The following is a 230,686-nucleotide window of genomic DNA, read 5'->3' as shown; positions in this document are numbered from 1 at the left end:
CGCGAATCAGCATCCAGATCGCGCTGCAAATAAATCCCCAACAGCAACCCTACTGCGGCTAGCGTCAGGACATAAAATGCTGGCGCCAGCGGCGTCGCTTTCATGATCAGCGTGACAAAGACGGGCGTCAGACCGCCGAAAATGGCATAGGAAACGTTGTAGGAAAAAGAAATCCCTGAGAACCGCACCGCAGCCGGAAACGCCCGCACCATGACATAAGGCACGCCGCCCACAACACCCACGCTGAGCCCCACAATCGCATAGCTGACAAAGAGCAGTGTCGTACTGCTTGCTGCTGAGCTGTAAAAGAACCAGCTACAGGCAGCCAGCGACAGGCTACCCACCATAAACAGCTTGCTGGCGCCAAAGCGGTCGACTAGCAGCCCTGCACCGATGCAGCCCACCATCAGCGCAATCGTTGCCAGACAGTTCGCCTGCAATGCCAACGCGGCAGGAATGCCGTGGACTTTTTGCAGGTAGGTCGGCGCCATCAGAATCACGACGACGATGCACGCAGACAGCAGCCAGGTCAGCAGCATTGAAACCAGAACCGCACGTTTATGGTTTAAGACGACAGATTTCAACGGCAGCTCTTCCGCCAGCTTTTTCTGCGCCTGCATTTCCATAAAAATAGGCGTTTCCTGCAACCAGCGGCGCAAATACATGGCAACAAGGCCGAAGACCCCACCGATGAAGAACGGCAGACGCCAGCCACCGCCCGACATCTGCTCCGGCGTCAGCACAGTATTCAGCAGCGTCGCAATCAGCGAGCCCAGCAGGATCCCCATCGTCAGCCCGGCGGTCAGCGTACCGCAGGCAAACCCGATGCGGGCGCGAGGCACATGCTCCGCAACAAAGACCCACGCACCGGGGACTTCCCCACCGATTGCCGCTCCTTGCAGTACACGCATCAACAGCAGCAGAAGCGGCGCAGCAATGCCAATGGCTTCATAAGTCGGCAGCAGCCCCATTGCCAGCGTCGGTAGCGCCATCAGCAATATACTGAGGCTGAACATTCTTTTACGCCCGCTCTTATCACCGAAGTGGGCCATAATAATGCCGCCAAGCGGGCGAGCCAGATAGCCTGCGGCGAAAATACCGAACGTCTGCACCTGCCGCAGCCATTCAGGAATATCCGGCGGAAAGAAGAGATCGCCAATCACGGCAGCAAAGAAGACGAAAATAATAAAGTCATAAAACTCTAACGCGCCACCCAGCGCAGCCAGAGACAGCGTTTTATAGTCCTGCCGGTTCAACCGGCGAGGATCGGCGTGTTGATCCTGAGTCATAAGATACCGTGTATTGCCAGAGTGAAAAAAATTCACCACAGTGTGTAAAGTAGAAATTACTATAACGGCAAAAATTTTATACACCAGCAAAGCTGAATCTTATGTTTCAAATCGCCTAACTTCAGTCTTTTATTTCGCGCACGGCATTTTTAGGGCGAAAAGCTGCTACTACATCCGCATTGGTTTCGATGTAAGGGCCTTCCAGCAGTTGGATACAATAAGGTACGCTGGCAAAAATACCGGCCACAATCACCTTGCCATCGGCGTCTTTTAAGCCTTCCAGCGTTTCTTTAATCGACTTGGGCTGCCCTGGCAGGTTGAGAATCAGCGCCTGTTTGCGCAGCACGCCCACCTGGCGAGAGAGAATCGCGGTAGGAACGAAGCGCAGGCTGATCTGCCGCATTTGCTCGCCAAAACCCGGCATTTCCCGATCGGCAACGGCCAGCGTAGCGTCCGGCGTAACATCACGGCGTGCAGGCCCGGTGCCTCCGGTCGTCAGCACCAGATGACAGCCGCGTTCATCAACCAGTTCACACAGCGTTTGTTCAATCATCGGCTGTTCATCAGGCACCAGCCGGGTTTCCACTTCAAAAGGCGTGGTCAGGGCGCTACGGAGCCATGACTCCAGTTCTGGGATGCCTTTATCCTGATAAACCCCGTTGGAAGCGCGGTCAGATACGGAGACCAAACCAATACGTAATACGTTCATAAGCACCTCAGTCTAAATAAAACACCAATTTTATCAGGATATTGAAGGCTTTTAACAAACAATTAGATCTCATGAGGAAATTCACGCGACATCTGTTATTTCACACCATGTTCATCACGATACTTGATAATAATTATTAAGTGGCGTCTCAAAAAAGCAAAAAAATCACTTAGATTAGTAATACCGCCGCGCGGTTAAAATTTAAAAATAGCAGACGTATAAAAAAAATCGCTTACCCATTAAGAGCGAATGAAATAAGCCGATAGATTAAAGAGAAAAAGGATGAAATCCGCCACGACAGAACATCACGTAAAATCGAATAATATGATAAAATTAAAGCACTTCTTTAGTATCACAATAAGTAAAAAAGCCCTATCAAGGAAGTCGCCATGAACGACCTTAAATATAAGATATTAAAGCTATTTTCACACCCTACCTCGGCCTTCTTCCTGTTTGGATTTATTTCCTTTTTTATCACTATCTTTCTTACTCATGAAGCAAGCAGAAACGCATGGAAAGTAGAACGGCAAAATCTGGACATCACCATCAAGACATATGAATCCTATAATGCGGGTGGAGAGGTAACAGAGGCTGACATTACTCGAAAAACAGGCTCCTATGTCTCTGCACGGATGAGAACATGGGTATTTAATACGCGCGACGTTCGTAGCGAATGTATTAATCGATTATCGTCATCGGACCTGACATTTAATGATATGGCGATTATCCGTATCTGTCAGAATAAACTGCCATCAATTGGTGAGTATGCAGGCAAAGGCACCCTTACCATCATATTTCCGGTGCTATCGCCCACAGATGAATTATTGGGTATTCGGATTAGAACCACGTCCGAAACACCCCCACCTTCGTTTTTGTATACGCTGACGTCTCTTGGCTCCGCGACGATCATTCTAAGCGTTGTAATACTTTCTGCCATCTTAGGCAGTTTGCTGTCGCTTCTGGCGAAAAAATACCTGATAGAATTGCCCATCATTGCCAGATATGACGATCTCACTGGCTATTTACGGCGAGATGCGTTCTTCCTGGCGGCCAATAAAGCTTTTAGTATCGCCAATCTGACCAAGCGCCCCGTTAGCGTTATTCTGATCGACATCGTGTAGCGCGCCGAGTTTTTTTGCACAGAATCGCAAATGATTTCGCATGAAGCCTCAGTAAGCGAACGCCGAGATTTGGCATTGTGCAAAATGAATCGAAGTAATCGACTTGCGAAATAAAAAGCCCACCAGTTTGTGGCTGGTGGGCTTCGCTTTCCCCGGCATGTCATTATATTTTTAAAACCAACAACATAATGACATCTGGACTGGCTATTTTATAAACGTTTATACAGATCGATTATGCGTTATTGATCGGCTGTAGCGATCAATTCATTACCCGGCATCGGCGGCCAGTCGATATCAGTAGCGTTAACATCAACACTGCTTAGCATGGCTGCGTACCCCTCCCATTCCTTTAATGCGGCCTTTTGCTCGTCAGTTGCAGTCTTTAAACTCGCTGCGCGGGTCAGATCACTAACACGCGCAGTTGCGACAGCCTGCTTGTGATGTAGAGCGATTTCGTTATCTGTTGCAGGCGTCGCGCCGTCAATTTCGTCGCCGATGTAAACCCAACCTTCGGCATGCTTCCAGTATTGATTGTCCACTTTTATTTGCCCCATTAATAAAATATACGAATAATGACGCGCCATTTTGACATGTTGAAATACTGATTCCCCAGCGTACTGGTTTTCAATGATGCTGACAGGTGTGTCATCATATTCACCTGTATTGTGCTGCTATTTAATGCCGGAATTAGAGTGTATGGGTGAGCAACATCGCTCTGCATGTATAGCGTCGCAGGGTTAATAGCGAAATCGCCTGGCTGGTAACCACCATCCGCTTCCACGCATTTAACTAAAACATCGCAGCGACAGTTTAGAGGATTGATGCCACTTAGCCCGTGAGTTGCAATGATCGGCGTGTTAGATGCTGGGGTGAACTCACTCGACATCCACACCCGTGGAGTGAGTTCGATATTTGCCGTACCATCAAACGGCACGCCGTTAATAGTTCGAGCTGTAGCCAACTTAGATGCAGCCACTGCCGTTCCGTTTTTGGGTAGTGCGTCAATATCTGACGCTGTTAGCGTTTTGGTGTTAAACTCGCGCCGCCACTCGCCCGATCCTGGTGTTATGGACTCTACATAAACGAACTGACCCTGTACTGCGCTTGGATCGCTCGATGATGACATTGTTGTCACACGCACAGTTCGGAGATTAAACCTGCTAGCAAATACTTCCACAATTGCGCCAGCGAGTTCGATATGTCCGCAATTAGTATCAGCAATCTTTTTGTTTGCAGAAAAACTCCACGACCCGGCACAAACAAAATAACCGTGATCAAATGCACCCATCTCATCCAAAAAACCAATGAATTGTGATGTTGTCCACGCTCCAGCGCTACCGCCGAACTCGATCCACGTGTTACCGAGGTGAGGAACCTGTGCATTTCTAGCAAAGACGGCTTTATCTTGTATGTCCGCGCCGTTTTCACTTCTTGCTAGTGCACCTACACCCGCCGCACTTAACGTAATGTTTGTCGTGCCATCAAACGGCACGCCATTAATATTTCTTGCCGTCGCTAACTTAGTCGCAGCAACAGCGGTTCCTGCGGCGGATAACGCCCCGACATCACCAGCATTCAACGTGATATCAGCAGATAACGCTTTCCCGTTCACTGTGCGGGTCGATGGCACACGGCCATTCATATTCGAGTTTGTTGCAAACGTCGCTTTTAATGCAGTTAATAGCTGATCGGTTTTATTCGGATCAATAGCAATACCGGCATCGGCTAATACAGAAATAATCTCAGCCTGTGAATTCCTGATTGCCGCTTGCACATCATTCATAAATTTCGCAGTGACAATCGTTCCCAATTCACCCGTTAACGGATTGCCATCATGAAACGCTTTATCGGGCGTATCGACCGGAGGCATTAGGTTTTGCATAATCAGCTTTCCTGATACGAGAAATAACAAAATGTGTGGGCTGGTTTCAGGTCATTGAATACCGACTCAATAACCGTATCGCCAAATGACAGCAGGCGCTCCCCTACAGCAGATAACCCCGTCCTGAAATGGTATTTTTTGACCTGCGAGCCGGTGACGTTGACTCGCCATGCCCAGAGAACGTCGTGATGCATGATTTGTTCGCCACAACGGCTTACACCGGTGCGAAACGGCCGTAGCTCATCAATCGTTATCGTGTAGCCGAGCCGAGCCGCAAGGCGTGTAAAGTACGGAATGCTCAGCCCGCCCGTTTCTGCGAGCTTTATCAGCACATTACCGAGCCGCTGCTGATAGCTACTCTCAGCAAGCGGCGTGATAGCCAGGACACGTTCCCAGTCGGCCAGCAGGCTTTGTGCGGCGACAGGCGTGATGCCGCCGAGGACGCGATTAGCCAGCAGCTTGGCGGCATCAAGGGCATTACCTTCCGCCTCCAGCTCTGCCGCAATAACAGGCTGTGTCGCGTCATATGAGACTGGCGGTAATAACAGGCCGAGTAATGTTTTTGACTCACTCATAGCAGCGACACCGCTATATTGGCGATTCGCAGCCATTCAACTTTATTTTCATCCGCTGCCGGATAAATATTTGCCGATGGGGAAATAATATTTCGGTCAGTCACGCCGGATAATTGCGAAATAATCATTTCGGCCTGGCTACGAATAAATGGCTCGCCGGGTGCCAGCGTATTGATATAGTCCGTCAGCGCGGTATTAATCGCCGTCGTCGCCTCAATCAGTGACACGCCAGACAGCGAGACTTTCACGTCAATATCGATATTCTTGATGGTTGGGCCGATTACCATCGTGTTTTTTGCTGTGACCGGGCGCACATCATCAATGTACGTCTGCACCGCATTAATGATTTCGTCGCTCGGCAGGCCGTTCGCTGAAGTGATAACCACATCAACGGTTCCGAGGCCACGCCGGAGCGGATAGACATATGCAGACGTAACGCCGGTGATACTCAGCGCCCAGCGCTTGTAATCGTACTTATTCCCGCCCGCCGGGGGGCGGCGGATCAACTCAAGCAGACGAGCCAGTATTTCAGCGTCAGTCTCTTTGTCCGTTCCGCCCCCCATCAGACCAATGCTCACTGTGCTGTCATAACCAACTGGCGCACTGGAGAACGTCCCGGATGCAATCGCTGTAGTGTTACCCGCCGCGCCGGATGCGGATGAAATTACAGGAATGATCGCTTTGCTGTCTGCACCCACGGTGCCAGCCGCAGTCGTTGTGAATGACAGGCTGCCGCGATTGATTATCTGACCAACTGGACAGACCGCGCCGACTTCGCCGGTCGCCGTAATTTCACCTGTGGCCGTAGTGGCCGCTTTACGTGAAATATCACGTAACCGGCAGTGCATTTCGAGAAATTCAGTGTCGGCCGTGTCGGGGAAAATCTGGCGAACAATCCAACCCTGGTGCTGATAAATGCCGGTGACAGCACTTGCCACTGACGATGCACGGACATAAAAATCACTGTCGGCGGTAATATCGGCATCCGGCCGCAGGTTTTGCAGGTCGCGCAATAGACGGCTGCGGGTTTCATCGAACGATGGGGTGATATGCGGCATCAGCTGACTCTCACCGGATGTCTAAACGTTTGTGATTGCTGCGCGGCCGTTGTGACCTCGATTTGCAACACGACCCAACCTGGATTATCTGCCGACGCAGAAACGGAAACAGCCAATGCACGGCCATCGTCAACAATCGGCTGCAATGCTTCGGCTGCATACTGCTGCGCCAGCTTATGTACCCGCGCAACGTCTTTTTCACGCGCCAATAGATGCAGCTTTGAACCTAACGACGGGTCAGCCCAGTACGCACCTAACGGCGTCATCAGGCGCAGATAAACGGCATTAGCTAATGTCGTTGTCGTCGTGCCGGTGTAATCACCGGTAGTTGGGTTCAGTAAATTATCCATGCCGCCAGAATGGCAGCATGGGAGGCAATCAATAAGAGGAAGGGGTTCAGTGGGTTGTTATGGAATTGCGGGGCCAGTCGTACCGCCGGAATCGCCAGGATGCTTGTGGCCGTTGAGAGCGATATTACCCGCCGTGACATTCCCGCTGGTCTGATAGTCGCCTTTTGTTTGCGTGACGTTACCTTCAAACGATGCACCAGCACCGCCTTTGATCGCCATGCCACCGTTGCCGGTGATTTGGCTTTGAGCCGTTACCTGCTCGCTGGCCGTGACCATCGGGGTATTAAAATCTGCCTTTTCTTCCGCATTGACAACAAATTGTTTGCAGTTGACGCGGAACTCGTCACAGTCCGTTTCTATCAAGCGCCCGCGCTTGAGCACAATTTTAGCGCCTTCATCGGTATAAAGCGCCACTTCTCCGGGGGTCAGCGACTGTAGGCGATAGGTTGCGTGCTCGGTGGCTATCACAATGCTGTGTGACGTTCGCCCACCGAGCGGCAGCACGATAGCTGCCGCACCAGGCAACGGGTTTGACGTAAATCCGTAGTGCTGGAACAGTTCGCAATCCTGCAATGATTCCCCGGCCAATCCTTTAGCCTGGAACGTTTGCAACGGGCCAGCGCTATTCACACGCGTTAAACGGGTTCTGAACGCCAGTCTAATTCGATTTAACGCACCGTTAATACGTCTTTCAATATCAGCCCACATCAACAATTTGCAGCTCCTTTTTGCCCTTGCGCTTACGCTGTTTTTTCTTCTTCGGATAAGCATCGGGTATCCAGACACCATCCTCTTTCAGTCGAAGCGTTGTAGTTGTGCCGCCGGGACGTCCACCACTGAACTCACGCCCCATGAGAAAGAAAACGGCATCGATATCGTGGTACTCGCTGATTACGTGAATACGTTGCCCCGGCTCCCACAACACACCGTCTGATGTTCTGTGGCCGTGAACAACGGCCGTAAGGCTGTAGCCGGACAGACGGGCATCAGACAGCGCTTTACGGGCGCGATAGTTGATTTGCTCTTGATTGTCTGCATCACCAACGACCAGCACCTGCGGCCTGTAGTAGTTAACAGTAGGGTCTTTAACTACCGTTTTCATGCCGTGCTGGCCCGTTTCTGCGGTGCCTGTACTCAGCTCAATATCGCTGTCGCTGCTACTGTCATCATCGACGTCGATAATCGCCAAATCCTTTTTACTTGATGAGTGCGCATGACTTTGCGCTAGTACCGTCAGCTCGGAAAACGATTTATCTATTGAACTGGCATCAGACAGCGACAGCACGTTATTGCCTTTGCCGTCCATGCGCATGATAAGCGACGCGACAGGCTGCTTTGTGTAATCCGGGCCACCGATAACTAACGTCCCGTCCGGCGCGAACCACGGCCACAGGCCGCGACCGGCACACGCACGTAGCAGCATGTCCCACGCCCGTTCGCCTGGTTCTGCACTAATTTTGTCGCTGCGTATGGCGCTCTCGGCCTCAATACGGATTTTTGTGATGCCGAGCGGTCGCACGATCTGCGCGACAACGTCCTCCAGTCCTACTTGCCGCGCGGTCAGTATTGGCGCAGCACAGTCAACCAGAATAGCGGCACTGTCACGGCCAGACAGCGACAACGTAACACCGCTGCGGGCGACCGAGCGCTGCACGCTGTCAATGCGGCCAGGGTAGGTCTGGGATTTGGCGCTGTGCGCCATGCCGCAGCGACGGAATCCTTCGCTGCGGGCGGTAATTTGAATTGGCATTATGCTGCCTCCCCTGTTGAGCCATACGCCATCTGCCAGAACGCGTAGCCGCCATTTGCTCGGGCTTCTGCACCAAAACGGAACTTCTTACGCATAAAGACGTTGTCGTTGTTGTAGTCCGTCTGTTCAACGAAGTCCGGCTTTTTGCGCTCCTGGTAAATAATCGGCTTAACTGGCTTACTGGTGTCGAACAGGAACCACTCGGTATCGGTTTTCAGTTCGGGGACGACCAATACTTCCGCCGTGCCTTTGTACGGGTTCGGTGTGTTATCCGGGAAGCGGTCGGCGGTCATCAGGTAGTTGGCCTCATCCTCCAGCGCGGGCGGAACAACCAGCAGACCGGGCAGAATTTTGAGCGACGCGCCTTCCTCATCCTTCATGCTGCGCAGGGCTTTACGTGCTGCACCATAACTGGCCTGTGCGGCAGCCAGGCTGGCAGTAGAGAGCCTTTTCGTGCCTTTGTTCGACACAGACATCCCTTTGACGGGGTGGTCAGTATCGAAGAACGGCTGACCGTCATAACACAGGTTGGTAAAGCCATCGCTGACCAGCGCAAACACAATGTCGGCGGGCAGCTCTGCGGCAGACTGGCCCGCCGATTGCGCCTGGATGGCGTAGCCCATCAGTTGATCGTCTTCGATATCATTGCGATCAACTTCGACGGTGGCTTCCCAGTCCTTGTTGCGGATGGTGTAATTAAACGCGGCCAGCGATCTAATGACCTTGTCGCCCACCCATTCGCGCATTTTGGGAAAGCGCGACAACCAGGAATAATCGTTTTCCTTACCCGTTGATGGCACGACCATCGCCACCTTTTTCCAGTCAGACGGCGTTTGGGTAAACGCATTCTGAAAGGTGGTTTTCAGGTTAACGAAAATCGCTTTAACAACTTTTACATTCACTAACACGGTGTTTCTCCTTAAATCAGAACCCAGACGCCGTCGCTGCCGACCGCCTGAACTTTTCCCGCGACTGGGCGGGCATTGGTGTTGCTGGTTTTGGCGACGGTCTGGCTGTCAACGACAAAACAGTCTTTACCCACGTCAGCCTGCGTTACCGCATCGGCAGCATGGTTGACGAACTGCCACGCCCGGCCACGTCGAGCTAGTGCGTCAGCGCTGCCGTTCGCCCCTGCACTGTTATCAACCCAGCCGTCACTGACGCCGAGGGTGATCTGTCCAGCCGTGGCCGTCGCAGGAACGGCATAACCAGCAGCATTAGCGGCAATCATGTGACCGCCAAAGATTTCAGTAGATGCTGCCACCGGAACGGGGAATAGCTGTGCGTCACGGTGCTGCGTATCGCGATCACTCATTTCCTTCTCCTTTTACAAATTTGGCGACTTCAGCCGGATCAACGCCCATCATGTTGCAGATAGCGATATCGACCACGCCGTCAGCGTCGGTTTCAATTTCGGTTTTTGGTTTTACACCTGCGGGCGGTTGGCCCCCAGTTTGGGTGGTGGTCAGCGCCGCGATTTTTGGCGCGTTGTCCAGGAACGTTTTCAGGCTGTCCGGGGAGGATTTCGCCAGGGATTCAGCCCACGTTTTTTGTGCCGGTAACAGACGGCCATCAGACAGTGCAGCGGTGATCAACTCCGCGCATTGCTGCTGCGCCAGTGCGGCTGTATTGTTATTCGCTGTTGCCAATGCCTCAGTGACGGATTGCTGCATCACATCGACAGAAACCCACTGAGCGGGGTCGGGATTAGCGACCTGTGCAGTCAGCGCCGCAACGCTGGCGGCATCGGCTGTCAGCTTGTCAATCAGGCTGAACGGGTTAGCAGACAACGTGTTAAATGATGCTGCCGCTGTGCCTGCGGTTGCCGATGCCAGTTGATCAATGAGCTTATTTAGCTCGGCGGTAATGTCTTCTGCGGTTGCTGTGATAGGTAAATTCAGCATCCAGCGCAGACGCTCCAGTAGTTCGTCCATAGTGTCCTCTTGGGTTGATGATGTGACGGCGAGAAGCGAGGCTGCGGCAAGCATGACCTCATCCATACCGTCAACGGCGGGGGTGTTCGTGAGTGCCGCGTGCAGGAGCTGCAAGACACGGCCTGACTTGTCGTAAGAAAAAACGGGGGAAATAAATCGATAAGAGCCGTCAGCAATCATCGCGGCGGCGCTGTCTGTCCAAATCACATCGACGGCAAACAAGCCGACGCCTTCGCGCCACTCCAGCGTTTTGAACCATCCGGAGGCTGGGGCGGGCTTGCCGTTCTTTGCTGCACGTAGGGTCTGGTGTTCGTAATCGATGACATACGGGGTCAGTTGCGCGTCAGCGGCGGCGATCAATGCCTGCGCGACCTCAGCCGTCATAATCCATGCGGGGCATTCTGTAGGACGGCCATCACGCGCCCGGAACTCGCCAGCCGGAAACAACTGGATGATGCCGAGTGAGGCTTTATTGATTTCTGCTGCCAGGGCAGCGACGAGTAATTTCTTTTTCATGCAACCAGAATGGCAGCACGTAAATCAACGAATAAGAGGAAGGGGTTCAGTGGTAATTGTAGGGTGGGGATAACGCTCTTTTATCTTGTAACACAAATCATGGCAACGGCAACCGATATGACCGCATTTAAACCCCGTTTAAATCGCATTGTAAGCCCCTCAATCGTGCAAGGGGCGGTAATGGCATGATGAAACAACTAAAACGCGCTCAGCGTCGTTTTTATGAAGCCAGGCTTTCAGTCAATCACGCGCTTTAAATATTCAGCCGCAGTGTTCTCCATTCCCTCGACATCCGATTCAGTAAGATGCAGAAACGGACGCGCAGGGATAGTGATTTTATACTCGCCCATCGTGTTCCACCGAGAAGAATCTGACTCGGATTTTTTCACGAACCGATTACCAACACGGCCATCCGCATTCTTTTTGTAGTAAGCCCGCTGGCTCCGGGCTGGTATGTTGATCGTCCCTCCCTCCTGGTGAATACGCGCATAGACAACGTTAGTTCCGACAGTGGCACTATCATTGTCGCTGTACTCACTGATACTCGCCGCCAGTCGCCCGGATTTTTGCAGTATTTTTCCGCCCTGGCGTTTTTTTGCATAGCGAGGACTCCACCCCGCCCAGGCGGGGCGACCTTGCTGTGCGAAATTTTCTTCGACAGCATCATGCATCGCTGCGGCCATCTCGCGCATCAACGGCTGACGGTGTTCTATGCGGCTAATCAGCTCACCCAGCCCTCGCTCAAAATCGGTAATGTCATATTTTATTTCGTACATAAATTACCCTATACTTAAGGTGCGGTGGATGAGAGTTGTTTCCAATGGGTAACGGTTGCTACTACGCCACGAGTGTTGAGTATGATCCGGTTCGAGTCCGGCGCTGTCATCCCGCCGCTTAATCCAGACTCCCCCATAGCACCTCGTTAATCCCTTTGTTTCTCAGCGACTCGTCATTCGCCAGGATTTTTCCCGTTCGTATCAGGTTGGTTTTTATCCGTTCTTTCTTCCCGCCCTCTGGCGGCCGGGCTTTTAGCTCCCGATCGATAAACACGACCAGTTTGCCGGAGGTGTCCGGTAAATCTAAAACGTAGGTTAATGCCGCATCAGCTTTCTGCGTATTGTAGAGAATGGCTTTAGGGTTGAGGATAAACTCCGGCAGACGTTGCCACAGCGATTCGGGAAGCTGTGCGTCCTTGCTGTCTCTAATCGCGTGCAGCAGGTTTTCATCTGTCAACGTGATAACAGATGACTCAACGGCGACGCCTTTCTCGGCCAGACGATTAACCACTTGCGGCGGTAATGCGCCAACGTGCCGGAGCTGGCCGCGTGCTTGCTTGTTCAGCAGCGTGTTATTAACGAACGCGTTAACATCCGTTGAAACGGCCGTTAACAGCGTTTCATTACCCATTGTTTGACGAACGGCCAGCGCGGCGAGCTGTGGGTCAGCGACTGCGGAACGCTCCAACAGTCGCTGACCGAGGGATGCTAGATAACCCTCACCAGGATTGTGACCGAAACCAGCGTCAGGCGTATACAGTTCGCCGTTCCACTTGATCGCCTTGACCATACGCGAATCATTCGGCCCCCATGCCTGTTCAACTTCGATAATCTCACTGTGCTGGACAGTGATTTTCAGGCGATCAATATCGGCCTGAGAACGCGCACGAACACGGCAGCGGCACCCATGACCGTCAGGTGGATACATAAATCGCCACACAGGGTCATCAATTCTTGCCGTGTAACCATTGAGCCGTGCATGGACAGGCCGCGTATGGGTATCCATGACGGCCACTCGCTCTAAATAGGGGCGAAATTCAGCGTTAGCAAGCTGCTCTTCGTAGCGACCCGCGTTATACGCCGCCTGCATATTGGTTTCAAAAATGGTTTTCAGACGGCGCGGGGTGAGCTTTTTCCCTTCGAGCACGCCGTCCTCGTCGGCTTTCAGCCCTTTACCCAACCAGCCTTTTTGCTCAAGAACGGGCGTTAATCGACGCCGGAACTGTTCAAGGGTTTCGCCATTCTTCAACGCCGCATCCAATCCACCCCGGATATCGGCTAGCACGTCTTGCTTGAGGACACCTGCAACAGTGAACGCTGTGGCATGTGTGCGGGCTTCAACGTCATGCCAATTAAAGCCAATCGCATAGCCTTTTGACTCAAAATAGCGGATAGCTTCTTCCGGTTTAAGACCAATGGCATACCCCAGATTGACATCGTTAGGTGTCGGCATTCAGTCGCCCCCACACATCAGCGACAAACAATGCTTGAGAAAGCAGCTGCTGGAGCTGCGCATCATCCAACGCAGGATAACTGGCAGCAATGATATCCAGCGCATCGTCCGGCGTTTGCCCCTGCTGTAATGCGGTTACCAGTGGCGCAATCAGCGCCTGCATCGCGTCGTTAATCGCTTCCGGCGTTGAGCGTGCGCTATCGAGTGCCGATTGCGCCGGGTCGCTTATTTCGCCAGGTACTACACTTAACGCTGCAAATCCGCGATAGGGTGAAGTCGATAGCCCTGCCAGCGACGGGCGCGGCGCAGCTTCGAGCACCGGCTCGTTATTCTGCGGGACAGGGATGCCGACTTTTTTGTGTATCCACGAAACCGGGATAGATTTCATCCCAGCTTGGACGAGCGTAGACACGCCGGTAGAGAACGTGCCGATATCCTCCAGCTCACTGGTATCAAAAATGAATTTAGGCAATCGACGGCGACTCACCTGATAGCCATTTATTGATAGCAACATCTGGATCATGTTCGAGAAAAAGCCGCGCAGCTGTTTCGCATCGGCGACAAGGATATCGTTACGCACGTCGTTATGAACATTACCGAGCGCATTCGTCGAGGTTTTACCGTCAGCTTGGCTTGTGAGCGTTCCGCCCAAAACGGCTTTCGATACAGTCCTTTCGCACCAATCTATCATCGCCATAAACGGATCGGATTGACCTTCAGCGGCGGCTTCAAATTTGATGTCACTGCCCATCGGGATAATACCTGCGGCGTTATGGCCGAGCGTCACGAGGGCGTGCAACAACGCGTCTTTCTGCTCATCGGAAGACCCTTCCATATATGTCCCAACGCGAGCAGGTAAACCGTAAATCTCCAGAAACTCAGCAAAATCACGCACCGAGTAGTTTTTAAACAAATACGGCCAGACCAGCACACGGTATAACCCGGACTGCGCAACATAGCCCGATTTAGCGTTATGAGTGTGAACCAGCCAGCCGAACGGCCATAGCTCCGAGCCATTCATGCTGCCGTCAGACAGACGCACTGCGTCGTCAATCTCCGGGTTCGTGCAGAACCAGCGATGCGGGCGCAGCTTGATTTGTGCAGGGAGCCAGATATTTTCCTCAAACTCCCACTTTTCAATTTCCTGCGCTGAAAATCCGTGTCCGATGGCCTCCGCCGCATTGAGAATAATGTCCTCAAAATCGGGAATATCATCCATCCATTCAGCCACCATCGCCGCTAAACTCTTCTCTTCTTCTGTTGCGTTCCGTGGAGGCTCGATACTCCAGTCCAGCCCCAGCAGCGCGTTTTTACGCTTCGCCATCTCAGAGAAAATATGCCCATCCTTCTCGACCATGTCTTCGAACAAGTCAGCTTGCGCAGCCAAATCGCCACGCTCTGCGGCTTCAAGGATGCGCGGCAGTCTGCGAATCGTCAAACCACGGGACGGATGTTCTGGAAAATGCCGCGCTATCTGTGCAACCCGCGCTGTCTGCGGGGATTTCAATACCTCGCGGTTCAGCGGGTGACCATGTTGATCAACAATCTGAGCCATAAACTACCAGCCTCCTGAGCCAAATCTACTGCCCCGGTCATCAGAATTACGACGGGGAGCGGGAGTAAAAGAAAAAGAACTGACACCAGATACGGCCAACGCCCACAACATATGTAGCGCATCAGGGCCATCATCGTGATCTGCCATTGGAAAATGCCGGAGCTGGTCTATCAATGTGGATTGGCTCGGATGTAATCGAATTAATCCGTTTGCCATATGTGGCTGTAGAGACTCGATACGCAGCAGCTTGTCGCTGTGTGGGGTTACAGCGCGAGCCGGTACAGGTATCCCAGCTTTTGCGCTGCGTTTCACAAGCTCCGAGCGCAAAAACTCTTGAAACTGAACAGCTTCAACAGACCAGATAAAACAGCGATATTGCCGCTGATATTCAATAACATCTGAAATAATCTTATCTGGGAGCCGTTTACGTATAGCGGCCTCTACAACATCAAGAATGCCGGTATGGCGATTGAAACCGCCCACTAAGATAGCCGAAGGATCGCGGCTGGCACCGGCTTTGCCCAGGCTAGGGTCGCAAGCCCCAAAAAACACCCACTCGTTAAGGCGATTAACCCAAAACTGAATACACCCAGCAAACGGGGCGTTCTCACCACTGACGGGGTCATTCTGGTATTCGGAATCAAATGTGCTGTGACCATCGCGAGCACGGATAAGCATCAGCTCGTAAAGTGGACGAGCGGCCCATGATACCTCTGAGCCCTCGTCCATTTCGGTTCTGTGGTCACAGTAAAATTTCCAGGCCAGTTCCTCACCGTCTTCTTCGTTATTGATAAGGATCTCTTCCCACGTATCCCACAACGACATATTTACCGGCCACTTTATCAGGGCCTTAAGTCTCTTCCGTTTCCATAGCGGATTTTTCAGCGTGCGAGACAAAACAGAGTCGTAGTGCAAGATGGTTCCGATGTAGATCACATCCAGTTTCCCGCCCGCTTCACCGAGCGGCAACACTGTTTTTTTCAGCCAGTTATCTAACTTGTCTCGTTGCTTAGGGTTTTCTACATTCTCATCATTTTCAATATCATCAAGAACAACCAGGTCAGGCCGGTATGGGCCATGCCGTAAGCCACGCAATTTTTTACCAGAGCCAGCCACGGTAACCTTAATGTCATTTCTCGTCAGAATGGTTCCCATCTGCCACACGCGCCCACCGCCCGTCACTTCAGGAAAATCCATAATTAAACGGGGGTTGAACTGTAACTCCGACTTAATCGACTCAAGCATCGGATATGCCTGATCAATACTATCCATAATAATGACCGGATAGTGTTTAATGCCTCGGATAATGCACCACAAGACAAAGAGCTGGCTGACTAGTGTTGATTTAGCCTCACCACGTGGCGCAGCAATAGCAACATTCGTTCCCCTAGAATTAGCAACAGTTTCAGGCAACTGAGTAAAAAGGTACTTATGCAATTCACTACGTTCTTTATGCCGAACGTAGTGAGGAAAGTAGTTTTCAACAAAATATGCATAGCCCGATACAGAATGATTCACACATTCTCGACGGGAAGCTACTTCATCGGGATGTGGATCAAAGCCAACGCATTCAGCCTCAATAACCTGTCTGAGTGCTACGGACAATTCTGCCAGTTCTTTAGCGAAATCCTTTGTAGACAGCTTCTTTTTACGCGCCACTTAATCCCCGCTTAACGCCGCGTTAATCTCATTGATAATGCGCGTCTCGGCCTGATAGTCGGCTTCGCCGTAGCCCGGTAGCAGAGTGTGTTTACCCCATCGGCCCAGACGAAAACATCGCCGTAGCAGCCCCGTTCTATACGGGTTATCTGACTTGCCATTACGGCGTTTTCATTGTTAATGCGGATTAATTTGTCAGCCATAACGCTTCTCCACTTCTTCCCCGAATCCATCAAGAATGCTGACGAACGCTTCCAGGTGTTTTGAATGCCGCTCACGGATGAATGTCGAAAGCAGTTGAATTACCTCCAGCGCGACAGATAGCTCACTAGTCTCTGGAAGGATTTTCTTGCTGGCCGACGTGGCCTTATTAAAAGCATCAGCCAGGCTCGCCAGCAGTTCGACGCGTTCACGCGGTGGAATTTCCGCAGTGCCGTTTAGCGACTCCAACGCGGTTTGATACTGAGTAACCAGGCCTGTGAGCACGGCGCGGCCGATATCTTCAAGACCGCCACCGGCGATAACATGCGCGGCACGCAGCTTGTCCCAATCATCACCCGCGTCCTGCGCGTCTTTCTTCCAGCGCCGTGCGGTCGCAAAGGCTACACCAGCCTGCGCAGACGCAATCTCAAGCGACATCTGCCCGAAAATGTAGGCGCGGCGTAGCTTGTCGCGTACCTCCTGCGGATGCGCCATTAGTACCCCAGCCTTGCTTTGATGAGCATAATTGCCGTGGTGACCAGGCCACCTGTTACCGCACCGGCGACACCGCCCGCGATTGCGCCCTGGCGAACGGCGGCGGCCTCGATGCTGTCCATGCGTTTTTCAATACGATTCAGTTGCACTGAAATCTCATCCAGCCCGCCAAGTTGCACAGTCGGAACCTGCAACGCATCGAGCCGCTTCTTAATGCCAGCCAGCGCTACAGAGTCCGCGCTGGATACAGCTGCCACGCGACGAACGCGCCGTTTTTGCCTTGCCTTCATTTATCTGCCTTCCTGTCCAGTTTGTTATCGATACGTTCAATCGTTTTTTTCAAATCACGCAGGGCATCCATCACGGAATCTTGATCGCGTCGTGCGTCTTCGCGACGCTGGTAATCGTTTTTGATGCGCTCCACTGCGGTTTCTAAATCCATGATGTCTTTTTGCATCGAACGAATAAACAGACCGCCGAGCGCTGAAACTAACGTCATCGCCACACCCAGCACCCACTCCATACTCATTTGTTGCGCTCCGTGTAAAACTGATTCAGCTTCGTCATGTTCTCGCGCAGAATCAGGCACCACTCGCCGTAATCGGCACTGTGTTCAAGGAGTCCGGCTGGGGAAAGTCCGCGACGGGTGCCGAGGGCATCGGCGGGATATACAGCAGCTCCGCCGGAGGCTTGGGGCAAATCATCAGCGGGGTAGCCAAGACTGGCGCGGTAGAGCCGCAGGCTGTCAGGGCCAATACCGGTAAAAGTAGCGCCATCCGTTTTAATAGCATCGGGAATTTTCCTTTTTAGCTGGGTTTTGGTTTTGCTGAGTTCGGCTTTGACTTGCAGCAGCTCAGCCGCCAGTTGATCCGCACGCTGGCGTTGGGCGTCTGCATCGGCTATCGCTTTTTGCAACGCGGCGACATGCTGTTCTGCTGCGATGCGCTTATCATTTTCGTAAACCTTGATTTGCCCGTTTTTCAGCCGGTTATCTGCTGATAAGTAGGTGATGGTTGTTTGTAGCTCGGTTTGCCTTGCGTTCTTGCCCATGATGTGGCCGATGTTGTAGCCGAACGCTGCAACAGCGGCGATGATCAGGATGTGCGGCCAATAGGCTCTAAATAGTTTCAGCACAGCTACGGCCTCCCCATGTCACATAGCGCGGAGACAGTTGATGCAAAATACGGTCGGGATAGTGTCGGTTCTCGCGCCAGTTGGCGGCACTGCGCCCCGCATTGACGGTTTCGACGTGATCGAACCAACGTAGGCTGTCTAACCCGCGCTGTGTTGCAAGACGCTGATCGCGTTGCACCCAGCCCAATCCGCCGTTGTAGGACGATAAGGTCATTGCCATGCGTTCGCAGTCGTTACGGGCGCTAACGCGCTCCCACAGCCAACGGTCATAGCTCGTCAATGCACGAATAGCCCAGGCGGGATTAAACGGTTGGTTTGTGCGTAGTTCAGGCAGGATGCGGCTAAACCACTCAGCGGTGGCTGGCATAAACTGCGCCAGCCCCTGTGCGCCTACGGGCGAGACAGCCCGTGGATTCCAGCCGCTTTCCTGGTGCAACTGCGCGGCAAAGTCTGCAATGGGGGCATTGATACCCCAATCTAGCCTGGCGTTGCGGATCACATCGCTACGGTACTGTTGAGCGGCAGCGGGAGGCTGTGCGGCGTAAGCGTGGCCGAAAAAACCGCCAGACCAAAGCAGCCATGCAGCGAACAACGTGGCGAACAACTGCACCCAAGCATTACGCGTGCCTGTACGCGGCTGTCCATGCTTCGATAGCTCAACGCCCAGTCCCAGCGAGGCAATCACAATCCAGGTAATTTGCGGCCAGTCCATAGTTACAGCCCCATCGCCACGGCCAGGCAGACAGCAGCCACGATAATTGCGCGGCGTATCAGTGCGGCGGCAAATACACGCTCACAACCTGATTTAACGGGATAGATACCGGTTTTCATCAGATCAGGCTTGTGTTCAAGATATTGCGCCAGCCCCGCTTTCGGGAACAGAGAACGGTCAAGCCAGTAGCCCAGCACGGCCGCTAACGTGATGAGTGAGATTTTGTAAATGACAACGGGAAGCTGCTGCGGTGATACCAGGCCGATGAGCACCAACAGCAGAATAGCCGTCAACTGCCAACCAAGCAGGCGTTTAAAACGGGCAATGCGAAAGATTTTGTTATTGAAAATGTTCATGAAACCACCTCGATTGAAAGAGGTGGTCAGTATTCAATTATGCGGGGAGGCTAATAAGAGGAAGGGGTTCAGTGGGTTTATTGAACATCAATGATTTGTAATTCGACCGGCTCGTCATTCTCTTTTACAACCATGTACTCACCTTTTGATTTTGCATTGTTAATCAACGGTAAATACTTGTGTACTACACGCCACACATCCTCATCCTGCTTAAAGCTAAGCTTACCGCAATCATGGCGCTCATTCATTGGGTCAGAGTTATCTATCTTCTCTGGGTTTGAAACAAGTAAGATTTTCCGCCAAGCGCAAGCCTTAACGCTATCTTTAGGTATGTAATCAGCACCGCCTTGATTACCTCTCCCCGTACTGTAGTTAAAAGCAAGATTCCGCTGCACCTGATAACCATCTTTAACAGCTTCTGCGATTGCGGCGCTTTCATTACCTTCCGGCTTGTAGTTAGCCAAAGCAGAAGAACTAAAAGCAATCCCACAAAAAATGATTGCACTTAGGGTCTTAAGTTTCATTCTACCTTCCTTAGAAAAGACTTTGCTGTGAATGCGTTACTGCGTTTTTGCTCTCGCGAACCAGCTCCCACGCGAACCGGTCAGAGAATCCATAAACGGGGCACAGTTGCATCATTGCCATGTTACCCGATGTGCCGCTCTCGCGCAGCGCAGCGAATTCAGAGAGAAAGCGCTGATTGCGTAATTCACGTAAGGCGCGGTCACAGCGCGGTAAATACAGCGTACTCCCCCCAAAAACTTTAACCAACTGCGCAGCATTATCAGGGCCAATTGTTTCGCGCAGCAGCTCTGCGCGACGTGCGCCCAGGGCACGTAGCCCTTTACCGATTGGGAACGTTGTGCCGCCGAATTTATCCAATAACCGAGCGGTCGCAGGAAAACCGATCAAATCAGCGATTTGCAAAACGACTTCGGGCAGCAGCCCTGCGACACGCTCCAGTTCCATATTATTCCTCGGCTTTTTTGCGACGTTTAGCGTCGATGATCAACGCTTGCATGAGTTTGGTTAATTGCTGTATATCCAGCCAGTCAATATATCGTACACCAAACATGTTCTGCGCCATAGTCTCCGCATACTGCCACGGGCGCGAGGCATCGGCTAACAGCGCTTCAATCTTGCCGAGTACAGTTTTCTTGCTGGCAGGAACGCTGGGTTTACGACCGTGCTTTTTCGCTTTGCGCGGCCAGCCCTGCTGGTGCATATACTCCTTCACTTTCTCAAGTTCTGTGATGGAGCAAAGGGTCGATGAGGACTTGCCCGTTAGCCGAGCTAGTACACTGCGATAAGTCTCATCGTCCCAGCCCAGCGCGGATTGACCAGCTTTTATCGCGCCAATCATGCGGCGCTGCTGAATGTTCATAGCTGTTGCTCCCCATGTTCATCACTCAATTGAGCGTGACCGGTCACATCAGTTAAATTCAACTGACGGGAATCTCGCATAAACCAGCACGCAGACTCACCGCAAAACAAACCACCACAGCCCGCAGGCAGTTTTTCATTACAACGTTCACAAGTTCCCAGCGCGGCCTCCTGTCGCGCTAAGCGCTCGTTATCGCACAGTATCAGCAGAGAGACATAATCAGCCTTGTTGTACGGCTCCCGCCCCGGATTGCGGCGCTTGCAGTTCTCCTCCAGCATCTGCAATTCACTATCGGATAACACCAGTTCAAGCCGATTTTTCCCGAACTCGTTAGCCTGTCTGGCACGCTGGCGACGCTTACGCGCCGCTGCCTGCTGTTTCTGGTTAAGGTTGGTCACTATCCGCCTCCGGTTTACGCAGCCAGACTAGCCCCTCGGCTTTTTTGAACTGGCGAATTAGGCTTGTAGAGGCTGTAAAATACGGTGACCAATAGCTGATCGTCTTATGCAGTTCAGGGAAATATTTTTTGGCGGCACGCTTTCCGAATTCCTTTTCGATTTGCGCTGCTCGCTTCGCTGAGTAAAGGCGATGTTTCTTTTCACACCAAAATAGGCGGGTGATAGGGTTGTAAGTCTCACTTTTTTCATCCCCCCATCCTCCGCGCATTTCCCCGTCGAAATAGACCGACAGAACCGTCTTACTCTCGCCGTCTCGCTCACGCGTGACAGTAATCACCGTTTCCTGATACTTGAACTCAACATGACAGAAGTAGCTTTTAAGCTCTCCAGCTATCTGCGTCCATTGCTCTTTAGTGATTGTATTGCCGCTGTTGTCGGCGGTTGGCTGGCGGCGCTGACGCACCGCTGTTTGCCGCTTGGCTGTACTTGTCATGCCTCACCGTCCTTCTGCGCTGATTGGAGCAACGAGCGCAAAGCGTGACGGGGAACCGCTCCCCATTGAAGCACCGTGCTGGGGAGGTCGTCATATTGGTCTGGTAGCGTGTTCGCGATTTCATCCAGCCAATCGGATAGCCGCGAAAATGAGTTCTCAGGGACAACGTGGCACGGTTCACCATCAACCTCTTGCTGACAGGTATCATCAGCGAGCTCGAACGCAGCCCCGCAAACACCGATTAGCAATCCAATGACGCGCTGGTGTTCTGCCGTTACGGCGGCTGGTGGAACGGGGCGAGAGAATACATATCCGTACTCAACACACTTATCTTTTTTCGTAATCTGCTTAATGAAATCCTCAGCCCTGTCGCATGTTAGATATGTCCACGCGCTGGCACCTGAATGATTATCTGCGCGATAACGCCAACGAAAATCAGCCGGCTCTTGCTTCTCCAGCTCTGCCAGTTGTGCACGAAGTGATATAAGCTCACGGGCCATCAGTGTTTCGTGAGTTGTTGGGTAAACACCCTCAACAGAACCGGATAGTATTCCATCTAACTCAGCATTGCTGAGTTGAGTATTATCATAGGATTTCATTCTGTCAGCGCCTCCATTCGTTGTTCTGTAGCAGCATCAATTTGCGCGGCTAGACCTAAACGCATCAGCCAGTCAGAAAGTTTAAACAGCGCCCCCGCAGGGGTTTCCATGTCGGGAAAATCCTCTAAGGCGATAATGGCTCGCCAGTGGCCACACAACTTTGTCAGCGTTAAGTCTTGTTCCAGAACGTTACCATCCAGCGTGTGACGCAGAGTTAGTGTGAGGACTTCATTACCACCATTACGCTCATATCGATTGATGAAGCAACCCACGGCCTGATTACCGACATGACCAAGCGCCTGCTGATCAGGGTTAGGGCTTTGCTTGCGCAACTCCAGCAGCTCGTCGCGGCAATTAACCAGCATATCCAGAAACTGATCACCCAAATCAGGGTTATGGGCAATGAACCCATCCAGCAGACTCAAATTAGCGCGAACATTACTCATGACACTCTCCAAAATTTTTTATGACGTTCAATGGCCTGTTTCATTTCCCTTTGTGTCGCAGGCTTGTAAATGCGATTCCCGCGTGCATCGTAAAACTCAAAACGGGACTTCCCAGGCAGTGCTGGACGCTCTTTTACGAGCGTGCTATCGCTCAGGCGGTAAAGGCGCTTTGCGCCGTTCTCCAGATACTCACAACTATTAACGGTCGCCATATCACGCCCCACTGACAGCGCAACGGCTGCACAAATCACCCTCAACCCAACAACACCCGGATTCACACCCGCGATCGAACGTGCAGCCACACACGCGGCAGGACTGGGCGGGGTCAGGGGAAATAATGAAATGGCCTTTTTCATTAAAAGAAGCTGGCTTTACTTGCTTAACAACCAGCTTTTGCAGATTGCCGAATAGCTTTTTACCGACACTGTTTACAGCCACGTCAGCACTGTATGTGCATGACGCGGTTTTGCCGTTTGCCCTTGCGAAATACGCGCCGCTGGTATATTTAACGGAAACATCAATTGAGACGGACATAATTCAGTTCTCCTGATTTTGGCGTAAGCCAGCCCCGGCGGGTTTACGCCATTTTTAAAGATTTTTTAATTTCTGTTTAAATCAGCTTGCGGGTTTTAACGTATTAATCTTGACGAAATAAGGCTCCAGATTAATTTCAACAATCGCACCGCAATTAAAGTCATGGGCGATATCGACCGTTTTAACCATGCGGCCTGCGCGTAGAGGGGGAGCGCGATGAAAAAACGCCGTCCCGACTTTATGCTTTTTATTAAACTCGCCTGCGTTCACGTCACACCCCTGCGATATCTAATGAAATAGGCTTATATTGGTCAGAGTCGCCGATCCGCTCATAGACGCGAATATAAGAACGGCTACCAACAACCTGCACCGCTTCGCCGATTGCATCCATCGCCCGATTCCAGCGTTCGTCCGCAATCTCAAGACGACGTAGGGCAAGCACCGCGCCGGTGTTAACTTCGCCTGATTTTTCAGACTGAAATGCGCGATTGATAATGGCATGAACTTCTGGACGAGCACCTTCTACCCAGTCAGCCAGGCACTCATCAATCAACGCCTTAGCAGCTTGTAAGCGCTCATCAAAATCAATGCGGTCTTGCATAGCCCGCTGAATCTTGTAACGGCCATCATAGCTATACAGCGTAACATTGCCTTTTTTACCCCCCAGATTGACGCCGTATTCATCGCCAGACAGAGACACGAATGCCGCGATATCAGCAAAGCCCGACAGCTTAAATTCGGTCAGAGCTTTATTGACGATCAACGCACGGCCAATCAGTTCCGCAACTAACGCATCACGCGCAGTATCAATCGGCTTAATCAGATGCTCTGGCGTTAAGACGCCCTTAGCATCAACCCAGTACCCCTCCGGGGCTGCGGTTTCAGTGAATTGTTTGTTTTTAATGGACATTGACTTTCCCCTTACGTGATTTTGATTTTTTTACTACGTCATTAACCTTTGCTGATACATGTCCGGTCAGACCTGCGGCCACCGTTTCAGCGGCTCGCTTCGCCAGTTCGCCGTCACTAGGCTCACGCTCCACTTTGCAATCAACCGCCAGCCCACCCGACCGTTCACGCAAATACACAATGACTTTCGCCATCAACTATCTCCTATCTCCAAATGATGTGAGCGCCACGCCAGCGCGTCATTTTTACAATGTTCTGCACGCCGTTACGGGTTTCGGTAATATCCACCGCTCCGGCTTCCCATGCTTTAAACGGGCGGTCAATTTCAATAACAGGACGTTTAAAATTTAAATTCACATTGACGACGTTAATACCTGAACGAATCAATCGATTAATCGGCCGCATTAATTCGGGATTATTAATTGGCAGTTTGCACACCATAAATACCTCACTAATTAACTAATCAGCATTTCAGCAAATTTGCGTACCGCGCCCGCGCTAATAGCATTGCCGCTAATATCGCTATGGCGACTAACTCCGCGCACCAGTTTGAACAGTCGGCGGGCATTACCACGGCACGCCTTGAAAAGCGCCTCGGCGATGTCGGCGTTCTGCGCATCAGGTAGCATATGCGTAGCAATAATGCTGATATCGTCTTCCGGCAACACATCACCGATAAACAGGGCAAATCCCACGCGGCTGTATAACTGCCGGTATTCGCCACGCTTACCTTTCAGGTTGATAATCAGGCGCGGCATTCCGGCCAGTACCAGCCCGATCCCGGCTTTGTCGTGAATACGACGCAGCGTTTCAAGAGCGCGGTAAGGCAAGTTTTCCGCCTCGTCGATCATCACAATACGACCTGATTCACGCAGCGCCGCGATGCACGCTTCGCTCAGTTCGTGCATGTTGCCACGCTTACTGAGTCCGAGACGGGTGCACAGTTCTTCAAGCACCACGCGTGCGGTATAGCCGGGGTCGGCTTCAATCAGGATCGCTTCACGATGACGTGCAGCGTATTCCCGTAACATCATGGTCTTACCCAGCCCGGCTTCGCCGTAGATGACATTGATATCGCCGTCCAGATGCGCCATTCGGATCACCTCAATACCGCGTGCAGACGTCATCGTTTTGACGTATTCAGCCGTAATGCGCCGGCCTTTGTCTTTCTCACGCTCACGTGCAATGAATCCCTCGATCAGTTCATTAAGGCCGTCTACATCACCAGCATATTTACCCTGCAAATACTGGTTAATAACCGCAGGACTCTTACCGATAGCACGTGCCGCTTGCGCCTGCGACCAACCTTTACTGGTAATCAATTCGTTTAATTCAGCCTGTAAACTCATATCAACCTCTCTGTATTTACCGCTGCGCGGCTTTCTTTCTTAAATATTCGTCACGGTCGGTTTGCAGGAAGAAATACGGCTCATCTTCCGGTTCCGGTCGCTCTGCGGGGATGAAACTACCAAAATCAAATCGTTCGCCAGGCAACGCCGGATTGAGCTCAGCATTGATTTCCTCGGCTTTCTTGTTATTCAGCGCCATGCGGCGGCTGTGACGGTCTTTGCGAACCTTCTCGATGTAATCAACCGGGAATGCGGCGCGGGTGTTGCCGTTGACGATGGCCGTGCAGACAAATGAGCCATCCAGCCGACGAACGGTGACGCTTGAGGCGTCGTGAATATCGAACGCAACGAGAACATCTTTGCCATCGAGCTGACCCAGCTCTTCGGCAAAATACTGATTGTTGAAAATAGACAGCCAGCCACGCTGCGCGGTGCGCTTAACCTGCGGCCGGAACATTTCGCGCAGCTCCGCCTCAGACAGGCGATCAATCTCAGCGTCGGCCAGCAGCTCGGCGCGGTACTCAGCTGGGGTGTAATGCCCACCCGCCGCACGCAGCGGTAACTCGCTATGCCGATGTTGCGTGTTGTAGGCCGTGATTTCGTCTTCAATGGCATCAATCAACTGGTTCCAACTCGGCAATTTGGCAATCGCAGACTGTTGTACGGGGTTGAGCGCCTTATTCTGATTCAGGGCATTCACCGCAGAATCAATTGCACGACTGGTGATACGTGCGGTTTCTTTGTCCGCCGATTTACCGTTATAGGTGGCGAACTTACGAGCGATGCGTGCTGGTATCTCACGGTTTAAACGTTCGATGATGCCGCGTGCCTGCGGATTCCCAGGAATGCCTGTCGGGTGTTCAATGCCGAGGCGCGGCAGGATACCGGTAATCTCCGCATCCAGCATTTTCCCGGTTTCACCTGCACCGTTATCGGAGTAGTACAGCAGCGGAACACCGTGGCGTTCGATGCCGTGGCGCAGCGCATCAGCAACGGCCAGCGTATTTTCTGACAGCGCCAGGCTCCAGCCGACCACATAGCGGGTACGGCCATCGATAACCAGTGTTAACTCTGGCGTGAACGGGCGGCCGTGGTCTGGATGCGCAACCTTCATCTTCATGCTGTGGCCGTCACCAATCCAGACGCCGTTAACCGGCATTACAGACCAGTCGCGTTTGACGTAAGTCTGCAAAGCGGTCATGGCAGAACCAGTAACACGGCCACGCTGACGCACGATTCGAGGCATTTTGTCTAACGCACGATAAACCGCATGGACAGAAGGAACCGCATCACGCATCGCAGGCTGATCGGCATAGCGTTGATGCCACTCAGCACAGAATCCCTGATAAGCCTCGGCTACGGACGGCCCGTTAGGGCTGCGGTAGTGCGCCATAAACATCGGCACCCACGCCAACTGTTCCGGCCGCTTCGCTTTTTTATGACCGGGCGCTAAAAGGGCAAGACGTTCCGCGCTGTTTTTCGCTTTCAGATAGTCAACAACCCACTGATTCAACGCCCGCACACTGACACCGACACGCTGGCCTTTTCGGGCATTAGCGAGGTCAACATACCGTTGCAGATGCGCAGGCAGATCGCCGGAGCGTGACCGGTCACAGATAAAGTTAATAGCCTTGATACGTGATAAGCCGGTATCTTCCAGGCGCAGCACTTCGACAACCAGCACCATGCGGGCATCTGCGATGTCACGCTGCTTTTGCGTCAGCTCTGCTGTTTTCTGGTCGAGCACAGCAGGGCATTGACGCACGATTTCGAGCAACTGACTGGATGACGCCGTGGTTTTTGCAACAGGCGGGGCTTTAACTGGCTGCTGTTGCAGTAGAATGTTGTAGTAATTTTCACGGATCTTGTCTTGGATACCAGACGGCATTGAGCCTAAAGCAAACTCATTACCCCCGCCCATACCTTTCCGCTTACGAGTACCCCAACTTTCTTTTTTTGCTCGTTCGCGTATGTTTCGCGAAGTGCCAGGTAGCTCGGGCAACTGCATTTGAGCCAATTCTTCGGCGCTGTAGTGAGTTTTCAGGTTCATAAGAATAGTCTCACTCACTTAAATCAATTGTGTACATGAGCAAAAGAGCGGTTAGAATCACCATTGTATCGGCTAGGCCAGATAATCTGAGGTGAGATACCAATCGCATCGGCAATGATTCGTTGCCCTTTAGGCCACTTTCTATCTAAGGCATTGTTTAAAGCAGTTGGCGTTTTGTAGCCGTGATGTTTAGATAGCGCCCTCAAAGACCACCCTCTTTTATGGAGAGCAGCAACAATGTCGGCGCGGTGCCAGTCGCTTTGAAGCTGAAGGTTATTTTTTTTGGTCATCTTTTTTGCTCATTTACTGAAAACATGAATAAACGATATACGCAAAAAAGACAACAATCAACTCGGATGAGGCAATTAATTTCACTCATCCGAGTTAACAATCCAACTCAAACAGGCAATAACAACGGATTTTCCTTATGAATCATAGCAATAAAGCAAACACGGACGAAAAAGAAAAACCACAACCATCTCATCCGAGTCAATTAGATCAACTTGGATGCGGTGATTTTCACGGTAGACTAAAAAGCCTATTGGCTAATTTCAAAAGTGTTAATGCGTTTGCTACATCTGCTGGGGTTTCAGTGTCAGGGCTAAATCGCCTCTTGGAGGGCGGATATCCGACATTACCTATATTGATCTCTGTCGCTAATGCTGGAGGGGTAAGCGTGCAATGGCTGGCAACGGGGGAAGATGCTGGTAAAGCTGCATTAAACAATGCGTTCGAGCAGCATGATAAAAATACTCACGACGTTCTAGGCAATCCTGTTGACGTTGAGGAGTTTTCATTTATACCCCGTTATGACGTAAGAGCTGCTGCGGGTCATGGCGCATTGAACGAAACAGAAACGCCAAAGTTTTCTATGGCATTTCGCAAGTATTGGATAAAGAACTTCCTCAATGCAGATCCACATCATCTATTCGTAATCACTGTGGATGGCTCGTCGCTTGAGGGAACGCTGAATGACGGTGATAACATCCTAGTGAATGGTGCTGACACAGACCCCAAAGAGGGGGTTTACGTGCTGCGTGTAGATGGCCATCTGCTGGTTAAATTGGTTCAGCGTGTTCCTGGTGGACTGTTGAAGGTATCAAGCACAAATACAGCGTATGAGCCGTTTACAGTAGATATGAACAACCAGCCAGCAGATTTCGCAATCATTGGCCGCGTTGTATGGTTTGGCAGGACAATTTAATAGTGGTTTAAATGCCGATTAAACAGGATCAATCGGCGCTCGAAACTATGCAGTTTTAAATACAAAAAAGTCGACTTTTGCTCATTTTTCTCTGGGCTATGCAAAATCTCTGAAATCCCACGAAAGCCGCGTCATTAAAGGCGTCGCGCTATCCCAGACTCCCCCCTTAGCTATGTAAAAATGATCACTCCCCCACAATCGACTACTTTAAACAGGTGAATGATAGCTTTGGTCATAGCGTCGGTGATGATGCTTTGAAGTTTGTTGCCGACACCTTCAAAAAATCATTTCGCCGCGAAGATATTTTTGGTCGTATTGGCGGCGATGAATTCGCAATCGTTTTACCGAATACCGGAATAGATGATGCGTACACCATCGTGGATAGAGCGAGAGAACGCGTTAGCAATACACCTTGTGAAACCGCTGCAGGGAAAATCAGGCTAACGGTCAGTATTGGTCTGGTTGAATACCATGTCGCTAAAGAAGATCTTATCGAAGTGATGAAGCGTGCCGATGACAATCTTTATACCGCGAAGAAAACCCGTAACGCGACGGCAAAATAGGCTTACCCCACTCTGGGATACCAAATCGCAGACAAAAAAATAGCCGGGAATCCCGGCTATTTTTATTAGCAGAATACTTACAGTAAATCGGCAATCATCTTTTCCAGTTTTTCCTGGTCGATAGCAAATTTACGGATCCCGTCTGCCAGTTTATCAATCGCCATTGGATCCTGATTGTGCTGCCAGTAGAACTCTGCTTCCGTCATTTTCGCCGGGCGAACTTTCACCTCACCAACGTAAGACAGCTTGCGAACCACTTCGCCTTCGCTTTCTGATAACTCTTTCAGCAGCGCAGGAGCGATCGTCAAGCGGTCACACCCGGCCAGTTCCAGAATTTCGCCAACGTTACGGAAGCTCGCGCCCATCACGACGGTTTCATAGCCGTGCTCTTTGTAGTAATCATAGATTTCGCTAACGGAAACCACGCCCGGATCTTCGTGTGGTGCGAACTCTTTCTTATCACCATTGGCTTTGTACCAGTCGAGGATACGGCCAACAAACGGTGAAATCAGGAATACGCCCGCTTCAGCACAAGCGCGCGCCTGTGCAAAAGAGAACAGCAGCGTCAGGTTACAGTTGATGCCTTCTTTTTCAAGCTGCTCCGCCGCGCGGATACCCTGCCAGGTTGACGCCAGCTTAATCAGGATACGCTCATTGCTGATGCCCGCGTCGTTGTACAGTTTGATCAGGTGTTTTGCCTTCGCCACGCTGGCTTCGGTGTCATAAGACAAACGTGCATCCACTTCTGTAGAGATGCGGCCTGGGATCAATTTTAAAATTTCGAGACCAATGTTGACCGCCAGTTTGTCCGTAGCATCAACGACCTGCTGTTTGCGATCGCTGCTCTGCTCGCGCGCCCAGGCAATCGCCTCGTCGATCAGCTTGCGGTATTCAGGAATTTGCGCCGCGTTCAGAATCAGTGAAGGGTTGGTGGTCGCATCTTGCGGTTGGTACAGTTTCATTGCCGCAATATCGCCGGTATCAGCTACAACCGTGGTCAATTGGCGTAGGGAAGTCAGTTTATCCGTCATGTTGGCATGTCTCGTTGTTTATACGTGGTGCTCGTGAATGAATCGACTTGTTATCTAATCGGGTGGCCGTCTGTTTTGCGCCGAAATCTGATAATAACACGCGCACTTTCCCGCGCAAGCCAGCTGTTAATCCTGCCCGAACCGCCCATCTCTTACCCGACTGAAATTATTGCACTTGAAAATTGAAGCATCTTGAAAGATGAAGCTATTGTAGCCATCGCCGCTTTCTTATCGGGTTCTTGCTATAGTAGGTGCATCAAAAATCAGACCGACAGGACATGGCGCATGCTTATTACTATTTCACCTGCAAAAACGCTCGACTACACCAGTCCTTTGGCCACGACGCGTTATACGCAGCCGGAACTTCTGGATTATTCCAGTCAGTTGATTGATGTATGTAAAAAACTGACGCCGGCACAGATCGCCTCGCTGATGAGCATCAGCGATAAACTGGCTGACCTGAACGCAGGCCGCTTTAGCGAGTGGCACCCAGATTTCACACCGGAGAACGCACGTCAGGCGCTGCTGGCATTTAAGGGTGACGTCTATACCGGATTGGCCGCAGAAGATTTCAGCGAGGATGACTTCGATTTCGCCCAGCAGCATCTGCGTATGCTGTCAGGCCTGTATGGCGTGTTGCGTCCACTGGACTTGATGCGGCCGTACCGGCTGGAAATGGGCACCAAGCTGGAAAATAAAGCCGGTAAAGATCTCTACAGCTTCTGGGGTGACACCATTACCGAAAAACTGAATCAGGCGTTGCGCGAGCAAGGTGACGATGTGCTGGTTAATCTGGCATCAGACGAATATTTCAAAGCCGTCAAACCGAAAAAGCTCAATGCCCGCCTGATCAAACCCGTCTTTTTGGATGAAAAAAACGGCAAATTCAAGGTAATCAGTTTCTACGCCAAGAAAGCGCGCGGCCTGATGAGTCGTTTCATTATTCAAAACCGCCTGACCCAACCAGAGCAGTTGAAAGCATTCAATCTGGACGGTTACTTCTTCGAGGCTGCGGACTCTTCGGCTGATGAACTGGTATTTAAGCGCCACGAGCAGTAAGCCGAAAACGTAAAAAGGGCGGAATTTTCCGCCCTTATCTTTCAGCCTTTATCGCTATCCGTTACAACAAAATTACTTCGGCAGCGACATCAGGAATTCACGCAGCTTCGCGAAATCATCCGGGAAGTGGTGCGACAGCAGATCCAGATCGGCACGCTCAGCCAACGCTTCCGGCAGATCCAGTTCTTTGCCCAGAATGGCTTCTACGCTTTCCTTAAATTTCGCCGGGTGCGCCGTTCCCAGGAACAGGCCGAACTCGCCAGCTTGCAGTTGATCGCGCAGCAAACGATAAGCAATCGCCGCGTGCGGCTCAGAAACATAGCCTAACGCATCCAGCTCATGCATGGTTTCTTTCGTGGTCTCATCGCTCACCGCGCCAAAGCCCAGCGTTTTCAACTGCCAGTTTTTACGACGGAACAGCTCTTCCACACGCGGCCAGTTGTTCGGCTGGCTCACGTCCATCGCGTTGGATAAGGTTGCCACCGTTTTATTCGGCTCCCAATTTCCACTGCTCAGGAAACGCGGCACGGTGTCATTAGCGTTGGTCGCTGCGATGAAGCGCTTAATCGGCAGCCCCAGCGATTTTGCCAGCAGACCAGCGGTCAGATCGCCGAAGTTACCGCTCGGCACAGAAACTACCAGTTGATTACGCGCTTCCTGCGGCAGTTGTGCAACAGCTTCAAAGTAGTAGCAAATTTGCGCCAGCAGACGGCTGATATTGATGGAGTTTGCCGAGTTCAGGCCAATTGCCTTTTTCAGTTCTTCATCATCAAATGCTTTTTTCACCAATGCCTGACAGGCATCAAAATCGCTGTCGACAGCGATGGTGTGAATGTTGCCACCCAGCGTACAGAACAGTTTTTCCTGCAATGGACTGATCTTGCCCTGCGGATACAAAATCACAACGCGGACATTTTCCAGACCGTAGAAGGCATGCGCCACGGCAGCACCGGTGTCGCCAGAGGTCGCCGTCAGAATGGTAATTTTCTCGTCGCCAGACACTTCCGTCAGCATTTGCGCCATAAAGCGGCCGCCGAAATCTTTAAAAGCCAGCGTCGGGCCGTGGAACAGTTCCAGTGCGGCGATATCTTCCGCTACCGGTGCAACCGGTGCTGGGAACGCAAATGCTGCTTTTACACGCTCGAACACGGTTTCAGCCGCAATTTCATCGCCGATATACGCAGACAGAATACGGCTGCTGCGGGTAACGAAATCCAGATCCAGCAGCGCGTCGATTTCGGTGCGCTCAAATTCCGGCAGATCCAGCGGGAAGAACAGCCCTTGCTGGCTACCCAGCCCTTGCTTGATAGCCTGAGCAAAGCTGACCTGCTCGTTATGATCTTTAAGGTTGTACAGTTTCATACGTTATCCCAGTTGTCGTGCGCCAGTCGTATCAAGACGGCAAATATGAACAAAACCTTCATCGTTCTGCAAATAGTTATCCCGCAGCCAGTCTGCCAGGCGCTGTGCGCTCGTCATGTCGTTGCAAACGGAGAATAACGTCGGGCCAGAGCCGGAAATACCGCAGGCCAGCGCCCCGATATCTTCGGCAGCCTGGCGTGCGGCCGCAAAGCCGGGCAGCAGTTTCGTACGATAAGGTTCCGCGATGACATCCTTCATCAGTTTCGCCGCCAGCGCAGCCTGTCCGGTATGGCAAGCGTGAATAAAACCGGCCAGATAACGGCCGTGGCTGATGCAATCCTGACGACGATATTGCGCTGGCAGAATCGCGCGCGCTTCGGCGGTAGAGACTTTAATCCCCGGATACGCCATGACCCACAGCCAATCATCGAACGATGGCACCGGCTGGCTGATAATGCCGTTTTCTTCCAGCATCAGTTGGACGCCGCCGAGGAAACACGGAGCAACGTTATCGTAGTGAACGCTGCCGGAAATGCGCCCTTCCAGCTCACCCATCAGCGTCAGCAAACGGGTATCATCCAGCGGCTTACCGCAAAATTCGTTCATCGCCATCAGCCCGGCGACGACAGAACAGGCGCTGGAACCCAGCCCTGAGCCAATCGGCATATTCTTTTCAAGCGTCATCGCCACCGGCACGGTTTTGCCAATTTCCTGACAGAAAAGCTCCCAACATTGATACACAATGTTTTCTTTCGGGTTGTCCGGCAGTTTGCTAACAAAACGTCCTTCATTACGCAGGCTGAACAGATCGGCAGCCTCGACAGAGACGCAATCTCCCAGCAATGAACCGTCTACCGGCGAAACGGCCGCACCCAGCACATCAAACCCAACGCTGACGTTACCGATTGATGCAGGTGCATACACCTTAACCATAATTATGCTCCCAACTTCCATGACAAGGTGCGCAGCAAATCTGCGAACACACCAGCAGCGGTAACATCGTTACCCGCGCCATAACCGCGCAAGACGAGCGGCAGTGGCTGATAATAACGGCTGTAGAATGCCAGTGCATTCTCACCATCTTTGACTTTAAACAGTGGATCGTTGCCACCAACGGCGCTGATCTTGACCTTGCAGCGACCTTCTTCAATGACGCCGACATAGCGCAACACTTTACCTTCATCGCGCGCTTGTGCAACACGGCTGGCAAACTCGTCATCTACCGACGGCAGACGCTGCATGAAGCTGGCGACATCGCCGGAGGCATCGAAGCTGGCAGGCAGAACAGATTCCACCTCGATATCGCCCAGTTCAAGCTGATAACCCGCTTCACGTGCCAGAATCAGCAGCTTACGCGCCACGTCCATACCGGACAGATCGTCGCGCGGATCGGGTTCGGTATAGCCTTTCTCTTTCGCCTGCGTGGTCGCTGCCGACAGCGACATGCCTTCATCGAGTTTACCGAAAATAAAGGACAGCGAGCCAGAGAGAATACCGGTAAAGCGAATCAGCTCATCACCCGCATTCAGCAGGTTTTGCAGGTTCTCAATCACCGGCAGGCCTGCACCAACGTTCGTGTCATACAGGAAACGGCGGCGGGATTTCGCCGCAGCGCTGCGCAGTTGGTGATAATAATTCATCGACCCGGTGTTGGCTTTCTTGTTTGGGGTCACCACGTGGAAACCATCGGCCAGGAAATCCACGTACTGATCGGCCACCGCCTGATTAGACGTACAGTCAACGATAACCGGATTCAGCAGGTGATACTCTTTCACCAGACGAATCAGACGGCCCAGATTGAACGGCTCGCGGGCTTTCGCCAGCTCTTCGCGCCAGTTATCCATCGAAACGCCGTTAATATTGGTCAGCATGGCTTTGGAATTGGCAATCCCACACACACGCAGGTCAATATGCTTGTCTTTCAGCCACGGTTGCTGACGGTGAATCTGCTCCAGCAGCGCACCGCCCACGCCACCGACGCCGATCACAAACACGTCGATCACCTGATCGGTGTTAAACAGCATCTGGTGAGCAACACGTACGCCAGTGGTGGCCACATCATTGTTCACTACAACGGAGATAGAGCGCTCGGAGGAACCCTGTGCGATAGCCACGATATTGATATTGGCCGTCGCCAACGCAGAGAACAGACGCGCAGACAGACCGCGCAGCGTGCGCATGCCATCCCCCACGACAGAGAGGATCGCCAGACGTTCCATCACATCCAGCGGCTCCAGCACGCCTTCTTTCAGTTCCAGATAGAACTCGTCTTCCAGCGTTTTTCTGGCACGCGCCAGTTCGTTTTGTGATACGCAGAAGCTGATGCTGTATTCAGAAGACGACTGCGTGATCAGCACCACCGAAATGCCCGCACGCGACATCGCCGCGAACACGCGCGCCGCCATGCCAACCATGCCTTTCATGCCGGGGCCGGAAACGTTAATCATCGCCATGTTGTTCAGGTTGGTGATGCCTTTCACCGGATACTGCGTATCCGAGCTGTCCATGCCGATGAGCGTACCGGGAGCCTGAGGATTTTCGGTGTTTTTGATAAGGCAGGGAATTTGGAACTGAGCGATAGGAGCGATGGTGCGAGGGTGGAGGACTTTGGCGCCGAAATAGGACAACTCCATCGCCTCCTGATAAGACATCGATTTCAATAATCGGGCGTCCGGCACCTGACGCGGATCGCAGGTATACACGCCGTCCACATCGGTCCAGATCTCACAGCAGTCTGCACGCAAACACGCGGCCAGCACAGCGGCGGAATAGTCAGAACCATTGCGGCCCAACACCACCAGTTCGCCTTTGTCGTTACCCGCAGTAAAGCCCGCCATCAGGATGACATGATCTTTGGGGATGGCGCTTTCAGCGATACGGCGAGTCGATTCCGTGATATCCACGGTGGATTCGAGATAGTGTCCCTGCGCCAGTAGCTTCTCGACCGGGTTGATGACGGAAACGCCATAACCGCGCGCATGGAAGACCGCTTCCATGATGGCGATAGACAGTTTTTCACCCCGGCAGATAATCGCGGCGTTCACGCTGTCAGGGCACTGACCCAGCAGCGCGATGCCATGCAGAACGTGTTTCAACTGTGCAAATTCCTGATCCACAAATGCTTTCAGGCGGACATGGTCAAAACCGGGTTGAGACGCGGCAAGGCCTTGCAGCAGCGAAGAAAAGATCGTTTCAGCGTCATTCAAATGAGGCAGGATATCTTGTCCGGCGACGGTTTTTTCAATCATGGCAACCAGATGGTTGGTAATTTTCGCCGGAGCGGACAATACGGTAGCAACCTGTCCCTGGCGCGCGTTGTTTTCGATGATGTCGGCAACGCGCGCAAAACGCTCCGCATTTGCTACTGAAGTCCCGCCAAATTTCAACACTCGCATTTTTATCTTTTCTCCTGAATTTCTGCCAACCAAACGCCGAAAGCGTTTTTTGTATGCCGCTTTCAGGCGGCGCTGAGGATAACCTGCCGTAAAAAAAAAGCCCGCACTGTTCGGTGCGGGCTTTTTCTGGAATCTTTATATGCGTCAGCCCGCACCGTTACTGGTTGTATCGGTGATGGTAATAATCGTGGTGATCAGGCTGATAGTGCGCATGCTAAAATCGAATCTCATTAGAAGTAGAGTTATCTGCCCTATTAGTTAGGCCAATCGCCCTTTGAAGTCAACGGATTTCTTTTTTTTCTTCTCGCAGAACAAAAAATGTCTACCGCTAAACCCACTGCCGAAACGAGAATATTCCAGACGAACCATTGCTAAAATCCGCGTTTCAAGATGTTCGACTGCCAAGAAAGCCATTCTTGCTATCTTATTTCGCCAACCCTTTTTCAATGTCGTGTAGCAATCGATGGAGCATTGCCGTATCGCGCTGCTCTAAACGCCCCAGCCGCTGATGCAGCCAGTCTCGCAATTTTTCATCATCCTCAACCGCCAAATTCACCAGTAGCCGATCCAAACGATCGTGCAACGCCGACAATTGCCCCGCCACAGCGGGCTGCAACGCTTCCGATTTGACGTCCATCAGTTCAGCCAGTTGGTAACAGTACACCATCACCGCCTGACCAAGATTCAGTGAAGGGTAATCCGCTTTCATCGGCACGCCGGTCAACACATCCGCCAGTTCGAGCTCTTCATTCGTCAAGCCAACATCTTCCCGACCAAACACCAGCGCCGCCGAGGCCATCCATTGCACCTTCTCCTGCAATACACCAGTCAATTCGGCTGGTGTGCAGTAATAGCGATACTTAGCTCGGCTACGTGCGGTGGTCGCGACCGTAAAGTCGACATCTGCCAATGCGTCAGCCAGCGTGGAAAATACCTGTACATTATCCAGAATATCTCCCGAACCGTGCGCTACCCAACGGGCCGCTGGCTCTTGGTACACCGTGCTACCGACAATACGCAAGCTACTGAATCCCATCGTTTTCATCGCACGGGCTGCCGCCCCTACGTTCTCTGCCCGAGCGGGCTCAACCAAAATAATATGAAACTGCATAAACTCCTCAGTATGGGTTACGTGCGTTCTGCCACTGTCGCCACTCGCCGCTAAATAAAACAGCGGCATCATCAACCGCTATTCACTGATAACGATTGATTAATCAGTACTATTGGTTGATCACTGCGATGTATTGATCGTTACCGTGAGCAATTAACAATAAACCAACAAAATTTCCGATATCAATTCGGCCTTCGGTAGGAAACATCGGTGAGTCCAAAAATGGGCAGGAAGAGAAAACCCTAGGGAAAGTAAGGTAAATTATTTTATTTCAATAAGTTATAAAAACACTACCGTATGTGTAGCGCCAATTATGATTATTAGCATTTACTATGCTAAATCGTTCATAAAAAGTGCTAAATTGTGACGTAAACTGGCAATCCTATAAGTGTTTATCACAAAATAGTTAACGTGCTAAAATGAAATTTGATATATGTCAACAGAACCGTAGATTTATCAGCAGGCAAAATCCGTGCTTACTGTTATGTTGCTGTTAATAAGGTTAAACTGTGCGCCACTTTGAGCGCAGTTAAATTAGCGCCACGCTCATCCGCTAGCAGTACCTCTAAGCGGGTAGAGAAAGAACACCAGTAACGCCTTTACGTACTTGAGTCTGATGTTGAGCGAGAGCGTAGTTTACCTCGATAAGCTCCAGGGAAATACCCGGAATAACTGGCGTTGTAGCCAGCGGGCCAGCAGGGTATGACAGCGACTTCTGTACTTCCGATTTCTATAATTTAAGTTGGCAATTTTAGGTAGCAAACATGCAGACGCCGCACATTCTTATTGTTGAAGACGAGCTAGTAACTCGTAATACCCTCAAAAGCATTTTTGAGGCGGAAGGATACGTTGTTCACGAAGCCACTGATGGCGCAGAAATGCACCACATTTTGTCAGAAAATGACATCAATCTGGTGATCATGGACATCAACCTGCCAGGAAAGAACGGCCTGTTGCTGGCACGTGAACTGCGCGAGCAGGCCACCGTTGCCTTGATGTTCCTCACCGGTCGTGACAATGAAGTCGATAAGATTCTCGGTCTGGAAATCGGTGCGGATGACTACATCACCAAACCGTTCAACCCACGTGAATTGACAATCCGCGCGCGTAACCTGCTGTCACGCACCATGAATCTGGGCAGCGGCACTGAAGAGCGCCGTCTGGTGGAAAGCTATCGCTTCAACGGCTGGGAGTTGGACATCAATAGCCGTTCTCTGATTAGCCCCGCTGGCGAACAATACAAGCTGCCGCGCAGTGAATTCCGCGCCATGCTGCACTTCTGCGAGAACCCAGGCAAGATTCAGTCTCGTGCAGAGCTGCTGAAGAAAATGACGGGGCGCGAGCTTAAGCCGCATGACCGCACCGTTGACGTCACTATCCGCCGTATCCGCAAGCACTTTGAATCAACTGCAGATACGCCGGAAATCATCGCGACGATCCACGGCGAAGGCTACCGCTTCTGTGGCGATCTGGAAAATTAATTCCTCTCAGCCGGAACAGGCATCTGCTCCGGCTGTTTTCCCGTCTTACCGCTCGTTATTCACTCTTTCCCCACGGCATAACCGGCACCGCGCTTAACGCATTTTTCGGCGATCCATCGACTAAGCGATCGGAGTAAGCAAGGTAGATCAGCGCATTGCGTTTTTGATCGTAAAAGCGAACAACCTGCAATTTCTTGAAAACCAGCGAGGTTCTTTTCTGGAATACCACAGAACCGCGGTCACCGGCGTTTTTGATTTTATCGGACAACGTAATCGGCCCAACCTGCTGACAGGAAATAGCCGCGTCCGACGTATCTTCCGCCAGCCCTAATCCGCCCTTGATTCCGCCCGTTTTGGCTCGGCTAATGTAGCAGGTCACGTTTGAGACATCCGGGTCGTCAAACGCTTCCACCACGATCTTATGGTCTGGCCCCAGCAGTTTAAAGGCAGTATCGACAGACCCGACCTCTTCCGCGCTGACGACGCCAACGGTGGATAGCAATAGCAGACCCGCTCCCATGATGCGTTTTATGTTCATATTCCAGGCCTCGTGACAATCATGACAAACGATTAATAACCACAATTAAAAAGAGGATGTACAAAATAAACCACTATAGTCATCCTCCTTATCCAAATTACCTGCGGAATATTTTCAAAAATCTTCGGCAGTACCAAAGTGAAAATATTGCTATGATGCGGGATCTCAATACGCTCGCGCCCAATGTGTTTGATGAGGAAGATTATGGATCAAGCCGGTATTATACGTGACTTGCTTAACTGGCTGGAAAGCCATCTCGACCAACCGCTATCACTGGATAATGTGGCGGCGAAAGCGGGTTATTCCAAGTGGCATCTGCAAAGAATGTTCAAAGACGTGACAGGCCATGCCATTGGTTCATATATCCGAGCGCGGAGATTGACCAAAGCGGCGGTTGCACTTTGTCTGACCAGCCGCCCTATCCTTGATATTGCTCTGCAATACCGTTTTGATTCACAACAGACTTTTACCCGCGCGTTCAAAAAGCAGTTTACCCAAACGCCCGCGTCCTATCGTCGTTCCGATAATTGGAATACTTTCGGCATTCGTCCGCCGATCCGGCTCGGCGCGTTTACTCTGCCACAGCCGGAATTTGTCACCCTGCCAGAAACACAGCTTCTTGGGCTAACGCAAACCTATAACTGCCGCCTGGAACAGATTTGTAACTTCCGTACGGAAATTCGCGTTCACTATTGGCGTCAATTTTTAGGCGAAACCTGCTCCGTTCCCCCTGTGCTTTACGGGCTGCATCATTCACGGCCGAGCAAAGAGAAAGACGACGAACATGAGGTGCTCTACACCACCGCGCTGGAGCCACAGTATCTACCGGATGATGTCCATACGGGCGAACCGATCACGCTACCGGGCGGCGACTACGCGATGTTTGTCTTTGAAGGGCCGAAAGACGAGCTACAGGATTTCATTATCACGCTGTATGACACCTGTCTGCCGACCTTCCAACTCACGCGCCGTAAAGGATTTGATGCCGAACGCTTCCATCCAGACGGCACAAAGCGTGATGACATTCCCGCGATCATCCGCTGCGAGTATTTTATCCCTATCCAGCACCCGGAGCCGCTCTCAGCGCTGTAACTCATCCAGTGCCGGAATATCCAGATGAGAGATATCTCCGGCCGTTTCCACCACCCATCCCGGTGCAAGCCACGGACTTTGCTGATAATCGATGCGCGACAGGGAGCAGTTGCGTAAGCGCAAACGCCGCTCAGCCGAGGCGGGTAACCCCAGAACCGTACTCAGCAGACACCCCAGCGCCATCCCGTGACTAACCAGCAAAGGACGACTTCCCGCAGGCAGCGCCAGACAACGCTCCAGAACGCCGTGCATGCGTCGCGCCACATCAGACATCGATTCGCCTTCCGGGATACGGCCATCGGGCGTGCCATCCACCAGCCCTTTACGCCACCCTTCTTCCTTGGTGGTCAGCGAATCCAGATCGCGCGCTTCCAATACTCCCATGTTCAATTCACGTAATCCGGGTTCCAGGATTATCTGGCAATTACCACAGGATTTAGCGATGATTTCTGTCGTCTGACGCGTTCTTCCGAGATCGCTGGTAAAAATATGCGTAATCCCTAACGTCCTGATTCGTTCAGCAACTTGCTGTGCCTGTTGCTCACCTCTTGGCGTCAGCGCACTGTCCGATTGACCTTGAATACGTCGAGCCACATTCCATTCTGTTTCGCCGTGGCGAACAAGATATACCTGTAACATGGTTATTTTCCGTTATACTGCGTCAAATTAACTAAAGGTACGAAACTGTTATGTATCACGTTGTTGCTGCAACTACCAACCCGGCAAAGATTAAGGCTATTACGCTAGCATTCACCGATGTCTTTGGTGCAGAGAACTGCCGCATCGAAGGCGTTGACGTCGATAGCGGCGTCCCGCGTCAACCTCTTGGTTCTATCGAAACCCGTACTGGCGCCAGAAACCGCGTCATGATGGCACGTCAAGTGCGGCCGGAAGCCGATTTTTGGGTCGGTGTCGAAGCAGGTATTGAAGAAAGCATGACGTTCGCCTGGATGGTGATCGAAAACACCCACCTGCGTGGCGAATCACGCTCTGCCAGCCTGGTTCTTCCAGAAAGTATATTACATGGTATCCGTGAAGGGCGGGAATTAGGCGATGAAATGGAACGTTTGACGGGCGTTCAGAATATTAAACATAAAGGTGGTGCCATCGGCGTCTTCACCGACGGCAAACTGTCACGTACCAGCGTGTATCATCAGGCGCTGCTGCTGGCACTGGTGCCGTTTCATAATCCGATCTATCAGATTCCCGTTCAGGCCGCAAAACCGTAACGGTTACGCGTCGTCACCCAACGGTTTATCTGCCGACAGCAACTGCGCTTCCAGCCAGCTTTTTAACGCGGGGGGCGCGGCTTTCAGGCTATTTGAACCGCGCGTGATGGTCGCAATCCCTGCACCTAACTCGCTTTTCAGCTCACGCTGACTCATTTCACCCCGCATCAGTTCCTGCACAATTCTCACTCGCGTTCCCAACGCAGTACGCTCGTCCGGCGTCAGTAGCAGTTGGAGCAACGGCAATTGCAGATCCTCTGCAATAGACTGCTGCAATAGCGCGACAAAGCGTAGCCAGTGCTCATTGTCTTGTTCAGAAAGTGCCGGGTCGAGAAGCGATAACGGAGTCATAACGGGCTGCCATACTATTTAACTAGTACGGCAGCATAACACAATTTCAGGTGACGATCGCAACGCCGCGTCTCAATAACGCCGCTGCCATTCCGCATCTGTCAGCACATTGGCGGGCTGGTGCAGGAAATAACGATAGAAGACGTCATAAGCCAGCACATTTTTCACGTAGCCCCGTGTTTCCGAAAACGGAATACTTTCGATGAACGCAACGGGATCGATGCGTCCCGCACTGTTTCTCAACCAGGTATTCACGCGCGACGGCCCAGCGTTATAAGCCGCGGAAGACAGAATGCGGTTACGGCCAAATGTCTGGTACACGTACTCCAGATAGCTCGTTCCCAACAGAATATTGGTTTCAGGATCGAACAGCTGGCTGCTGTTCGTATAGAACGTGATATTGCTCATTTTGGCAGTATGCTGTGCCGTGGCGGGCATCAACTGCATCAAGCCTGATGCACCAACTGGAGAACGCGCTTCCGGGTTCCAGGCGCTCTCCTGACGTGCGATCGCCATTGCATAGCTTTGGCTAATGCCTTTCCCCTGCGTTTCACGGCGGAATTCATCATTCCAGGCCAGCGGGAAACGTTCTTCCAGATGATCCCACAGCTTCGCGACAATCGTTGCCTGCACGCTCAAATCCGCCCAGCGCTGTTCAAACGCATAGCGAGCCAGCGCTTCCTGCTGCGGTTTGCTACGGTTCGCTACCAGCCCGACCCACTCGCTGCGCGCCAGATTATCCATCTGCCAAAACATCAACTCCCGCACACGGGCAACTTCCGGTAGCTGGGTCAAAGAAGGATCTGGCTTCACCGCTGTCATGATCGTAATGGGGTAGCGCTCGTTGAGCTTCTGCGCTGCCGCCATAGGATAGAACCCGCGCTCCTGCATCAGGCTGCGTAATAGCATCTCACCTTCCTGACGCTTGCCCTGATCCAACAGCACCACCGCACGCCAGTAACGCCATTCATCTTTCTGTAACGCCTCTGCCGGTAAGCGCGCCATCCAGCTCGTCAGCCCTTGACGATCGCCAGCGCCCAACGCCATACGCACACGGCGTTCCAGCAAGGTGGTCGACGTGCTCCGCCGCACCACGCCATCCCGCCACTGTGCCTGCTCTGAGGTGGCATCGTTGCCCATCAACCGCCAGGCAATAGTTTCTTCCATCTCCTGACGTTCTGCGGCGCTCATTTTCTGTAGACGGACAATCACTGGCAGCATCGAACGGGCATTATCGGCATCCTGACGCGCCGTGCGCGTGAAGGCCGATAGCGTGACTTTCCGGGTGAAATCCGTTGGCCCGACGCTACGAGCGAAGCTCTCCAGCGAATTCGGATCGTTCTGGAGTTTTAGCAGCGCATCGCCCATCGTTTTATAATCGTCGGGTAACTGTTTGATGAGGTAACTCACCAGACTACTGCTGCCTTCATCCATCGCCAGACGTGCGCGTTCCAGCGTCGTCAGCGGCGTCTGTTCGCCCGCCTGCTGCCAGACTGAGAAGAGTTTATCGCATACGGCAGGGAGCGAACGCCCGGTCAGCCAGATATCACGCGTGGCTTCCCACACGCCCTGACGCTGACCAGTGGCCCACTGGGCATAATAAAAGTTACAGCGGGCGCTGACCGGTTTCGGTGGCTGCGGACTAAATGCCAACAGCCCGATCCAGTCCTGACGACGCGCCAGTTCATTCACAAAGCTGGTGTTGAGATTACGGGCGGGCGGCAGCGTCGGATGCGTTGCCATAAACTGTCTCACCTGCGTCGCGCTGACCTGGCTCAGGTCCTGCGTGAGCGAGCGGTATTCAAGATAAGGATAAAGCGGGTAACTGCGCAGCGTCGGCATCAGCTGCGCTACCGTGTCCATTTGGTTGCTGTCCCATGCTTGCTTAACCTGCTGATAGCGCTGACGCTGTTCGTCCAGAGAATCCGCCAGCACATGGCCGGAGGCCCCAGCCAGACATATCGCCGCAACGGCGTACCACCAATGACCCGCTTTCATCACCTGCATTAACCTCATCCGTTATCGAACTTGCTATCGGCATCCTTCATCGTATCGATACCCCTATCCTATCGGGCAGATCCAGTGTGGCACATCATGCCAGACAACGATACGTCGATCCGCAAACCGATTCTGAAATTCATCAGGCGGGTCTATCTCTCAGATCGGCCATGGCAAATCGCCGGATAGCTGGGATCGTGGGCTGAAACCCGCTACACTTCATACTCAAAGTCATGCAATTAGAATAATCAATCCGCTGCCAGGGCATTCTCCGGGCGGCATCACTGAGTATTAAGTAGCACAGTGCTACACATGGTCACCCTATTAGGTTGACAAATCATAGAGATAAGAGAGAGGCGAAGTCGCAACGTGGCTCAATATGTTTATACCATGCATCGCGTCGGTAAGGTCGTTCCGCCGAAGCGTCACATTCTGAAAAACATCTCCCTCAGTTTTTTCCCCGGTGCCAAGATCGGCGTACTGGGTCTGAATGGAGCCGGTAAATCAACGCTGTTGCGTATTATGGCTGGCATTGATACGGACATCGAGGGCGAAGCTCGCCCACAACCTGGAATCAAAATCGGCTACTTGCCGCAGGAACCGCAGTTAAATACGGAGCACACCGTACGTGAATCCGTAGAAGAAGCGGTGTCTGAAGTCGTGACCGCGCTGAAGCGTCTTGATGAAGTCTATGCACTGTATGCCGACCCGGATGCAGATTTCGATAAACTGGCTGCTGAGCAAGGCAAGCTGGAAGAAATCATTCAGGCACATGACGGTCACAATCTGAATAACCAGTTGGAGCGCGCTGCCGATGCGCTGCGCTTGCCAGAGTGGGATGCAAAAATCGCCAACCTGTCCGGGGGTGAACGTCGCCGCGTGGCACTGTGCCGTCTGCTGCTGGAAAAGCCGGACATGCTGCTGCTCGACGAACCAACCAACCACCTGGATGCCGAGTCCGTAGCTTGGCTGGAACGCTTCCTGCACGACTTCGAGGGCACTGTTGTGGCGATTACCCACGACCGTTACTTCCTCGATAACGTAGCGGGCTGGATTCTGGAGCTGGACCGTGGCGAAGGGATTCCGTGGGAAGGTAACTACTCTTCCTGGCTGGAGCAGAAAGATCAGCGTCTGGCACAGGAAGCCTCTCAGGAAGCAGCACGCCGTAAATCCATTGAGAAAGAGCTGGAATGGGTGCGTCAAGGTGCCAAAGGCCGTCAGTCCAAAGGTAAGGCCCGTCTGGCACGCTTTGAAGAGCTGAACAACACGGAATACCAGAAACGTAACGAAACCAACGAACTGTTTATTCCGCCTGGTGCTCGCCTCGGCGATAAAGTGGTGGAAGTCACTAACCTCAGCAAATCTTACGGCGAACGCCAGCTCATCGACGGGCTGTCTTTCTCCGTACCGAAAGGTGCCATTGTCGGCATTATCGGCCCGAACGGTGCCGGTAAATCGACGCTGTTCCGTATGATGTCCAGTCAGGAGCAGCCAGATAGCGGTACGATCGAGCTGGGTGAAACAGTGAAACTGGCGTCAGTTGACCAGTTCCGTGATGCGATGGACAACAGCAAAACCGTCTGGGAAGAAGTGTCCGGCGGGCAGGACATCATGCGTATCGGCAACACCGAGATGCCAAGCCGCGCGTACGTTGGCCGTTTCAACTTCAAAGGGGTTGATCAAGGCAAACGCGTTGGCGAGCTGTCCGGTGGTGAACGCGGTCGTCTGCATCTGGCGAAGCTGTTGCAGGTCGGCGGTAACGTGCTGCTGCTCGATGAACCGACCAACGACCTGGATATCGAAACCCTGCGCGCGCTGGAAAACGCCCTGCTGGAATTCCCGGGCTGTGCCATGGTGATCTCGCATGACCGTTGGTTCCTCGACCGTATCGCAACACACATTCTGGATTATCAGGATGAAGGTAAAGTGGAATTCTTCGAAGGTAACTTTACCGAATACGAAGAATACAAAAAGCGTACGCTGGGTGCCGATGCGCTGGAACCACACCGCATCAAGTACAAGAAGATCGCTAAATAAGCCGTCATCGAACGTTATAAATAAATGGCCCGCAATGCGGGCCATTTTTTTCTATCATGCTTCATCTACCAGGAATCAGAACGTTTCCCAGTTTTGATTATCGCTGCCTTTACTACTGCTTCCGGCAATCGCCATCGCTGGCGCTAAACGCGGTTGCGGTGCCGCTTTTGGCAATGACGCTTTCAGCTTCTGAGCGACGCCAGCCAGTTTAAATACCGCGACAGCCTGCGTCAGACGAGCAGCCTGCTCTTCAAGTGAAACGGCCGCTGCCGAGGCTTCCTGCACCAGCGCTGCGTTCTGCTGCGTCGCGCTATCCATTTCAGACACGGCCTGACTAACCTGCCCAATGCCACGGCTCTGTTCGTCAGAAGCGGAAGCAATTTCCCCCATGATGTCAGTCACGCTGACAACCGCACGCACAATCTCACCCATGGTTGTCCCCGCCTGAGACACGAGCCCTGAGCCCGTTTCCACCAGCCGGCTTGATTCACCAATCAGCCCTTCAATCTCTTTCGCGGCTTGCGCGCTGCGCTGCGCCAAATTACGGACTTCCCCCGCCACCACAGCAAAACCACGCCCTTGCTCACCCGCACGCGCAGCTTCTACCGCGGCGTTCAGCGCCAGAATGTTGGTCTGGAAAGCGATGCTGTTAATAACGGAAGTGATCTCGGAAATGCGTTTTGAGCTTGTAGAAATGTCCTGCATGGTGTCCACCACGCCTTGCACAATTTGTCCGCCCTTCTCCGCTTTTTCAGAGGCATTTTTTGCCAACTGGCTGGCGTGATGAGCATTGTCAGAGTTCTGTTTCACCGTTGCGGTCAGCTGTTCCATGCTCGCCGCGGTTTCTTCCAGCGCGGCGGCCTGCTGCTCGGTACGCGAAGAGAGATCGACGTTGCCTGCCGTGATTTCTGACGATCCCTGGTAGATCGAATCCGCCCCTTCACGCACGATCGTCACCGTATCCGTCAGCTCCGCCTGCATGTTCTGGATATTCGTCCCCAGAATGCCGATTTCATTGCGCCCCATTGCCATCGGCGGCTGCGTCAAATCGCCCGCTGCAATCTTCTGGATACGCTCAACCAGTCTGTTTATTGGCGCAAGGATCACATTGCGCACCATGATGTAGGCCATGATCGCCATAATGATCGACAGGGCAAATGAACCTGCCATCATCCAGTAACCCAGCTTGGCATTCTGTTCTGCTTGTAGATTGATATCCTGCGCGGCTTTTGTCAGCTCAGTCACTTTCTTACGCACTGGAACACTGAACGCTTCATCTAACTGACGGGCCACTGTGCTTTCCAACGACACCAGATCTTCAAATTCACCATCACTCGTGGCTTTCTGCATCACAACAATCGCATTATCGCGATAGTTGTTATAAGCCTTGAGGATATCCTCATCCAAGGCCTTTTCACTCTCCAGTTTGTCTGGGCGTGCGAGATATTCATCCAGACGCTTCTGCGAGGCTCTGACTCGACCAGCTGCCTGATCTGAAGCGGATTTAAACACCTCGTGATCGCTAATACGGTTTGCTGCACCAGCCTGAATAAGCAGCAGTCTGGCTACGCGTAGCTGATCGAGGCTGCTGCTGATACCGGCCCGGATATCAGACAATTCATTCGCTTTATCGAGTGAATCATTACTCTGTTTTAAAAAATAACTCGCTGTGCCAATAGAAAGCGCAAATAAAATCAGGATAATTGAAAAAAGAGTAATAAATAACGAAACGAGACGTATATTGTTGATGTAACTCAACTTCTCTTTTTGAATAGACATCGGTTGCATTCTCATTTTCACCATCACTGGTATACATTATCTCTGCCATGACAAGCACGGCAGAGTCCAGATAGCACTGTGACAATAACGCCACTCAGGACCACACCTTTCATAAAAAAGTCAAAAGGAACCAACATTGTTATCGGCATTCTCAATCTAAAACGTACCTAAAATAAGTTGATAGAAATCACGTTTCAATAAAAATCAAAAGATCCAAATAAAAATGAAACAAAAATATTGTAGAGACGGCATCACTGCTGCTTTTTCAAAAACGTTGAGTAATCATCCAACGCACTATGTTGTAAAACAAAGTCGATAAAACACGCTAACGCGGGCGAATTCAGCTTGCGGCTGGGATACACCAGATAAAGCTCGTTAGCTTCCGCCTGCCAATCCGACAAAACCCTGACCAATTTCCCGGACACTGCGTCATCCAGGCAGAGAAAATCTGGCAATAGCGTAATGCCAGCTCCCGCAATAGCGCACTCGCGGGCGTAAAGCAGGTTATCGGTGATATGCGCATCGGGCAGTAACCAGCGATAAAGTTCTGAACCGCGATGAAGGAGCCACTCCGTCCAGGCATGGTGCGCAATACAGCGGTGCTGTTGAAGCTGCTGCGGATGGAGTAATGCCGGGTGCCGCGCCAGATAGTCAGGCGATGCCAGCAAATAGCGGGGAGTCTGCCCAAGCGGGCGTCCAATCAGTGAAGAATCGTGCGGTTTACCGGTACGAAAAGCGACATCAAACCCTTCCTGTACCAGATCGATCACCGCATCTGAAATCAACACATCCAGCGATACCGCGGGAAAGCGCTGCTGAAATTCAGCGGTAAGCCGCGCCAGCAGCGTGGAACCTAATCCTGCCGGGCTGGTGATGCGTAACCGCCCACTGGGGTTATCGCGCAGACGCTGTATAGCGAGATCGGCACGTTCGCTGGCTTGTAGCATCTCCTGACAGTGAATCAGGTAACGCTCACCCGCAAACGTCAGATTGAGCTGGCGCGTCGTTCGGTTCAACAGCCGCAGGCCAATCTGCTGTTCAAGCTGGCTAATGCGCAAGCTCAGGCTGGATTTTGCCAGCCCGGCTTTGCGCGCCGCCTGTGTAAAACTGCCACACTCGGCCACCAGCGCAAACAGCGCCATATCCTGCAATTGTTTAAACATGATTGTTCACCTCAAACGAACACTGCATTATTCATTGTCCATCTTATCAGCCCTATCTCCGTGTTCTACACTTGGTTTTATTCAAAGAAGCCTGCCGTATTTACACAACCGCATTCTGAAAATAATGAGGAATAGACCATGACCGTTCATGCGATAGCCGTTGATCCACAACAGCCAGAAAATTTCATCGCCATCACTCAGGACATCCCCGAGCCCGGTGAATACGATCTGTTAATCGACGTAAAAGCCATTTCCGTCAACCCGGTGGATACCAAGGTGCATGCCGGATTACGCCAGAATGGATTACAACAGCCTAGAATTCTCGGCTGGGATGCCAGCGGCGTCGTGCTAAAAACAGGCAGCGCCGTTAGCCAGTTTCGGGTAGGCGATGAAGTCTGGTACGCCGGTGATATCACCCGTCCCGGCAGCAACACGACGCATCAGTTAATTGATTCACGCATCGTCGCACACAAGCCCGCGTCTCTCGACTGGGCCGCCGCGGCTGCAATGCCGCTCACGGCGCTGACCGCGTGGGAAGGGCTGTTCGAGCACTTGAAAATACAGCAGGCTGACAGCGAGAAAACGCTGCTGATTATCGGTGGTGCAGGCGGCGTAGGTTCCCTTGCGATTTCTCTGGCAGCGCTGCGCAGTTCGGTGAACATTATCGCTACTGCATCAAAGCCTGACTCGGCGGAATGGTGCCGCCAGCGTGGTGCGCACAAGGTTGTGGATTACCGTAATTTGGTGGCTGAGTTAGAAAAAGAAGGGATCAAACAGGTCGATTACATTTTCTGTTTGAACGATACCGACGGCCACTGGGAGGCGATCAGCAAGCTGATCGCACCGATGGGGCATATCTGTACCATCGTGGAAAACAAACACCCGCTCGACCAAACGGCGCTGAAACTCAAAAGCGCGGCGCTACATTGGGAACTCATGTTTACCCGCAGCATGTTTACCACACCGGATATCGCCGAACAGGGGAACATTTTGCACGAAGTCGCACAGCTGGTTGATGCTGGAAAACTTCAGGGAACCGCCAGCGAAACGCTGCAAGGGTTAACGGTAGACACGCTGAAGCAAGCTCACGATAAAGTGCTGGAAGGGCATATGCGCGGCAAGATCGTTATCGCGCTGTAATAACGCAATCAGCCCCTTACGGGGCTGATTAAAACTAACCGATCAATCACACATCAGAACAGCAGACGGGCACGAATGGTGCCTGGAATCGCCTTCATCAGTTGCAGCGCCGTTTGCGCGCCGTCAGTTTCAACATCAATCACCACATAACCAATCTCAGGTGTCGTTTGCAGATACTGTGCGGCAATGTTAATGCCCTGCTCAGCAAAGATCTGGTTAATTTTGGTAATGATGCCAGGACGGTTTTCATGGATGTGCAGCAGGCGGCTGGCGCGTGCGCCGTGAACAGGCAGCGATACTTCCGGGAAATTCACCGCAGACAGCGTAGAACCGTTGTCTGAGTATTTCGCCAGTTTGCCAGCCACTTCATCACCGATATTTTCCTGCGCTTCCTGCGTGGAACCACCGATATGCGGCGTCAGCAGTACGTTGTCAAACTCGCACAACGGCGACAGGAACGGGTCGCTGTTGGTTGCCGGCTCTTGCGGGAATACGTCAATGGCCGCACCGGACAGGTGCTTGCTGCTCAGCACTTCACACAGTGCTGGAATATCAACCACCGTACCGCGAGCAGCGTTAATCAGGATAGCACCGGGCTTCATCAGCGCCAGTTCTTCCGCGCCCATCATATTCTGCGTGCTGTCATTTTCCGGCACGTGCAGGCTCACCACATCGCTCATATTCAGCAGGTCGGACAGGTGGCGCACCTGCTGAGCATTACCCAGCGGCAGTTTGCTTTCGATATCATAGAAATAAACGTGCATACCCAGGCTTTCAGCCAGAATACCCAACTGCGTACCGATGTGGCCGTAGCCGATGATCCCGAGCTTTTTGCCGCGAGCTTCAAACGATCCCACAGCCAGTTTGTGCCAGATACCACGGTGTGCTTTCGCGTTCGCTGCCGGAATACCGCGCAGCATCAGAAGCATTTCACCGATCACCATTTCTGCCACGGATCGGGTATTGGAAAACGGTGCGTTAAATACCGGGATACCGCGTTTAGTCGCAGCCGACAGATCAACCTGATTAGTCCCGATACAGAAACACCCTACCGCGATCAGTTTTTCCGCAGCAGCAAAAATCTCTTCTGTCAGATGAGTACGCGAGCGGATACCCACAAAGTGCGCATCGCGGATGGAGGCTTTCAGCGCCTCAGGATCCAGCGCGCCCTTATGGAACTCGATGTTGGTGTAACCGGCTGCACGCAGGTTATCCAGCGCGCTTTGGTGCACGCCTTCCACTAACAGAAACTTAATCTTGTCTTTTTCCAGTGATACCTTTGCCATTTCCCGACCTTATTTTCAGACATCAAATGTGACAGAGTGCTAAATAGCCTCTGCCAACATAACAAAAATTACGCAGTCAGCAATACAAACGATTGCTTCGCCCGAATCACGCTACAGAGAGGCGCGTCTGATTTATGGCAAAAAATATTGCCAAAGATGAGCATCGCCATATCGACGATAAATAAAATAAGAAAATGTGATATTAAGTACCAAAAATGAGCCGTTAACTAAATAGATTTTTTTAGCTAAAAAATTTCTGACGTGGACGCTCACCACGTCAGAACGATCCCGCACTCATTTAACGACGGTTTTTACACCCTCAGACGTGCCGACTAACGCGACATCCGCACCGCGGTTGGCAAACAGCCCAACGGTCACCACGCCTGGGATACCATTGATGTGATTTTCTACCGCGATCGCATCCATGATATTCAGGTTGTGTACATCCAGAATGACGTTGCCGTTATCCGTCACGACGCCCTGACGATAGACCGGCTGCCCGCCTAGCTTCACCAGTTCACGCGCGACGTAAGACCGCGCCATCGGAATAACTTCAACCGGCAGCGGGAATTTACCTAGCACATCAACCTGCTTGGAGGCATCAACAATGCAGATGAACTGACGCGACAGCGCCGAAATGATTTTCTCGCGGGTCAGTGCCGCACCGCCGCCTTTAATCATCTGCATATGGCCGTTGATCTCATCGGCACCATCGACGTAAACATCCAGCGAATCGACTTCATTGGCGTCAAAGACGGGGATACCCAGACTTTTCAGTTTTTCCGTTGAGGCATCCGAGCTGGAGACCGCGCCTTTGATTTGGTGTTTTATCGAACCCAGCGCATCAATAAAATGTGCCGCCGTCGATCCGGTTCCTACTCCCACAATGGTGTCCGGGCGGACATAGTCTAGCGCTGCCCATCCCACTGCTTTTTTCAGTTCATCTTGCGTCATAATCTGCTTCTGGCCTGTAGAATCGATATACGAAAACGTGTGCGTATTATAGAACATGCACGTTGGGGAAAGCGTGCAAATTCACTTCATCGCGGATGCATTATTTCACGCACATCATTTCCCTCATACCGTGCTGAATCGTGATTGCGCACAATAGCCAAAAATAAGATTTCTGCATGGCAAAGCAGCAAAATGTGGCATAGTGAAAAAAACAGACTCATTCAGAGGATTTTGACTTTCATGAAACGCCCGGACTATCGAACGCTTCAGGCTCTGGATGCCGTCATCCGCGAGCGTGGTTTTGAGCGCGCCGCCCAAAAATTGTGTATTACCCAATCTGCCGTTTCGCAACGTATCAAACAGCTGGAAAACTTGTTCGGCCAACCGCTCTTGGTCAGAACCATCCCCCCTCGCCCGACAGAACAAGGGCAGAAACTGCTGGCGTTGCTTCATCAGGTTGAGCTACTGGAAGAAGAGTGGCTGGGCAATGAAACCAACAGCGATATCCCGTTGCTGCTGTCGCTGGCGGTGAACGCCGACAGTCTGGCAACCTGGCTGCTGCCCGCGTTACAACCTGTGCTGGTCGATTCGCCAATTCGTCTCAATTTGCAGGTAGAAGATGAAACACGCACTCAGGAAAGGCTGCGCCGGGGTGAAGTGGTGGGTGCGGTAAGTATTCAGTCTCAGCCGCTACCAAGCTGCCTGGTGGATAAACTGGGCGCACTGGATTATCTGTTTGTGGCCTCGCCAACCTTTGCCGCCCGCTATTTTCCCAATGGCGTGACGCGTTCAGCACTGCTACGCGCCCCTGCGGTCGCCTTCGACCATCTGGATGATATGCATCAGGCTTTTTTACAGCAGAACTTTGATTTGTCGCCGGGCAGCGTTCCCTGTCACATCGTGAATTCATCAGAAGCGTTTGTACAACTGGCGCGACAAGGTACGACCTGCTGCATGATCCCACATCTGCAAATCGAGAAAGAACTGGCCAATAACGAATTAGTCGACCTGACGCCGGGGCTGTTTCAGCGTCGGATGCTCTACTGGCACCGCTTCGCGCCGGAAAGCCGGATGATGAGAAAAGTAACGGACGCCCTGCTCGCACACGGTCATCAAGTACTGCGGCAGTCATAACGTGCTGAGGGTGCGAGTGACGTCGTGATAAAAAACAACAGGCCTGAGCAAGCAGGCCTGTTGTTCCGTCAATGTTGGCACAACGATGGATTGAGGCTCTCGTTACGGCGTACGCTGTAACTCAAACACGACATCGACCTGATCGTCAAAGTGAATGGTTTGCTGTTCGTAGGTTTGCGCCGCTTCAGTTTGCACCGCCGCATCTGCTGCTTTAAACATCCGGGCCACTGGCATCGGCTGATAGTTGGCAACGTGGTAGCGAACGCTGTAGATCGGCCCCAGCTTGGCGTTGAAGCCCTGCGCCAACGCGGCTGCCTGACTTGTCGCCTGCTCAATGGCTTTCTTACGCGCTTCATCACGATAGGTTTCTGGATTGGAAACGCCTAATTCCACCGTGCGAATCTCATTCAGCCCCGATTTCAGCGCCCCATCCAGTAGTTCGTTCAGCTTGTCTAACTGACGCAGCGTCACTTCCACCTGACGCACGGCACTATAGCCTTTCAGCACCGAACCACCGGTTTTCAGGTAGTCGTATTCTGGCTGTGTGCGTAAATTGGCGGCATTAATGTCTTTTTTCTCAATGCCATTTTTACCCAGAAAATCAAAATATTGTGCAACACGAGCATCGACCTGCTTTTTCGCTTCCGCCGCATCCTTCGATGACACGCTCACTTCAATCGCCAGACGAGCGATATCCGGCGTCGCATCTACGCTGGATGTCCCTGACGTCACGATATGCGGCCCATCCGGCAGTTCCGCGGCCTGAGCGACCATCGACATACCGCCAAACCCTACCGCGGCGACCAGCGCCAGTGCATTTAGCTTCATCATACCTCGCTTCACACTCTCTCCTTACTTATGTTTCGTCACGCACGGGGCTCAGCAGATTTTTCCTGCATCGGCACAGCACGTTCCAGAATGAAAGATACAAGAAGGGTATCTTTTGCCGGACAACATAACGTATTACCGACTCCACACAATATAGGTGAATTTCTGAAACGTGGCGTAAAACGGCGTCATTTATTGCCAGCCGTGGCGTGCCAGCTGTAAGGCTATGGCCCACATCACCACGCCGACAAAAAAGTTGATGACCCGCTGCACCCGCGGTGTATTCAGCCACGGTGCCAGCCAGGAGGCCAATAGCGCCAGCGCAAAAAACCAGGTGAAAGAAGCCGTCATCGTCCCCAGTGCAAACCAGCTTCGGGCATCACCCGCAAACTGGCTTCCCAGACTCCCCAGCACCACAAAAGTATCCAGATAGACATGCGGGTTCAGCCAGGTCACCGCTAGCATGGTCGCGATAATACGCCAGCGACTTTGCTTCATCACCTCGGCGCTCGCGAGCACAATATTTTTGCTGAAGGCCGTTTTCATCGCTCCCCAGCCGAACCAGAGCAGAAACGCAACGCCGCCCCAGGTCACTGCCCCCAGCAGCAGTGAAGACTGACTAAGCAGCGCGCTGCCGCCAAAAATACCGGCGGTAATCAACACCATGTCACTCAATGCACATAGCAGCGCCACCATCAGGTGGTACTGTCGGCGAATTCCCTGATTCATTACGAATGCATTCTGTGGACCCAGTGGCAGAATCATCGCTGCCCCTAACAGAGCGCCTTGTAGAAAAACAGCAAACATGACTTTCCTCGTAAATAAAGCGCCAGTAGCGGCGCATGCGCGATTTCACACGCGCATCATACGAAGGGAAAATCATTAGATGAAATGGATATTTCTAATCAGGCATTAGACATCCTAATGCTTAATCGGGGGTGACAAAACCCAGTTCCAGAGAAATACGCTGGGCAGTCGCGATAACGGGCTTAACCAGCGATTTCATACCGATTTGCTGGAGCTTGGCGGTAGGTAACGAAACTGATACCGCATAAGGAACCCGCTGCTGAATATCAAATACCGGTGCGGCGATGCAGGATACGCCAAGCTCATTTTCCTCACGATCCATCGCCAACCCTTTCTGACGAATGTCTTCCAGCTCTTCATACATCTTCGGCAGTTCTGTGATGGTATTCCGCGTAAGGGGCTGGATATCACTCTGATGAGTTTGCCAATAGTACGCCGGGTAGTCGCTTTTACCATACGCCATAAAAATTTTGCCCATGGCGGAACAATAAAGCGGCATATGCTGACCGATGTAAGCGCGGGTGCGCATCATGCCCGTCGTCGGCTCCAGCTTGTAGATCAGGATGACATGATCGTCTTCACGGCTGGAAAAGTTTACCGTTTCCCCCACTTCCAGATTCAACTGCACCAGATGAGGCGAAGCGACGTGAATAATATTCAGAGAAGACAGAGCCTTCTGCCCAATGGAGATAAATTTGGTCGTCAGACGATAGCTGCCCGGAGAGGGTGCCTGGGTGACATAACCGCTAGTGTGCAGCCCCTGTAGCAATCGGTGTACGGTACTTTTGTTCATTCCCGCCAGTTCAGACAGATGGGCAAGTGGACAGCCGTTAGGAAAATTGCTCAGAATTTCAATCAATTGTAAACCACGAAATAGACTCTGACTCCCTAGCGGTTTTTCTTTTTGATCGTCTTTCTCATTAACAGCTTTCGGGCTCATAACTGATCTCCAGAATAAGGGGCTAGGCAGTGCTTGCGCAAAAGCTGCTGCAACGCAGTGTGTCGCCGCCATCCATTTCGCTTAAGAATAGCAATGTTACCGCAAGGCCCGTATGAGTTGAAGTGGAACGCCGTTTCATTGTCGGCATGGCTCCATGAATACGCAACCTTCCCCTGCCCATGAAGTGAGCAGTACATCACAAATACGAAACAATAAAAATAAGCCATTGTTTTTAAATAAAATTAAAAAACCGTTTGCCTTTGATTTAGCACAATCTTCGGTATATTGTTTTTGAAATTGAATTTCGTATATTGAAATATGAAGTTCATTAAAACGACAAAACATGACTGATTTCATTCCTGCCACACCATATTCAGGGTGTTATACCGCCCAGAATAAACGGGAACAGGTTGCTTACCGATTTTGCACCGCATCACAGCGTGTGCTGAACACAAGGGCGAATCACATGAATCAAATCAATGCGGATCAACCCATACTTGCGCTTAGCCATATCACTAAACGTTTTGGCGGCAACATTGCGGTTAATGATGTCAGTCTTCAGGTCATGCCGGGCGAGGTACTCGCGCTATTGGGCGAAAATGGTGCGGGGAAATCGACACTCATTAAAGTCCTCGCAGGTGTCTACCCCCGTGATGGTGGTGATATTCAATTCCGTGGAACCAGCATAGCGTCAGCCGCAGCGATAAAAAGTGATGGCCTCCAGCCTATTGCGTTTATTCATCAGGATCTGGGGCTGATCGAGTGGATGACCGTGGCGGAAAACATGGCGCTGGTCATGGGGTTCCCACGCCGTTTTGGATTAATTGACTGGCGGGCGATCCGCCGGCATGCCAGCCAGGCGCTACAGGATGTGGGGATCGCTCTCGATCCCGATGCCCGAGTGTTTGAACTCTCACGCACGGAAAAATCACTACTCGCCATCGCGCGAGCCGTCGCCGTGAATGCCGAACTGTTGGTGCTGGATGAACCCACCGCTTCACTTCCGGCAAATGATGTCCGCCATCTTTTTTCCGTGATTAACCGACTGCGTGCGAAAAAAGTGGGCATGATTTACGTCACTCACCGACTGGATGAAGTGATCGACATCGCCGATCGCGTCTGCGTCATGCGCGATGGCCGCTATGTCGCAGGCGGTAGAACGGCGGATTATTCGCTGCGCGATCTGGTGCAATTGATTGTGGGTGAAGCCATGCCCGGCGATCAGCGCGAACCCTTACCTGCTCCTTCCTCTCCTGTTCTACAAGTAAAAAACGTGACTGTAGGCGATATCGGTCCGGTCAGCTTTAGCCTGCAACCGGGGGAAATGCTCGCACTGGTTGGTCTGCGCGGCGCAGGTCAGGAAGAAATCGGTCGTTTGTTGTTCGGACTACGTCAGTGCGACAGAGGAGAGATTCAGTTCCGTGATGAACCTTACCATGCCAGTTCCCCACAACAGGCGATGGCTCACGGCGTATCGCTGGTCGCAGGCGATCGCACCAATGAAAGTCTGGTGATGTCGATGAGCGTACGCGAGAACCTGTTTATCAACCCCTGCGCCAGCGGACATAAACTCTTTTCCCGCTACAGCCGCCGCGAAGAGATAGGAGCAAGCTGGTGGAAAGTACAACTGTTCGATGTTCGCCCCAAAAACGTCAATATCGACATCAGTGCGTTGTCCGGCGGCAACCAACAGAAAGTGGTGATGGCCCGCTGGATGCACCTCGGCGCGCCACTGCTGATCCTGGAAGATCCCACCGCGGGCGTTGATGTCGGTGCGCGTGCCGAAATTTACCATCTATTGAATAAGTCACTGGCAGAGGGCGTTGCGGTGCTGGTGATCTCCAATGATTTCGAGGAAATCGCCCACATTTGCAATCGCGCACTGGTTTTCAATCGGGGACATGTCGTCGGCGAGCTCAAAAATCAACAGGTCTCTTTCGCCAACTTATTGGAACTGGCATCAGCCAGCACGGGAGAAACCACGGCTTCTGCCTGAATGGCACGTTATTGCACAGGCGAACTGAATCAACAGTAAAAAATTCAGACGCTCACACAGCCTCACCTGTTCGAAGGAAGAAAATAATGTCTAATAAAACATCAGTAAAATCAACGGCGCTAGAGCAACGAGTGAGTCTGGCACAGGATGGGGCTGGTCCCTGGCTGATGCAAATTCTGACCCGCTATGGCCTGCTGTTACTGTGCATCGCGCTGGTGATTCTATTTTCACTCGCCACGCCGTCATTCGCTTCCATGTTGACGCTACAGGCAATCCTCTCCAGCAAAGCCAAAATCGCCCTGCTGGCACTGGCCGCAACGATTCCGATGATCGTCGGAAAGATCGATCTCAACGTCGGTTTCGGCATCGTGCTCTGGCACATTCTGGCAATTACGCTTCAGGTGGAATACGGCTTCTCGTGGCAGATGGCCGTGCTGACGGTACTGGTCATTTCAGCGCTATACGGCTTGCTCAACGGCATTCTGGTGGCATTGGCCGATATCGATAGCTTCGTCGCCACGCTGGGATCTGGCACCGTACTGTACGCCGTAGCCCTGTGGCATTCGGGCGGCCGCCAAATCGTCGGCGATCTACCTGATGCTTTCATCGCTCTGCACCATACCGAGATCGGCGGGATCCCTATCGTGGCCTTCTATGTCCTGCTGGTCGCCATTGTCTTATGGCTTGTCACGGAGCATACGCCGCTCGGCCGCTGCATGTATGCCGTGGGGGGCAATCCAGCCGCAGCACGGCTCAATGGGATTTCCGTTAATCGTTTTACTATCGGTGCCTTCATCACCTCCAGCGTATTGACTGGCTTTAGCGGCGTGTTGATCGCCGCAGAACAAGGGGTCGGACAGGCCAGCGTCGGTATGGATTATCTATTGCCTGCTCTGGTTGGAGCATTCCTTGGCAGTACCACGCTTCGTCCTGGCCGAGTTAACGTCTGGGGAACGGTTATCGGCATCGCCATTCTTGCGATTGGCATCGCCGGTATCCAGCAATTTGGCGGCGAATTCTGGGTTGAACCGTTATTTAACGGAGCCACGCTGCTGCTCTCCATCACGCTGGCAGGCTATGCCCAGCGCCGCCGCTTACTGAATCAAAAAGCCGTACAACGCCGTCAGGCTGACACCCCCCAGCGCCACCACCAGGAGCCTTCTCATCAGAAAAACACGCCACCGGAAAACAATAACCATAACGTGACACATCCCTAACAGGAGCACACCCTATGAAACGTTTTTTGCTGTTATCAGGACTGACCACCGTGTTATTAAGCAGCCAGCCAACATGGGCTGACAGCTATCTCGATCAGGCAACGGCAGCCGTTGCAAAAGCGACCGCCAGCAGCACGCAGTGGGACGGCCCGACTCAGGGGCCACAGTTACAGCCGAATAAGAAGATTATTTTTATTGCCTCCGATATGAAAAATGGCGGCGTTCAAGGCGTGCAGCAAGGGCTGAGCGAAGCAGCCAAAGCCGCAGGCTGGAAGCTGGAAACGTTGGATGGTGGCGGCTCGGTCAAAGATCAGTTGGCCTCACTCAACCAGGCGATCGCTCAGAAGCCAGATGGCATTGTTATTGGCGGTTGGAACCCGAATGTCGCCAAAATCCCGCTGAAGAAAGCCATTCAACAAGGCATTATTCTGACTGCATGGCATGCCGTACCTGAGCCGGGTCCCCTGCCTAAATACGATATTTTCTACAACGTGACATCCGATTCGAATGACGTCGCCCGCATCGCCGCGCAATATGCCGTCGTAAAATCAGGTGGAAAAGCCAATGTCTTAATCTTTACCGACTCCCTTTATCAAATCGCGCTTGATAAAGCCAATGTCATGAAAGACGAAATCGGTAAATGCAGTGGTTGCAAGGTAGTGGAATTCATCGATACACCGCTCGCCGATACCGCAAACCGCATGCCTGCCATGACGTTTAGTCTGTTGCAGAAATATGGCGACAGCTTCCAGTATTCGCTGGCCATTAACGACCTGTATTTTGATTTCATGGCGCCATCGTTAAAAACGGCCGGGAAAGGCGGTAAAAATGCACCGTATAACATTTCGGCTGGCGATGGTTCCATCTCTGCCTATCAACGTATTCGCTCCGGTGATAGCCAATCCGCCACCGTTCCCGAGCCTCTGAAGCTGCACGGCTGGCAGTTGCTGGATGAGTTTAACCGCGCCTTTGCCAAACAACCGCCTTCTGGTTATGTCACCCCGGCACATTTGGTGACAGCCGAAAACATCGCGAACGATGGCGGTAATAACAACCTGTATGACCCGCAAAATGATTATCAAGGCCATTACCGGGCAATCTGGGGTGTGAAATAAGTGGAGAACCCGGCATGACACAACAACTTGAGCGTCTGTGTTCTCCCGCCATCTGGGCCGAAGGCCCAGTATGGTTGCCGCAGCAGGATGCTGTGGTCTTTAGCGATGTAAAAGGAAACCGGATGTTTATCTGGTCGCGTAATGGCGACGTCGCTCTCTGGCGTTTTCCATCCCACTACGCAAACGGCAATGCACTTGATGCGCAAGGACGCGTCGTGAGCTGCGAGCATGGCCGGCGCGGTATCAGCCGTCGTGAGAATAATGGTGATATTCGCGTCTTGGTTGACCGCATTGATGGGAAACGCTTCAACTCGCCAAACGATGTGGCGATCCGTAGCGATGGCACGATCTGGTTTACCGATCCGCCCTACGGCATTACCAGCGATGACGAAGGCTACAAATCAGAAAGCCAGGTCATTGGCTGCTACGTCTACTGTTTCGATCCGCGCGATGGCTCACTCAGCATCGCGGCCAGCGATCTCCAACGCCCGAATGGGTTGGCATTTTCGCCAGATGAAACACATTTATATGTTGCAGACATGTCGATTATTGATTTCCCAACGCTGGGTCGCCGCGATCTGCGAATTTATCCGGTTGAGGGAAAGCATCTGGGGGCGGGACTGTTTTTTGCCCGCGTAGAGCCGGGCATTCCCGATGGCTTCTGTGTTGATCGCACTGGCAACCTATTTTGCAGTTGCGCTGACGGCATCCTGATTTTTCGTCCCGATGGCCATCAGATCGGCAAAATAGACGTACCGGAGTGTGTATCCAACTGCACTATCGGCGGACCAGAAGGGAATGAACTGTACATCACGGCAACGACGTCGCTTTACCGCATCGGGGTAGAATCGTACCGGTAAAACCACGCCTGTGGGGTAGTTAACAGGGGGAGTCTCTCCCCCTGCTTTCTCACGCCTGTATTCCGCGTACCGCCCAAAATGCGGCGCCGATCACAAAGTCACCATATTAAAATAACCACTTGTTTTTAAAACAAAATTTAACCCCCTCTCGTTTTGACTTCATGCAAGCACAGGTATAGCATTTATTTGAAATGCAATTTCGCATAATGAAATATGACGAACAAAAAGCAATCTAACTATCGTCATGGAGACGCGTTATGAGAGTGAAATACAACGACCTTAAGCAACAGTTCAAACGTGTTTTACTGGCGCGCAATGTGGCGGAAGAGACCGCCGATGCCTGCGCGACGCTGTTCGCTGATACTTCCGCCGACGGTGTTTATTCTCACGGTGTAAACCGCTTCCCACGCTTTATTCAGCAGTTGGACGCTGGCGACATCGTACCCGATGCCGAACCCAGCAAACTGCTCTCACTCGGTGCCATCGAGCAATGGGATGCCCATCAGGGCATTGGCAACCTGACGGCTCGCCGCATGATGGATCGCGCCATGCAGTTAGCCGATGCACACGGTATAGGTCTGGTTGCGCTACGCAATGCTAACCACTGGATGCGCGGCGGCGGCTATGGCTGGCAAGCCGCCGAGAAAGGCTATATCGGTATTTGCTGGACTAACTCGATTGCCGTTATGCCACCGTGGGGAGCAAAAACTTGCCGCATCGGTACAAATCCGCTGATCGTCGCTGTTCCCGGCAATCCGATCACCATGGTGGATATGTCGATGTCGATGTTTTCCTATGGCGCGCTGGAGATAAACCGACTGGCAGGTAAGACCTTGCCAGTTGATGGCGGGTTCGACAACGACGGTAATTTGACCCGCGATCCGGCCATTATCGAGGAAAACCGGCGCATCCTCCCTGCGGGCTACTGGAAAGGATCGGCACTGTCTATTGTGCTGGACATGATCGCCACCCTACTGTCCGGCGGGGCATCTGTTGCGGAAGTCACGGAGGATCATCGCGATGAATATGGCGTGTCTCAGGTTTTCATCGCCATTGAGATCGATAGGCTGATCGACGGTAAAACCCGCGATGAAAAGCTGAAACGCATAATGGATTACATCACCAGCGCCGAGCGCACCCAACCTGATGTCGCTATCCGTCTGCCGGGCCATAAGTTTCCGCGTATTCGCGAAGAAAACTTGCGTGACGGCATCCCGGTTGATGAACGGGTATGGGCACGCATTCAGGCGCTTTAACAAGGAGACGTCTCATGATCTTCGGTCATATCGACAATACATTTTTTGGTCAGCACCCAGCGCCTGTCGCCCGTGCGCTGGCCTACCTGCAAAAAACCGACTTCAGCCTCTTACCGACTGGCCGCTACCTTGATGAAGAGACAGGCTATACCGTCCAGGTACTGGATTTGCACACGCAGACTAAAGGTGACTTACGCCCCGAAGTCCATCGTCACCATATTGATGTGCAATTTTTAGTCAGCGGAACCGAACTGATCGGTGTGGTAACGGATAATGGCCGTAATCCGGTATATCAGGAATGGAACGAAGCACGCGACATCTTGTTCTATCAGGATGTTGATGACGAGTCCTGGCTGACCATGCATGCCGGCAACTTTGCCGTGTTCTTTCCTCAGGATGTACATCGTCCAGCCTGCATTCATGAGCAGCCCTGCGCAATCCGCAAAGTGGTGGTGAAGATACCGATGGCACACTTTCACGCTCCCTAATCGTTTCTGATTTTTCCATCTAACGCGACACATGCCTGCGGGCATGTGCGGGGATTGCTACGCGCGAAAAAGCCAAAAATGAAGCACGTCATGCACGCAACATGTTGAAGGATAAAGTGATATGAATACAGCCACGGTTTCTTCTAGCCAGCGCACAGCGGCAAATATTCCTCGATTACGCTGGTTGCGGATCGTACCGCCCATTTTGATTACCTGCATTATTTCCTATATGGATCGCGTCAATATTGCCTTCGCGATGCCGGGCGGTATGGATGACGAATTGGGTATTACGGCATCGATGGCCGGACTCGCAGGCGGGATCTTCTTTATCGGCTATCTGTTTTTACAAGTGCCGGGCGGCAAACTCGCCGTACACGGCAACGGTAAAAAGTTTATCGGCTGGTCACTGCTGGCCTGGGCCGTCATTTCGGTGTTAACCGGTCTGGTGACCAATCAGTATCAGTTGCTGTTTTTGCGCTTTGCGCTGGGCGTATCCGAAGGCGGTATGCTCCCGGTGGTACTCACGATGATCAGCAACTGGTTCCCCGATAAAGAGCGTGGCCGCGCCAACGCGATTGTCATCATGTTTGTACCCATCGCTGGTATTTTGACCGCCCCGCTTTCTGGCTGGGTCATCACAACCTGGGATTGGCGCATGCTGTTTCTGGTGGAAGGAGGGGTTTCGCTGGTTGTTATGCTGCTGTGGTGGTTTACCATTAGCAACCGCCCGCAGGAAGCAAAATGGATTTCACAGGCAGAAAAAGAGTATCTGATCAACACGTTGCAGGAAGAGCAAGCGGCACTGCAAGGCAAAACCGTTCGTAATGCCTCCCTAAGCCGGGTATTACGCGAAAAGTTGATGTGGCAGTTAATCTTGGTGAATTTCTTTTACCAGACAGGTATTTACGGTTACACCTTGTGGTTGCCCACCATCCTGAAAGGGCTGACCAACGGCAACATGGAACAGGTCGGTATGCTGGCTATTTTGCCTTATATCGGGGCGATCGTCGGCATGTTCACCATCTCCTACCTGTCCGATAACTCAGGAAAACGTAAGGTCTTCGTCGCGTTACCACTCGCCTGTTTCGCCATTTGCATGGCACTGTCCGTCTTGCTCAAAAGCCATATCTGGTGGTCCTATGCCGCGCTAGTCGGCTGCGGTGTCTTCATTCAGGCCGCCGCAGGGGTGTTCTGGACTATTCCTCCCAAGTTGTTTGATGCCGAAGTCGCTGGCGGCGCTCGCGGTGTCATTAATGCGCTTGGCAACCTCGGTGGCTTCTGCGGCCCTTATATGGTCGGCGTCCTGATTTCAACCTTTAACAAAGACGTTGGCGTTTACAGTCTGGCTATCTCACTGGCGATTGCCGCCGTACTGGCCATGATTCTGCCACCGCGCTGCGATGAGTCTACGGAGGCAGCATGACAGATTATTTTCTGGGGCTCGACTGCGGCGGAACCTTTATCAAAGCCGGGATCTATGACATCACCGGAACAGAGTACGGCATTGCACGCCACAATCTGCCGATTACCACACCACAACCCGGTTGGGCAGAACGCGATATGCACACCCTGTGGCAGACCGCTGCCGAGGTTATTCGTGAACTGCTGGACAGAACGGCACTCTCCGCCAGCGCAATTTCCGGCGTAGGGATCTCTGCCCAAGGCAAAGGGTTATTCTTGCTGGATAAGCATGACAAACCACTAGGCCATGCGATTCTGTCATCCGATCAGCGCGCGCGTGAACAGGTTCTGGCGTGGCAGCAAGCGGGGATACCGCAAGCGCTCTATCCTCAGACCCGCCAGACGCTGTGGACAGGCCATCCTGTTTCGCTACTGCGGTGGCTCAAAGACCACCAGCCGACACGCTATGCACAAATCGGCACGCTGTTTATGGCGCATGACTACCTGCGTTTCTGCCTGACCGGAGAACGGGCTTGTGAAGAAACCAATATCTCCGAATCCAACCTCTACAACATGGATACAGGCCGCTACGATCCTGCACTGGCAGAACAGCTCGGGATTGCAGAAATCGTCAGCGCCCTACCTCCAATCATCGGCTCTACGGATATCGCAGGCCGAATTACCCCAGAAGCGGCACAGCTAACCGGACTGAGGGCGGGAACCCCCGTCGTCGGTGGGTTATTCGACGTGGTTTCCACCGCCCTGTGCGCAGGCCTTCAGGACGAGACTCGACTCAATGCCGTCATGGGTACATGGTCAGTCACCAGCGGCATCACCGACACCCTCGCCGATGGCTACGACCATCCCTTCGTTTATGGCCGCCATGCGGAAGCAGGACGCTACATCGTGCATGAAGCCAGCCCCACGTCTGCGGCCAATCTGGAATGGTTCTGCCAACAATGGGGACTGAGTGACGGTTTAGGTGTCGATTATGCTCAGCTCAATCACTGGGTTTCTCATCTTCCTAAAGCAGGCAGTCACCTGCTGTTTGTTCCCTTTTTATATGGTTCCAACGCCGGATTGGGGCTCAGTGCCAGCTTCTACGGCCTGCAAGCGTTCCACCGGCGCGAACATCTCGTTCAGGCTATTTACGAAGGTGTGGTGTTCTGCCACATGGCACACCTGAATCGTATGCGTCAGCGTTTCCCTAACGTGGACGCGTTGCGCATCACCGGCGGCCCAGCCAAGTCTGTCCCCTGGATGCAGATGTTTGCGGACGTCAGCGGCCTGCCTGTCGAACTCCCACAGGTAGAAGAAACCGGCTGTCTGGGTGCAGCAATGGCGGCGATGATCGGCAGCGGTGCTTTTAGCGATGTCACAGCTGCTCAGCGGGCGCTCTCACCACGGATTACACGCCTTACCCCAGATGAACAAGCTCGCACGGCCTACGACAAAAAATACCAACACTATCAGGCGCTCGTCGACGCGTTAAAAGCGCTGCAACCCGCCGGTAAGGAGAAACCATGACAACGCAACCCCGCCTGCAACTGGCGCTCGACCACACCCGACTGGATGCCGCACTCACCACCGTGGAACGACTCCACCCCTATGTTGACATCATCGAAGCGGGCACCATTTTATGTATCAGCGCAGGTATCCAGACCGTCAGCCAATTACGCGAGCGCTGCCCTCACCATGTACTGGTGGCCGATTTGAAAGTCGCTGACGCAGGCGCCACGCTGGCGGAGCAAGCCTTTTCCCACGGCGCAAACTGGATGACCGTGATCTGCGCCGCGCCGCTGCCCACTATGGCTAGCGCGCTGGAAGTGGCAGAGCGTTATCGGGGAGAGATCCAGATTGAGCTCTTCGGTCGCTGGACGCTGGAAGACGCCAAAGCGTGGCGCGCACTGGGCATCAAACAGGCAATTTACCACCGTGGGCGCGATGCGCAGGCCAGCGGTCAAACCTGGGGCCAGCAGGATCTGGACACGATGAAAGCCCTTTCTGACCTCGGCATCGAACTCTCTATTACCGGAGGGATTACCCCCTCGGATTTGCCGCTTTTCAGCGATATCGCCGTCACGGCATTCATTGCCGGACGGGCGCTGGCGGATGCTCCTGACCCAGTAGACTCGGCTCGCCAATTCCGCACCGCCATTGACGCCATCTGGAGGCCTTAATATGCGCCAACACCCATTAGGTATTTATGAAAAAGCCCTGCCGAAACACCTGACCTGGCCAGAGCGCTTAGCACTAGCAAAGGCCTGTGGTTTTGACTTTGTTGAAATGTCGGTAGACGAAAGCGATGAACGTCTGGCCCGCCTGCTATGGAGTAAGGAACAGCGGCTTTCTCTGGTCAATGCGATGCTGGAAACCGGCATTCGTATCCCTTCGATGTGCTTGTCCGGGCATCGGCGTTTTCCGTTCGGCAGCCATGATGAAGCACTGCGCCAGCGTGCCTTTACGATCATGGAGCAGGCCATTCAACTGGCCAACGACGTGGGCATACGCACCATTCAGCTAGCGGGGTATGACGTCTATTACGAGCAGCAAGATGAAGGCACGCTCGCGCGTTTTACCGAAGGTATGCAATGGGCGGTTGAACGCGCCGCCGCCGCGCAGGTGATGCTATCCGTGGAGATCATGGACACCGCCTTTATGAACTCTATAAGTAAATGGAAAGCCTGGGATGCCTGCCTGGCTTCACCGTGGTTTACCGTCTACCCGGACGTCGGCAACCTCAGCGCCTGGGGCAACAATGTCACGCAAGAATTACAGCTGGGTATCGACCGCATCGCCGCTATCCATCTGAAAGACACCTTAGCGGTTACCGCAACCTCACCTGGACAATTCCGCGACGTACCATTCGGCGAGGGCTGTGTGGATTTTATTTCTGTTTTTAGCACGTTGAAAACACTCAACTATCGTGGCGCTTTCCTGATTGAAATGTGGACAGAGAAGGCTGATGAACCGGTCGCTGAGATCGTTCAGGCGCGCCGCTGGATCGAGCAGAAAATGCAACAAGGGGGAATGTCATGCTAACGTTACAACAGCTTAAGCAGCAGGTTCTGGAAGCGAATCTGGATTTACCGCGTCACCATCTGGTGACTTTTACCTGGGGTAACGTCAGCGTCGTCGATCGCGACCGCGGTCTGGTGGTCATCAAACCATCAGGTGTGGAGTACGAACATATGGTCGTAGATGACATGGTTGTGGTCGATCTTGCCTCTGGACAGACCATCGAAGGTAACAAAAAGCCCTCCTCAGATACGGCGACACATCTGGCGTTATACCGCGCTTTTACCGAGATTGGCGGCATTGTCCATACGCACTCGCGCCACGCCACCATCTGGGCACAGGCGGGGCTGGATCTCCCAGCCTGGGGCACCACGCATGCCGACTATTTCTACGGGGCCATCCCCTGCACACGATTAATGACACAGGACGAAATTGCCCAGCACTATGAGCAGGAAACAGGCAATGTGATTATAGAAACATTCCGCCAGCGCGGTATCAGCCCGACAGACATCCCAGCCGTGTTAGTCAATGCACACGGCCCATTCGCCTGGGGAAAAGACGCACATAATGCGGTACATAATGCGGTGGTACTAGAGGAGATAGCCTATATGGGCATTTTTTCACGCCAGCTGACGCCAGGTATTACCGCTATGCAGCAAGTTCTGCTGGATAAGCACTACCTGCGTAAGCATGGGAAAGATGCCTATTACGGACAATAGAAGCAGGGATCAATCAGGGGCCGTCCGGCCCCTGTGATACAACATATTATTCAGCGCGTTCCTGAACCTGATGTAAATGTACATCCATCTGCGGATAAGGAATGCCAATACGGTGCTCATCCAGCGCGCGTTTAAAGCTTTCCAGCAGATCCCAATAGACCGCCTGTGCGTTGCCGTTGGTTGTCCACACCCACACCACAAAATTCAGCGATGACGCCGCCATTTCATTCAGGCGAATCGTAACCCCCTTGTCGTGCTGGATACGTCCATCGGCAGCGATAATATCGCCCAGCAGCTTTTTCACCACGTCGATATCGGCATCATAAGCCACGCCGACAATAATTTCGGTACGGCGATCCGGCTCACGCGAGCTGTTGATAATGTTGCCAGCGATGATCTTGCCATTCGGCACCACGATAATTTTGCCGTCAGAGGTGCGCAGCGTCGTCGAGAAGATCTGTACCTGTGTGACGGAGCCAGACACGCCGCCCAAGTCCACCCATTCGCCGGTACGGAAAGGCCGGAAAATCACCAGCAAAACGCCCGCAGCAAAGTTGGCTAACGACCCCTGCAATGCCAGACCGACGGCCAAACCTGCGGCACCCAGCACGGCAATCACCGATGCGGTCTGCACGCCAACCCGACTCAATACAGCAATCAGCGTGAACGCGATAATGCCATAACGCACCAGCGCAGACAGGAAATCGGCCACGGTTGAATCAATAGAACGACTAATCATCAGTTTATTGATGGTGCCGGAAACGATCCGCGCGATCACCAAACCAACAATAAGGATCACTAATGCGGCGACAATATTCACGGCATACTGCAAAAACAAGTTCTGATGTGCCACCAACCAGTTCCCTGCCTGATCCAATCCCGTATTAAGTTCTTCCATTTAAACGCTCCTGTTTTTTAATCACTGGGAAAGCATAACGTCCACATCTAAAACCGCAACATCGGTACCAAAAATTAAGGCTCCCGTAGGAGCCTTAGCATCAAATCATGTCAGTCGCCTTACTTAGAGCAAGAGGCCCTGTGAATGCGGGGCTTTAAATGAATGATATGGCTGAAATGATGCTGTTATGGATAACAGTTCTATGCTTTAACACCCTAGCAAAAGCTATCTAGAACAACTTTACGCATCCATCGACTTCGTCATTGATACATTGATTATCAAGAGCTTGTTAAAACTATATTTTTTCTCTGATCTAGTCATTGCTGAATTTTATTACAACCTAACTTATCCATCATTTCTTTAAGCGGCTGTGCTACTGATAAAGGAGACCCTTTTTCATAAGCATTTGCTACTCTTATCGCCAGAGTCGCACATACATCAACGAGATTTTGAATTTTACTATCTGCGGTTTGATCTTTGGAAATCGAAACGACATTTCCATCTTTTTTCGAGACTGTATTCTGCGAACTCACCGACGCGGATTGATAAATTGCCTGCATTTGATTCTCGAGAGTCTTGACTCTATTATCCAGTCCAAAGAAAAACCAAACTAAAGCAATTGCAGTTGAGATAATACCAATTACGCTAGAAACCAATGAAAGAACGCTTAGTACTTTATTCACTACATGGCCCTTCAACACATTGAATATAAAGAAATTTAATATATCATAATGCGAATGAAAACTGCTACAGTGACGTATAGAGTGTCCACACTCTAAGCGTTTTTTATGGCTTTTGACTGCTAGTTGTTAAACACAAAGCCTTGTTTGGCATTGCTTAAAAACAATCCCAGACATTAAAAAGGCTCCCGTAGGAGCCTTAGCATCAAATCATGTTTACGTTGTCTGACTTACAGCACATCAACAGCATTCAGCTCTTTGAAAGCCTGCTCCAGACGCGTAACCATGCTCGCCTGTGCGGAACGCAGCCACACGCGCGGGTCATAGTATTTCTTGTTCGGCTGATCTTCGCCTTTCGGGTTGCCCAATTGGCCTTGCAGATAAGCTTCGTTATCTTTGTAGTATTTCAGAATACCTTCCCAGGTAGCCCACTGGGTGTCGGTATCGATGTTCATTTTCACTACGCCGTAGCTAACGGAGTCTTTGATTTCCTGAGCGCTGGAACCAGAACCACCGTGGAACACGAAGTCCAGGCTGTTGTGCGGCAGGTTATGTTTCTTGGAAACATATTCCTGAGAGTCGCGCAGGATGGTCGGAGTCAGTTTCACGTTACCTGGCTTGTATACGCCATGCACGTTACCAAAAGAGGCAGCGATGGTGAAACGTGGGCTGATCGCGTTCAGCTTGGTGTACGCGTAGTCAACGTCTTCCGGCTGGGTGTACAGAGCTGAAGCGTCCATGTGGCTGTTATCCACACCGTCTTCTTCGCCACCAGTACAACCCAATTCGATTTCCAGAGTCATATCGATTTTGGCCATACGAGCCAAATACTTAGAACAGATCTCGATATTCTCTTCCAGCGACTCTTCAGACAGGTCAATCATGTGAGAAGAGAACAGCGGTTTGCCAGTAGCAGCAAAGTGTTTTTCACCCGCGTCCAGCAGGCCATCGATCCACGGCAGCAATTTCTTCGCGCAGTGGTCGGTGTGCAGAATGACTGGCACACCATAGTGTTCTGCCATTTGATGCACATGATGAGCGCCAGAAATCGCTCCCAAAATTGCCGCCTGCTGACCTTCTGCTTTCAGGCCTTTACCCGCGATGAAGGCTGCACCGCCGTTAGAGAACTGAACGATGACCGGCGCACGTACTTTGGCTGCGGCTTCCAGCACAGCATTGATTGAGTCGGTACCGACACAGTTCACTGCTGGCAAAGCGAATTGGTTTTCTTTTGCTACTGCGAAAACTTTCTGAACGTCATCACCAGTGATGACACCGGGTTTTACGAAATCAAAAATTTTAGACATGTTACGTGTCCCGTTTCGTTGGCCGTGGAGGGGTTAGAGAAATCGATGTTAAATCGACTGGTTGTCTCGGCACGACATCCATAACGGCATGCCAAGACAACCACAGGAAAGGGAAAAAGCAGCCCTTACCTTAAATTACTGTTTAGCGCGTTCTTCCAGCATAACTACTGCAGGCAGTTTTTTCCCTTCAACGAACTCCAGGAATGCGCCACCACCGGTAGAAATGTAGGAGATTTTGTCAGCAATACCAAACAGATCGATCGCAGCCAGCGTATCGCCGCCGCCTGCGATAGAGAACGCATCACTCTCTGCAATAGCACGAGCGATAGTCTCGGTTCCTTTACGGAAATTCGGGAATTCGAAGACGCCAACCGGGCCATTCCACAGGATGGTCTTGGCATTCTTCAGAATTTCAGCCAGACGCTCAGCGGAAACATCACCCAGATCCAGAATCTGCTCTTCGTCTTTGATTGCCGTAACAGACTTCAGCGTTGCAGTTGCAGTTTCAGAGAATTCTGACGCAACACGCACATCGCTCGGCACAGGAATATCGCAGGTTTCCAGCAGCTTCTTCGCTTCAGGAATCAGATCGGCTTCGTACAGAGATTTACCCACGTTATGGCCTTGTGCGGCAACGAAGGTGTTGGCGATACCACCACCGACGATCAGCTGATCGGCGATTTTAGACAGGGAATCCAGTACGGTCAGTTTGGTGGAAACTTTAGAACCACCTACGATAGCGACCATCGGACGTGCTGGTTCGCTCAATGCTTTACCCAGCGCTTCCAGCTCACCAGACAGCAGCGGGCCCGCACAGGCGATAGGCGCAAATTTACCCACGCCGTGGGTTGAAGCCTGCGCACGGTGTGCAGTACCGAAAGCGTCCATCACGAACACATCGCACAGCGCCGCGTATTTCTTGGACAGGACTTCGTCGTCTTTCTTCTCGCCTTTGTTAAAACGAACGTTTTCCAGTACAACCAGCTCGCCTTCAGCGACATCAACACCATCAAGATAGTCTTTCGCCAGACGTACAGGAGAAGACAGTTTCTCTTTCAGGTAGTCCACAACAGGCAGCAGAGAAAATTCTTCGTTGTATTCGCCTTCGGTCGGGCGTCCCAGGTGGGAAGTGACCATAACGCGAGCGCCTTGTTTCAGAGCGATTTCGATGGTCGGCAGAGAGGCACGGATGCGCGCATCAGACGTCACTTTCCCTTCTTTTACTGGTACGTTCAGATCCGCACGAATAAGAACACGTTTACCAGCCAGATCCAGATCGGTCATCTTAATTACAGACATGGTGAATCCTCTTGTTGATTCTCTTTTAAAGTTGCTTGAGCGAGATAGCGACCCCTGATCGCCACCGTCGTACTAGAAACCGCAGGCTGCCATCGCCCGTGTTGTATCCAACATCCGGTTGGCAAAGCCCCATTCGTTATCGCACCAGACCAATGTTTTAATCAGATGCTGACCACTGACCCGTGTCTGCGTGCCGTCAACAATGGCACTGTGCGGATCGTGGTTAAAATCAGCTGACACTAATGGCAATTCAGTATAATCAACTATACCACGAAACGACTCGTGCGCTGATTTTTGCAATAGTGCATTAATTTCATTCACGTTTACGGCTTTCCTGACGCTAACGCTCAGGTCAATTGCCGTGACGTTAATCGTCGGCACCCGCACCGATATCGCCTCAAAACGATCGACAAACTGCGGAAAAATACGGGTGATCCCCGCCGACAGCTTGGTATCTACCGGAATGATCGACTGGCTGGCGGCACGTGTACGCCGCAGATCGTGATGATAAGCATCGATCACCGGTTGATCGTTCATGGATGAGTGAATCGTCGTCACCGTGCCATTTTCGATCCCGAAGGCATCATCCAGTAATTTGATCACCGGAATAATGCAGTTGGTCGTACAAGACGCATTGGAAACAATACGATGCTCACGTTCCAACTGCTGATGATTGACGCCAAACACCACCGTGGCATCCAAATCCGCCGTTCCCGGATGAGAAAACAGCACTTTCTTCGCACCTGCCGCCAGATGGGCTTCGCCATCTTCCCGGCTACCGTAAACACCGCTGCAATCCAGTACGATATCTACACCGAGTTCTCGCCAGGGCAATGCCTGAATCTCTGCCTGATGTAACAGACGAATACAATCATCACCGACATAAAGCTGGTCACACTCCTGACGTACATCCCACGAAAAACGGCCGTGGCTGGAGTCGTACTTGAGCAAATGCGCCATACCTTCCGCGCTTGCCAGCTCATTAATAGCCACAACGGTAATCTCGGCTCGGCGGCCTGATTCATATAACGCACGTAAAACACTGCGGCCAATGCGGCCAAAACCGTTTATCGCAATACGGATCGTCATGGCGTTCCTTGTGGTTCCTTATGTCATGGCAGGGTTACCCAGCGCATAGAATATACCCTTCTTAGACACCAGAGAACCCCTGGCGAAACACCGTCAGCACAACAACTGAAACGCTTCAGCTAGAATAAACGAATTAACGTATAAAAGAAATATTCTCGTCTGGCACACGCCAGAAGAGTGACCTGCGTCATAAAAATGAAAAAACCATATCTGAGAGGCAGACAACGCGCATCGAGAGGGAAGTTAAATTCAAGATGAAAAAAAGCCGCCAGCGTTAGCTGACGGCTTCTCATATCGGGGTTAACACGGCGTGATTACTTCAGCAGCGCCTGCGCTTTTTCCACCACGTTATCGACGGTGAAGCCGAATTCTTCGAACAGCAGCTCCGCCGGAGCCGATTCGCCGAAGCTCGTCATGCCGACAATCGCGCCGTTCAGGCCCACGTACTTGAACCAGTAGTCCGCGATACCCGCTTCAATCGCCACGCGTGCGGATACCGCCTTCGGCAGCACCGCTTCACGGTAGGCTGCATCCTGCTTGTCGAATGCATCCGTTGACGGCATCGACACCACGCGCACCTTGCGGCCGGCGGCAGTCAGCTTGTCATACGCCCCGACAGCCAGCTCGACTTCAGAGCCGGTGGCAATCAGGATAAGCTCCGGCTGGCCGTCGCTGTCTTTCAGCACGTAGCCGCCTTTCGCCACGTTCGCCAGCTGCTCAACGGTACGTGGCTGCTGCGCCAGATTCTGACGGGACAGGATGAGTGACGTCGGGCCGTCCTGACGCTCAATGGCGTATTTCCACGCCACCGCCGTTTCCACCTGGTCCGCCGGACGCCAGTTGCTCATGTTCGGCGTCACGCGCAGGCTGGCCAGCTGTTCAACCGGCTGGTGCGTCGGGCCGTCTTCGCCCAGACCGATGGAGTCGTGGGTGTAGACGTAGATGCTGCGGATTTTCATCAGCGCGGCCATACGCACCGCGTTACGCGCGTATTCCACGAACATCAGGAAGGTCGCGGTGTACGGCACAAAGCCACCGTGCAGCGCAATCCCGTTGGCAATCGCCGTCATGCCGAATTCGCGCACGCCGTAGTGGATGTAGTTACCCGCGTGGTCTTTATCCAGCGATACCGAGCCGGACCAGATGGTCAGGTTGCTCGGTGCCAGGTCGGCTGAACCGCCCAGGAATTCCGGCAGCAGTTTGCCGTAGGCTTCCAGCGCGTTCTGTGACGCTTTGCGGCTGGCGATTTTCGCCGGATTGGCCTGCAGGTCTTCGATAAATTTCTGCGCGTCCGCCTGCCAGCTGGCCGGCAGTTCGCCGCCGGTGCGGCGTGTGAACTCGGCAGCCAGTTCCGGGTATGCGCTGGCGTAGGCGGCAAACGCCTCGTTCCAGGCGGCTTCCTTACGCTGACCGGCCGGTTTCGCATCCCAGGCGGCATAGATATCCGCCGGAATCTCAAACGGCGCGTGGGTCCAGCCCAGCTGTTCGCGGGAGGCGGCGACTTCTGCATCCCCCAGCGGCGCACCGTGCGAATCGTGCGTACCCGCCTTGTTCGGTGAACCAAAACCAATCACGGTTTTGCACATCAGCAGCGACGGCTTGTCGGTCACCAGCTGGGCTTCGCCGATGGCACGTTTGATGGCGTCCGCATCGTGGCCGTCCACGCCGCGCACCACGTGCCAGCCGTAGGCTTCAAAACGGGCGGCGGTATCATCGGTAAACCAGCCTTCAACGTGGCCGTCGATGGAGATGCCGTTGTCATCATAAAACGCGGTCAGCTTGCCGAGCTTCATGGTACCGGCCAGCGAGCAGACTTCGTGGGAAATCCCTTCCATCATGCAGCCGTCACCGAGGAAGGCGTAGGTGTGATGGTCGACAATCTCGTGACCCGGACGGTTGAACTGCGCCGCCAGCGTACGCTCGGCAATCGCCATCCCGACCGCATTGGCAATCCCCTGACCCAGCGGGCCGGTGGTGGTTTCAACGCCGGCGGTGTAGCCGTATTCCGGGTGACCCGGGGTTTTGGAATGCAGCTGGCGGAAGTTTTTCAGTTCTTCAATCGGCAGGTCGTAGCCGGAGAGATGCAGCAGGCTGTAAATCAGCATGGACGCGTGGCCGTTGGACAGCACGAAGCGGTCGCGGTTGGCCCAGTTAGGGTTGGCCGGATTATGGTTGAGGTAATCGCGCCACAGGACTTCGGCGATATCGGCCATGCCCATCGGTGCGCCCGGGTGACCGGATTTGGCTTTCTGCACCCCATCCATGCTCAGCGCGCGGATAGCATTGGCAAGTTCTTTACGAGAGGACATGCTTGACTCCAGATCGGATTGAACGACTGTCTTTCCTGCAAAACCAATAAAAATCAATAAGTTAAACAAGAATGACAAAATAAATATGATTACAAATGTACATGAAAAATGTAGCGAATGCACATGGAACCGTGAGCAAAAAACAGGGATTTATCGGCTGACGAATCAATGACGGTTCTTTTGCCAATTGTGCAGTTGATTACAGCGCTATACGCGATGTTTTCTAGTGGGTTTACCTTTATTCGACGCACCTTTTCGGAACGCCCAGAAACAAAATACATCGCCTACGGACTATCGTAAAAAAGATAAATCAGATTTTCCGATCTATTTCTCAATGTCGTTTTCGGGTAGTTTATAGCCGATTTTCTTTCATACTAAAAACGAACACCATCGTAGGGAGATGATTTTTATGGCAATTCGTTCTTCTGTGCTGGCGCTGTGTGTAGCAACGTTGCTGACTGGCTGCCAGAACTTAAACACCAATACCTTAATGCAGTCCGGTGCTCAGGCGTTTCAGGCGGCAACGCTCAGCGATGCTGATGTTAAATCACTCAGCAATCAGTCCTGTGAGCAAATGGACAAAGAGGCAAAAATTGCCCCTGCCGACAGCAAGTACACACAGCGCCTGAATAAAATTGCGGATGCGCTGGGTCATGACATCAACGGTACACCAGCCAACTACAAGGTTTATCTGACAAAAGACGTTAACGCCTGGGCAATGGCTAACGGCTGTATCCGGGTGTATAGCGGCCTGATGGACATGATGAACGACAATGAAGTGGAAGGCGTTCTCGGCCACGAAATGGGTCACGTTGCGCTGGGACACACGCGTAAAGCGATGCAGGTTGCCTACGCGGCAACGGCTGCTCGTACTGCCATCGCCTCTGCGGGCGGCGTGGCGGCGTCTCTGTCACAATCTCAGCTAGCCGATCTGGGAGAAAAACTGGTTAATTCCCAGTTCTCTCAAACGCAGGAAACACAGGCAGATGATTACTCCTTTGATTTGCTGAAGAAACGCGGCATCAATCGGGAAGGTCTGGCAAGCAGCTTTGAGAAACTCGCCAAACTTGATGCGGGCCATGAGAGCAGCATGTTTGATTCCCACCCTTCATCTGAAGGTCGCGCCAAACACATTCGTGAACGTATTGCTGCCGAGAAGTAATCCTGCGTTCTGATGACTCACCAAGCAAGCACACCGCGGGCAATTGAAAAAATCTCAATTGCCCGCTAGTCATCCGACCACTATCATCCCCCTCATATTCGCTGTAAGCTGTCACGTAATTGCCATCTTCACATCCCGCTATTGTCATGATGATAGGATTGAAGAATTAATAGATGACAAATAGATAGCTATTTTCAATCTCACTAACTTTCTGTTCCCTTTTTAAGAAACGAAAGTCGGTGGATTTCCAGATGCCAGAAGCACTAATCCACGAATGCGGCAGCATACCGACAAACAGGTAACCACGATTAGCGCAGAGACCTACGCCGTAATAAACAGGAATGTTAGAGTAAACCCCTGTATTTAAAGATAGAAATAAACCAGTAAATCAAGCATACTATGTTAAACCAATAAAAATTTTTCCAGTTGGATCATATAGATATATGATAAACCGGTTGTCTCTTTCGCAGGTTTCTCTAGAGGCTCCATCTTTTTAGCGATTTAAAGGCATTTCAGGATCGCGATTTCTTAATAACTGGATAACATCAGCAGCAATTATTGGTTTGTGGCCCCTTTCAGACAATAAACTCATATGTGTTAAAAATCATGGATGTGAGAATTTTCAGTAAATGCAATTTTACCACGGTAGGATTACGGGAAATCCTATCCAGTATCCCTATGCTCTCGATAAAACCCGTCAACAGGTTTACGCTGCAGCAAGGAAAGAAAAAATGTATTTTCATCATTGACGGTAGCAGTGAGGGCTTTGAGGAATACTACGAGTCGATAAGAACTCACTTTTATAATATGGCGGCGTCGTTCGTTATCATCAATAATTCCCCCAATCACCCTCCCGTGTGCATTGACGAAAAAACGATTCTTATTTCAAAGTCAGCTGCCATCGATTCTTTTTATAAATTACTCGATTTCGTCCACCTTCACGATCGCCGTTTATTCAGTCCCGTCAGGTTGTCAAAGTCTGAATATGCCGTATTCCAGTATTGGTGTGCGGGCTACACCGCGGAAGCGATTGCCGATATCATTGGATTAAATAAGAAATCAGTACTGAACAGCAAATCACGATTACTGAATAAATATGGCGTTCAGGATAAAAACTCTTTACTGCTAATTGCCAAGATTATCTTCAAGGACAGCGTCATTGAAGAATTTGATTCCCTTCCCAAGCCAGCAACCGATATCAATATAAGTAATTCGCTTATCTGAACGATAGCCGAAAAAAAGGGATGCTCACTCGCATCCCTTTTTACTCAGTCATATACCCGTCATACTTCAAGTTGCATGTGCGTTGGCTACGTTCACTCACCCGAATCACTTACCAGTGTAAGTTCATCGGGATTCCTTCTCTTGCCGCCTTCCCGAAACTCGAATTATTTAGGGTATACTCACTCTTCATCTTCCAAATAAGTATAGCCGTACAGCCCGGTTTCAAACTCTTCCATGAACTGTGCCTGAAGCTCCGCATCCAGATCGGTTTCTTTAACCTGATCGCGGAAGCGAGTCATCAGCACTTTAGGGTCAAGCTGCACATATTCCAGCATGTCGGCAACCGTATTGCCTTCGTCGGATTCTTCAATCTCAACCGTACCATCCTGGAAGACAAACACGTCAACGGTGGACGTATCACCGAACAGGTTATGCATGTTCCCCAGAATTTCCTGATAGGCGCCGACCATAAAGAAGCCCAGCAGCGGCGGATTTTCTGGATCGTAAGGCGGCATTGGCATCGTCGTCGCGATTCCGTCGCCATCGACATAATGATCGATCGTGCCATCAGAATCACAGGTGATATCCAGCAGCACAGCACGACGCTCAGGCGGTTTATCCAGCCCTTCCAGCGGCAGTACTGGGAACAGCTGATCGATACCCCATGCGTCCGGCATGGATTGGAACAGCGAGAAGTTGACATACAGCTTGTCAGCCATGCGCTCCTGTAATTCATCAATCACCGGCCGGTGCGCGCGGTTACTCGGATCCAACTGCTCCTGAATCATCTGGCAGATGCTCAGATAAAGCTGCTCCGCTTTGGCGCGCTGTGTCAGATCCAACATACCGTGCGTGTACTGGGTATGCACATCGTGCAAATCCATCTGGCTGTCGTGCAGCCACTCACGCAGCGAACGGCGTTTTCCTGGCTGCTTGATTTCCTTCCAGGTCGACCACAGGCTCTCCAGCGCGCGCGGTGCATCTTCTTCCGGCTCAGTCGGCTCACTGAACTCGTTGCGTTCAACCCCGATGATATTGGAAACCAACACGGTATGGTGCGCGGTTACTGCACGGCCAGATTCGGTGATCACCGTCGGATGCGGCAACCCGTGTTCGTTACAGGCATCGCCGATACCCCAAATCACGTTGTTGGCGTACTCGTTCAGGCCATAGTTCACTGAACAATCGGACTGAGAGCGCGTGCCTTCATAATCCACGCCTAAGCCGCCACCGACGTCAAAGCACTGGATATTCACACCCAGCTTATGCAGTTCGACATAGAAGCGCGCGGATTCACGCACGCCCGTCGCGATGTCACGGATATTTGCCAACTGGGAGCCCAGATGGAAATGCAGCAGTTGCAGGCTATCCAGCTTCCCGGCTTCGCGCAGCATCTCAACCAGCTGCAGCACCTGAATCGCCGCCAAACCAAACTTGGATTTTTCGCCACCACTGGATTGCCATTTGCCCGATCCCTGAGAAGCCAGACGAGCACGGACGCCAAGACGTGGCACCACATTCAAACGCTCGGCCTCTTCCAGCACCAGACGAATTTCGGACATCTTCTCGATGACCAGATAAACCTTGTGGCCCAGCTTTTCGCCGATCAGTGCCAGACGGATGTATTCACGGTCTTTGTAGCCGTTACACACAATCACGGTGCGCGTCATACCGGCATGACCCAGTACCGCCATCAGCTCGGCTTTTGAACCCGCTTCCAGCCCTAACGGTTCTCCGGAATTAGCCAGTGACTCAATGACGCGGCGATGCTGGTTAACCTTGATCGGATAAACCAGAAAGTAACCGCCTTCATAGCCAAATGATTCCCGAGCCTGTTTAAACGCAGCGTTAATAGAACGCAGGCGATGCTGAAGAATTTGCGGAAAGCAGAACAGCGCAGGCAGGCGCTGATGGTTATCCCTCTGCATATCTTTGACCAGTCTGGCCAGATCGACGCGAGCTTCTGGTACGTCAGGATCCGGGCACACGCTAATGTGGCCAAGCTCATTGACGTCATAGTAATTATTGCCCCACCAGGCAATATTGTAGGTACGAAGCATTTCGCTGGCATTACGGTCATTCATGGCAACCTCCTGCATAGAGCGCAAATTTTCATGTTTACCCGTCGCTGACGAGCCGTGATGAATCATGTCGTCAGACATAACGAACCTCTTCTTTTTCTAGACTGCTGATCACATCAGTACCTGAATAAACAACCCACATGAGCATACCTGCAACATGCGGCATCGACAGTGAAAAAACCGGCGTAGTGCAGTATGCCGTCACTTTATTACTCTTATTAGTGTAAAACACGTTGTCAGGCTCCGTGTTACGGGTCGATAAAACTCGTTGTGAAAACCACCGGGCGAACGTGACCAGAAAGGCGCTAAACACTTCTGGCAGAAAGAATAACAGGCAGATTAACCAGCCCTGGAGTCCTGTGTCGAATTTAAAGACAGGCAACGTCGAGAAACGGAAAAGAAGGGTTGAGTCGCTGACGCGGTAGCGTCAAAAGGGACATATTGCGAACGCAATATACTCAGTAAACAACGGATCATTAATCCTACCACCTCCACGTGCGCCGCAGGCTATGCGGTCAGCTATCAATAAGAAATTCACCATGTCGCGGCGTACACCATACCGCTACAGATCGCCGTTTATACCGACATGCTGCTGGAAAAGCAAAATGAAAATTACCACCAGTCATATCTTGTAAAAGAAAAAATGGCCGATGATAAAAGGACGATGGCGAGCTAATGCGAAAAACTACTGGCACTGAGACCAAAAGGTGACCTAGAATAGCCATCCAGATGTTAATCCGTCTATACCGATTAACTGATACACTGCTTAACGGCTTTGATTTGAAGGTAAAGAAACTCATGGCTAAACACCTTTTTACGTCCGAGTCAGTCTCTGAAGGACATCCTGATAAAATTGCTGACCAGATTTCTGATGCGGTTCTCGACGCCATTCTGGAGCAAGACCCAAAAGCGCGTGTCGCTTGTGAGACTTATGTAAAGACCGGAATGGTGTTAGTCGGTGGCGAAATCACCACCAGCGCCTGGGTCGATATTGAAGAAATTACCCGTCGTACCGTGCGTGATATCGGTTATGTCAATTCTGAAATGGGCTTTGATGCCAACTCTTGTGCCGTATTGAGCGCAATTGGCAAGCAATCTCCTGACATCAATCAAGGCGTTGACCGCCGCGACCCACTGGAACAAGGTGCTGGTGACCAGGGCCTGATGTTCGGCTACGCGACCAACGAAACCGACGTACTGATGCCAGCGCCTGTGACTTATGCACACCGTCTGGTTCAGCGCCAGTCAGAAGTCCGCAAGAGCGGTTCTCTGCCGTGGCTGCGCCCAGATGCGAAAAGCCAGGTTACGTTCCTGTACGACGATGGCAAGATTGCCGGTATTGATGCCGTGGTACTGTCTACCCAGCATTCAGAAGAGATCAGCCAGAAAGATCTGCATGAAGCGGTGATGGAAGAGATCATCAAACCGGTTCTGCCTGCTGAGTGGCTGTCTGCCAATACCAAATATTTCATCAACCCAACCGGACGCTTTGTTATCGGCGGCCCGATGGGTGACTGTGGTTTGACTGGTCGTAAAATCATCGTTGATACCTACGGTGGCGCAGCGCGTCACGGTGGCGGGGCGTTCTCCGGTAAGGATCCGTCTAAAGTAGACCGTTCTGCAGCTTATGCCGCACGCTATGTTGCCAAAAATATCGTCGCTGCGGGTCTGGCCGATCGCTGCGAGATTCAAGTGTCCTACGCTATCGGCGTGGCTGAGCCAACCTCTATCATGATCGAAACCTTCGGCACAGAGAAAGTGTCCACCGAGCAGTTGACGCTGCTGGTGCGCGAATTCTTCGATCTGCGTCCTTACGGTTTAATCCAGATGCTGGATCTGCTGCATCCGATTTATCAAGAAACGGCAGCTTATGGTCACTTTGGCCGTGAACATTTCCCATGGGAAAAAACGGACAAAGCCGCACAGCTGCGTGAAGCTGCAGGTCTGTAATCCAGTAATGCAACAAAGACTATACCCTAAATAATTCGAGTTGCATGAAGGCGGCGACACAGCTAATCCCCAGGAGCTTACACCAGTAAGTGACTGGGGTGAGCGAGGAAAGCCAACACACATGCAGCCTGAAGTATGACGGGTATAAGACGGCGAATGAAAATTCGCCGTTTTTCGTTCTGATTTCCCTCCGCTTCACCTATTGCGTCTCCCTGCCACTCAATTTATGCTCACAGAAATGAACACTCCCCGAATTCCCATTGCCAGCCATCAGGCTGTGATGCGCTGCCTGCGTGATAAATTGCAACAGGCCAATCTCACCTTGCAGACGGACTACACCGAACCCACGGTAAGTTACCAGCAGCGCGGCGCTACGGCAGGCACGGCCTGGCTGCAACACTGGGAAATTCGACTGAATCCCGTGTTGCTACAGGAAAATCAGCAGGCTTTTATCGATGAGGTGGTACCTCATGAGCTGGCTCATCTGCTGGTTTACGCGCGTTTTGGCCGCGTCGCGCCGCATGGCAAAGAGTGGCGTTGGATGATGGAAAGCGTCCTGCGTGTTCCGGCAAAACGCACGCATCGGTTTGCAGTGCAATCCGTGCAGGGGAAAACCTTCACTTATCTGTGTGATTGCCAACGGCATGAACTGACGATCCGCCGGCACAATCGAGTTCTGCGCGGCGAAACAGAATATCGCTGCCGTCGTTGCGGAAAAACCTTACGTCATGATGTAAAAAGTTCTATTTAAAAGAGAATTTCCAGTTTTAAAAACTGTTTTTGCATTTGCCTGCCGACGAGACATCCGGTAGTCTGCCAACTTTACAGCCTGTGGATTATTTGGAATATGCTACGCAAAATTCTCGCTATCTCCGCCGTTAGCGCGGGTCTGTTTTCGGCTGCCGCGTTAGGTCAGAACATCAATAATTTTTCGCAGGCAAAAGCCGCCGCTGTCGACATTAACCGGGATGCGCCGGGTTCGTTCTACTGCGGCTGCAAGATTACGTGGCAAGGCAAGAAAGGCACGCCCGATCTTGAATCTTGCGGCTATCAGGTCAGAAAAAATGAACAGCGTGCCAGCCGTATCGAGTGGGAGCATGTTGTGCCCGCCTGGCAGTTCGGCCATCAGCGCCAGTGTTGGCAGGATGGCGGCAGAAAGAATTGTAGCAGCGACCCCGTCTACCGTGAGATGGAAACCGACTTACATAACCTGCAACCCGCTATCGGCGAGGTCAACGGCGATCGCGGTAATGCCATGTATGGACAGTGGAACGGTGGCACATCCCAATACGGGCAATGCGAGATGAAGGTCGATTTCAAAAATAATCTGGCAGAACCGCCTGCCCGCGCCCGTGGCCAGATCGCTCGTACCTATTTCTACATGCGTGACCGCTATCAGTTACGCCTGTCCAATCAACAAACCCAGTTGTTCGAAGCCTGGGATAAGCAGTATCCGGTCACGCAGTGGGAATGTACCCGCAATCAACGCATCGCCGCAAAACAGGGAAACCCGAATCCCTACGTTCAACAAGCTTGCCAGCGCTAGTTCGTCTACCTACTATAGCGAATCTGTTTCCAGCAAAACCGCCGTCAGATGACGGTGGTTTTACCTATTTCTAGCGTTCCTGTGCCGATTAATTTCATTCAAAGGTCTTAATTCAGTATGCGAGTACCACGCATTTTTCATCCCGAGACGCTCCCCCTTAACGGCGGTGAAGTCGAACTGAGCGACGATGCCGCCAACCATGTTGGTCGCGTGTTACGCATGAATACGGGCCAGGCATTGCAGTTGTTTGATGGCAGCAATCATGTCTTTGATGCGGAAATCATCGCGGCAGGCAAAAAGAGTGTGCGCGTTCACTTCACAGCAGGTAAGTTGGAAAATAAAGAATCGCCCCTACATTTACATCTGGGACAGGTGATGTCGCGCGGCGAAAAGATGGAGTTTACTATCCAGAAATCCATCGAGCTGGGCGTCAATATGATTACCCCGCTGCTTTCTGAACGCTGTGGCGTAAAACTGGATGCCGAGCGTATGGAGAAAAAAATTAACCAGTGGCAGAAAATCGCGATTGCCGCCTGTGAACAGTCAGGCCGCAACTGTGTGCCGCTGGTGCGGCCAGCGATGACGCTGGAAGCCTGGTGTGCGGAACAAGATAATGCATTGAAATTAAATCTGCACCCGCGCGCCACACAGAGTATTAATACGCTGCCGCTGCCAGTCGATCGGGTCAGGCTGCTAATCGGCCCGGAAGGCGGACTTACCGCCAGTGAAATTACCATGACCTCAGAACACGGATTCACTGATATCCTGTTGGGGCCACGCGTTTTGCGCACAGAAACCACTGCACTCACCGCCATGACCGCCTTACAGGTACGTTTCGGCGATTTGGGGTAAAGGAGAAAAGAATGATCAAACTCGGTATCGTGATGGACCCGATTGACACCATCAATATCAAGAAAGACACCAGCTTTGCCATGTTGCTGGAAGCACAGCGCCGTGGTTGGGAACTGCATTATATGGAGATGAACGATCTCTATATGCACGCGGGCGTTGCCCGTGCCACAACGCGTCGCCTGAGCGTCCAGTATGATTACGATGGCTGGTACGATTTCTCCGGCGAGCAGGATATTGCGCTGGAAGAGTTGGACGTGGTGCTGATGCGTAAAGATCCGCCGTTCGATACGGAGTTCATCTACGCCACCTATATTCTGGAACGTGCAGAAGAGAAAGGCACACTGATCGTCAACAAACCGCAAAGCCTGCGTGATTGCAACGAGAAGCTGTTCACCGCCTGGTTCCCGCATCTGACCCCCGACACGCTCGTCACACGCCGTGCGGATAAACTGCGTCAATTCCATGAAAAACATGGCGATGTCATTCTCAAGCCGCTGGACGGCATGGGTGGCGCGTCTATCTTCCGTTTGAAGCAGGATGACGCCAACGTCTCGGTCATCATCGAAACGCTGACCGAACACGCTACCCGCTACTGCATGGCGCAAAACTACCTGCCTGCGATTAAAGACGGCGACAAGCGTGTGCTGGTGGTCGATGGCGAACCCGTTCCCTACTGCCTGGCGCGTATCCCGAAAAGCGGTGAGACACGCGGTAACCTGGCAGCCGGTGGTCGTGGTGAAGCCCGTCCGCTGACCGAAAGCGACTGGAAAATCGCCCGCGACGTCGCTCCAACGTTAAAAGCTAAAGGTCTGATTTTCGTCGGTCTGGACATCATCGGCGACCGTCTGACAGAAATTAACGTCACCAGCCCGACCTGCGTGCGTGAAATCGAAGCGGCCTACCCGGATGTGTCCATCACCGGCATGCTGATGGACGCGATTGAAAAACGTCTGGCTGCACGTACCCGCTAATACCAGAGACACCAGGCACACCACTCGGCCCGCGCAACACGGGCCGTTTCTCCAACGCTGACGGATATCGATAAAAATACATAATGAATTTACAGCATCACTTCCTCATTGCTATGCCAGCACTACAGGACTCTGTATTTAAACGTTCGGTGGTCTATATCTGCGAACATAATGAAGACGGAGCCATGGGGCTGATCATCAACAAACCGATGGATCAGTTTTCTGTGGAAAATGTGCTGAAAAAGCTAAAAATAGATCCGACACCACGCGATCCTGCCATTCGATTGGATAAACCCGTCTTCATGGGCGGCCCACTGGCGGACGACCGTGGCTTTATCCTACATACGCCCTGCCCTGGCTTTGGTTCCAGCATCAGCATCTCTGAAGACACGATGATCACCACGTCAAAAGACGTGCTGGAAACGTTAGGCACGCCGAGTCAGCCGGAAAATACGCTGGTCGCCTTAGGCTATTCCGCCTGGGAGAACGGTCAGTTGGAAGAAGAACTGTTAGAAAATGCCTGGCTGACAACGCCAGCCGATAAAGACATTCTGTTCCACACGCCGATTGCGGAACGCTGGCGAGCGGCGGCAAGAAAGTTGGGTATCGATATTCATAATATCTCGACCGAAGCGGGACATGCCTGATGAAGAGCAGAACCATTCTTGCCTTTGATTTTGGGACAAAAAGTATCGGTGTCGCCATCGGTCAGGAGATTACCGGTACAGCGCGCCCGCTAACATCGTTCAAAGCGCAGGAAGGGATCCCAGACTGGCAAAAAGTGGAGAAGCTGTTGTCGGAATGGCAGCCCGATCTGGTCGTCGTCGGTCTACCACTCAACATGGATGGCACCGAGCAGCCGCTAACAGCACGGGCGAGGAAGTTTGCTAACCGACTGCATGGCCGTTTTGGCGTCGCGATTGCGCTACACGATGAACGGTTGAGTACGGTGGAAGCACGTGCCGATCTCTTCGAACGCGGCGGCTTTAAAGCGCTGGATAAAGGGAGCGTAGATGCGGCTTCTGCGGTGATTATTCTGGAAAGCTGGTTCGAGGCACAACACTAAAAAACGCGGGTTGTGGCGAGCCACAAAAATGGCGTACTGGGCAGCACACCATAAGCCGTTATCCCGCGTTGGCAGATCACCCACCAACACGGGACAGCGTTAATTAGGCATCGGGAAATTCACGGATGAAACGTTCTACGTCATCAACCATGGATTCCGTTCCCACAAAGAACGGTGAGCGCTGATGCAGTTTCTCTGGCGTGATATCCAGAATACGGTTCTTACCGTCGCTAGCTTTACCGCCTGCCTGCTCCGCCAGAAACGCCATCGGGTTGCATTCGTACAGCAAACGTAGTTTGCCTTTCGGATAGCTCGCCGTGCTCGGATACAGGTAGATTCCGCCTTTCAGCAGGTTACGGTGGAAATCTGCGACCAGTGAGCCGATATAACGCGACGTATAAGGACGCTGCGTCTCTTCATCCTGCTCCTGACAGTATTTGATGTATTTCTTCACGCCGACAGGAAACTTGATGTAGTTCCCTTCGTTGATGGAATACATATTCCCTTTTTCCGGGAAGCAAACTTTTTCATGCGAGAGACAGAATACGCCGAGTGACGGATCGTAGGTAAAAGCGTGAACGCCGTGACCCGTGGTGTACACCAGCATGGTTGAAGAACCGTAAACGATGTAACCCGCAGCAACCTGCTGGCTACCCGGCTGCAAGAAGTCCGCTTCCGTGACGGAGGTTCCCAGCGGCGTAATACGGCGATAAATAGAGAAAATCGTACCGACAGAGACGTTCACATCAATATTCGACGAGCCGTCCAGCGGGTCCATCAGAACCACATACTTGGCATTTTCCGCCTTATCACCTTCAAAGATAACAATTTCGTCTTCTTCTTCGGAGGCGATACCTGCCACTTCACCACGTGCTTTTAATGCCGCTTTCAGTTTCTCATTGGCATACAGATCGAGCTTCATCTGTACTTCGCCCTGGACATTAGAAATGCCGCTGGCACCCAGAATATCAACCAGACCCGCTTTATTGATATCACGGTGAATAATCTTGGCACCCAGTTTAATAGCAGACAGCAGCGCGGTAAGCTCACCTGTGGCGTGAGAGAAATCGTGCTGTTTTTCGACGATAAATTCGCCTAACGTTTTCATAACACTATTCCAGAATCTACGGATGAAAAGCGGTTTCATTTCTGCACCGCCAACGTTTGCGCATGCAGTGTAGCCCAAAGAGAAAGTGAGTACCTAGTCAAATCCATTTCTTATGGTGGATTCATAGCGTTAGAATGTGACACAGACTCACTGTGAAGATGGAAAATGTATGCGTATTCATATTTTAGGTATCTGTGGCACCTTTATGGGTGGCCTTGCCCTGCTTGCTCGTTCACTGGGGCATGACGTCACGGGCTCAGATGCAAATGTTTATCCTCCCATGAGTACCTTACTTGAAGAGCAGGGAATCACGCTGATTCAGGGCTACGATCCAGCGCAGCTTACCCCCGCCCCTGATTTGGTCATCATCGGCAATGCGATGACGCGTGGAAACCCGTGCGTCGAAGCCGTACTGGAACAAGGATTACCTTATGTTTCCGGCCCACAGTGGCTGCATGATCATGTACTACGCGATCGCTGGGTGATTGCCGTTGCGGGTACTCATGGCAAAACCACCACGGCGGGGATGGTCACCTGGATTCTGGAAGATTGTGGCTATCAGCCCGGGTTTGTGATCGGTGGCGTTCCCGGCAACTTTACCGTTTCAGCACGGTTGGGTGACAGCCCATTCATGGTGCTCGAAGCCGATGAATACGATTGTGCGTTCTTCGACAAACGTTCCAAATTCGTACATTACTGCCCCAGAACACTGGTGCTCAACAACCTTGAGTTCGATCACGCCGACATCTTTGACGATCTGAAAGCCATTCAGAAACAGTTCCACCATCTTGTGCGACTAGTGCCCGGCAGCGGGAAGATCATTCTGCCAACCAACGACCTTAACCTCAAACAGGTGATGGGAATGGGATGCTGGAGCGAGCAGGAACTGGTTGGCGAAGAAGGCACATGGCGTGCACAGAAAGTGTCGATTGATGCCAGCCAGTATCAGGTTTACCTGAACAATGAACTCGTCGGTGAAGTTCATTGGAAGCTGGTGGGCGAACACAATATGCACAACGGGTTGATGGCCATTGCCGCTGCACATCATGTCGGCGTACTGCCCGCAGATGCCTGCCGCGCGCTGGGAGGATTTATCAACGCACGTCGTCGCCTTGAATTACGCGGTACGGAACATGGCGTCACGGTGTATGACGATTTTGCACATCACCCGACTGCGATTCTGGCGACGCTGTCAGCACTACGCAGCAAGGTTGGCGGCACGGCGCGTATTTTGGCCGTACTTGAACCTCGTTCAAACACCATGAAATTGGGAATGTGCAAAAATGAGCTGGCACCGTCATTAGGCCGCGCCGATGAAGTTTTCCTCTTCCAGCCAGCCCATATTCCGTGGCAGGTCGTCGAAGTCGCGGAAGCCTGCGTACAGCCTGCTCATTGGAGCGCGGATATCGATACGCTGGTAGAAAACATCGTCAAGACCGCACAACCAGGCGACCATATTCTTGTAATGAGCAACGGCGGATTTAGCAACATCCACAACAAGCTGTTAGATGGTCTGAAGAAAAAAGCGCAGAAGATGAAAGACGCTCAGGAATAACGAGTCAGAAACCGTTGTTGTTCACACTACAGCGGTTAAACGGTAGATAGCAAAAAGGACGGGAATCCCGTCCTTTTTCATATGCACTTCACCCATTAAGAGTGGCGCAATCAAGCATCGAACGGATCGCGCAATACCATCGTTTCGCTGCGATCTGGACCGGTGGAAATAATATCAATCGGCACACCAGTGACTTCTTCGATACGTTTGATGTAGTTCAACGCAGCCTGCGGCAGCTTGCTGTGATCTTTCACGCCAAACGTGCTTTCAGACCAGCCCGGCATCGTTTCGTAAATCGGCTCAAGACCTTCCCAACCTTCGGCAGCCAGCGGAGTCGTATCCACTTCGGTGCCGTTCGGCAGACGGTAGCCTACACAGATCTTAATTTCTTTCAGACCATCCAGAACATCCAGCTTGGTCAGGCAGAAACCTGACAGCGAGTTGATCTGCACTGCACGACGTACAGCAACCGCATCCAGCCAGCCAGTACGACGACGACGGCCCGTAGTCGCGCCAAACTCGTTACCTTTCTGAGACAGATGCTCACCGACTTCTTCAAACAGCTCAGTCGGGAATGGGCCTGCACCCACACGAGTAGAGTAAGCTTTAACGATACCCAGCACATAGTCTACATAGCGTGGACCCAGACCAGAACCAGTAGCAACGCCGCCCGCAGTGGTATTTGAGGAGGTCACGTACGGATAAGTACCGTGGTCGATATCCAGCAGCGTACCCTGCGCGCCTTCAAACATGACGAAATCGCCACGCAGGTGCGCTTTGTACAGTAGATCGGAAACATCAACGACCATCGCTGTCAGGATGTCGGCAATCGCCAGCACATCATCCAGTACTTTCTGGTAGTCGACAGCATCGGCTTTGTAGTAGTTAACCAGTTGGAAGTTATGGTACTCGACGATTTCTTTCAGTTTGACGGCAAAGGTTTCTTTATCAAACAGATCGCCAACGCGCAGACCACGGCGAGCAACTTTATCTTCATACGCCGGACCGATACCGCGTCCTGTCGTACCAATTGCTTTCGCACCACGCGCTTTCTCACGGGCGTTATCCAACGCAACGTGATAAGGCAGGATTAACGGACAGGCTTCAGAAAGCAGCAGGCGTTCGCGTACCGGGACGCCACGCGCTTCAAGCTCCGTCATTTCTTTCATCAATGCGTCAGGCGCCAGCACAACACCGTTACCGATGATGCTGACAACATTTTCACGCAGAATGCCAGAAGGAATTAAATGAAGGACGGTTTTTTCACCGTTGATTACCAGCGTATGGCCAGCGTTGTGACCACCCTGATAGCGCACAACATATTTAGCCCGTTCAGTCAGCAGGTCAACGACCTTGCCTTTACCTTCGTCACCCCATTGGGTGCCCAGTACGACGACGTTCTTACCCATTTCAAGAATCACCAGGTTGCTTAAAAAAGGATTCTACCATCTCATTTGGATGCTTTCAGTACTTTTAGCACACGATTGCGCACATTTTTCCGCTTAATTTTAGCTCCCCATCCGGCTACGCAACATGTAGTAGATCACGCACCCAGCAACAACTATTCCGCCGCCAAAACGGCGTAAAACATTATCCGGCAACTGCGCTATACCCAAAATCATGCGCCGCCAGAGACGAGGAAACAGCAGCGGCCCCAATCCTTCGAGCACCAAAACCAGCCCAAGTGCCAGCCAAATCGTTGAATTCATAACAACCCCTTTTTCCTGCATCCGATTTGAGCAGGACAAGCCTTTGGATATTTCTCTGCCAGCAAATGACAAAAAAAAGCCCGAGAAAGAACCCGGGCTTGATGAAAAACGTCAGTTAATGACTATCAGCGGCGTGGTGCCATGCTGCTATCCGGTGACTTCATGTAGCGGAAGAAGTCGCTATCCGGGCTGAGAACCATCACATCCTGATTATTACTGAAGCTGCTTTCATACGCGCGCAGGCTACGAACAAAAGCGTAGAAGTCAGGATCTTCACTGAATGCGTTCGCAAACAGTTTCGCCGCTTCGGCATCCCCTTCACCACGGGTGATACGTCCTTGACGTTCAGCTTCAGCCAGCGTACGAGTGACTTCATAGTCTGCCGCCGCTTTCAGCTTTTCAGCTTCTTCCTGACCTTGTGAACGGTGGCGACGCGCTACCGCTTCACGCTCTGCACGCATACGCTGGTAAATCGCGTCAGACACTTCTGTTGGCAGGTTGATTTGCTTAATTCGCACATCGATAACCTCAATACCCAGCGCAGCCATGCTGTTAGGGTTGATGTGAGGTTCGTTGCCCGTCGTTTCTTTCTCAACGCGCGCAGCAGCAGAAGCGATCGCATTATCGGCTTCGGTGGTTTCACCCGTACCGGTATTCAGCGCTTCACGCACGTCAGACATCAGTTGTCCACGTGAGTCGGTAACAATACCTTTCACATCCAGACGACCAATCTCAGAACGCAGACGGTCACTGAATTTACGTTTCAACAGCACTTCAGCCTGAGAAATGTCGCCACCGCCCGTTGCCAGATAGTAGCGGCTGAAATCGCTGATACGCCATTTAAGGTAAGAATCGACGATCAGGTCTTTCTGCTCTTTAGTGATAAAGCGGTCAGCCTGGTTTTCCATCGTCTGGATACGCGCGTCCAGCATTTTCACTGAGTCGATAAACGGAATCTTGAACTGCAATCCCGGCGCATAAATCAGCGGCTTATTCTCGTCATCACGCAATACTTTGCCAAAGCGCATCACAATGCCGCGCTGGCCTTCCTGCACCACAAACAGTGACGCATAGACCACCATCAGTACCAGGATCAGGATAAATAGTAAGGGCTTACGCATCGATTATTCTCTCCCTACTCGAGTGAAGTCATCACGCTGCGCATTTGCTCTGCGCTGATCCATGATATTTCCATTGTTACTGCTGCGCGTCTGGTTGCTGTTCGCTGCACCGCTGCTGCCAGTGGGCAGACGCAGTGGGCTAGCGCTGCTGTTATTGCTGTTGCTTTGCGTATTTTCACCGCCTTGTCCACGCAGCATCTGATCCAACGGCAGCACCATCAGGTTGCCCCCCTTGTCATTGACCAGCACTTTGCGGGTATGGCTCAGCACGCGTTCCATCGTTTCGATATACAGACGCTCGCGGGTGATTTCCGGCGCGGCTTTATATTCCGGTAAAACTCTGGCGAAACGGGCAACTTCACCCTGAGCTTCCAGAACGGTACGGGTTTTATAAGCGCGAGACTCTTCCAGAATACGCTGAGCCTGACCGTTAGCACGCGGCTGCACTTCGTTCGCGTAAGCTTCCGCTTCACGAATATATTGCTGTTCGTTTTCACGTGCGGCAATCGCATCATCAAACGCAGCTTTCACTTCCTCCGGCGGACGCGCGGTCTGGAAGTTGACGTCCAGCAGCGTGACACCCATGTTGTACGGACGAACGGTTTCTTCCAGTACACGCTGGGTATCCGTACGCACGATGGTACGGCCTTCTGTCAAAATTTTGTCCATCGTGTACTTACCAATAACGCCGCGCAGCGCACTGTCAGTGGCCTGACGCAGGCTGTCATCCGCATTGGTTACGCTGAACAGATATTGTTCTGGCTGCGTGACACGATATTGCACGTTCATTTCAACGCGCACGACGTTCTCGTCTGACGTCAACATCACGCCCGACGTCGCCAGTTCACGCACCGACTCGACGTTCACTGCGCGAACAGAGTCGATGAAGGTCGGTTTCCAGTTAAGACCAGGCCCAACCAAATGGCTAAATTTACCAAAGCGCGTTACGACACCGCGTTCCGCTTCTTTAATGGTATAGAAACCCGTAGCAGCCCAAATGACAACCGCAGCGACGGCAGCGATACCGACGATCCGACCACCCAGAGCTGGGCCGCCAGAATTTCCGCTGTTGCTTGAGCCAGAACCTTTTCCGCCACCCAGATCGCTGAGTTTTTTGCTCAGTTTACGGAAGATGTCGTCCAGATCCGGCGGCCCCTGATCTCGGCCACCTTTATTGTTATTTCCGCCAGAGTTGCCGCCATTATTGCTGCTGCTCCCCCACGGGTCGCGGTCTTGTCCGTTATTACCGGGCTGATTCCACGCCATGTTTTAGCTCCATTCTTTATGATAGGTGTTCTTCAGGTTCAATATCCCAGAGTCCGTCAGACTATTTCACCGTTCAGACTGTTTTTGCCAGTCAAATCAGACAATATAGTCCATCAGTTCCTGCTCTTTTTTGCAGAGGCGGCGCCAGTCAGCAATCGGCATACGAATAACCAGACCAATTTGCCCATCCTCTTCAATCCATTCTTTTTCTATTGCCTGAAGCTGGTAAAAACGACTACGCAAGCGTCCTGCCTGCGGGGGAAGGTGCAAGGTATATTGTGCGATTTCCCCGGAAAGCCGCTCAGTCAATGCCTGAAATAGCAACGGAATACCGTCACCAGTCTGTGCTGAAAGCCAGACCCGTACCGGTAGATTCTCTTCGTTGCGATCGATACGCGGAACGAAATCATCCAGCATATCAATCTTGTTCATTACCAACAGCGCAGGTATTTCATCCGCCTCGATTTCCGCCAGTACGTCATTAACCGCCTCGATGTTCTCGTCAAGACGAGGATCGGCGGCATCAACAACGTGCAACAGCAATGAGGCCTGACGTGTTTCCTGTAATGTAGCCTTAAACGCAGCCACCAAATCGTGGGGCAACTGCCGGATAAAACCTACGGTATCCGCCAGCACTGTATCACCGACATCATCCACTTCAATGCGACGCAATGTTGGATCCAGTGTGGCAAATAACTGATCGGCGGCATAGACGCCCGCCGATGTAATCTTGTTAAACAGCGTGGATTTACCCGCATTGGTATAGCCCACCAGCGACACGGTGGGCACATCGGCGCGAACCCGCGACCGCCGTCCCTGTTCACGCTGTTTTTCTACCCGTTCAAGACGCGACAGTATCTGAGTGATACGGTTACGTAATAAACGACGGTCGGTTTCAAGCTGGGTTTCACCCGGGCCACGCAAACCGATACCGCCTTTCTGGCGTTCAAGGTGCGTCCAGCCGCGAACCAATCGAGTCGCAAGGTGGCGCAGCTGTGCCAGTTCTACCTGTAATTTCCCCTCGTGAGTACGCGCACGCTGGGCAAAAATATCTAAAATCAGTCCGGTACGATCGATCACCCGGCACTCGCACAAACGCTCCAGATTACGTTCCTGAGCTGGCGTAAGCGCATGATCAAACAGCACGACAAACGCGCCGGTTTCTTTGACTACATGAGCAATTTCTTCGGCTTTACCTTCCCCGACAAAATACTTGGGGTGAGGTGCCTTACGGCTACCAGTCACTACCTGCAAGGATTCAATACCGGCAGAAGAAACCAGAGATTCAAACTCCAGCAGATCGTCAGTATCTCTATCTTGCGAGAAAAAAATATGAACTAATATGGCCCGTTCACCTGATTCATAACGGTCAAACAAGCGAGTAACCTCTTAAACGAGCAAAAAACACCACAGCGAAGGAGCCGAGCGATGCGTCCAGCTCTCCCGCGCCGTGGTGAATTGACAATACGCCTTATTCGGCGTCATCAGCTTCCTGCGACTGCTGCGAAGCCGCCGTGTTGTTACCGTGATAATTGCTGCCGCCGCCTGGATTGTTGCTATGGTGAGATACAGGACGAGAGGGAACAACTGTAGAGATGGCGTGCTTATAAACCATCTGACTTACCGTGTTTTTCAACAAAATCACGAACTGATCGAAAGATTCGATCTGACCTTGCAGCTTAATACCGTTCACCAAATAAATCGAAACCGGAACACGTTCACGACGCAAAGCGTTCAAGAACGGATCTTGCAAAGATTGCCCCTTAGCCATTCTATATTTTCCTTATTTGTATGTTGTTTGTAACAAAGAGCCCTACGGCTCTAAAATAACGGTGTAAAAACTTGCACGCTGAGACTCACCGATTGTACACAATCACCCAACCTATGCACTAACAACCTCTATTACCTTGTCCAGTGCTTCAGTCGGTTTTTCGCTATCCAGCCAGCAGACATCATCCCAACCGCGTAGCCAGGTCATTTGGCGCTTCGCTAGCTGACGCGTCGCACAAATTCCCCGATAAACCATTTCATCGTAATCAATTTCACCGGATAAATATGACCACATCTGGCGATAACCAACGCAACGAATAGAGGGCATATCCGTATGAAGGTCTTGCCGGGCAAATAATAACCGGGCTTCTCTCTCAAAATCCGCCGCCAACATCTGGTGAAAACGCTGTTCAATTCGCTGATGCAACAATTCACGTGTCGCCGGGGCGATAGCAAACTGATGAACCTGATAGGGCAGCGCGTCGCCAGACGTTTTTGTCAGTTCAGTTAAAGTGTTACCTGAAACGAAAAAAACTTCCAGTGCTCGCGAGAGTCTCTGCGGATCATTTGGATGAATCCGAATTGCAGCTACCGGATCGATCTCACTAAGCTGCCGATGCATCGCTTCCCAGCCGACTTCTTTTGCCTGTTCTTCAATGCGCTGGCGCACGGCAGCATCGGCTGGCGGCAGAGGAGAAAGCCCTTCCAGCAGTGCCTTGAAATACAGCATCGTCCCCCCAACCAGAAGGGGAATGCGCCCGGCTGCGGTAATTTCCGCCATCTCACGTAGCGCATCGCGGCGAAAATCGGCCGCAGAATAAGATTCCGCCGGGTCGAGAATGTCGATTAACCGATGCGGTGCCAATGCCAGCTCTTCCGCACTCGGTTTCGCAGTCCCGATATCCATGCCTTTATAAATGAGGGCGGAATCTACGCTAATCAACTCTACCGGCAAATATTCTCTTAACGCCATTGCCAACGCCGTTTTTCCTGACGCCGTTGGCCCCATGATAAAAATGGCAGGCGGCAACGACGCTTTTTCTACATCACTCATGCTTTAAAGCCTTGATGGCATCATGGATGTCCATCATATATAAAAGTTCAGACGGCGGCGTTTTTGCCAACTGCGGACAAAGCCGCTCGACATCCGCCAGTAATTGTATGGCCTGAGAATGGCTCCAGCTTTCCTGCTCACTCTGCAATCGTGTTGCCATCCACGATGCTAATTCACCAGGTTCCACCTGCTGTGTCTCAACCGTCTGATAGTTGGCCAGATAGCCTATCAGTTCGGAGATCAAGTTTTGTAAATTTTGTTGGCGCAATGGTAAAGGTACAGCACGCAGCGTTGCACGCTGTGACTCAACCAAGACATCAATACCAAAACGCGCCAGCAAGGCGTGATGTGCAGACAACACGCTCAGCTCAGATTTACTCAACGTCAGACGCTGCGGAATCAATAACGGCTGCGCCCGCAGCCCCTCTTCCGACGGCGTCAACTGCACCGCCTTCAGATGGCGCTCAGCAACCGAAAGCGACAGCATCGCCAGCCCCTTATGGTACTCCAACAGCGCGTAGCACGGCGGATAAACCGTCAATACGCGCCCGAAACCGTTCGATTGGCTTTCCAGCGGCGACTCAATCGGCGCGCGTGGCTTGCTACTGCTGGTTGTAACATCTGGCGCGGTTCGATTTGGGGGGGAATCGTGTGATGCCGTCGACAGCACCACTACCTCTGGCGGCATAACGCGATTCGCCGGTACAGAAATACGCTCACCAGACGGGTTTGACGCACCTGCCGCGCCATCCGCTGGTTGCAACAACGCCTTATACAGATCGCCCTGTTTTTTCTGGTACGGATTCTCCGGTTGATAGCCGGAATAAGCAGATTCTTTCGCCTGACCAGAATGCCCCGCACGCGGCGTTTTCCCGCCATACGATGGGGAGTTATCGGTACGCGGCGGCTGGGCAAAATGGTTTTCGCCAGCAGCAGGACGATTTTCCTGCTGCCATTGCACGGGCTTCCCAGTCTCCGGCGATGTCATGCCGAGTCCCGGCGCGGATGCCTGTTGCAAAACGGACATCACCGCCTGATAGATAAAATCATGCACCAGACGCGCCTGATGGAACCGCACCTCATGCTTGGCGGGATGCACATTGACATCCACCTGATGCGGGTCGATCTCCAGATACAATACATAAGCGGGCTGCTGATCGTCGCTAAGCTGATCCTGATAAGCCTGTCGGATAGCGTGATTGATGAGCCGATCGCGCATCATGCGCTGGTTCACGTAGCAATACTGCATATCCGGCAGCTGTTTAGCGCCAACCGGATCGGCCACCCAACCATGAATGGTGAGATCGCCATGTTGCCAGGAGACCGCCAGCGCATGTTGCAGGAAGGTCGCCCCGCAGATGTTGCCCAAACGGCGTTCATACTGACTTTTATCCGGTGCCGCACGATATTGTCGTATCAGCTTACCGTTATGATGCAGCGTAATCGCGACATCGAAACGCGCCAGCGCAATGCGGCGCACCACCTCATCAATATGCGTGAATTCGGTTTTCTCGGTACGCATGAATTTGCGGCGGGCGGGCGTGTTATAAAACAGATCCAGCACTTCCAGCGTAGTGCCAACAGGATGGGCGGCGGGCTTGACCGTCACCGCCATGTCGCGCCCTTCGGCATAGGCTTGCCAGGCTTCGGATTGTTCAGCGGTGCGTGATGTCAGGGTTAAGCGGGAGACAGAACTGATACTCGCCAGCGCTTCGCCACGAAAGCCCATGCTGACGATCGCTTCCAGATCGTCGAGCGTCGCAATTTTGCTGGTCGCATGGCGCGCCAGCGCCAGCGTTAACTCATCCTTTCCGATGCCCGAGCCATTATCACGAATACGAATCAGCTTCGCACCACCGCGCTCGATGTCGATATCAATCCGAGTTGCCCCTGCATCCAGACTGTTTTCCACCAGCTCCTTCACGACCGAAGCCGGACGCTCAACCACTTCTCCGGCGGCAATCTGGTTAGCCAACTGCGGTGGCAACACCTGAATCGGCATGGCGTATCCCTCTTACAATCCTCAATCTCTCGACATCGTCAGCATGAAGCATCAGGCGGACGGAATAATCAGCATTTGCCCCAGTTGTACCGTGCCGGAACGCATATTATTCGCCTGTTGGATATCTTTCATGCTGACACCGTAACGGGCAGCGATCGCACTCAGGCTATCACCCTTTACGACCTTATGCTTCACCGGCGCTGCCTTTTTGGGCGCTGGGGTTGATGCCGTCTGTTTCGTCCCTGTCGCCGGAATATTCAGGCGCTGTCCAACCCAGACGATATCCTTATTCAGCTTATTCACATCACGCATGGCTGCGAGGCTGACGCCATAACGCCGCGCAATGGAAGAAAGTGTTTCGCCACGCGCAACGGTATGACGCGTGCTGCCCGCACTTGCTTTTGCCGTGCTGACGTTATCACTCGACGTTGCAGTATCACTTGCCGCCGACTGTAGTGGGCGGCTTTCCTGCTTTGGGAGGGATTGCATCGGGTGCGTTTGGAAGTACCCCCTCAGCCCCTGATAAATCGCGTTGGCGATTTTTTCCTGATAATCGTTACTGCCCAGCAGTCGCTCTTCTGCAACGTTACTGATAAATCCGGTTTCCACCAGCAGAGAAGGAATATCCGGCGAACGCAATACCCCTAAACTGGCGTGCTCAGGGCGTCGTTTATGCAGCCCACCGACACGCTGGAGTTCGCGCAGTACTTTCGTCGCCACGTCATATCCCACACGCTGGGAGTGACCAAATTGCAGATCCAGTACCGCCTGACTGAGGTAAGGATCGGCGCTGCTGTTCGCTAACAGATCGCCCGCGCCGCCCAACAGTTCAGACTGTTTCTCGTGCTGTTCCAGCCAGTTTGCCATTTCGCTGTTCGCACGGCGGTTGGACAACACCCAAACGGAGGCGCCTTTGGCATTACGATTCGGCGCGGCATCCGCGTGAATCGACACTAACAGGTTCGCACCCTGCTTGCGCGCCACGTCCGAACGCCCCATGACGGAAATAAAGTAGTCGCCGTCGCGCGTCAGCACACCTTTAAAGGCCGGGTCGCTATTCAGTAAAGCTTGTAGCTTACGGGCGATAGAAATGGTGACATTTTTCTCCCTCAGACCGTTCGGGCCAATCGCCCCAGGATCCTGCCCGCCGTGACCAGCATCAATCGCCACAACAACACGTTCATTCCCCTGCCGAACCGGCGCGCGGGTAGTCGATGACGAACTGCTACTAACGACCACGGTAGGTTTATTGGTAAACGGATTTTTGGCGGGCTCTGCCGGTGCGCTATTTTGCTGCCGCGAAGCCGGAGGCGCTGAGACTGGTACCGTTTTCGCTTTATCACCGGTGATGGTGAAAACCACAACGTAGCCCGATCCTTCTTTTTGCGTCACCGCTCGCGTTTTGGCCGCCTGAGTCAAATCCAGCACCAAACGCAGGCTTTGTGCATCCTGCGCATTGCTGGTACGCACACGCTTAATCAGGTTTTGCCCGCTGAAATCCAACGGCAGGCCTTGAATGACGCCGGTCTGACGAATATCAATGACCACTCTGGCAGGGTTACTCAGCGGGAAAAAAGCATAAATAGGCTGACCGCTAAAGCTCAGGCGCACCGTGGCCTGACCTGAGGCATTGTCTACCTTAATGTCCGACAGATTCGCTGCCCACGCCGCCCCTGCCAGCAACAGCCATACGCCGATGAACAGCGTAACCATACGACTCATCATGATTCTGTTGTTCCTGGCTGAAGAGAAAAACGTTGTAACATTGCGTCTCCTGCCGCAGAGACCGCGGACAGTTCAGCCTGTCGGCCTTGATCCTGATAGCGCAAATGCAGTTCGATATCCGCATCGGGCAGCACGCCTGCGCCCTGTTGCGGCCATTCAATCAGACAAATGGCGTCCTGCGTCAAATAATCACGGATCCCCATAAACTCCAACTCTTCCGGGTCGGCCAGTCGATAGAGATCAAAGTGGTAGACAGCCAGCGGCGATAACGCATAAGGCTCTACCAGCGTATAAGTGGGGCTTTTGACATTGCCCTGATGACCGCGCGCCTGTAGGAACCCACGACTAAACGTCGTTTTCCCCGCGCCAAGATTGCCATAAAGGTGGATAACACAAGCGCCGTCACAGGCTTTCGCCAGCGCCGTGCCTAATGAGATAGTGGCTGCCTCATCCGGCAGAAGTAAGACTATTTTTTTCATTCTATTGTTCTAAAAACATAAGTCCTAAAAACATCGGCTATAAACACATCCGCTCGGGATTAACATATCGAAACAGCACCGGCAGTAAATCGGTTGCCAGCATACCTCGGGTCCCGCGTCGTGCCGCCAACCAATCGGCCGCCGCACCGTGTACAACACACCCGGCACAAGCCGCATCATACAGCGAGAGCTTTTGTGCCAGCAAACCGCCGACAATACCTGATAGCACATCTCCCATGCCACCTGTCGCCATGCCTGGGTTTCCCACATCAGCAATGGCAATCTCGTCTCGCTCGCTGGCAATCACCGTTCCCGCCCCTTTTAACACAACAACGCCACCATAGCGTTTTACCAACCGTGTCACCGCAAGTAAGCGATCACTTTCAATATCAGAGACACGGCAATTCAGTAAACGAGCAGCCTCGCCGGGGTGAGGTGTCAGCACGCGATTCTGCCGCTTATGCGGATTGATTGCCAGCAGGTTAAGCGCATCCGCATCCCATAACATGGGTTTGTTACAATTTTCTGCCAGACGCAGCGCGCTTTTACCCCATTCATCCTGTCCTAAACCGGGTCCAATCACGACGACATCCGCCCATTCCAGCCCCTGATGCAAGGTATCTGTCGTCAATTCCTGCACCATTAACTCAGGCCGGGCCGTGAGAAACGCCGATTGATACTGTTTGTGAGTAAGTACTCGCACTAAGCCTGCGCCGCTGTGTAACGCAGCATCGGCGGCCATCAATACCGCGCCACCTAGGCCAGCGTTGCCACCTACCACCAACAGCCTACCGTTATCACCTTTATGTTGTCCGGCTGGTCGAGGAGACAACCATTTGGCAAGCTGCGCCGCAGTCAGTCGCCGTATCGGCGCGGTTTGGTCATCCAGCCATGTCTGTAAGCCTAGCGAGTGGTAATGTAATTTCCCAACCTGTTCACGAGCACGGCCAGTCAGTAAGCCCGGTTTCAGCGCGATAAACGTCACCGTCTGCGCCGCGCAGATCGCAACGCCAGCACAAGCGCCGGTTTCGGCATGTAATCCAGAGGGAATATCCAGTGAAACGATAGGGGCGGGATAAGCATTTGCCTGCGTGATTAACGCATCATAGGGTGCACGCGGAGCAGCGGAAAGCCCGGTGCCGAGCAGGCCATCAACGATGAGATCGATCCCTTCTGGCCACGGCGAATCAGCATCCTGCGCATTCACATCCTGAACACACCCGCCCTGCTCCAGCCAGCGCTGGCGGGCAAGGCGAGCGTCATCGGGCAATGGCTTATCGCTGGCACAGGCAACAACATCCACGTCAATGCCCGCTGCCATGGCCAAACTGGCGACCACATATCCATCGCCACCATTGTTGCCGTGTCCGGCCAGAACTCGCCAGCGTCGAGCCGAGGGGTAGCATTGGCGCGCCACCTGAAATGCGGCGTCTCCCGCACGCTGCATGAGCGCCCACAGCGAAAGCCCTGATTCGGCGGCTGCCCTGGCTTCTTCATGGCGTAGCCACTCGGCGTAAAACACCGAATCAGGCAATGTGGTTTCTGCCGTATCGAGCCGATAAGGCTCAGTGGCGTGATGCATGTTGTTCTCCATCAATGGCATGGAACATGCATTTCAAGTTAGCAAGGTCTGTCCCGCTTCGCCAGAGAGAACGGTCAGATGATCAAGGTGTATTAGCGAGAAATATCAGGCAGCGAGGCAAAGAACTGGTCGATCCGCTTTACCGCGTATTGCAGCGTTGGTTCATTAAAAGCGTTTTTTAATACCTCAAGCGCGCCCGACATAAAGCCAGATGGGGTGGACAAATCAATATCCGCAAATGGATTGCTTATTTCTGCTTGCTTCAGCTCGTTAACCTGTCGGGCAGCGTTGTTCTGATACTCACGTCCCCAGTCAGGATGTTTAATGGCGGCAGTGCTGACGAAGCTGATAAATTCCTCTAACCCTTTTACAGCATCACCGGATTCGAGTGCTTCCCGATACTTCTCATATTTCTCCGGCTCTTTCTCTTTCATAATCGCACTCCAGTCCACCTTATATTCCGTCGTTCCGGGTATGTATGAAGGGGGATTGTAATAAGAGACATTGCCTTTTTCGTCCGTCGTCCGCGTCTGCGAGATTGCGGCGATTTGTTTCATCGCATCCAGAAAGGATTGTTTCTGCTCGTCATCGATATAGTGTTCAGCCAGATAAGCAGCCTGAGAAAGCCCCAGTGCTAACGAGGCTTGACGCTGTTCTCCATTCAACACTGAGCTATTCATAAGATTTTCATCGATGATACGGTAAACCGCCTGAGACACCTGCTCGGGCTGATCGGCTAGCGCCTGTGACAATGCATTGTCGATATCAGAAGAGAAAAAACGGTGGGCCGATTGCGATATAATATCGTCTTGTAACTCTTTCCGCCCTTCCTGACTAATTTGTACCTGTTCAGCATCAAGGGTCATCGCCGATTTATCCACGTTAACCAGCTGTGCAGCCTGCCGTTGATTAACATCAATGCTGAGATCCAAGCCGTGAATCGTGGTGCGATAAAAGGACAATGGTGCCATTTCCATGTAGAGCCCCCAGAGTTTTATAATTGGCGCGATGCTATTTTTAAAATATCGACGGTAGTCTCAAAAACTTTATCTGTACTTTTTATCGACAGCTTTCTTCTGTTCCACGGTGATACCGGGACTTTGTGATAAAATCGAGACAATACAGTACATTTTTACGGTTCCCCATGTCATACCCCTACGATCTCAATGAATTAGCGCAACACATCAAACAATGGGGACAGGAATTAGGGTTCCAGCAGGTCGGAATCTGCGACACCGATTTGTCCGCAGAAGAGCCCCGGCTTCAGGACTGGCTGGATAAGCAATACCACGGAGAAATGGACTGGATGGCGCGTCATGGCATGCTGCGGGCACGTCCGCATGAGCTGCTGCCCGGCACACTGCGCGTCATTAGCGTTCGTATGAATTATCTGCCCGCCAAAGCCGCGTTCGCCAGCACCTTAAAAAACCCGGAACTCGGCTACGTTAGCCGCTATGCGCTGGGCCGCGATTACCACAAGCTATTACGCCAACGGCTGAAAAAACTCGGCGATCAGATCCAGGAATACTGCGGTGAATTGAATTTCCGTCCCTTTGTCGATTCCGCGCCCATTATGGAGCGCCCTTTGGCTGCGAAAGCCGGGCTGGGCTGGGTTGGTAAACACTCACTAATTCTGAACAGAGAAGCGGGTTCCTGGTTCTTTCTCGGCGAACTGCTGATCGATTTACCCCTGCCCGTCGATCGACCACAAGAAGAACAGTGCGGCCGCTGTGTCGCCTGCATGACCACCTGCCCAACAGGTGCGATTGTCGCACCGTATACCGTCGATGCCCGCCGCTGTATTTCCTATCTGACCATTGAATTGGAAGGTCCGATTCCTGAAGAATTCCGTCCGCTAATGGGCAATCGCATCTATGGCTGCGACGACTGTCAGCTTATTTGCCCGTGGAATCGGTTTTCACAGCTCACCGACGAGGCTGATTTCAGCCCGCGTGCCGCGCTGCACACGCCGGAGCTGCTGACGCTATTCGGCTGGAATGAAGAGAAATTTCTGCGAATTACGGAAGGGTCACCGATCCGGCGTATTGGTCATCTCCGCTGGCTACGCAATATTGCCGTCGCGCTGGGGAATGCTCCCTATCAGGATAGTATCGTGCTGGCACTGCAAACCCGTCTGGGTGAAAGCGAACTGTTGGATGAACATATCCACTGGGCGATTCGCCAGCAGTTGGAACGCCGCGCATCGCTGGAAATTGACGTCCAATCTACACAGAAAAAACGACTTATTCGTGCAGTCGAGAAAGGATTACCGCGCGATGCGTGAGTCGCTCAAACCGTTGTCATTAGTTTGTCGCACGCGCTGTGAATAAATAAAAAAACCGTTGCCAATCAACTGTCACAAAAAGTACAAGCGATCGTTATAATATTTTATAAGTAAAATTTATGAATAGATATCAATAAGATACCCTACAGTATTTTATCAACAACATAGCATGATTACTAAATAACCAACGGACAGCCTGTGGATAAGTCTGTTAAGAAGAATATGATTTTTTGTATTAACTGATAAAAAATGGTGTGGATTGAGGTAACGCCAACGCTCGAAATACAATGCTGTGTAGACAGCAAAAACGTGCAATAGCACAGAGCGGCCAGCATTATGAATTTCTTATTGTCCCTTGGCAAGGGCTGAGATCTAATTTTTACGATCGAAAGGAAAATTTTGAGGCGAAAAAACGCGGCGACGCCTCTTTTGAGACATCGCCGCACGGAAAGTAAAGGTCATCGTCAAAGCAACAGGAGAGAGGCAGATGCATCCCTCTCCCATAGGCCAATATTACGCACGAGTTCTAATCAGATAGTCAAAGGCGCTCAGGGACGCTTTTGCGCCTTCACCCGTCGCAATGATGATCTGCTTGTATGGCACGGTCGTACAGTCACCGGCAGCAAAAACACCTTTCACGCTGGTTTCGCATTTGGCATCGATCTCGATTTCACCGATGCGGTTTCTGGCTACCGTACCTTCCAGCCAGTGGGTGTTAGGCAGCAGGCCAATCTGCACGAAGATCCCTTCCAGCGCTAAATCGTGCACCGTATCGGTAATACGATCTTTGTAGCTCAGCCCCGTGACCTTCTGTCCATCGCCTTTCACTTCTGTGGTTTGCGCATTCAGAATGATGTCAACGTTCGGCAGGCTACGCACCTTGTCCTGCAATACCGAATCCGCTTTCAGTTCCGGTGCAAACTCAAGCAGCGTGACATGTTTCACCACGCCAGCCAGATCGATAGCCGCTTCCACACCGGAGTTCCCGCCGCCAATCACCGCGACGTGCTTGCCTTTAAACAGCGGACCGTCACAGTGCGGACAGTACGTTACGCCACGCGTACGGTACTGATCTTCGCCGGGTACATTCATGTTTCTCCAGCGCGCGCCGGTTGCAATGATCACGCTACGCGCTTTCAGCGTCGCACCGGATACGGTAATCACCTGATGCGGCTTGCCGGGTTCGCCACCGGGAATTAGTGCTTCTGCACTCTGCGCATCGATCACATCAACATCGTAGTCATCAACATGGCTCTTCAGCGCGGTCGCCAGTTTGGCTCCTTCCGTTTTCGGAACGGAAATGTAGTTTTCGATATCAACCGTATCCAATACCTGACCGCCAAAACGTTCACCGACCAAACCGGTACGAATACCTTTACGCGCCGAATAAACCGCCGCGGCTGCCCCTGCTGGGCCGCTACCGATGATTAACACGTCATAGACGTCACGCTGGTTCAGCTTCTCGACCTGCTTAGCGCCCGCGCCAGTATCGATTTTAGTCACAATCTCTGCGAGGCTCGTCCGCCCCTGACTAAAGTGTTCGCCGTTCAGGAAAACGGTCGGAACGCCCATGACATTGCGGCTTTGGATCTCATCCTGAAACACACCACCGTCAATCGCGGTATGAGTGATATTCGGATTCAGCACCGCCATTAAATTCAGTGCCTGCACCACGTCCGGGCAGTTGTGGCAGGACAGCGAGTAATACGTTTCAAAGTGGAACGCACCGTCAAGATTACGGATTTGATCGAGTAATTCTTTCGCTTCTTTCGACGGATGGCCGCCCACCTGCAATAACGCCAGAATCAGGGAGGTAAATTCATGTCCCATTGGCGCACCGGCAAAACGCGGGCCGCTCTGGGAACCTGGATTGGTAATCAGGAATGAAGGCTTACGTACTGCCAACTCATTCTTTTCAACAAAACTTACCCGTTCAGACAGCTCAGCGATTTCAGTCAGCAAGGTTCTGACTTCAGCAGATTTCGCGGAGTCATCCAGAGTCGCAATCAACTCAACAGGTTTGGTTAATTTTTCCAGATAGGCTTTCAACTGGACTTTCATCGTATTGTCGAGCATTGGTCGTCCTTAATTAGGCAAGTGGGTACAACGTCAAAATCGTGCAGGGTTCTGGCCCCAAAAAACCGGGCCAGAAAAATCGGGTGCAACGCACCCGACAAAAACCGCTATGTTTTCCGAGGTGTTAGCTTAGATTTTGCCAACCAGGTCCAGAGACGGTGCCAGTGTAGCCTCGCCTTCTTTCCACTTAGCCGGGCAGACTTCGCCTGGGTGAGAAGCAACGTACTGAGCCGCTTTCACTTTACGCAGCAGGTCAGATGCATCGCGGCCAATACCTTCAGCCGTGATCTCTACCGCCTGGATGATGCCCTGTGGGTCAACGATGAACGTACCGCGGTCGGCCAGACCTTCTGCTTCGCGCATGTTTTCAAAGTTACGCGTCAGCTGGCCAGTTGGGTCACCGATCATGGTGTATTTGATTTTGCCAATCGTTTCAGAGCTGCTGTGCCACGCTTTGTGCGTGAAGTGGGTGTCGGTGGAAACAGAGTAGATTTCCACGCCACGCTGTTGGAATTCGTCGTAGTAGTCAGCGACATCACCCAGTTCGGTCGGGCAGACAAACGTAAAGTCAGCCGGATAGAAGAAGAATACGCTCCATTTGCCTTCGATATTCTTCTCGGTCACTTCGATGAATTGACCGTCTTTGAAAGCCATGTTTTTGAATGGTTTAACTTGGGTATTGATTACTGACATCACTTTATCCTCATGTGTTTTCGCATGTGGCTAAAGTACAGAAATGTGATCGCTATCACCAATCCGTTGTCTTTATCGAATCAATAAGCAATACCTAACGTAGGACGGGATCAGGGATAGGTGATCTCCATATTCTGATCCCCGATCCTGATTGTCTTGAAGCGTGGGGCAACGGCTTCAACCTTGCCATCTTTCACCAGTGCGACCAGTTTTTCCGTCCCTATCGCGCCAAACATACTGGCCGCAATCTGCCACTGTCCCTTTTCATCACGAGCGAGGATCTTCCCACCATTTCCCCAGCCCACTCGGGGAAAAACGAGCACTTCGTTATGACCATCGCCTGTCAAATCAATAGCAAAGAGCAGGCAAGCCATTTCCCTGCACTGATTACCCAGATTATCGCCCTGCAGCATGCTTTCGACCCCGTCTTCCAACGTCCCCACCCACTCAACCTGAACGGGGCGGACTTGTGCAGGACGCCCCTGCAGCCGATCTCGCAGTGCCTGTCGCCCTGCCGCATCAAGAATTCGGTCCTGCTTCAATTCTTCGGCCAGCCAGTTAAACTGCTTCCTGCCTGCCGTGCCTAACTCATCGCGCAGCGCCCACAGATCAAAATCATCGATCGGCGTTTTTCCATTAAGCAAACGCTGAACCTGATTCCTCGCGCTAAAGGCTTCTGGGCTTAACAGCGGCGTATGCAGCAATATCACCAGAACGCAGATGATAGCCGCGAGCAGCGGATTGCTTGTACGTAAACGCCCTAACCAGACGCCAGAACGGCGAACGACAGCCCACACCATCGCCAGACTGTAAAGCATTGCAATCGTCACCACGAAGATCGACTGAAAACGGACAGGCGTTAGACCATACTGTTCGATGCGCAGCCAGCTGGAATAGCCCGCCAACGCCACCAACACAGGCAGACACAGCACGCTGGCGTTAACCAGCCCACGTAACACGGCAGGATAAGTGCGCCCCTCGTTATCATCCTGAGAGGCGCAGTTAATCAAAAAGAGATTTACGCCCATCAGGCATAGCAGAATGACGGTAGAACGGCCGGTATTCCATATCGGTTCCAGACCGCTAAAAGGCAGGGTCAAGGTGAAAACCACGGTAATCAGTGCACTAAGGGGCAGCAGGAAGCGGCAAGCCGATAGCAGAATCCCACGCAGCAGCCCGACGACCGCTTCTTTGGTCATTCCAATATACATGCCGACAGAAAACACCACCGGCAAGAGCAGCATATAAAACCGATAATGCCAAAGTACTTTACTCACCAGCCGGAACCCCAGCATGCTGAACAACATGCTGCACAGCACGAGCAAGAGTACGACCACCAGAACCACTAGCCAGGCCAGCAACACAGTAAAAATATTGTTCCAGGCGTGTTTACAGATCGCTTCATAAGACGGCCACCGCCCTTCACGGGTGGACCAGCAGCAAATGAACGTACAGCAGATATAACCGAACAGGATGCCACACAGTATCCAGGAATCAGGCAGTTGGTATCGCCCACTGTCATAGAAAACCCAGCCACTAATCGCCGTCATCAGCACGGTCAACGCACCGCCCCAAAGCCACGTCTTTTTCACAAAAAGCGTGCGTTCCAGCAATTGCAGACTCACTCCGCCCACTGCAGCCATCGTTATCAGCATGATCTGAAGCACGCTCTCTTCCATTTCAAGCGCGGCAACAAATAAAAGCCCCTGGAGCAGGCCAATGATCAGATAGAACCTTAACGATGGAGAACTGGCAGGCATGGCAAATCCTTTTAGCGATACAGATAAATGAACCTTCTACTTTAGCATCGAATCACCGCTGCCTGCGGATCTGGATGCCCGAACCCTTCAGGTATTTGGTGAAGCACGTATGAAATTCGATGCTAACGTAGTTTCCGTGGAGCCTTTCGCCAGACTCGCGCACGTCGCCAGTAAAATGGATAGTTTCAGCGAAACCGGCGGCGCTGCCGCCTTGGGCGGAGAGGCGATCAAAATGGATACGACCTTTTCTACCCTCGGCGTACGTCTGGAACGCAGTTTCGGCACGCAAGAACGAGCGTGGACGGTAAATGGCAGTGTCGGCTGGCGACATGCTTTTGGTGACATCGATCCCACAGCACGTCTGCACTTTATCGGGGCGGATAGCTACAGCGTCACGGGAACGCCACTGGCGGAAAACAGCGTACGAATTGAAGCTGGCATCGGCAAAAAACTGACCGACAATGCAAACCTGTCATTATCCTACGGCGGCCAATTCGGTGGCGGTGTGACCGATAATACCGCTAACCTGAAACTGAACGTCCGTTTCTAAAATACAACAACAGGTTAAGGCGGTAGGCATTCTTCTACCGCCTCACCATTTCGTTCTGTATCGTGACTCGTTATTGAGTCACTCACGCGCGTTATGCCACTGGTAGGCTATTCTCAATCAGGAAGGACGATTTTGCTCTGACACCATGAAACATTTGCAGTGTGATAGCGGCTGGCTGATGCAAGACTCAAATAAGTGACTAAGGAATCTGCACCTCGCCCGCTTCCAGCCCGGCGATCTCTACGCCCTGCGCCACCGTTTTCCCCAGCGTCACGTTGATTTTCTTTGGCGGAGCGTCAGCGGTCGGACGGTAAATCACATAGGCATCGCCATTCTCGTCAGTACGTACAGCCTGTGCAGGCACCGCGACGCCCTGTTCGTTGCGATAAACAATAATAGCCAGCCGCGCGCTCATCCCCAGTCGAATGTTTTGTCTTAGGTCCGCCAACGGCGTATCGAGCGACACCACCACATCATAGTAAGCACCGCTTCCTGACATATCAGCAGCATCGGCCTGCATATCAATCGAAGTAACCTTGCCCGTCAGAGTTTGTCCGGCAAAACCATCCCCTGTCACGTTAACCGCCATCCCCTCTTGCAGCTGGTGCAGGTCAGTTTCCTCTACCCGGGTTGCCACCTGAAAACGATCCTGAGCAATGACACCAAACAGCGGCGCCCCCTGACTGACCAGCAAACCGGCTTGGATAACCACAGGCTTGCCGTTATCAGGCGTAGCGGGGCGCACGACAAAACCGCTAAACGGGGCCTTGACGATTTGCCGTTCAACCTGCGCAGCCAGCGTCTGATAGCGCACCTGTGCATTCGTCAGTTCCATCTCTGCAATCTTGCTATCTTCACCGTTCCCACGCGCCAGTACCGTTTTCAGTTCCTCCTGCGCCGCGTTCAGGTCCTGCTCCTGTGAACGAATTTGCTGCTTTAGCGTATCAACTTCCATACGCGCGACGATGCCGCGTTCAAACAACGCCTGGGTATCGCGAAGATTGGCTTGCGTATTGTTAAACGTTGACCGGGCTGAGCTTACCGCGCGACGCGCACGCGACACCTCCGTGCTTTGTTCCCACTGCCTGAGCGTTTGTACCTCGCGCTGCGTCTTGAGCACGTCAGCCTGCGCCTGACGTAACTGGATCTCAATTTGTCCAGGATCTAGTAGCAGTAACGTTTGCCCTTTTTCGACGCGTTGCCCCTCACGCGCCAATACCTCACGGATAACGCCTTCAAAAGGCGCCGCCAGCGTTGTCTGCGTCGCGGCCTCGATTCGCCCAACCAGCCCGAGCTGATTTTCCAGCAACTGAGGCTGAACAGCGAGCCATTGCCCCTGAGGCGCGCTTTCCCGTTCGTTCGTACGCCCTGCCAGCAGCCAACTGAGCACGCCAAGTGCGGCGATCAGCAACAGCGCCATCAGGTGACGCCGGCGAGACAGAAAGTTATGCCTAATCATTGAGTGCGATATCCCAGCTTTGTAATGTGGTGCCCAGCGTCTCATCCAGTTCAGCCTGCGCATTAAGGTAGCTGATAAGCGCATTGAGGCGGGCATTTTCAGCGTTGCGTAAATCGTTCTCAAAGCTCAGCACCTGAAAGTTACTGGAACGCCCAACGGTGAGCTTTTCCCGCTCAATTTCCAGCTTGCGGCGCGACAAATCCCGCGCACGTTGGGAAATCTCAAACTGCCGCCAGCGCGTACCGATATCACGTACCGCATTGGTGACATCGCGTTCAAGCTGCTGCCTGACTTCATCCAGTTGGATATGCTGATTGCGCACATTCACTCGCGCCTGAACCTCCGCCTGACGGGTACTCAGATCGCCAATAGGAATCTCCACCTGAACGCCAACATAATTCTCCCAGGTACGTGAGGTGCTGCTCTGTGCCGCGCGGTCGCGTACCTGACTCGCGCCCCCGACCAACGAGACATCCCACAGACGATCGTTACGTGCAACCGCCAGACCGAGCGCAGCCTGCTCGTTAGCAATGATCTGTGCCAGATAAGCGGGCCGAGAGGCTTCGGCCTGCTTCAACGCCTGCGCAGCATTCACCTCAACGCGCTGTGCCTGCATGGCATCCGTTGCCACAATCAGCGTATTTAAATCCAACGCCAGAAGTTGCAGCAGCGCAAGACGGGCAGTATCCAACTGGTTTCTGGCTTCTTCATGCGCCAGTTCCTGTGTAGCCACTTCAGCTTCGGTTTGCACAATTTCAAATTCGGCCATGCGTCCGGCGGCAATCATTGCACGGTTGACCTCAACCAACTGGCGCGCCCGCGCCAGCGCATCACGAGCGATTTGCAATTGCTCCTGTGAGCGCAACAGTTCCCGATAAGCGGTGATAATCTGCGTAATCGTCTGTGAAACCGTAGATTTCAGCGCCAGACGATTTAACTGTTCAGTCAGTTGTGCAATGTGAACCGGCGCAGTCGTAACATCTTTACCTGCACCGCGAAGCAAAGGTTGGATCACAGTAATGTTGGCACCATCGTTACGCGACAGCCCGGCGTTATCAGCCTGCGTATGGCGGTAGGTCCAGCCGAGACTAAAACGAGTGCCATACGGCGTGAGCAGGGTTGACGTCGGCGTCAGATTCCCCTGCCGGTAACGATCGCTTTGGTTACGGTTGGAAAGGTAACTGCCCGTCAGCGACAGCTTGGGAGTAAAACGATCCTCCGCCACCCGAAGATCAAATTTCTGTGCGATACGATCCAGATAGGCGCTACGGATCGCGCGATTGTCGCGTAACCCAAGATAAATGGCATCGCTCAGCGTGAGATCGATCGTTTGTGCATTTAACGATGTACTGACTGTCGTCTGACCCTGCCGCGTCGCCTGAGAAGGATTCAACGCCGTTTCCGCATACCCTTCATGAGCAGAAAACAAAATCAGTAAACACAAGATAGATTTACGCATCGCGTAGCGCCTGTACGGGTTCAAGGCGTGCTGCGGTCATCGCCGGGTTAAGCCCAAAAAACAGGCCAATCGCCAATGAACTACCAATACCGAGGGGAAGTGACAATGCCGAAAGTGAAAAGGCTGACCAGCCTGAAAAAAAGACAAACAGCCACGCCGCCGCGATGCCACACACCGCCCCGATCAGGGCTCCGCAAGCGGATAACACCACAGCCTCCAGTAAAAACAGCCCCGCAATATCCCGCGGCCGCGCACCTAGCGCCATACGAACACCGATTTCACGACGTCGCTCGGATACATTCATCACCATGACATTCATCACCCCGACCCCGCCTACCAGCAGGGAAATCCCTCCCAGCCCCGCCAGCAGCCACGAAAACATCCTCGACTGCTGCGCCATTCCCTCCAGTAGCTGCTGTGGGATTTGCACATCGATATCCAGTTTCGGCATCAGAGGAACCAAATAATCCTTTAACTGTGAGCCCGTTTGCGCCAGCGTATCGCTGTTGTGGTTACGTGCAATTACGCTGACGATTTGTGGGGCAGGCATGACACGACGCATGCCAGAGATCGGCATCAGGATAGAATCATCAACCGAGACAGGTACCAGAGGGTTGTGCCCCTGCGGCTGAAGGATTCCGACGATCTCAAACAGGTATCCTCCCACCTGCACGCGTTCACCCAAGGCAGCGGTGCCTCCCTGCGATGCCCATTGTTCCGCAACATTCGCCCCCAACACGATATAGGTACTTTGCTCATCGAAATCACTCAGGTAGCGACCCTGCGCGAGCGTCAGCCCTAGCACGTCCGACAGTTCAGCCCGGCTGCCCACCACCATGGTGCTCAGTGAACGACCACGCAGCCGTGCTTCGGTGGAGGTAATAATTAGCGCGGTTGCCGCCTTAATATCAGGCAAGTTTTGTCGCAAAACGGGGATATCCAAGTCTGCCGGAGCCGAGCCGGTAGCATGGCTACCTACCCGATTCTGCACGGTGGCAACCAGCAGGTCGCTGCCCATTCCTCTGAATACGCCCATGGCTTCGGCTTCCGCGTTGTGCCCAATATTAAGCAAAGCGACAACAGATCCACATCCCACCGCAATTCCAAGGAGAGCCAGAACGGCACGCCGTCCCAGAAGAATAAGGCTGTTCAACGGCTCAAGCAGACGCTGTTGTAGCGAAGGACCATAGTGGCCTTGCCCCGCTTCCATCCGTGAGCGAGGGTCAGACATGGTTCACCTCATGGATTCGGCCGTCCTGCACATGAATGCGCCGGGCCATACGGCAGGCCATGCCTTCGTCATGCGTCACCATCACCAACGTCGTCCCCTGTTCGCGGTTCAATGCCAGCAAGAGCGTGATGATGTCATCAGCCGTTTGGCTGTCGAGGTTGCCGGTCGGTTCATCCGCCAGCAGAAGCGCAGGTTCACCAATCAGCGCACGCGCAATCGCCACCCGCTGACGTTGGCCACCAGACAGATCGGCGGGCCGATGGTGGGTTCGCTCGGCCAGGCCGACACGTGCCAGCTCTCTCTGCGCGGCTTGACGAGCGGCCTGTCGCGAGACGCCGCGGTAGGCCAAGGGAAGCGCAACGTTATCCAACGCATCCAGACGCGGCAGTAAATTAAAACTCTGGAAGACAAAGCCAATGGCCTGATTACGCACGATCGCACGTTCATCAGCACTCGCCTGAGACATATCTTGCCCTGCAAGCAGTAAACGCCCCGAGATGGGCTGATCGAGTAAGCCGATGATATTAAGCAAGGTGCTTTTGCCAGAACCCGATGCGCCCACGATCGCGCAGCTTTGTCCGGCAGGAATAGACAGTGAAATATCGTGCAGCACCGATTGAGAGGAAGCACAGATACTGTAGGTGTGTGAAATACCTTGTAAACAGATCAGATCCGTTATTCTTTCATCAGACATCCTTGCCTCTTTGCTGATCCCCGAAAGCATCACATTAATCGAATTATCCTACTGTTTACGCTTTAGGAAAACCATTGAAAGCACGTTCTTCATTGATTCAACGCATCACCGTGTAACGTCCGTGTTAAACCATCGTGAGCCATTTACTTTTTCGACACTCGGTAAATAATAAAACCAACCAATGAATTAACTTTCAGTCAAATAATACCTTCACTTAACTATTAATATGTGCAGGAATTCTATATTTACGATGTAAACCCCTGCACATGATATTAACGTCAAGTCACACCACAGGCATTAAATTGCAGTCAGATTCATTTTCACCAGCGATCGGTCCAATTTACGGTGAGCTGTGTAGGGCCAGAACCATAAATAGTACCGATTATTGATTTGCTATCCACACGATAATATAAGAAGAATGGTATGGTAGCCGACTTATACTTAAATGCAGTCGTTGAACCAGACTGCATATCGGAAATATTGATGCACGTCGATGTATTGCCCTGACATAAATAGACCGTCAGTGCTCCTTTGTTCCCGACCTGAAGCCGACCTAGCCCATAATTCCAATATATTATATTTACTTTTGTGTTAGCAGGAGGAGCAACGCCCGGAGATATGGGAAAAGTAAACTGGTTCCAAATATTTGCAGAATGAACATCCATTCTTTTCATATCCCCACTCGTATAAGAACCATCAAGTGCATGCGCTGTACCGACAAACAAACACAGGGGAAGTAAAGCTGTAGCCGAAAGATATTTTAAAATTTCCATACAATCCCTTTTAAAAGAAAAAATAGAAATGTTTTTATATCACAACAGAAATTATTTTAAAAAAGCTGAGAGATTAACATCAAGTTATTAAAAAAGAAGAGTAATAAACAAAATAAGACGTAAAAAATCTCCTACAACAGATAAAAAACAAAATATTATTTTTACTTTTTTGATGAAAAAGGAATAAAAGCAACACAGTCACCACACTAATATTTCATTATAATGATAAGATGAAATCGTTATTATCCTCTATATAAAAATAAGCACTATTAACTGATATGGAATGGGGCTCTGGAGGAAACCAGTGACAGAGTGGTCATAGACTCCTTGGGTTCGGAATGTTAAGTGATATATTCGATCTGGCTTTCCGCTGGATTGTCAAACAGGCGCTGAATTCCTGAAGAAGCGTAGATATTTAATGAGAGTAAAGACGATACCAAGAGGGGTACAAACACGCTGTCGAATTAAAGAAGAGAGTAACCAGGATGATGAAGAATTTTGGAGCGGGAAACGAGACTCGAACTCGCGACCCCGACCTTGGCAAGGTCGTGCTCTACCAACTGAGCTATTCCCGCATAGAATCGGATTTATTATCTCTTACTTCAGCAAACCACACTGAAATGAGAATCCATAAAACCCTACTGAATCACACGTAACCTAATGAATTTAATCACTATTTACTAACCAAGCGATTCAACGGTCAGCATTATGTACCAATCAACTTAGCGTGGCAAGCTCTTTTCGCTGAAAAACATTGCCGCACACTGTATCAGCAATATCGTATCAGCAACATCGCTGTGGAGGTGAAGCCATGAGCCCGCCTCCACAGCCAGACCGCCTGACATTAAGGCGGCCTGATATTTCACTTGCTCATGCGTATCAGGATTTCACACTTTTCAGCAAGGTTTGCTTACAAATGTGCCCGAAGGTGACGTGAGTGACATTATTTCCGCCTACACCAACACCGCTCTGAGCCGGGACTTCAATACGCCATGCACCCACATCGTAGGTTGTTCTCCACGTATTAATATAACCCTGGCTGTAGTCTTGGAACTGTGTCGTGTAATCAGCATAACAGTTATCCAATTTCACAGACCCGGAAGCCTTGCCGTTTGCATCCGTTATTATTCCGTGAGCGTTGGCAGCATTAAACTCTAACTCACCATTGTTTTCTCGTTGGTCGAGTATAAGAATTGCCACAATATTTGGAATACCCGCTCCGGTGGAATCCGCCATCGTCACACCCCAGGTCACATCCCGATAGGCTTGCGTGGTCATAAAACCATAAGCTGTCGGCGCAGAACTAGGGATACGCAGAACGGTGCTTTCCCCTGACACAGAATGGCTAAACTGAACAATTTTGGAGCCCAAAGTTAGCTTATATTTCTGAGAAACGGTCGGTAATTTTGATGGATTAGGCAGCACTCTCACCAAAACTTTCTCATTCGGCTGAGATGGAATGATAGTAATATCCTGTCCGGTATTACGGGTTGTCCAGGTATTACCCCCATCGGAGGAAGACGCCAGTAACCAGTTGTTATTGGTGCCGCTCGTCACGCCATTAAAGCGAAGTAAAACATGCTGGCCACGGGTTGCAGTAAATACATAATAATCCGCATCAGAATCGCTATCAGAGTTAGCCTCGACTTCCCTCAAACTATCAGACATAGGGGTGGCCAGAGAAGGAATATCATTTAGCTCATAGTCATCAACATTCGTATTAACGATAGCGCCAAAATTAAAACCGGAGCCATCAGCCGTATTGGCTTCCATAAACCAGTAATAGTGTCCCGGCGGAGTTAAATCTAACGTAGCTTCATCAGCATTTCCCGCTTGATTTGAATAATTAATTGCCGTCACATTATTTTGGCCATCATCGCGCATCAAGCTGAGTGCAATATCTGTTTCAGGACTCATGCCTACGACGAAAGCGGTTGTTTTAGAACGCTGAGTAATTTCAAAGTGATAACAGGCGCTACCTCCACTTTGCAGCCCATCCAGCGTATAAATTGAATTTACAGCAAGGGTGGGGCACAAAGGGGTGAACGTGGCGTCATTAGCAAGAGCTTGGGTGCTTGATAACGATTTCTTTTGTGCGCTTTTTGCATCAGTCTGCGCAGTTGATGCATTAGGGGAAATAACGACAACGCCCTCATTTTCCGCTTTGTGAAATTTATAATTACTTGCAGCATGTGCTTGTATACTGCTGGGCGCATTAAAGGCAGAAACCGTACCTTTCTTTTGCAATTTCCCTATATCCTTAACTTCGACAGAAACGCTGGTTTCAGCAAGCGCAGAGCTCATACAGAATGCCAGTCCTGCTGCCGCAAGACATAAATTCAAACGATGATATTTCATCCCAAGATTTCCTTATTTTTGAGTATTCTCAAATAGAACGCAGACTTATTATTTAAAAATTAACTAATATTGATTCTTAGCGAGAGTAGTATTACACCGACACGCGATATAATCTCAATAAATTTTTACAAAAATATTTAAAATGAAACTTTTTAAATGAGTTAATTGAAATTATATCAATAACAATTAACTCATTAATTTATAATTCGCCAAGTAATTATTTAATATTCGCGATTAAAATCCACCTCGCCACGCAGCGTATTATCAGCATGAAAGCGAGCGAGATTATCCAGAAATAAGCGTCCCATTAGTCCCGGCACCATCGGCCCGGCAATGTGCGCCGTCAATGTCAGGTTCGGCGTGTTCCAGAACGGGTGGCTGTACGGCAACGGCTCTTGCCTGAATACATCCAGCACGGCTCCCGCAATTTGTCCGTCACGCAGCGCCGCTTGTAAATCATCATCCACCACGGCACTACCACGCCCGACATTAATAAACAGCGCCGAAGGCTTCATCGCTGCAAACAAACGGGCATCATAGATATCGGTGGTGGCCGACGTATCAGGAAGAAGGTTGATGACATAATCGGCTGTCGGCATCGCGGCGGGTAGCTCTGCTAAGCTCATGACCCGTTTAAAATCAGGTCGCTGCCTTGGCGTGCTGACGATGCCGTATAACTCGACGCCAAAAGGCCGTAGAAAGCCCGCAACCTCGCAGCCAATCTCTCCCGCACCGACAATCAGCACCTTCTTATCCGCCAGCGATCCAGGTAAACGGTGATCCCAACGCCGTTCTTCCTGACTGGCTTGCCGTTCCCCCAGACGTAGCTCATGCCTGAGCATATAGGCAATCACATATTCGGCTATCGGCTGTCCAAACACGCCGACGGCGCGGCTTAGACGGTAATCACGCGGCAACCCTTCAGCCAGCAGCGGCTTGAACCCTGCCCACGTAGACTGTAGCCACGTTGGTTTAGCCCCTTGAGCCAGCAATGCCGCAGCGGTATCCGGTTCACCCAGCCAGATCGGACAGCTCGCCGCCTGCTCCGCCGTGCCGTTTGATAGCACCAACTCAAGCTCCGGCGCATTATGATTTAAGACAGAGCCGATCTCATCGGCACGCGAGTCCAGCAGCAGAATAGCGGTCATAAGCACGTTCCTTAGCAGGGTAAGGCACCCGCGGCCTTACCCTGTGATTGTCGTCATTACGTTTAAGATTACGCCGAAGCCTGAATGAGCGACGTTAATAACGCGCCGCGCTTCGCTTCCGATTTTTTCACCAGTGCGGCGAGTTTCTTGGTATTGCCCCAGATGAGATACACAATATGTTCGATCACCGCAGGCTCCTGCGCCCGTACCGCTTCGACCAGTTGTTCGAACAGCACATCATCCTCTAGCGCAGGTAACATATTCAGTTTTAGGCTTTCTGTCGCATGGCTCAGGCAGGCAATCAGCGTCGCCACGTTCTGCGTCGTCACGCCATGCTTATCGAAAAACGCACGAATGAAGCCATCCTGTACCGATTGATGTTCATCATCCACGTTTTCCATATACGCTTTTACGAGCGGGAAATACGCGGCATCGGCCAGACCCAGCCCAAATACCGCATAGCTTCCCGGCATACAGCACTTCTCACCTTCCGAATCGGCATACCATTCAAATTGCTCAATCGCTGCACGAGCATAATCCTCAAGAAACGGGTAGTTCGAGGCATACTGCAACGCGTTAGCAAAAAAGCGATGAGTATCTGACTTTGCCAGCCCCTTGATGGGGAGGTACTGTCGCACCGACGATTTCAGGACGATCTTGTAACTCTTTGGGAAGCCGAGCGCCAGTAAACGCGTCATGAAGCTCAGCGCCTGCTCATACGCTTCAGCGCTTTCCTTACGAATACGAATCGTGATGGTAGAAAACACGTCATTCGCCACGCATTCAACCCAGTCATTCTTCAGGTTAATCTGCTGTTGCTCAAACGTACCGCTTCCCTCTTCCATCATGCTGATTGCTCGTGGATAACCCAACTGCTTCGCGATATCCAGATATTCCAGCGCCTGAGATTTACTGTAGGAAGGTTCATAACGCAGGATCATGACTGCCGCATAGAGCACGAGTTCTACGGGGTGAAGCATTTGTGAATCCTGCCAATCCAAACTGATTCCGGGTTTAAGGGTATAGCTTACCGGTTGAAAGGACTGCTTAGGCTGGGACACGTCGCAATACCGCAACAGAAATTGCGGCTCTACCCACTTTTTTAATGCGCCGATAATATTGCGTCGATGCTCTGATAATTCAGCACTCCCTGCGTTTCGCTGCTGAATGCGCTCAAACTGAGTCATGATCCAGCGGATATCCTGCGAGGGAAAGAGCTGTACATCAAGCAGGTGGCGAGCCAAAAAGAAGGTTTGCAGCTGCTCCGTCGGCGCATTGCCATGCGTAAGGTATCGATCGATATAGTCATGAATAGACGCCAGCAGCCGCTGCTTTTTCACCTCATTGGTGAATGTAAACAGCGTAATCAGCAGGCGGCCTTCGGTTGCCGGAAATACAGCCCGAAAACAGAATCGATAGTCAATTAGCGCCGTATCGGCCAGTTTCTCAACACGCTGCGCGATAGCCTGCGTCAGCGCCGGAACCACCTCTTCCTGTATTTGCGTGACGCTCAGCGCCCCTTTGCGACTGCCGGGAGATACCCCGTCGGCATCACGCTTCGATTCCGGGGATATCGACGTGCGGCCCGGCGCATAATCCAGCATCACATCGTGATGGATGCCCGCTTGCAATGTTGTGCGCGATATAATCTCATCAAGCCCGTCCCTTTGCTCCTGCGTATCAAACCATTTGTTGATTGCTGTCAGCGCTTCATCCCGCATACGTAACTCGTCTTGTGATGGAACCTCGGTTTCGTTTACATGCTTATCCATCATTTTTCTCTTTTCCCTTGTTCATCGCAGATGAAATGTTGCCCCAACGCACAGTGCTTGATGATGTTTACCACCCGCCGCCTCCACCGCCGCCGGAACCGCCCCCCGACGAACCTCCGCCGGAAGAACCCGAACCACTGGAACTGCCGCCTCCTCCGCCAGAACCGGAGTTCACCACCGTCCTTGACGAGGCGCTACACGCGCTGTTGAACTGGGAAATACCGTCCCACTGCGTACTGGAGAACACGTCGGAAACCATTTGGTGACGCTTCAGATACTGGGCAAACGTATTGGCCCAGGTTTCCCCCACGCCCAACGCCAGCGCATAAGGCAGCATGCGTTCAAAATGCGTCACTCGCTCATCGGGCGGATACAACGTTTCATAACGACGCTCTTCTGCGGCGCGCAGATACAGCATCATCCCTTTGGCTACGGCCAGACCATTCAATCCTTTCTGGGTATGACGCGGGACGATGCAGAAGAAACCCAGACACAGTAACAGGCTTACCGATAAGGCCCCCCGATAGTCAGTCGGCAGCAGGGATGATGTCAGTAAGCGCAACAGCGAAAGGCCAAAAGGTAGCGTGAAGAGGAAACCCGCCAACACCATAAAGAGCGAGACTTTGCTTTTCTCGCTATTGCGTAGCAACGCAGAATAGCGTGAATATTTCAGTAACTTGAAACACAGCAGCGTACTGAACAGCAGAAAAGGCAGGCAGAAAATCGTGCTCATCGCCGCTCTAAGGTCAAAGAACAGACCGTACAGCACAGGAACCAGCAGGGTCAGGGCGATGCCCGACCTCACCGCGCCGGAAATCGATAAAAACAGCGTCGGGTGCATTTTTTCATAATGCGCCTTCTGCGCCTTGCGCGCCTTCTGCATCGGCACCGAACGCATACTGGTTTCTGTAATATCCAGTTTCTTCATCTTGCCGGGAAACAAAGTGCTAAGGAGCTGTTTATCCTCAGAGGTCAGCTTCATGGATTCGCTTTCAGGTAAGCGAGTGAGCCACTGCTCTTCTCGCCTCTGCGTCATACCACTTCGGCTTTTTCTCGGCTTATGGATGACTTTTGTCAGTGCAATCGCACGCTTAGCAACCAGATCCAAGATATCGCTGGAGAAAGCCACATTATCGTAGGTTCGTTGACAGAGGTAGCGTACATAGCCGGGATAAACGCCATCGGGAACGCTATACAACGGCACGACTGCGGGTTTCGTTAAGCAAAGGGGGGTTATATGCTTACTCCACCAAAACAGGTAGTAAACCACGATCAGAAAGGGAGGAAACCACAGTATCCCACTTTTCAGCGTGGGCGAGAGCCAATGCCCCAGCAGCGAGTCTTCCTGCGGTGCGGAGGCGGATGCCAGAATACTCCGCGGCCAGGTGTAGGCGACCGTCACCCCTTCCCCCGGATGCAGCGGCGCGAGCGTCTCGATGCTGCCATCTGCCAGAATACGGGCATTATCACCTTTCCTGCCCACCGGACCGGTATAGACATCAATCGATTGCAGGCGGGTATCTTTGCCGCGGGTAGAGAGAAACGCGGCTTGATCCGGCAGGTTCAGGCGAAAACGCACCTGATTTATGGGGTAACTCCAGCCATTGCCCGTGACGTTCCAATACAGCTCATCCCAGTCAGGAAAGCGGCTGAAATGGTTACTCACCTGATACTGAATACGGTAGCGGTGAACACCGGGTTGCAGTTGGCGATCGGCGCTGCCAATCAGTATCTTAATCTGCTCGCCCGTGTCATCAATGCTGTAGCGTTCAGGTTCTCCCTCCCGCAGCACCTGTTTAATCTGGTACGCCAGCCGGAACGTACTGCCGTCCTGCCGATGCCAGACCACCGGTAGCGTGCGGAAAATTCCTCGCTTGATCTGCTCTCCGGTCGACTGCACCTGAATGGTCTCATCCACCAGCATGGTGCCATCTGTCTGGAAATGGGCCTGCGAATCAAACAGCAAAATACGTTCGTCCGCCACCCGAAGAGAAGCCGCTGTTCCCGGCGCAGCGCTAACACCGGGGATAAACGTATTATCCAGCGCGTTTGCCTGAACCAGAGCGCTCCAGCAGAGTAAAACCAGACAGCCGCAACGACGCAGCGCCTCCTTCCACTTTGCCATCACGTCACTCCATCCGCGGAACGTCACCCTCTGCGGGGTTCTCCAGTTCAAAGAACGTTTCGGTTTTAAACTGGAACAGGTTGGCAATGAGCAGGCTGGGGAAGGATTCCACCTGAATATTGAAATCCCGCACCGTGGCATTGAAATAACGGCGCGACATCTGAAGTTGCTCTTCAATTTCAGAGAGCGATTGCTGCAAGGCGAGGAAGTTTTGGTTGGCTTTCAGGTCAGGGTAAGCTTCCGCCAGCGCAAAAAAACGCCCCAGCGTTCCTGAGTATTCCCGTTCATTCTGAGCAATTTGGCGCGTGCTGCCAGTCTGGTTGGTGCGCTGACGGGAAATGGCTTCCAGCAGATCGTTTTCGTGCTGCGCGTAGCGCTTAACCAACGTCAGAAGATTGGGGGCCAAATCATGGCGGCGCTTCAGCTGTACCGCAATGCCGCTCCAGGCTTCATCTTTAAAACGTCGCAGAGATATCAACCGGTTGTAGGTAAAAATCGCCCAGACCACCACCAAACCAACCAGAGCTAAACCAAGATAAATTTCCATTTTAAACTGTCTTTTCGCTGTAATAGGGAAGGAAAATCAACGTGTTGGTGTAACAGTGAACAGTACCGACGAATAGTACCGCATCCCGACGTCTTTGGTGACAGGAAATTACGATGGTGTGGTTTTTATCAGCGTGCTGAGGGTGTGATAAATCAGTGAATGGCTGTCCCACAGCACCAGAAAGCGAATGCTGTGGGACAGAGGCCAATCAGGCGTTCAGCGTGGCGTTATCAATGACGAAGCGGTATTTCACATCGCCTTTGAGCATCCGCTCATAGGCCTCATTGATTTCGTCGGCGCGGATCAGCTCGATATCGGAGACGATCCCGTGCTCGGCACAGAAATCCAGCATTTCCTGCGTTTCAGGAATGCCGCCAATCATCGATCCCGCCACCGTACGGCGTTTCATGATCAGGTTGAACACGTTAGGAGAAGGATGCGGTGATGCAGGCGCACCGACCAGCGTTAATGCACCATCGCGTTTCAACAGCACCAGAAACGCATCCAAATCATGCGGTGCGGCAACGGTATTCAGGATTAAATCGAAGCTGCTCGCGTGCGCCGCCATTTCCTCAGCATTACGGGAAACCACGACCTCGTTTGCGCCCAGCGCCTTCGCATCTTCACGTTTCGATTCAGACGTGGTGAACGCCACAACATAGGCACCCATGGCATGCGCCAGCTTGATCCCCATGTGGCCAAGCCCGCCGATACCCACCACGCCAACCTTCTTACCCGGCCCGGCATTCCAGTGGCGCAGCGGCGAATAGGTGGTAATCCCCGCACATAGCAGAGGGGCGACAGCAGCCAGTTCCGCCTCAGGATGACGAACACGCAGCACATAACGTTCATGTACGACGATCTGCTGGGAATAGCCGCCGAACGTCCAACCCGGCTCATCCGTTGTCTTGCCGTTATACGTGCCGACCATACCATCGCAGTAATTTTCTAAGCCATCATCGCACTCTTCACAGTGACGACAGCTGTCCACAATGCAACCAATCCCCACCAGATCGCCAGCCTTGAAGCCAGTGACATGTGCCCCTACCGCAGACACTCGCCCGACAATTTCATGGCCGGGCACGCAGGGAAACTGCGTTCCTGCCCATTCGGCACGTACCTGATGCAGGTCCGAGTGGCAGATACCACAGTACGCAATCTCAATCTGAACATCGTGAGCTCCCGGCTCACGGCGGACAATCTGCAACGACTCAAGAGGTTTATCGCCCGCATGGGCTCCATATGCGTGTACAAGCATGACTCTTTCCTTTTCTGTTGAGAAACCAATTATGTTGAGAAATTGATGGCGTTGAGAAACCGATGACGTTGAAAAACACGCTATACCCTAAATAATTCGAGTTGCGTGACAAAACGTTAGCGTTTTGAACAACGCTCTGCATTGACCCTTTAGGGCGAGGCTCAGAGATGAGCCGAGTATTGTCAACGCACAAGCAGCTTGAAGTATGACGGGTATATTTTCCTCAATTCCCCCAGCAAACAGGTATAGCATTCCGCTTGTTTTCTTGCCTAATTCTCCATTTTTTATTTATATCCGCACGATGCCGCTCAGGAGCGCGACGTATGACAGGCGGCGTTATTCACCGCCGTCATTCCTCACAGGGTAATTTTGGTCAATGCCAGAGAAGCACCTAACGCCATCAGTGCAACGCCGATACCTTTGTCGACCAGACGTTGCTTGTCGAGCAGCCGGCGACGCATAGCCGGTGCGGCAAAAAACAGCGCTACAATGCTGAACCAGACCCAGTGCGCCACCGACATGAATAATCCGTAGCCAACGTTATGGCTCATTGGGCTACCGGGCTGTACGATCTGGGTGTAGGTGGCGACGACAAACAGCATGGTTTTCGGGTTAAGCGCATTGGTGAGAAAGCCCATACGAAACGCGGCAAGCGCTGATGGCGCATGACCGGACGCCTCCTCTACGGTTATTTTTGTCGTATTGGTTAACGACTTGTACCCCAGATAAATCAGATATGACGCCCCCAGAATCTTCATCGCCATAAATAGTATTGGGGAGCTGACAATGAATACCGCGATGCCAAAAACGGTATACATCACATGAATCTGGACGCCGCAGGCAATGCCAAACGCGCTGATTAACCCGGCGCGTAAACCAAAGGCATAGCTGTTGCGGGTCACCATGGCAAAATCAGGCCCCGGACTGATCACCGCCAAAATGGTGATTGTCGCGACAGCAATTAACTCATTCATTAACGTTTTCCTTGTTCGGCAAGCCATCTTTTTTCACGATGATTTTGCACAGATAGGTGAAAAATCGGCTAAAAGGGGAAGGCAAAGATGACTGACGTAATACGGCTATCAACGATGCCAAACCACGATAAATCCTAACTATTTAGGCAATTACACCTCTTATCGTCTGAGGACGGTTTGATTATTCAGCGTTTGCATGTGGCAAAAAAGCGATTTATCTTGGTGTAAATCTGTCAAATTTCATCACATATATGAAACTTCCCTCGTTAGCCTCTTTTCGCTTCTTTGAAGCAGCCGCACAAACCGGTAGCTTTGTTAAAGCCGCCGAGTCCCTGCATGTCACGCACGGTGCTGTCAGCAGGCAGATCAGATTGCTGGAAGAAGCGCTGGGGGTTGAGCTGTTTGAACGACGCAACCGGGCGATCTTTTTGAATGCGGCAGGCCGCTCTTTGCATACGGTCACGCAGTCCGTTTTTGAACAGCTCGAGGGCGCGGTATATCGACTCCAGCAGAGTGCGCAGGATGACGTGCTGACGCTGTCATGCGAGCCGACGATTGCCATGAAATGGCTGATTCCACGGCTACCGGCGTTTAATCAGGCAAATCCCGATATCAAACTTCATTTGGTTGCGGCAGGCGGGCCGATTGATTTTGTGCGTAGTGGCGTTGACCTCGCCCTGCGGCGTGACGATTTTCACTGGGATCCGCAAACACATGGCGTAAAGGTATGTGACGAGTGGATGGGGCCGGTGAGCCGCGACAAAGCCGAGCGCAAAAACAGTCTGGAAGGGATGCGTTTGCTCTATACCGGAACGCGACCGAAAGCGTGGGCAACCTGGCAACGGCAGACGCACGTGTCCATCAAAGGCAGCACCAGAGCGGACTACGAGCACTTCTATCTGTGTATTCAGGCGGCAGTCTCGGGGCTGGGCATGGCAATGGCATCCTTCCTGATGGTGCAGGACGAGATTGCGAACGGACAGTTGCATGCCCCTTACGGATTTGCGCAGGATGGTTCTGCGTATTATCTGCTGTCGCCCGTCCCTCTTGAGCAAAATGAGAAGTACGTACGATTTCATACCTGGCTAACGCAGGAAGTTTCCACCTGCCTTTCCGGGGTTGAGGACGCTTGTTAAACCCGCATTGGAAAGACAATGACAGCACATTCCCGTGAAACCAATTTCACGACACTGAATATGATTATCGCCGCCTCGCTTGTGGGGTTGGTAACAGGGTACACCCTGCCGTTGATCAGCCTGAAACTGGCGGAGCATGGGCACAGCACGGCAACGCTCGGCGTTCTGGCTGCCCTTCCAGCGGCCGGGATGATGCTCTCTTCTTTCGTTACGCCGTGGCTCAGCCGCCACCTGCAAGCCAGCTATCTGCTCTCCGGCAGCCTGATTATTCTGGCGGCATCAACTATTGCCTCATTCCTGCTGTCACACCCTGTTTCCCTCATTTTACCCCGCCTGCTAACCGGGCTTGCTTCGGGAGTTCTGGTAGTACTGGGAGAAACCTGGGTCACCAGCCGGGCTTCAGACAAACACAAAGCGACGCTAACGGGGCTGTATGCTGCCGTTTTCACAGGGTGTCAGTTGATAGGACCGCTGCTTATTGCCGCTGGCGAGCACATGCAAACCTATGCTCTGTGGCTGATTTGTGGCATCTCCGCCGCCTGTGCGTTCATGCTGAGGAACTGTGCCACGATGGTTCAGGCAGAGGAATCGTCCTCGGCATCTTATCGGGATTTGATCCCTTTTCTTCCGGCCATCGCCTCTGGCGTGCTCTGCTTTTCCTTCTTCGATGCCAGCATCCTTTCGCTCTTTCCGCTTTACGGCATGGAACAGGGCTTAGATGAAAAATCCGCGATCTTATTGGTTACGCTCATCTTTCTGGGCGACGCCGTATTTCAGACGCCGATTGGCTGGCTGGCAGACAAATGTGGCATCATCAGAACCCACATCGGCTGCGGCATCCTTTTCTGTGTGATGCTGGTATTGATCACCTTCTCGTTTTCCTCCCCTACACTTCTGGTTCCCGTCTGTATCACACTGGGTGCCGCCGCAGGCGGTCTTTACACGCTGTCTCTGGTTCGCGCGGGTCAGCGGTTTGCTGGTCAGCGACTGATCGTGATGAATTCCCTTCTGGGGCTGGTGTGGTCTGCGGGCAGTATCAGCGGGCCACTGTTCTCCGGTGCCGCCATTACGTTCTATGGCTACGACGGTCTGATCGCCATCTTGCTGTTAACTGGCGTGCTGTTTGTCGGTATACAGGGCGTATTAAGAAAAGCACGCGTCTCGCGTTCGCTGGGGGAAGAGTAAACGTAGGCATCAGGTTCACTAAGCCCGCTACAGCCTGGTGAACCTGAAAGGGATACGACAGAAAGGTCGCTTATGCGGCCATTTCGCGTTTGAACACCTCCAGCGTGTGCGCCTTGACGCGAATGAACTCAGGATCGCTCATCGCCTCCGCACCGCGTGGACGCGCTAAATCAAACGGAACAATCTCCGACACCGTCGTGGGTCGACGCGTCAGCAGCAGAATTTCATCCGCCAAAAACACCGCATCCTCCAAATCGTGTGACACGATGACCATCGTCACGCCAGTCGCCAGTTGAACCTCTTGCAGCTTGTCGCGGATGAACAGCGTCATTTCAAAATCCAGCGCGGAGAACGGCTCATCCAAAAACATCACTTCCGGCCCCGTCGCCAGCGCACGCATGATACACACGGTCTGCTGCTGCCCGCCCGAAAGCTCATACGGATAGCGTTGAAGATCGAAACGAATGTCAAACATCGCGATCAGTTCGTCCATCCGCGCCTGAACGTCTTGCTGCCGCATGCCGCTACGCACCAGCGGATAAGCAATATTCTTCCAGGCGCTCATCCAGGGAAAAAGCGCATCACGATAGTTTTGAAACACATAGCCAATTCTGGTTTCCGCCAGCGTTTTACCATCAAACAGGATATCGCCGCTATCAACGGGAATCAGCCCGGCAATCATGTTCATCAGCGTCGATTTACCACAGCCGTTCGGCCCGAAAATCGACACGATCTTGCCGCGGGGCAAATCCAGATTCAGATCGGTATAGAGCGGCTGACCTGCAAACGACTTGTTCAAGCCACGAATAGTGACGTGGGTATTCGGTGCCGGATAAGGCGGCAGCGCGGTATCCGGTTTTTCCACTTGCGCGTTATGAGGTGTCATCATGCTTTGCCACTCCAGTGAACAATTCGTTTTTCTACGATAAGAAACAGCACATTAAGCAGATATCCCAGTGCGCCCGTAATCAGGATAGAGGCGTACATATCCCGGATGTTGAACACCTGCTGTGCATCGATGATGCGATGCCCCAGCCCAGTTTCCGAGCCAATAAACATCTCCGCGACAATCACAATCACCAACGCCATCGACACACCGGTACGCAAGCCGACAAAAGTTTGCGCCAGACTTTCCAGCAGCATGATGTCTTTAAAAATATGCCAGCGAGAGATCCCCATGACCTGTGCCGCCATCAGACGGGTTTTCTTCGCATTCATCACGCCATAGGCGCTGTTGAACAGAATCACCAGTACGGCCGCAAAGGCCGAAATGGCAATTTTATTCGCGTCGGTTATCCCGAAAATCAGCAAGAATAGCGGAATCAGCGCTGACGATGGCGTAGATCGGAAGAAATCGATCAGAAACTCCAGGCTACGGTAGATCTTTTCATTGCTGCCGAGAATAACGCCGAGCGGCACGCCAATCAGTGCCGCAAAGCCAAATGCGGCGAGCGTACGGTATAGCGTCGCGCCGATATCCGTACGCATGCTGGCATCCGCGAAAGACTGGAACATATAGCTCAACGTGTCGACCGGCGACGGTAATAAAATGGGGTTCAGCCATTTCGCGCTGACCGCCAACTGCCAAAAGAGAAACAGCAGAATCGGACCGACAGCGGGTAATAATTTAGACGTCCAGTGCTGGCGCATAATCAAACATCTCCCTTAAGGCTGATAAATCAGGCTGCTGACATCTACCGGCTGCCGGAAGATTTTTCTTTCGGTGAACACATCATAAAACTTCTGGAACCACGCCAGATTGTCGCCTTTTAGTTCGTCATACATGACAAACCCCGGCAGCGGCACCTCTTTACTCAGCTCGGCTTCAATGCTGGTGTACCCGGTAATGTGCTCGCGCGCCGCTTCTGGGTTCTGCTGAATAAACTGCACTGATTTGGCATAGGCCTGCGTGAAGGTTTTCGCCTCTGCCGCTCGGCTTTCGATAAAACCGCTATTCAATGCGGCCGCACCGCCAAACCACGGTGCATCAGGGTTACCAAGCACATAGCGTGAGATCACCCCGGTTTCCAGCGTACGCGACAGCCCTTTCAGGCGGCCCACCGTCCCCGTGGGTTCCAGCGTATAAACACCGTCAATCTGACCGGCGGCCAGCGCCGCCGCATGCTGCCCGACCGGCAATTCGGTCACGCGCAGTTCATCCGCCGTAAAGCCGTTTTTCTCCAGAATGATTTTGGTCATCACCACATTCTGAATACCCGGCCCACAGGCGATACGTTTGCCCTTCAACTCCGCGATACTTTTTACATTGCTGTTCAACGGCACCAGAAATTCATCCAATACCATCTGATGATTTGACGGGTTCGAGCAAATGATCTTGAACAAGCCGGGTGAGGTAATCTCGCCTAATCCCAATGCGCCGGTGGCCGTACCGTTGGCACACCCGTGTATACGTCCTGTAATCATCCCCTCGACAATCTGTTGCGGGCTGGCGAATTTCACCGCTCGCACATTCAACCCTGCTTCTTTGAAAAAACCGCGTTCAACACCCACGTATAAAGGCAAACCGCCCACAATCGGCCAGTAGCCAATGCGGATTTCTTCACTTTCGGCAGCAAAAGCCATGCCCGGCAGCAGGCTGCTCAGCGTCAGCGCACCTGCGCTAACCGCTGACCACTTCATTAATTGCCTGCGTTTACGATCGATCTTGTCATTGTTATTTTTCATTGTGTTCCCCCTTCAACGGTGAGCTAACAACAGCTGATCATCACCAGCCTGAAAAAACCGATCAGGTCGATTGCCTGAGTCGCGCCATCTTGTACACAAGACGGTATATAAGACTAAGCACAGGCCGTGCCATGTTTATCAGCGCCAAAAAAACCAGCAAATACGCTGTTCCAGTGGCGTTAGCGCACCAAAAAAAGGCAAAACGTTACAAAAATGCATTACGAGTGATGCAGAGTGACTCGGCCATCAGCACATCGCCTTCTTGCTGAGGCAGACAAATGTGGCATCATAAAAACCCCATCAGAGGCGATATTCTTTTCTACGTTAGGGACTGTCATGCCAATCATGCACACGGATGTTTTATCCATCGATTTTCCCTCACATTTCACGTCCATTGAGCAGATAGGGCAAGGGGCACTCGGCCAGTACGCCACTGACGACGGCGTCGTTGCGCTAAACATTTACCCGGTGAGTGGGGAACTGCTGTATGAAGTAGAAACGGGGCAAGCAGAGCGATATCGCGCTTTCTGCGGTAAAAGCTATGGCAAACTCACCTGGCTTGAGGAAAAGACGTTAACCCTCGAAAACGACAGCGCATTGTTAATGACGGCTGAAGGGATTTACGGCTTCGCCTACCTGTTTGCGTTTATCCGCTTAACGGACACGGTTTGCCTTTTCGCTGGGGGATACTGCCCGCAGGATCGGCGACAAGAACATTTCAAAACCCTAGAAACCGCGCTGCGCAGCCTGCGGATTGTCACCACAACCCCAGAGATGGCATTGAGCCGCCATCGAAAAGCATTAGGGGAAGAAGAAGCAGGAGCCAGCGCAATTCCAGAAAACAAGGTAGAAATCAAGCAGGGAAAGACAGCCGAGACGCCAACCTTTCCTCCTGTACCCATAGATCCAGCCTTGCACCCGCTGCTGGCGGAACATTCTCAGTTACGGCGGCACCTTGTGGATGCGCTGCTCTCAGCGGATACCATCACCCCCATAGCCCATGCGGTGGCTGGCACATTACGCAGCAGCGTCGATTTCTATCATGGCGCCGAGGACGACCAGACTGTGCTGGGCCATCATCGGCTGGGCGGCATGCCGGATTTACCTGTCGATATCCCCTATCCTTGTGTCAACGTTGCTGAAGACACCTTGCTCGAATATGAAGAGTGCTGGGAAGAAAGTGAAGATGGAAAAGATATTTGTATCTTCCCTTGGGATGACGCCACACAAACTTACCGTGTACCGCTGGAATTTATTGCGCAGCTAGACTGCCGCGCTTTAGCTCCGTTACAGGACTATCTGCCGCGCGAGGGAACCCTATTCTTCTTTCTGGAATGCGGAAGCAGCCCTGTAACAACCAGAGGGAAAGTCATCTATGTGCAGGATGCCGCACGCCTGTGCAACGGCGTGCGCTTTGCCGACCTGGCCTTCAATGACGAAAAGACACTCGGGCAAAAAACCGCCTTTCAACTGCATCCGAGAACCAGCGTCGCCGTCCCCAGCTTTTACGCATTGCGTCAGAACCCCCATCTTGACGCCCTATTGTGCTCACGTCTGAGTCAGGAACAGCAGGCAGCATTGCATGATGATGCGTATGACGATGCGCTGTCCCGTCTTGGCTGCGCACAATATTACGCCTGGCAGTTACGACAACTGGGGGCATTTAATCTGTTACCTAATAGGAAAGCGACGGAAGAGCAACTCGTCTGGATGATCGAAAAGGAGATGCTGCCATCGGACTTTCCGCCTGATGACCCGTTGCCTGAATATCAGGGCATTGCCCGAGTCAACGGCTGTGGCTTTAGCCAGCATGAATTGCCAGAGTTGCAGGCAGCACAGCAATTGGGCGGCGAAGCACAGGACTGGCTGGTGCTGTTTCAGGTCTGTCTGGACGGACAATTTCAGTGGGATGACGGTACGCTGAATTTCATCATCCATCGTACCGACCTTGCAGCCCTATGCTTTGACCGCGTATTTCTGGTCTGCGATTACTGAAGATGTTGCCAAAGCTAAGTGGGCAATCTTGATAAGCGCGCCGACAATCCACCGCGAATTAGTCGTGGTGGATTGTCGGCGACGCGGTTTTATATTGGCTTAAGACTTAGCGCTGAGCTGCGTGAACACATCCTGTAGCGTTGCGGCCTCGTAGGTCGGCGCGATGTCCGAATCGTTGGCGGCTCCGCCAGCATTGAACCAGCAGCTATCGATACCGTAGAGGTTCGCCCCCAGAATATCGGCATCAAGCCTGTCGCCCACGATGATCGCCTCGGCTTTTTTGAATGAGCTGAATTTGCTGGCGGAGAACTCGAAGAAGCGCGCATCCGGCTTGGCGAACCCGCAAGCTTCAGAGGTCGCGACAAACGTCAGCCAGTCCGCCAGACCCGAGTTCGCCACCCGCTGCGCCTGCACATACTCAATGCCGTTGGTAATAATGCCAACCTCGCCGATCTCGGCAAGCGCTTCGCATAGCTGCACCGCGCCATCCACCAGCACCACGGTTTCAGGCAGGCACTCCAGATAGCGGTTGCTCGCCTTGTGTGGATCGATATCAATGCCATGAAGCGAGAAAGTGCGACGGAATCGTTCTACTTTCAGGAAATCCTTGGTGATTCCCCCCTTCTCAAACTCGCTCCATAGCTGGGAATTCTCGCGCTGATAGTCTGCAAACAGGCTCGTATTTTCAATATCGACACCAAGATTGGTCAGCGTACGCGCGAACGAAAGACGCTCAGAGGCTTTGAAGTCCAACAGCGTATCGTCAAGGTCAAACAGGAAATGGCGGTATTTCATAAATGTTGGTTACTCGAAATCAAGGAATCACTTTTGGTGGAGACGGACTGCGCGGGCTTCGCAGCCGTCAGCGCGCGGTTAACGCCCAGAATCACAACAAGGAAGGAGAGCGTCAATAGCCCAATCATCACCCACGGAAACGCGCTCGCCCCTGCGCTGCTGAGGAGCAATCCTCCGATAACGCCCCCCGTGGCCACGGCCGTGTTCCACGATGTGGTAGACATCGACTGTGCGACATCCACGGCATCAGAGGAAAGGTGAGTCATGGCCGTTTGCGTGACGACAGAGAATCCCCCAAAAGAGATGCCCCACATAAAGACAGCCAGAAACAGAATGAGCAGTACATCGGACCAAAGACCCAGAAGGAGCATCGCCGCAGCGAACAAAAGCACCTCGGCAGGGCCGAGACGCTTGAGGTTACCATCGACGATAATGCCTGACAGCACAAGGCCAAACACCGCCCCCGCCCCGAAGATGAACAGCACGCCGTTGAGCCAGTCCCCCATAGCGGAAGCTACGAGGAAAGGTTCGATGTAAATATACAGAATGTTGTGCGTGACGATGTAGGTGAGAATCAGCGCCAGCGTCGCCCCAACGCCGCGCTTGGAAGCAACCTGAGGCAGCGATAACCGCTTATCTGCCGATTCCCCTGGGAAGTCGGGAGCGAAAAGCGCAATCCAGACAACAAGGAGCACCGCAATCGCCGATACTAATCCAAATGCGCCCTGCCAGCCGATCGCTGACCCAAGAAGGCCGCCAATCGGTACACCAAGCACCAGCGCAGCCGTAGACCCCGCGCCGACAATGGCGATGGCGCGCCCGAGTAACCATCTGGGAACCATACGGGAGGCGTACCCGGCAAGCATCGACCAGACCACACCACCGAACAAGCCAGCAACAAAGCGGGCCGCCAGCGATAAAATGTAGTTATCTGAAACGGCAGTCACCGCATTCACGACGGCAAATCCGCTAATCGCGATGAGCAGCAGAGGTTTACGCCGCATACCGCGCGTCAGCGCCGTCGCGGGAATCGCCGATAACAGCGCTCCCAGAGCAAACGCGGTAATGAACTGGCCGGCCAGACTTTCCGAGACAGTAAGACCCGTCGCAATCGAACTGAGAAGCCCTGCTGGCATGATCTCAGTCAGTAAGGTCAGAAACGCCGCTGTCGCAAGCGCGAGGAGCTTTAACACGGGGAGAGACGGGGTTTGGATTCGATTTGCACTCAAAATGATTATTCACCTGTAACACGGAACTGTCGTGGCACTCTGAATTTTGCCACCTGAACAGAGATGATATCACTACATCCGTATACAAACAGGTAACATGATGCGCTGCCTCACTGGCGCCTTCAGGAGGAAAGGTTCTCTGATGCAATGAAGCTTCCTGGCCAACCACTAAATAACAGCCTGAGCTATACACATAGCCGTAAATTGCAGGTGATTACCTGCAATTTACGGTAGAAAATAAAAAATGACTATTTCTTCATTTCAAGGCTTTTCATTGCCTCTTTGCTTAACCCGTGCGTTGAACTGCTAATAACACAGTTATACGTTTCACTTTCATTAATAACCATAAAAGTGCTCACCGGGTTTTTCATTTTTTTATCAACAGAGAAAATAATATAAGCATTGGGTAAGGAACTAGGTTTAAATGCACCAAATGAGTAGCTATCAGCTAAACCGAGAGGGGATAAATCGGCCGTTAATTCCATGGGTTGTGTACTGTGTGGCGAAGGGAACATGGATTTTGCCGACATCATCATCGACTGGGTATCGATGTTATATTCTGTTGTCACTTTCATGCCGACGTATTTGGATTCAGGCATATTCAGCTGCTTCTCACACATCGCATCGTGCTGCGGGCTAGGCGTCCCATTTTGCAGGACAGCGTGAATATGTTTTAATTCAACTTGTTCTTTTCCGGTATGTGCTTTTGCCGTGTCATCAGCCTGAGCAACACCGCTCATCACTAAAGCCGCCGTCGCTACAACATGTAAAATAGTGCTATTCATTGCTTTCATTCTTCCATCCTCTTTTATCTGTAGGGATAACCATATGATCCATGATAACAACCCGTTATTTATTAAATAAATAACCGGAGTGACTCATGGAATTTAAATGATATTTCCCAGATAGAATTGAATAGAAAAATCACTAAAAAATAACAACACTAATCATTTTAGATGATGTGATTTTTATAAATGCATTCTGGTTATAAACATAGTCAAATTTTGATATTACGTCAAAATCCAATCCACGCAGAGAATAAAATATAAAAATAAATCAGAATAAATATAACCAAGCTAAGTATTTAATAAAATAATTAATCTACAATATCAACGGTAAAGGCACAGCTCGAACGCACTGCTAACGGCGTTCATCGAGTAGAACAACGGTGTATGTCGCCAGACAAGGAAGCGACTCAGCGTACCAACGGTATCGTTGCACAATGGAAAAAGAGTGAACAGATTGTAGAAAAAACAAGGAAACTGATGATGTAAAAAAAGAGAGACTAAAAGATTGGAGCGGGAAACGAGACTCGAACTCGCGACCCCGACCTTGGCAAGGTCGTGCTCTACCAACTGAGCTATTCCCGCATATCGGACAGACATTAACAGGCGTTACGTCTGATTACTGCACACTGCCTGTATGGTGACAAACAGTGATAAAACTTGGAGCGGGAAACGAGACTCGAACTCGCGACCCCGACCTTGGCAAGGTCGTGCTCTACCAACTGAGCTATTCCCGCCCGGGAAATCTTCATACGATGTTGAAGTTCTTTAGTAGAAATTCTTCATCGGTATGGGGTGCGCATTATACGAGAAATCCGTTTAACCGCAAGCCCCCCAAATGAAAAATCGTCTGACTGCTGATAAAAAAAACAATATGTTGATAAAATAGACATGCGTCGACAAAACAGACGTTGTGGCGTAAATAGCAGAGGTTCGCTGCACATCACGCCCTACCCGTCTTGCTTCATCTACAGCCGCAGAAAATTCTCACGGTAATAAGCCAGCTCTGCCAGTGATTCGCGAATGTCGTCCATCGCCTGATGCGTACCTTGTTTCTTAAAGCCCGTCAGGATTTCCGGTTTCCAGCGTCGCGCCAGCTCTTTGAGCGTGCTGACATCCAGGTAGCGGTAGTGGAAGTAAGCTTCCAGCTCCGGCATATAGCGGAACAGGAAGCGGCGATCCTGACCGATGCTGTTGCCGCAGATTGGCGATTTACCCGCCGGCACCCATTTTTGTAGAAACGCCAGCGTTTCCAGCTCGGCTGCACGTTCATCCGTGGTACTCGCTTTAACGCGATCTGTCAGGCCGCTGGCGCCGTGTGTGCGCACATTCCAGTCATCCATCAGCGCCAGTTGGCTATCAGACTGGTGCACCGCCAGTACCGGTCCTTCAGCCAAAACATTCAGATTGGCATCCGTCACCAGCGTTGCGATCTCAATAATGCGATCGCGCTCCGGGTTCAAACCGGTCATTTCGAGATCGATCCAGATCAGGTTATTTTCATCTACCATCGTGGGTGTTCCTGTTGCATTGTGCCCTGTCGTCGATACAAGGATAACAGTATCAATCCCAGTGCTGATACCGACAAGGTGGTATCAGTTAATTAAAATCAAATAGGGTGTATTATAGTCGGTTGAAACGCGACGGGCGATAACGCACTGCCGCAAACGATAAATCGTATTAAGTGAGGCTCAGTGAGCAAAAAGAAACTGTCGAAAGGTCAGCAGCGTCGGGTTAGCGCAAACCACCAGCGCCGCCTGAAAAAAACGGAAAGCAAAGTCGAATGGGAAGATAGCCAACTGGGCGACGCACAGGAAGGCATTATCATCAGCCGATTCGGTATGCACGCCGATGTGGAAGCCACCGATGGCGTGGTGCACCGCTGCAACATTCGTCGGACCCTTTCATCGCTGGTTACTGGCGACCGCGTCGTCTGGCGCCCAGGCCATGAATCGCTCGCCGGCATCAGCGGGATCGTGGAGGCCGTTCACCCCCGTCATTCCGTCCTGACGCGTCCTGACTATTACGATGGTATTAAACCGATCGCTGCGAATATCGATCAGATCGTGATCGTTTCCGCGATCTTGCCTGAACTGTCGCTGAACATTATCGATCGCTATCTGGTCGCTTGCGAAACGCTGGAGATCGAACCGCTGATCGTGCTGAACAAAATCGATCTGCTGGATGACGAATCCCGCCAGTTTGTTGATAAATTGATGGATATCTACCGTGCGCTCAATTATCGCGTGCTGATGGTGTCTAGCCATACTCAACAGGGTATCCCTGAACTGGAACAGGCGCTCACCGACCGTATCAGTATTTTCGCTGGACAATCAGGCGTCGGGAAATCCAGCCTGCTTAACGCGCTGCTCGCACTGGATGAAGAACGCATTCTGGTAAATGAGGTTTCCGATAACTCAGGATTGGGGCAGCACACAACCACCGCTTCCCGGCTTTACCACTTCCCGCACGGCGGCGACGTCATCGATTCTCCGGGCGTGCGTGAATTTGGCCTGTGGCATCTGGAACCCGAACAGGTGACGCGTGGTTTCATCGAGCTACGCCAATATATCGGCTCGTGTAAGTTCCGCGACTGTAAACATGAAAACGATCCGGGTTGCGCCATTAACGCCGCACTTGATCGCGGAGAGATTGCCGTAGAGCGCTATGATAACTATCACCGGATTCTGGAAAGCATGGCGCAAGTAAAAACGCGTAAAGGCTTTTCGGATACAGATAACTGACATTTATCATGACCATCGTTACAATGCGCCCCCTTTGAGAGTTAACGAATCCGCTGACTCTCTTTCTGGGCTACCGCTGGCAACGTCAGGCGTGTTTCCCAGACTGTTTGTTTTATGGCGCACTATTAATCCAAGAGGCTCACAGTGCTGGATAATATCAAAATCAAACTACAGTATTGGCTTCCCAAGATCTGGCTGACCCGCTTAGCGGGCTGGGGAGCAAATAAGCGTGCGGGAAAACTCACCAAGCTGGTGATCGATCTGTTTGTCCGCCAATACAACGTCAACATGCAGGAAGCGCAGCAGTCGGATACCGCATCCTATCGCACGTTTAACGAATTTTTCGTTCGCCCTCTGCGCCCAGGCGTTCGGCCTGTCGATCCTCATGCGCACCGTCTGGTGCAACCTGCTGACGGCGTGCTGTCGCAATTTGGTCCCATTACCGATGGCAAGCTGATTCAGGCGAAGCAGCACGACTACACGCTGGAAGCGCTGCTGGCCGGCAACTATATGATGGCCGATCTGTTCCGCGACGGCCTGTTTGCCACCATTTATCTTTCACCGCGCGATTATCACCGTCTCCACATGCCGTGCGACGGCGTGCTGCGCGAGATGATTTACGTGCCAGGCGACCTGTTCTCCGTCAATCTGCTGACGGCCGATAACGTGCCGAATCTGTTTGCGCGTAACGAACGCGTCATTTGTCTGTTTGATACGGAATTCGGCCCATTGGCACAAATTCTGGTCGGTGCAACCATTGTCGGTAGCATCGAAACCGTGTGGTCAGGCGTGGTGACGCCACCGCGTGAAGGCATCATCAAGCGCTGGACTTACCCGCAGGCGGGTGAAGAAGGTGCGGTCGTGCTGGCGAAAGGCGAGGAAATGGGTCGCTTCAAGCTGGGCTCAACCGTGATTAACCTGTTTGCCGCAGGCAATAATCTCCAGTTTGCCGCCCACCTAAATAACATGAGTGTGACCCGTATGGGTGAACCGTTTGCCGAAGTTCGTCAGGATGATCCAACGCCTGTCGTCTTCCCGGAAGGAACCGAGCTGGCAGCCAACGACGCCACACCGTCGCCTGTCGCAGCAGCGTCTGAACCTGTTCAGATTGAGGAACAAAATACTGCGTCTGACGCAACTGGCCAGACGGGTCACAAACCCGACGCGCCGTAAATAGCGTCCGACTTTAGTCGCTTGTAAAAGTGTTGTTTGTAATAAGGTAGCTAACGTGCGTCTGATTCTGACTTTTCTTCTGGGATGTTTATTATCAACTGCCACGTTGGCTGCCACTGCGCCCAATGAGGCGCAGTTACGCCAGCAGCTACAGCAGGCGGAGGCGAACAAAGGTGCAGCCGATCAGGCAAAGATCATTGAGGAATATCAGGCTGCACTGAACACCCTACAGGATCGCAAAGAGTCACTGGAGCGCGCCACACAGTATCAACGCGTTATTGATGACTTCCCCAAACTGGTTCAGGAGCTGCGGCGACAGCTTAATGCCGAAGACGGCAAACCTTCGTCCATTTCAGAAAGTCTCTCCAGTAACGATCTCGAACAACAGTTGCTGCAAACGAGCAGCCAATTGCTGGAACAGGCGCGCCAACTCCAGCAGGAACAAGATCGGCTGCGTGAGATCGGCGATTCACTGAGCCAGCTTCCGCAGCAGCAAACGGAAGCCAGCCGCATGCAAAGCGAGGCCGAGCGACGTATTCAGTCTCTCGGTACGCCCGCCACGCCGCTGGGGCAAGCACAGCTCGTCGCGCTTCAGGCCGAATCCGCACTGCGCAAAAGCCGGGTGGACGAACTGGAACTGGCGCAGCTTTCCGCCAGCAATCGTCAGGAGCTGTCCCGGCTACGCGTCGAGCTGTATAAGAAGCGTCACGACAGGCTGGATCTGCTGCAACAGGATTTACGCAGCCGGCTCAATAACCTGCGCCAGCGCGAGGCTGAGCAGGCATTAGAACGCACAGAACTTCTCGCTGAACAAAGTGGCGACTTACCCAGCGTCATCAGCAAGCAGCTACAGGTTAACCGCGAGCTCTCCGTCGCGCTGAACCAACAGGCGCAGCGGATGGACCTTATCGCCTCTCAACAGCGTCAGGCTGCCACGCACACCATTCAGGTTCGTCAGGCGCTGAGCACTATCCGCGAACAGGCACAGTGGCTCGGCGTCTCACCGATATTGGGAGAAACACTACGGGCGCAGATAGCGCGCCTGCCGGAAATGCCCAAGCCTCAGCTGCTGGATAGCGACATGGCGCAGCTGCGCGTACAGCGGCTGCACTTTGAAGACCTGATCAACAAGCCGCAGGATCTTGATAATGCCAAACAGGATAACGGCGATCCGTTGACCAGTGCGCAGCAGCGTATTCTGACCGATCAGATGCGTACTCAGCGTGACCTGCTAACCTCGCTGATCTCCGGCTGTGACTCACAGATACTCGAACTGACCAAACTCAAAGTCGCCAATAACCAATTAGCGGATGCATTGACCGAAACACGCGAAGCGGCCCACCGCGATCTGTTCTGGGTTGCGGATGTCGATCCTGTGACGTTCGCCTATCCGCTCAAACTGGTGCAAGATCTGACGCGTCTGCTGTCACTGGATACGCTGACGCAGTTGGGTAGCGCGCTGGTCATGATGGTGACTAGCCAGGAAACCGTGCTGCCGCTGTTGGGCGCGCTGCTGTTGGTAGGCTTCAGCATCAGCTCCCGTCGTCACTATCATGCGTTTATGGAGCGCGCCAGCAGCCGCGTCGGCAAGGTTACGCTCGATCACTTTATGCTGACGCTGCGTACCGTGTTCTGGTCCATCCTTACCGCTCTGCCGCTGCCGGTACTCTGGGCAGCGCTGGGCTACGGGCTGCAAAACGCCTGGCCTTATCCGATTGCCGTCGCCATCGGCGACAGCGTGACCGCCACTGTGCCGTTGATGTGGCTGGTGATGATCAGCGCCTCATTCGCGCACCCGCAGGGATTGTTCATTGTCCACTTCCGCTGGTCGCCGGAGCGCGTTGCCAGAGCGATGCGCTATTATCGCCTTTCCATCGCCTTTATCGTGCCGCTGATTATGGCGCTGATTACGTTCGATAAGCTCAACGATCGCGAGTTTTCCAGCACGCTGGGGCGGCTCTGTTTCATCCTTCTCTGTATGGCGTTGAGTCTGGTCACTACCGGGTTAAAACGCGCCGGTATCCCGCTGTATCTGGATAAAGAAGGCTCAGGGGAAAACTCCGTTAACCGTGCGATGTGGAATATCCTGATCGCCATGCCGCTCGTTGCCGCGCTGGCCTCCTGCATCGGCTATCTGGCGACCGCACAGGCGCTGCTGGCTCGTCTGGAAACCTCCGTCTCTATCTGGTTCTTCCTGCTGGTGGTTTACCATATTATTCGCCGCTGGATGCTGATTCAGCGACGCCGCATCGCCTTCGACCGCGCCAAACAGCGACGTTCGGAAATTCTGGCGCAGCGTGCCAAAGGTGAAGAAGACACACCGTCTGCGTCGTCCCATGAAAGCAGTTCGGAAGCGGTGGAAGAACCCGTCGTCGATCTGGACGCCATCAGCGCCAAATCGCTGCAGCTGGTGCGCTCCATTCTGACGCTGATTGCACTGGTTTCCGTTATCGCGCTGTGGTCGGAAATTCACTCCGCCTTCGCATTCCTGGAAAATATCAGCCTGTGGGATGTTTCCAGCACGGTCAAAGGTGTGGAGAGCGTACAGGCGATTACGCTGGGATCGGTGCTAATCGCCATTCTGATCTTCATTATCACCGCGCAGCTAGTGCGTAACCTGCCCGCCCTGCTGGAACTGGCGATCCTACAGCATCTCGATCTGTCGCCGGGTAGCGGCTACGCCATTACCACCATCAGCAAATATATTCTGATGCTGATCGGCTGTCTGATGGGGTTCTCGCTGATCGGGATTGAATGGTCGAAGCTGCAATGGCTAGTAGCCGCACTGGGTGTGGGACTCGGATTCGGCTTGCAGGAGATCTTCGCCAACTTTATCTCTGGCCTGATCATCCTATTTGAGAAACCGATCCGTATCGGCGATACCGTTACGATCCGCGATCTCACGGGTAGCGTCATGCGCATTAATACCCGCGCCACCACCATTTCCGACTGGGACCGCAAAGAGATCATCGTGCCAAACAAGGCATTTATTACCGAGCAGTTTATCAACTGGTCACTGTCGGATTCCGTCACACGTGTTGTGCTGACGGTGCCCGCTCCGGCGGACGCGAACAGCCAGGAAGTCACAGAACTGCTGATGGATGCGGTGAAGCGTTGTTCGCTGATTCTGGATACGCCAGAGCCTGAAGCCTTTCTGGTTGACCTGCAACAGGGGATTCAGATTTTCGAACTGCGCGTGTTCGCCGCTGAAATGGGGCACCGTATGCCGCTGCGCCATGAACTGCATCAGCTGATTCTGGAAAACTACCGCAAACACAATCTGGATCTTCCTTTCCCACCGTTCCAGGTAAGAATGGACAATCTGTCGCGCAGTGGAAGAACGCTGACGCCACGGCAGCGGACACCGGGCAGTTTATAAGAGGGGAAAATGGGCGGCGGCCAGAGGTGGCACCGCCCTTCATGAGGCTTGTTACGCGCGCTCTACCGAGAACGCAATCACGTCACTTAGCTTTTCGGCGTTCAGCGCCAGCATGATCAAACGATCCACACCTAACGCTACACCAGCACACTCCGGCAAGCCGTGTTTCAGCGCTGCCAGCAGATTTTCATCAATCGGCTGCTGTGGCAAATCACGCGCGGCGCGCTTACGGTTATCCTGCTCGAAACGTTGACGCTGCTCATCGGCATCGGTCAATTCACGGAAGCCATTCGCCAGTTCGATCCCCTTGAAATAGACTTCAAAGCGCTCGGCGACGCGATGATCTTCCGAACTGATCTCCGCCAGCGAGGCCTGCGTGGCGGGGAAATGGTAGACAAACGCTGGCTTGTCGCGCCCGATGTGCGGCTCCACGCCAAAGGTAAAGAGCATCTGAACCAGCGAATCGCGATCGTCTTCGCGGCAGGCGATATCGCCCAATCCGAGTTTTTCTGCCGCTTCGCGCAGTTGCGCTTTGTCGACGGACAGAGGATCGAGCTCCAGATGGCGTAGAAACGCCTGCTGATAAGAGAGCATCTCTGCGCTTTCACAATCCAGTACCTGCTGCAACAGGTCATCGACCTCATTCATCAGGCGGTACATATCATAGTGAGGGCGATACCATTCCAGCATGGTGAATTCAGGGTTGTGGTGCCGGCCTGATTCTTCATTGCGGAAACTGCGGCACAGCTGAAAAATCGGTCCGCTGCCAGCCGCCAGCAGACGTTTCATGTGGTATTCCGGGCTGGTCATCAAGTACATCGTCATACCATCCGCAGCACCGGGGCCAACGAAACGGGTCTGGAACGGGTATAAGAAAATATCCGTTACCGTAGCCTGACTCATCGCAGGCGTTTCGACCTCCAGTACACCACGATCGGTGAAGAAACGTCGAATAGCAGCAATGATCGACGCTCGTTTCAACAAATTAGCGACAGAAGCACTAGGTTGCCAACTTGTCGTCTCGCTCATGGTTCTTACTCCAAAGTCAAACAGGGGGTGCAGTCTACCCGCATCAGCCCAAATTTCCAGCGGAAAAAAGGCCAGACGCGCTTTTCAGCAATCTATGCTCTACCTTTAGATAGGGAGCGGTCAGGATAGCAGCCATAAATTATATCCAGTGGATCATTTTCTTATATCCCCCTCAAAAGGGTTATTAAAGAAATAAAAGCATTATTTCCCCCTAAATAAGCCTTTCGATCACGTTTTTATCAATAAATACGAGACTCGCTGAAAAAACGACAAAATGCGGGATCACATCAAATTTCATCTACCTATAATTCGGTATAATTATTCCCACACAAAAATTATAGGTTTATCTATTCTTTATACCTCTATCACATAATTTTCAGCGGGTTTGATATTAAGCTCGGATATAAAGACAGAAATGAATAGATATTATTTTTTTATTTTAACTTAATTAACTTAAGTAACTGGAGGAATGCATTGCAAACCTTTAACGCCGATTTGGCCATTATCGGGGCCGGGGGTGCTGGCCTACGAGCGGCAATTGCTGCCGCAGAAGCCAACCCTCAACTGAAAATTGCGCTGATCTCAAAAGTCTACCCAATGCGTAGCCATACCGTGGCAGCAGAAGGTGGGTCAGCAGCAGTGACTCAGGAACACGATAGCTTCGATTATCACTTCAACGACACCGTGTCTGGTGGCGACTGGCTGTGTGAACAGGACGTTGTTGAGCACTTCGTCAAACGCTGCCCGGAAGAGATGATTCAACTGGAACAGTGGGGCTGCCCCTGGAGCCGTAAACCGGATGGTTCTGTCAACGTTCGCCGCTTTGGCGGGATGAAGATCGAGCGCACCTGGTTTGCTGCCGATAAAACCGGCTTCCACATGCTGCATACGCTGTTCCAAACCTCCCTTAAATATCCGCAAATCCAACGTTTTGACGAGCATTTTGTCCTCGACGTTCTGGTCGATGACGGTCAGGCCCGCGGTCTCGTTGCCATCAATATGATGGAAGGGTCGCTGGTTCAGATCCGTGCTAATGCCGTGGTGCTGGCAACAGGCGGCGCAGGTCGCGTGTACCGTTACAACACCAACGGCGGCATCGTCACCGGCGACGGCATGGGCATGGCGTTCCGCCACGGCGTACCGCTGCGTGATATGGAATTCGTTCAGTATCACCCGACCGGTCTGCCCGGTTCCGGTATCCTGATGACCGAAGGCTGTCGCGGCGAAGGCGGCATCATGGTCAATAAAGACGGTTACCGTTACCTGCAAGACTACGGCATGGGCCCGGAAACACCGCTTGGTCAGCCGAAAAACAAATACATGGAGCTGGGGCCGCGCGATAAAGTGTCGCAGGCGTTCTGGCACGAATGGCGTGCAGGCCGCACCGTCTCAACCCCGTTGGGCGACGTGGTTTACCTCGATCTGCGCCATCTCGGCGAGAAGAAACTTCTGGAACGTCTGCCGTTCATCTGCGAACTGGCAAAAGCCTATGTTGGCGTCGATCCGGTGAAAGAGCCGATTCCTATTCGCCCTACCGCGCACTACACAATGGGCGGCATTGAAACCGATCAAAACTGCGAAACCCGCATCAAGGGTCTCTTCGCCGTCGGTGAATGTTCCTCTGTTGGCTTGCACGGCGCGAACCGTCTGGGCTCAAACTCACTGGCCGAACTGGTGGTCTTTGGGCGTGTTGCGGGTGAACACGCCGTACAGCGCGCGCAAGCCGCAGCGCCGGCCAACGGTTCAGCGCTGGACGCGCAAACGCGCGACATCGAACAGCGCCTGCATGACCTGATGAATCAGGAAGGCACCGAAAGCTGGGCGAAAATTCGCGACGAAATGGGCATGTCGATGGAAGAAGGCTGTGGTATTTACCGCACCACCGATCTGATGCAGAAAACCGTCGATAAGATTGCGGAGCTGAAAGAGCGCTTCAAACGCGTGAAAATCACCGACCGCTCCAGTGTGTTCAACACCGATCTGCTGTACACCGTTGAGCTGGGCCACAGCCTGGATGTTGCGGAATGTATGGCGCACTCGGCAATCAACCGTAAAGAGTCTCGCGGCGCACACCAGCGTCTGGATGAGGGTTGCACCGAGCGTGATGACGTTAACTTCCTGAAGCATACGCTGGCGTTCTATAACCCGGAAGGCGCACCTCGTCTGGAGTACAGCGATGTGAAGATTACCAAGCTTCCACCGGCCAAACGCGTATACGGTGCAGAAGGTGATGCACAGGAAGGCAGCAAGAAGGAGCAGGCGAATGGTTGAGACGATCAAAACCCTGAAAATGGAAGTCATGCGCTATAACCCTGAACAGGATCGCGAACCCTATTTTGAAGCGTTCGACGTCCCGTACAACACGCAGACTTCCCTGCTGGATGCGCTGGGTTATATCAAAGATAACCTGGCACCGGACCTCTCCTACCGCTGGTCCTGCCGCATGGCAATCTGTGGCTCCTGCGGCATGATGGTGAATAATGTCCCTAAATTGGCCTGTAAAACCTTTCTGCGTGATTACACGAACGGTCTGAAGGTCGAAGCATTGGGCAATTTCCCCATTGAGCGCGATTTAGTGGTCGATATGACCCACTTCATCGAGAGCCTGGAAGCCATCAAGCCGTATATCATCGGCAACGATCGTAAACCAGCTGACGGCCCGAACAAGCAGACCCCAGCGCAAATGGCGAAGTATCACCAGTTCTCCGGCTGTATTAACTGTGGTTTGTGCTACGCGGCCTGTCCGCAGTTTGGCCTGAACCCTGAGTTCATCGGCCCGGCGGCGATTACGCTGGCACACCGTTATAACCTGGACAACCGCGATCACGGCAAGAAAGAACGTATGCCGCAGTTGAACGGTAATAATGGCGTCTGGTCCTGTACGTTTGTGGGCTACTGCTCAGAAGTGTGTCCGAAGCACGTCGACCCTGCCGCTGCGATCCAGCAAGGTAAAGTCGAAAGTGCGAAAGACTTCATGATCGCCATGCTGAAACCACAATAAGGGAGGGACAATGATGACATCTAAACGTAAAGCGTATGTTCGCGACGTGTCGCCGACCTGGTGGAAAAAACTGGGGTTCTACCGCTTTTATATGCTGCGTGAGGGGACGGCTGTCCCTGCCGTCTGGTTCAGTATCGTACTGATGTGTGGCGTCTTCGCACTGAAGAACGGGCCGGAAGGCTGGGCACACTTCGTCAGCTTCCTGCAAAACCCGCTGGTACTGCTGATTAATATTGTGGCTCTACTTGCCGCCGCGCTGCATACCAAAACCTGGTTTGAACTGGCGCCGAAGGCCAGCATCATCGTCGTTAAAGATGAAAAAATGGGGCCAGAGCCAATCATTAAAGGGCTGTGGGCTGTCACCGTGGTGGTAACCGTAGCCGTTCTGGCGATCGCCTTACTATTCTGAACAGGAGAAATAACGTGATTAACCCAACGCCAAAACGTTCTGACGAACCACCTTTCTGGGGCCTGTTCGGCGCCGGCGGGATGTGGAGCGCATTCTTCGCCCCGGTGATGATCCTACTGGTCGGTATAATGCTGCCTCTGGGGCTGTTCCCGGATGCGTTAACCTATGAGCGCATCGCCGCATTCAGCCAGAGCTTTATCGGCCGCGTCTTTTTACTACTGATGATTGTGCTGCCAATCTGGTGTGGCCTGCACCGCATCCACCACGCGATGCATGACCTGAAAATCCACGTTCCTGCCGGAAAATGGGTGTTCTACGGTCTGGCGGCAATCCTGACCGTGGTTACCGTCATCGGCGTCGTCACACTGTAAGATGTAACATCTGTAAAGTTGTACTCAACGGCCTGCACGACATCGCCGCAGGCCGTTTATTTTTCCCGCCGGACCACGCCCATCGTCTACACTGGAACAGTGATGAAAACGATGAGACGTCAATATGATGCCCTTTAACGCCCTGTTCTTCAAAAACCTGCTATTAACAATCAAACGTCGCGGGAAAGCCTGCGTTGCCGCGCTGGTGGCGCTCTTTTCTGTCGCCTGTAGCGTAACGCCGCCCGATAATGTCACCGTAGTGGAAAATTTTGACGTCAATCGCTACCTCGGCACATGGTATGAGATAGCTCGTCTCGACCACCGCTTTGAACGCAATCTGGAACGCGTGACGGCAACCTACAGCCCGCGGGATGACGGCGGCATCAAGGTTATCAACCGTGGCTTTAACGTCGAAAAACAGGAATGGAAAGAGAGCACCGGGAAAGCCTATTTCACGGGATCGCCTCAGCGAGGCGCGCTAAAAGTGTCGTTCTTCGGGCCGTTTTATGGCGGCTACAACATTATCGAGCTGGATGACGATTACCGCTACGCCCTGATTTGCGGGCCGAACCGTGACTACCTGTGGATTCTCTCACGCATGCCAACGCTGGATGCCGTGACACGCGACAAACTGCTCGCCACAGCCAAACGCTACGGTTTCCCAACAGAGGCGCTCATTTGGGTCAATCAGTAACCCGATCGTATTGGTCGCAACACAGGGGATAGCGCGGCGCGTTATCCCATAATCTTATCGCGAAACATAAAGAAAACCGCGCCCAGCAGGCATAGCCCCGCCCAAATATAATCAGTGCGGAACGGCTCTTTTAAAATAATCATGGAGAAAGGGATAAATACGGAAAGGCTGATCACTTCCTGCAATATTTTCAACTGACCGGCAGAAGCAACCTGATAACCAATCCTATTTGCTGGCACCTGCAAGAGGTATTCAAATAATGCGATCCCCCAGCTGACCAACGCGGCAATGATCCAGGTACGGCCGCTGAAATAACGTAAATGCCCGTACCAGGCGAACGTCATAAATATATTACTTAATGTCAGCATGCCGACAGTAATGAAAATAGGCGACATTATTACTTCTCCGAGTGATCCACTTTCACATTATCTCGCCGCGGGGAAGAAAACACCATAAACGGCATTTTCTTCCACTCGGAAAAGTTATTACGACTTATTTCTATTGGGCGCTGCGCTGAATAGCCTTACCACCCGCTTCCACATCTTGCCCAACACCTCGAGTGGTATTGCACCCCACCACCGCAGAGAGAATAACCAGAGAGAAAATGGCAACACAAGCTTTCTTCAACATACTCGGTTCCTTCTTTATGAGAATAGGATTTCAACGGTACGAAAGGACTGCTTTTTAAGCGTAGCCAATTTTAATGCTTGTGGCGGTTTTTTCGGATGAAGAGCAAAACAGAAGGAGACTTACGTGAGGAGAGAATGAATTAGAAAAGCCGCCCTTATAGAAGGCGGCATTTCCAGATACATTACTTAACGCGTGAAACGTACTCACCAGAACGCGTGTCAACTCTGACCACTTCGCCGATCTGTACGAACAATGGCACTTTAACGACCGCGCCAGTGCTCAGCGTAGCTGGCTTACCACCTGTTCCTGCGGTATCGCCTTTCAGGCCTGGATCGGTATCGGTGATTTCAGCTTCGATAAAGTTCGGCGGCTGAACAGCGATAGCACGACCATCCCACAGGGTAACGATACATTCGGCATTGTCCTGCAGCCATTTTGCAGAATCACCAACGGTCTTCTCTTCAACCTGATGCTGCTCAAACGTCTCAGGGTGCATGAAGTGGTAGAACTCACCGTCGTTATACAGGTAGTTCATGTTGGTATCTACAACGTCTGCGCCTTCTGCAGAATCGGTAGATTTGAAGGTTTTTTCAACGCGAGAACCTGTCAACAGGCGACGCATTTTTACACGAGCAAAAGCCTGGCCTTTACCCGGCTTCACAAATTCACTGGATTCGATGGCATACGGCTCGCCTTCGAACATGATTTTAAGACCGGAACGGAAATCGTTGCTAGAATAAGTCGCCATAAAGGCCCTCTACAATTTTAATACTGGTACGAAGCCAAAAAAATGGCACACATTGTAACCCTAAATATACCTTCCAGAGAAGATTGGTTGCAGCAACTTGCAGACGTAATTACCGATCCTGATGAATTACTGCAACTTTTGGCACTGAACGATCACGCAAAACTTCGGCAAGGCAATGATGCACGCAGACTTTTTGCTCTGCGAGTACCGCGCGCCTTCGCTGCACGTATGCAAAAAGGCAATCCTGACGATCCGTTGCTGCTACAGGTATTGACCGCGCGTGAGGAGTTCACTGCCACGCCAGGCTTCACCCACGATCCGCTTGATGAGCAACACAGCGTCGTGCCGGGGCTACTGCACAAATATCACAACCGCGCGTTATTGCTGGTTAAAGGCGGCTGCGCGGTGAACTGCCGCTACTGCTTCCGCCGCCATTTCCCCTATCAGGATAATCAAGGCAATAAGGCTAACTGGCGTCAGGCGCTGGATTATATCCGCCAGCATCCCGAACTGGATGAAATCATTTTTTCCGGCGGCGACCCGCTGATGGCCAAGGATCACGAGCTGGACTGGCTGATCACCGAGCTGGAACATATTCCACATCTGAAACGCCTGCGTATTCACAGCCGCTTGCCGGTGGTGATCCCTGCCCGCATTACCGACGCGCTATGCGATCGTCTGTCCCGCAGTTCGCTTCAGGTGTTGCTGGTGACGCATATTAACCACCCGCAGGAAATTGATACTGATTTAACACAAGGTATGGCGCGTTTACGCCGTGCAGGCGTGACGCTGCTCAACCAAAGCGTGCTGCTGCGCGGGGTGAATGACAGCGCGGACACGCTCGCCCAGCTCAGCAATGCACTATTTGACGCAGGTATTCTGCCTTATTACCTGCACGTACTGGATAAGGTACAAGGTGCCGCGCATTTTCTGGTGGATGACAACGAGGCGCGCATCTTGGTCAAAGCGCTGCTGAAGAAGGTATCCGGCTATCTGGTGCCGCGTCTGGCGCGAGAAATTGGTGGTGAAGCCAGTAAAACGCCGCTGGATTTAGGGATGAAACAGCATCAGGACGACACTGAGCGATCGGTGGAGTAATTATAAGGTGAGAGCAGGTTTCCCCACTCTCACCAGGTTTCTCTCTAGCTTAAGGACATTTGTAGACGCTGCCGTTCATCTTGCTGTCCAGCGGCGCAAAGCTTGACCAGAAGGTCTCACTCGGACTGGTTGCACCATAGACCGTATTGCCCCCCATCGCCGCCGCTTTATTACGCAGATCGTTTGCCGCACCGCGCATAGAGCTTCCGTCGCTATGGTTGCCTGCCAGCCAGTTAGACTGGCTACCGCTGGCCTGCCCCAACAACTGACATTCGCTGCCTGGCTTGGTATCCGTGAACGTCACGGCCTGCCCGGCGGCGCTGAGTTGGCTACTGCTACTGCTGCATCCCGCCAGCAACACTGCCGCGGCTAGCCCCAACAAAATACGAACCTGCATGTCTTCCTCCTTGCGATTGAAAAACCAAAGGGCACAGGCCCGATTAGTTACGCCACGCTTTGAAACGGTTGATCAGCCCGTTAGTGGAACTGTCATGGCTGTCGATCGTACTGTCATTTTCCAGCTCTGGCAGGATACGGTTCGCCAGTTGTTTACCTAACTCTACGCCCCACTGATCGAACGTGAAGATGTTCAGGATCGCACCCTGAGTAAAGATCTTGTGTTCATACAGCGCAATCAGCGCACCCAGGCTGTACGGGGTGATTTCGCGCAGCAGGATGGAGTTGGTTGGGCGGTTGCCTTCAAAGACTTTAAACGGCGCCACGTGTTCCACATCTTTGGCACTTTTGCCGGCCGCTGCAAATTCCGCTTCTACTACGTCACGGCCCTTACCAAACGCCAGCGCTTCCGTCTGTGCAAAGAAGTTCGACAGCAGCTTGCTGTGGTGATCGCTCAATGGGTTATGGCTAACAGCCGGTGCAATGAAATCACACGGTATCAGCTTGGTACCCTGATGAATCAATTGGTAGAAGGCATGCTGGCCGTTCGTGCCCGGCTCACCCCAAATAATCGGCCCGGTCTGGTAATCCACCGGATTGCCATTGCGATCGGCAGATTTGCCGTTGGATTCCATATTTCCCTGTTGGAAATAGGCGGCGAAGCGGTGCATGTACTGGTCATACGGCAGAATCGCTTCGGTTTCGGCACCGAAGAAATTGTTGTACCAAATGCCGATCAGCGCCAGCAACACAGGCAGGTTTTTCTCTGCGGGCGTGGAAGCAAAGTGCTTGTCCATCGCATGCGCGCCGCTGAGCAGTTTTTCAAAGTTCTCAAAGCCCAGAGAAAGAATGATCGACAGCCCAATTGCCGACCACAGGGAGTAGCGTCCGCCCACCCAGTCCCAGAACTCAAACATGTTGTTGGTATCGATACCAAATTCGCCGACGGCTTTCGCGTTGGTAGACAGCGCGGCAAAGTGCTTGGCAACGTGCTTCTCGTCCTTCGCCGTGTTCAGGAACCAGTCGCGTGCGCTATGCGCGTTGGTCATGGTTTCCTGCGTGGTGAAGGTTTTTGACGCAACGAGGAACAGCGTGGTTTCCGGGTTTAGCGGCTTCAACGTTTCAGCAATATGTGTACCGTCAACGTTGGAGACAAAGTGCATGTTGAGGTGATTTTTATAAGGCTTCAGCGCTTCCGTTACCATGAACGGACCCAGATCAGAGCCGCCGATACCGATATTCACCACGTCAGTGATCGTTTTCCCGGTATAGCCTTTCCACTCACCGCCGATCACGCGCTCGCTGAAATCTTTCATCTTCGCCAGCACCGCGTTGACTTCCGGCATCACATCTTTGCCATCTACCAGAATCGGCGTGTTGCTGCGGTTACGTAGAGCAACGTGCAGAACGGCGCGGTCTTCCGTGCGGTTGATTTTCTCGCCAGCAAACATGGACTGAATCGCCGCAGACAGGTCGGTTTCCCGCGCCAGCGCGTGCAGTTTTTCCATCGTTTCGGTCGTGATGCGGTTTTTGGAGTAATCCACCAGCATCAGATCGTCAAACGTCGCGGAAAAATGCGCGAAACGATCGCTATCCTGTGCAAACAGCTCGCTGATTTGCACCTCTTTCATCGCGTCAAAATGGTGTTGTAACGCCTGCCAGGCGGCAGTTTGGCTTGGATTGATATTTTTCATAATGCGACTTTCTCTCTAAGCATGAGTTCAAAGTGACTGAATCGATTGTATCCCTTAAAATCCCGATTGAGATCCCTTTTCTTGCTAAAAGCGATTCATGTCCTTTTGTTTATTGACAGAAACCGCATAACCCGTTATTTGTAACACCGTACTTGCACACTCGGTGTGCAAGCCAGAAGAGGCGCGTCGCCCAGGTAAGGTATCGGAGGAACCGTAATCCGCTGATGATATCCGAGGGGGAGCGACGCCGAGATGCGGTGAAATACGGCTTTCACCCTATCGACTACAGAGGCTGAATCCTCTGGGTTGTCACCGGATTCGTCCTGATGGACGTTCAGCAAGGTGGAGCGCTTCTGGGTGTATCGTAGCGATTTTCTACGCCTGCCCCCTACTTCTGCTCTCCCCCTGTGCCAAGGCTGATTAATGGAATGCTGTTTACTGAAAACAGCCTACCCCCTGACACGAGGTTTTTGACATGTCTGTAACTGAAGTATCCGCAAACGCGAACCCTACCGTTATTGCCAAATTTGGCGGCACCAGCGTGGCGGACTTTGACGCCATGAATCGCAGCGCCGATGTGGTGCTATCTAATCCGAATGTACGCGTTGTGGTGCTGTCGGCATCGGCAGGTATCACCAATTTACTGGTCGCACTCGCAGAGGGTCAGGCGCCCGAAACGCGTGCTGAAAATCTGGCGAAGATCCGCCAGATCCAATACGCCATCATCGACAGACTGACCAACCAGAGCGTCATTCGTGATGAGATTGACCGCATGCTGGACAATGTCACTACCCTGTCTGAAGCCGCGGCGCTCGCGACGTCCAACGCGCTGACCGATGAGCTCGTCAGCCATGGCGAATTGATGTCTACCCTGCTGTTTGTCGAAATCCTGCGTCAGCGTGACGTCGTGGCAGAGTGGTTCGATGTGCGCAAAATTATGCGTACCGACGATAACTTTGGCCGTGCACAGCCGGACTGCGACGTGCTGGGCGAACTGACACGCAGCCAGTTACAGCCGCGTCTTGAGCAAGGTCTGGTGATCACACAGGGCTTCATCGGGAGTGAAGCGAAAGGCCGCACGACCACGCTGGGTCGCGGCGGTAGCGATTATACCGCGGCACTGCTGGGCGAAGCCCTCAACGTCAGCCGGATTGATATCTGGACCGATGTTCCCGGCATCTACACGACCGACCCACGCGTGGTGCCGACGGCAAAACGTATCGACCAGATCATGTTTGAAGAAGCCGCCGAAATGGCGACATTTGGCGCGAAAGTCCTGCACCCCGCTACGCTGCTGCCCGCTGTGCGTAGCGATATACCGGTGTTCGTCGGCTCCAGCAAAGATCCGGCCGCGGGCGGTACGCTGGTGTGCAATAAAACCGAAAACCCACCGCTGTTCCGCGCGCTGGCGCTGCGTCGTAAACAAACGCTGCTCACCCTGTATAGCCTGAACATGCTGCACGCTCGCGGTTTTCTGGCCGAAGTGTTCAGCATTCTGGCGCGTCACAATATCTCCGTTGACCTGATCACCACGTCAGAAGTCAACGTAGCGCTGACGCTCGACACCACTGGCTCCACCTCAACGGGCGACAGCCTGCTGTCCAGCGCCCTGCTGACCGAACTGTCATCGCTGTGCCGGGTCGAGGTTGAAGAGAATCTGTCGCTGGTCGCGCTGATCGGCAACAAGCTGTCTCAAGCCTGTGGCGTCGGAAAAGAGGTGTTTGGCGTACTGGAACCTTTCCGTATTCGCCTGATCTGCTACGGCGCCAGCAGCAACAACCTGTGCTTCCTGGTACCGGGTGATGATGCCGAGCGAGTAGTTCAGACGCTGCACCGCAGCCTGTTCGAGTAAATTCACGACGCGTAGTCGGTCTCTTCGTCATATTTTTATGCAGACGCGGATTTTGCCGTTATTCGGCGTAAAAAATTATGCAGAGGAGATGGCAGGCTTAGGATGAGCCGCATGGACGCGGCGAAAGCTTGCGCCACGCATGGAGCGTGTCGCAAGCGGTCCGTTAAGCCCGATATCGACGAAGGCACCGCGTCAGCGGCATAATTTCCGCCGAAAGCCTGGGGTCACGGGGCGAGCGGCGTCTGAGCCGTCCCGTGTCGGGCGCATGCTACGAGGTAGCATGAAAATGGCAGCATTATCGCGCACGAAACTATCCCTCAGTCAGCATAAAAATATACGGCTGTATCCAGTGAGACCCCACAAAGGGAATCACAGTGTCAGCGGTGACTCTTCGCGTTCTTCGTCCCCGTCCTGCGGCACAATTAATACGTTATACGCTACCGCACAGAACAAGGAATTCAGTCGGTTCATGTCCCCGAGTAAGCTCAAATGGAGCGAACTGGTTTCCAGACTCTGTACGTTGTGCTGATGCAAGCGATCGACGTGCGCATGTGCATAACGACGGTTCATAATACGGAAGCGGTGTTTGGCACGACGCAGGCGCTTCGCGCTGGTGATATCCTCCGACAGGAAAACCGACAGCCCCAGACGCAGATTCGCCAGCAGCTGTTCATGCAACTGGTTCAGCTCTTCCAGTCCCTGTGTAGAAAACGCCATACGCACGCCAGAAGAATGGTTCGCGATGTCGTCTGCCATGCGTTCGATAATGTCCCCCGCCTGTTCCAGATTCAGTGCCACTTCGATCACTTCCGCCCAGCGCCGGGAATCTCGCTCATCCAGCCCATCTTTCTGAATCTGCGCCAGATAAAGCTTAATCGCGGTATAAAGGATATCGACATCATCATCAAGCCGGCGAATCTCCCGCCGCTGCATATGGTCGCCCTGCAACACTTCGCGGTACAAGCGCAACATCTGCTCCAGCACATCGCCAATTCGCAGCGTTTCCCGTGCGGCGTTGGTCAATGCCAGCGCTGGCGTGTCCAGCGAACTGGTATCCAGATGGCGCGGTTTCATCTGGAGATCGACCTGCGGTGAATCAGCAATCATCGCGCAGGACAGGCGCGCCACCACGCCAGTAAGCGGAATCAGCAGCAGGCAACGAATCAGGTTGTAAAACAGGTGGAAGTAGATCACCAGCTCTTCGGCACCCAACGGAATACGCGTCAGCCAGCGCGACAGCGGTTCAACCAGCGGCAACACAGCCAGACACCCAATCAGCTTGAACAGCATGCTGCCGAGCGCCACGCGTCGCCCCTCCGCATTCTGCGTCGAGGTGCTCATCATCGTCAGTAACCCGCTGCCCAGATTGGCACCAATGACCAGACACATCGCCACTTCCAGCGAAATCACACCGCTTGCCGTCAAGGTAGCCGTCAGCAGTACCGCCGCCAGACTGGAATAGGTAATCACCGCGAACAGCGCGCCAGCCAGCGCATCCAGCATGACGTCGCCCGTCAACGAGGAAAACAGCACCTTCACGCCCGACGTTTGGGTAATGGGGGCCGCTGCCACGACAATCATTTCCAGCGCCAGCAAAATCAGCCCGAGCCCAATCGCTACACGGCCAATCTGACCAACCCGCGTCTGCTTACGGCTGAGGAAAAATATCACGCCAAGAAAAATCAGCAGCGGAGAAAGCCAGGACAGATCGAACGTCAGGATGCGCACCATCAGCGCCGTACCGACATCCGCCCCGAGAATAATCACCAGCGCAGGCGTTAATGCCACCAACCCTTGTGAGACAAAAGAGGTCGTCAGCAACGCGGTTGCATTGCTGCTCTGCACCAGCGCAGTGACGCCAATGCCAGCCATAAAAGCCAACGGCTTTTTCTCAACGCTATCGCTGAGAACCCGCCGTAGCTGGGTGCCATAAACCCGCATGATACCGGTGCGGACAATGTGGGTGCCCCACACCAGTAACGCAATCGCAGAAAGGAGATTTAGCAGTGTTAACAAAAAGTCCACGCCTCCAGCTAATCATGTGTTGATGACGTAATGAACACCATCTTATCAGATGTTGGCTGACCATACTGCGAGACAGCCCGCGTCAGAGCAAAATCGTCCCGGCACTCAATTAATGATAAAAATTAATTAACTGACAATATTTAAAAAACAGAATCCAAATCAATAAGACGGTTCTTTTCGCCTCACACCGCCCCCGGTTAGCGCTATGCTCTTTTTATTCATATAACTCTTATGGGTTATATGTTTATAAATCTTTAAGCATGCTTAACATTTAGCGCATTGCATGCATTAACGTATGCCCTGTACTCCTTTTGACTTTTTAGTAAGGAAAATGGATGAAGACAAAAACCTCGTATGGACTGAACTGGTTCCCGCTGATCGTTATTCTTGCCATCGCCGCTTTTTTTTGGCGAATGGAGCCCCCAACAGGCTTGAGCCCAGCCGCCTGGCACTCCGCTGTCATTTTCGTCGCAACGATCGTGTCTATTGTTGCTAACGTGCTCCCGATTGGGGCTATCGGTATTATCAGTATCACGCTCTTTGCGTTGACGTACGCCGCGGGAGATACGACAGCCAGCGGCGCGATACAGACCGCGCTCAGTGACCTGAACAGCTCGCTGATCTGGCTAATTGTTGTAGCATTCATGATCGCTCGCGGGTTTATCAAAACGGGGCTGGGTCGCCGTATCGCCCTGCAGATGATTCGCCTGCTTGGAAAGCGTACGCTGGGCCTGGCTTACGGCCTGGCCTTCGCCGATCTGGTGCTGTCCCCTGCGATGCCGAGCAATACCGCACGCTGCGGCGGAATTATTTATCCCATTGCCGATTCGCTATCGCGCAGCTTTGATTCCAAACCGGAAGATGCTTCGCGCAGTAAGATCGGTACCTTCCTGATTACCTGTATCGGTAACGTTAACGATGTGACGGCAGCGTTGTTTATGACCGCCTACACTGGCAACCTGCTGGCGGTAAAACTCGCGGCCAATGCGGGCGTGACCATTACCTGGGGAAGCTGGTTTCTGGCGGCGCTCGTGCCTTGTTTGATTTCTCTGGCCGTTGTCCCCCTGCTCGTCTATTGGCTAACCAAACCGGAAATTCGTCATACGCCGGATGCGCCAAAACTGGCCGTCGCCGAACTGGCAAAGATGGGCAACATGAGCCGCGGCGAATGGCTGATGGCCTTCACCGTTATCCTCCTTCTGGTGCTATGGATTTTTGGCGATCGCTTAGGCGTGGATGCGACAACGGCCTCGTTCGTCGGCCTGTCCTTCCTGCTGCTAACCGGCGTACTGAGCTGGGAAGACGTGAAGAGTGAAAAGGGCGCATGGGATACGCTGATTTGGTTCGCCGCTCTGCTGATGATGGCAAATCAGTTAAAAAAGCTCGGTTTCACCAACTGGTTTGGCGATCTTATCGGCAGTAATATTGGCCATTTGATGCAGGGAACGAGCTGGGTGTTGGTGCTATTGCTACTGAATGCGGCCTATTTCTACACCCACTATTTCTTCGCCAGCGGCAACGCGCAGATCGCCGCGCTTTTTGCGGTGTTCCTCGGTGTCGGGATCAACCTGAACATTCCCGCAGTGCCGATGGCGTTCATGCTGGCATTTACCAGTAGCCTGTACTGTTCACTGACACAATACACTCACGCGCGCGGCCCGATCCTGTTCGGCGCGGGCTACGTGCCCACCGCCATCTGGTGGCGCACCGGTTTCGTCGTCAGTCTGGCCAATCAGGCGATCTTTATGAGCGCGGGTCTGCTGTGGTGGAAGGTCATTGGCTTGTATTAACGTGGTGTGCCGTTGACACGGTGGGATAAAAAAGGGGCAGTACCGCTGCCCCATTATCGTTTCTACTCTTGTGAAACCGTATACTTGTATAAATCACGCTGAGTGAGGTAGGTAGAAGTCGCATTCTTATCAATAGACAAAATGATTTCCCCCGTGAACCCATCATTGAAATCACCTTCATTGATTTTATTTACCGTAAGTAGCGATTGCGCGCCATTCATCTTGGTAAAATATTCATCTTCAGTGTTGGTCACTCGCGTGATATCCCTTGGACTATAGGGTTCGTTATTATAAACCACACGACAAAGATCCTCTGGGAAATATAACTGCCCGACAAAAGCAAAGTGCTCTTTTTCCAGAGGATTTTTACTTGGCCGCCTTATCGCAACATGAATATGTGTTGCCCTGCCAGCATAGAAACCGGGGAATATCGTCGTGAACCTCACTACACCATTCTGGTCTGTTGGCTGTATACCCCGAAAGAAACTTGTGCTATCAGTTCTGTTAACGGTCCCGACCTCATCTGTTGTCGCTTCTTTATCAGGGCTAATGAAGCTCCAACCTGAGTATTTTCCTCGGGCGTTACAGTGCCAGATATCAACCAATATGTTATCCACGGGTTCACAAGACACCCCATCGATCACTTTTATCTTCAACAGCAGCGGGATGCCAGGTTGAGACTCGGTAATATCACGCCGTAGTATTTTATAATCCACAAAATAAGGCCCTACAATTTGTTCCGTCGTGAGTGGGCACGTCTTTATCCCAACGTTCTTTGTCTTATCCGCTACGTCATTCGCTCTCGTATAGAACGGTATATTCGCTAACGATAATAACCCGACGGTTCCAATGATTCGTTTCGCAGAGCTAATAAAGAAAAACCGTCTATTTTTATTATTCAATTCCATTGCTATGCCTCACATGCGCTATGTAAATAGCGTTTCAAATAATAAGTAGTGAAATTATTCTCAGGGATAATAGGTGCGACATCACTCCATTACTGATCCATGCGTCGATTAATCTATTACTGACCAATTAATGAATATGACGTTCGATAACGCCACCAAATATCACCCGCCACAGAAGTATTATTTTCAGTCGTTAAAATGTCCAGCACATCGGATATAAAAGCCACGTATTGCCACATATAAAAAGGTCAACGGTATTAATTACACCTGAAAAATATAAATACAGGAAATATAAATTCACTATTATTTATTTTATTCAATGAATCAGAACGATATTTAACTACTTGCGGAAAATAGCTGAAATAGATATGCAGTAGCAGAATATTATCACTATTCGCTATCAGGATTAATATATTCAAATATTGGAGGGAGAATAGAAGATTTATGGATATAAATTTTCATAAAAGTGGCCGTCCTACCCGTTAAAGCAGGACGGCGAAGGCATCAGAACGAATAAGAGACGCTGCCGACTACGCTGCGCTCGGCACCGAAGTAACAGAATTCCAGCGAGTTACAGGAAGCAACATAACGTTTATCGGTCAGGTTGTTGACATTAAGCTGCGCGCTTAGCCCTTTCAGACCCACCTTCGAGAGATCGTATCCTATCGCCATATCCACCAGCGTATAAGAAGGCAGCGTATGGGTATTGGCACGATCGGAGGTCACGCCGTTCACGTAACGCACACCGGAACCAATCGTCAGACCGTCCAGCGGACCACTTTTGACATCATAGTTCGCCCAGGCGCTGGCCTGATTGCGCGGTGCGTACACCGCACGCTTTCCTTGCTCAGCCACACTACTTTTCTTATAGCGAATATCCGTATAGGTATAAGCCGCTTGCAGACGCAGATTATCAGTAAGATGGCTCACGGCCTCCAACTCCACCCCTTCCGATTCGATTTCACCAATGGAACGGTAAGGGTCGTTAGGCTGAACTTTTGTCGCCACGTTCTTCTGATTAATGCGGAATACCGACAGACTGTACTGATCCTGAGAACCTTCAGGCTGATACTTCATCCCGGCTTCCCACTGTTTGCCTTTCATTGGTTCCAGTACGTTGCCGTTATCATCGGCGAAGCTGGTTGGCGTAAAGGCCGTGGAATAGCTGACATATGGCGCAAAGCCGTTATCAAACAGATAGAGCAAGGCAGCACGTGAGCTAAAGTTGTTTTTATCCAACTCGCTGTGTGTTCCTTTGGTGTGGTTAACGTGGGTCACTTTTACTTGATCGTGGCGACCACCCAGCGTTAAGCGCCAGCGCTCCCAGCTCATTTGATCCTGTACGTAGATCCCCGTCTGTTGCAGTTTGTGTCTTTCCTGCGAGCTGGACATACTTGTTGGTCCGGAACCATAAACGGGATTAAACGCATCAATCGCCGGGAAGGTGCCAGAAGGCCAGTCCATATTATTATTACGCTGCTGATAGTCGATCCCCACCAGCAGACGATGGTTCACGGCTCCCGTATCCACGCTGCCATCAAGCTGATTATCTAACGTTAATGCGGACAGCGACTCACGGGAACCTGAGTAATAACGAGTCAGCGTATCGGCGCTCGGCTGCGTCCAGCCGTAGGCGTACACCTGATCCAAATGCACTTTGGTACGCAGATAACGCAGCTTTTGGCGCACCGCCCAGCCGTTATCGAAACCATGCTCAAAGTTGTACCCCACCATGTTTTGCTTACGGTCGTATTTCTCATAATTCTCTTCCCCTTCATAGAAGGTGTTCGAGATTTTCCGCCCGTTATGCGCCACCACAGTACCGTCATACGGCAACCCCGAGTGGCTACCGCCTTCAGGATCGCGGTGCAGGTAAGCCATCAACTCCAGCCGCGTCTTGTCGGAAATCCGCCACAGCAGGCTGGGCGCAATCGCGTAGCGTTCTTCTTTGGTCTTTTTGAACTGCGTATCGGCTTCACGCACAATGCCGCCCAGACGGAACGCAAAACGCTCATCATCATCCAGCGAGCCGGTGACATCGAACGCAGCGCCACGCTGCGCATTATTACCGGCAAACAGTTTGATCTGCCCGCTGCGATCGAACGACGGCTGGCGGGAGTTCAGCGCCACAATCCCGCCCGGAGAAGAGCGCCCGTAGAGCACAGACGCCGGGCCTCTGACCACTTCAATGCTGTCGAGGAACCAGGGATCGATAACCAGCGAGCTATGAGAGTTGGTATCCCCCATCATCTTCAGCCCGTCGAGATAGACGTTATCAAGACTGCCATCGGAAAAGCCGCGCAGCACCATGTAGTCAAAGCGGTTGGACCCACCGATCTGGTTGTTGTACACACCCGGCGTATAACCAACCGCTTGCCGAACGCTAATCGCACCCTGTTCCTGAATCTGATCGCGCGTAATGATAGAAACGGCCTGAGGAGTCTCGATATCGGGCGTTTCCAGCTTGGTCGCACCGCGTTGCGTTTGAGACGTGACGACGACCGTATCACCCTGAGAAGAAGAGGATGGCGTATCCTGCGCCAGTGCCGACACCGTAAATCCACTGGTAAGGCAGCCAACCACCAGCGCCAGCCGCGTTTTTCTGAACATGGGAATCTCCACAGACCTTATTATTGTAAATAAGAATTATTACCGTTTTTAGTCTTGCAGTAGCTATGCGCAATGACAGCTTGCGTATGCGTAATGACAAAACGGGAACTCAGTGAGAAAACATCAGACAAGTAAACAAAAGGCGGTATCTGGCATACATGAGGCTCAGAAGGGGGATAACAGAAGGAATACTAGCTGACCATGCGCGCATCGCTCGGAGCCATACCGTAGCGTCGCCGGAAAGCCGTAGCAAAGTTGGTCGCGTGCTGGTAGCCCGACATCCAGGCCGCCTGCTGCACGCTGTATCCCTGCGCCAGATAGCGCCGAGCCAATTCCAGCCGGCAGTCGCGCAGGTAGTCAAAGACCGAATGACCATATGCCTGACGAAACTTGGTACGCAGGCTACTGCTGCTCATCGCGGCCAGCTGCGCCAGTTCATTAAGGGTGTAATCTTTTTCAGGCTGTTGTGCCAGACGTCGTCGAACATTCTCCAGCCGCTCCTGTTCGCCGGGCGGAGGCAATACGCGCCGTTCTCCGCCACGCTGCCCAAATGACAGGCCTTGCCCCAGCAGCTGTAGCATCACACCTTCCAGCATCATCTGGCGCGATAGCCCCGGCGTGGTATTTTCCAGCGCGTGTTGTAGCCCAGATAATAAGTAGCCGGGAACCTGCCATAAAAACGTCGGATTTCCCCCTTGTTCCCACTCGTTCAGCAGCGAGCCTAACAGTGGATCCAAAGCGAAAGTGGCGGGAAAAATACCCAGCGATACGGTGCGAAGATGACAATCCGCAAGGTGGCTGGCGTTCATGACTAACGGGTCACCCAGCCGGGTACTGAATGCCATGCCCGATCGCACAACAAACTCCTTACCGTTCAGGCGCAGCGCGACGCACCCTTCCAGCACCACCAGCGTATAAAACGGGCAACAGTGCAAAGAGGTCGATTCGTAAGGCTGCAATACGCGCACATTGGAGTTCGTCAGGCAAATACCGGAAGATAGCGTCATCTCTTCGACATCCCCCTGCACAACGATACGCTTTTCTTTCGTGCGATCGCGGCAAGACGACAGCTGCGGGAAGTGGTAATCAATCCCGTAACGTTCACCGATGTCGAAGAAATCCTCAATGGAAAAGAGTCGTTTGAGCATGAGCGGGAAGATACCCTCATCCTGTTTAACGCCCAGAATCAGGCCTGCAGTTAACGGACATAGCGTGAGACGCAGCGACATATTCGCCGCAGAGATTGTTAATCACCTTATCATTGCGAGACAGACGCATCAATAAGACTGATAACTATTCTCATCATAATGAGTTTCATGTGATGACAGGTTTAGAAGCAGAAAACATCCACGAGCTAATCAGTTTTGTTTTTCAACTGGCGTTAAAAATTATACTGAGGCGTACGAGGACGCCGTGTGAGCAGCATGGACGCTGCGAAAGCTAGTGCCGCACCGGGAGCGCGTCACTAGCGGCACGATTAGCGTTCTCGAATGCCGAAGGAACCGCGCAGCGGTATAATTTCGCCAGAAAGCCTGGGTTCTCAGGGCAGCGGCGATTGAGCGCCCTGAGCGGGCGTGGCGCTAGTGCCACAGAGAAATAATGTGGTCTATCACGCACGAAACGCCCCCTCACTGACATAGTTGAGATGACAACCTCTCCAAGGTTGATGTTGTCATACTCGACTTAGGTCGCAATTTAATCCGCATCATAGCCCAAATTTGGTGCTAACCAGCGCTCAACGTCACTCACTTCCATACCTTTGCGCACCGCGTAATCCTCGACCTGATCGTGTTGGATTTGCGCAACGGCGAAGTATTTGCTGTCGGGGTGGCTGAAGTACCAACCGGATACCGATGCGCCCGGCCACATGGCATAGGACTCGGTGAGCTTCATGCCGGTATGCTTTTCCACATCCAACAGCTGCCAGATTTGCAATTTCTCCGTGTGGTCTGGGCAAGCCGGATAGCCCGGCGCGGGGCGAATCCCCTGATAGTTTTCCCGAATCAGCAGCTCATTACTGAGGTTCTCATTCGGCGCATAGCCCCAGTAGACCTTACGCACACGCTCATGCAGGTATTCTGCAAAGGCTTCCGCCAGACGGTCAGAGATCGCCTTCACCATGATCTTATTGTAATCATCATGCTGGGCTTCCCACTGCTCGGCCAACGTATCTTCTTCCAGCCCACCGGTCACCGCAAAGGCACCGAGATAATCCGGTTTACCGCTGGACTTAGGCGCCACGAAGTCGGATAGACAGTAGTTCGGAAAATCGGTTTTCTCCGTCTGTTGGCGCAGATGGTGACTGACTGACAGCACCGTGTCGCGCCGTTCATCGGTATAAATCACCACGTCATCCCCAACGCGGTTCGCCGGGAATAAACCCACCACCCCACGAGGATTCAGCGCCCCGCGTGCGGATAAGTCATCCAGCATCGCATTGGCATCGGCGAACAAGCGCTTGGCTTCTTCTCCCACCACCTCATCTTCCAGAATGCGGGGATATTTCCCCGCCAGCGACCAGGTCATAAAGAACGGCGTCCAGTCGATGTAGTTGCGCAGCGTTTCAATGCTGGCGGTCACTTCCTGAACGCCCAAACGGTGCGCAACGGGCGGCGTATAATTTTCCCAATCCAGATCAGAGGCATTAGCGCGCGCCGCTTCCAGCGTCACTGGCGGCGTTCTCGGCTTTTTACGCGCGTGCTGAATACGCACGGTTTCGTACTCTTTACGGGTACGCGCCACAAAGTCGTCATGTTGCGTACTGGACAGCAGCGCCGACACCACACCAACAGAGCGGGACGCATTCTGCACGTAGACCGTCGGGCCGCTATAGTTTTGTTCAATCTTCACGGCGGTGTGCGCTTTAGAGGTCGTCGCGCCACCAATCAGTAGCGGCAGCGTAAAGCCCTGACGCTCCATCTCTTTCGCCACATTGACCATTTCATCCAACGACGGCGTAATCAGCCCAGATAGCCCGATGATATCGACCTTCTCTTCACGCGCGGTCTTCAGAATTTTATCCGTCGGCACCATCACACCCAGATCGATAATCTCGTAGTTGTTACATTGCAGCACCACGCCGACGATGTTTTTACCGATATCGTGAACGTCGCCTTTTACCGTCGCCAGCAGGATCTTTCCGGCTGACGTACCTTTGGCTTTACTGGCTTCAATATAGGGTTCGAGGTAGGCCACCGCCTGCTTCATGACACGCGCAGATTTCACTACCTGTGGCAGAAACATTTTCCCTGCACCGAACAGGTCGCCGACAACGTTCATCCCATCCATCAACGGGCCTTCAATGACCTCTATCGGCCGTGCAGCCTGCTGACGTGCTTCTTCAGTATCCAGCTCAATAAATTCGGTAATGCCTTTCACCAGCGAATATTCCAGACGCTTCTTCACATCCCAACCGCGCCATTCCGCCTGCGTTTTGCTGCCTTCATCGTCTGTTTTGCTACCGCGATATTTTTCCGCCAGTTCAAGCATGCGTTCGGTGGCATCGCTGCGACGGTTCAGGATCACATCCTCCACCGCATCGCGTAGTTCCGCAGGGAGATCGTCATAGATCGCCAATTGCCCGGCATTCACGATCCCCATGTCCATGCCGTTGCGGATGGCGTGATAGAGGAAGACAGCGTGGATCGCTTCACGCACCAGATCGTTGCCACGGAATGAGAAGGAGACGTTAGACACGCCGCCGGAGATCATCGCATGCGGCAGTTGCGCCTTGATGTCTGCACAGGCCTCAATGAAATCCACCGCGTAGTTGTTATGCTCGTCGATCCCCGTTGCCACAGCGAAAATGTTCGGATCGAAGATGATATCTTCCGGTGGAAAACCGACTTCTTCCGTCAGGATGCGGTAGGCCCGGCGACAAATTTCAATTTTACGTGCGCGAGTATCTGCCTGACCGACTTCATCAAAGGCCATGACCACCACGGCGGCACCATAGCGCCGCACCAGTTTGGCATGGTGGACAAAGGCCTCCACGCCTTCCTTCATGGAGATCGAGTTAACAATCCCCTTGCCCTGAATGCATTTAAGCCCTTTCTCAACCACGTCCCATTTTGAGGAATCGATCATGATCGGCACACGGGCAATATCCGGCTCGCCAGCAATGAGGTTAAGGAAACGGATCATCGCCGCCTCCGCATCCAGCATGCCTTCATCCATGTTGATATCGATGATCTGCGCGCCGCTTTCCACCTGCTGACGGGCGACATCCAGCGCTTCGTTATATTTTTCTTCTTTAATCAGGCGTTTAAAACGCGCAGAACCGGTAACGTTGGTCCGCTCACCCACGTTAACGAACAGGGTATTGGCATCGATAGTCAGCGGTTCCAGGCCGGATAAGCGGCAGGCGACCGGGATCTCCGGCAGCTTGCGCGGCGGCACGCCTTCCACCACTTTCGCCATCGCGGCAATATGCGCGGGTGTCGATCCGCAGCAACCACCGACGATATTCAGAAAACCGGATCGCGCCCATTCGCCAATATGTTTCGCCATATCGGCCGGACCTAAATCGTACTCCCCAAAGGCGTTGGGCAACCCTGCGTTGGGGTGCGCACTCACATAGCATTCTGAAATACGTGACAGCTCGGCGACATACTGACGCAACTCATCCGGCCCCAGCGCACAGTTCAAACCGAACGAGAGCGGACGAGAATGGCGTAGAGAGTTGTAAAACGCTTCGGTTGTCTGGCCGGATAGCGTACGTCCTGACGCATCCGTGATCGTGCCGGAAATCATCACTGGCAGGACGATCCCCAGTGCCTCAAATTCGCTTTCGACCGCGAAGCTCGCCGCTTTAGCATTCAACGTATCGAAAATGGTTTCGATCATGATCAGATCGACGCCACCCGCGATCAGTGCTCGTGTCGATTCGCGATACGCGTCCACCAGTTGATCAAAACTCACGTTGCGAAATGCAGGATCGTTAACATCGGGAGAGATCGAGGCAGTGCGGTTCGTCGGGCCAAGCACACCCGCGACATAACGCGGTTTATCCGGCGTTAACGCCGTCCATTTGTCCGCGCTGGCACGCGCGAGCTGTGCGGCGACGGTATTAATTTCCGCCGACAGCGATTGCATGTCATAGTCCGCCATCGCGATCGTGGTGGCGTTGAAGGTGTTGGTTTCGAGAATGTCGGCACCGGCTTCCAGATAGGCATCATGGATTTCGCTAATCACCTGCGGTCTGGTGAGCACCAGTAGATCGTTATTTCCCTTCACATCGCTCGGCCAGTCGGCAAAACGCTCCCCGCGATAATCTGCTTCCTGCAGGCGATAACCCTGGATCATGGTTCCCATACCACCATCCAGCACCATGATGCGTTGCGCCAACTGACGCCGCAATTCGTCTACCCGATTACTCACGCGAACCCCATCCCCAGCCAGTAAATACGATATGTTGCGTCTATCCTAGCATAAGTTATGAGCAGGCTAACGCAGTGTAGCGTGAGACTTTTTCAGGTCATTTACCGATAAAAAACACAGAGAAAGAAGAGTTGCATTCTGCGGTAAAAAAACGAAAATCAATTCCATTACCACAAAAAGGAATCGACGCCATGACGCCACCAGAGCCAGCTAAACGCGGGAAAAAACCCAGAGCCAGCACGGGAACCGCTGCACAGCCAACCGGGCAGGTTCAGTCCCTGACCCGTGGCCTGACGCTGCTTGAATATATCGCCAAAGCCAACGGCAGCGTGGCGCTAACCGACCTCGCTCAGCAGGCCGGTTTACCGAATTCCACCACTCACCGTCTGCTCACCACTATGCAACAGCAGGGCTTTGTGCGTCAGGTTGGCGATCTGGGGTTGTGGACGATTGGCTCACACGCGTTTATCGTCGGCAGCAGCTTTCTGCAAAGCCGCAACCTGCTGGCGATTGTGCATCCGATAGTACGAAAGTTGATGGAAGACTCGGGCGAAACCGTCAATCTGGCTGTACTCGATCAGACCGACAGTCAGGCGATCATCATCGATCAGGTGCAATGTACGGCGCTGATGCGTATGTCTGCACCGATCGGCGGTAAGCTGCCGATGCATGCTTCCGGTGCCGGGAAAGCGTTTCTGGCGCATTTACCCGATGCGCAGGTCACGCAACTGCTGCACAAGAAAGGGCTGCACGGCTACACACCGCACACTTTCAGCTCGCCACAAGCCCTAAAGGAAAATTTGTCGCTGATTCGCAAGCAGGGTTACTCCTTCGATGATGAAGAGCATGCGCTGGGGTTACGCTGTATCGCGGCCTGTATTCTGGATGAACATCAGGAAGCCTTCGCTGCCATTTCCATCTCGGGCCCCGTATCTCGCATCACGGACGACCGCGTCACAGAACTCGGGGCGCTGGTAATCAAAGCTGCGAAACAGGTGATGCAGGAATACAGTGGGCTATGAATAAAGTGTATTTCTCGTAATAAGAGCTTGTTATGACGAGTTTTACTATTACCCGGCGTAAAAATTATGCAGCGGTGAACTTGACCGCCGAGTGAGCGACAGGACGTCGCGAAAGCCAGTGCCGCGTCGGGAACGCGTCACTGGCGGCTCGACTAGCGGTCAAGAGCATCGATGGAACCGCGTAGCGGCATAATTTAGCCGGAAGCCTGGGTTCGTAGGGCGGCGGCGACTGAGCCGCCCTACGTCGGGCGCGTATACGGTATCGCATATAAATGGCAGCGGTGTGGCGCACGAAACGCTCTCTGAGACAGAATACATATAACGAATAACGAGCCACGCTCAAATTGCAGCACGCTGACTAAAACGCTTGCGGCGTCGGTAGGCGTACACATCCTCAATGTGCCCTTCCCTGATACGCTGCTGTAGTGCTCGCCAGTAATCCGCGCAAAACAGATCGCCGTGCATTTCCTCAAACAGCGTACGAATGTGGCGGTCGCTACACAGGAAATGGGGAAACTCTTCGGGAAACACATCATTCGGCGCGACGCTGTACCACGGTTCTGCGGCCAGTTCATCTTCCGGGTGACGCGGCGGCGGTATTTTGCGGAAATTCACCTCGGTCATGTAGCAAATTTCATCGTAGTCATAGAACACGACTCGCCCATGACGCGTGACGCCGAAGTTCTTAAAGAGCATATCGCCGGGGAAAATGTTCGCTGCTGCCAGCTGCTTGATGGCATTGCCATACTCTTCAATCACATCATGCAACTGCTGTGCGTTTGCCTGCTCCAGATAGAGATTCAACGGCGTCATCCGGCGTTCCATGTACAAATGCCGGATCACCAACCGATCGCCCAGATCTTCCAGCTTATCCGGCACCTCACGCCAAAGTTCATCCAGCAATTCCGAGCTAATACGGTGTTTATCAATGACGAAATTTTCATATTCCTGCGTGTCCGCCATGCGCCCGACGCGATCATGTTCTTTCACCAGTTGATAGCACGCCATGACCCGCTCCGCACTCACCTCTTTCTGTGGCGCAAAACGATCTTTGATGACCTTAAATACGCGATCGAAAAAAGGCAGCGTAAACACCAGCATCACCATCCCTTTCACGCCGGGAGCGATGATGAACTGCTCTTCTGATTCGGCAATGTAGTGCAAATATTCACGGTAATACTCGGTTTTACTGTGCTTCTGACAGCCAATCGCCAAGTAAAGCTCCGCCGTCGTCTTCCCTGGCAAAATATCCCGCAGCCAGGCAACCAGCGCAGACGGCAGCGGGGCATACACCATAAAGTACGAGCGGGCGAAACCGAACACGATGCTGGCGTCTGCCTGACTGGTTAAGCAGGTATCAATAAATAGCGCACCACGTTCATTGTGATGAATCGGCAACAGGAACGGAAAAATACCGTCAGGAAGCGACAACTTGCCCACCAGCCAGGCCGCTTTGTTGCGATAAAACAGTTCGTTAGCCACCTGTAACGTCGCCTGAGCAAGCTGCTCCGCAGAAAACGTGCGCTGTAAATACGCAACGATATAGCCAATATCACGCGGTAAATCTTCCCACGGTAACCGCAGTGGCACATCACCCAGCAGCTTTTCCAACATGTTCTGCCAACCGTCAGTGGGCACAAACGTCTTGGCGATAGGCCGGGGAATCTCACGAAAACGTTGTTCAGGCTGAGAGCTGAAAACAAACAGCTTATCCGGCGTCAGTTCCCGATGGTTGAACAGCCGACAGTAGACGGAATTAAAGAAACTCTCGGCAATTTCAAAACGCGGGTAGTCTGGCAGTAAGCGGGTGTAGATATGCTTCACGCGCGCCAAAAAATCCGCATCATCGCAGCGGATACCGGTAATACAGCGCAACTGTTCGACCACCAAACCAACGTGGTGATCGTATAGGTGAATACGCTGTTTCATCGCCTGCTGTACGGCAGGCCAGTCAGCCTGTTCAAAGCGCTGCTGCGCCCCCGCCGTCACTTCAAGAAAACGTCCATATTGCGCATCAAATCCCTGCAGGATCGTCTGCGCCACCAACTTTTCAAGGTCACGCGTCATCATGATCTCCAGATAAAACCCGGCCAGCCGTACACTGACCGGGTCAGGATCAGAACTGTTGTTCTTCCGTCGATCCCGTCAGCGCCGTCACTGAAGACTCGCCTCCCTGAATGATGTTCGTCACCTTATCGAAGTAGCCGGTACCGACCTCCTGCTGATGCGATGAGAAGGTATAGCCGTCTTTAATCGCCTCAAATTCAGGCTGTTGCACTTTTTCTACATAGTGCCGCATCCCTTCACCCTGTGCATAGGCGTGCGCCAGGTCAAACATGTTGAACCACATACTATGAATGCCGGCCAGCGTAATGAATTGGTACTTATAGCCCATCGCCGACAGCTCATCCTGAAAACGCGCAATCGTGCTGTCATCCAGATTTTTCTTCCAGTTAAAGGAAGGTGAACAGTTGTACGCCAGCAGCTTACCGGGGAACTTCGCATGAATCGCTTCTGCAAAACGACGCGCCAGAGATAAATCCGGTGTTGAGGTTTCGCACCACACCAGATCGGCATAAGGCGCGTAAGCCAGACCACGGCTGATTGCCTGCTCAATTCCAGCACGCGTACGATAGAAGCCTTCTACCGTGCGTTCTCCAGTGATGAAATCACGGTCATATTCGTCGCAGTCGGACGTCAGCAAATCCGCCGCATCCGCATCGGTTCGCGCAACTAGTAAGGTCGGCACGCCCATAACATCCGCCGCCAGCCGCGCCGCGATCAGCTTCTGAATGGCCTCCTGAGTCGGCACCAGCACCTTCCCTCCCATGTGTCCGCATTTTTTCGCCGATGCCAGTTGATCCTCAAAGTGCACCGCTGCGGCACCCGCTTCAATCATCGATTTCATCAGCTCAAACGCATTAAGCACGCCGCCGAACCCTGCCTCCGCATCCGCCACAATCGGCAGGAAGTAGTCGGTATGGCGCTTGTCGCCCGGCTCAATGTGATTCGCCCACTGAATCTGATCGGCACGCCGAAACGTGTTATTGATGCGTTCAATCACCGCGGGCACGGAGTTCGCTGGGTAGAGCGACTGATCGGGATACATGCTGGACGCCAGATTGGCATCCGCCGCCACCTGCCAGCCGGAAAGGTAAATCGCCTCAATGCCAGCTTTCGCCTGCTGTAAAGCCTGTCCGCCGGTCAGCGCCCCCAGGCAATTCACATAGCCTTTGCGCGCATCACCATGTAGCAGGTTCCACAGCTTCGCAGCACCGAGCTGCGCGAGCGTACATTCCGGGTTCACCGAACCCCGTAGATTAATCACATCTTCTGCGCTGTAGGGGCGCGTAATACCTTCCCAACGCGCGGTTTTCCACTCTTTTTCAATATGCTGGACTTGTTGGGTACGAGAGGTCGTCATAGCAGAGGTTCCTTTTTATTATCAGTCAGGATTAATCAAGCAGTGCGTAGCCGGGTAACGTCAGGAAGTCGATCAGCTCATCTTGCGTGGTGATTTGCTCCATCAGCCGGGCGGCGTCATCAAAACGCCCTCCACTGAAACGGGCATCGCCGAGCTCCTCCTGAATCACAAACATCTCTTCGGCCAGCATCTGTCGGAACAGCGCCTTGGTGATCACTCGACCATCGCTCAATGTCTTGCCGTGGCGAATCCACTGCCAGATTGAGGTGCGGGAGATTTCTGCCGTCGCCGCGTCCTCCATCAGCCCATAAATCGGGACGCAGCCATTACCGGATATCCATGCCTCGATGTACTGCACCGCAACGCGAATATTCGCGCGCATCCCCACTTCCGTGCGCTCTCCCGGACAAGGCTCAAGCAATTCCTCGGCACGAATGGGGGCATCCTGTTCACGGCCGATATTGAGCTGATTTTTACGCTCACCTAACGCTCGATCGAACACCTCCATCACGGCATCAGCCAGCCCCGGATGGGCCACCCAGGTGCCATCATGCCCATTGTGAGCTTCTAACTCTTTGTCTTTACGTACCTTATCCAATACCCAGTTATTGCGTTCCGCATCCTTACTTGGAATGAACGCCGCCATCCCGCCCATGGCGAACGCGCCACGACGATGGCAGGTCTTGATCAACAACCGTGAGTAAGCGCTAAGGAAGGGTTTTTCCATCGTTACCGACTGGCGGTCAGGCAGCACGCGATCGCCGTGGTTCTTTAATGTTTTGATATAGCTGAAGATGTAATCCCAGCGCCCGCAGTTCAGCCCAACGATATGATCGCGCAAGTGATAGAGGATCTCGTCCATCTGGAAAACAGCAGGCAGCGTTTCAATCAACACCGTCGCTTTGATCGTCCCACGCGGCAGGTCAAAACGATCTTCCGTATAACAGAAAACGTCATTCCACCAGGCCGCTTCCTGCCATGACTGCGTCTTGGGCAGATAGAAGTAAGGGCCGCTACCTTTCTTCAGCAATTCCTGATAGTTGTGGAAAAAATACAGTGCGAAATCAAACAGGCTGCCAGGAATGGCCTCCCCCTGCCAGGACACGTGTTTTTCAGGCAAATGCAACCCACGCACGCGGCAAATCAATACAGCAGGATTGGGCTTCAACTGGTAAATTTTTCCTGCTTCGTTGATATAGGAAATCGTACCGCGTACGGCATCCCGCAAGTTGATTTGCCCGTCGATGACCTTTTCCCATCCCGGCGACAGTGAATCTTCAAAGTCCGCCATGAAAACTTTCACATTGGCATTCAACGCATTGATTACCATCTTGCGTTCAACCGGGCCGGTAATCTCAACGCGACGATCCTGAAGGTCATCGGGAATACCGCGTATTGTCCACGTCTTATCACGAATGGAAGCCGTTTCTGAAATAAAATCAGGAAGCTTACCCTGATCGATATTACGCTGCTGGACCTGCCGTTCGGCGAGCAACTGATTACGTGCCGGCGTGAAATGCGCGACCAGCTCCGTTAAGAAATCAATCGCTTCCTCCGTAAGAATTTGCTTCTCACCTTCACCAAAACGCTGACTAAACGCCAATTCTCTGTTTATCGTCTGCTGCATCATTCGTGGTTCCTTTTCAGATTCCGCTTCATTCATCAACAACCGCCAAATCGGCAAACCAGTATGTATATTTCTTAGCCGACAGAATTAAGCGTAATACAAGAAAAATCAAAATCAAAAACAATTTCCATTTTTTAATCCATGTGAGATTAACTCATTAATAAAAATGAAAATTAAAATAGAAGAAGAAGAGAAATGACTTTCACTTATCAGCAGAAATGGCGATGGTTCAGCACAAAAAAGAAAGGCACCTTAAAAGGTGCCTCAGAGAAAGAACGAGGATGGATTAGTCCAGCGTAGGGTTCATTCGACGTAAATCGTAAGGCGTAATCTGGTAGACGTAGTAATTCAGCCAGTTAACAAAAAGCAGATGACCGTGACTACGCCAGCTAGCTTTCGGTGCCAGTTCAGGGTTGTCGTCAGGGAAATAATTAACCGGAACCGCTGGATCCAATCCGGCATCATAATCACGGAAAAACTCTCCAGCTAACGTCAGAGCGTCGTACTCTGGGTGTCCGGTAACAAACGCCAGACGCTTATCTTTGCTGGCAAACAAATAGGCCCCGGCTTGCTCTGACTCAACCAGAATATCCAAATCTGTATGCTGCCGAATCACATCAGCCGGGAAATCCGCATAGCGCGAATGCGGAGCCAGAAACGTTTCATCAAAACCGCGGGTCAGCAACGCATGGGGTTGTAACGTCTGATGCGAATAAACGCCAGAGAGCTTTTCCTTGAGGGTCATCTTAGGAATACCGTAGAGGATATTGAGAGCGGCCTGCACAGCCCAACACACAAATAATGTGGAGGTAACATGCTCTTTTGCCCACTCGATGACACGCGCGATCTGTGGCCAATAAACAACATCGCAGAAATCGACTAATCCCAACGGTGCGCCCGTCACAATCAGGCCATCAAAATTGTCGTTCTGAATATCGTCGAAATCGCAGTAGAAGTTATTCAAATGCTCGGCCGGCGTATTCTTTGATTCACGGCTATCAATACGCAACAGCTGGATATCAATCTGTAGGGGAGAGTTGGATAACAGGCGCAGAAACTGGTTTTCAGTCTCGATCTTTTTAGGCATCAGGTTCAGCACCAGCACTTTAAGGGGACGAATTTCCTGCGTTTTAGCACGCGAGGACGTCATGACAAAGACGTTCTCATTACGCAGAAAATTGACAGCTGGTAACTCATCAGGAACCCGAATTGGCATAACCTTATATCCTCAAAGCATACGTTTAAACGTTTAGACATCCAGATGCCCGAAGATAGCGAGTTTTCGTACTAATGTCGAGTGCTCAGCGCATAAGGTGAAAATGTTTCACGAGCCCCCTCAGTACTACTTCTGCTGAATACGTTTGAGCGCGTCAGAATCACTCAGGGGAACAGCGCTAGAAATAACAATGAGTCTGGATTTACGACAGCTCATCACGGTGATCTCCTGAAGTATGCGCTCCTCTACAGGAGAAAGCCCTCCTTCATTCATTTCCAGTGCGTGAATCAGTAGAGTCGTGCTTCTGAACCAGGTGCGCCAATCGAAGGGAGTAACCTGACGGATAACACTTCGCAATGCCTTAGAAGCAGCCATAAAATCAGCAATCAGGATCCTATTGTTGCTGAATATACTCTGCGTCGAAGCTTCAAGCTGCGTACCAAGATGACGTATTGTAATTTGATTTTTACGGATTTGGATATAGAGATTCATAATTGGTCTTCCTGACGGTTTTATCTTCCTCACGCACTCCCAAATAGCACATAGCAAAAAGCCCCTGTCTTCCGACAGGGGCTTTCCACTTGTTTGATGCCTGGCAGTTCCCTACTCTCACATGGGGAAGCCCCACACTACCATCGGCGCTACGGCGTTTCACTTCTGAGTTCGGCATGGGGTCAGGTGGGACCACCGCGCTATCGCCGCCAGGCAAATTCTGTTTTATTCCGACCGTTACTTAACATGACTTTTTTCTTTGTCATCTCCGTAACCATCAGAACCAATCTTTGAACAAGCTGAATATCGTTCTCTATGAGTCGTCTCACAAAACACCTTCGGTGTTGTAAGGTTAAGCCTCTCGGGTCATTAGTACTGGTTAGCTCAACGTATCGCTACGCTTACACACCCAGCCTATCTACGTCGTCGTCTTCAACGGCCCTTCAGGGGCATCTAGTGCCCAGGGAAGACTCATCTCGAGGCAAGTTTCCCGCTTAGATGCTTTCAGCGGTTATCTCTTCCGCACTTAGCTACCGGGCAATGCAATTGGCATCACAACCCGTACACCAGTGGTGCGTTCACTCCGGTCCTCTCGTACTAGGAGCAACCCCTCTCAATCTTCCAACGCCCACGGCAGATAGGGACCGAACTGTCTCACGACGTTCTAAACCCAGCTCGCGTACCACTTTAAATGGCGAACAGCCATACCCTTGGGACCTACTTCAGCCCCAGGATGTGATGAGCCGACATCGAGGTGCCAAACACCGCCGTCGATATGAACTCTTGGGCGGTATCAGCCTGTTATCCCCGGAGTACCTTTTATCCGTTGAGCGATGGCCCTTCCATTCAGAACCACCGGATCACTAAGACCTGCTTTCGCACCTGCTCGAGCTGTCACTCTCGCAGTCAAGCTAGCTTATGCCTTTGCACTAACCTCCTGATGTCCGACCAGGATTAGCTAACCTTCGTGCTCCTCCGTTACGCTTTGGGAGGAGACCGCCCCAGTCAAACTACCCACCAGACACTGTCCGCAACCCGGATTACGGGTCTACGTTAGAACATCAAACATTAAAGGGTGGTATTTCAAGGTTGGCTCCATGCAGACTGGCGTCCACACTTCAAAGCCTCCCACCTATCCTACACATCAAGGCTCAAGGTTCAGTGTCAAGCTATAGTAAAGGTTCACGGGGTCTTTCCGTCTTGCCGCGGGTACACTGCATCTTCACAGCGAGTTCAATTTCACTGAGTCTCGGGTGGAGACAGCCTGGCCATCATTACGCCATTCGTGCAGGTCGGAACTTACCCGACAAGGAATTTCGCTACCTTAGGACCGTTATAGTTACGGCCGCCGTTTACCGGGGCTTCGATCAAGAGCTTCGCCTTGCGGCTGACCCCATCAATTAACCTTCCGGCACCGGGCAGGCGTCACACCGTATACGTCCACTTTCGTGTTTGCACAGTGCTGTGTTTTTATTAAACAGTTGCAGCCAGCTGGTATCTTCGACTGATTTCAGCTCCATGAGCAAGTCACTTCACTTACCATCAGCGTGCCTTCTCCCGAAGTTACGGCACCATTTTGCCTAGTTCCTTCACCCGAGTTCTCTCAAGCGCCTGAGTATTCTCTACCTGACCACCTGTGTCGGTTTGGGGTACGATTCGGTGTTACCTGGAGCTTAGAGGCTTTTCCTGGAAGCGTAGCATCAGTTACTTCATCACCGTAGTGACTCGTCATCACGCCTCAGTGTTAATGATGACCCGGATTTACCAAAGTCACCCACCTTCACGCTTAAACCGGGACAACCGTCGCCCGGATAACCTAGCTTTCTCCGTCCCCCCTTCGCAGTAACACCCAGTACAGGAATATTAACCTGTTTCCCATCGACTACGCTTTTCAGCCTCGCCTTAGGGGTCGACTCACCCTGCCCCGATTAACGTTGGACAGGAACCCTTGGTCTTCCGGCGTGCGGGTTTTTCACCCGCATTATCGTTACTTATGTCAGCATTCGCACTTCTGATACCTCCAGCAACCCTCACAGGCCACCTTCGCAGGCTTACAGAACGCTCCCCTACCCAACAACACTAAGTGTCGCTGCCGCAGCTTCGGTGCATGGTTTAGCCCCGTTACATCTTCCGCGCAGGCCGACTCGACCAGTGAGCTATTACGCTTTCTTTAAATGATGGCTGCTTCTAAGCCAACATCCTGGCTGTCTATGCCTTCCCACATCGTTTCCCACTTAACCATGACTTTGGGACCTTAGCTGGCGGTCTGGGTTGTTTCCCTCTTCACGACGAACGTTAGCACCCGCCGTGTGTCTCCCGTGATAACATTCTTCGGTATTCGTAGTTTGCATCGGGTTGGTAAGTCGGGATGACCCCCTAGCCGAAACAGTGCTCTACCCCCGAAGATGAGTTCACGAGGCGCTACCTAAATAGCTTTCGGGGAGAACCAGCTATCTCCCGGTTTGATTGGCCTTTCACCCCCAGCCACAAGTCATCCGCTAATTTTTCAACATTAGTCGGTTCGGTCCTCCAGTTAGTGTTACCCAACCTTCAACCTGCCCATGGCTAGATCACCGGGTTTCGGGTCTATACCCTGCAACTTAACGCCCAGTTAAGACTCGGTTTCCCTGCGGCTCCCCTATTCGGTTAACCTTGCTACAGAATATAAGTCGCTGACCCATTATACAAAAGGTACGCAGTCACACCCCGAAGGATGCTCCCACTGCTTGTACGTACACGGTTTCAGGTTCTATTTCACTCCCCTCGCCGGGGTTCTTTTCGCCTTTCCCTCACGGTACTGGTTCACTATCGGTCAGTCAGGAGTATTTAGCCTTGGAGGATGGTCCCCCCATATTCAGACAGGATGTCACGTGTCCCGCCCTACTCATCGAACTCACAACTTGTGCATTTTTGTGTACGGGACTATCACCCTTTACTGTGCGACTTTCCAGACGCTTCCACTAACACACAAACTGATTCAGGTTCTGGGCTCTTCCCCGTTCGCTCGCCGCTACTGGGGGAATCTCGGTTGATTTCTTTTCCTCGGGGTACTGAGATGTTTCAGTTCCCCCGGTTCGCCTCATTACGCTATGTATTCACATAATGATAGTGTGTCGAAACACACTGGGTTTCCCCATTCGGGTATCGTCGGGTATAACGCTTCATATCAGCTTACCGACGCTTATCGCAGATTAGCACGCCCTTCATCGCCTCTGACTGCCTAGGCATCCACCGTGTACGCTTAGTCGCTTAACCTCACAACCCGAAGGTGTCTTTGATAAATCAAAGTCACTGTCGCGCTGCGATTATTTGAGAGACTCATTGACAGACTGCATCGCCATCGACACCCAAAGGTATCAACGCACGTTCAGCTGTCATGTTTCAATTTTCAGCTTGTTCCAGATTGTTAAAGAGCAATATCTTAAACCCTGACTATTGCTAATCAGTTTTAAGATATGAGGTAAGTAGTTGACTTACTGAAGACCCCCGCTTTCACCGGAATGGTCGGATGCGCTGGCGTCCCCTAGGGGATTCGAACCCCTGTTACCGCCGTGAAAGGGCGGTGTCCTAGGCCTCTAGACGAAGGGGACACGACACCGTACTTTGTTGACGCTTTTGCTCATTATTTTCATCAGACAATCTGTGTGAGCACTTCACTTAACACACATCTTCTTGGTAAGGAGGTGATCCAACCGCAGGTTCCCCTACGGTTACCTTGTTACGACTTCACCCCAGTCATGAATCACAAAGTGGTAAGCGCCCTCCCGAAGGTTAAGCTACCTACTTCTTTTGCAACCCACTCCCATGGTGTGACGGGCGGTGTGTACAAGGCCCGGGAACGTATTCACCGTAGCATTCTGATCTACGATTACTAGCGATTCCGACTTCATGGAGTCGAGTTGCAGACTCCAATCCGGACTACGACGTACTTTATGAGGTCCGCTTGCTCTCGCGAGGTCGCTTCTCTTTGTATACGCCATTGTAGCACGTGTGTAGCCCTACTCGTAAGGGCCATGATGACTTGACGTCATCCCCACCTTCCTCCAGTTTATCACTGGCAGTCTCCTTTGAGTTCCCGGCCGAACCGCTGGCAACAAAGGATAAGGGTTGCGCTCGTTGCGGGACTTAACCCAACATTTCACAACACGAGCTGACGACAGCCATGCAGCACCTGTCTCAGAGTTCCCGAAGGCACCAAAGCATCTCTGCTAAGTTCTCTGGATGTCAAGAGTAGGTAAGGTTCTTCGCGTTGCATCGAATTAAACCACATGCTCCACCGCTTGTGCGGGCCCCCGTCAATTCATTTGAGTTTTAACCTTGCGGCCGTACTCCCCAGGCGGTCGATTTAACGCGTTAGCTCCGGAAGCCACGCCTCAAGGGCACAACCTCCAAATCGACATCGTTTACAGCGTGGACTACCAGGGTATCTAATCCTGTTTGCTCCCCACGCTTTCGCACCTGAGCGTCAGTCTTTGTCCAGGGGGCCGCCTTCGCCACCGGTATTCCTCCAGATCTCTACGCATTTCACCGCTACACCTGGAATTCTACCCCCCTCTACAAGACTCTAGCTTGCCAGTTTCAAATGCAGTTCCCAAGTTAAGCTCGGGGATTTCACATCTGACTTAACAAACCGCCTGCGTGCGCTTTACGCCCAGTCATTCCGATTAACGCTTGCACCCTCCGTATTACCGCGGCTGCTGGCACGGAGTTAGCCGGTGCTTCTTCTGCGGGTAACGTCAATCGATGAGAGTATTAATCTCACCGCCTTCCTCCCCGCTGAAAGTGCTTTACAACCCGAAGGCCTTCTTCACACACGCGGCATGGCTGCATCAGGCTTGCGCCCATTGTGCAATATTCCCCACTGCTGCCTCCCGTAGGAGTCTGGACCGTGTCTCAGTTCCAGTGTGGCTGGTCATCCTCTCAGACCAGCTAGGGATCGTCGCCTAGGTGAGCCATTACCTCACCTACTAGCTAATCCCATCTGGGCACATCTGATGGCAAGAGGCCCGAAGGTCCCCCTCTTTGGTCCGAAGACGTTATGCGGTATTAGCTACCGTTTCCAGTAGTTATCCCCCTCCATCAGGCAGTTTCCCAGACATTACTCACCCGTCCGCCGCTCGTCACCCGAGAGCAAGCTCTCTGTGCTACCGCTCGACTTGCATGTGTTAGGCCTGCCGCCAGCGTTCAATCTGAGCCATGATCAAACTCTTCAATTTAAGATTTGTTTGATTTGCTGAACTCGTCAGCGATGCTCAAAGAATTAAAACTGTTTATTCGTAATGAATTTACTGTTGTTCACTCTTCAAGACTTTTTATATCGTTAAGATACGGTCTTGTGAGTGCCCACACAGATTGTCTGATTAAATTGTTAAAGAGCAGTGCGTTGCAGCCTTAACCGCTTCGCGAGGTGGCGTATATTACGCTTTTCACCTTCAGAGTCAACGCTTATTTTAAAGCGTTTTCTCTTTCTTTACCGACCCGGTTGTGAATCACAGCGCCGTGTCGATGGAGGCGCATTATAGGGATCCGTTTTCGTTACACAACAACTTTCTTGATCTTTTTTTCTATTCGCCTGTTTTTCGACCCTTTCGATGAGATCTTACTCGATCCACACCACTTTTCAGTTGCCGATGTCTCATATCTGTCGATATTTTGTCTGTAATGCGAATATCAGTATGTGGAAAATAACTACGAGGTTGTCGATGAGTGCAAAAACATTCCGTCGTTATAACGGCATTTCTCCCGTTTTAGGCGAAAGAGTCATGGTCGATCACTCCAGCGTGGTGATTGGCAAAGTAACACTAGGCGATGATGTTGGTATCTGGCCCCTTGTCGCCATACGCGGTGATGTTAACTACATTACGATCGGCGCCCGAAGCAATATTCAGGATGGATCAGTGCTCCATATCACCCACTGTTCAGAGAAAAAACCAGAAGGTAACCCGCTTATTATTGGGGAAGATGTCACGGTGGGTCATAAAGCGATGCTGCACGGTTGCCGAATAGGAAATCGGGTTCTGGTAGGAATGGGGTCAATACTTCTGGATGGCGCCATTGTTGAAGATGATGTCATGATTGGTGCTGGTAGCCTGGTCCCTCCAGGAAAACGACTAGAAAAGGGACATCTATACCTCGGCAGCCCAGTCAAAAAAATTAGACCACTGACACAAGAAGAAATAGAAGGATTAATTTACTCGGCAAACAACTATGTTCGTTGGAAAGATGAATATCTCGCTCAGGACAACGAGTAGTAACCTTCATCATCCCATTCTTCAGCAACGATCATTTTCTCCAGTTCATCTTCAAGGTCCCATCGATATTCCCTGAACAGTGACAGCCACTGTTCAGGGCTATTACCACCATAGCGTTGCTGAAGCAGCTCTGCGCTCACTAAGCATTCCTGCTGAAAGCCATTCACTAAAACAGGGCAACGGATCGCCATGGCCTTATCATCCCAACTTTCACGATCTGGGAACTGGATCGCCTGATTCACGTCGCAAGATCCTGCTTTAGCAAAGCAATTACTGGTTCTACATCTGGCATCACCCCATGCCAAATCTTAAACGCATGTGCCGCTTGCCCCACCAACATTCCCAAACCATCTGCATAGTGGATAGCACCATGCTGTACGCACCATGACAAAAAAGGTGTCAGTTGTGGCAGATAGAACATGTCATAACAGCATGTTTCCGGTGAAATGAGTTCTGGCGGTAAGTTAGGAATACTGTCGTACATCCCGGAAGATGTCGCGTTAATGATCAGATCGAATGATAGACCATGCAAATCGTCGAGGGAAACAGCATGAATATCTCCAATACCACTGAAGACCTTAACCAATTCATCAGCCTTGGAAAACGTCCTATTCGTCAGCACAACCGTACAGCCATAAGCCAGTAAGGGTTGGATAACCCCGCGCGCCGCGCCGCCGGCCCCCACCAGCAACACACGATCCAACGGCTTCACCAGCGCCAATCGTTGCAGATCGCTAAGTAAACCAATACCATCTGTATTATCACCAAATAGGCGACCGTCACTCAGTCTCTTCAATGTATTAACCGCCCCTGCAAGCGCCGCGCATTCGCTACGCTCATCAGCTTCGGCAAAGGCACGCTCTTTAAAGGGCGCAGTGACATTCGCACCACCAGCACCATTGAGAAAATACTGACGCAGCATTTGCTCAAAATCATCCAGAGGCGCTAAAACGCGCTCGTACGTTAACGTTATCCCCGTCTGTGCAGCAAATAGCTCATGTATGCGAGGTGATTTACTATGCGCAATCGGATTGCCAAAAACTGCAAAAGACGTTACTTCAGACACGTTCCCCTCCAACTTGCTATTACCCCTGACGAATAAGCTCGCCTGTTAATACATCCCTGATTTCGGATGGGTTCATTCTTCCGCCAACATCCCCAACTAGCACAGGAAAATCATCACCAAATTGTTGAGAAACTTCCTGAGCCGTACGGCAAGGAGGTTGACCACTTAAATTGGCGCTGGTCGACACCAACGGTTTACCGTAACGCTGGCACAGTTCTTTAACTAACGGATGGTCACTAACGCGCACAGCAAGAGAAGAAAATTGCCCCGTTAACCATTGTGGAGTCGTACGTTTTGCAGGTAATACCCAAGTAACCGGACCAGGCCATGTGGAAAACATCATCGCCTTCTGCTCATCGGATAACACGCTGTCATCAATATAAGGAGCCAGTTGGCTAAAATCTGCCGCAATCAGGATCAACCCTTTTTGCCAGGGGCGCTGCTTTAAAGCTAGCAGACGATTAACCGCCACTTCACTATCAGGATCGCAGCCCAACCCAAATACCGCCTCAGTCGGGTACGCAATAACCTGTTCATTATGTAATTCCCGTAAAACAGGAATCATTAGTTCATCAGAGACATCACTCATTCTTATCAACTTCTGCCGTTACTGGCTTTCCACATAATTTACTGGCACAAAATAGCTTGATGCCTTGTGCCGTTTTTTTCTCAAACAATAAGGCGTAATGGCAAGAAGGACATTCACCCGCTATCGGCTTATGGTTTAACGTAAACTGGCAATCGGGATAGCGATCGCAAGAATGAAATACCTTACCGTAGCGAGACTTACGCTGTAACAAGGTGCCTTCATTACACTGTGGGCATCGAATCGCCGTGTCATCAGGGCGATCGATAGTCTCAGTATGATGGCATTCAGGGTAATTGCCACAGCCGATGAACATCCCATAACGGCCTTGCCTTAGTACCAACGTCGACTGACAAAGCGGGCACTGTTGCCCATCCAACACTTTGACGATATGTCCATCAGCCTGCGCTTTCAGTGGGCGAATAAATTCGCATTCTGGATACGCAGAACAGCCTAAGAATGGGCCGTGCCGGCCAGAACGGATAACCAGCACTGACCCACAGTCTGGGCATATTTCCTGTTTTTTTTCAGCAAACAGTACGGACTTAGCCATTCGAAATGTTATCCCTCTGGCTATTGCACATAACCGTCATTGACCTCAAAGAGTAATTCTTCCATTTGCTGATAGGCATTCTCACAGCCAGGCACATTGAAAAGCACCATGAGAATGACCCACTTAAGATCTTCCAGATCAAATTCCTGCGTTTCCAATGCCATGACGCGTTCGATAACCATCTCGCGCGTTTCAAGATTCAGAACCTGAATTTGCTCAAGGAACAATAAAAAGCCACGACATTCCGCATCAAGACGCAACGTTTCATCCTGCGTGTAGATCCGCATAGCCAGAGGATCGTTCGCCAAATAAAGCGGTGCAGTCTGCCCTTCCTGAATATCGGCTAATTTTTCCAGCCAACTCAACGCGCTATAGATATCGTTACGATCAAATCCAGCGCGGGTGAGGTCATCAGTTAACGTATCCTGATCGACACGCATTTCAGTTTCATTGTGGATGTAGCTCTCAAACAAGTACATGAGTACGTCGAACATGGCCTGCCCTCCTTAATCGGACATAGCCGCCGGGTACTGCTGCGATCCATCCTGCTAACTCCAGCTCTAATAGCTTAGTGACTATCTCTGGCACAGGTTGGCCGGCACGTTCAGCGACAACGTCAACAGGTGTAACCTCATCTCCTACGTTAGCCAACACGTCGGCAAATGGCAATTCGCCATCCTCTTCTTCGTTAGAAATAGTTTGCCCGCTTTCCATTGGCAGCCACTGTAGCTCACTCACCAATTGCTCAAGAATATCCTTCGGATGTGTCACCAGACTGGCTCCTTGCTGGATCAACCAGTGCGTCCCCTCGGTCATCGGATTACCGATTGGCCCAGGCAGAGCGAAAACCTCCCGTCCTTGCTCTAAAGCATAACGCGCAGTGACCAGAGACCCGCTACGGATAGACGCCTCAATGACCAGAACGCCCAGCCCTAGCCCGCTGATAATGCGATTTCTTCTAGGGAAGTTGGTTGGGAAAGGCGGCATTGCGAGGGGAAATTCGGAGACCAGCGCGCCGCCATCGCCACAAATACGTTCGGCAAGCTTAGCGTGCCGCTTAGGATAAATATTCTCCAGTCCACTTCCCAACACAGCAATCGTTCTCCCTCCCGTATCCAAAGCAGCGCGATGAGCAATACCATCAATGCCAATTGCTAACCCACTTGTCACTGTGAGTTCATTTGCTGCAAGTTCTTGAGCAAAAAAACCTCCCCAGCGTTCGCCGTAAACACTGCTACTTCGGCTGCCAATAATCGATATTTGCGGCGATGCCAATAGCTCAGGAGAACCAGACACAAAAAGCAACAGCGGAAAATCACGAATATTGCTCAACAGAAAGGGATACAGGGCATCTTCACACGTCACGAGATGATGATTGGGATAAGACAACCAATTGAGTGTTTCTTCCAGGACCTTATGTTCATAAGAATAGAATTGTGTAATTTGAGCATCAGACAAACCTAATGTGCTCAGACTCTCATTATCGAACATATTTAAATCAATAAGCTTGCTGACAATAGCCCGAGCACGTCTGGCGCTCAGGTGCTTTACACCCGTCATACGTAGCCAAATTTCCGTTGATAGCATCAGCGTCCCTTATTCCGCTATGTTCAGATAAGTGGTGCAATTCAGTGCTGATGCTGTCAATCGGGGCAGGAAATGTCTAGAATGAGCGCTAAGACTCTCTCACTATTCAGATACAGATCTAAACATATATGGCAGTTTTGCAGGTATTACATTTCCCAGACGAGCGGCTCCGCATTACTGCGCAGCCCGTAAAAGAAGTCAATGCAGATATTCAACGTATCGTGGATGATATGTTCGATACCATGTACGAAGAAGAAGGTATTGGACTGGCCGCGACACAGGTGGATATCCATCAACGTATCATTGTTATTGACGTCTCTGAAGAACGAGACCAACGGCTGGTGCTAATCAATCCCGAACTGATTGAAAAGAGCGGCGATACTGGTATCGAAGAGGGTTGCCTGTCGATCCCTGAAACGCGCGCGCTGGTTCCTCGTGCAGAGCATGTAAAAGTGCGTGCATTGGATCGTGAAGGTAAGACGTTCGAACTTGAAGCAAGCGAGCTACTGGCCATTTGTATTCAACATGAAATGGATCACTTGGTTGGGAAACTGTTTATCGATTACCTTTCCCCACTTAAACGCCAGCGCATTCGTCAAAAACTGGAAAAACTGGCTAAGCAGAATAGCCGAGCCCGCTAATTTTCATTCTGACAGGAAGCACCGTGTCTGATTCTTTACGCATAATCTTTGCCGGCACCCCTGACTTTGCAGCGCGTCACCTTGACGCGCTTTTATCATCAGGACATGAGGTCGTTGGCGTTTTCACCCAGCCCGATCGCCCAGCAGGCAGGGGCAACAAGCTCACCCCCAGTCCGGTGAAAGTACTGGCAGAGCAACATAACATTCCCGTTTTTCAGCCTAAATCTCTGCGACCAGCAGAAAATCAGGCGATGGTTCAGGCGTTAGATGCCGATGTTATGGTCGTTGTCGCCTACGGCTTAATTCTGCCGCAGCCCGTATTATCGATGCCTCGCCTTGGCTGCATTAATGTCCACGGTTCCCTATTGCCTCTCTGGCGTGGAGCAGCTCCCATCCAGCGTGCATTGTGGGCTGGAGACAGCGAAACGGGCGTGACGATCATGCAAATGGACGTTGGACTTGATACTGGCGCAATGTTGCACAAAATTTCGTGCCCTATTCTGCCACATGATACTAGCGCCACGTTGTACGATAAACTTGCTGAACTGGGGCCACGTGGCTTATTAGAAACGCTGGAATTACTTGCTGACGGCAGCGCTGTCGCTGAAGCACAAAATGACGCCCTTGCCACCTACGCAGAAAAGCTCAGCAAAGAAGAAGCTCGTCTAAACTGGCAGTTATCTGCCGAGCAACTTGAGCGTTGTATTCGTGCTTTTAATCCTTGGCCTGTCAGCTATTTCACGGTAGATGAACAACCGGTGAAAGTCTGGAAAGCCGAGGTCATTACTACAGCGCATAGCACATTGCCCGGCACCATCCTTCAGGCAGATAAACAGGGTATTCAGGTGGCAACAGCTGCTGGTATCTTGAATATTCAGGAATTGCAGCCTGCAGGCAAAAAAGTGATGAGTGCGCAGGATCTGCTTAACTCACGTCGTGAGTGGTTCGTTCCCGGTAATACACTGGACTAATCTATTTTTCATACCGGCGTCATGCCGGTATATCCTCTCTTTTTACGTATACGTCATCGCTAACACATGAAAAGCTCATACAATCTACGCAGTATTGCCGCAAAAGTGGTGGGACAGATTCTGGATCAGGGACAGTCACTCAGTGCCTTATTACCTGTTCATCAGCGTGAAGTCTCCGAGAAAGATCGCGCACTTTTACAAGAGCTTTGCTTTGGCGTATTGCGCGTTTTACCTCAGTTGGAGTGGTGTATTCAGCAACTGATGGCAAAACCCCTGACGGGCAAACAACGCACGCTGCATTACCTCATCATGGTCGGCATTTACCAACTGCACTATACGCGAATCCCACCACATGCGGCTCTGGCAGAAACGGTAGAAGGCGCCGTCGCACTAAAACGGCCACAGCTCAAGGGGCTGATTAATGGCGTATTGCGTCAATTCCAGCGCCAACAGGAAGAGCTCATTCAGCGTGAAGCAAATCACTCATCTCACTACCTGCATCCAAGCTGGCTGCTAGCGCGTATTGAGCACGCCTATCCAAATCACTGGCAAACTATTGTTGAGGCGAATAATCAACGTCCTCCGATGTGGTTACGCGTAAATCGGTTACACCATACGCGGGAAGCGTACTTAAATTTACTGGCACAAGAGGGAATTGAAGCATTCCCTCACACTGAATTCACTGATGCGATACGGCTTGCTTCTCCTTGCGCAGTCGATCAATTACCGGGATTTTCACAAGGGTGGGCAACGGTGCAAGATGCTTCTGCCCAAGGCTGCGTCTATTGGCTCGATCCACAAGATGGCGAGCAGATCCTCGACCTCTGCGCTGCACCTGGAGGAAAAACGACGCATATTTTAGAAGCAGCGCCAAAATCTCATGTACTCGCTGTCGATATTGATGAAACCCGTTTAAGTCGAGTAAAAGAAAATTTACTTCGATTACAAATGCATGCAGAAGTGAAACAGGGCGATGGACGTTACCCCGACTCATGGTGTGAAGGGCGTATGTTTGACCGTATTCTGTTGGATGCCCCTTGTTCCGCCACAGGCGTTATTCGTCGTCATCCAGATATTAAATGGTTACGCCGGGACAGAGATATCGAGGAACTGGTTGCTCTGCAAAAAGAGATTTTTGACGCCATCTGGCCATATCTCAAAGTAGGCGGAACGATGGTCTACGCGACTTGCTCCATTCTGCCACAAGAAAACGCTCAACAAGTTACGGATTTCCTGACTCGCCATGCCGATGCAACACTGGTTGATACAGGAACACGCGAACTGCCAGGCATACAGATGCTACCTCGTGCTGATGGTGGCGATGGTTTCTTTTATGCGAAGCTGGTAAAAAACTGATATTGAACCCAGTATTGTCTGCAACAGGCAGCAATCAATAAACGGCATGGCTTATTATGAAAATTATCATCCTTGGCGCGGGTCAGGTCGGTGGAACACTGGCAGAAAATCTAGCCGGTGAAAACAATGACATCACTGTCGTTGATACTGATGCAAACCGGTTACGCCAGCTTCAGGATAAGTTTGATCTGCGCGTCGTTACGGGCTATGCCTCTCACCCGCGGGTACTGCGTGAAGCGGGAGCGGAAGATGCTGATATGCTGGTCGCCGTTACCAATTCAGATGAAACGAATATGGTCGCCTGCCAGATCGCTTATTCTCTTTTCAAAACCCCAAACCGGATTGCGCGCATTCGTGCTGCCGAATACATCCGTGAATCAGAACAGCTGTTTTTACCAGAAGCGGTTCCCATCGACCACCTGATCTCCCCAGAGCAATTGGTAATCGATAACATCTACAAACTGATCGAATATCCTGGAGCACTTCAGGTCGTCAACTTCGCTGAAGGCAAAGTGAGCCTTGCTGCGGTTAATGCCTATTATGGCGGCCCATTAGTTGGTAACGCTCTTACCTCTCTTCGTGAACACATTCCTCATGTAGAGACCCGCGTTGCGGCTATTTTTCGTCACGATCGTCCGATTCGCCCACAAGGTTCCACTATCATCGAAGCTGGTGACGAAGTGTTTTTTGTCGCGGCTTCCCAACATATTCGCGCAGTGATGAGCGAATTACAGCGCCTTGAAAAACCATATAAAAGGATCATGATCGTTGGCGGAGGTAACGTCGGCGCCGGGTTAGCCCAGCGGTTAGAAAAAGACTACAGCATCAAATTGATAGAGCGAAATGCAGATCGTGCAGCAGAACTGGCTGAGCTTCTGCAAAATACAGTGGTATTTCACGGCGATGCTTCAGACCAGGAGCTCCTTGCTGAAGAACATATTGAGCAGATTGATGTATTCATCGCCATTACCAATGATGACGAAGCGAATATTATGTCAGCGATGCTCGCCAAACGTATGGGCGCGAAAAAAGTGATGGTGCTCATCCAACGCAGGGCTTATGTCGATCTGGTCCAGGGTAGTGTCATTGATGTCGCCATCTCCCCACAGCAGGCAACAATTTCTGCCCTGCTCAGCCACGTCCGCAAGGCAGATATCGTCAGCGTATCCTCTTTGCGTCGCGGTGTAGCCGAAGCAATCGAGGCTATCGCCCACGGTGACGAGGGCACGTCGAAAGTTGTCGGAAGAATGATCGAAGATATTAAGCTTCCGCCCGGTACCACTATCGGCGCAATTGTGCGCGGTGATGACGTCATCATTGCCAATGCAAATAGCAAAATTGAGCAAGGCGATCATGTCATCATGTTCTTAGCTGACAAAAAATTTGTGCCTGATGTTGAACGACTATTTCAACCCAGCCCTTTCTTTTTGTAATGTAGAAATAGATTTATCGCGAACCGATAATCTGGCAAAGATACGGCGATTGGTTAGAATTAATTTATATTTTGGCAAGGAGAACGGATATGAGCATCATCAAAGAATTTAGAGAGTTTGCCATGCGTGGCAATGTTGTCGATTTAGCTGTGGGTGTCATTATTGGTGCTGCTTTCGGCAAAATTGTCTCTTCGCTGGTATCAGATATTATTATGCCGCCGCTTGGGCTTTTGATTGGCGGGGTCGATTTTAAACAATTCAGCCTTATTCTTCGTGATGCCCAAGGCGAAGTTCCCGCCGTTGTCATGAACTATGGCGCTTTCATTCAAAATATTTTCGACTTTGTCATCGTTGCTTTCGCGATCTTTATGGCAATTAAGCTCATGAACAAGCTGCGTCGCAAACAGGAAGATGAACCTGCCGCACCGCCTAAACCTAGTGCTGAAGAGAAGCTGCTAGCTGAGATTCGAGATTTGCTGAAAGAACAACAGCCTAAACAGTAAGAACTGAGTTTCTATTAATCTTTGACGTCGTTATACAAAAAGCAGAAAGGCCAGGGGTAAATAATCATTTGATTGCTTACCACTGGCCTCCCAACTACCTTTCTTCACATGTTTGTCTTTTCTACGATAACTTCCTTTCCCTTTTTCATTCACTTCAATACGCTGGCGAAACAGTGGGTCATGTAGCAATGCCTCAATGGCATTGTCCTGGATTTTTCCACGTTTATGACGATATGTGGTCATCATCACTCCTAAGAAAGTTTGGCTAATGGACAGTATATGTGTGTATAAATAAATCAGGCGGAGTATATAGCCGAAATGGAAAGATGAGAATAGTAATACAACGAATTCATCTGGCAATTAGAACTTTTTATTGAGCTGTATCTTGTATTCCTGATGTAGAAAATCAGTATTAACACCTTTCTGCTGCAAGCTAACTTCCAGCATGCGCAAGCGCCGAGAAATGTCCTCATATTCAGACGAGTCACGGGATACTGTTTTAATAAAGTCGGTCAGTTGTAAAGCATCTTTCCTTTCTTGAAGTTCTACAGGCAAATAACCAGCATTCTTGAGTAACCGATAGGCGGTTCTTAGCTCCTGCGGTACACCGCTATCGTCATCAAGAATTAAAGGGCTACCGGTTCCTGAAAGATTGTCAAAAACGCCGTCTTCCTGAGCCTTACGGATATGTTTTTCAACTAACTCATCAATCAACCACATGGCAATCTCTTACCCGCTTCATTAATAGAGCTTAGTTTATTTCAGATGTAAAAAAACCGGGTTTCCCCGGTTTTTTTATGCTCTTACAGATTACTCTGCAGTAGCAACTTCTTCTGTCTGAGAGACTGAGCGATCAACGAGCTCGATGTATGCCATCGGCGCATTGTCACCAGCACGGAAGCCACACTTCAGAATACGAGTGTAACCACCGGCACGGCTCGCAAAACGCGGGCCCAGTTCATTAAACAGTTTTGCCACGATCTCGTTATCACGAGTACGGGCGAATGCCAGACGACGATTAGCAACGCTGTCGGTCTTGGCAAGAGTAATCAGCGGTTCAACAACGCGACGCAGCTCTTTCGCTTTCGGCAGGGTCGTCTTGATGATTTCATGACGAACCAAAGAACTAGCCATGTTACGGAACATAGCCTGACGATGGCTGCTGTTACGGTTCAGTTGACGACCACTCTTACGATGGCGCATGACCTTATCCTTCTCAGTAAAACCTTAACCTGTGATCTGGTTACTCATCAGCAATGCTTGCCGGTGGCCAGTTTTCCAGGCGCATGCCCAGAGACAAACCACGGGAAGCCAGTACGTCTTTAATCTCAGTAAGAGATTTTTTACCCAGGTTAGGCGTTTTAAGCAGCTCAACCTCGGTACGCTGTACCAGATCACCGATGTAGTGGATAGCTTCTGCCTTAAGGCAGTTAGCAGAGCGGACAGTCAATTCCAGATCGTCAACAGGGCGCAGCAGAATCGGATCGAATTCTGGTTTCTCTTCTTTAACTTCTGGCTGACGAACATCACGTAAGTCAACAAAAGCTTCAAGTTGTTCAGCCAGAATGGTAGCCGCACGGCGGATCGCCTCTTCAGGATCGATCGTGCCATTGGTTTCCATTTCGATGACTAGCTTGTCCAAGTCAGTACGCTGTTCTACACGAGCCGCTTCAACATTGTAGGCAATACGCTCTACAGGGCTGTAGCAAGCATCAACTAACAGACGACCAATCGGGCGCTCATCTTCTTCCGTATGAATACGGGCAGATGCCGGCACATAACCACGACCACGTTGAACTTTGATACGCATGCTAATAGATGCGTTTTCATCGGTCAGATGGCAAATTAAGTGCTGCGGCTTGACGATTTCGACATCACCATCATGGATGATGTCGGCTGCAGTCACAGGGCCAATGCCAGATTTATTCAGGGTAAGAATAACTTCATCTTTGCCTTGAACTCTCACCGCCAGCCCTTTCAGGTTGAGCAGGATTTCCAGGATATCTTCCTGTACGCCTTCTTTGGTGCTGTACTCATGCAGTACACCATCAATCTCAACCTCGGTCACCGCGCAACCTGGCATGGATGAAAGCAGAATACGGCGCAGTGCGTTGCCAAGAGTATGGCCGAAGCCCCGCTCTAATGGCTCAAGGGTCACCTTGGCGTGCGTCGAACTCACTTGCTCGATATCAACCAGGCGCGGTTTTAGAAACTCTGTCACAGAACCCTGCATTGTGTCCTCTCTTTGGTACTAAGCTTTACTTGGAGTAAAGCTCGACGATCAGGTGTTCATTAATGTCCGCAGACAGATCGGTACGTTCAGGAATACGTTTGAACACACCTTCCATCTTGGCAGCATCAACTTCCAGCCAAGTTGGCTTTTCACGCTGTTCAGCCAGCTCCAGAGCGGCTTTCACGCGAGATTGCTTTTTAGCTTTCTCACGGATGCTGACTACGTCATTCGGGGATACCTGATAAGAAGCGATGCTAACAACGCGACCGTTTACCATGATAGCTTTGTGGCTTACCATCTGACGCGCCTCAGCACGAGTGGCACCAAAACCCATACGATAAACAACGTTATCCAGACGACCTTCCAGCAGTTGCAGCAGGTTTGCACCTGTGTTGCCTTTCAGACGTGCAGCTTCTTTATAATAGTTACGGAACTGACGCTCCAGAACACCGTAGATACGGCGAACTTTTTGCTTTTCACGCAACTGTACACCATAGTCAGACAGACGCGGTTTACGCGCACCGTGCTGGCCAGGAGCTTGTTCAATTTTACACTTGGAATCGATCGCACGAACACCAGACTTCAGGAACAGGTCGGTGCCTTCACGACGGCTCAGCTTGAGCTTAGGACCCAAATATCTTGCCATTTTCTTTCTCCAACAATCCTAAAAGCGGCGTTATACGCGGCGCTTTTTCGGCGGACGACAACCGTTATGAGGGATCGGAGTCACATCAGTAATATTAGTGATGCGGAAACCAGCCGCGTTCAATGCGCGGATAGTAGACTCACGGCCCGGACCAGGTCCTTTAACCATAACTTCCAGGTTCTTAATACCGTACTCTTTCACGGCCTCTGCGCAACGTTCTGCAGCTACCTGAGCAGCGAACGGCGTAGATTTACGAGAACCACGGAAGCCGGAACCACCGGCAGTTGCCCAACCCAGCGCATTACCCTGACGATCAGTAATGGTTACGATGGTGTTGTTGAAAGAAGCATGGATATGAGCCACACCGTCAGAGACTTGCTTTCTTACACGCTTACGTGCACGAATAGGTGCCTTTGCCATTATTCAATCACCCCGATTATTTCTTGATCGGTTTGCGCGGACCCTTACGGGTACGGGCGTTAGTCTTGGTACGCTGACCGCGAACCGGCAGACCACGACGATGACGCAAACCACGATAAGTACCAAGGTCCATAAGACGCTTGATGCTCAGGGTAACTTCACGACGCAGATCACCTTCTACAACAAACTTGGCAACTTCGTCACGCAGCTTATCGATTTGCTCTTCAGACAGCTCACTGATCTTAACATCTTCGGCAATTCCTGTTGCAGCACAAATAGCCTGCGAACGGGTTTTACCGATACCGAAAATCGACGTTAACGCAATAACGGTATGTTTATGATCAGGAATGTTAATGCCTGCTATACGGGCCACTATGCACTCCTACAATTTTATACAGCAACACCATTCTGAAAAGCCCGTTTTCAGGATACTCAAATAATGTTGCAGTTACATACAAAAGATTGGCTGGCTAATCTAGCCAGCTCAATCCAACTTTGCAAGAAAAATATGCGAGATAATCAGCCTTGACGCTGTTTATGCTTCGGTTCGGCACTGCAGATCACACGAACGACACCGTTACGCTTAACAATCTTACAGTTACGACATAATTTCTTGACGGAAGCACGAACTTTCATTTTTACTCTCCGTAACTTCTCAAGCTCACCTAATTAACGGTTATAGCCTTTCAGGTTTGCTTTCTTCAATGCAGACTCATATTGACTCGACATCATCAGAGTTTGCACTTGAGCCATAAAGTCCATGATGACGACAACAACGATCAATAAAGATGTACCCCCGAAATAGAAAGGTACTTTCATTGCGTCACGCATAAACTCCGGGATCAGGCAGATAAAAGTAATATACATCGCACCAATCAGAGTTAGGCGAGTCATCACTTTATCGATATATTTCGCCGTTTGCTCTCCCGGACGAATTCCTGGCACGAATGCACCGGACTTCTTCAGGTTATCTGCTGTTTCACGCGGGTTGAAAACCAACGCAGTGTAGAAGAAACAGAAGAAGATGATTGCAGACGCATAGAGTAACACATAAAGCGGTTGTCCGGGCTGCAAATACAGCGAAATAGTTGTCAGCCAGTTCCAACCGGTACCGCCCCCAAACCAAGATGCAATCGTGGCAGGGAACAGAATAATACTGGAAGCGAAGATCGCGGGAATAACCCCAGCCATATTCACCTTCAGCGGTAAATGCGTACTCTGTGCTGCATAAACACGACGACCTTGTTGACGTTTTGCATAATTAACGACGATACGACGTTGACCACGCTCAATGAAAACAACGAAGAAGGTTACTGCAAACACTAAAACTGCAACCAACAGCAACAGGAGGAAGTGCAGGTCGCCTTGCCGAGCTTGCTCGATGGTATGGCCAATGGCCGGCGGTAGGCCCGCAACAATACCAGCAAAGATTATGATCGAGATACCGTTACCGATACCACGTTCCGTAATCTGTTCTCCCAGCCACATCAGGAACATTGTCCCAGTGACCAGACTCACAACAGCGGTAAAGTAGAAAGCAAAACCTGGATTTATTACCAAGTCTTGCATTCCAGGCATATTCGGCAGACCAGTAGCAATACCGATCGACTGGAATATAGCCAATACCAAGGTACCGTAGCGGGTATACTGGCTGATCTTACGACGGCCAGCTTCCCCTTCTTTCTTTATTTCAGCCAACGCAGGATGAACCACCGTCAGCAACTGGATAATAATAGATGCCGAAATATACGGCATAATACCCAGGGCAAAGATAGAAGCACGGCTGAGAGCACCACCAGAGAACATGTTAAACATTTCAATGATGGTGCCTCGCTGCTGTTCAAGCAATTTGGCAAGCACAGTGGCATCAATACCAGGAATCGGAATAAAAGAGCCAATACGGAAAACAATTAGCGCACCGATAACAAACAAAAGTCTGCGCTTCAGTTCACCAACTCCGCCTTTAGCACTCTGAAAATCTAATCCTGGTTGTTTGGCCATCTGCTACTTATTCCTCAATTTTACCGCCAGCAGCTTCGATAGCAGCACGAGCACCTTTAGTGACACGCAGACCACGAATCGTTACCGGACGAGCAACTTCACCAGACAGAATCACTTTCGCGAATTCAATCTGAATGCCAATAACATTAGCGGCTTTCAGCGTATTCAGGTCAACTACGTCGCCTTCTACTTTAGCAAGATCAGACAGACGAACTTCTGACGTGATCATCGCTTTACGAGAAGTAAAACCGAATTTCGGCAGACGACGGTATAAAGGCATCTGACCACCTTCAAAACCACGACGTACGCCACCGCCAGAACGAGATTTCTGACCTTTGTGACCACGACCGCCAGTTTTGCCCAGGCCAGAACCAATACCACGACCTAAACGCTTCGGTGCGTGTTTAGCACCTTCGGCCGGAGACAGAGTATTTAAACGCATCTGTTACTCCTCCACTTTAACCATGTAGGAAACCGCGTTGACCATACCACGAACCGCAGGAGTATCCTCACGTTCAACAGTATGACCAATACGACGCAGACCCAGGCCAAGCAGTGTCGCCTTATGTTTCGGCAGACGACCGATTGCACTACGGGTTTGAGTGATTTTAATAGTCTTTGCCACGGTCATTACCCCAGAATTTCTTCAACGGATTTACCACGCTTGGCAGCGACCATTTCCGGGGACTTCATGTTGGCCAAACCATCAATCGTTGCACGAACCACGTTAATCGGGTTAGTGGAACCATAGGCTTTAGCCAATACGTTGTGAACCCCTGCAACTTCCAAAACGGCGCGCATTGCACCACCGGCGATAATACCGGTACCTTCGGAAGCTGGCTGCATGAACACACGAGAACCCGTGTGAGCACCTTTAACTGGGTGCTGCAGGGTGCCGTTGTTCAGCGCGACATTCATCATATTGCGACGGGCTTTTTCCATCGCTTTCTGGATCGCTGCTGGAACTTCGCGAGCTTTACCGTAACCAAAACCTACGCGGCCGTTGCCATCACCCACTACAGTCAGTGCGGTGAAGCTGAAAATACGACCACCTTTAACGGTTTTAGATACGCGATTTACCGCGATCAGCTTTTCCTGCAGTTCGCCAGCTTGTTTCTCGATGTGAGCCATCTTACACCTCTACCTTAGAACTGAAGGCCAGCTTCACGGGCAGCATCTGCCAGTGCTTGGACTCGACCATGATATTGGAAACCGGAACGGTCGAAAGAGACATCTTTGATGCCTTTTTCTAACGCGCGCTCTGCAATAGCTTTACCTATTGCGCTTGCTGCGTCTTTATTACCGGTAGACTTCAGTTGTTCAGCGATAGCTTTTTCTACAGTAGAAGCGGCTACCAGGACTTCAGAACCGTTCGGTGCAATGACCTGCGCATAAATATGGCGTGGAGTACGATGTACCACCAGACGCGTCGCACCCAGTTCCTGGAGCTTGCGGCGTGCGCGGGTCGCACGACGGATACGAGCTGCTTTCTTATCCATAGTGTTACCTTACTTCTTCTTAGCCTCTTTGGTACGCACGACTTCGTCGGCGTAACGGACACCCTTGCCTTTGTAAGGCTCAGGACGACGGTAGGCGCGTAATTCCGCAGCGACCTGACCAATAACCTGCTTATCAGCACCTTTCAGTACGATTTCAGTTTGGCTTGGGCATTCTGCAGTAATACCTGCCGGCAGTGCGTGATCTACTGGGTGAGAGAACCCAAGAGACAGGTTAACCACATTGCCTTTAACAGCAGCACGGTAACCAACACCAACCAGTTGCAGCTTCTTAGTGAAGCCTTCGGTAACACCGATAACCATTGCGTTCAACAGAGCGCGAGTGGTGCCCGCCTGGGCCCATCCGTCAACGAAACCTTCGCGCGGAGCGAAAGTCAGAGCGTTGTCAGCTTGTTTCACTTCAACAGCATCGTGGATCTTACGACTCAGCTCGCCGTTTTTACCCTTAATCGAAATATCCTGACCGTTGAGTTTTACCTCTACGCCGGCAGGAATGACGACGGGTGCTTTTGCAACACGAGACATTTTTCCTCCCGATTAAGCTACGTAGCAGATAATCTCGCCACCAAGACCAGCTTGGCGAGCTGCACGATCAGTCATAACACCTTTAGAGGTAGAAACAACTGCGATACCCAAACCGGCCATAACTTTTGGCAGCTCATCTTTTCTTTTATAGATGCGCAGACCTGGACGGCTTACTCGCTGAATGCTTTCTACCACTGCCTTGCCCTGGAAATATTTAAGTTCTAATTCCAGAACTGGCTTGGTGTCGCCTTCGATTTTGAAATCTTCAATGTAACCTTCTTCCTTCAGCACGTTGGCAATTGCCACTTTCAGCTTGGAGGAAGGCATGGTGACCGCAACTTTGTTCGCGGCTTGACCGTTACGGATACGGGTCAGCATATCCGCGATCGGATCTTGCATGCTCATCTGTCTTTACTCCCGTGATTCAATTGGTGACAATTACCAGCTAGCCTTTTTCAGACCCGGAATTTCACCGCGCATAGCGGCTTCACGGACCTTGATACGGCTCAACCCGAACTTCCGCAGGAAAGCGTGCGGACGACCAGTTTGGCGGCAGCGATTACGCTGACGAGACGGGCTGGAATCACGCGGCAGAGTCTGCAGCTTAAGAACTGCATCCCAACGATCTTCGTCGGATGAGTTCACACCAGAGATGATAGCTTTCAATTCCTCGCGTTTAGCGCGGTATTTTTCAGCCAATTTCACACGAACAACTTCGCGTGCTTTCATGGATTGCTTAGCCATTAGTAACCCTACCTTACTTGCGGAATGGGAAGTTAAAGGCGGCCAACAGCGCACGGCCTTCATCATCGGATTTCGCAGTGGTGGTAATGGTAATGTCCAAACCACGAACGCGATCGACTTTATCGTAATCGATTTCCGGGAAGATGATCTGCTCACGCACACCCATGCTGTAGTTACCACGACCATCGAATGACTTGGCGGACAAGCCACGGAAGTCACGAATACGCGGTACAGCAATGGAAATCAGACGCTCAAGGAACTCCCACATGCGTTCGCCACGCAGAGTCACTTTACAGCCGATCGGATAGCCCTGACGGATTTTGAAGCCTGCAACAGATTTGCGTGCTTTGGTGATCAACGGTTTTTGACCGGAGATTGCTGCCAGATCAGCTGCTGCGTTATCCAGCAGTTTCTTGTCAGCGATCGCTTCACCAACACCCATATTCAGGGTGATCTTCTCGACCCGAGGGACTTGCATGACAGAATTGTAGTTAAACTCAGTCATGAGTTTTTTAACTACTTCGTCTTTGTAGTAATCATGCAGTTTCGCCATCGTACTACTCCAAATTACTTGATAGTTTCGCTGTTAGATTTAAAGAAACGGACTTTTTTGCCGTCTTCGAATCTAAAGCCTACACGGTCAGCCTTACCAGTTGCCGCATTGAAGATTGCAACGTTAGAAACTTGAATTGCAGCTTCTTTTTCAACGATGCCACCTGGTTGGTTCAGGGCCGGAACCGGCTTCTGATGTTTTTTAACCAGATTAATACCTTCAACAATGACCTTACTAGCAGACAGGACATTTTTTACTTTACCGCGCTTACCTTTATCTTTGCCGGTTAGCACGATAACTTCGTCATCACGACGGATTTTCGCTGCCATGATTCGCTCCTTAAAGTACTTCTGGTGCCAGAGAGATAATTTTCATGAACTTCTCATTACGCAGTTCACGAGTTACCGGCCCAAAAATACGCGTACCGATAGGCTGTTCGCTGTTATTATTTAAAATAACGCAAGCATTGCCATCGAAGCGAATGACAGAACCGTCCGGGCGACGAACACCCTTCTTGGTGCGCACCACTACCGCCTTCAGAACATCGCCTTTTTTCACCTTACCGCGAGGAATTGCTTCCTTGATGGTAATCTTGATGATATCGCCGACGCCTGCGTAGCGACGGTGCGAGCCACCTAGAACCTTGATACACATTACGCGACGTGCACCGGAATTATCGGCCACATTCAGCATAGTCTGTTCTTGGATCATTTTAGTGCTCCGCTAATGTCAACTACTACTTTAGGACCCTTTCGGGCCATTAAATACCCCATAATTGAGGGCGCAGCATTATAACACCGCTTCCTTGGTATGGGTAGAAAAAATAAACGGCCCTTTGCAGAGCCGTTTATCATGAGAGAAGAGCGCTACTTTATTACAGAATCGCTTTCTCTACAACGCGAACAAGTGTCCAAGACTTAGTTTTGGACAGCGGGCGGCATTCGCGGATTTCAACCACGTCACCGATACCGCATTCATTGTTCTCGTCATGTACGTGCAGCTTAGTCGTACGCTTAATGAATTTACCGTAAAGCGGGTGTTTCACAAAACGTTCGATAGCAACAACCATGGATTTCTCCATTTTGTCGCTTACAACACGACCTTGCAGAGTACGGATTTTATCGGTCATTACGCACCCGCCTTCTCAGTCAGTAAAGTCTTAACACGTGCAATATTGTGACGCACTTGTTTTACCAGGTGAGTCTGTTGCAACTGACCACTGGCAGCCTGCATACGCAGGTTAAATTGCTCGCGCAGCAGGCCGAGCAGTTCAGTGTTCAGCTCTTCGACGCTCTTTTCACGCAGCTCATTTGCTTTCATTACATCACCGTCTTAGTTACAAAGGTGGTTTTGATAGGCAGTTTCGCTGCTGCCAGTTGGAATGCCTCACGGGCTAACTCTTCCGGCACACCGTCCATTTCGTACAGGACTTTACCTGGCTGAATCAAGGCAACCCAATATTCCACGTTACCTTTACCTTTACCCATACGAACTTCAAGCGGTTTCTCGGTGATCGGTTTGTCCGGGAATACACGGATCCAGATCTTACCTTGACGCTTAACAGCACGAGTCATGGCACGACGTGCAGCTTCGATTTGACGAGCAGTCAGGCGACCGCGGCCAACAGCTTTCAGACCGAAAGTGCCGAAGCTAACATCCGTACCCTGCGCCAGACCACGGTTGCGGCCTTTGTGCACCTTACGGAATTTTGTACGCTTTGGTTGTAACATCAGCGACTCTCCTTACTTGCGGCCTTTACGCTGCTGCTTTTTAGGTTGAGCAGCCGGTTTTTCCGGTTGTTCAACGGCAGCCATACCACCCAGGATCTCACCTTTGAAGATCCACACTTTAACACCGATAACACCATAAGTGGTGTGCGCTTCGGAAGTGTTGTAGTCGATATCCGCGCGCAGTGTGTGCAACGGAACACGACCTTCACGGTACCATTCGGTACGCGCGATTTCAGCGCCGCCAAGACGGCCGCTTACTTCAACTTTAATACCTTTAGCGCCCAGACGCATGGCATTCTGTACCGCACGCTTCATAGCACGACGGAACATAACACGACGTTCCAGCTGAGAAGTGATGCTGTCAGCAACCAGTTTTGCGTCCAGTTCAGGTTTACGAACTTCTGCGATATTGATCTGTGCAGGTACGCCAGCGATATCCGCTACGACTTTGCGCAGTTTCTCAACATCTTCACCTTTTTTACCGATTACGATGCCTGGACGAGCAGTGTGAATAGTCACACGGATACTTTTCGCAGGACGTTCGATAACGATACGAGAAACGGAAGCCTTCTCCAGTTCCTTCGTCAGGTATTTACGAACTTTAAAATCGCTGTCCAGGTTGTCAGCGAATTCTTTGGTATTCGCATACCAGGTAGAGTTCCAAGGTTTGACAATACCCAGGCGAATACCATTAGGATGTACTTTCTGACCCATTGCTAGTCTCCAGAGTCTCAGCGATCGGACACAACCACAGTAATGTGGCTGGTACGCTTCAGGATGCGATCCGCACGACCTTTAGCACGCGGCATAATGCGCTTCATGCTTGGGCCTTCGTCAACGAAGATTTTCGCGACTTTCAGATCATCAATGTCAGCGCCATCGTTGTGTTCTGCGTTAGCAATAGCAGACTCCAGCACTTTTTTAACCAGACCAGCAGCTTTCTTGTTGGTGTAGGTCAGAACTTCCAGAGCTTGCGACACTTTCTTACCGCGAATCAGGTCTGCCACCAGGCGAACCTTTTGAGCAGAAGAACGAGCGTGGCAATGTTTAGCGATAGTTTCCATCTCTTCCTCCTACCTTAGCGCTTCTTGGCCTTTTTATCGGCCGCATGGCCGCGATAAGTACGAGTCGGCGCGAATTCACCCAGTTTGTGACCGACCATTTCATCGGAAACAAACACCGGAACGTGCTGACGACCATTATGGACAGCGATGGTCAAACCGATCATATTTGGAAAGATCGTTGAACGACGGGACCAAGTGCGCAAAGGCTTCTTGTCTCCGCTTTCCACCGCTTTCTCTACCTTCTTCAGCAAGTGCAGGTCAATAAAAGGACCTTTCTTGAGAGAACGTGGCATGGTTTATCCTCTAAGATTATTTAGTACGGCGACGTACGATAAATTTATCAGTACGCTTGTTGCTGCGGGTCTTTTTACCTTTGGTCTGAAGGCCCCACGGACTAACCGGGTGCTTACCAAAGTTACGACCTTCACCACCACCGTGTGGGTGGTCGACTGGGTTCATTGCCGTACCGCGAACGGTAGGACGAACACCACGCCAGCGTGCAGCACCAGCTTTACCCAGAACGCGCAGCATATGCTCAGCATTGCCAACTTCGCCCAGCGTAGCGCGGCAGTCGGATTCGACTTTACGCATTTCGCCAGAACGCAGACGCAGGGTAACGTAAGAACCGTCACGAGCAACGATCTGAACGTAAGTACCAGCAGAACGAGCCAATTGGCCGCCTTTACCTGGTTTCATTTCTACGTTGTGAACCGTTGAACCAACCGGAATGTTACGCATAGGCAGGGTGTTACCCGCTTTAATCGCAGCATCAACACCAGATTGAATCTGGTCGCCGGCTTTCAGGCCTTTAGGCGCCAGGATGTAACGACGCTCGCCGTCTTTGTACAGAACCAGCGCGATATTCGCGGAACGGTTCGGATCATACTCCAGACGCTCAACAACCGCAGGAATACCATCTTTATTGCGTTTAAAGTCAATCAGACGATATTGCTGTTTGTGACCACCACCGATGTGACGGGTAGTGATGCGACCATTGTTGTTACGGCCACCGGATTTGCTGTTCTTTTCCAGCAACGGGGCATAAGGTTTGCCCTTGTGCAGCTCAGGGTTAACCACTTTAACAACGTGGCGACGACCCGGAGATGTCGGTTTACATTTAACAACTGCCATTGTCTTTCTCCTCCGACTTACTCAGCGCCGCCGATGAAGTCCAGATTCTGGCCTTCTTTCAGGGTGACGTAAGCTTTTTTCCAGTCGCTACGACGACCAATACGCTGTCCGTGACGCTTAACCTTGCCCTTAACTACCAGGGTGTTTACGTCTTTAACTTCTACTTCGAACAGTTTCTCGACAGCAGCAACGATCTCTGCTTTAGTCGCGTCTTTAGCAACTTTGAGAACGATGGTGTTAGTTTTTTCCATCGCAGTAGATGCTTTTTCAGATACGTGCGGCGCGCGCAGTACTTTCAGCAGACGTTCTTCACGGATCATGCCAGCATCTCCTCAACTTGCTTAACTGCGTCAGCAGTCATAACGACTTTGTCGAAGGCGATCAGACTAACTGGATCGATTGCTGCTGCATCACGCACGTCAACCTTGTACAGGTTACGAGCAGCCAGGAACAGATTCTCATCCAGTTCACCGGTAATGATCAGCACGTCTTCCAGTGCCATTTCTTTCAGTTTCTGAGCCAGCAACTTAGTTTTCGGTGCTTCTACAGAGAACTTCTCGACAACGATCAGACGATCTTGACGTACCAGTTCGGACAGGATGCTTTTCAGCGCGCCGCGGTACATCTTTTTGTTAACTTTCTGACTGTGGTCCTGAGGCTTAGCAGCGAAGGTCACACCACCGGAACGCCAGATCGGGCTCTTAATAGAACCAGAACGCGCACGGCCAGTACCTTTCTGACGCCAAGGTTTTTTACCGGAACCAGTTACTTCAGCACGGGTCTTCTGGGCGCGAGTACCTTGACGGGCACCTGCTGCATAAGCAACAACAACCTGGTGTACCAGCGCTTCGTTGAAATCACGACCGAAGGTAGTTTCGGAAACAGTCAGCGCGCTTTGCGCGTCTTTCAATACTAATTCCATTGCTATCTCCTCACGCCTTCACAGCTGGTTTAACGATCAGGTCGCTACCGGTAGCTCCCGGTACAGCACCTTTAACCAGCAGCAGGTTGCGCTCAGCGTCAACACGCACTACGTCCAGGCTCTGAACAGTTACACGTTCGTTACCCAGCTGGCCTGCCATTTTCTTGCCTTTGAACACTTTGCCCGGAGTCTGGTTCTGACCGATAGAACCCGGAACGCGGTGGGACAAGGAGTTACCATGCGTAGCATCTTGGGTACGGAAGTTCCAGCGCTTAACTGTGCCAGCAAAACCTTTACCTTTAGATGTACCAGTAACGTCTACTTTTTTAACGTCTGCGAAAATTTCAACACTGATGCTTTGACCCACAGTGAACTCTTCGCCTTCAGACAGACGGAATTCACGCAGAGTACGGCCAGCTTCTACACCAGCTTTAGCAAAGTGACCTGCTTCTGGCTTGGTAACACGGTTTGCTTTTTTAGCACCGGTAGTTACTTGCACAGCGCGGTAACCGTCGTTAGCCAGGTCTTTAACCTGAGTGACGCGGTTTGCTTCAATTTCGATAACGGTTACGGGGATAGATACGCCATCTTCAGTGAAGATACGGGTCATGCCCACTTTTTTACCGACTAAACCAATCATTGTTTCAACCTCTCAATCGCTCAATGACCTGATTAACCCAGGCTGATCTGCACGTCTACACCAGCAGCCAGATCCAGACGCATCAGAGCATCAACGGTTTTCTCGGTTGGCTCAACGATGTCAACCAGACGCTTGTGAGTGCGAATCTCGTACTGATCGCGCGCATCTTTATTGACGTGCGGAGAAATCAGAACGGTAAAGCGCTCTTTGCGGGTCGGCAGCGGGATCGGACCACGTACTTGCGCACCAGTGCGCTTAGCAGTCTCGACGATTTCCGCAGTTGATTGATCAATCAAACGATGATCAAACGCTTTCAGGCGGATACGGATTCTTTGGTTCTGCATGAGACCAGAGCTCCAATTATTTATAAACGTAAATGATTACTCCTCACACCCATTTCGATTGATGGGGGAGTGTAATCGTTAGCACATAACCCCCATATCGGGAGTATTGTTTTAGGTGCAATAAATGAATATTGACCCTCTGATTCGGATTGAATCAGGCTTACCTTGTTTCGGTAAGCTCGCGCATTATACGCAAATTGGCCGGAGAAGCAACAAGCAGGATGAAATGATTTTAAACGCGGCCGGAGTGATACGTCTGCGTCCGGCCGGATTAGACTAGGTGCGTAACATATTTATGATGCCATGTTACTCCGCTTTTAACTGCGCCTGAAGATAGTTTTGTATACCAAGACGTGAAATCAAATCCAACTCAGTTTCCAGCCAGTCGATGTGCCCTTCTTCATCGGCAAGAATTTCTATCATTAAATCCCTACTGACGTAGTCATGTACCGAATCGGCATAGGCAATCGCTTCACGCAGATTCTTTGCACCATCCAACTCAAGTTGAAGATCAGAACGTAAAATCTCTTCGACATCTTCGCCAATATTTAACTTACCCAAATCCTGCAGATTCGGGATGCCTTCGAGAAACAGGATTCGTTCGATGTAGCGATCAGCGTGTTTCATTTCGTCGATAGACTCATGATATTCGTGATCGTTAAGACGGGTTAAGCCCCAGTTTTTAAACATCCGGGCATGAAGAAAATATTGGTTAATGGCTACCAGCTCGTTGCCCAATAACTTATTCAGGTGTGTAATGACTTTTTTATCGCCTTTCATGACATGCTCCTCCGCTCCAGTTCTTAAAGTGTAGAACCGGTAAGCAGAGAGTCAAAAAAACAACCCTACATTTTATGCTACTTCATACATATCAGGAATTTTGGCTTGCTCTTCCTCGAAAATGACACGCGCCTGACGAATACACTTGCCGCAGTCTGTCCCGATAGGAACGAGCTTGCGTAGTTGCTGCATAGATTGAGGCTGGTGCTGACGAACAGCATTACGAATAGCTTTGTCAGAAATTGCGTTGCACAAACAAACATACATACCAGAATAACTCTTCGTTATCGCGAGTGTCTTTCACGCTACCTTTCGAGACACTGCAAACGGCACTTGAAACCGCTCCTAGCGATTTTTTAACCAATCCCAGCATTGTAAATAAGAATTATTTTTATTTCAATTTCCATTTAATGATTTAGACGTAAAAAAAGGCACCGAAGTGCCTTTTTCATGCATTGAGTTTATCAGCGATTAAGCGATAACTTTAGCAACAACGCCCGCGCCTACTGTACGGCCGCCTTCACGGATTGCGAAACGCAAACCGTCATCCATCGCGATTGGGTGGATCAGGGTAACAACCATTTTGATGTTGTCGCCCGGCATTACCATCTCTACGCCTTCTGGCAGTTCGATGGTGCCCGTTACGTCAGTCGTACGGAAGTAGAACTGAGGACGGTAGCCTTTGAAGAACGGAGTATGACGGCCGCCTTCATCCTTGCTCAGGATATACACTTCTGATTCGAACTTGGTGTGTGGCTTGATTGAACCCGGCTTAGCCAGTACCTGACCACGCTCGATTTCTTCACGCTTGATACCACGCAGCAGAACACCAACGTTCTCACCCGCACGGCCTTCGTCCAGCAGTTTGCGGAACATTTCTACGCCAGTACAGGTAGATTTCGCAGTATCTTTGATACCAACGATTTCAACTTCTTCACCAACTTTAACGATACCGCGCTCTACACGACCGGTAACAACGGTACCACGACCGGAGATGGAGAATACGTCTTCGATTGGCAGCAGGAACGGCTTGTCAATTGCACGCTCTGGCTCTGGGATATAAGAATCCAGGTGCTCTGCCAGTTCGATGATTTTAGCTTCCCACTCAGCTTCGCCTTCCAGCGCTTTCAGAGCAGAACCACGAACCACTGGGGTGTCGTCGCCTGGGAAGTCATACTGAGACAGCAGCTCACGTACTTCCATCTCAACCAGTTCCAGCAGCTCTTCGTCATCAACCATGTCACATTTGTTCAGGAACACGATGATGAAAGGAACGCCAACCTGACGACCCAGCAGGATGTGCTCGCGCGTCTGAGGCATTGGGCCGTCAGTCGCAGCAACAACCAGGATAGCGCCGTCCATCTGAGCAGCACCGGTGATCATGTTTTTCACATAGTCGGCGTGTCCAGGGCAGTCAACGTGCGCGTAGTGGCGAGACGGGGTATCGTATTCAACGTGAGACGTGTTGATGGTGATACCACGTGCTTTTTCTTCTGGTGCGTTATCGATCTGGTCGAATGCACGTGCGTTACCACCGTAGGTTTTAGCCAGAACGGTAGTGATTGCAGCAGTCAGAGTCGTTTTACCATGGTCAACGTGGCCGATAGTACCGACGTTAACGTGGGGTTTTGTACGTTCAAATTTTTCTTTAGACACGGCGATATTCCTTACTCAAATGCTCTCCCCCTATGGAGAGAGCACGGGATTTTGTTTTAACCCTGAGGCTTATTTACCACGGGCTTCAATTACGGCCTGAGCAACGTTGTTAGGCGCATCATCGTACTTCAGGAACTCCATAGAGTAAGAAGCACGGCCTTTGGTCAGAGAACGCAGTTGAGTTGCGTATCCGAACATTTCAGACAACGGAACTTCAGCGTGAATCACAACGCCAGTAACGTTAGATTCCTGACCACGCAGCATACCACGACGACGGCTAAGGTCACCGATGACGTCACCAGTGTTCTCTTCCGGCGTTTCAACTTCAACCTTCATGATTGGCTCAAGCAGAACAGGTTTTGCTTTCTTAAAGCCATCTTTAAAGGCGATAGAAGCAGCCAGTTTAAACGCCAGTTCAGAGGAGTCAACGTCATGGAAAGAACCGAAGTGCAGACGCACACCGAGATCAACCACTGGGTAACCAGCCAGAGGACCCGCTTTCAGCTGCTCCTGGATACCTTTATCAACGGCAGGGATGTATTCGCCAGGAATTACACCACCTTTGATGTCGTTGATGAACTCGTAACCTTTCGGATTTGAGCCCGGCTCCAGTGGGTACATGTCGATAACAACATGACCATACTGACCACGACCACCAGACTGCTTGGCGTGTTTACCTTCGATATCGGTAACTTTCGCACGAATCGCTTCACGATAAGCAACCTGAGGTTTACCTACGTTAGCTTCAACGTTGAATTCACGCTTCATACGGTCAACGATGATATCGAGGTGCAATTCACCCATACCAGCGATGATAGTCTGGTTAGATTCTTCGTCAGTCCATACGCGGAAAGACGGGTCTTCTTTAGCCAGACGGCCCAATGCCAGACCCATTTTTTCCTGGTCAGCTTTGGTTTTCGGCTCTACCGCGATGGAGATTACCGGCTCAGGGAATTCCATACGCTCCAGAATGATGACGTTGTCTGGATCACACAGAGTGTCACCCGTCGTTACATCTTTCAGACCGATAGCAGCAGCGATATCGCCTGCGCGAACTTCTTTGATCTCTTCACGCTTGTTAGCGTGCATCTGAACGATACGACCAAAACGTTCACGAGCTGATTTAACTGGGTTCAGTACGGTATCACCGGAGTTAACAACACCAGAGTACACGCGGAAGAACGTCAGGTTACCCACAAATGGGTCGGTAGCGATTTTGAACGCCAGCGCAGCAAACGGCTCGTCATCACTTGCGTGACGCTCAGCCGGCGTGTCTTTACCGTCATCCAAAATACCGTTGATCGCAGGTACGTCAACTGGAGATGGCAGGTAATCAACTACCGCATCCAGCATCGCCTGAACACCTTTGTTCTTAAACGCAGAACCACAGGTTACCAGGATGATTTCGTTGTTCAGAACGCGCTGACGCAGAGCTTTTTTGATCTCTTCTTCAGTCAGTTCTTCACCACCCAGGTATTTTTCCATCAGCTCTTCAGAAGCTTCAGCTGCGGATTCGATCAGGTTCTGGTGCCATTCGTCAGCCAGATCCTGCATATCAGCAGGGATATCTTCGTATTCGAAGGTCACGCCCTGATCGGCGTCGTTCCAGTTGATGGCTTTCATTTTCACCAGGTCAACAACACCGGTGAAACCTTCTTCAGCACCAATCGCCAACTGCAACGGAACAGGGTTCGCGCCCAGACGGCTTTTGATCTGACCAACAACTTTCAGGAAGTTAGCACCCATGCGGTCCATTTTGTTAACGAACGCAATGCGTGGAACTTTATATTTGTTTGCCTGACGCCATACGGTCTCAGACTGTGGCTGAACACCACCAACTGCGCAGTAAACCATTACCGCACCATCGAGTACACGCATAGAACGTTCTACTTCGATAGTGAAGTCAACGTGTCCCGGGGTGTCGATGATGTTTACGCGATGCGGTTCATACTGCTTAGCCATACCAGACCAGAATGCAGTAGTCGCTGCGGAAGTGATAGTAATACCACGTTCCTGCTCCTGCTCCATCCAGTCCATGGTAGCCGCGCCGTCATGAACTTCACCGATTTTATGGTTTACACCAGTGTAGAACAGAATACGTTCGGTAGTAGTGGTTTTACCGGCGTCGATGTGCGCACTGATACCGATGTTACGGTAGCGTGCGATGGGTGTTGTACGAGCCATTTGTATCCTCTATATACTAGGGCGTTCAATTTAGTTAACCCAAGCGGGTTGGCTATTTTTAGCGCCCGCTTGGTTAGCATGCCTACAGCGAAGGGATTACCAACGGTAGTGAGCGAACGCCTTGTTAGCTTCGGCCATACGGTGAACGTCTTCACGTTTCTTAACAGCAGTACCTTTGTTTTCTGCTGCATCAGAAAGTTCGTTCGCCAGGCGCAGAGCCATAGATTTATCACCGCGTTTACGAGCAGCTTCTACGATCCAACGCATTGCCAGAGCATTACGACGAACCGGACGGACTTCTACTGGTACCTGATAAGTAGAACCACCAACGCGGCGCGACTTAACTTCGACAGTCGGGCGAACGTTGTCCAGAGCTACTTCAAAAGCTTCCAGATGATCTTTACCAGAACGCTGAGCCAGGGTCTCCAGCGCGGTATAGACGATTGCTTCAGCAGTAGATTTTTTACCATCTACCATCAGGATGTTTACAAATTTGGCCAACAGTTCTGATCCGAACTTAGGATCTGGCAGAATTTTACGTTGACCAATGACGCGACGACGTGGCATGGAAATACTCCGTTGTTAATTCAGGATTGTCCAAAACTCTACGAGTTTAGTTTGACATTTAAGTTAAAACGTTTGGCCTTACTTAACGGAGAACCATTAAGCCTTTGGCTTCTTCACGCCGTATTTGGAACGGGATTGCTTACGGTCTTTAACACCTGAGCAGTCCAGCGCGCCACGAACGGTGTGGTAACGCACACCTGGCAGGTCTTTAACACGACCGCCACGGATCAGGATCACGGAGTGCTCCTGCAGGTTATGACCTTCACCACCGATATAGGAGGTAACTTCAAAACCGTTAGTTAAACGAACACGGCATACTTTACGCAGTGCGGAGTTCGGTTTTTTAGGGGTGGTAGTATATACACGAGTACATACGCCACGTTTCTGCGGGCATGCTTCCAGCGCCGGAACGTTGCTTTTAGCAGCCTTCAGGGAGCGTGGTTTGCGTACCAGCTGGTTAATTGTTGCCATTAAAAAAGCTCCTGGGTTTTGCTTCGTAAACACGTAATAAATCGTCTCATGTTTGCGCAAGGCAAAGTATGAGGACGCAGAATTTTAGGGCTGGCAGTGGAAGGAGTCAAGAAATATACAAAAATTCGGCGTTACCACGCGAGTTGCTGCGGGTGCTCCACTGTCAGTTGAACAAATTCATTATAGTCAATGAGCACTACACTGTTTGAAATTTGTTCAGTCATTCCTCTCGCTACGACATCAGGCCGAAGCGCGTAGAGCGGAACCGCGGAATCAAGAAGACGATGGATAATGTTTCCACCAGCCAGAGCAGCGATAACACCATCTTGCAATAAGACTAAAGCGTCACCTTTGTCCAGTCCACGCAACAGCGTATCCAGGTCAGCGTGATAAGGGGAACATGAGAGCGTATGCAGCATAAAGAAAAGATCCGTCGCTAAAATGAAAGGATGGAATGATAGCTGGCCAATTTGCTGCGCCAGGCTTCCGGCGCTAACAGCTCCACATCCAAAACCCAGTTCGTATCGATGTTCAATCCGCGCTGGCGCACGGACGTTTCGCACAGATAGCAACAGTTGATATCGTACAGCGGCAACACGCCAAACGTTGCGATGTAATTACGCATCAAGATCTGGTCCGGCTGTTGCTGAGGCAACAATTGAAGTACGCCATCGCCAACAAAAAACACGCCAATCTCTTCTGTCAGTGCTGACACCGCCAATAGCGCATCCAGCCCCTCTCGCCCGGAAGCGTTCCCATGTGGAGCATGGGTAAAAACAAATGCGACTCGCTTCATAACGCTACCTTAAAACTGAATAACCCGATCGCAGGTCAACACCGATTGCGCCAACTCCCCCAACCCACTCAGAACAAATCCGGGTTGCAGATTCGCACCTGCAAGATTGAGCTGAGCAGCTTGCTGAGCATCGGTCACGCCTCGGCGCAGCGCGGCGGCAACACAGACATTCAGCGCCACCTGATGTGTTTCACCCAACAGTTGCCAGGCGCGTACAAGATCAAATTCATCATTAGCAGGTGACGTCAGTTGGTTAGCATTCAACACGCCTTCCCGATAGAAGAACACACTTTTCAGTCTGTGCCCCTCAGCCAACAGTGCCTGCGCAAACTGCAACGCGCTGCTCGCTTGCTGTGTGCCATAAGCAGGACCGGTTACCAGCAAACAGTAACTCAGCATCAGCGTTCGTGTCCGCTGAAGTCGCCGCTTTTGAATTGACGGATATAAAGGTAGACCGTGTGTTTGGAAATATTGAGACGTTCGGCGACCTGGTTGATGGCGTCTTTAATATCAAAGATACCTTTCTCGTACAGGCTCAGTACGATTTGACGATTTTTCGCATTATTGGAGACGTTGCGATCCGCATTGACTTCTTCGATCGAAAATTCCAGCGTTTGTGCCACGAGGTCGTCAACCGACGACGCAAAGTTAACAGAAGATGCGGCATCATGCGTTTCAGGTGGAATAAAGGTCTGTACGATCTGGGAGAAAGGGACGTCCAGATTCATGTTGATGCATAGCAGCCCAATCACGCGCTGATCGCGATTACGAATCGCAATCGTGACTGACTTCATCAACACACCGCTTTTTGCGCGGGTAAAATACGCTTTCGATACGCTGCTATCCTCACCTGCCATGTCATGCAGCATGCGCAATGCAAGATCCGTAATCGGCGAGCCAATCTTCCTGCCAGTATGCTCTCCATTTGCAATACGCACGGCGGAGCATTTAAGATCCTCGAGCGAGTGCAACACAATCTCACAGTGCTCGCCAATCAACATGGCCAAGCCATCAACCACCGCTTCATACGATTTCAGGATCTCATAGTCCGTTTGGCTGAAAGGACGTTCATCCAGCAAATCAAGCTCATAAGATTCGCCAGATACAAGCGAATTAGACATGGCAGACACCACCCTCAGCATCATTTATCCCCTAAATAATTCGAGTTGCGTGATAAAACGTCGGCGTTTTAAACAACGCCCCGCGCAAATCCCCAGAAGCCTACTCAAGTAAGTGACTGGGGTGAATAAGGGCGGCCAACGCACAAGCAGCTTGAAGTATGACGGGTATATTTATTTTGTATTGACAAGGGACATAGTCTAGCAAATGTCCACTCTCGCGTCCCTGAATTTAACGGGATCCCTCTTAAGGTTGTATTAATTTAACCCCGCTAGAGTCAGCGTCTTCTTTCCTCTCCATCATGGAAATCACGAGAGACGTGTATGAAAAAACCAATACCGATGGGCAGACCACACTTGAGCAGCATCACGTTCGTGCTGATCTTTTCTGCCTTTATTACTCTGGTCCAGAACATCGCCTACTACCGCCAGACGCTGCAATTGTTAGACATGACAGACTGGATAAATATCCCGTTCTTTCTCAGCATGCCCGTTGTGATTTTCACGACGTTGAATATTATTTTCACACTGATTGCCGTCCCTTACCTGCGTAAGGCCGTCATTGTTTTCTTCCTGCTGACCGGTGCCGCCGCGCAGTACTTCATGCTGAACTACGGCATTATCATTGACCGCACCATGGTTCAGAATGTTGTGGAGACAACGGCCAGCGAATCTTTTTCACTGCTTACGCCACAGCTTGTCGCTTGGGTATTCTTTATTGGTGTCATTCCCGCCGCACTCGCCGTCTGGATAAAAATAAAGCCAGCCAAACCGACGACGCTCTACATTGGTATGCGCTTTCTTAGCGTCATTATTTCGTTATTCGCCATTTTATCTGTCGCAGCGTTCTTTTATAAAGATTACGCCTCGTTCATGCGTAATAACAAAGAGTTGGTAAAAGCGATTACACCCAGCAATATTGTAGCAGCCAGCTTGTCCTACCATAAGCACATCGCGCTGGCTAATCTACCGTTGGTACAAATTGGTCTGGATGCCCACAAAGTGCCATCGTCATCCCCTACGGCAAAAAAGAATCTGGTTATTCTGGTCGTCGGCGAGACATCGCGGGCACAAAACTTTTCGCTGGGTGGCTATGAGAAGGAAACCAACCCGCTGCTGGCGAAAGACAACGTGGTTTATTTTGACAACACGTCATCGTGCGGCACATCAACAGGTGTTTCCGTTCCGTGCATGTTTTCCAACATGCCGCGCCAAGGCTTTGATGGTGGCTTAGCCAGCCATCAGGAAGGGTTGCTCGATATCTTACAACGAGCAAAAGTTAACGTGCTCTGGCAGGAAAATGACGGCGGCTGCAAAGATGTCTGTACGCGTGTGCCAATGGTTGATGTGACATCGCTAAAACTGCCGGGATTATGCACCAGCGGCGAATGCCACGATGAAGCGTTATTCCACGGCGTCGAAGACTATATCAATAAGCTCGATAACGACGGGATTATCGTATTACACACCATAGGCAGCCACGGCCCGAGCTATTACCAGCGCTACCCTGACGCCTTTAAGAAATTTACCCCAACCTGTGATACCAATCAGATTCAAACCTGTACGCAGGAAGCGCTGACCAACACGTATGACAATACGATCCTGTATGTCGATTTTGTTCTGGATAAAGCGATCAATTTACTGAAACAGCATCAGGATAAATTTAATACCTCGCTGGTTTACCTGTCCGACCACGGCGAATCGTTAGGAGAGAACGGTATCTATCTACACAGCATGCCTTACTCTATTGCGCCGAAGCAGCAAACACACGTGCCAATGCTGATGTGGTTATCACCGGGTTACCAGCAACAGCAGGCCATTCAGGACACCTGTCTACGCCAGAACGCGAAACAGCAGGAGTACTCGCAAGATAATCTTTTCCATACCATACTGGGGATGTTTACTATCGCCACGAAAGAATATCAGCCTCAGCTCGATATCCTTCAGCCGTGCAGGGATAAGGCAACATGAAATTATTGATTGTTGAAGACGATAAGCTGTTGCAGGAAGGATTGCTATTGGCGTTGGGTCATGAAGGTTATGCCTGCGATTGCGCAGGCACAGCCAAAGAAGCAGACGCGCTCATCAGCAGCGCGCACTACAGCCTGGTCATTCTCGATCTGGGTTTACCGGACGACGACGGGCTTGCCCTGCTCTCTCGCTGGCGTAAAAATAACTACCAGCATCCCGTGCTCATCCTAACGGCGCGCGATAAGGTAAACGATCGCGTCAGCGGGCTGGATGTGGGAGCAGACGATTATCTCGCCAAGCCTTTCGCACTGACGGAATTACAGGCGCGCGTACGCGCGCTGATTCGCCGTAATCAGGGTTCAAGCAACAGCAAGATACAGGTCGACAACATCACGTTGGATTTAAACAATCAGCAGGTGTGGCTGGACGAAAAGCCGATAGTGCTAACGCCGAAAGAGTTTGCCATATTGTCCCGGCTGGTGTTGAAAGCCGGTTCTCAGGTGCACCGAGAGGTTCTGCATCAGGATATTTATGCCTGGAACGACGATCCGTCCTCCAATTCGCTGGAAGTGCATATCCATAATCTGCGTCAAAAGATAGGGAAAGACCGCATCCGAACCCTGCGAGGCTTTGGCTATCTGCTGACTAAAGGTGAACAACCATGAAGGACGATGCCGTTACCAGTATGCGTCGCCGCTTAGTGCTGGCACTGGGCGGCATCTTGCTCGTTTGTCAGATGATCAGCGTATTCTGGCTGTGGCACGAAAGCGAAGAGCAGATCGGCCTGCTGGTTGATAAATCTCTGAGCGCCACTGCCCAGAATATGCAGATCGATCAAGAGATTAATGAGGCGATAGCCTCGCTCAGTATCCCCAGTCTGGTGATGGTCATCCTGACGTCGCTCATGTGTTTTCAGGCGGTCAGTTGGATCACCCGCCCACTTTCCCGTTTACAGGAAGAATTACAGGATCGCACCGCCGAAAACCTGGAGCCGCTACCACAGCAGAGCAATATTAAAGAAGTCGCTGCCGTCACCCACACCATCAACCAGCTTTTTCAGCGGCTGGACGAAACGTTGAAACGCGACAGACAGTTTACTGCGGATGTCGCCCATGAGTTACGAACCCCACTAGCCGGTATCCGGCTGCATCTTGAATTACATCAGCAACAGCATCAGATTGACTGTAGTTCGCTCATCAAGCGCATTGATAAAATGGTGAAAACGGTGGAACAGCTTTTGCTGCTTGCTCGTGTCGGACAAGAATTTTCGGCAGGCCACCACGAAAATGTCGCATTCCTGAAAGACGTCATTTTTCCCATGCAGGATGAACTGGCCGAGATGCTACAAAAGCGTCAGCAAAGGCTGAAATGGGTATTACCGCAGGAAGATGTCACTCTCCACGGTGATGCCACGTTACTTCAGTTGTTATTACGTAATCTGGTAGAAAATGCCTATCGCTATAGCCCAGAAGCAAGCCAGATCACGGTTAGCCTGACTACACGACAACATTTTGAACTACTGATCGAAGATGAAGGGCCGGGTATCGATGAAAGCAAGGTGGGTGAATTAAGTAAGGCGTTTGTGCGTATGGACAGCCGATATGGCGGTATCGGCCTCGGGCTGAGTATCGTGACGCGCATTGCTCAACTGCACAATGGGAAATTTTTCCTCTGCAACCGACCGCAAGGTTCTGGTGCCCTCGCCCGCGTGGTGCTAACCACGCCTGACGAATACCCCGATTCCGCCTGAAGCATAAAACAGCGGCCACACATCTAATCAACCGTGAGACGGCACATCCCTGTGCACAAACCTCGCCTGCGTTATTGGTACACAGGATAGCGTCGGCACAACGCCACTACCTGCTGGCGCACACGATCGCGAACCGCCGTTAATGCGTCATTCCCTTCGCCAAGCCCATCCAGTACGTCACATAGCCATCCCGCCAGTTGCTCGCACTCTGCCACACCAAAACCGCGCGTCGTCACGGCTGGCGTTCCAATACGCAGACCTGAGGTCACAAAGGGTGAACGCGGATCGTTAGGCACCGAGTTCTTGTTTGTCGTGATGTAAGCCTCGCTCAGTGCAGCATCGGCATCCTTCCCAGCATAGGGTCTGGCGGACAGGTCAATCAGTAACAAGTGGTTGTCGGTGCCATCAGAGACAATCTTGTAGCCACGCAGTTGGAGGACGCGCGCCATGGCACGGGCGTTGGTCACCACCTGACGCTGATAAACCGTGAATTCAGGGCGCAGCGCTTCCTTGAATGCCACCGCTTTGGCGGCGATAACGTGCATCAACGGACCGCCCTGAATGCCGGGGAATACGGCAGAGTTAAGCTTTTTGTAGAATTCCTCGCTCTGCCCTTTGGCTAAAATAATTCCACCGCGCGGGCCGCGTAGAGTCTTATGGGTTGTACTGGTCACAACATGCGCATGAGGGAGCGGATTCGGGTATTCACCCGCTGCCACTAAGCCAGCAACATGAGCCATGTCCACCCAGAAGATAGCGCCCACCTTGTCAGCAATCGCGCGCATACGTGCCCAATTCTTATGGCGCGAATAGGCGGAAAACCCGCCGATTAGCATCTTTGGCCGGGCTTCCAATGCAATACGCTCCATTTCATCGTAGTCGATCAGTCCTGTGTCAGGATCTAACCCATAAGGGACGATCTTGTAGTGACGACCAGAGAAATTGGAGGGATTACCGTGGGTCAGATGCCCGCCCTGAGCGAGATTCATACCCATCACGGTATCGCCCGGATTAGTCAATGCCAGAAACACCGCCGCATTAGCCTGCGCGCCGGCATGGGGCTGGACGTTAGCGTAATCACAGTCAAACAGCGCTTTGGCCCGTTCTATCGCCAGACATTCAGCCACATCAACATGCTCACAGCCGCTGTAGTAGCGCTTGCCTGGGTAGCCTTCCGCATATTTGTTGGTGAACACGGAGTTCTGGATCGCCATCACCAGCGGGCTGGCATAGTTCTCTGAGGCGATAAGTTCAATGTGAGTTTCCTGCCGCTGTTCTTCATGCCGGATGGCGTCGGCCAGTTCCGGGTCGAAGTCGGTAAGGGTAAGAGAAGCGTCATACATGGGCATTGTCCTATGCGTTAGTCATTGGTTTTTTAATCGTGTGATTGTGTGAGAGGTTCGTCAGGCCAGTAGTAGCTATCCGGTAGCGGACGGGCGCCAAAGATTGCCTGACCGACGCGCACCACGGTCGCGCCTTCCTCAATAGCTATTTCAAAATCGCCGGACATCCCCATGGATAATTCATCCAGATCGATGCCTGTCGGGAGATTTTGCTGCAATCGCTCGCGCAGCTGACGCAACCGTACAAAACACTGGCGCACGCGTTCGGCCTCGCTGGAGAACAGCGCCAGCGTCATGAGCCCACGCACACGTAGCGCAGAGAATGTGGGAAGTGCCTGAATAAAAGCCGGTACGTCATCGGGAGACAGGCCGTATTTACTGGCCTCACCGGAGGTATTCACCTGTACGAATACGTCTAATGAGCGCCCTTCTACCTGTAATCGGCGATCCAGCGCTTCAGCCAGTCGCAGGCTGTCCAGCGCCTGAAATTCGGTAGCGAAGCGTGCCACTAGCTTCGCCTTGTTGGTTTGCAGGTGCCCAATGACCGACCACTGCAAGTCGGCTAAGTCCTGCATCGATTCCCATTTACGGTACGCCTCCTGCACTTTGTTCTCGCCCAATACCCGACAACCCGCCATATGGGCCATGCGCAGGCGGCTTTCAGGCTTGGTCTTACTGACTGGCAACAATCGCACCGTCGCGGGATCGCGGCCGATGCGTTGGCACGCCGCTTCAATGCGGGCCTGCACCGCCGCCAGATTGATCTGGAAATCCTCAACCGTGGCGGCTTCGGGATAGCGACCGTGCCTGTCGTGGCGAGTGGGTGTATCGGAAGAGAGCGGCATCAGCGTAACTCCTGACGAAGAGAATGAATGGATTGTGAAACACATTTATAGATTTAAAATAGCCGGATGTTCCCCACCATTTTCCTGATAAGAGGCAGACCAATTGTTCAAACACGCCCAGCTTGAATCGGTCAAAGCCTGGATTGGCGCCCCCGCACAAGGTGCCCTCCCCCTGCACGCCCGCATCCAGCGGGCGATTCGCCAGTTAATCCTCGATGGTGTTCTTGATGTGGGTAAAGCCTTACCCGCCTCACGCGCGCTGGCTAAATCATTGGGGGTATCACGTGATACGGTCGAATCGGCTTACAGCCAGCTGCATGCGGAAGGATTTATCGAACGCCGCATCGGTAGCGGTAGTTTCGTGTCAGAACGGGCAAAACGTCTGCCAGGGCGGGGCAAAGCCCGGAAAACGGGAGATAGCAAAGCAGAACTGCGCCTCAGTCAACGCGGTAGCGCCATGTTCCAGAATGGCGGGGTGCGCGATTTCATCATCCCACGCGCGTTCGCGCCCGGCGTCCCAGAAACACGCAGTTTTCCCCTCCAGACATGGGAACGACTGGAACGGCAGGTACTAAAAGAATATGGCACACGGGCGCTGCTGCACAGCCCGCCCCAGGGTATGGAAGTGTTAAGGCGTGCCATCGCAGATTATGTCAATCTCGAACGGGGCGCTCGCGCCACGCCCGATCGTGTGCTGGTATTGACCAGTTCCCAGCAAGCGCTAACCCTGTGCGCGAATGTCCTGCTGGATGCCGGCGATCGAATCTTTCTTGAAGATCCCGTATACCACGGCGCACGCAAGGCATTCGAAGCGGCCGGACTCGCGTGCGTGCCAATCCCATTAGACGCCGATGGTTTGCAGGTCGAACATCTGCTTGAAGCAAGCAATGCATATAATACGCCCACGAAAGCCGTATTCCTGACGCCGTCACACCAGTTTCCCACCGGTGCAACGCTGGCGCTGGATCGACGTCTGGCTGTTATCGAATGGGCCTGGCAGCACCAAAGCTGGATTATTGAAGACGATTACGACAGCGAGTTCCACTATGCGGGCAAACCTACCGCCTGCGTGCAGGGGCTCGACTCGCACGATCGCACAATCTATATCGGCACCTTCACCAAATCGCTGTTTCCCGGCCTGCGCATCGGCTATATGGTTCTGCCGCCACAGCTGGTTGCCCCGATGACCGTGGCCCGCACCCTGATGGACGGGCATAGCGCGCCCATTCCACAGCTCACGCTGGCACGTTTTATCGAAGGAGGACATTTCGGCGCCTATGTCCGCACGATGCGCGCCGTTTATGCGGAACGCCGCGATGTGCTGGCGCGGTTGGTGCGTCAGCATCTGGCCGACTTTGTGGAACCACAGGTGCCGACCGGAGGCATGCAAATGCCCTGCCTGTTCATCCGCGACATTCCTGAGCACGACGCGGTGGAATCCGCACGCCGAGCCGGTATCGACCTGCTGGGGCTAACCGCGCTGTATGCAGCGTCGGGTCAGCATAAAGCCGGTTTCCTTATGGGATTTGCCGCCCACGCGCCGCATGAACTGGATATTGCCGTCAAGACCTTAGCGAAGGTGTTACGTGCACTGTGTCGATGAAAGGTGGCAGCGGATAAATACCGTCACGGCTAGGGGGAAAATATCAATCAGGCCGAAGATGAGCGTTATTAAAAGACGTTTGCGGGGAAAGGAATGAGATCGCAGAGAAACCGTTTTTCAAGCACAAAAAAACCGCAGGCCGAAACCTGCGGTCATATCACGGCGATAGCAATGCTTATTTAGCCGCTTTCTCTTCAGCTGCTGGTTTTTCAGCTTTCGCGTCATCCGCTGCTTTCAGGTCAGCTTCAGATTTAATGTCCAGCAGTTCAACGTCGAACACCAGCGTGGAGTTAGCCGGAATGCCAGGCACGCCGTTTTCGCCATAAGCCAGTGCTGGCGGGATAGCCAGCTTGATTTTGCCGCCTTTCTTAACGTGTTTCAGGCCTTCGGTCCAGCCAGGAATCACACCGTCCAGACGGAAAGAAAGTGGCTCGCCACGTTTGTAGGAGTTGTCGAACTCGCTACCGTCAACCAGGGTACCTTTGTAGTTAACCACAACGGTATCACTGTCTTTCGGCGCATTGCCGCTACCTTCTTTCTCAACCTGATACAGAAGGCCAGATGCCGTTTTCTTCACGCCTTTTTCTTTGGCGAAGGACTCAAGATACTTAGTACCTTTGTCCGCGTTATCTTTCGCATCTTGCTTCATTTTGGCTTCAGCGGCGGCTTTAACTTTGCCTTCAAAACCTTGCAGCGTTTTCTCGATTTCTTCGTCAGTCAGCTTGCTCTTGTCAGCAAAAGCATCCTGCACGCCAGCAATCAGCTGCTCTTTATCCAGCTTAATGCCTAATTTTTCTTGCTCTTTCAGAGAGTTATCCATATAACGCCCTAAAGATGCACCTAACGCATAAGCTGCTGCCTGCTCATCGTTCTTGAATTTAGCTGCCGCAGTATTGTCAGACGCCTGCGCCTTGTCTGCCGCCAAAACCTGGCCTGCGTTCAGAGCCAGAGCCATCGTTGTTGCTAACAGCGTTACTTTAAACAGTGATTTCATCCATTTCTCCAGCATCTGGAGCAACGCGCTCCAGCCATCATTAAAATACATTCGCGCCTACTATAACTGTGCGGACGAAGACAACACAACGACGCACTCGACAATCCTTTGATAAAAAACGTCAGGAAGCTTTTCCGACATCATTTGTGTCGTCCTAAGGCCATCTGGCAACAATATGCCCCACTCTGGATAGCCCATTGCGCCCTACTGCGACCGTTTTTACTACCAGAAGTTTCCGCTTTCTGACAAACTCGCGGGTAACAAGAAGTAAGGGGAATAGCGATGTCACCATCAGCACTTGAAGAACGACTCGAACAGCTGGAAAGCCGACAGGCTTTTCAGGAAGTCACCATAGAAGAGCTTAACCAAACAGTGATTCAACACGAGCGGGAAATTAGCCGCCTGCGCGAACACGTACGCCTACTCACCGACAGGGTACGCAACCAGCAAACCTCGCTCGTTGCCCCCCAGTCTGAAGAGACGCCACCACCGCATTATTGAGATCGGCACCCCGTCAGGTCATCACTCAGTACTGCTGGTCAGATATAAAAAAACCTCAGGTGATAATCATCAACCTGAGGTTTTTTTTATGCGCTACGACTAATTAGTGGCAACCGCATCCACCGTGGCCGCCGCAGCCGCCTTTACCGTGCTGGTGACCGTGATCGTGGTCGTGATCATGGCCATGACCGCCACAGCAGCCGTCGCCGTGTTCATGATCGTGTTCACCATGAACGTGACCGTGCGCCAGCTCTTCTTCCGTTGCTTCACGAATAGCAACCACTTCAACATTGAAGCTCAGGTTCTGGCCAGCCAGCATGTGGTTACCGTCGACAACAACGTGGTCGTCTTCAACTTCGGTGATTTCAACTGGCACTGGACCCTGATCGGTCTCAGCCAGGAAACGCATGCCAACTTGCAGTTCGTCCACGCCCATAAAGACATCTTTCGGTACGCGCTGAACCAGATTCTCATCATAGTTGCCGTAAGCGTCGTTTGAACCGATGTTCACATCAAACTTCTCACCTGCTTCACGGCCTTCCAACGCTTTTTCCAGACCAGAAATCAGGGAACCGTGACCATGCAGATAGTCCAACGGCGCGCTCACCGGAGACTCATCAACCAACACACCGTCTTCTGTACGTACCTGATAGGCCAGGCTGACCACCAGATCTTTTGCTACTTTCATGATATCTCCTACCGTTGGAATGCAAACTGGCGCAAATTGTAGCTGAAAAATGTCCCTATGTACCGTCCGGAATCAAAAAACGTCGACGGTTGATGACAATGCCATCATGGACACGTCTCCCTCATTCAGGCCGGAAGATCCCGATGATCTCGTTAGCCTGCGGGGCAGATACCGTCGCAGGTTCTTCAGTCTGGCTCTGGCGATATCCGCACTTCACGCACACCACCACCTCGACGTCATCCTCGCGTCCCACCGCCAGCGTGTCCTGCGCCTGACACGTCGGGCATACTGCCCCTGCAATAAAGCGTTTACGCATGATAACTCCCATTCATCTCCGCCCTAGAACCTATTCCAATAGGCGTTATTGACTCTTACTCGTCGTCCTCATCCCATACACTAGGCCGACGGCGCTCGCGCTGCATTTCCCGCTGGAAAATGTCTTCCAACTCACGGCGGGCTTCTTTCACACGGGAGATTTGTGCAACATCTCCCGTCAGCTGCGGCATCAATTCGCGCAGCATGCGCATATCCAGCCGGCGGAAGTGCTGCTGCGCACGCATCGCCTGATGGGGGTGCATACCCAGCGTCACCAGCGTTTTCCGCCCCAGCTCTAACGCGCTGGAAAAGGTTTCACGCGAAAAATGTCTTACGCCCGTCTGCAACAGTTCATGGGCTTCAACACGTCCGCGTGCCCGCGCCAGAATTTCCAGATTCGGAAAATGCTGCTGACAGAGATGTACAATCTCCATCGTGTCTTCTGGCGCATTACAGGTGATCACGATTGACCGCGCTTTATCCGCACCCGCCGAACGCAGCAGTTCCAGTTCCGTAGCATCACCATAGTAAACCTTATAACCATAGCTGCGCATCAGGCTCACCGCGCTGATATCCCGCTCCAACACCGTAATCCGCATTTTGTTCGCCATGAGCAAACGGCTGATCACCTGTCCGAAACGTCCGAACCCCACCACAATCACCTGTGGCTCATCGTCTTCAACATACGGTTTCTCATCCGGCACATCCTGTACGTTATAACGACGCGCCAGAATGCGGTCGATCAACTGCATCAGCAGCGGTGTCGTCATCATCGACAGCGTTACCGTCACCAGTAACAGCGGCAACTGTTCACCTTTCAATACGTTGAATGAAGCCGCTGCGGAAAACAGGACGAAAGCGAACTCGCCGCCCTGACTCAGCACACCAGCAAACTGCAAGCGTTCAGAGCGGCGCATCCGGTTAACCCGCGCAAGGAAATAAAGGACAGCCGCTTTCACCGCCACCAACACCAATACCGCCACCATAATCTTTACGATGTGGGTATAGAGGATGCCGAGGTTTAGCGCCATCCCCACGGAGATGAAGAACAACCCCAGCAGCAAGCCTTTAAACGGCTCAATGGCAATTTCCAGTTCATGCCGATACTCGCTTTCCGCCAGCAGAATACCGGCAATAAAGGTGCCTAGCGCCATGGAAAGCCCTAACGTTTCCATAAACAGCGCGGAACCGAGCACCAGCAACAGCGCGGCAGCGGTAAACACCTCACGCACGCCGGATGCCGCAATAAAGCGGAACAGCGGGCGCACCAGATAGCGGCCACCGATTAGCATGCCGAGAAACGCGGCAACCTTCAGACCAATCCGTTCCCAATCGCCAAAATCGCCTTGTACACCCGCCAGAATCGGAATCAGCGCCAACGCAGGGATAACGGCCAAATCCTGAAACAGCAGGACAGAGAAGCCAAGCTGCCCGGACTCGCTACGGTTCATGCCCTTTTCACGCATCAGCTGTAACGCCATAGCCGTTGACGACATCGCCAATCCAACACCGCCAATCAACGCGGACTGCCACGAAAAGTCAGTCAGATACAAGGCACCGCCTAAAAGCAGCGTACTCAGGCCAACCTGAGCCGCACCAACACCAAAGATCGAGCGACGCAGCGTCCAGAGCTTCGAGGGATTCAATTCCAGGCCGATGATGAACATCAGGAAAACGACGCCCAGTTCCGAGAAGTGCAGGATAGCGTCCACATCACGGATAAAGCCGAGCCCCCAAGGGCCAATGGCGATCCCGGCGATCAAATAGCCCAGTACGGCACCAATGCCTAATCGGGCCGCAATCGGTACGGCTACAACCGCCACAAACAAAAACAAGACTCCGGCGGTCAGTAGCGCGGAACTCTCCATATTAGCGTTCCTCTTCAGGTAAAGGGGAGGCTAGCCATTCACCGTAAGCTCTGGCTTGACTCGACAACACATCGGGCTGTAAACGACGCGCCCAGTAAACAATCATGGGGTGCATCCAATGCATACGGCACATTGCCGCCGTCAGCTCAAACGGACGGAGCAAATCTTCCATCGGGTAACGGTTGTTCCCGTCAGGATGGTAGGCATCTTCCGGCTCACCGGTCGTAATCACCGAACGCCAGTATTTCCCCGCCAGCGCATTACCGCCAATCCCATTGGCAAAGCCGCGGGATAGCACCCTATCGAGCCACTCTTTCAGCAAAGCCGGACAGCTGTAGGTATAAAATGGATGTTGGAAAACAATGACCTGATGCTCACGCAGCAGCTGTTGTTCATGATGAATATCGATAAAAAAATCAGGATAGTGCGCGTAAAGATCGTGCACGGTTACATTCGCCAACTGCTGTGCCGGTTGCAATAAGACCCGGTTTGCTACCGAATCCTGTGGTTCCGGATGGGCATACAGCAGCAAAATCTTCGGTGGCTGCGACATCATTCCCCTCCAAAGCGTCGTCATGATAATTGTTTTCCGTTACCATGCTGCGCAACGACTAAAAACAGGACACCGCGTGTCCTGAGATGTCCATAATTTAACATACTCTGAACATACGGCGCTTTATGATTGTTTTCTCTTCGCTGCAAATTCGACGTGGTGTACGCGTTCTGATCGACAACGCGACAGCAACAGTTAATCCCGGCCAGAAAGTCGGTCTGGTGGGCAAGAACGGCTGTGGTAAATCTACCCTGCTGTCTTTACTGAAAGGTGAAATCAGCGCCGATGGCGGCAGCGCGACCTTCCCGCAAAACTGGTCACTGGCCTGGGTCAATCAGGAAACGCCTGCGCTGGACAAGCCCGCGCTGGACTACGTGATTGACGGCGACCGCGAGTTCCGCCAACTGGAAGCCGCGTTGCAGACCGCAAATGAAGAGAATGACGGCAATGCCATTGCCACACTGCACGGCAAGCTGGATGCGATTCAGGCCTGGACAATTCAGGCCAGAGCCTCAAGCCTGCTCAACGGACTCGGTTTTTCTCAGTCACAGTTACAGCAGCCTGTCAGCGCCTTTTCCGGCGGTTGGCGGATGCGTCTGAATCTGGCGCAGGCGCTGATCTGTCGCTCCGATCTGCTCCTGCTCGATGAACCAACGAACCACCTCGATCTGGACGCGGTTATCTGGCTGGAAAAGTGGTTGAAAAACTACGCTGGCACGCTGGTACTCATTTCACACGACCGCGATTTCCTCGATCCGGTCGTGACCAAAATTCTGCACATCGAGCAGCAGTCGCTCAACGAGTACACCGGCAACTATTCTTCGTTTGAACGCCAGCGTGCCACCCGTCTCGCACAGCAACAGTCACTCTATGAACACCAGCAAGAGCGTGTCGCGCACCTGCAACACTATATTGACCGTTTCCGTGCGAAAGCGACCAAAGCCAAGCAAGCGCAAAGTCGGATAAAAATGCTGGAACGCATGGAGCTGATTGCACCAGCACATGTCGATAACCCTTTCCGCTTCAGCTTTCGTGCCCCGGAATCGTTGCCCAATCCATTAATGAAGATGGAAAAGGTCAGCGCAGGCTATGGCGACAAGCTAATTCTGGAATCGATTAAACTCAATCTAGTACCGGGTTCGCGCATCGGGCTGCTCGGTCATAACGGTGCGGGTAAATCCACGCTAATCAAATTGCTTGCTGGCACGCTTGCCCCGCTGAAAGGGGAAATCGGGCTGGCGAAAGGCGTGAAGCTCGGTTACTTCGCCCAGCATCAGTTAGAGTTTTTGCGTGCGGACGAATCGCCTTTGCAGCATCTGGTGCGTCTGGCAGAGCGGGAAACGGAACAACAACTGCGTGACTACCTCGGCGGCTTTGGTTTTCAGGGCGACAAAGTCACCGAGATCACCGAGCGCTTCTCAGGCGGCGAAAAAGCCCGTCTGGTATTGGCGCTGATCGTCTGGCAGCGTCCAAATCTCCTGCTGCTCGATGAACCGACCAACCACCTCGATCTGGATATGCGTCAGGCATTGACCGAAGCGTTAATTGATTTTGAAGGCGCGCTGGTTGTCGTTTCGCACGATCGACACTTGATCCGTTCGACTACTGACGATCTCTATCTGGTACACGACCAAAAAGTGGAGCCATTCGACGGCGATTTGGAAGACTACCAGCAGTGGCTGGTCGGCCTGCAACGTCAGGAAAATGCGGCCGCTGAAACGCCAAAAGAAAATACCGCCAACAGCGCGCAGGGCAGAAAAGATCAGAAACGTCGCGAAGCCGAGTTGAGAACGCAAACCCAGCCGCTACGTAAACAAATCACCAAGCTTGAACAGCAGATGGAAAAGCTGGGAGAAACGCTGGCAGAGCTTGAAGCCCGACTGGCGGACAGCGCCATCTACGACATCAGCCGCAAGGCCGAACTCACCGACTGCCTGCAACAACAAACCAAAGTCAAAATTGAGCTGGAAGAAACAGAGTTATCCTGGCTGGACGCGCAGGAACAGCTAGAGCAGATGATGCAAAGCGAGTAAATACATTTACCATCCGAGCGGGCGCCCCCCGCTCGCTTTCCCACTTTTTTCTTTCCCTCTCACGACATTATCTCAACAAGTGATGATAAAGCGCATTGAGCGTAATATTTTCCCAAGGTAATATTTCGCGATTAATCTACTGATTTCTACACACTTACTTATCCACTGATATTGAAGGCCGCAAGGCATAAAACGGCCGAACAATAAGGCAAGGACAACATTTATGATGGAAAATACGCCGTCTGTTTCTACAGACGCTTTCTCTGCTACGTTCACCGCTTCTGGCAACAACGCCGTCACCACCACAGCAAACGATGCGTTATCAGAGCTAAACCTGTCGCAGCTTAGCGAGCAGGAGAAAAGCGAAGTATCAGTACTGGTCAATAAAATTGATATTACTGACCCGATGCTGTCCATCTCTTACGCCGCAAACACCATGGGCAATATTTCGCGTTTTTCAGAATCTTTAATGCAGGAAGTCAGAGCAAAAGATGCGGGCGTGATTGGTGAACAGCTGACAGATCTGCTGATGAAGGTAAAGTCTGTCGACCTCACCGTGTTTGACACTAAGCAAAGCTTCCTCGCCTCCTTCCCATTGATAGGAAAACTGTTCAGCACCATCCAGCGTACGCTGCTGGAATATCAAACGCTGGCACAGCAGGTTGATACCGTTTCTAAAAAACTCGAAAGTGCCATGATGGAGCTCTTGCGTAATATCTCCACGCTGGAACAGCTCTTCATACGCAACCGCGAGTATTTTCAACAAATCACGCTGCATATCATTGCCGGTAAACAGAAATTGGCAGCGATTCAGTCTGGCGATCTGACCGCCGCACAGGAAAAAGCACAGCGCACTAACGACCCGATGGATATGCAGTACGTGCGTGATTTAGTGAGCAACATACAGCGCTTTGAAAGACGCCTGCACGATCTGATGATGTCCCGCACCATCGCGATCCAGACCGCGCCTCAAATTCGTTTGATGCAAAGTAATAGCCAGTCGCTCGCCGAGAAAATTCAGAGCAGCATTCTCTCCACGATTCCGTTGTGGAAAAGCCAGGTCGTGATGGCAATAACGCTGCATTCACAGCGCAAATCGGCAAAACTGCAAAAAGAAGTCTCTGATACCACCAATGCCATGCTGAGAAGAAATGCAGAAATGCTCCAGCTCGGCACCGTTGAGACCGCGCGGGAAGTCGAACGCTCGATTGTGGACATCGAAACCTTACGCGAGGTGCAAAGCCGCCTCCTGAACACCATCGAAGAAACCGTCACGATTGCCAATGACGCCAGAACCCGTCGGGCTGATGTAGAAAAAGAACTAGGCACGATGGAAACGGAGCTAAGAACGCGTCTGGCCGAGATTGCTGCGAACCAACAACACGCGATGCAGCAACGTTCTGCATAAATAATTTCGTTTTGATAAGTGGTCTTCATTGAATATGCAAAACGCATCTTCCCCTCCAGATGAGGGATGGCAAAAGAAACTGGGTCGTTTGTGCCTGACGCTGCTTAAGCTCTGGGGCTTAGGCTGCATCTGGTTGCTAATAAGTTGGTTCATCGCTGAAGGAGTCTTACCAAAATATTATCCAGACCTCATGGCGAACAAAGAGGTTAAAGATAGCGCTATCACAGTGACCTGTTTCAGTTTAATTCTGCTGTGGTACGCCTTTACACGGCACCAGGTTGATATGATTTGGCCACTTGTGGCTGGCGTGATTTGGTTCATTGCGCATGATGGAATATTCGTTCTGGGGTGGATTGCCGTAGCGTGGTGGATAATCAAAGCATGCTCCGAGATTTCTCATCCTAGTCTCGGTACAGCTATTCAGTTTTTTTTAGTTTTCACCATCATAATGCGCTACACCGATGTACATAAGTTTGGTGAACACCCTTTCTATAATGCTGTGTTCGTAATCTGTGTGGTGGGCGGAGTAGCACGCTATTACCAATGGGCATATTTTTTAAAAATAAAAATAAAAACAAAAATCAAAACAGACCAACAGAAAGCGCCGATAGCAGCACCAATATCACCTAAACCTTCGCGGGCCATTATTACACCGCCTGTTCAGAAAGCTGTTACGTTTGAGAGCCGTATCGCACGGTTGCAAAACTTACAGAAGCTCCCCGACGAGCTTCTCGACGAACTGAAAATTATCGTTGAGTACGGACAGCTTATTGTCACGTGTATGAAGGAAGATCCCAAGGATGTGGAGCCCGGCACGGCGTTTCTTAATCGCTACCTTCCTGCCGTAGAAAAAGTCGCGGGTGAGTTTGTCAGGCTTTCCACCCAATTAGAGAAACACGGCAAATCGGACGATTTTCTGCTGAAGAATATTACCGCGCTGAAAGCACTGGGTTCCGCCTTTCAACAACAACACGCACGGCTGCTGGAGAACGATACGCTGGATTTTGATACCGAACTTAACCTGGTTAATAACTTATTAAAAACAGATGGTTATAAATAAACCCCATCGGTAACATGCTACTTGCAGCGTAGTTGCTAAGTCGCGAGCGAAACACCGCTCGCGACGTTATCACCCCAGCATTAATGCCAAATCAATAGCACGCAGGCGGCGGTCAGCAGCCCCATTGACATATTGAAGATAATCCACGCTTTCTTACTGCGCAGCAGTCGCCCAATGATCGTGCCAAATCCGAGCCAGATAACACCGGACACCAGATTGACCAGCACAATCCCGATGCTTATCGCGATCACGGAATGGTTATACTCTTCACCCGCCAGACTAAAACTGGCCACCGCGCCCAACGCCATGAGCCACGCTTTCGGGTTCAGGAATTGCAGTAACCACCCCTGATAAAGCCGGATCGGCTTGGGCGGCGCAACAGACGTTTCCAGCCGTTCGTAAGCCGCCGTGGCGATTTTCCACGCCAGCCAAAGCAGATAGGCGCTACCGAGGACTTTCAGGATAAAGTGCAGCGAAGGATAAATCAGAATCAAGCCACCGACACCGAATGCCACCAGCAGCAAAATGCTCTGCATGCCCAGCATGATGCCGATCATCAGCCACAGTGAACGCATAAAACCAAAATTCGCGCCCGAGGTGGTCAACAGCATATTATTCGGCCCCGGCGTGATGGCCGCCACCCACAAAAACCCTAACATCGACAGAAATAAACTCAGTTCCATTATTTGTGGGCGCTCCTGACCCAAATGTCGTACCAACTGGCAGCATTGAAGCTAACAGTGTGATATTGATCGTACAAGAGCCGACAACAAGATTTCTATATCCTTTATGTATGACCATTTTCATCCGCTGAGCGGCGCGCATAACCCGCATCTGCAAACGCTATTGCCGCGCCTGATTCGCCGTCACGCGCAGTTTTCGCCAGTCTGGCAGCCCCTTGAGTTACCGGACGGCGATTTCGTCGATCTGGCGTGGAGCGAAGCGCCCGAACAGGCGCGGCACAAACCGCGCGTGGTGCTGTTCCACGGACTGGAAGGCAGCTTTCATAGCCCCTACGCCCACGGGCTGCTGCATGCCTGTAAACAGCGCGGCTGGCTGGCCGTCGTCATGCATTTTCGTGGGTGCAGTGGAAAACCCAACCGGATGAAGCGTATTTATCACTCCGGCGAAACCAGCGATGCCAGCTATTTCCTGCGCTGGATGCAAGAGACGCTAGGCGATGCACCTACCGCCGCCATCGGCGTGTCTCTCGGCGGTAACATGCTGGCCTACCTGCTCGCGCAGCAAGGCGAATCCTGTTATCTCTCTGCTGCCGTCATTGTTTCCGCGCCATTGATGCTCGAACCCTGTAGCCGTCGTATGGAGCAAGGCTTCTCCCGCGTCTATCAGCACTACCTGCTGCGACTGCTAAAGCAAAATGCCGGCCGCAAGCTGGCAGCCTACCCGGACACGCTGCCGATTCAGTTGCCGCAACTGAAACGCATCCGCCAGTTACGAGAGTTTGATGACGTCATTACGTCACGTATTCACGGCTTCCACGATGCCGCCGACTACTATCGACGCTGTAGCGCCCTGCCGCTGTTGCCTCAGATTCGCACACCGCTGCTCATCATCCATGCGAAGGACGATCCTTTCATGACGTCAGAGGTGATTCCCGATCTGTCGCAGTTACCGTCTAATATTGAATATCAGCTAACAGAACACGGCGGGCATGTTGGCTTCGTCGGTGGAACGCTGCTGAAACCGAAAATGTGGCTGGAACAGCGCATTCCCAACTGGCTTAGCCCATTTTTGGACCACGCCACCGACTCCCCTTTGACTCAGGAACCCTAGCGTGATTATTCCCTGGCAACAGCTCGATCCAGAAACGCTGGATAACATCATCGAATCTTTCGTCCTGCGGGAAGGCACCGATTACGGCGAACAGGAGTGGTCGCTGGCGCAGAAAGTGGAAGATATCCGCAGACAGCTCAAGTCCGGCGAGGTGGTGCTGGTGTGGTCTGAGTTACATGAGACCCTCAATATTATGCCGCGCGACCAGTTCAATGCCGGAGGGCATGCCCCCTATTGAGCATGCC

General features: G+C 51.9%; 231 protein-coding genes, 4 tRNA genes, 3 rRNA genes, 1 riboswitch and 1 other annotated feature (1 of these 240 only partly in view). Of the genes, 65 read left to right on the top strand and 173 right to left on the bottom strand.

Features of this window, described 5'->3' with window-relative positions:
- Together AB8809_RS03150 and mog are read right to left on the bottom strand one after the other, a co-directional pair.
- Positions 1-1,289: the 5' portion of an MFS transporter gene (locus AB8809_RS03150; RefSeq protein WP_349854580.1), read on the bottom strand. 49 nt of this gene lie to the left of the window's left edge; only the first 1,289 of its 1,338 coding nucleotides appear in the window; the start codon lies at positions 1,287-1,289; its stop codon lies beyond the left edge, outside the window.
- A gap of 121 nt (positions 1,290-1,410) precedes the next feature.
- Positions 1,411-1,998 carry a molybdopterin adenylyltransferase gene (gene mog / locus AB8809_RS03145; RefSeq protein ID WP_180776751.1) on the bottom strand — a complete coding sequence of 196 codons (588 nt, stop codon included), beginning with the start codon at positions 1,996-1,998 and terminating at the stop codon, positions 1,411-1,413.
- A gap of 389 nt (positions 1,999-2,387) precedes the next feature.
- Here mog and AB8809_RS03140 point away from each other — a divergent pair, with 389 nt between their 5' ends.
- Positions 2,388-3,119 carry a hypothetical protein gene (locus AB8809_RS03140; protein WP_349854581.1) on the top strand — a complete coding sequence of 244 codons (732 nt, stop codon included), beginning with the start codon at positions 2,388-2,390 and terminating at the stop codon, positions 3,117-3,119.
- 239 nt (positions 3,120-3,358) lie between these two features.
- Here the strand turns inward: AB8809_RS03140 and AB8809_RS03135 are convergent, their stop codons facing one another.
- The 27 genes from AB8809_RS03135 to AB8809_RS03005 form a co-directional block, all read right to left on the bottom strand.
- Positions 3,359-3,703, bottom strand: coding sequence for a tail fiber assembly protein (locus tag AB8809_RS03135; protein ID WP_349854582.1), 345 nt, complete (start codon positions 3,701-3,703; stop codon positions 3,359-3,361).
- A complete protein-coding gene (locus tag AB8809_RS03130) occupies positions 3,673-5,001 on the bottom strand; it encodes a hypothetical protein (RefSeq protein WP_349854584.1) in 1,329 nt (442 codons plus the stop codon). Before AB8809_RS03130 ends, AB8809_RS03135 begins: the two co-directional genes overlap by 31 nt.
- Before the next feature lie 2 nt (positions 5,002-5,003).
- The gene (locus AB8809_RS03125; RefSeq protein WP_349854585.1) at positions 5,004-5,576 is read right to left on the bottom strand and encodes a putative phage tail protein; all 573 of its coding nucleotides are present in this window, start codon (positions 5,574-5,576) and stop codon (positions 5,004-5,006) included.
- Complete coding sequence (locus tag AB8809_RS03120; RefSeq protein WP_349854587.1) at positions 5,573-6,634, bottom strand: baseplate J/gp47 family protein; 1,062 nt, start codon at positions 6,632-6,634, stop codon at positions 5,573-5,575. The genes AB8809_RS03125 and AB8809_RS03120 overlap by 4 nt, the downstream gene beginning before the upstream one ends.
- Positions 6,634-6,984 carry a phage GP46 family protein gene (locus AB8809_RS03115; protein ID WP_349854589.1) on the bottom strand — a complete coding sequence of 117 codons (351 nt, stop codon included), beginning with the start codon at positions 6,982-6,984 and terminating at the stop codon, positions 6,634-6,636. The genes AB8809_RS03120 and AB8809_RS03115 overlap by 1 nt, the downstream gene beginning before the upstream one ends.
- Positions 6,985-7,041: 57 nt before the next feature.
- Positions 7,042-7,692, bottom strand: a complete 651-nt coding sequence (locus AB8809_RS03110; protein ID WP_349854591.1) for a phage baseplate assembly protein V — start codon at positions 7,690-7,692, stop codon at positions 7,042-7,044.
- Positions 7,682-8,686, bottom strand: a complete 1,005-nt coding sequence (locus tag AB8809_RS03105; RefSeq protein ID WP_349854767.1) for a phage tail protein — start codon at positions 8,684-8,686, stop codon at positions 7,682-7,684. The genes AB8809_RS03110 and AB8809_RS03105 overlap by 11 nt, the downstream gene beginning before the upstream one ends.
- 47 nt (positions 8,687-8,733) lie before the next feature.
- Positions 8,734-9,642, bottom strand: coding sequence for a Mu-like prophage major head subunit gpT family protein (locus AB8809_RS03100; RefSeq protein WP_349854593.1), 909 nt, complete (start codon positions 9,640-9,642; stop codon positions 8,734-8,736).
- Positions 9,643-9,653: 11 nt separating this feature from the next.
- A complete protein-coding gene (locus AB8809_RS03095) occupies positions 9,654-10,049 on the bottom strand; it encodes a hypothetical protein (RefSeq protein ID WP_349854595.1) in 396 nt (131 codons plus the stop codon).
- Positions 10,042-11,184, bottom strand: a complete 1,143-nt coding sequence (locus tag AB8809_RS03090; RefSeq protein ID WP_349854597.1) for a phage protease — start codon at positions 11,182-11,184, stop codon at positions 10,042-10,044. Before AB8809_RS03090 ends, AB8809_RS03095 begins: the two co-directional genes overlap by 8 nt.
- Positions 11,185-11,420: 236 nt before the next feature.
- Complete coding sequence (locus AB8809_RS03085) at positions 11,421-11,960, bottom strand: phage virion morphogenesis protein (RefSeq protein ID WP_349854599.1); 540 nt, start codon at positions 11,958-11,960, stop codon at positions 11,421-11,423.
- A gap of 118 nt (positions 11,961-12,078) precedes the next feature.
- Positions 12,079-13,413 (bottom strand): phage minor head protein, encoded by a 1,335-nt coding sequence (locus AB8809_RS03080; protein ID WP_349854601.1) that lies wholly within the window; start codon positions 13,411-13,413, stop codon positions 12,079-12,081.
- On the bottom strand, positions 13,400-14,968 hold the full coding sequence (locus tag AB8809_RS03075) for a DUF935 domain-containing protein (RefSeq protein WP_349854603.1): 1,569 nt from the start codon (positions 14,966-14,968) through the stop codon (positions 13,400-13,402). Before AB8809_RS03075 ends, AB8809_RS03080 begins: the two co-directional genes overlap by 14 nt.
- A gap of 3 nt (positions 14,969-14,971) precedes the next feature.
- Positions 14,972-16,627, bottom strand: coding sequence for a phage terminase large subunit (gene terL / locus AB8809_RS03070; protein WP_349854605.1), 1,656 nt, complete (start codon positions 16,625-16,627; stop codon positions 14,972-14,974).
- Positions 16,628-16,822: 195 nt separating this feature from the next.
- Positions 16,823-17,323 (bottom strand): DUF1804 family protein, encoded by a 501-nt coding sequence (locus tag AB8809_RS03065; protein ID WP_349854607.1) that lies wholly within the window; start codon positions 17,321-17,323, stop codon positions 16,823-16,825.
- Positions 17,323-17,613: a hypothetical protein gene (locus tag AB8809_RS03060; RefSeq protein WP_349854609.1), complete on the bottom strand. Its 291-nt coding sequence runs from the start codon at positions 17,611-17,613 to the stop codon at positions 17,323-17,325. Before AB8809_RS03060 ends, AB8809_RS03065 begins: the two co-directional genes overlap by 1 nt.
- Positions 17,610-17,852, bottom strand: a complete 243-nt coding sequence (locus AB8809_RS03055) for a hypothetical protein (RefSeq protein ID WP_349854611.1) — start codon at positions 17,850-17,852, stop codon at positions 17,610-17,612. The genes AB8809_RS03060 and AB8809_RS03055 overlap by 4 nt, the downstream gene beginning before the upstream one ends.
- Positions 17,849-18,457 (bottom strand): hypothetical protein, encoded by a 609-nt coding sequence (locus tag AB8809_RS03050; RefSeq protein ID WP_349854613.1) that lies wholly within the window; start codon positions 18,455-18,457, stop codon positions 17,849-17,851. Before AB8809_RS03050 ends, AB8809_RS03055 begins: the two co-directional genes overlap by 4 nt.
- On the bottom strand, positions 18,441-19,169 hold the full coding sequence (locus tag AB8809_RS03045) for a transglycosylase SLT domain-containing protein (protein ID WP_349854615.1): 729 nt from the start codon (positions 19,167-19,169) through the stop codon (positions 18,441-18,443). The genes AB8809_RS03050 and AB8809_RS03045 overlap by 17 nt, the downstream gene beginning before the upstream one ends.
- A 2-nt stretch (positions 19,170-19,171) precedes the next feature.
- Positions 19,172-19,525 carry a putative holin gene (locus AB8809_RS03040; protein ID WP_349854617.1) on the bottom strand — a complete coding sequence of 118 codons (354 nt, stop codon included), beginning with the start codon at positions 19,523-19,525 and terminating at the stop codon, positions 19,172-19,174.
- A gap of 77 nt (positions 19,526-19,602) precedes the next feature.
- Positions 19,603-20,049, bottom strand: a complete 447-nt coding sequence (locus AB8809_RS03035) for a hypothetical protein (RefSeq protein WP_102118938.1) — start codon at positions 20,047-20,049, stop codon at positions 19,603-19,605.
- 10 nt (positions 20,050-20,059) lie between these two features.
- Positions 20,060-20,494: a Mor transcription activator family protein gene (locus tag AB8809_RS03030; RefSeq protein WP_349854619.1), complete on the bottom strand. Its 435-nt coding sequence runs from the start codon at positions 20,492-20,494 to the stop codon at positions 20,060-20,062.
- 1 nt (position 20,495) lies between these two features.
- A complete protein-coding gene (locus tag AB8809_RS03025; RefSeq protein ID WP_349854621.1) occupies positions 20,496-20,909 on the bottom strand; it encodes a regulatory protein GemA in 414 nt (137 codons plus the stop codon).
- Complete coding sequence (locus AB8809_RS03020) at positions 20,906-21,307, bottom strand: hypothetical protein (RefSeq protein WP_349854624.1); 402 nt, start codon at positions 21,305-21,307, stop codon at positions 20,906-20,908. Before AB8809_RS03020 ends, AB8809_RS03025 begins: the two co-directional genes overlap by 4 nt.
- Positions 21,294-21,800, bottom strand: coding sequence for a hypothetical protein (locus AB8809_RS03015; protein ID WP_349854626.1), 507 nt, complete (start codon positions 21,798-21,800; stop codon positions 21,294-21,296). The genes AB8809_RS03020 and AB8809_RS03015 overlap by 14 nt, the downstream gene beginning before the upstream one ends.
- Positions 21,797-22,399, bottom strand: coding sequence for a hypothetical protein (locus tag AB8809_RS03010; RefSeq protein WP_349854628.1), 603 nt, complete (start codon positions 22,397-22,399; stop codon positions 21,797-21,799). Before AB8809_RS03010 ends, AB8809_RS03015 begins: the two co-directional genes overlap by 4 nt.
- Positions 22,396-22,845, bottom strand: a complete 450-nt coding sequence (locus tag AB8809_RS03005; protein WP_349854630.1) for a hypothetical protein — start codon at positions 22,843-22,845, stop codon at positions 22,396-22,398. The genes AB8809_RS03010 and AB8809_RS03005 overlap by 4 nt, the downstream gene beginning before the upstream one ends.
- 337 nt (positions 22,846-23,182) lie before the next feature.
- On the opposite strand from AB8809_RS03005, the gene AB8809_RS03000 reads away from it, so the two are divergent.
- Entirely contained in the window at positions 23,183-23,395 is a 213-nt protein-coding gene (locus tag AB8809_RS03000) for a hypothetical protein (protein ID WP_369987076.1), read from the top strand.
- A gap of 65 nt (positions 23,396-23,460) precedes the next feature.
- On the opposite strand, the gene AB8809_RS02995 is transcribed toward AB8809_RS03000, so the two are convergent.
- The 7 genes from AB8809_RS02995 to AB8809_RS02965 are packed head-to-tail and all read right to left on the bottom strand — an operon-like array spanning position 23,461 to position 27,977.
- A complete protein-coding gene (locus AB8809_RS02995) occupies positions 23,461-23,649 on the bottom strand; it encodes a hypothetical protein (protein ID WP_349854634.1) in 189 nt (62 codons plus the stop codon).
- A gap of 1 nt (position 23,650) precedes the next feature.
- Entirely contained in the window at positions 23,651-24,289 is a 639-nt protein-coding gene (locus AB8809_RS02990; protein WP_349854636.1) for a DUF3164 family protein, read from the bottom strand.
- Positions 24,279-24,482, bottom strand: coding sequence for a hypothetical protein (locus AB8809_RS02985; RefSeq protein ID WP_349854638.1), 204 nt, complete (start codon positions 24,480-24,482; stop codon positions 24,279-24,281). The genes AB8809_RS02990 and AB8809_RS02985 overlap by 11 nt, the downstream gene beginning before the upstream one ends.
- A 10-nt stretch (positions 24,483-24,492) precedes the next feature.
- Positions 24,493-24,729 carry a hypothetical protein gene (locus AB8809_RS02980; protein ID WP_349854640.1) on the bottom strand — a complete coding sequence of 79 codons (237 nt, stop codon included), beginning with the start codon at positions 24,727-24,729 and terminating at the stop codon, positions 24,493-24,495.
- Positions 24,730-24,743: 14 nt separating this feature from the next.
- Positions 24,744-25,637, bottom strand: coding sequence for an AAA family ATPase (locus AB8809_RS02975; RefSeq protein WP_349854642.1), 894 nt, complete (start codon positions 25,635-25,637; stop codon positions 24,744-24,746).
- 16 nt (positions 25,638-25,653) lie between these two features.
- On the bottom strand, positions 25,654-27,687 hold the full coding sequence (locus AB8809_RS02970; protein WP_349854644.1) for a Mu transposase C-terminal domain-containing protein: 2,034 nt from the start codon (positions 27,685-27,687) through the stop codon (positions 25,654-25,656).
- Positions 27,688-27,710: 23 nt separating this feature from the next.
- Complete coding sequence (locus AB8809_RS02965; RefSeq protein ID WP_349854646.1) at positions 27,711-27,977, bottom strand: helix-turn-helix domain-containing protein; 267 nt, start codon at positions 27,975-27,977, stop codon at positions 27,711-27,713.
- A 137-nt stretch (positions 27,978-28,114) separates the two neighbouring features.
- Here AB8809_RS02965 and AB8809_RS02960 point away from each other — a divergent pair, with 137 nt between their 5' ends.
- Positions 28,115-28,891: a S24 family peptidase gene (locus AB8809_RS02960; protein WP_349854648.1), complete on the top strand. Its 777-nt coding sequence runs from the start codon at positions 28,115-28,117 to the stop codon at positions 28,889-28,891.
- A 254-nt stretch (positions 28,892-29,145) separates the two neighbouring features.
- On the top strand, positions 29,146-29,454 hold the full coding sequence (locus tag AB8809_RS02955) for a GGDEF domain-containing protein (protein ID WP_369987072.1): 309 nt from the start codon (positions 29,146-29,148) through the stop codon (positions 29,452-29,454).
- A gap of 77 nt (positions 29,455-29,531) precedes the next feature.
- Here the strand turns inward: AB8809_RS02955 and tal are convergent, their stop codons facing one another.
- The gene (gene tal / locus AB8809_RS02950) at positions 29,532-30,485 is read right to left on the bottom strand and encodes a transaldolase (protein WP_010681778.1); all 954 of its coding nucleotides are present in this window, start codon (positions 30,483-30,485) and stop codon (positions 29,532-29,534) included.
- Positions 30,486-30,770: 285 nt separating this feature from the next.
- Between tal and yaaA the strand changes: the two genes are divergently transcribed.
- Complete coding sequence (gene yaaA / locus AB8809_RS02945; protein ID WP_015841795.1) at positions 30,771-31,544, top strand: peroxide stress protein YaaA; 774 nt, start codon at positions 30,771-30,773, stop codon at positions 31,542-31,544.
- Between the two features lie 72 nt (positions 31,545-31,616).
- Here the strand turns inward: yaaA and thrC are convergent, their stop codons facing one another.
- From thrC to AB8809_RS02920, 5 genes are all read right to left on the bottom strand, one after another.
- Positions 31,617-32,906, bottom strand: a complete 1,290-nt coding sequence (gene thrC / locus AB8809_RS02940) for a threonine synthase (RefSeq protein WP_180776748.1) — start codon at positions 32,904-32,906, stop codon at positions 31,617-31,619.
- A gap of 3 nt (positions 32,907-32,909) precedes the next feature.
- A complete protein-coding gene (thrB, locus tag AB8809_RS02935; RefSeq protein ID WP_015841797.1) occupies positions 32,910-33,839 on the bottom strand; it encodes a homoserine kinase in 930 nt (309 codons plus the stop codon).
- A gap of 2 nt (positions 33,840-33,841) precedes the next feature.
- A complete protein-coding gene (gene thrA / locus AB8809_RS02930; protein WP_349854652.1) occupies positions 33,842-36,301 on the bottom strand; it encodes a bifunctional aspartate kinase/homoserine dehydrogenase I in 2,460 nt (819 codons plus the stop codon).
- A 90-nt stretch (positions 36,302-36,391) separates the two neighbouring features.
- Positions 36,392-36,507: a sequence feature (Thr leader region), on the bottom strand.
- Positions 36,446-36,514 (bottom strand): thr operon leader peptide, encoded by a 69-nt coding sequence (thrL, locus tag AB8809_RS02925; protein ID WP_014916714.1) that lies wholly within the window; start codon positions 36,512-36,514, stop codon positions 36,446-36,448. (Overlaps the previous feature by 62 nt.)
- Before the next feature lie 211 nt (positions 36,515-36,725).
- The gene (locus tag AB8809_RS02920) at positions 36,726-37,412 is read right to left on the bottom strand and encodes a tRNA/rRNA methyltransferase (RefSeq protein WP_256554281.1); all 687 of its coding nucleotides are present in this window, start codon (positions 37,410-37,412) and stop codon (positions 36,726-36,728) included.
- A 764-nt stretch (positions 37,413-38,176) separates the two neighbouring features.
- Here AB8809_RS02920 and arcA point away from each other — a divergent pair.
- Complete coding sequence (gene arcA, locus AB8809_RS02915; RefSeq protein WP_010300511.1) at positions 38,177-38,893, top strand: two-component system response regulator ArcA; 717 nt, start codon at positions 38,177-38,179, stop codon at positions 38,891-38,893.
- Between the two features lie 55 nt (positions 38,894-38,948).
- Here arcA and creA read toward each other — a convergent pair whose 3' ends face one another.
- Positions 38,949-39,431, bottom strand: coding sequence for a protein CreA (gene creA / locus AB8809_RS02910; RefSeq protein ID WP_225181913.1), 483 nt, complete (start codon positions 39,429-39,431; stop codon positions 38,949-38,951).
- 204 nt (positions 39,432-39,635) lie between these two features.
- Here creA and robA point away from each other — a divergent pair, with 204 nt between their 5' ends.
- Positions 39,636-40,523 carry an MDR efflux pump AcrAB transcriptional activator RobA gene (gene robA, locus AB8809_RS02905; RefSeq protein WP_015841802.1) on the top strand — a complete coding sequence of 296 codons (888 nt, stop codon included), beginning with the start codon at positions 39,636-39,638 and terminating at the stop codon, positions 40,521-40,523.
- On the opposite strand, the gene gpmB is transcribed toward robA, so the two are convergent.
- Entirely contained in the window at positions 40,512-41,162 is a 651-nt protein-coding gene (gene gpmB / locus AB8809_RS02900) for a 2,3-diphosphoglycerate-dependent phosphoglycerate mutase GpmB (protein WP_181846223.1), read from the bottom strand. The genes robA and gpmB overlap by 12 nt on opposite strands.
- A gap of 50 nt (positions 41,163-41,212) precedes the next feature.
- Here gpmB and yjjX point away from each other — a divergent pair, with 50 nt between their 5' ends.
- Positions 41,213-41,752 (top strand): inosine/xanthosine triphosphatase, encoded by a 540-nt coding sequence (gene yjjX, locus AB8809_RS02895; RefSeq protein WP_015841804.1) that lies wholly within the window; start codon positions 41,213-41,215, stop codon positions 41,750-41,752.
- A gap of 3 nt (positions 41,753-41,755) precedes the next feature.
- Here the strand turns inward: yjjX and trpR are convergent, their stop codons facing one another.
- Positions 41,756-42,103, bottom strand: a complete 348-nt coding sequence (gene trpR / locus AB8809_RS02890; protein ID WP_015841805.1) for a trp operon repressor — start codon at positions 42,101-42,103, stop codon at positions 41,756-41,758.
- 72 nt (positions 42,104-42,175) lie between these two features.
- Entirely contained in the window at positions 42,176-44,101 is a 1,926-nt protein-coding gene (sltY, locus tag AB8809_RS02885) for a murein transglycosylase (RefSeq protein ID WP_369987557.1), read from the bottom strand.
- A gap of 369 nt (positions 44,102-44,470) precedes the next feature.
- On the opposite strand from sltY, the gene ettA reads away from it, so the two are divergent.
- Positions 44,471-46,138, top strand: a complete 1,668-nt coding sequence (gene ettA / locus AB8809_RS02880) for an energy-dependent translational throttle protein EttA (RefSeq protein ID WP_349854658.1) — start codon at positions 44,471-44,473, stop codon at positions 46,136-46,138.
- A 75-nt stretch (positions 46,139-46,213) separates the two neighbouring features.
- On the opposite strand, the gene AB8809_RS02875 is transcribed toward ettA, so the two are convergent.
- The 3 genes from AB8809_RS02875 to AB8809_RS02865 form a co-directional block, all read right to left on the bottom strand.
- On the bottom strand, positions 46,214-47,833 hold the full coding sequence (locus AB8809_RS02875; RefSeq protein ID WP_256543383.1) for a methyl-accepting chemotaxis protein: 1,620 nt from the start codon (positions 47,831-47,833) through the stop codon (positions 46,214-46,216).
- On the bottom strand, positions 47,781-48,011 hold the full coding sequence (locus AB8809_RS02870) for a hypothetical protein (protein WP_225182657.1): 231 nt from the start codon (positions 48,009-48,011) through the stop codon (positions 47,781-47,783). The genes AB8809_RS02875 and AB8809_RS02870 overlap by 53 nt, the downstream gene beginning before the upstream one ends.
- 157 nt (positions 48,012-48,168) lie before the next feature.
- The gene (locus AB8809_RS02865; protein ID WP_180776738.1) at positions 48,169-49,080 is read right to left on the bottom strand and encodes a LysR family transcriptional regulator; all 912 of its coding nucleotides are present in this window, start codon (positions 49,078-49,080) and stop codon (positions 48,169-48,171) included.
- A 138-nt stretch (positions 49,081-49,218) separates the two neighbouring features.
- Here AB8809_RS02865 and AB8809_RS02860 point away from each other — a divergent pair, with 138 nt between their 5' ends.
- A complete protein-coding gene (locus AB8809_RS02860; RefSeq protein WP_180776737.1) occupies positions 49,219-50,220 on the top strand; it encodes a zinc-binding alcohol dehydrogenase family protein in 1,002 nt (333 codons plus the stop codon).
- Between the two features lie 53 nt (positions 50,221-50,273).
- On the opposite strand, the gene serA is transcribed toward AB8809_RS02860, so the two are convergent.
- Both serA and rpiA read right to left on the bottom strand, forming a co-directional pair.
- Entirely contained in the window at positions 50,274-51,506 is a 1,233-nt protein-coding gene (serA, locus tag AB8809_RS02855; RefSeq protein ID WP_015841811.1) for a phosphoglycerate dehydrogenase, read from the bottom strand.
- A 294-nt stretch (positions 51,507-51,800) separates the two neighbouring features.
- A complete protein-coding gene (rpiA, locus tag AB8809_RS02850) occupies positions 51,801-52,460 on the bottom strand; it encodes a ribose-5-phosphate isomerase RpiA (RefSeq protein WP_015841812.1) in 660 nt (219 codons plus the stop codon).
- A gap of 240 nt (positions 52,461-52,700) precedes the next feature.
- On the opposite strand from rpiA, the gene AB8809_RS02845 reads away from it, so the two are divergent.
- The gene (locus AB8809_RS02845) at positions 52,701-53,594 is read left to right on the top strand and encodes a LysR family transcriptional regulator ArgP (protein WP_015841813.1); all 894 of its coding nucleotides are present in this window, start codon (positions 52,701-52,703) and stop codon (positions 53,592-53,594) included.
- Between the two features lie 102 nt (positions 53,595-53,696).
- Here AB8809_RS02845 and AB8809_RS02840 read toward each other — a convergent pair whose 3' ends face one another.
- From AB8809_RS02840 to AB8809_RS02830, 3 genes are all read right to left on the bottom strand, one after another.
- Complete coding sequence (locus AB8809_RS02840; protein WP_256543382.1) at positions 53,697-54,422, bottom strand: oxidative stress defense protein; 726 nt, start codon at positions 54,420-54,422, stop codon at positions 53,697-53,699.
- A gap of 192 nt (positions 54,423-54,614) precedes the next feature.
- On the bottom strand, positions 54,615-55,229 hold the full coding sequence (gene argO, locus AB8809_RS02835; protein WP_349854662.1) for an arginine exporter ArgO: 615 nt from the start codon (positions 55,227-55,229) through the stop codon (positions 54,615-54,617).
- Positions 55,230-55,350: 121 nt separating this feature from the next.
- On the bottom strand, positions 55,351-56,169 hold the full coding sequence (locus tag AB8809_RS02830) for an IclR family transcriptional regulator (RefSeq protein WP_015841816.1): 819 nt from the start codon (positions 56,167-56,169) through the stop codon (positions 55,351-55,353).
- Between the two features lie 466 nt (positions 56,170-56,635).
- On the opposite strand from AB8809_RS02830, the gene AB8809_RS02825 reads away from it, so the two are divergent.
- The 11 genes from AB8809_RS02825 (at position 56,636) to araD (ending at position 68,239) form a co-directional block, all read left to right on the top strand.
- Positions 56,636-58,165, top strand: coding sequence for a sugar ABC transporter ATP-binding protein (locus tag AB8809_RS02825; protein WP_349854665.1), 1,530 nt, complete (start codon positions 56,636-56,638; stop codon positions 58,163-58,165).
- Positions 58,166-58,251: 86 nt separating this feature from the next.
- The gene (locus AB8809_RS02820; RefSeq protein WP_005973142.1) at positions 58,252-59,382 is read left to right on the top strand and encodes an ABC transporter permease; all 1,131 of its coding nucleotides are present in this window, start codon (positions 58,252-58,254) and stop codon (positions 59,380-59,382) included.
- 14 nt (positions 59,383-59,396) lie between these two features.
- The gene (locus tag AB8809_RS02815) at positions 59,397-60,497 is read left to right on the top strand and encodes a substrate-binding domain-containing protein (RefSeq protein ID WP_015841819.1); all 1,101 of its coding nucleotides are present in this window, start codon (positions 59,397-59,399) and stop codon (positions 60,495-60,497) included.
- Between the two features lie 14 nt (positions 60,498-60,511).
- On the top strand, positions 60,512-61,357 hold the full coding sequence (locus tag AB8809_RS02810) for an SMP-30/gluconolactonase/LRE family protein (protein ID WP_349854668.1): 846 nt from the start codon (positions 60,512-60,514) through the stop codon (positions 61,355-61,357).
- Positions 61,358-61,614: 257 nt separating this feature from the next.
- Positions 61,615-62,613, top strand: coding sequence for a 3-dehydro-L-gulonate 2-dehydrogenase (gene yiaK, locus AB8809_RS02805; RefSeq protein WP_180776733.1), 999 nt, complete (start codon positions 61,615-61,617; stop codon positions 62,611-62,613).
- A gap of 14 nt (positions 62,614-62,627) precedes the next feature.
- Entirely contained in the window at positions 62,628-63,101 is a 474-nt protein-coding gene (locus AB8809_RS02800; RefSeq protein WP_349854670.1) for a YhcH/YjgK/YiaL family protein, read from the top strand.
- Between the two features lie 121 nt (positions 63,102-63,222).
- Positions 63,223-64,524, top strand: a complete 1,302-nt coding sequence (locus AB8809_RS02795; RefSeq protein WP_349854672.1) for an MFS transporter — start codon at positions 63,223-63,225, stop codon at positions 64,522-64,524.
- Positions 64,521-66,029, top strand: coding sequence for an FGGY-family carbohydrate kinase (locus tag AB8809_RS02790; protein WP_349854674.1), 1,509 nt, complete (start codon positions 64,521-64,523; stop codon positions 66,027-66,029). The genes AB8809_RS02795 and AB8809_RS02790 overlap by 4 nt, the downstream gene beginning before the upstream one ends.
- Entirely contained in the window at positions 66,026-66,682 is a 657-nt protein-coding gene (gene ulaD / locus AB8809_RS02785) for a 3-keto-L-gulonate-6-phosphate decarboxylase UlaD (protein ID WP_320702595.1), read from the top strand. The genes AB8809_RS02790 and ulaD overlap by 4 nt, the downstream gene beginning before the upstream one ends.
- A 1-nt stretch (position 66,683) precedes the next feature.
- Positions 66,684-67,544 carry an L-ribulose-5-phosphate 3-epimerase gene (locus AB8809_RS02780; protein WP_015841826.1) on the top strand — a complete coding sequence of 287 codons (861 nt, stop codon included), beginning with the start codon at positions 66,684-66,686 and terminating at the stop codon, positions 67,542-67,544.
- The gene (araD, locus tag AB8809_RS02775; RefSeq protein WP_015841827.1) at positions 67,538-68,239 is read left to right on the top strand and encodes an L-ribulose-5-phosphate 4-epimerase; all 702 of its coding nucleotides are present in this window, start codon (positions 67,538-67,540) and stop codon (positions 68,237-68,239) included. Before AB8809_RS02780 ends, araD begins: the two co-directional genes overlap by 7 nt.
- Positions 68,240-68,285: 46 nt before the next feature.
- Here araD and mscS read toward each other — a convergent pair whose 3' ends face one another.
- From mscS to tkt, 6 genes are all read right to left on the bottom strand, one after another.
- Entirely contained in the window at positions 68,286-69,137 is an 852-nt protein-coding gene (gene mscS, locus AB8809_RS02770; protein ID WP_205947539.1) for a small-conductance mechanosensitive channel MscS, read from the bottom strand.
- A gap of 317 nt (positions 69,138-69,454) precedes the next feature.
- Positions 69,455-69,820: a hypothetical protein gene (locus AB8809_RS02765; protein ID WP_256554271.1), complete on the bottom strand. Its 366-nt coding sequence runs from the start codon at positions 69,818-69,820 to the stop codon at positions 69,455-69,457.
- 227 nt (positions 69,821-70,047) lie between these two features.
- Positions 70,048-71,124 carry a class II fructose-bisphosphate aldolase gene (gene fbaA, locus AB8809_RS02760; protein ID WP_015841829.1) on the bottom strand — a complete coding sequence of 359 codons (1,077 nt, stop codon included), beginning with the start codon at positions 71,122-71,124 and terminating at the stop codon, positions 70,048-70,050.
- Positions 71,125-71,259: 135 nt separating this feature from the next.
- The gene (gene pgk / locus AB8809_RS02755) at positions 71,260-72,423 is read right to left on the bottom strand and encodes a phosphoglycerate kinase (RefSeq protein WP_015841830.1); all 1,164 of its coding nucleotides are present in this window, start codon (positions 72,421-72,423) and stop codon (positions 71,260-71,262) included.
- Between the two features lie 72 nt (positions 72,424-72,495).
- Complete coding sequence (epd, locus tag AB8809_RS02750) at positions 72,496-73,512, bottom strand: erythrose-4-phosphate dehydrogenase (protein ID WP_015841831.1); 1,017 nt, start codon at positions 73,510-73,512, stop codon at positions 72,496-72,498.
- Between the two features lie 314 nt (positions 73,513-73,826).
- Positions 73,827-75,821, bottom strand: coding sequence for a transketolase (gene tkt / locus AB8809_RS02745; protein WP_349854772.1), 1,995 nt, complete (start codon positions 75,819-75,821; stop codon positions 73,827-73,829).
- A 409-nt stretch (positions 75,822-76,230) separates the two neighbouring features.
- Between tkt and AB8809_RS02740 the strand changes: the two genes are divergently transcribed.
- Both AB8809_RS02740 and AB8809_RS02735 read left to right on the top strand, forming a co-directional pair.
- On the top strand, positions 76,231-76,983 hold the full coding sequence (locus AB8809_RS02740; RefSeq protein WP_015841833.1) for a M48 family metallopeptidase: 753 nt from the start codon (positions 76,231-76,233) through the stop codon (positions 76,981-76,983).
- Between the two features lie 678 nt (positions 76,984-77,661).
- Complete coding sequence (locus AB8809_RS02735; RefSeq protein WP_043881839.1) at positions 77,662-78,207, top strand: LuxR C-terminal-related transcriptional regulator; 546 nt, start codon at positions 77,662-77,664, stop codon at positions 78,205-78,207.
- A 179-nt stretch (positions 78,208-78,386) separates the two neighbouring features.
- On the opposite strand, the gene speA is transcribed toward AB8809_RS02735, so the two are convergent.
- Positions 78,387-80,369 carry a biosynthetic arginine decarboxylase gene (speA, locus tag AB8809_RS02730; RefSeq protein ID WP_129706927.1) on the bottom strand — a complete coding sequence of 661 codons (1,983 nt, stop codon included), beginning with the start codon at positions 80,367-80,369 and terminating at the stop codon, positions 78,387-78,389.
- A 717-nt stretch (positions 80,370-81,086) separates the two neighbouring features.
- Between speA and metK the strand changes: the two genes are divergently transcribed.
- From metK to ruvX, 7 genes are all read left to right on the top strand, one after another.
- Positions 81,087-82,238, top strand: a complete 1,152-nt coding sequence (gene metK, locus AB8809_RS02725) for a methionine adenosyltransferase (RefSeq protein WP_015841836.1) — start codon at positions 81,087-81,089, stop codon at positions 82,236-82,238.
- A 238-nt stretch (positions 82,239-82,476) separates the two neighbouring features.
- Positions 82,477-82,989, top strand: coding sequence for a SprT family zinc-dependent metalloprotease (locus tag AB8809_RS02720; protein WP_015841837.1), 513 nt, complete (start codon positions 82,477-82,479; stop codon positions 82,987-82,989).
- Between the two features lie 96 nt (positions 82,990-83,085).
- Complete coding sequence (gene endA, locus AB8809_RS02715; RefSeq protein WP_180778750.1) at positions 83,086-83,784, top strand: deoxyribonuclease I; 699 nt, start codon at positions 83,086-83,088, stop codon at positions 83,782-83,784.
- A 117-nt stretch (positions 83,785-83,901) separates the two neighbouring features.
- On the top strand, positions 83,902-84,636 hold the full coding sequence (gene rsmE, locus AB8809_RS02710; RefSeq protein ID WP_349854680.1) for a 16S rRNA (uracil(1498)-N(3))-methyltransferase: 735 nt from the start codon (positions 83,902-83,904) through the stop codon (positions 84,634-84,636).
- 11 nt (positions 84,637-84,647) lie between these two features.
- A complete protein-coding gene (gene gshB, locus AB8809_RS02705; protein WP_010285797.1) occupies positions 84,648-85,607 on the top strand; it encodes a glutathione synthase in 960 nt (319 codons plus the stop codon).
- A gap of 83 nt (positions 85,608-85,690) precedes the next feature.
- Positions 85,691-86,254, top strand: a complete 564-nt coding sequence (locus AB8809_RS02700) for a YqgE/AlgH family protein (protein ID WP_015841840.1) — start codon at positions 85,691-85,693, stop codon at positions 86,252-86,254.
- Positions 86,254-86,673 carry a Holliday junction resolvase RuvX gene (gene ruvX / locus AB8809_RS02695; protein WP_015841841.1) on the top strand — a complete coding sequence of 140 codons (420 nt, stop codon included), beginning with the start codon at positions 86,254-86,256 and terminating at the stop codon, positions 86,671-86,673. Before AB8809_RS02700 ends, ruvX begins: the two co-directional genes overlap by 1 nt.
- Before the next feature lie 103 nt (positions 86,674-86,776).
- Here ruvX and fbp read toward each other — a convergent pair whose 3' ends face one another.
- On the bottom strand, positions 86,777-87,781 hold the full coding sequence (gene fbp / locus AB8809_RS02690) for a class 1 fructose-bisphosphatase (protein ID WP_010285800.1): 1,005 nt from the start codon (positions 87,779-87,781) through the stop codon (positions 86,777-86,779).
- A gap of 169 nt (positions 87,782-87,950) precedes the next feature.
- Here fbp and mpl point away from each other — a divergent pair, with 169 nt between their 5' ends.
- Positions 87,951-89,336, top strand: a complete 1,386-nt coding sequence (gene mpl / locus AB8809_RS02685; RefSeq protein ID WP_194431131.1) for a UDP-N-acetylmuramate:L-alanyl-gamma-D-glutamyl-meso-diaminopimelate ligase — start codon at positions 87,951-87,953, stop codon at positions 89,334-89,336.
- A gap of 110 nt (positions 89,337-89,446) precedes the next feature.
- On the opposite strand, the gene AB8809_RS02680 is transcribed toward mpl, so the two are convergent.
- The 12 genes from AB8809_RS02680 to AB8809_RS02625 all read right to left on the bottom strand — a co-directional run bounded on the left by AB8809_RS02680 (position 89,447) and on the right by AB8809_RS02625 (position 103,021).
- Complete coding sequence (locus tag AB8809_RS02680; RefSeq protein ID WP_015841843.1) at positions 89,447-90,745, bottom strand: adenylosuccinate synthase; 1,299 nt, start codon at positions 90,743-90,745, stop codon at positions 89,447-89,449.
- A gap of 99 nt (positions 90,746-90,844) precedes the next feature.
- A complete protein-coding gene (locus AB8809_RS02675) occupies positions 90,845-91,045 on the bottom strand; it encodes a DUF2065 domain-containing protein (protein WP_180778747.1) in 201 nt (66 codons plus the stop codon).
- Positions 91,046-91,170: 125 nt separating this feature from the next.
- Positions 91,171-92,166, bottom strand: coding sequence for a protease modulator HflC (gene hflC, locus AB8809_RS02670; protein ID WP_015841845.1), 996 nt, complete (start codon positions 92,164-92,166; stop codon positions 91,171-91,173).
- Positions 92,167-92,169: 3 nt separating this feature from the next.
- Positions 92,170-93,432 carry an FtsH protease activity modulator HflK gene (hflK, locus tag AB8809_RS02665; RefSeq protein WP_015841846.1) on the bottom strand — a complete coding sequence of 421 codons (1,263 nt, stop codon included), beginning with the start codon at positions 93,430-93,432 and terminating at the stop codon, positions 92,170-92,172.
- A gap of 96 nt (positions 93,433-93,528) precedes the next feature.
- Positions 93,529-94,809: a ribosome rescue GTPase HflX gene (hflX, locus tag AB8809_RS02660; protein WP_015841847.1), complete on the bottom strand. Its 1,281-nt coding sequence runs from the start codon at positions 94,807-94,809 to the stop codon at positions 93,529-93,531.
- A gap of 94 nt (positions 94,810-94,903) precedes the next feature.
- Positions 94,904-95,203 (bottom strand): RNA chaperone Hfq, encoded by a 300-nt coding sequence (gene hfq / locus AB8809_RS02655; protein WP_015841848.1) that lies wholly within the window; start codon positions 95,201-95,203, stop codon positions 94,904-94,906.
- Positions 95,204-95,314: 111 nt separating this feature from the next.
- On the bottom strand, positions 95,315-96,256 hold the full coding sequence (miaA, locus tag AB8809_RS02650; RefSeq protein ID WP_180778746.1) for a tRNA (adenosine(37)-N6)-dimethylallyltransferase MiaA: 942 nt from the start codon (positions 96,254-96,256) through the stop codon (positions 95,315-95,317).
- Positions 96,249-98,258 carry a DNA mismatch repair endonuclease MutL gene (gene mutL, locus AB8809_RS02645; protein WP_349854686.1) on the bottom strand — a complete coding sequence of 670 codons (2,010 nt, stop codon included), beginning with the start codon at positions 98,256-98,258 and terminating at the stop codon, positions 96,249-96,251. Before mutL ends, miaA begins: the two co-directional genes overlap by 8 nt.
- 51 nt (positions 98,259-98,309) lie before the next feature.
- Entirely contained in the window at positions 98,310-99,983 is a 1,674-nt protein-coding gene (amiB, locus tag AB8809_RS02640; protein WP_349854688.1) for an N-acetylmuramoyl-L-alanine amidase AmiB, read from the bottom strand.
- Positions 99,980-100,462 carry a tRNA (adenosine(37)-N6)-threonylcarbamoyltransferase complex ATPase subunit type 1 TsaE gene (tsaE, locus tag AB8809_RS02635; RefSeq protein WP_349854690.1) on the bottom strand — a complete coding sequence of 161 codons (483 nt, stop codon included), beginning with the start codon at positions 100,460-100,462 and terminating at the stop codon, positions 99,980-99,982. The genes amiB and tsaE overlap by 4 nt, the downstream gene beginning before the upstream one ends.
- Positions 100,463-100,499: 37 nt before the next feature.
- Positions 100,500-102,044 carry a bifunctional ADP-dependent NAD(P)H-hydrate dehydratase/NAD(P)H-hydrate epimerase gene (nnr, locus tag AB8809_RS02630; RefSeq protein ID WP_349854692.1) on the bottom strand — a complete coding sequence of 515 codons (1,545 nt, stop codon included), beginning with the start codon at positions 102,042-102,044 and terminating at the stop codon, positions 100,500-100,502.
- A 92-nt stretch (positions 102,045-102,136) separates the two neighbouring features.
- Positions 102,137-103,021, bottom strand: a complete 885-nt coding sequence (locus AB8809_RS02625; RefSeq protein WP_349854694.1) for a hypothetical protein — start codon at positions 103,019-103,021, stop codon at positions 102,137-102,139.
- 167 nt (positions 103,022-103,188) lie between these two features.
- Here AB8809_RS02625 and queG point away from each other — a divergent pair, with 167 nt between their 5' ends.
- Positions 103,189-104,328, top strand: coding sequence for a tRNA epoxyqueuosine(34) reductase QueG (queG, locus tag AB8809_RS02620; RefSeq protein ID WP_181846005.1), 1,140 nt, complete (start codon positions 103,189-103,191; stop codon positions 104,326-104,328).
- Between the two features lie 513 nt (positions 104,329-104,841).
- Here queG and ahpF read toward each other — a convergent pair.
- From ahpF to AB8809_RS02605, 3 genes are all read right to left on the bottom strand, one after another.
- Entirely contained in the window at positions 104,842-106,404 is a 1,563-nt protein-coding gene (ahpF, locus tag AB8809_RS02615) for an alkyl hydroperoxide reductase subunit F (RefSeq protein ID WP_015841856.1), read from the bottom strand.
- A gap of 129 nt (positions 106,405-106,533) precedes the next feature.
- On the bottom strand, positions 106,534-107,097 hold the full coding sequence (gene ahpC / locus AB8809_RS02610; RefSeq protein ID WP_010287114.1) for an alkyl hydroperoxide reductase subunit C: 564 nt from the start codon (positions 107,095-107,097) through the stop codon (positions 106,534-106,536).
- A gap of 110 nt (positions 107,098-107,207) precedes the next feature.
- Positions 107,208-108,857, bottom strand: a complete 1,650-nt coding sequence (locus tag AB8809_RS02605; RefSeq protein ID WP_349854697.1) for a DUF4153 domain-containing protein — start codon at positions 108,855-108,857, stop codon at positions 107,208-107,210.
- 109 nt (positions 108,858-108,966) lie between these two features.
- On the opposite strand from AB8809_RS02605, the gene AB8809_RS02600 reads away from it, so the two are divergent.
- Positions 108,967-109,407, top strand: coding sequence for an autotransporter domain-containing protein (locus AB8809_RS02600; protein WP_369987050.1), 441 nt, complete (start codon positions 108,967-108,969; stop codon positions 109,405-109,407).
- Positions 109,408-109,606: 199 nt separating this feature from the next.
- On the opposite strand, the gene AB8809_RS02595 is transcribed toward AB8809_RS02600, so the two are convergent.
- The 13 genes from AB8809_RS02595 to AB8809_RS02535 form a co-directional block, all read right to left on the bottom strand.
- Positions 109,607-110,866 (bottom strand): HlyD family efflux transporter periplasmic adaptor subunit, encoded by a 1,260-nt coding sequence (locus tag AB8809_RS02595; RefSeq protein WP_349854699.1) that lies wholly within the window; start codon positions 110,864-110,866, stop codon positions 109,607-109,609.
- Positions 110,859-112,325 carry a TolC family protein gene (locus AB8809_RS02590; RefSeq protein ID WP_349854701.1) on the bottom strand — a complete coding sequence of 489 codons (1,467 nt, stop codon included), beginning with the start codon at positions 112,323-112,325 and terminating at the stop codon, positions 110,859-110,861. Before AB8809_RS02590 ends, AB8809_RS02595 begins: the two co-directional genes overlap by 8 nt.
- Complete coding sequence (locus AB8809_RS02585; RefSeq protein ID WP_349854703.1) at positions 112,318-113,556, bottom strand: ABC transporter permease; 1,239 nt, start codon at positions 113,554-113,556, stop codon at positions 112,318-112,320. Before AB8809_RS02585 ends, AB8809_RS02590 begins: the two co-directional genes overlap by 8 nt.
- Positions 113,549-114,250: an ABC transporter ATP-binding protein gene (locus tag AB8809_RS02580; RefSeq protein ID WP_349854705.1), complete on the bottom strand. Its 702-nt coding sequence runs from the start codon at positions 114,248-114,250 to the stop codon at positions 113,549-113,551. The genes AB8809_RS02585 and AB8809_RS02580 overlap by 8 nt, the downstream gene beginning before the upstream one ends.
- A gap of 320 nt (positions 114,251-114,570) precedes the next feature.
- Positions 114,571-115,023, bottom strand: a complete 453-nt coding sequence (locus AB8809_RS02575) for a flagellar protein FlhE (protein ID WP_181830260.1) — start codon at positions 115,021-115,023, stop codon at positions 114,571-114,573.
- A gap of 499 nt (positions 115,024-115,522) precedes the next feature.
- A tRNA-Gly gene (locus AB8809_RS02570) sits at positions 115,523-115,598 on the bottom strand.
- Positions 115,599-115,902: 304 nt separating this feature from the next.
- On the bottom strand, positions 115,903-117,381 hold the full coding sequence (locus tag AB8809_RS02565; protein ID WP_349854707.1) for a hypothetical protein: 1,479 nt from the start codon (positions 117,379-117,381) through the stop codon (positions 115,903-115,905).
- A 221-nt stretch (positions 117,382-117,602) separates the two neighbouring features.
- Complete coding sequence (locus AB8809_RS02560; protein ID WP_181830262.1) at positions 117,603-118,529, bottom strand: D-2-hydroxyacid dehydrogenase; 927 nt, start codon at positions 118,527-118,529, stop codon at positions 117,603-117,605.
- A gap of 68 nt (positions 118,530-118,597) precedes the next feature.
- A complete protein-coding gene (locus AB8809_RS02555) occupies positions 118,598-120,304 on the bottom strand; it encodes a DUF6138 family protein (RefSeq protein WP_349854710.1) in 1,707 nt (568 codons plus the stop codon).
- Between the two features lie 64 nt (positions 120,305-120,368).
- Entirely contained in the window at positions 120,369-122,426 is a 2,058-nt protein-coding gene (locus AB8809_RS02550; RefSeq protein WP_349854712.1) for a DUF2207 domain-containing protein, read from the bottom strand.
- Positions 122,427-122,430: 4 nt separating this feature from the next.
- Positions 122,431-122,973, bottom strand: coding sequence for a LemA family protein (locus AB8809_RS02545; protein ID WP_349854714.1), 543 nt, complete (start codon positions 122,971-122,973; stop codon positions 122,431-122,433).
- 208 nt (positions 122,974-123,181) lie between these two features.
- Positions 123,182-124,231 (bottom strand): NAD(P)-dependent alcohol dehydrogenase, encoded by a 1,050-nt coding sequence (locus AB8809_RS02540; RefSeq protein ID WP_015841868.1) that lies wholly within the window; start codon positions 124,229-124,231, stop codon positions 123,182-123,184.
- A 356-nt stretch (positions 124,232-124,587) separates the two neighbouring features.
- Entirely contained in the window at positions 124,588-125,205 is a 618-nt protein-coding gene (locus AB8809_RS02535; protein WP_015841869.1) for a LysE family translocator, read from the bottom strand.
- Positions 125,206-125,456: 251 nt separating this feature from the next.
- Between AB8809_RS02535 and AB8809_RS02530 the strand changes: the two genes are divergently transcribed.
- Both AB8809_RS02530 and AB8809_RS02525 read left to right on the top strand, forming a co-directional pair.
- Entirely contained in the window at positions 125,457-126,341 is an 885-nt protein-coding gene (locus AB8809_RS02530) for a LysR substrate-binding domain-containing protein (protein ID WP_349854717.1), read from the top strand.
- A gap of 18 nt (positions 126,342-126,359) precedes the next feature.
- Positions 126,360-127,526, top strand: a complete 1,167-nt coding sequence (locus AB8809_RS02525) for an MFS transporter (protein ID WP_349854719.1) — start codon at positions 126,360-126,362, stop codon at positions 127,524-127,526.
- Positions 127,527-127,596: 70 nt separating this feature from the next.
- Here the strand turns inward: AB8809_RS02525 and AB8809_RS02520 are convergent, their stop codons facing one another.
- From AB8809_RS02520 to AB8809_RS02510, 3 genes are read right to left on the bottom strand one after another with little or no spacing between them, the layout of a single operon-like run.
- The gene (locus AB8809_RS02520) at positions 127,597-128,415 is read right to left on the bottom strand and encodes an ABC transporter ATP-binding protein (protein ID WP_015841872.1); all 819 of its coding nucleotides are present in this window, start codon (positions 128,413-128,415) and stop codon (positions 127,597-127,599) included.
- Positions 128,412-129,176, bottom strand: a complete 765-nt coding sequence (locus tag AB8809_RS02515) for an ABC transporter permease (RefSeq protein ID WP_015841873.1) — start codon at positions 129,174-129,176, stop codon at positions 128,412-128,414. Before AB8809_RS02515 ends, AB8809_RS02520 begins: the two co-directional genes overlap by 4 nt.
- Before the next feature lie 15 nt (positions 129,177-129,191).
- On the bottom strand, positions 129,192-130,211 hold the full coding sequence (locus AB8809_RS02510) for an ABC transporter substrate-binding protein (RefSeq protein WP_349854722.1): 1,020 nt from the start codon (positions 130,209-130,211) through the stop codon (positions 129,192-129,194).
- A 336-nt stretch (positions 130,212-130,547) separates the two neighbouring features.
- Between AB8809_RS02510 and AB8809_RS02505 the strand changes: the two genes are divergently transcribed.
- A complete protein-coding gene (locus tag AB8809_RS02505) occupies positions 130,548-132,206 on the top strand; it encodes a DUF1963 domain-containing protein (protein WP_349854724.1) in 1,659 nt (552 codons plus the stop codon).
- Between the two features lie 99 nt (positions 132,207-132,305).
- Here AB8809_RS02505 and AB8809_RS02500 read toward each other — a convergent pair whose 3' ends face one another.
- From AB8809_RS02500 to orn, 6 genes are all read right to left on the bottom strand, one after another.
- Positions 132,306-133,001, bottom strand: a complete 696-nt coding sequence (locus AB8809_RS02500; protein WP_015841876.1) for a YjjG family noncanonical pyrimidine nucleotidase — start codon at positions 132,999-133,001, stop codon at positions 132,306-132,308.
- A complete protein-coding gene (locus AB8809_RS02495; RefSeq protein ID WP_182101140.1) occupies positions 132,998-134,230 on the bottom strand; it encodes an MFS transporter in 1,233 nt (410 codons plus the stop codon). Before AB8809_RS02495 ends, AB8809_RS02500 begins: the two co-directional genes overlap by 4 nt.
- A 248-nt stretch (positions 134,231-134,478) precedes the next feature.
- Entirely contained in the window at positions 134,479-135,024 is a 546-nt protein-coding gene (locus AB8809_RS02490) for a hypothetical protein (protein WP_349854730.1), read from the bottom strand.
- Between the two features lie 500 nt (positions 135,025-135,524).
- A tRNA-Gly gene (locus AB8809_RS02485) sits at positions 135,525-135,600 on the bottom strand.
- A gap of 76 nt (positions 135,601-135,676) precedes the next feature.
- Positions 135,677-135,752, bottom strand: a tRNA-Gly gene (locus AB8809_RS02480).
- A gap of 231 nt (positions 135,753-135,983) precedes the next feature.
- The gene (gene orn, locus AB8809_RS02475; RefSeq protein ID WP_015841879.1) at positions 135,984-136,526 is read right to left on the bottom strand and encodes an oligoribonuclease; all 543 of its coding nucleotides are present in this window, start codon (positions 136,524-136,526) and stop codon (positions 135,984-135,986) included.
- Between the two features lie 183 nt (positions 136,527-136,709).
- Between orn and rsgA the strand changes: the two genes are divergently transcribed.
- The 3 genes from rsgA to mscM all read left to right on the top strand — a co-directional run bounded on the left by rsgA (position 136,710) and on the right by mscM (position 142,311).
- Positions 136,710-137,759 (top strand): small ribosomal subunit biogenesis GTPase RsgA, encoded by a 1,050-nt coding sequence (gene rsgA, locus AB8809_RS02470; protein ID WP_015841880.1) that lies wholly within the window; start codon positions 136,710-136,712, stop codon positions 137,757-137,759.
- Between the two features lie 144 nt (positions 137,760-137,903).
- Positions 137,904-138,932 carry an archaetidylserine decarboxylase gene (asd, locus tag AB8809_RS02465; RefSeq protein WP_349854733.1) on the top strand — a complete coding sequence of 343 codons (1,029 nt, stop codon included), beginning with the start codon at positions 137,904-137,906 and terminating at the stop codon, positions 138,930-138,932.
- A 55-nt stretch (positions 138,933-138,987) separates the two neighbouring features.
- Positions 138,988-142,311, top strand: a complete 3,324-nt coding sequence (gene mscM / locus AB8809_RS02460) for a miniconductance mechanosensitive channel MscM (protein WP_300995406.1) — start codon at positions 138,988-138,990, stop codon at positions 142,309-142,311.
- Positions 142,312-142,362: 51 nt separating this feature from the next.
- Here the strand turns inward: mscM and epmA are convergent, their stop codons facing one another.
- Entirely contained in the window at positions 142,363-143,340 is a 978-nt protein-coding gene (epmA, locus tag AB8809_RS02455) for an elongation factor P--(R)-beta-lysine ligase (protein ID WP_015841883.1), read from the bottom strand.
- 474 nt (positions 143,341-143,814) lie between these two features.
- On the opposite strand from epmA, the gene frdA reads away from it, so the two are divergent.
- The 5 genes from frdA (at position 143,815) to AB8809_RS02430 (ending at position 147,815) form a co-directional block, all read left to right on the top strand.
- A complete protein-coding gene (gene frdA / locus AB8809_RS02450) occupies positions 143,815-145,611 on the top strand; it encodes a fumarate reductase (quinol) flavoprotein subunit (protein ID WP_205947475.1) in 1,797 nt (598 codons plus the stop codon).
- Positions 145,604-146,341: a succinate dehydrogenase/fumarate reductase iron-sulfur subunit gene (locus AB8809_RS02445; RefSeq protein WP_349854736.1), complete on the top strand. Its 738-nt coding sequence runs from the start codon at positions 145,604-145,606 to the stop codon at positions 146,339-146,341. The genes frdA and AB8809_RS02445 overlap by 8 nt, the downstream gene beginning before the upstream one ends.
- Before the next feature lie 13 nt (positions 146,342-146,354).
- Positions 146,355-146,750 carry a fumarate reductase subunit FrdC gene (gene frdC / locus AB8809_RS02440; protein WP_043881993.1) on the top strand — a complete coding sequence of 132 codons (396 nt, stop codon included), beginning with the start codon at positions 146,355-146,357 and terminating at the stop codon, positions 146,748-146,750.
- A gap of 14 nt (positions 146,751-146,764) precedes the next feature.
- The gene (gene frdD, locus AB8809_RS02435) at positions 146,765-147,121 is read left to right on the top strand and encodes a fumarate reductase subunit FrdD (RefSeq protein ID WP_181847261.1); all 357 of its coding nucleotides are present in this window, start codon (positions 146,765-146,767) and stop codon (positions 147,119-147,121) included.
- A gap of 124 nt (positions 147,122-147,245) precedes the next feature.
- On the top strand, positions 147,246-147,815 hold the full coding sequence (locus AB8809_RS02430) for a lipocalin family protein (RefSeq protein WP_349854739.1): 570 nt from the start codon (positions 147,246-147,248) through the stop codon (positions 147,813-147,815).
- A 41-nt stretch (positions 147,816-147,856) separates the two neighbouring features.
- Here AB8809_RS02430 and AB8809_RS02425 read toward each other — a convergent pair whose 3' ends face one another.
- The 3 genes from AB8809_RS02425 to efp all read right to left on the bottom strand — a co-directional run bounded on the left by AB8809_RS02425 (position 147,857) and on the right by efp (position 149,193).
- Complete coding sequence (locus AB8809_RS02425) at positions 147,857-148,210, bottom strand: DMT family protein (RefSeq protein ID WP_015841889.1); 354 nt, start codon at positions 148,208-148,210, stop codon at positions 147,857-147,859.
- 103 nt (positions 148,211-148,313) lie between these two features.
- Positions 148,314-148,445, bottom strand: coding sequence for an entericidin A/B family lipoprotein (locus AB8809_RS02420; protein ID WP_015841890.1), 132 nt, complete (start codon positions 148,443-148,445; stop codon positions 148,314-148,316).
- Between the two features lie 181 nt (positions 148,446-148,626).
- Positions 148,627-149,193 carry an elongation factor P gene (gene efp, locus AB8809_RS02415; protein WP_015841891.1) on the bottom strand — a complete coding sequence of 189 codons (567 nt, stop codon included), beginning with the start codon at positions 149,191-149,193 and terminating at the stop codon, positions 148,627-148,629.
- Between the two features lie 42 nt (positions 149,194-149,235).
- Between efp and epmB the strand changes: the two genes are divergently transcribed.
- Positions 149,236-150,291 (top strand): EF-P beta-lysylation protein EpmB, encoded by a 1,056-nt coding sequence (gene epmB / locus AB8809_RS02410; RefSeq protein WP_180779185.1) that lies wholly within the window; start codon positions 149,236-149,238, stop codon positions 150,289-150,291.
- Positions 150,292-150,340: 49 nt separating this feature from the next.
- Here epmB and AB8809_RS02405 read toward each other — a convergent pair whose 3' ends face one another.
- Positions 150,341-150,688 carry a DUF4156 domain-containing protein gene (locus tag AB8809_RS02405; protein ID WP_015841893.1) on the bottom strand — a complete coding sequence of 116 codons (348 nt, stop codon included), beginning with the start codon at positions 150,686-150,688 and terminating at the stop codon, positions 150,341-150,343.
- A 43-nt stretch (positions 150,689-150,731) separates the two neighbouring features.
- On the bottom strand, positions 150,732-152,381 hold the full coding sequence (gene pgi / locus AB8809_RS02400; protein ID WP_194431170.1) for a glucose-6-phosphate isomerase: 1,650 nt from the start codon (positions 152,379-152,381) through the stop codon (positions 150,732-150,734).
- Between the two features lie 168 nt (positions 152,382-152,549).
- Positions 152,550-152,742: riboswitch (Lysine riboswitch) on the top strand.
- A 114-nt stretch (positions 152,743-152,856) separates the two neighbouring features.
- Here pgi and lysC point away from each other — a divergent pair.
- On the top strand, positions 152,857-154,233 hold the full coding sequence (gene lysC, locus AB8809_RS02395) for a lysine-sensitive aspartokinase 3 (RefSeq protein WP_015841895.1): 1,377 nt from the start codon (positions 152,857-152,859) through the stop codon (positions 154,231-154,233).
- A 369-nt stretch (positions 154,234-154,602) separates the two neighbouring features.
- Here the strand turns inward: lysC and AB8809_RS02390 are convergent, their stop codons facing one another.
- On the bottom strand, positions 154,603-156,249 hold the full coding sequence (locus AB8809_RS02390; RefSeq protein ID WP_015841896.1) for a Na/Pi cotransporter family protein: 1,647 nt from the start codon (positions 156,247-156,249) through the stop codon (positions 154,603-154,605).
- A gap of 344 nt (positions 156,250-156,593) precedes the next feature.
- Here AB8809_RS02390 and AB8809_RS02385 point away from each other — a divergent pair, with 344 nt between their 5' ends.
- Positions 156,594-158,048, top strand: coding sequence for a DASS family sodium-coupled anion symporter (locus AB8809_RS02385; protein WP_015841897.1), 1,455 nt, complete (start codon positions 156,594-156,596; stop codon positions 158,046-158,048).
- Positions 158,049-158,110: 62 nt separating this feature from the next.
- Here the strand turns inward: AB8809_RS02385 and AB8809_RS02380 are convergent, their stop codons facing one another.
- The 4 genes from AB8809_RS02380 to metH form a co-directional block, all read right to left on the bottom strand.
- Positions 158,111-158,956 (bottom strand): intradiol ring-cleavage dioxygenase, encoded by an 846-nt coding sequence (locus tag AB8809_RS02380; RefSeq protein WP_180779191.1) that lies wholly within the window; start codon positions 158,954-158,956, stop codon positions 158,111-158,113.
- A 504-nt stretch (positions 158,957-159,460) separates the two neighbouring features.
- A complete protein-coding gene (locus AB8809_RS02375; protein WP_180779192.1) occupies positions 159,461-161,566 on the bottom strand; it encodes a TonB-dependent siderophore receptor in 2,106 nt (701 codons plus the stop codon).
- A gap of 191 nt (positions 161,567-161,757) precedes the next feature.
- Positions 161,758-162,714: an AraC family transcriptional regulator gene (locus tag AB8809_RS02370; RefSeq protein ID WP_181830658.1), complete on the bottom strand. Its 957-nt coding sequence runs from the start codon at positions 162,712-162,714 to the stop codon at positions 161,758-161,760.
- Positions 162,715-163,261: 547 nt separating this feature from the next.
- On the bottom strand, positions 163,262-166,945 hold the full coding sequence (gene metH, locus AB8809_RS02365) for a methionine synthase (RefSeq protein WP_349854745.1): 3,684 nt from the start codon (positions 166,943-166,945) through the stop codon (positions 163,262-163,264).
- A gap of 191 nt (positions 166,946-167,136) precedes the next feature.
- Between metH and iclR the strand changes: the two genes are divergently transcribed.
- Positions 167,137-167,967: a glyoxylate bypass operon transcriptional repressor IclR gene (iclR, locus tag AB8809_RS02360; protein WP_015841902.1), complete on the top strand. Its 831-nt coding sequence runs from the start codon at positions 167,137-167,139 to the stop codon at positions 167,965-167,967.
- A 339-nt stretch (positions 167,968-168,306) separates the two neighbouring features.
- Here iclR and aceK read toward each other — a convergent pair whose 3' ends face one another.
- From aceK to AB8809_RS02315, 9 genes are all read right to left on the bottom strand, one after another.
- On the bottom strand, positions 168,307-170,034 hold the full coding sequence (gene aceK, locus AB8809_RS02355; RefSeq protein WP_349854777.1) for a bifunctional isocitrate dehydrogenase kinase/phosphatase: 1,728 nt from the start codon (positions 170,032-170,034) through the stop codon (positions 168,307-168,309).
- Positions 170,035-170,083: 49 nt separating this feature from the next.
- Positions 170,084-171,391, bottom strand: a complete 1,308-nt coding sequence (gene aceA, locus AB8809_RS02350; RefSeq protein WP_181830655.1) for an isocitrate lyase — start codon at positions 171,389-171,391, stop codon at positions 170,084-170,086.
- Positions 171,392-171,422: 31 nt separating this feature from the next.
- Positions 171,423-173,021: a malate synthase A gene (gene aceB, locus AB8809_RS02345; RefSeq protein WP_180779200.1), complete on the bottom strand. Its 1,599-nt coding sequence runs from the start codon at positions 173,019-173,021 to the stop codon at positions 171,423-171,425.
- Between the two features lie 283 nt (positions 173,022-173,304).
- The gene (gene metA, locus AB8809_RS02340) at positions 173,305-174,234 is read right to left on the bottom strand and encodes a homoserine O-succinyltransferase (RefSeq protein ID WP_349854749.1); all 930 of its coding nucleotides are present in this window, start codon (positions 174,232-174,234) and stop codon (positions 173,305-173,307) included.
- A 126-nt stretch (positions 174,235-174,360) separates the two neighbouring features.
- Positions 174,361-174,726, bottom strand: coding sequence for a hypothetical protein (locus tag AB8809_RS02335; protein WP_369987034.1), 366 nt, complete (start codon positions 174,724-174,726; stop codon positions 174,361-174,363).
- Between the two features lie 98 nt (positions 174,727-174,824).
- Positions 174,825-174,940, bottom strand: a 5S ribosomal RNA gene (gene rrf, locus AB8809_RS02330).
- Between the two features lie 134 nt (positions 174,941-175,074).
- Positions 175,075-177,981, bottom strand: a 23S ribosomal RNA gene (locus tag AB8809_RS02325).
- 259 nt (positions 177,982-178,240) lie between these two features.
- Positions 178,241-178,316 (bottom strand) — tRNA-Glu (locus AB8809_RS02320).
- An 86-nt stretch (positions 178,317-178,402) separates the two neighbouring features.
- Positions 178,403-179,942, bottom strand: a 16S ribosomal RNA gene (locus AB8809_RS02315).
- Together the 16S, 23S and 5S rRNA genes with 1 tRNA gene alongside form the textbook arrangement of a ribosomal RNA operon.
- Positions 179,943-180,428: 486 nt before the next feature.
- On the opposite strand from AB8809_RS02315, the gene AB8809_RS02310 reads away from it, so the two are divergent.
- Complete coding sequence (locus tag AB8809_RS02310; protein ID WP_181830642.1) at positions 180,429-180,977, top strand: gamma carbonic anhydrase family protein; 549 nt, start codon at positions 180,429-180,431, stop codon at positions 180,975-180,977.
- Here the strand turns inward: AB8809_RS02310 and AB8809_RS02305 are convergent.
- From AB8809_RS02305 to dprA, 6 genes are read right to left on the bottom strand one after another with little or no spacing between them, the layout of a single operon-like run.
- On the bottom strand, positions 180,962-181,219 hold the full coding sequence (locus AB8809_RS02305) for a DUF1488 domain-containing protein (RefSeq protein WP_015841909.1): 258 nt from the start codon (positions 181,217-181,219) through the stop codon (positions 180,962-180,964). The two genes, AB8809_RS02310 and AB8809_RS02305, sit on opposite strands and share 16 nt — an antisense overlap.
- Positions 181,216-182,043, bottom strand: coding sequence for a shikimate dehydrogenase (gene aroE / locus AB8809_RS02300; RefSeq protein WP_349855963.1), 828 nt, complete (start codon positions 182,041-182,043; stop codon positions 181,216-181,218). Before aroE ends, AB8809_RS02305 begins: the two co-directional genes overlap by 4 nt.
- Before the next feature lie 19 nt (positions 182,044-182,062).
- On the bottom strand, positions 182,063-182,632 hold the full coding sequence (tsaC, locus tag AB8809_RS02295; protein ID WP_256554241.1) for an L-threonylcarbamoyladenylate synthase type 1 TsaC: 570 nt from the start codon (positions 182,630-182,632) through the stop codon (positions 182,063-182,065).
- Positions 182,625-183,182, bottom strand: coding sequence for a topoisomerase DNA-binding C4 zinc finger domain-containing protein (locus tag AB8809_RS02290; protein WP_181846217.1), 558 nt, complete (start codon positions 183,180-183,182; stop codon positions 182,625-182,627). Before AB8809_RS02290 ends, tsaC begins: the two co-directional genes overlap by 8 nt.
- Before the next feature lie 20 nt (positions 183,183-183,202).
- Positions 183,203-183,676, bottom strand: a complete 474-nt coding sequence (smg, locus tag AB8809_RS02285; protein ID WP_015841913.1) for a DUF494 family protein Smg — start codon at positions 183,674-183,676, stop codon at positions 183,203-183,205.
- Positions 183,648-184,769, bottom strand: coding sequence for a DNA-protecting protein DprA (gene dprA, locus AB8809_RS02280; protein ID WP_349855962.1), 1,122 nt, complete (start codon positions 184,767-184,769; stop codon positions 183,648-183,650). Before dprA ends, smg begins: the two co-directional genes overlap by 29 nt.
- Before the next feature lie 128 nt (positions 184,770-184,897).
- On the opposite strand from dprA, the gene def reads away from it, so the two are divergent.
- The 5 genes from def (at position 184,898) to mscL (ending at position 189,673) form a co-directional block, all read left to right on the top strand.
- The gene (gene def / locus AB8809_RS02275; protein WP_015841915.1) at positions 184,898-185,410 is read left to right on the top strand and encodes a peptide deformylase; all 513 of its coding nucleotides are present in this window, start codon (positions 184,898-184,900) and stop codon (positions 185,408-185,410) included.
- A 23-nt stretch (positions 185,411-185,433) separates the two neighbouring features.
- A complete protein-coding gene (gene fmt, locus AB8809_RS02270; RefSeq protein WP_349855961.1) occupies positions 185,434-186,381 on the top strand; it encodes a methionyl-tRNA formyltransferase in 948 nt (315 codons plus the stop codon).
- Positions 186,382-186,447: 66 nt separating this feature from the next.
- Positions 186,448-187,737 carry a 16S rRNA (cytosine(967)-C(5))-methyltransferase RsmB gene (rsmB, locus tag AB8809_RS02265; RefSeq protein WP_349855960.1) on the top strand — a complete coding sequence of 430 codons (1,290 nt, stop codon included), beginning with the start codon at positions 186,448-186,450 and terminating at the stop codon, positions 187,735-187,737.
- A 56-nt stretch (positions 187,738-187,793) separates the two neighbouring features.
- Complete coding sequence (gene trkA, locus AB8809_RS02260; protein WP_015841918.1) at positions 187,794-189,170, top strand: Trk system potassium transporter TrkA; 1,377 nt, start codon at positions 187,794-187,796, stop codon at positions 189,168-189,170.
- 89 nt (positions 189,171-189,259) lie between these two features.
- Positions 189,260-189,673 carry a large-conductance mechanosensitive channel protein MscL gene (gene mscL / locus AB8809_RS02255; RefSeq protein WP_015841919.1) on the top strand — a complete coding sequence of 138 codons (414 nt, stop codon included), beginning with the start codon at positions 189,260-189,262 and terminating at the stop codon, positions 189,671-189,673.
- A 30-nt stretch (positions 189,674-189,703) separates the two neighbouring features.
- Here the strand turns inward: mscL and AB8809_RS02250 are convergent, their stop codons facing one another.
- The 40 genes from AB8809_RS02250 to AB8809_RS02055 form a co-directional block, all read right to left on the bottom strand.
- Positions 189,704-189,916, bottom strand: a complete 213-nt coding sequence (locus tag AB8809_RS02250; RefSeq protein ID WP_015841920.1) for an alternative ribosome-rescue factor A — start codon at positions 189,914-189,916, stop codon at positions 189,704-189,706.
- A 117-nt stretch (positions 189,917-190,033) separates the two neighbouring features.
- Positions 190,034-190,393, bottom strand: coding sequence for a DUF1992 domain-containing protein (locus AB8809_RS02245; protein ID WP_349855959.1), 360 nt, complete (start codon positions 190,391-190,393; stop codon positions 190,034-190,036).
- A gap of 90 nt (positions 190,394-190,483) precedes the next feature.
- Positions 190,484-190,876 carry a 50S ribosomal protein L17 gene (gene rplQ, locus AB8809_RS02240; RefSeq protein WP_005970246.1) on the bottom strand — a complete coding sequence of 131 codons (393 nt, stop codon included), beginning with the start codon at positions 190,874-190,876 and terminating at the stop codon, positions 190,484-190,486.
- A gap of 40 nt (positions 190,877-190,916) precedes the next feature.
- Entirely contained in the window at positions 190,917-191,906 is a 990-nt protein-coding gene (rpoA, locus tag AB8809_RS02235; protein WP_005970247.1) for a DNA-directed RNA polymerase subunit alpha, read from the bottom strand.
- A gap of 25 nt (positions 191,907-191,931) precedes the next feature.
- On the bottom strand, positions 191,932-192,552 hold the full coding sequence (rpsD, locus tag AB8809_RS02230) for a 30S ribosomal protein S4 (protein WP_010286047.1): 621 nt from the start codon (positions 192,550-192,552) through the stop codon (positions 191,932-191,934).
- Positions 192,553-192,582: 30 nt separating this feature from the next.
- Positions 192,583-192,972, bottom strand: coding sequence for a 30S ribosomal protein S11 (rpsK, locus tag AB8809_RS02225; RefSeq protein WP_002919257.1), 390 nt, complete (start codon positions 192,970-192,972; stop codon positions 192,583-192,585).
- 16 nt (positions 192,973-192,988) lie between these two features.
- A complete protein-coding gene (rpsM, locus tag AB8809_RS02220; RefSeq protein WP_010286058.1) occupies positions 192,989-193,345 on the bottom strand; it encodes a 30S ribosomal protein S13 in 357 nt (118 codons plus the stop codon).
- Between the two features lie 146 nt (positions 193,346-193,491).
- Positions 193,492-193,608, bottom strand: a complete 117-nt coding sequence (gene rpmJ, locus AB8809_RS02215; protein WP_002227352.1) for a 50S ribosomal protein L36 — start codon at positions 193,606-193,608, stop codon at positions 193,492-193,494.
- A 33-nt stretch (positions 193,609-193,641) separates the two neighbouring features.
- Positions 193,642-194,973 (bottom strand): preprotein translocase subunit SecY, encoded by a 1,332-nt coding sequence (secY, locus tag AB8809_RS02210; RefSeq protein WP_005970255.1) that lies wholly within the window; start codon positions 194,971-194,973, stop codon positions 193,642-193,644.
- A gap of 7 nt (positions 194,974-194,980) precedes the next feature.
- Positions 194,981-195,415 (bottom strand): 50S ribosomal protein L15, encoded by a 435-nt coding sequence (gene rplO / locus AB8809_RS02205; RefSeq protein WP_015841922.1) that lies wholly within the window; start codon positions 195,413-195,415, stop codon positions 194,981-194,983.
- 3 nt (positions 195,416-195,418) lie between these two features.
- Positions 195,419-195,598: a 50S ribosomal protein L30 gene (rpmD, locus tag AB8809_RS02200; RefSeq protein ID WP_004846568.1), complete on the bottom strand. Its 180-nt coding sequence runs from the start codon at positions 195,596-195,598 to the stop codon at positions 195,419-195,421.
- Positions 195,599-195,603: 5 nt separating this feature from the next.
- A complete protein-coding gene (gene rpsE / locus AB8809_RS02195) occupies positions 195,604-196,104 on the bottom strand; it encodes a 30S ribosomal protein S5 (RefSeq protein ID WP_005970257.1) in 501 nt (166 codons plus the stop codon).
- A 14-nt stretch (positions 196,105-196,118) separates the two neighbouring features.
- The gene (gene rplR, locus AB8809_RS02190; RefSeq protein ID WP_010286111.1) at positions 196,119-196,472 is read right to left on the bottom strand and encodes a 50S ribosomal protein L18; all 354 of its coding nucleotides are present in this window, start codon (positions 196,470-196,472) and stop codon (positions 196,119-196,121) included.
- Between the two features lie 9 nt (positions 196,473-196,481).
- Positions 196,482-197,015 carry a 50S ribosomal protein L6 gene (gene rplF / locus AB8809_RS02185; protein WP_015841923.1) on the bottom strand — a complete coding sequence of 178 codons (534 nt, stop codon included), beginning with the start codon at positions 197,013-197,015 and terminating at the stop codon, positions 196,482-196,484.
- A gap of 12 nt (positions 197,016-197,027) precedes the next feature.
- Positions 197,028-197,420, bottom strand: a complete 393-nt coding sequence (rpsH, locus tag AB8809_RS02180; protein ID WP_005970261.1) for a 30S ribosomal protein S8 — start codon at positions 197,418-197,420, stop codon at positions 197,028-197,030.
- A 33-nt stretch (positions 197,421-197,453) separates the two neighbouring features.
- Positions 197,454-197,759, bottom strand: coding sequence for a 30S ribosomal protein S14 (gene rpsN / locus AB8809_RS02175; protein ID WP_010286114.1), 306 nt, complete (start codon positions 197,757-197,759; stop codon positions 197,454-197,456).
- A 13-nt stretch (positions 197,760-197,772) separates the two neighbouring features.
- Positions 197,773-198,312, bottom strand: a complete 540-nt coding sequence (gene rplE, locus AB8809_RS02170; protein ID WP_005970265.1) for a 50S ribosomal protein L5 — start codon at positions 198,310-198,312, stop codon at positions 197,773-197,775.
- A gap of 14 nt (positions 198,313-198,326) precedes the next feature.
- A complete protein-coding gene (rplX, locus tag AB8809_RS02165; protein WP_015841924.1) occupies positions 198,327-198,641 on the bottom strand; it encodes a 50S ribosomal protein L24 in 315 nt (104 codons plus the stop codon).
- A 10-nt stretch (positions 198,642-198,651) separates the two neighbouring features.
- Positions 198,652-199,023 (bottom strand): 50S ribosomal protein L14, encoded by a 372-nt coding sequence (rplN, locus tag AB8809_RS02160; protein ID WP_000613954.1) that lies wholly within the window; start codon positions 199,021-199,023, stop codon positions 198,652-198,654.
- A gap of 163 nt (positions 199,024-199,186) precedes the next feature.
- Positions 199,187-199,441: a 30S ribosomal protein S17 gene (rpsQ, locus tag AB8809_RS02155; RefSeq protein ID WP_011095505.1), complete on the bottom strand. Its 255-nt coding sequence runs from the start codon at positions 199,439-199,441 to the stop codon at positions 199,187-199,189.
- Complete coding sequence (gene rpmC, locus AB8809_RS02150; RefSeq protein WP_005970272.1) at positions 199,441-199,632, bottom strand: 50S ribosomal protein L29; 192 nt, start codon at positions 199,630-199,632, stop codon at positions 199,441-199,443. Before rpmC ends, rpsQ begins: the two co-directional genes overlap by 1 nt.
- Entirely contained in the window at positions 199,632-200,042 is a 411-nt protein-coding gene (gene rplP / locus AB8809_RS02145) for a 50S ribosomal protein L16 (protein ID WP_005970273.1), read from the bottom strand. The genes rpmC and rplP overlap by 1 nt, the downstream gene beginning before the upstream one ends.
- 12 nt (positions 200,043-200,054) lie before the next feature.
- Complete coding sequence (gene rpsC, locus AB8809_RS02140; protein WP_005970274.1) at positions 200,055-200,756, bottom strand: 30S ribosomal protein S3; 702 nt, start codon at positions 200,754-200,756, stop codon at positions 200,055-200,057.
- Between the two features lie 17 nt (positions 200,757-200,773).
- A complete protein-coding gene (gene rplV / locus AB8809_RS02135; protein WP_005970275.1) occupies positions 200,774-201,106 on the bottom strand; it encodes a 50S ribosomal protein L22 in 333 nt (110 codons plus the stop codon).
- A gap of 14 nt (positions 201,107-201,120) precedes the next feature.
- Positions 201,121-201,399: a 30S ribosomal protein S19 gene (gene rpsS / locus AB8809_RS02130; protein WP_004929772.1), complete on the bottom strand. Its 279-nt coding sequence runs from the start codon at positions 201,397-201,399 to the stop codon at positions 201,121-201,123.
- Positions 201,400-201,415: 16 nt separating this feature from the next.
- Positions 201,416-202,237, bottom strand: a complete 822-nt coding sequence (gene rplB / locus AB8809_RS02125; RefSeq protein WP_015841925.1) for a 50S ribosomal protein L2 — start codon at positions 202,235-202,237, stop codon at positions 201,416-201,418.
- Positions 202,238-202,254: 17 nt separating this feature from the next.
- Positions 202,255-202,557 carry a 50S ribosomal protein L23 gene (gene rplW / locus AB8809_RS02120; protein ID WP_005970277.1) on the bottom strand — a complete coding sequence of 101 codons (303 nt, stop codon included), beginning with the start codon at positions 202,555-202,557 and terminating at the stop codon, positions 202,255-202,257.
- Complete coding sequence (rplD, locus tag AB8809_RS02115; protein WP_015841926.1) at positions 202,554-203,159, bottom strand: 50S ribosomal protein L4; 606 nt, start codon at positions 203,157-203,159, stop codon at positions 202,554-202,556. Before rplD ends, rplW begins: the two co-directional genes overlap by 4 nt.
- 10 nt (positions 203,160-203,169) lie before the next feature.
- On the bottom strand, positions 203,170-203,799 hold the full coding sequence (rplC, locus tag AB8809_RS02110; RefSeq protein ID WP_010304941.1) for a 50S ribosomal protein L3: 630 nt from the start codon (positions 203,797-203,799) through the stop codon (positions 203,170-203,172).
- A gap of 32 nt (positions 203,800-203,831) precedes the next feature.
- Positions 203,832-204,143, bottom strand: a complete 312-nt coding sequence (rpsJ, locus tag AB8809_RS02105) for a 30S ribosomal protein S10 (protein WP_001181005.1) — start codon at positions 204,141-204,143, stop codon at positions 203,832-203,834.
- A gap of 306 nt (positions 204,144-204,449) precedes the next feature.
- Positions 204,450-204,923, bottom strand: coding sequence for a bacterioferritin (gene bfr / locus AB8809_RS02100; protein ID WP_010286186.1), 474 nt, complete (start codon positions 204,921-204,923; stop codon positions 204,450-204,452).
- Positions 204,924-204,995: 72 nt separating this feature from the next.
- On the bottom strand, positions 204,996-205,190 hold the full coding sequence (gene bfd, locus AB8809_RS02095) for a bacterioferritin-associated ferredoxin (RefSeq protein WP_015841929.1): 195 nt from the start codon (positions 205,188-205,190) through the stop codon (positions 204,996-204,998).
- Positions 205,191-205,394: 204 nt separating this feature from the next.
- On the bottom strand, positions 205,395-206,579 hold the full coding sequence (gene tuf, locus AB8809_RS02090) for an elongation factor Tu (RefSeq protein ID WP_012772931.1): 1,185 nt from the start codon (positions 206,577-206,579) through the stop codon (positions 205,395-205,397).
- A 69-nt stretch (positions 206,580-206,648) separates the two neighbouring features.
- Positions 206,649-208,763, bottom strand: coding sequence for an elongation factor G (gene fusA / locus AB8809_RS02085; RefSeq protein ID WP_015841930.1), 2,115 nt, complete (start codon positions 208,761-208,763; stop codon positions 206,649-206,651).
- Positions 208,764-208,859: 96 nt separating this feature from the next.
- A complete protein-coding gene (gene rpsG, locus AB8809_RS02080) occupies positions 208,860-209,330 on the bottom strand; it encodes a 30S ribosomal protein S7 (protein WP_009111198.1) in 471 nt (156 codons plus the stop codon).
- 96 nt (positions 209,331-209,426) lie between these two features.
- A complete protein-coding gene (rpsL, locus tag AB8809_RS02075; protein WP_005969567.1) occupies positions 209,427-209,801 on the bottom strand; it encodes a 30S ribosomal protein S12 in 375 nt (124 codons plus the stop codon).
- A 131-nt stretch (positions 209,802-209,932) separates the two neighbouring features.
- Positions 209,933-210,220 carry a sulfurtransferase complex subunit TusB gene (gene tusB / locus AB8809_RS02070; RefSeq protein ID WP_320702067.1) on the bottom strand — a complete coding sequence of 96 codons (288 nt, stop codon included), beginning with the start codon at positions 210,218-210,220 and terminating at the stop codon, positions 209,933-209,935.
- Between the two features lie 17 nt (positions 210,221-210,237).
- On the bottom strand, positions 210,238-210,597 hold the full coding sequence (gene tusC / locus AB8809_RS02065) for a sulfurtransferase complex subunit TusC (protein WP_256554237.1): 360 nt from the start codon (positions 210,595-210,597) through the stop codon (positions 210,238-210,240).
- Between the two features lie 9 nt (positions 210,598-210,606).
- The gene (gene tusD / locus AB8809_RS02060) at positions 210,607-210,996 is read right to left on the bottom strand and encodes a sulfurtransferase complex subunit TusD (protein ID WP_015841933.1); all 390 of its coding nucleotides are present in this window, start codon (positions 210,994-210,996) and stop codon (positions 210,607-210,609) included.
- The gene (locus AB8809_RS02055) at positions 210,996-211,718 is read right to left on the bottom strand and encodes a transcriptional regulator (RefSeq protein ID WP_010296984.1); all 723 of its coding nucleotides are present in this window, start codon (positions 211,716-211,718) and stop codon (positions 210,996-210,998) included. The genes tusD and AB8809_RS02055 overlap by 1 nt, the downstream gene beginning before the upstream one ends.
- Positions 211,719-212,039: 321 nt before the next feature.
- Here AB8809_RS02055 and eptA point away from each other — a divergent pair, with 321 nt between their 5' ends.
- Genes eptA through pmrB form a run of 3 tightly spaced genes read left to right on the top strand, consistent with a single transcriptional unit; the run spans position 212,040 to position 215,436 of the window.
- Positions 212,040-213,686 carry a phosphoethanolamine transferase EptA gene (eptA, locus tag AB8809_RS02050; protein ID WP_349856608.1) on the top strand — a complete coding sequence of 549 codons (1,647 nt, stop codon included), beginning with the start codon at positions 212,040-212,042 and terminating at the stop codon, positions 213,684-213,686.
- Entirely contained in the window at positions 213,683-214,351 is a 669-nt protein-coding gene (gene pmrA, locus AB8809_RS02045) for a two-component system response regulator PmrA (RefSeq protein ID WP_015841936.1), read from the top strand. Before eptA ends, pmrA begins: the two co-directional genes overlap by 4 nt.
- Complete coding sequence (gene pmrB, locus AB8809_RS02040; protein ID WP_180779216.1) at positions 214,348-215,436, top strand: two-component system sensor histidine kinase PmrB; 1,089 nt, start codon at positions 214,348-214,350, stop codon at positions 215,434-215,436. The genes pmrA and pmrB overlap by 4 nt, the downstream gene beginning before the upstream one ends.
- 71 nt (positions 215,437-215,507) lie before the next feature.
- Here pmrB and glyA read toward each other — a convergent pair whose 3' ends face one another.
- Positions 215,508-216,779, bottom strand: a complete 1,272-nt coding sequence (gene glyA / locus AB8809_RS02035; protein ID WP_349856609.1) for a serine hydroxymethyltransferase — start codon at positions 216,777-216,779, stop codon at positions 215,508-215,510.
- Between the two features lie 32 nt (positions 216,780-216,811).
- Entirely contained in the window at positions 216,812-217,624 is an 813-nt protein-coding gene (locus AB8809_RS02030; protein ID WP_349856610.1) for a YggS family pyridoxal phosphate-dependent enzyme, read from the bottom strand.
- A gap of 103 nt (positions 217,625-217,727) precedes the next feature.
- Here AB8809_RS02030 and AB8809_RS02025 point away from each other — a divergent pair, with 103 nt between their 5' ends.
- Positions 217,728-219,227 (top strand): PLP-dependent aminotransferase family protein, encoded by a 1,500-nt coding sequence (locus AB8809_RS02025; RefSeq protein WP_349856611.1) that lies wholly within the window; start codon positions 217,728-217,730, stop codon positions 219,225-219,227.
- 175 nt (positions 219,228-219,402) lie between these two features.
- Here AB8809_RS02025 and fkpA read toward each other — a convergent pair whose 3' ends face one another.
- On the bottom strand, positions 219,403-220,221 hold the full coding sequence (gene fkpA, locus AB8809_RS02020; protein ID WP_015841941.1) for an FKBP-type peptidyl-prolyl cis-trans isomerase: 819 nt from the start codon (positions 220,219-220,221) through the stop codon (positions 219,403-219,405).
- Positions 220,222-220,503: 282 nt separating this feature from the next.
- On the opposite strand from fkpA, the gene AB8809_RS02015 reads away from it, so the two are divergent.
- Positions 220,504-220,722, top strand: a complete 219-nt coding sequence (locus AB8809_RS02015; protein ID WP_015841942.1) for a protein SlyX — start codon at positions 220,504-220,506, stop codon at positions 220,720-220,722.
- Positions 220,723-220,825: 103 nt separating this feature from the next.
- On the opposite strand, the gene slyD is transcribed toward AB8809_RS02015, so the two are convergent.
- The 4 genes from slyD to kefG form a co-directional block, all read right to left on the bottom strand.
- Entirely contained in the window at positions 220,826-221,410 is a 585-nt protein-coding gene (gene slyD / locus AB8809_RS02010) for a peptidylprolyl isomerase (RefSeq protein WP_015841943.1), read from the bottom strand.
- A gap of 121 nt (positions 221,411-221,531) precedes the next feature.
- Positions 221,532-221,726, bottom strand: a complete 195-nt coding sequence (locus tag AB8809_RS02005; RefSeq protein ID WP_180779223.1) for a YheV family putative zinc ribbon protein — start codon at positions 221,724-221,726, stop codon at positions 221,532-221,534.
- 55 nt (positions 221,727-221,781) lie between these two features.
- Positions 221,782-223,593 (bottom strand): glutathione-regulated potassium-efflux system protein KefB, encoded by a 1,812-nt coding sequence (gene kefB, locus AB8809_RS02000; protein WP_015841945.1) that lies wholly within the window; start codon positions 223,591-223,593, stop codon positions 221,782-221,784.
- Position 223,594: 1 nt separating this feature from the next.
- A complete protein-coding gene (gene kefG / locus AB8809_RS01995) occupies positions 223,595-224,146 on the bottom strand; it encodes a glutathione-regulated potassium-efflux system ancillary protein KefG (RefSeq protein ID WP_015841946.1) in 552 nt (183 codons plus the stop codon).
- 125 nt (positions 224,147-224,271) lie between these two features.
- On the opposite strand from kefG, the gene AB8809_RS01990 reads away from it, so the two are divergent.
- The 3 genes from AB8809_RS01990 to AB8809_RS01980 all read left to right on the top strand — a co-directional run bounded on the left by AB8809_RS01990 (position 224,272) and on the right by AB8809_RS01980 (position 228,647).
- Positions 224,272-226,179, top strand: coding sequence for an ABC transporter ATP-binding protein (locus AB8809_RS01990; RefSeq protein ID WP_181845290.1), 1,908 nt, complete (start codon positions 224,272-224,274; stop codon positions 226,177-226,179).
- Between the two features lie 223 nt (positions 226,180-226,402).
- A complete protein-coding gene (locus tag AB8809_RS01985) occupies positions 226,403-227,587 on the top strand; it encodes a toxic anion resistance protein (protein ID WP_349856612.1) in 1,185 nt (394 codons plus the stop codon).
- A gap of 34 nt (positions 227,588-227,621) precedes the next feature.
- Positions 227,622-228,647: a 5-bromo-4-chloroindolyl phosphate hydrolysis family protein gene (locus AB8809_RS01980; RefSeq protein WP_349856613.1), complete on the top strand. Its 1,026-nt coding sequence runs from the start codon at positions 227,622-227,624 to the stop codon at positions 228,645-228,647.
- Between the two features lie 80 nt (positions 228,648-228,727).
- Here AB8809_RS01980 and AB8809_RS01975 read toward each other — a convergent pair whose 3' ends face one another.
- Complete coding sequence (locus AB8809_RS01975; protein WP_349856614.1) at positions 228,728-229,330, bottom strand: LysE family translocator; 603 nt, start codon at positions 229,328-229,330, stop codon at positions 228,728-228,730.
- A 106-nt stretch (positions 229,331-229,436) separates the two neighbouring features.
- Between AB8809_RS01975 and AB8809_RS01970 the strand changes: the two genes are divergently transcribed.
- Together AB8809_RS01970 and AB8809_RS01965 are read left to right on the top strand one after the other, a co-directional pair.
- Positions 229,437-230,441: a hydrolase gene (locus AB8809_RS01970; RefSeq protein ID WP_225181865.1), complete on the top strand. Its 1,005-nt coding sequence runs from the start codon at positions 229,437-229,439 to the stop codon at positions 230,439-230,441.
- 1 nt (position 230,442) lies between these two features.
- The gene (locus tag AB8809_RS01965) at positions 230,443-230,679 is read left to right on the top strand and encodes a YheU family protein (protein ID WP_015841950.1); all 237 of its coding nucleotides are present in this window, start codon (positions 230,443-230,445) and stop codon (positions 230,677-230,679) included.
- The last annotated feature ends 7 nt before the right edge of the window (positions 230,680-230,686 follow it).

The sequence above is a fragment of the Pectobacterium aroidearum genome (assembly GCF_041228105.1).
Taxonomy (GTDB): domain Bacteria; phylum Pseudomonadota; class Gammaproteobacteria; order Enterobacterales; family Enterobacteriaceae; genus Pectobacterium; species Pectobacterium aroidearum.
Note: the sequence above shows the minus strand (reverse complement) of the source record. Positions and strands in the feature narration are given on the sequence as shown.

Bases quoted from the DNA above. Each gene is read 5' to 3' on its own strand.
- def (WP_015841915.1), top strand. From the start codon at position 184,898: ATGGCAGTTTTGCAGGTATTACATTTCCCAGACGAGCGGCTCCGCATT.
- mog (WP_180776751.1), bottom strand. From the start codon at position 1,998: ATGAACGTATTACGTATTGGTTTGGTCTCCGTATCTGACCGCGCTTCC.
- frdC (WP_043881993.1), top strand. From the start codon at position 146,355: ATGACATCTAAACGTAAAGCGTATGTTCGCGACGTGTCGCCGACCTGG.
- AB8809_RS01980 (WP_349856613.1), top strand. From the start codon at position 227,622: ATGCAAAACGCATCTTCCCCTCCAGATGAGGGATGGCAAAAGAAACTG.
- AB8809_RS02600 (WP_369987050.1), top strand. From the start codon at position 108,967: ATGAAATTCGATGCTAACGTAGTTTCCGTGGAGCCTTTCGCCAGACTC.
- AB8809_RS02370 (WP_181830658.1), bottom strand. From the start codon at position 162,714: ATGCTCAAACGACTCTTTTCCATTGAGGATTTCTTCGACATCGGTGAA.
- AB8809_RS02975 (WP_349854642.1), bottom strand. From the start codon at position 25,637: ATGAGTTTACAGGCTGAATTAAACGAATTGATTACCAGTAAAGGTTGG.
- ruvX (WP_015841841.1), top strand. From the start codon at position 86,254: ATGAAGAGCAGAACCATTCTTGCCTTTGATTTTGGGACAAAAAGTATC.
- AB8809_RS03115 (WP_349854589.1), bottom strand. From the start codon at position 6,984: ATGGATAATTTACTGAACCCAACTACCGGTGATTACACCGGCACGACG.
- rplX (WP_015841924.1), bottom strand. From the start codon at position 198,641: ATGGCAGCGAAAATCCGTCGTGATGACGAAGTTATCGTGCTAACCGGC.
- rplC (WP_010304941.1), bottom strand. From the start codon at position 203,799: ATGATTGGTTTAGTCGGTAAAAAAGTGGGCATGACCCGTATCTTCACT.
- AB8809_RS02815 (WP_015841819.1), top strand. From the start codon at position 59,397: ATGAAACGTTTTTTGCTGTTATCAGGACTGACCACCGTGTTATTAAGC.
- ulaD (WP_320702595.1), top strand. From the start codon at position 66,026: ATGACAACGCAACCCCGCCTGCAACTGGCGCTCGACCACACCCGACTG.
- AB8809_RS02970 (WP_349854644.1), bottom strand. From the start codon at position 27,687: ATGAACCTGAAAACTCACTACAGCGCCGAAGAATTGGCTCAAATGCAG.
- trkA (WP_015841918.1), top strand. From the start codon at position 187,794: ATGAAAATTATCATCCTTGGCGCGGGTCAGGTCGGTGGAACACTGGCA.
- AB8809_RS02550 (WP_349854712.1), bottom strand. From the start codon at position 122,426: ATGGCAAAGTGGAAGGAGGCGCTGCGTCGTTGCGGCTGTCTGGTTTTA.
- rsmB (WP_349855960.1), top strand. From the start codon at position 186,448: ATGAAAAGCTCATACAATCTACGCAGTATTGCCGCAAAAGTGGTGGGA.
- thrA (WP_349854652.1), bottom strand. From the start codon at position 36,301: ATGCGAGTGTTGAAATTTGGCGGGACTTCAGTAGCAAATGCGGAGCGT.
- AB8809_RS03065 (WP_349854607.1), bottom strand. From the start codon at position 17,323: ATGGCGCATCCGCAGGAGGTACGCGACAAGCTACGCCGCGCCTACATT.
- AB8809_RS02545 (WP_349854714.1), bottom strand. From the start codon at position 122,973: ATGGAAATTTATCTTGGTTTAGCTCTGGTTGGTTTGGTGGTGGTCTGG.
- slyD (WP_015841943.1), bottom strand. From the start codon at position 221,410: ATGAAAGTAGCAAAAGATCTGGTGGTCAGCCTGGCCTATCAGGTACGT.
- AB8809_RS02290 (WP_181846217.1), bottom strand. From the start codon at position 183,182: ATGGCTAAGTCCGTACTGTTTGCTGAAAAAAAACAGGAAATATGCCCA.
- kefG (WP_015841946.1), bottom strand. From the start codon at position 224,146: ATGTCGCAGCCACCGAAGATTTTGCTGCTGTATGCCCATCCGGAACCA.
- rplV (WP_005970275.1), bottom strand. From the start codon at position 201,106: ATGGAAACTATCGCTAAACATTGCCACGCTCGTTCTTCTGCTCAAAAG.
- AB8809_RS03025 (WP_349854621.1), bottom strand. From the start codon at position 20,909: ATGAACATTCAGCAGCGCCGCATGATTGGCGCGATAAAAGCTGGTCAA.
- AB8809_RS02680 (WP_015841843.1), bottom strand. From the start codon at position 90,745: ATGGGTAAGAACGTCGTCGTACTGGGCACCCAATGGGGTGACGAAGGT.
- rpiA (WP_015841812.1), bottom strand. From the start codon at position 52,460: ATGACGCAAGATGAACTGAAAAAAGCAGTGGGATGGGCAGCGCTAGAC.
- AB8809_RS03095 (WP_349854595.1), bottom strand. From the start codon at position 10,049: ATGAGTGATCGCGATACGCAGCACCGTGACGCACAGCTATTCCCCGTT.
- AB8809_RS03080 (WP_349854601.1), bottom strand. From the start codon at position 13,413: ATGCCGACACCTAACGATGTCAATCTGGGGTATGCCATTGGTCTTAAA.
- hflK (WP_015841846.1), bottom strand. From the start codon at position 93,432: ATGGCGTGGAATCAGCCCGGTAATAACGGACAAGACCGCGACCCGTGG.
- yjjX (WP_015841804.1), top strand. From the start codon at position 41,213: ATGTATCACGTTGTTGCTGCAACTACCAACCCGGCAAAGATTAAGGCT.
- AB8809_RS02675 (WP_180778747.1), bottom strand. From the start codon at position 91,045: ATGAATTCAACGATTTGGCTGGCACTTGGGCTGGTTTTGGTGCTCGAA.
- arcA (WP_010300511.1), top strand. From the start codon at position 38,177: ATGCAGACGCCGCACATTCTTATTGTTGAAGACGAGCTAGTAACTCGT.
- rpoA (WP_005970247.1), bottom strand. From the start codon at position 191,906: ATGCAGGGTTCTGTGACAGAGTTTCTAAAACCGCGCCTGGTTGATATC.
- AB8809_RS02030 (WP_349856610.1), bottom strand. From the start codon at position 217,624: ATGCCGCTCTCTTCCGATACACCCACTCGCCACGACAGGCACGGTCGC.
- AB8809_RS02555 (WP_349854710.1), bottom strand. From the start codon at position 120,304: ATGATGGATAAGCATGTAAACGAAACCGAGGTTCCATCACAAGACGAG.
- rplB (WP_015841925.1), bottom strand. From the start codon at position 202,237: ATGGCAGTTGTTAAATGTAAACCGACATCTCCGGGTCGTCGCCACGTT.
- AB8809_RS02540 (WP_015841868.1), bottom strand. From the start codon at position 124,231: ATGCTTGTACACGCATATGGAGCCCATGCGGGCGATAAACCTCTTGAG.
- AB8809_RS02605 (WP_349854697.1), bottom strand. From the start codon at position 108,857: ATGCCTGCCAGTTCTCCATCGTTAAGGTTCTATCTGATCATTGGCCTG.
- AB8809_RS02700 (WP_015841840.1), top strand. From the start codon at position 85,691: ATGAATTTACAGCATCACTTCCTCATTGCTATGCCAGCACTACAGGAC.
- bfd (WP_015841929.1), bottom strand. From the start codon at position 205,190: ATGTATGTTTGTTTGTGCAACGCAATTTCTGACAAAGCTATTCGTAAT.
- AB8809_RS02530 (WP_349854717.1), top strand. From the start codon at position 125,457: ATGAAACTTCCCTCGTTAGCCTCTTTTCGCTTCTTTGAAGCAGCCGCA.
- rplF (WP_015841923.1), bottom strand. From the start codon at position 197,015: ATGTCTCGTGTTGCAAAAGCACCCGTCGTCATTCCTGCCGGCGTAGAG.
- endA (WP_180778750.1), top strand. From the start codon at position 83,086: ATGCTACGCAAAATTCTCGCTATCTCCGCCGTTAGCGCGGGTCTGTTT.
- AB8809_RS02015 (WP_015841942.1), top strand. From the start codon at position 220,504: ATGTCACCATCAGCACTTGAAGAACGACTCGAACAGCTGGAAAGCCGA.
- speA (WP_129706927.1), bottom strand. From the start codon at position 80,369: ATGTCTGACGACATGATTCATCACGGCTCGTCAGCGACGGGTAAACAT.
- tsaC (WP_256554241.1), bottom strand. From the start codon at position 182,632: ATGAGTGATGTCTCTGATGAACTAATGATTCCTGTTTTACGGGAATTA.
- fbaA (WP_015841829.1), bottom strand. From the start codon at position 71,124: ATGTCTAAAATTTTTGATTTCGTAAAACCCGGTGTCATCACTGGTGAT.
- AB8809_RS02860 (WP_180776737.1), top strand. From the start codon at position 49,219: ATGACCGTTCATGCGATAGCCGTTGATCCACAACAGCCAGAAAATTTC.
- creA (WP_225181913.1), bottom strand. From the start codon at position 39,431: ATGAACATAAAACGCATCATGGGAGCGGGTCTGCTATTGCTATCCACC.
- rpsK (WP_002919257.1), bottom strand. From the start codon at position 192,972: ATGGCAAAGGCACCTATTCGTGCACGTAAGCGTGTAAGAAAGCAAGTC.
- AB8809_RS02825 (WP_349854665.1), top strand. From the start codon at position 56,636: ATGAATCAAATCAATGCGGATCAACCCATACTTGCGCTTAGCCATATC.
- tal (WP_010681778.1), bottom strand. From the start codon at position 30,485: ATGACGGATAAACTGACTTCCCTACGCCAATTGACCACGGTTGTAGCT.
- AB8809_RS03015 (WP_349854626.1), bottom strand. From the start codon at position 21,800: ATGACAAGTACAGCCAAGCGGCAAACAGCGGTGCGTCAGCGCCGCCAG.
- AB8809_RS02445 (WP_349854736.1), top strand. From the start codon at position 145,604: ATGGTTGAGACGATCAAAACCCTGAAAATGGAAGTCATGCGCTATAAC.
- AB8809_RS02250 (WP_015841920.1), bottom strand. From the start codon at position 189,916: ATGACCACATATCGTCATAAACGTGGAAAAATCCAGGACAATGCCATT.
- AB8809_RS02375 (WP_180779192.1), bottom strand. From the start codon at position 161,566: ATGTTCAGAAAAACGCGGCTGGCGCTGGTGGTTGGCTGCCTTACCAGT.
- rpmJ (WP_002227352.1), bottom strand. From the start codon at position 193,608: ATGAAAGTTCGTGCTTCCGTCAAGAAATTATGTCGTAACTGTAAGATT.
- smg (WP_015841913.1), bottom strand. From the start codon at position 183,676: ATGTTCGACGTACTCATGTACTTGTTTGAGAGCTACATCCACAATGAA.
- efp (WP_015841891.1), bottom strand. From the start codon at position 149,193: ATGGCGACTTATTCTAGCAACGATTTCCGTTCCGGTCTTAAAATCATG.
- metK (WP_015841836.1), top strand. From the start codon at position 81,087: ATGGCTAAACACCTTTTTACGTCCGAGTCAGTCTCTGAAGGACATCCT.
- AB8809_RS02510 (WP_349854722.1), bottom strand. From the start codon at position 130,211: ATGAAAAATAACAATGACAAGATCGATCGTAAACGCAGGCAATTAATG.
- dprA (WP_349855962.1), bottom strand. From the start codon at position 184,769: ATGCTATCAACGGAAATTTGGCTACGTATGACGGGTGTAAAGCACCTG.
- AB8809_RS02310 (WP_181830642.1), top strand. From the start codon at position 180,429: ATGAGTGCAAAAACATTCCGTCGTTATAACGGCATTTCTCCCGTTTTA.
- rplW (WP_005970277.1), bottom strand. From the start codon at position 202,557: ATGATCCGTGAAGAACGTCTGCTGAAAGTACTGCGCGCGCCGCACGTA.
- AB8809_RS02735 (WP_043881839.1), top strand. From the start codon at position 77,662: ATGCTCTCGATAAAACCCGTCAACAGGTTTACGCTGCAGCAAGGAAAG.
- AB8809_RS03000 (WP_369987076.1), top strand. From the start codon at position 23,183: ATGAAATGGCCTTTTTCATTAAAAGAAGCTGGCTTTACTTGCTTAACA.
- AB8809_RS02800 (WP_349854670.1), top strand. From the start codon at position 62,628: ATGATCTTCGGTCATATCGACAATACATTTTTTGGTCAGCACCCAGCG.
- eptA (WP_349856608.1), top strand. From the start codon at position 212,040: ATGAAAAAACCAATACCGATGGGCAGACCACACTTGAGCAGCATCACG.
- AB8809_RS03090 (WP_349854597.1), bottom strand. From the start codon at position 11,184: ATGAAAAAGAAATTACTCGTCGCTGCCCTGGCAGCAGAAATCAATAAA.
- AB8809_RS02425 (WP_015841889.1), bottom strand. From the start codon at position 148,210: ATGTCGCCTATTTTCATTACTGTCGGCATGCTGACATTAAGTAATATA.
- AB8809_RS02430 (WP_349854739.1), top strand. From the start codon at position 147,246: ATGATGCCCTTTAACGCCCTGTTCTTCAAAAACCTGCTATTAACAATC.
- AB8809_RS02720 (WP_015841837.1), top strand. From the start codon at position 82,477: ATGAACACTCCCCGAATTCCCATTGCCAGCCATCAGGCTGTGATGCGC.
- yiaK (WP_180776733.1), top strand. From the start codon at position 61,615: ATGAGAGTGAAATACAACGACCTTAAGCAACAGTTCAAACGTGTTTTA.
- ahpC (WP_010287114.1), bottom strand. From the start codon at position 107,097: ATGTCAGTAATCAATACCCAAGTTAAACCATTCAAAAACATGGCTTTC.
- AB8809_RS02055 (WP_010296984.1), bottom strand. From the start codon at position 211,718: ATGTCTAATTCGCTTGTATCTGGCGAATCTTATGAGCTTGATTTGCTG.
- AB8809_RS02595 (WP_349854699.1), bottom strand. From the start codon at position 110,866: ATGATTAGGCATAACTTTCTGTCTCGCCGGCGTCACCTGATGGCGCTG.
- AB8809_RS02575 (WP_181830260.1), bottom strand. From the start codon at position 115,023: ATGGAAATTTTAAAATATCTTTCGGCTACAGCTTTACTTCCCCTGTGT.
- AB8809_RS02920 (WP_256554281.1), bottom strand. From the start codon at position 37,412: ATGCAGTTTCATATTATTTTGGTTGAGCCCGCTCGGGCAGAGAACGTA.
- AB8809_RS03030 (WP_349854619.1), bottom strand. From the start codon at position 20,494: ATGGAACTGGAGCGTGTCGCAGGGCTGCTGCCCGAAGTCGTTTTGCAA.
- rpsH (WP_005970261.1), bottom strand. From the start codon at position 197,420: ATGAGCATGCAAGATCCGATCGCGGATATGCTGACCCGTATCCGTAAC.
- AB8809_RS02405 (WP_015841893.1), bottom strand. From the start codon at position 150,688: ATGCAGGTTCGTATTTTGTTGGGGCTAGCCGCGGCAGTGTTGCTGGCG.
- lysC (WP_015841895.1), top strand. From the start codon at position 152,857: ATGTCTGTAACTGAAGTATCCGCAAACGCGAACCCTACCGTTATTGCC.
- AB8809_RS01990 (WP_181845290.1), top strand. From the start codon at position 224,272: ATGATTGTTTTCTCTTCGCTGCAAATTCGACGTGGTGTACGCGTTCTG.
- rpsL (WP_005969567.1), bottom strand. From the start codon at position 209,801: ATGGCAACAATTAACCAGCTGGTACGCAAACCACGCTCCCTGAAGGCT.
- orn (WP_015841879.1), bottom strand. From the start codon at position 136,526: ATGGTAGATGAAAATAACCTGATCTGGATCGATCTCGAAATGACCGGT.
- AB8809_RS02865 (WP_180776738.1), bottom strand. From the start codon at position 49,080: ATGTTTAAACAATTGCAGGATATGGCGCTGTTTGCGCTGGTGGCCGAG.
- AB8809_RS03005 (WP_349854630.1), bottom strand. From the start codon at position 22,845: ATGAGTAATGTTCGCGCTAATTTGAGTCTGCTGGATGGGTTCATTGCC.
- AB8809_RS02580 (WP_349854705.1), bottom strand. From the start codon at position 114,250: ATGTCTGATGAAAGAATAACGGATCTGATCTGTTTACAAGGTATTTCA.
- bfr (WP_010286186.1), bottom strand. From the start codon at position 204,923: ATGAAAGGCGATAAAAAAGTCATTACACACCTGAATAAGTTATTGGGC.
- iclR (WP_015841902.1), top strand. From the start codon at position 167,137: ATGACGCCACCAGAGCCAGCTAAACGCGGGAAAAAACCCAGAGCCAGC.
- AB8809_RS02820 (WP_005973142.1), top strand. From the start codon at position 58,252: ATGTCTAATAAAACATCAGTAAAATCAACGGCGCTAGAGCAACGAGTG.
- AB8809_RS01985 (WP_349856612.1), top strand. From the start codon at position 226,403: ATGATGGAAAATACGCCGTCTGTTTCTACAGACGCTTTCTCTGCTACG.
- rplD (WP_015841926.1), bottom strand. From the start codon at position 203,159: ATGGAATTAGTATTGAAAGACGCGCAAAGCGCGCTGACTGTTTCCGAA.
- fkpA (WP_015841941.1), bottom strand. From the start codon at position 220,221: ATGAAATCACTGTTTAAAGTAACGCTGTTAGCAACAACGATGGCTCTG.
- rplP (WP_005970273.1), bottom strand. From the start codon at position 200,042: ATGTTACAACCAAAGCGTACAAAATTCCGTAAGGTGCACAAAGGCCGC.
- AB8809_RS02560 (WP_181830262.1), bottom strand. From the start codon at position 118,529: ATGACCGCTATTCTGCTGCTGGACTCGCGTGCCGATGAGATCGGCTCT.
- mscS (WP_205947539.1), bottom strand. From the start codon at position 69,137: ATGGAAGAACTTAATACGGGATTGGATCAGGCAGGGAACTGGTTGGTG.
- AB8809_RS02795 (WP_349854672.1), top strand. From the start codon at position 63,223: ATGAATACAGCCACGGTTTCTTCTAGCCAGCGCACAGCGGCAAATATT.
- AB8809_RS02965 (WP_349854646.1), bottom strand. From the start codon at position 27,977: ATGACCAAAAAAAATAACCTTCAGCTTCAAAGCGACTGGCACCGCGCC.
- kefB (WP_015841945.1), bottom strand. From the start codon at position 223,593: ATGGAGAGTTCCGCGCTACTGACCGCCGGAGTCTTGTTTTTGTTTGTG.
- AB8809_RS03105 (WP_349854767.1), bottom strand. From the start codon at position 8,686: ATGGCGCACAGCGCCAAATCCCAGACCTACCCTGGCCGCATTGACAGC.
- gpmB (WP_181846223.1), bottom strand. From the start codon at position 41,162: ATGTTACAGGTATATCTTGTTCGCCACGGCGAAACAGAATGGAATGTG.
- AB8809_RS02960 (WP_349854648.1), top strand. From the start codon at position 28,115: ATGAATCATAGCAATAAAGCAAACACGGACGAAAAAGAAAAACCACAA.
- yaaA (WP_015841795.1), top strand. From the start codon at position 30,771: ATGCTTATTACTATTTCACCTGCAAAAACGCTCGACTACACCAGTCCT.
- AB8809_RS03130 (WP_349854584.1), bottom strand. From the start codon at position 5,001: ATGCAAAACCTAATGCCTCCGGTCGATACGCCCGATAAAGCGTTTCAT.
- AB8809_RS01970 (WP_225181865.1), top strand. From the start codon at position 229,437: ATGTATGACCATTTTCATCCGCTGAGCGGCGCGCATAACCCGCATCTG.
- epd (WP_015841831.1), bottom strand. From the start codon at position 73,512: ATGACGATCCGTATTGCGATAAACGGTTTTGGCCGCATTGGCCGCAGT.
- AB8809_RS02840 (WP_256543382.1), bottom strand. From the start codon at position 54,422: ATGAAGCTAAATGCACTGGCGCTGGTCGCCGCGGTAGGGTTTGGCGGT.
- AB8809_RS03135 (WP_349854582.1), bottom strand. From the start codon at position 3,703: ATGGCGCGTCATTATTCGTATATTTTATTAATGGGGCAAATAAAAGTG.
- AB8809_RS02385 (WP_015841897.1), top strand. From the start codon at position 156,594: ATGAAGACAAAAACCTCGTATGGACTGAACTGGTTCCCGCTGATCGTT.
- AB8809_RS03085 (WP_349854599.1), bottom strand. From the start codon at position 11,960: ATGTACGAAATAAAATATGACATTACCGATTTTGAGCGAGGGCTGGGT.
- tusC (WP_256554237.1), bottom strand. From the start codon at position 210,597: ATGAAGCGAGTCGCATTTGTTTTTACCCATGCTCCACATGGGAACGCT.
- argO (WP_349854662.1), bottom strand. From the start codon at position 55,229: ATGTTTGCTGTTTTTCTACAAGGCGCTCTGTTAGGGGCAGCGATGATT.
- rpsN (WP_010286114.1), bottom strand. From the start codon at position 197,759: ATGGCTAAGCAATCCATGAAAGCACGCGAAGTTGTTCGTGTGAAATTG.
- thrC (WP_180776748.1), bottom strand. From the start codon at position 32,906: ATGAAACTGTACAACCTTAAAGATCATAACGAGCAGGTCAGCTTTGCT.
- AB8809_RS02590 (WP_349854701.1), bottom strand. From the start codon at position 112,325: ATGCGTAAATCTATCTTGTGTTTACTGATTTTGTTTTCTGCTCATGAA.
- hfq (WP_015841848.1), bottom strand. From the start codon at position 95,203: ATGGCTAAGGGGCAATCTTTGCAAGATCCGTTCTTGAACGCTTTGCGT.
- serA (WP_015841811.1), bottom strand. From the start codon at position 51,506: ATGGCAAAGGTATCACTGGAAAAAGACAAGATTAAGTTTCTGTTAGTG.
- AB8809_RS03120 (WP_349854587.1), bottom strand. From the start codon at position 6,634: ATGCCGCATATCACCCCATCGTTCGATGAAACCCGCAGCCGTCTATTG.
- secY (WP_005970255.1), bottom strand. From the start codon at position 194,973: ATGGCCAAACAACCAGGATTAGATTTTCAGAGTGCTAAAGGCGGAGTT.
- AB8809_RS03140 (WP_349854581.1), top strand. From the start codon at position 2,388: ATGAACGACCTTAAATATAAGATATTAAAGCTATTTTCACACCCTACC.
- rplR (WP_010286111.1), bottom strand. From the start codon at position 196,472: ATGGATAAGAAAGCAGCTCGTATCCGTCGTGCGACCCGCGCACGCCGC.
- AB8809_RS02625 (WP_349854694.1), bottom strand. From the start codon at position 103,021: ATGGAAATGGCACCATTGTCCTTTTATCGCACCACGATTCACGGCTTG.
- AB8809_RS02335 (WP_369987034.1), bottom strand. From the start codon at position 174,726: ATGAATCTCTATATCCAAATCCGTAAAAATCAAATTACAATACGTCAT.
- tusB (WP_320702067.1), bottom strand. From the start codon at position 210,220: ATGCTGCATACGCTCTCATGTTCCCCTTATCACGCTGACCTGGATACG.
- AB8809_RS02520 (WP_015841872.1), bottom strand. From the start codon at position 128,415: ATGATGACACCTCATAACGCGCAAGTGGAAAAACCGGATACCGCGCTG.
- AB8809_RS02490 (WP_349854730.1), bottom strand. From the start codon at position 135,024: ATGAAAGCAATGAATAGCACTATTTTACATGTTGTAGCGACGGCGGCT.
- ahpF (WP_015841856.1), bottom strand. From the start codon at position 106,404: ATGCTCGACAATACGATGAAAGTCCAGTTGAAAGCCTATCTGGAAAAA.
- pmrA (WP_015841936.1), top strand. From the start codon at position 213,683: ATGAAATTATTGATTGTTGAAGACGATAAGCTGTTGCAGGAAGGATTG.
- AB8809_RS02980 (WP_349854640.1), bottom strand. From the start codon at position 24,729: ATGGTGTGCAAACTGCCAATTAATAATCCCGAATTAATGCGGCCGATT.
- AB8809_RS02380 (WP_180779191.1), bottom strand. From the start codon at position 158,956: ATGGAATTGAATAATAAAAATAGACGGTTTTTCTTTATTAGCTCTGCG.
- AB8809_RS02500 (WP_015841876.1), bottom strand. From the start codon at position 133,001: ATGAAATACCGCCATTTCCTGTTTGACCTTGACGATACGCTGTTGGAC.
- tsaE (WP_349854690.1), bottom strand. From the start codon at position 100,462: ATGAAAAAAATAGTCTTACTTCTGCCGGATGAGGCAGCCACTATCTCA.
- glyA (WP_349856609.1), bottom strand. From the start codon at position 216,779: ATGTATGACGCTTCTCTTACCCTTACCGACTTCGACCCGGAACTGGCC.
- rpsG (WP_009111198.1), bottom strand. From the start codon at position 209,330: ATGCCACGTCGTCGCGTCATTGGTCAACGTAAAATTCTGCCAGATCCT.
- rpsS (WP_004929772.1), bottom strand. From the start codon at position 201,399: ATGCCACGTTCTCTCAAGAAAGGTCCTTTTATTGACCTGCACTTGCTG.
- AB8809_RS03110 (WP_349854591.1), bottom strand. From the start codon at position 7,692: ATGTGGGCTGATATTGAAAGACGTATTAACGGTGCGTTAAATCGAATT.
- epmA (WP_015841883.1), bottom strand. From the start codon at position 143,340: ATGAGCGAGACGACAAGTTGGCAACCTAGTGCTTCTGTCGCTAATTTG.
- AB8809_RS02780 (WP_015841826.1), top strand. From the start codon at position 66,684: ATGCGCCAACACCCATTAGGTATTTATGAAAAAGCCCTGCCGAAACAC.
- rpmC (WP_005970272.1), bottom strand. From the start codon at position 199,632: ATGAAAGCAAATGAGCTGCGTGAAAAGAGCGTCGAAGAGCTGAACACT.
- pgk (WP_015841830.1), bottom strand. From the start codon at position 72,423: ATGTCTGTAATTAAGATGACCGATCTGGATCTGGCTGGTAAACGTGTT.
- gshB (WP_010285797.1), top strand. From the start codon at position 84,648: ATGATCAAACTCGGTATCGTGATGGACCCGATTGACACCATCAATATC.
- rplN (WP_000613954.1), bottom strand. From the start codon at position 199,023: ATGATCCAAGAACAGACTATGCTGAATGTGGCCGATAATTCCGGTGCA.
- AB8809_RS03045 (WP_349854615.1), bottom strand. From the start codon at position 19,169: ATGGACTGGCCGCAAATTACCTGGATTGTGATTGCCTCGCTGGGACTG.
- epmB (WP_180779185.1), top strand. From the start codon at position 149,236: ATGGCACACATTGTAACCCTAAATATACCTTCCAGAGAAGATTGGTTG.
- rpsQ (WP_011095505.1), bottom strand. From the start codon at position 199,441: ATGACCGATAAAATCCGTACTCTGCAAGGTCGTGTTGTAAGCGACAAA.
- AB8809_RS03075 (WP_349854603.1), bottom strand. From the start codon at position 14,968: ATGGCTCAGATTGTTGATCAACATGGTCACCCGCTGAACCGCGAGGTA.
- metA (WP_349854749.1), bottom strand. From the start codon at position 174,234: ATGCCAATTCGGGTTCCTGATGAGTTACCAGCTGTCAATTTTCTGCGT.
- nnr (WP_349854692.1), bottom strand. From the start codon at position 102,044: ATGCATCACGCCACTGAGCCTTATCGGCTCGATACGGCAGAAACCACA.
- aceB (WP_180779200.1), bottom strand. From the start codon at position 173,021: ATGATGCAGCAGACGATAAACAGAGAATTGGCGTTTAGTCAGCGTTTT.
- robA (WP_015841802.1), top strand. From the start codon at position 39,636: ATGGATCAAGCCGGTATTATACGTGACTTGCTTAACTGGCTGGAAAGC.
- aceA (WP_181830655.1), bottom strand. From the start codon at position 171,391: ATGACGACCTCTCGTACCCAACAAGTCCAGCATATTGAAAAAGAGTGG.
- pgi (WP_194431170.1), bottom strand. From the start codon at position 152,381: ATGAAAAATATCAATCCAAGCCAAACTGCCGCCTGGCAGGCGTTACAA.
- aceK (WP_349854777.1), bottom strand. From the start codon at position 170,034: ATGACGCGTGACCTTGAAAAGTTGGTGGCGCAGACGATCCTGCAGGGA.
- AB8809_RS02420 (WP_015841890.1), bottom strand. From the start codon at position 148,445: ATGTTGAAGAAAGCTTGTGTTGCCATTTTCTCTCTGGTTATTCTCTCT.
- rplO (WP_015841922.1), bottom strand. From the start codon at position 195,415: ATGCGTTTAAATACTCTGTCTCCGGCCGAAGGTGCTAAACACGCACCG.
- AB8809_RS02515 (WP_015841873.1), bottom strand. From the start codon at position 129,176: ATGCGCCAGCACTGGACGTCTAAATTATTACCCGCTGTCGGTCCGATT.
- AB8809_RS02005 (WP_180779223.1), bottom strand. From the start codon at position 221,726: ATGCGTAAACGCTTTATTGCAGGGGCAGTATGCCCGACGTGTCAGGCG.
- araD (WP_015841827.1), top strand. From the start codon at position 67,538: ATGCTAACGTTACAACAGCTTAAGCAGCAGGTTCTGGAAGCGAATCTG.
- AB8809_RS02990 (WP_349854636.1), bottom strand. From the start codon at position 24,289: ATGTCCATTAAAAACAAACAATTCACTGAAACCGCAGCCCCGGAGGGG.
- AB8809_RS02525 (WP_349854719.1), top strand. From the start codon at position 126,360: ATGACAGCACATTCCCGTGAAACCAATTTCACGACACTGAATATGATT.
- AB8809_RS03040 (WP_349854617.1), bottom strand. From the start codon at position 19,525: ATGAACATTTTCAATAACAAAATCTTTCGCATTGCCCGTTTTAAACGC.
- AB8809_RS02585 (WP_349854703.1), bottom strand. From the start codon at position 113,556: ATGTCTGACCCTCGCTCACGGATGGAAGCGGGGCAAGGCCACTATGGT.
- AB8809_RS02565 (WP_349854707.1), bottom strand. From the start codon at position 117,381: ATGAAATATCATCGTTTGAATTTATGTCTTGCGGCAGCAGGACTGGCA.
- queG (WP_181846005.1), top strand. From the start codon at position 103,189: ATGTCATACCCCTACGATCTCAATGAATTAGCGCAACACATCAAACAA.
- AB8809_RS03055 (WP_349854611.1), bottom strand. From the start codon at position 17,852: ATGAGTATGGAGTGGGTGCTGGGTGTGGCGATGACGTTAGTTTCAGCG.
- fusA (WP_015841930.1), bottom strand. From the start codon at position 208,763: ATGGCTCGTACAACACCCATCGCACGCTACCGTAACATCGGTATCAGT.
- rpsD (WP_010286047.1), bottom strand. From the start codon at position 192,552: ATGGCAAGATATTTGGGTCCTAAGCTCAAGCTGAGCCGTCGTGAAGGC.
- AB8809_RS03060 (WP_349854609.1), bottom strand. From the start codon at position 17,613: ATGAAGGCAAGGCAAAAACGGCGCGTTCGTCGCGTGGCAGCTGTATCC.
- AB8809_RS02985 (WP_349854638.1), bottom strand. From the start codon at position 24,482: ATGGCGAAAGTCATTGTGTATTTGCGTGAACGGTCGGGTGGGCTGGCG.
- AB8809_RS03035 (WP_102118938.1), bottom strand. From the start codon at position 20,049: ATGAAACTTAAGACCCTAAGTGCAATCATTTTTTGTGGGATTGCTTTT.
- rplQ (WP_005970246.1), bottom strand. From the start codon at position 190,876: ATGCGCCATCGTAAGAGTGGTCGTCAACTGAACCGTAACAGCAGCCAT.
- AB8809_RS01975 (WP_349856614.1), bottom strand. From the start codon at position 229,330: ATGGAACTGAGTTTATTTCTGTCGATGTTAGGGTTTTTGTGGGTGGCG.
- mpl (WP_194431131.1), top strand. From the start codon at position 87,951: ATGCGTATTCATATTTTAGGTATCTGTGGCACCTTTATGGGTGGCCTT.
- AB8809_RS02830 (WP_015841816.1), bottom strand. From the start codon at position 56,169: ATGAGCCCGAAAGCTGTTAATGAGAAAGACGATCAAAAAGAAAAACCG.
- AB8809_RS03010 (WP_349854628.1), bottom strand. From the start codon at position 22,399: ATGAAATCCTATGATAATACTCAACTCAGCAATGCTGAGTTAGATGGA.
- rpsE (WP_005970257.1), bottom strand. From the start codon at position 196,104: ATGGCTCACATCGAGAAACAAGCTGGCGAACTGCAGGAAAAGCTGATC.
- tkt (WP_349854772.1), bottom strand. From the start codon at position 75,821: ATGTCCTCTCGTAAAGAACTTGCCAATGCTATCCGCGCGCTGAGCATG.
- AB8809_RS02790 (WP_349854674.1), top strand. From the start codon at position 64,521: ATGACAGATTATTTTCTGGGGCTCGACTGCGGCGGAACCTTTATCAAA.
- rpsJ (WP_001181005.1), bottom strand. From the start codon at position 204,143: ATGCAGAACCAAAGAATCCGTATCCGCCTGAAAGCGTTTGATCATCGT.
- hflC (WP_015841845.1), bottom strand. From the start codon at position 92,166: ATGCGTAAGCCCTTACTATTTATCCTGATCCTGGTACTGATGGTGGTC.
- pmrB (WP_180779216.1), top strand. From the start codon at position 214,348: ATGAAGGACGATGCCGTTACCAGTATGCGTCGCCGCTTAGTGCTGGCA.
- thrB (WP_015841797.1), bottom strand. From the start codon at position 33,839: ATGGTTAAGGTGTATGCACCTGCATCAATCGGTAACGTCAGCGTTGGG.
- fbp (WP_010285800.1), bottom strand. From the start codon at position 87,781: ATGAAAACGTTAGGCGAATTTATCGTCGAAAAACAGCACGATTTCTCT.
- mscL (WP_015841919.1), top strand. From the start codon at position 189,260: ATGAGCATCATCAAAGAATTTAGAGAGTTTGCCATGCGTGGCAATGTT.
- tusD (WP_015841933.1), bottom strand. From the start codon at position 210,996: ATGCTGAGTTACTGTTTGCTGGTAACCGGTCCTGCTTATGGCACACAG.
- amiB (WP_349854688.1), bottom strand. From the start codon at position 99,983: ATGATGAGTCGTATGGTTACGCTGTTCATCGGCGTATGGCTGTTGCTG.
- AB8809_RS02740 (WP_015841833.1), top strand. From the start codon at position 76,231: ATGGCAATTCGTTCTTCTGTGCTGGCGCTGTGTGTAGCAACGTTGCTG.
- sltY (WP_369987557.1), bottom strand. From the start codon at position 44,101: ATGAAAGCGGGTCATTGGTGGTACGCCGTTGCGGCGATATGTCTGGCT.
- AB8809_RS03125 (WP_349854585.1), bottom strand. From the start codon at position 5,576: ATGAGTGAGTCAAAAACATTACTCGGCCTGTTATTACCGCCAGTCTCA.
- AB8809_RS02535 (WP_015841869.1), bottom strand. From the start codon at position 125,205: ATGAATGAGTTAATTGCTGTCGCGACAATCACCATTTTGGCGGTGATC.
- rplE (WP_005970265.1), bottom strand. From the start codon at position 198,312: ATGGCGAAACTGCATGATTACTACAAAGACGAAGTAGTTAAAAAACTC.
- rpsC (WP_005970274.1), bottom strand. From the start codon at position 200,756: ATGGGTCAGAAAGTACATCCTAATGGTATTCGCCTGGGTATTGTCAAA.
- AB8809_RS02810 (WP_349854668.1), top strand. From the start codon at position 60,512: ATGACACAACAACTTGAGCGTCTGTGTTCTCCCGCCATCTGGGCCGAA.
- AB8809_RS02845 (WP_015841813.1), top strand. From the start codon at position 52,701: ATGAAACGCCCGGACTATCGAACGCTTCAGGCTCTGGATGCCGTCATC.
- miaA (WP_180778746.1), bottom strand. From the start codon at position 96,256: ATGAGTGATGTAGAAAAAGCGTCGTTGCCGCCTGCCATTTTTATCATG.
- AB8809_RS02245 (WP_349855959.1), bottom strand. From the start codon at position 190,393: ATGTGGTTGATTGATGAGTTAGTTGAAAAACATATCCGTAAGGCTCAG.
- rsmE (WP_349854680.1), top strand. From the start codon at position 83,902: ATGCGAGTACCACGCATTTTTCATCCCGAGACGCTCCCCCTTAACGGC.
- trpR (WP_015841805.1), bottom strand. From the start codon at position 42,103: ATGACTCCGTTATCGCTTCTCGACCCGGCACTTTCTGAACAAGACAAT.
- AB8809_RS02505 (WP_349854724.1), top strand. From the start codon at position 130,548: ATGCCAATCATGCACACGGATGTTTTATCCATCGATTTTCCCTCACAT.
- mutL (WP_349854686.1), bottom strand. From the start codon at position 98,258: ATGCCGATTCAGGTGTTGCCACCGCAGTTGGCTAACCAGATTGCCGCC.